The sequence below is a fragment of the Dyadobacter sp. Leaf189 genome (genome assembly GCF_001424405.1).
Taxonomy (GTDB): domain Bacteria; phylum Bacteroidota; class Bacteroidia; order Cytophagales; family Spirosomataceae; genus Dyadobacter.
The window spans coordinates 690777-921462 of record NZ_LMPS01000004.1 but is presented as its reverse complement, the minus strand read 5'-3'; the positions used below and the strand labels follow the sequence as shown (position 1 = coordinate 921462).

The 230686-nt window shown below is 47.0% G+C and carries 178 protein-coding genes, 1 other RNA gene and 1 riboswitch (2 of these 180 only partly in view); of the genes, 73 read left to right on the top strand and 106 right to left on the bottom strand.

What is annotated here, in order from left to right; all coding sequences use genetic code 11:
- The 8 genes from ASG33_RS13135 to ASG33_RS13105 form a co-directional block, all read right to left on the bottom strand.
- Positions 1 to 346, bottom strand: the 5' portion of a protein-coding gene (locus tag ASG33_RS13135) for a queuosine precursor transporter (RefSeq protein WP_056285575.1). 446 nt of this gene lie to the left of the window's left edge; 346 of the gene's 792 nt are visible here — the first part of the coding sequence; its start codon is at positions 344 to 346; its stop codon lies beyond the left edge, outside the window.
- Between the two features lie 4 nt (positions 347 to 350).
- Positions 351 to 1595, bottom strand: coding sequence for a pyridoxal phosphate-dependent aminotransferase (locus tag ASG33_RS13130; RefSeq protein WP_056285572.1), 1245 nt, complete (start codon positions 1593 to 1595; stop codon positions 351 to 353).
- Positions 1596 to 1667: 72 nt separating this feature from the next.
- Positions 1668 to 1838: a hypothetical protein gene (locus ASG33_RS25780; protein WP_157474742.1), complete on the bottom strand. Its 171-nt coding sequence runs from the start codon at positions 1836 to 1838 to the stop codon at positions 1668 to 1670.
- Between the two features lie 120 nt (positions 1839 to 1958).
- Complete coding sequence (locus tag ASG33_RS13125; protein WP_082489205.1) at positions 1959 to 2864, bottom strand: BT_3987 domain-containing protein; 906 nt, start codon at positions 2862 to 2864, stop codon at positions 1959 to 1961.
- Between the two features lie 10 nt (positions 2865 to 2874).
- Positions 2875 to 4449, bottom strand: coding sequence for a SusD/RagB family nutrient-binding outer membrane lipoprotein (locus ASG33_RS13120; protein ID WP_056285565.1), 1575 nt, complete (start codon positions 4447 to 4449; stop codon positions 2875 to 2877).
- Between the two features lie 10 nt (positions 4450 to 4459).
- Positions 4460 to 7615 (bottom strand): SusC/RagA family TonB-linked outer membrane protein, encoded by a 3156-nt coding sequence (locus ASG33_RS13115; protein ID WP_056285563.1) that lies wholly within the window; start codon positions 7613 to 7615, stop codon positions 4460 to 4462.
- A 269-nt stretch (positions 7616 to 7884) separates the two neighbouring features.
- A complete protein-coding gene (locus ASG33_RS13110; RefSeq protein ID WP_056285560.1) occupies positions 7885 to 9345 on the bottom strand; it encodes a SusD/RagB family nutrient-binding outer membrane lipoprotein in 1461 nt (486 codons plus the stop codon).
- A gap of 6 nt (positions 9346 to 9351) precedes the next feature.
- Entirely contained in the window at positions 9352 to 12627 is a 3276-nt protein-coding gene (locus ASG33_RS13105) for a SusC/RagA family TonB-linked outer membrane protein (protein ID WP_229238635.1), read from the bottom strand.
- A 426-nt stretch (positions 12628 to 13053) separates the two neighbouring features.
- Between ASG33_RS13105 and ASG33_RS13100 the strand changes: the two genes are divergently transcribed.
- Positions 13054 to 14373: an amidohydrolase gene (locus ASG33_RS13100; RefSeq protein ID WP_082489204.1), complete on the top strand. Its 1320-nt coding sequence runs from the start codon at positions 13054 to 13056 to the stop codon at positions 14371 to 14373.
- Here ASG33_RS13100 and ASG33_RS13095 read toward each other — a convergent pair whose 3' ends face one another.
- From ASG33_RS13095 to ASG33_RS13070, 6 genes are all read right to left on the bottom strand, one after another.
- Positions 14374 to 15174, bottom strand: a complete 801-nt coding sequence (locus tag ASG33_RS13095; protein ID WP_056285553.1) for an SDR family oxidoreductase — start codon at positions 15172 to 15174, stop codon at positions 14374 to 14376.
- 4 nt (positions 15175 to 15178) lie between these two features.
- Positions 15179 to 16111 (bottom strand): LD-carboxypeptidase, encoded by a 933-nt coding sequence (locus tag ASG33_RS13090; RefSeq protein ID WP_056285550.1) that lies wholly within the window; start codon positions 16109 to 16111, stop codon positions 15179 to 15181.
- Between the two features lie 20 nt (positions 16112 to 16131).
- Positions 16132 to 16458 carry a DUF721 domain-containing protein gene (locus ASG33_RS13085; RefSeq protein ID WP_056285547.1) on the bottom strand — a complete coding sequence of 109 codons (327 nt, stop codon included), beginning with the start codon at positions 16456 to 16458 and terminating at the stop codon, positions 16132 to 16134.
- Positions 16459 to 16519: 61 nt separating this feature from the next.
- Complete coding sequence (locus ASG33_RS13080) at positions 16520 to 19480, bottom strand: glycoside hydrolase family 3 N-terminal domain-containing protein (protein ID WP_056285543.1); 2961 nt, start codon at positions 19478 to 19480, stop codon at positions 16520 to 16522.
- Between the two features lie 293 nt (positions 19481 to 19773).
- The gene (chrA, locus tag ASG33_RS13075) at positions 19774 to 20916 is read right to left on the bottom strand and encodes a chromate efflux transporter (protein WP_056285540.1); all 1143 of its coding nucleotides are present in this window, start codon (positions 20914 to 20916) and stop codon (positions 19774 to 19776) included.
- 58 nt (positions 20917 to 20974) lie between these two features.
- Entirely contained in the window at positions 20975 to 21931 is a 957-nt protein-coding gene (locus ASG33_RS13070; protein ID WP_056285538.1) for an isopenicillin N synthase family oxygenase, read from the bottom strand.
- Positions 21932 to 22084: 153 nt separating this feature from the next.
- Here ASG33_RS13070 and ASG33_RS13065 point away from each other — a divergent pair, with 153 nt between their 5' ends.
- From ASG33_RS13065 to ASG33_RS13050, 4 genes are all read left to right on the top strand, one after another.
- Positions 22085 to 22675, top strand: coding sequence for an RNA polymerase sigma factor (locus tag ASG33_RS13065; RefSeq protein WP_056285535.1), 591 nt, complete (start codon positions 22085 to 22087; stop codon positions 22673 to 22675).
- A gap of 87 nt (positions 22676 to 22762) precedes the next feature.
- Positions 22763 to 23899, top strand: a complete 1137-nt coding sequence (locus ASG33_RS13060) for a FecR family protein (protein ID WP_056285530.1) — start codon at positions 22763 to 22765, stop codon at positions 23897 to 23899.
- A 166-nt stretch (positions 23900 to 24065) separates the two neighbouring features.
- Positions 24066 to 27566, top strand: coding sequence for a TonB-dependent receptor (locus tag ASG33_RS13055; protein WP_229238634.1), 3501 nt, complete (start codon positions 24066 to 24068; stop codon positions 27564 to 27566).
- A gap of 16 nt (positions 27567 to 27582) precedes the next feature.
- The gene (locus ASG33_RS13050; RefSeq protein WP_056285523.1) at positions 27583 to 29481 is read left to right on the top strand and encodes a RagB/SusD family nutrient uptake outer membrane protein; all 1899 of its coding nucleotides are present in this window, start codon (positions 27583 to 27585) and stop codon (positions 29479 to 29481) included.
- Positions 29482 to 29605: 124 nt separating this feature from the next.
- Here the strand turns inward: ASG33_RS13050 and ASG33_RS13045 are convergent, their stop codons facing one another.
- From ASG33_RS13045 to ASG33_RS13035, 3 genes are all read right to left on the bottom strand, one after another.
- Positions 29606 to 30460, bottom strand: a complete 855-nt coding sequence (locus tag ASG33_RS13045) for a sugar phosphate isomerase/epimerase (RefSeq protein WP_056285521.1) — start codon at positions 30458 to 30460, stop codon at positions 29606 to 29608.
- A gap of 216 nt (positions 30461 to 30676) precedes the next feature.
- The gene (locus ASG33_RS13040; RefSeq protein ID WP_056285518.1) at positions 30677 to 32053 is read right to left on the bottom strand and encodes a pitrilysin family protein; all 1377 of its coding nucleotides are present in this window, start codon (positions 32051 to 32053) and stop codon (positions 30677 to 30679) included.
- 40 nt (positions 32054 to 32093) lie between these two features.
- Complete coding sequence (locus ASG33_RS13035; protein WP_056285516.1) at positions 32094 to 33416, bottom strand: pitrilysin family protein; 1323 nt, start codon at positions 33414 to 33416, stop codon at positions 32094 to 32096.
- Between the two features lie 113 nt (positions 33417 to 33529).
- Between ASG33_RS13035 and ASG33_RS13030 the strand changes: the two genes are divergently transcribed.
- Entirely contained in the window at positions 33530 to 34333 is an 804-nt protein-coding gene (locus ASG33_RS13030; RefSeq protein ID WP_056285513.1) for an endonuclease/exonuclease/phosphatase family protein, read from the top strand.
- A 1-nt stretch (position 34334) separates the two neighbouring features.
- Here the strand turns inward: ASG33_RS13030 and ASG33_RS13025 are convergent, their stop codons facing one another.
- Positions 34335 to 36062, bottom strand: a complete 1728-nt coding sequence (locus tag ASG33_RS13025) for a VRR-NUC domain-containing protein (protein ID WP_229238633.1) — start codon at positions 36060 to 36062, stop codon at positions 34335 to 34337.
- Positions 36063 to 36286: 224 nt separating this feature from the next.
- Here ASG33_RS13025 and ASG33_RS13020 point away from each other — a divergent pair, with 224 nt between their 5' ends.
- On the top strand, positions 36287 to 37477 hold the full coding sequence (locus tag ASG33_RS13020) for a phosphoglycerate kinase (RefSeq protein WP_056285510.1): 1191 nt from the start codon (positions 36287 to 36289) through the stop codon (positions 37475 to 37477).
- A 117-nt stretch (positions 37478 to 37594) separates the two neighbouring features.
- On the opposite strand, the gene ASG33_RS13015 is transcribed toward ASG33_RS13020, so the two are convergent.
- Positions 37595 to 40048, bottom strand: coding sequence for an outer membrane beta-barrel family protein (locus ASG33_RS13015; RefSeq protein ID WP_056285506.1), 2454 nt, complete (start codon positions 40046 to 40048; stop codon positions 37595 to 37597).
- 287 nt (positions 40049 to 40335) lie between these two features.
- On the opposite strand from ASG33_RS13015, the gene guaA reads away from it, so the two are divergent.
- Entirely contained in the window at positions 40336 to 41865 is a 1530-nt protein-coding gene (guaA, locus tag ASG33_RS13010) for a glutamine-hydrolyzing GMP synthase (protein WP_056285503.1), read from the top strand.
- Between the two features lie 57 nt (positions 41866 to 41922).
- Here guaA and ASG33_RS25575 read toward each other — a convergent pair whose 3' ends face one another.
- Complete coding sequence (locus ASG33_RS25575) at positions 41923 to 42087, bottom strand: DUF1328 family protein (RefSeq protein WP_031526823.1); 165 nt, start codon at positions 42085 to 42087, stop codon at positions 41923 to 41925.
- Between the two features lie 305 nt (positions 42088 to 42392).
- Between ASG33_RS25575 and ASG33_RS13005 the strand changes: the two genes are divergently transcribed.
- A complete protein-coding gene (locus ASG33_RS13005; RefSeq protein WP_056285501.1) occupies positions 42393 to 44255 on the top strand; it encodes a M1 family metallopeptidase in 1863 nt (620 codons plus the stop codon).
- On the opposite strand, the gene ASG33_RS13000 is transcribed toward ASG33_RS13005, so the two are convergent.
- From ASG33_RS13000 to ASG33_RS12990, 3 genes are all read right to left on the bottom strand, one after another.
- A complete protein-coding gene (locus tag ASG33_RS13000) occupies positions 44256 to 46823 on the bottom strand; it encodes a DUF5686 and carboxypeptidase regulatory-like domain-containing protein (RefSeq protein ID WP_056285498.1) in 2568 nt (855 codons plus the stop codon). It abuts the gene before it with no gap.
- A 209-nt stretch (positions 46824 to 47032) separates the two neighbouring features.
- Positions 47033 to 47737 carry a DsbA family protein gene (locus ASG33_RS12995; RefSeq protein ID WP_056285496.1) on the bottom strand — a complete coding sequence of 235 codons (705 nt, stop codon included), beginning with the start codon at positions 47735 to 47737 and terminating at the stop codon, positions 47033 to 47035.
- Between the two features lie 12 nt (positions 47738 to 47749).
- A complete protein-coding gene (locus ASG33_RS12990) occupies positions 47750 to 48379 on the bottom strand; it encodes an NAD(P)H-dependent oxidoreductase (protein ID WP_056285493.1) in 630 nt (209 codons plus the stop codon).
- Between the two features lie 95 nt (positions 48380 to 48474).
- Here ASG33_RS12990 and ASG33_RS12985 point away from each other — a divergent pair, with 95 nt between their 5' ends.
- Positions 48475 to 48843, top strand: coding sequence for a helix-turn-helix domain-containing protein (locus ASG33_RS12985; protein WP_056285490.1), 369 nt, complete (start codon positions 48475 to 48477; stop codon positions 48841 to 48843).
- A 59-nt stretch (positions 48844 to 48902) separates the two neighbouring features.
- Here ASG33_RS12985 and fbaA read toward each other — a convergent pair whose 3' ends face one another.
- The gene (gene fbaA, locus ASG33_RS12980) at positions 48903 to 49982 is read right to left on the bottom strand and encodes a class II fructose-bisphosphate aldolase (protein WP_056285487.1); all 1080 of its coding nucleotides are present in this window, start codon (positions 49980 to 49982) and stop codon (positions 48903 to 48905) included.
- 461 nt (positions 49983 to 50443) lie between these two features.
- Here fbaA and ASG33_RS12970 point away from each other — a divergent pair, with 461 nt between their 5' ends.
- The 5 genes from ASG33_RS12970 (at position 50444) to ASG33_RS12950 (ending at position 58182) form a co-directional block, all read left to right on the top strand.
- Positions 50444 to 51649 (top strand): hemolysin family protein, encoded by a 1206-nt coding sequence (locus ASG33_RS12970; protein WP_056285482.1) that lies wholly within the window; start codon positions 50444 to 50446, stop codon positions 51647 to 51649.
- Between the two features lie 60 nt (positions 51650 to 51709).
- The gene (locus ASG33_RS12965; protein WP_056285479.1) at positions 51710 to 52330 is read left to right on the top strand and encodes an ABC transporter ATP-binding protein; all 621 of its coding nucleotides are present in this window, start codon (positions 51710 to 51712) and stop codon (positions 52328 to 52330) included.
- A gap of 18 nt (positions 52331 to 52348) precedes the next feature.
- Complete coding sequence (locus ASG33_RS12960) at positions 52349 to 55807, top strand: gliding motility-associated C-terminal domain-containing protein (RefSeq protein ID WP_056285477.1); 3459 nt, start codon at positions 52349 to 52351, stop codon at positions 55805 to 55807.
- 76 nt (positions 55808 to 55883) lie between these two features.
- A complete protein-coding gene (locus tag ASG33_RS12955) occupies positions 55884 to 56333 on the top strand; it encodes a DUF4920 domain-containing protein (RefSeq protein ID WP_056285474.1) in 450 nt (149 codons plus the stop codon).
- A 70-nt stretch (positions 56334 to 56403) separates the two neighbouring features.
- Positions 56404 to 58182, top strand: coding sequence for an SGNH/GDSL hydrolase family protein (locus ASG33_RS12950; RefSeq protein ID WP_056285471.1), 1779 nt, complete (start codon positions 56404 to 56406; stop codon positions 58180 to 58182).
- A gap of 1 nt (position 58183) precedes the next feature.
- Here ASG33_RS12950 and ASG33_RS12945 read toward each other — a convergent pair whose 3' ends face one another.
- The 4 genes from ASG33_RS12945 to argS all read right to left on the bottom strand — a co-directional run bounded on the left by ASG33_RS12945 (position 58184) and on the right by argS (position 61983).
- Positions 58184 to 59077 carry a 1,4-dihydroxy-2-naphthoate polyprenyltransferase gene (locus tag ASG33_RS12945; RefSeq protein ID WP_056285468.1) on the bottom strand — a complete coding sequence of 298 codons (894 nt, stop codon included), beginning with the start codon at positions 59075 to 59077 and terminating at the stop codon, positions 58184 to 58186.
- Positions 59078 to 59103: 26 nt separating this feature from the next.
- Complete coding sequence (locus ASG33_RS12940) at positions 59104 to 59487, bottom strand: DUF5618 family protein (RefSeq protein WP_056285465.1); 384 nt, start codon at positions 59485 to 59487, stop codon at positions 59104 to 59106.
- 77 nt (positions 59488 to 59564) lie between these two features.
- A complete protein-coding gene (locus ASG33_RS12935) occupies positions 59565 to 60122 on the bottom strand; it encodes a glutathione peroxidase (protein ID WP_229238632.1) in 558 nt (185 codons plus the stop codon).
- Positions 60123 to 60204: 82 nt separating this feature from the next.
- Complete coding sequence (gene argS / locus ASG33_RS12930) at positions 60205 to 61983, bottom strand: arginine--tRNA ligase (protein ID WP_056285459.1); 1779 nt, start codon at positions 61981 to 61983, stop codon at positions 60205 to 60207.
- Between the two features lie 128 nt (positions 61984 to 62111).
- Between argS and ASG33_RS12925 the strand changes: the two genes are divergently transcribed.
- Positions 62112 to 63695 (top strand): hypothetical protein, encoded by a 1584-nt coding sequence (locus tag ASG33_RS12925; protein ID WP_229238631.1) that lies wholly within the window; start codon positions 62112 to 62114, stop codon positions 63693 to 63695.
- A 5-nt stretch (positions 63696 to 63700) separates the two neighbouring features.
- On the opposite strand, the gene pyrR is transcribed toward ASG33_RS12925, so the two are convergent.
- Complete coding sequence (gene pyrR, locus ASG33_RS12920) at positions 63701 to 64240, bottom strand: bifunctional pyr operon transcriptional regulator/uracil phosphoribosyltransferase PyrR (protein ID WP_056286515.1); 540 nt, start codon at positions 64238 to 64240, stop codon at positions 63701 to 63703.
- A gap of 66 nt (positions 64241 to 64306) precedes the next feature.
- On the opposite strand from pyrR, the gene pth reads away from it, so the two are divergent.
- Positions 64307 to 64867: an aminoacyl-tRNA hydrolase gene (gene pth / locus ASG33_RS12915; RefSeq protein WP_056285456.1), complete on the top strand. Its 561-nt coding sequence runs from the start codon at positions 64307 to 64309 to the stop codon at positions 64865 to 64867.
- Between the two features lie 559 nt (positions 64868 to 65426).
- Here the strand turns inward: pth and ASG33_RS12910 are convergent.
- The gene (locus ASG33_RS12910) at positions 65427 to 66815 is read right to left on the bottom strand and encodes an OmpA family protein (protein ID WP_056285451.1); all 1389 of its coding nucleotides are present in this window, start codon (positions 66813 to 66815) and stop codon (positions 65427 to 65429) included.
- A 73-nt stretch (positions 66816 to 66888) separates the two neighbouring features.
- Between ASG33_RS12910 and ASG33_RS12905 the strand changes: the two genes are divergently transcribed.
- Complete coding sequence (locus ASG33_RS12905) at positions 66889 to 67773, top strand: DMT family transporter (RefSeq protein WP_056285446.1); 885 nt, start codon at positions 66889 to 66891, stop codon at positions 67771 to 67773.
- Here ASG33_RS12905 and ASG33_RS12900 read toward each other — a convergent pair.
- Both ASG33_RS12900 and treA read right to left on the bottom strand, forming a co-directional pair.
- The gene (locus tag ASG33_RS12900; protein WP_056285441.1) at positions 67770 to 68561 is read right to left on the bottom strand and encodes a PhzF family phenazine biosynthesis protein; all 792 of its coding nucleotides are present in this window, start codon (positions 68559 to 68561) and stop codon (positions 67770 to 67772) included. The genes ASG33_RS12905 and ASG33_RS12900 overlap by 4 nt on opposite strands.
- A gap of 122 nt (positions 68562 to 68683) precedes the next feature.
- Positions 68684 to 70234, bottom strand: coding sequence for an alpha,alpha-trehalase TreA (treA, locus tag ASG33_RS12895; RefSeq protein WP_056285436.1), 1551 nt, complete (start codon positions 70232 to 70234; stop codon positions 68684 to 68686).
- 232 nt (positions 70235 to 70466) lie between these two features.
- Positions 70467 to 70574, top strand: a riboswitch (SAM riboswitch).
- Positions 70575 to 70730: 156 nt separating this feature from the next.
- Here treA and metX point away from each other — a divergent pair.
- Positions 70731 to 71780 (top strand): homoserine O-acetyltransferase, encoded by a 1050-nt coding sequence (metX, locus tag ASG33_RS12890; RefSeq protein ID WP_056285431.1) that lies wholly within the window; start codon positions 70731 to 70733, stop codon positions 71778 to 71780.
- A gap of 21 nt (positions 71781 to 71801) precedes the next feature.
- Here the strand turns inward: metX and ASG33_RS12885 are convergent, their stop codons facing one another.
- The 5 genes from ASG33_RS12885 to ASG33_RS12865 form a co-directional block, all read right to left on the bottom strand.
- Positions 71802 to 72572 carry a glycerophosphodiester phosphodiesterase family protein gene (locus ASG33_RS12885; protein ID WP_056285428.1) on the bottom strand — a complete coding sequence of 257 codons (771 nt, stop codon included), beginning with the start codon at positions 72570 to 72572 and terminating at the stop codon, positions 71802 to 71804.
- A gap of 113 nt (positions 72573 to 72685) precedes the next feature.
- Positions 72686 to 75010, bottom strand: a complete 2325-nt coding sequence (locus tag ASG33_RS12880) for an FdhF/YdeP family oxidoreductase (protein WP_056285424.1) — start codon at positions 75008 to 75010, stop codon at positions 72686 to 72688.
- A gap of 2 nt (positions 75011 to 75012) precedes the next feature.
- Positions 75013 to 75381: a DUF7009 family protein gene (locus ASG33_RS12875; protein WP_056285422.1), complete on the bottom strand. Its 369-nt coding sequence runs from the start codon at positions 75379 to 75381 to the stop codon at positions 75013 to 75015.
- Positions 75378 to 76217, bottom strand: a complete 840-nt coding sequence (gene fdhD / locus ASG33_RS12870) for a formate dehydrogenase accessory sulfurtransferase FdhD (RefSeq protein WP_056285420.1) — start codon at positions 76215 to 76217, stop codon at positions 75378 to 75380. Before fdhD ends, ASG33_RS12875 begins: the two co-directional genes overlap by 4 nt.
- Complete coding sequence (locus ASG33_RS12865) at positions 76210 to 76812, bottom strand: molybdenum cofactor guanylyltransferase (RefSeq protein ID WP_056285417.1); 603 nt, start codon at positions 76810 to 76812, stop codon at positions 76210 to 76212. Before ASG33_RS12865 ends, fdhD begins: the two co-directional genes overlap by 8 nt.
- A 72-nt stretch (positions 76813 to 76884) precedes the next feature.
- On the opposite strand from ASG33_RS12865, the gene ASG33_RS12860 reads away from it, so the two are divergent.
- On the top strand, positions 76885 to 77928 hold the full coding sequence (locus ASG33_RS12860; protein WP_056285414.1) for a hypothetical protein: 1044 nt from the start codon (positions 76885 to 76887) through the stop codon (positions 77926 to 77928).
- A gap of 143 nt (positions 77929 to 78071) precedes the next feature.
- Entirely contained in the window at positions 78072 to 79175 is a 1104-nt protein-coding gene (mnmA, locus tag ASG33_RS12855) for a tRNA 2-thiouridine(34) synthase MnmA (RefSeq protein ID WP_056285410.1), read from the top strand.
- A gap of 159 nt (positions 79176 to 79334) precedes the next feature.
- Here mnmA and rlmB read toward each other — a convergent pair whose 3' ends face one another.
- The 4 genes from rlmB to ASG33_RS12835 form a co-directional block, all read right to left on the bottom strand.
- Positions 79335 to 80111 carry a 23S rRNA (guanosine(2251)-2'-O)-methyltransferase RlmB gene (gene rlmB, locus ASG33_RS12850; RefSeq protein WP_056285407.1) on the bottom strand — a complete coding sequence of 259 codons (777 nt, stop codon included), beginning with the start codon at positions 80109 to 80111 and terminating at the stop codon, positions 79335 to 79337.
- On the bottom strand, positions 80087 to 81373 hold the full coding sequence (locus ASG33_RS12845; protein ID WP_082489203.1) for a GWxTD domain-containing protein: 1287 nt from the start codon (positions 81371 to 81373) through the stop codon (positions 80087 to 80089). The genes rlmB and ASG33_RS12845 overlap by 25 nt, the downstream gene beginning before the upstream one ends.
- 71 nt (positions 81374 to 81444) lie before the next feature.
- Positions 81445 to 82335, bottom strand: coding sequence for an SDR family oxidoreductase (locus ASG33_RS12840; RefSeq protein ID WP_056285404.1), 891 nt, complete (start codon positions 82333 to 82335; stop codon positions 81445 to 81447).
- A gap of 30 nt (positions 82336 to 82365) precedes the next feature.
- Positions 82366 to 83286 (bottom strand): aspartate carbamoyltransferase catalytic subunit, encoded by a 921-nt coding sequence (locus ASG33_RS12835; protein ID WP_056285402.1) that lies wholly within the window; start codon positions 83284 to 83286, stop codon positions 82366 to 82368.
- Between the two features lie 360 nt (positions 83287 to 83646).
- Between ASG33_RS12835 and ASG33_RS12830 the strand changes: the two genes are divergently transcribed.
- Both ASG33_RS12830 and ASG33_RS12825 read left to right on the top strand, forming a co-directional pair.
- A complete protein-coding gene (locus tag ASG33_RS12830) occupies positions 83647 to 85359 on the top strand; it encodes a T9SS type A sorting domain-containing protein (RefSeq protein ID WP_056285399.1) in 1713 nt (570 codons plus the stop codon).
- A gap of 78 nt (positions 85360 to 85437) precedes the next feature.
- Positions 85438 to 85884 (top strand): hypothetical protein, encoded by a 447-nt coding sequence (locus tag ASG33_RS12825; RefSeq protein ID WP_056285397.1) that lies wholly within the window; start codon positions 85438 to 85440, stop codon positions 85882 to 85884.
- Here ASG33_RS12825 and ASG33_RS12820 read toward each other — a convergent pair.
- Entirely contained in the window at positions 85881 to 86594 is a 714-nt protein-coding gene (locus ASG33_RS12820; RefSeq protein WP_031526785.1) for a YebC/PmpR family DNA-binding transcriptional regulator, read from the bottom strand. The genes ASG33_RS12825 and ASG33_RS12820 overlap by 4 nt on opposite strands.
- Before the next feature lie 101 nt (positions 86595 to 86695).
- Here ASG33_RS12820 and ASG33_RS12815 point away from each other — a divergent pair, with 101 nt between their 5' ends.
- Both ASG33_RS12815 and metF read left to right on the top strand, forming a co-directional pair.
- Positions 86696 to 87172 carry a GNAT family N-acetyltransferase gene (locus ASG33_RS12815; RefSeq protein WP_310589196.1) on the top strand — a complete coding sequence of 159 codons (477 nt, stop codon included), beginning with the start codon at positions 86696 to 86698 and terminating at the stop codon, positions 87170 to 87172.
- A 433-nt stretch (positions 87173 to 87605) separates the two neighbouring features.
- Positions 87606 to 88562: a methylenetetrahydrofolate reductase [NAD(P)H] gene (metF, locus tag ASG33_RS12810; protein ID WP_056285396.1), complete on the top strand. Its 957-nt coding sequence runs from the start codon at positions 87606 to 87608 to the stop codon at positions 88560 to 88562.
- Between the two features lie 12 nt (positions 88563 to 88574).
- On the opposite strand, the gene ASG33_RS12805 is transcribed toward metF, so the two are convergent.
- On the bottom strand, positions 88575 to 88895 hold the full coding sequence (locus ASG33_RS12805) for a heavy metal-binding domain-containing protein (protein ID WP_056286506.1): 321 nt from the start codon (positions 88893 to 88895) through the stop codon (positions 88575 to 88577).
- A gap of 217 nt (positions 88896 to 89112) precedes the next feature.
- On the opposite strand from ASG33_RS12805, the gene ASG33_RS12800 reads away from it, so the two are divergent.
- Positions 89113 to 89688, top strand: coding sequence for a nitroreductase (locus tag ASG33_RS12800; RefSeq protein ID WP_056285394.1), 576 nt, complete (start codon positions 89113 to 89115; stop codon positions 89686 to 89688).
- Positions 89688 to 90659 carry an ABC transporter ATP-binding protein gene (locus ASG33_RS12795; protein ID WP_056285392.1) on the top strand — a complete coding sequence of 324 codons (972 nt, stop codon included), beginning with the start codon at positions 89688 to 89690 and terminating at the stop codon, positions 90657 to 90659. Before ASG33_RS12800 ends, ASG33_RS12795 begins: the two co-directional genes overlap by 1 nt.
- A gap of 3 nt (positions 90660 to 90662) precedes the next feature.
- Here the strand turns inward: ASG33_RS12795 and ASG33_RS12790 are convergent, their stop codons facing one another.
- The 5 genes from ASG33_RS12790 to ASG33_RS12770 all read right to left on the bottom strand — a co-directional run bounded on the left by ASG33_RS12790 (position 90663) and on the right by ASG33_RS12770 (position 99272).
- Positions 90663 to 93233 carry a DUF5686 and carboxypeptidase-like regulatory domain-containing protein gene (locus tag ASG33_RS12790; RefSeq protein WP_082489233.1) on the bottom strand — a complete coding sequence of 857 codons (2571 nt, stop codon included), beginning with the start codon at positions 93231 to 93233 and terminating at the stop codon, positions 90663 to 90665.
- Entirely contained in the window at positions 93217 to 93822 is a 606-nt protein-coding gene (locus tag ASG33_RS12785) for a vancomycin high temperature exclusion protein (RefSeq protein WP_056285390.1), read from the bottom strand. The genes ASG33_RS12790 and ASG33_RS12785 overlap by 17 nt, the downstream gene beginning before the upstream one ends.
- Before the next feature lie 165 nt (positions 93823 to 93987).
- Positions 93988 to 96768: a DNA gyrase/topoisomerase IV subunit A gene (locus tag ASG33_RS12780; protein WP_056285386.1), complete on the bottom strand. Its 2781-nt coding sequence runs from the start codon at positions 96766 to 96768 to the stop codon at positions 93988 to 93990.
- A gap of 156 nt (positions 96769 to 96924) precedes the next feature.
- Positions 96925 to 97581: a CoA pyrophosphatase gene (locus ASG33_RS12775; protein WP_056285383.1), complete on the bottom strand. Its 657-nt coding sequence runs from the start codon at positions 97579 to 97581 to the stop codon at positions 96925 to 96927.
- A gap of 116 nt (positions 97582 to 97697) precedes the next feature.
- The gene (locus ASG33_RS12770; RefSeq protein WP_056285379.1) at positions 97698 to 99272 is read right to left on the bottom strand and encodes an NAD(P)/FAD-dependent oxidoreductase; all 1575 of its coding nucleotides are present in this window, start codon (positions 99270 to 99272) and stop codon (positions 97698 to 97700) included.
- A 139-nt stretch (positions 99273 to 99411) separates the two neighbouring features.
- Here ASG33_RS12770 and ASG33_RS12765 point away from each other — a divergent pair, with 139 nt between their 5' ends.
- Positions 99412 to 100335: a sugar phosphate isomerase/epimerase gene (locus ASG33_RS12765; protein ID WP_056285377.1), complete on the top strand. Its 924-nt coding sequence runs from the start codon at positions 99412 to 99414 to the stop codon at positions 100333 to 100335.
- A gap of 22 nt (positions 100336 to 100357) precedes the next feature.
- Here ASG33_RS12765 and ASG33_RS26285 read toward each other — a convergent pair whose 3' ends face one another.
- The 5 genes from ASG33_RS26285 to ASG33_RS12740 form a co-directional block, all read right to left on the bottom strand.
- The gene (locus ASG33_RS26285; RefSeq protein WP_082489202.1) at positions 100358 to 101185 is read right to left on the bottom strand and encodes an acyltransferase; all 828 of its coding nucleotides are present in this window, start codon (positions 101183 to 101185) and stop codon (positions 100358 to 100360) included.
- The gene (locus ASG33_RS26280; RefSeq protein WP_056285369.1) at positions 101077 to 101568 is read right to left on the bottom strand and encodes an acyltransferase; all 492 of its coding nucleotides are present in this window, start codon (positions 101566 to 101568) and stop codon (positions 101077 to 101079) included. The genes ASG33_RS26285 and ASG33_RS26280 overlap by 109 nt, the downstream gene beginning before the upstream one ends.
- A 219-nt stretch (positions 101569 to 101787) precedes the next feature.
- Positions 101788 to 102714, bottom strand: coding sequence for a sterol desaturase family protein (locus ASG33_RS12750; RefSeq protein WP_056285366.1), 927 nt, complete (start codon positions 102712 to 102714; stop codon positions 101788 to 101790).
- Between the two features lie 155 nt (positions 102715 to 102869).
- Complete coding sequence (locus ASG33_RS12745) at positions 102870 to 104360, bottom strand: helix-turn-helix domain-containing protein (protein ID WP_056285364.1); 1491 nt, start codon at positions 104358 to 104360, stop codon at positions 102870 to 102872.
- A 177-nt stretch (positions 104361 to 104537) separates the two neighbouring features.
- Complete coding sequence (locus ASG33_RS12740) at positions 104538 to 105209, bottom strand: porin family protein (protein WP_056285361.1); 672 nt, start codon at positions 105207 to 105209, stop codon at positions 104538 to 104540.
- A 288-nt stretch (positions 105210 to 105497) separates the two neighbouring features.
- Here ASG33_RS12740 and leuS point away from each other — a divergent pair, with 288 nt between their 5' ends.
- A complete protein-coding gene (leuS, locus tag ASG33_RS12735) occupies positions 105498 to 108383 on the top strand; it encodes a leucine--tRNA ligase (protein WP_056286501.1) in 2886 nt (961 codons plus the stop codon).
- Between the two features lie 74 nt (positions 108384 to 108457).
- Here the strand turns inward: leuS and ASG33_RS12730 are convergent, their stop codons facing one another.
- The gene (locus ASG33_RS12730; protein WP_056286498.1) at positions 108458 to 108835 is read right to left on the bottom strand and encodes a DUF3244 domain-containing protein; all 378 of its coding nucleotides are present in this window, start codon (positions 108833 to 108835) and stop codon (positions 108458 to 108460) included.
- Between the two features lie 159 nt (positions 108836 to 108994).
- Here ASG33_RS12730 and ASG33_RS12725 point away from each other — a divergent pair, with 159 nt between their 5' ends.
- Complete coding sequence (locus ASG33_RS12725; RefSeq protein ID WP_082489201.1) at positions 108995 to 109795, top strand: glycoside hydrolase family 25 protein; 801 nt, start codon at positions 108995 to 108997, stop codon at positions 109793 to 109795.
- 125 nt (positions 109796 to 109920) lie between these two features.
- Here the strand turns inward: ASG33_RS12725 and ASG33_RS12720 are convergent, their stop codons facing one another.
- The 10 genes from ASG33_RS12720 to ASG33_RS26075 all read right to left on the bottom strand — a co-directional run bounded on the left by ASG33_RS12720 (position 109921) and on the right by ASG33_RS26075 (position 123277).
- A complete protein-coding gene (locus ASG33_RS12720) occupies positions 109921 to 110979 on the bottom strand; it encodes an agmatine/peptidylarginine deiminase (protein ID WP_056285356.1) in 1059 nt (352 codons plus the stop codon).
- 82 nt (positions 110980 to 111061) lie between these two features.
- A complete protein-coding gene (locus ASG33_RS12715) occupies positions 111062 to 111643 on the bottom strand; it encodes a Hint domain-containing protein (protein ID WP_056285354.1) in 582 nt (193 codons plus the stop codon).
- The gene (locus ASG33_RS12710; RefSeq protein ID WP_056285352.1) at positions 111640 to 112734 is read right to left on the bottom strand and encodes a hypothetical protein; all 1095 of its coding nucleotides are present in this window, start codon (positions 112732 to 112734) and stop codon (positions 111640 to 111642) included. The genes ASG33_RS12715 and ASG33_RS12710 overlap by 4 nt, the downstream gene beginning before the upstream one ends.
- A gap of 338 nt (positions 112735 to 113072) precedes the next feature.
- Positions 113073 to 114263: a histidinol-phosphate transaminase gene (locus ASG33_RS12705; protein ID WP_056285349.1), complete on the bottom strand. Its 1191-nt coding sequence runs from the start codon at positions 114261 to 114263 to the stop codon at positions 113073 to 113075.
- 123 nt (positions 114264 to 114386) lie between these two features.
- The gene (locus ASG33_RS12700; RefSeq protein WP_056285346.1) at positions 114387 to 114959 is read right to left on the bottom strand and encodes a hypothetical protein; all 573 of its coding nucleotides are present in this window, start codon (positions 114957 to 114959) and stop codon (positions 114387 to 114389) included.
- Between the two features lie 35 nt (positions 114960 to 114994).
- Positions 114995 to 116473, bottom strand: a complete 1479-nt coding sequence (locus ASG33_RS12695) for a SusD/RagB family nutrient-binding outer membrane lipoprotein (protein ID WP_056285344.1) — start codon at positions 116471 to 116473, stop codon at positions 114995 to 114997.
- A gap of 37 nt (positions 116474 to 116510) precedes the next feature.
- Positions 116511 to 119666: a SusC/RagA family TonB-linked outer membrane protein gene (locus ASG33_RS12690; protein WP_056285341.1), complete on the bottom strand. Its 3156-nt coding sequence runs from the start codon at positions 119664 to 119666 to the stop codon at positions 116511 to 116513.
- A gap of 761 nt (positions 119667 to 120427) precedes the next feature.
- Positions 120428 to 121336: a carbon-nitrogen hydrolase gene (locus tag ASG33_RS12685; protein ID WP_056285338.1), complete on the bottom strand. Its 909-nt coding sequence runs from the start codon at positions 121334 to 121336 to the stop codon at positions 120428 to 120430.
- A gap of 47 nt (positions 121337 to 121383) precedes the next feature.
- Positions 121384 to 122370 (bottom strand): glycosyltransferase family 9 protein, encoded by a 987-nt coding sequence (locus ASG33_RS12680; protein ID WP_056285335.1) that lies wholly within the window; start codon positions 122368 to 122370, stop codon positions 121384 to 121386.
- Positions 122363 to 123277, bottom strand: a complete 915-nt coding sequence (locus ASG33_RS26075; protein WP_056285331.1) for a lysophospholipid acyltransferase family protein — start codon at positions 123275 to 123277, stop codon at positions 122363 to 122365. The genes ASG33_RS12680 and ASG33_RS26075 overlap by 8 nt, the downstream gene beginning before the upstream one ends.
- A gap of 253 nt (positions 123278 to 123530) precedes the next feature.
- Here ASG33_RS26075 and ASG33_RS12670 point away from each other — a divergent pair, with 253 nt between their 5' ends.
- Entirely contained in the window at positions 123531 to 123800 is a 270-nt protein-coding gene (locus tag ASG33_RS12670; protein ID WP_409012518.1) for a hypothetical protein, read from the top strand.
- A gap of 3 nt (positions 123801 to 123803) precedes the next feature.
- Here ASG33_RS12670 and cobA read toward each other — a convergent pair whose 3' ends face one another.
- From cobA to ASG33_RS12575, 19 genes are all read right to left on the bottom strand, one after another.
- Entirely contained in the window at positions 123804 to 124568 is a 765-nt protein-coding gene (gene cobA, locus ASG33_RS12665) for a uroporphyrinogen-III C-methyltransferase (protein ID WP_056285329.1), read from the bottom strand.
- Between the two features lie 84 nt (positions 124569 to 124652).
- Positions 124653 to 126881 carry a HEPN domain-containing protein gene (locus tag ASG33_RS12660; protein ID WP_056285325.1) on the bottom strand — a complete coding sequence of 743 codons (2229 nt, stop codon included), beginning with the start codon at positions 126879 to 126881 and terminating at the stop codon, positions 124653 to 124655.
- A gap of 129 nt (positions 126882 to 127010) precedes the next feature.
- Positions 127011 to 128255 (bottom strand): sulfate adenylyltransferase subunit 1, encoded by a 1245-nt coding sequence (locus ASG33_RS12655; protein WP_056285322.1) that lies wholly within the window; start codon positions 128253 to 128255, stop codon positions 127011 to 127013.
- A 94-nt stretch (positions 128256 to 128349) separates the two neighbouring features.
- Complete coding sequence (gene cysD, locus ASG33_RS12650) at positions 128350 to 129291, bottom strand: sulfate adenylyltransferase subunit CysD (protein ID WP_056285319.1); 942 nt, start codon at positions 129289 to 129291, stop codon at positions 128350 to 128352.
- 138 nt (positions 129292 to 129429) lie between these two features.
- Positions 129430 to 130134, bottom strand: a complete 705-nt coding sequence (locus ASG33_RS12645) for a phosphoadenylyl-sulfate reductase (protein WP_056285315.1) — start codon at positions 130132 to 130134, stop codon at positions 129430 to 129432.
- 9 nt (positions 130135 to 130143) lie between these two features.
- Positions 130144 to 130590 (bottom strand): type II toxin-antitoxin system VapC family toxin, encoded by a 447-nt coding sequence (locus ASG33_RS12640; RefSeq protein ID WP_056285311.1) that lies wholly within the window; start codon positions 130588 to 130590, stop codon positions 130144 to 130146.
- A complete protein-coding gene (locus ASG33_RS12635; RefSeq protein ID WP_056285308.1) occupies positions 130587 to 130931 on the bottom strand; it encodes a hypothetical protein in 345 nt (114 codons plus the stop codon). Before ASG33_RS12635 ends, ASG33_RS12640 begins: the two co-directional genes overlap by 4 nt.
- Positions 130932 to 130955: 24 nt before the next feature.
- Positions 130956 to 132143, bottom strand: coding sequence for a PLP-dependent aspartate aminotransferase family protein (locus ASG33_RS12630; RefSeq protein ID WP_056285303.1), 1188 nt, complete (start codon positions 132141 to 132143; stop codon positions 130956 to 130958).
- 198 nt (positions 132144 to 132341) lie between these two features.
- The gene (locus tag ASG33_RS12625; protein ID WP_082489200.1) at positions 132342 to 133514 is read right to left on the bottom strand and encodes a sulfite exporter TauE/SafE family protein; all 1173 of its coding nucleotides are present in this window, start codon (positions 133512 to 133514) and stop codon (positions 132342 to 132344) included.
- A 156-nt stretch (positions 133515 to 133670) separates the two neighbouring features.
- Positions 133671 to 135959, bottom strand: a complete 2289-nt coding sequence (locus tag ASG33_RS12620) for an FAD-dependent oxidoreductase (protein WP_056285301.1) — start codon at positions 135957 to 135959, stop codon at positions 133671 to 133673.
- A gap of 40 nt (positions 135960 to 135999) precedes the next feature.
- Positions 136000 to 138027: a glycoside hydrolase family 2 protein gene (locus tag ASG33_RS12615; RefSeq protein ID WP_056285298.1), complete on the bottom strand. Its 2028-nt coding sequence runs from the start codon at positions 138025 to 138027 to the stop codon at positions 136000 to 136002.
- Positions 138028 to 138065: 38 nt separating this feature from the next.
- Entirely contained in the window at positions 138066 to 139787 is a 1722-nt protein-coding gene (locus ASG33_RS12610) for a sodium:solute symporter family protein (protein WP_056285295.1), read from the bottom strand.
- A gap of 139 nt (positions 139788 to 139926) precedes the next feature.
- The gene (locus tag ASG33_RS12605; RefSeq protein ID WP_056285292.1) at positions 139927 to 142497 is read right to left on the bottom strand and encodes a glycerophosphoryl diester phosphodiesterase; all 2571 of its coding nucleotides are present in this window, start codon (positions 142495 to 142497) and stop codon (positions 139927 to 139929) included.
- Positions 142494 to 143468 (bottom strand): FAD:protein FMN transferase, encoded by a 975-nt coding sequence (locus ASG33_RS12600; protein ID WP_056286488.1) that lies wholly within the window; start codon positions 143466 to 143468, stop codon positions 142494 to 142496. The genes ASG33_RS12605 and ASG33_RS12600 overlap by 4 nt, the downstream gene beginning before the upstream one ends.
- Positions 143469 to 143529: 61 nt before the next feature.
- Positions 143530 to 145320: an FAD-dependent oxidoreductase gene (locus tag ASG33_RS12595; protein ID WP_229238629.1), complete on the bottom strand. Its 1791-nt coding sequence runs from the start codon at positions 145318 to 145320 to the stop codon at positions 143530 to 143532.
- A 4-nt stretch (positions 145321 to 145324) separates the two neighbouring features.
- Positions 145325 to 145462 (bottom strand): hypothetical protein, encoded by a 138-nt coding sequence (locus tag ASG33_RS25945; protein ID WP_200942776.1) that lies wholly within the window; start codon positions 145460 to 145462, stop codon positions 145325 to 145327.
- A 132-nt stretch (positions 145463 to 145594) separates the two neighbouring features.
- Entirely contained in the window at positions 145595 to 146530 is a 936-nt protein-coding gene (locus ASG33_RS12585; RefSeq protein WP_056285283.1) for a hypothetical protein, read from the bottom strand.
- Between the two features lie 213 nt (positions 146531 to 146743).
- On the bottom strand, positions 146744 to 148240 hold the full coding sequence (locus tag ASG33_RS12580) for a RagB/SusD family nutrient uptake outer membrane protein (protein WP_056285280.1): 1497 nt from the start codon (positions 148238 to 148240) through the stop codon (positions 146744 to 146746).
- Between the two features lie 17 nt (positions 148241 to 148257).
- On the bottom strand, positions 148258 to 151281 hold the full coding sequence (locus ASG33_RS12575; protein WP_056285277.1) for a TonB-dependent receptor: 3024 nt from the start codon (positions 151279 to 151281) through the stop codon (positions 148258 to 148260).
- A gap of 340 nt (positions 151282 to 151621) precedes the next feature.
- Here ASG33_RS12575 and ASG33_RS12570 point away from each other — a divergent pair, with 340 nt between their 5' ends.
- Together ASG33_RS12570 and ASG33_RS12560 are read left to right on the top strand one after the other, a co-directional pair.
- Positions 151622 to 152788: a LacI family DNA-binding transcriptional regulator gene (locus ASG33_RS12570; protein WP_056285274.1), complete on the top strand. Its 1167-nt coding sequence runs from the start codon at positions 151622 to 151624 to the stop codon at positions 152786 to 152788.
- Positions 152789 to 153057: 269 nt separating this feature from the next.
- Positions 153058 to 153309: a Txe/YoeB family addiction module toxin gene (locus ASG33_RS12560; RefSeq protein WP_409012516.1), complete on the top strand. Its 252-nt coding sequence runs from the start codon at positions 153058 to 153060 to the stop codon at positions 153307 to 153309.
- A 100-nt stretch (positions 153310 to 153409) separates the two neighbouring features.
- Here the strand turns inward: ASG33_RS12560 and ASG33_RS12555 are convergent, their stop codons facing one another.
- The 4 genes from ASG33_RS12555 to ASG33_RS12540 all read right to left on the bottom strand — a co-directional run bounded on the left by ASG33_RS12555 (position 153410) and on the right by ASG33_RS12540 (position 160675).
- A complete protein-coding gene (locus tag ASG33_RS12555; protein WP_056285269.1) occupies positions 153410 to 155068 on the bottom strand; it encodes a RagB/SusD family nutrient uptake outer membrane protein in 1659 nt (552 codons plus the stop codon).
- 45 nt (positions 155069 to 155113) lie between these two features.
- Positions 155114 to 158689, bottom strand: a complete 3576-nt coding sequence (locus tag ASG33_RS12550) for a TonB-dependent receptor (protein ID WP_056286482.1) — start codon at positions 158687 to 158689, stop codon at positions 155114 to 155116.
- 167 nt (positions 158690 to 158856) lie between these two features.
- Entirely contained in the window at positions 158857 to 159972 is a 1116-nt protein-coding gene (locus ASG33_RS12545) for a FecR family protein (RefSeq protein ID WP_056285266.1), read from the bottom strand.
- A 97-nt stretch (positions 159973 to 160069) separates the two neighbouring features.
- Positions 160070 to 160675, bottom strand: a complete 606-nt coding sequence (locus ASG33_RS12540) for an RNA polymerase sigma factor (RefSeq protein ID WP_056285265.1) — start codon at positions 160673 to 160675, stop codon at positions 160070 to 160072.
- Positions 160676 to 160912: 237 nt separating this feature from the next.
- On the opposite strand from ASG33_RS12540, the gene ASG33_RS12535 reads away from it, so the two are divergent.
- Positions 160913 to 161989: a glycoside hydrolase family 76 protein gene (locus tag ASG33_RS12535; RefSeq protein ID WP_056285262.1), complete on the top strand. Its 1077-nt coding sequence runs from the start codon at positions 160913 to 160915 to the stop codon at positions 161987 to 161989.
- Between the two features lie 81 nt (positions 161990 to 162070).
- Here ASG33_RS12535 and ASG33_RS12530 read toward each other — a convergent pair whose 3' ends face one another.
- The 3 genes from ASG33_RS12530 to ASG33_RS12520 all read right to left on the bottom strand — a co-directional run bounded on the left by ASG33_RS12530 (position 162071) and on the right by ASG33_RS12520 (position 166329).
- Complete coding sequence (locus tag ASG33_RS12530; protein WP_056285259.1) at positions 162071 to 163534, bottom strand: alpha-L-fucosidase; 1464 nt, start codon at positions 163532 to 163534, stop codon at positions 162071 to 162073.
- 298 nt (positions 163535 to 163832) lie between these two features.
- On the bottom strand, positions 163833 to 165254 hold the full coding sequence (locus tag ASG33_RS12525) for an alpha-L-fucosidase (RefSeq protein WP_056285256.1): 1422 nt from the start codon (positions 165252 to 165254) through the stop codon (positions 163833 to 163835).
- Between the two features lie 40 nt (positions 165255 to 165294).
- Positions 165295 to 166329 carry an isoaspartyl peptidase/L-asparaginase family protein gene (locus ASG33_RS12520; RefSeq protein WP_056285253.1) on the bottom strand — a complete coding sequence of 345 codons (1035 nt, stop codon included), beginning with the start codon at positions 166327 to 166329 and terminating at the stop codon, positions 165295 to 165297.
- A gap of 251 nt (positions 166330 to 166580) precedes the next feature.
- On the opposite strand from ASG33_RS12520, the gene ASG33_RS12515 reads away from it, so the two are divergent.
- From ASG33_RS12515 to ASG33_RS12505, 3 genes are read left to right on the top strand one after another with little or no spacing between them, the layout of a single operon-like run.
- On the top strand, positions 166581 to 167489 hold the full coding sequence (locus tag ASG33_RS12515) for a hypothetical protein (RefSeq protein ID WP_056285250.1): 909 nt from the start codon (positions 166581 to 166583) through the stop codon (positions 167487 to 167489).
- 11 nt (positions 167490 to 167500) lie between these two features.
- Positions 167501 to 168133, top strand: coding sequence for an ABC transporter ATP-binding protein (locus ASG33_RS12510; protein WP_056285246.1), 633 nt, complete (start codon positions 167501 to 167503; stop codon positions 168131 to 168133).
- Positions 168130 to 169200 (top strand): hypothetical protein, encoded by a 1071-nt coding sequence (locus ASG33_RS12505; protein ID WP_056285243.1) that lies wholly within the window; start codon positions 168130 to 168132, stop codon positions 169198 to 169200. Before ASG33_RS12510 ends, ASG33_RS12505 begins: the two co-directional genes overlap by 4 nt.
- Before the next feature lies 1 nt (position 169201).
- Here ASG33_RS12505 and ASG33_RS12500 read toward each other — a convergent pair whose 3' ends face one another.
- Positions 169202 to 169912, bottom strand: a complete 711-nt coding sequence (locus ASG33_RS12500) for an SDR family oxidoreductase (RefSeq protein WP_056285240.1) — start codon at positions 169910 to 169912, stop codon at positions 169202 to 169204.
- A 193-nt stretch (positions 169913 to 170105) separates the two neighbouring features.
- Here ASG33_RS12500 and fabG point away from each other — a divergent pair, with 193 nt between their 5' ends.
- The 10 genes from fabG (at position 170106) to trmD (ending at position 180459) form a co-directional block, all read left to right on the top strand.
- Positions 170106 to 170852: a 3-oxoacyl-[acyl-carrier-protein] reductase gene (fabG, locus tag ASG33_RS12495; protein ID WP_056285239.1), complete on the top strand. Its 747-nt coding sequence runs from the start codon at positions 170106 to 170108 to the stop codon at positions 170850 to 170852.
- Positions 170853 to 170928: 76 nt separating this feature from the next.
- Positions 170929 to 173004 carry a hypothetical protein gene (locus tag ASG33_RS12490; RefSeq protein WP_056285235.1) on the top strand — a complete coding sequence of 692 codons (2076 nt, stop codon included), beginning with the start codon at positions 170929 to 170931 and terminating at the stop codon, positions 173002 to 173004.
- Positions 172991 to 173917, top strand: a complete 927-nt coding sequence (locus ASG33_RS12485; protein WP_082489198.1) for a DUF2279 domain-containing protein — start codon at positions 172991 to 172993, stop codon at positions 173915 to 173917. Before ASG33_RS12490 ends, ASG33_RS12485 begins: the two co-directional genes overlap by 14 nt.
- Before the next feature lie 36 nt (positions 173918 to 173953).
- The gene (locus ASG33_RS12480) at positions 173954 to 174934 is read left to right on the top strand and encodes a DUF2027 domain-containing protein (RefSeq protein ID WP_056285232.1); all 981 of its coding nucleotides are present in this window, start codon (positions 173954 to 173956) and stop codon (positions 174932 to 174934) included.
- A 94-nt stretch (positions 174935 to 175028) separates the two neighbouring features.
- The gene (locus ASG33_RS12475; RefSeq protein ID WP_056286475.1) at positions 175029 to 176369 is read left to right on the top strand and encodes a DUF4403 family protein; all 1341 of its coding nucleotides are present in this window, start codon (positions 175029 to 175031) and stop codon (positions 176367 to 176369) included.
- Between the two features lie 107 nt (positions 176370 to 176476).
- An RNA gene (rnpB, locus tag ASG33_RS14485) (RNase P RNA component class A) lies at positions 176477 to 176886 on the top strand.
- Between the two features lie 154 nt (positions 176887 to 177040).
- Positions 177041 to 178453, top strand: coding sequence for an OmpA family protein (locus ASG33_RS12470; RefSeq protein ID WP_229238628.1), 1413 nt, complete (start codon positions 177041 to 177043; stop codon positions 178451 to 178453).
- A gap of 137 nt (positions 178454 to 178590) precedes the next feature.
- Positions 178591 to 179145: a 30S ribosomal protein S16 gene (locus ASG33_RS12465; protein ID WP_056285226.1), complete on the top strand. Its 555-nt coding sequence runs from the start codon at positions 178591 to 178593 to the stop codon at positions 179143 to 179145.
- A gap of 83 nt (positions 179146 to 179228) precedes the next feature.
- Positions 179229 to 179795: a ribosome maturation factor RimM gene (rimM, locus tag ASG33_RS12460; RefSeq protein ID WP_056285223.1), complete on the top strand. Its 567-nt coding sequence runs from the start codon at positions 179229 to 179231 to the stop codon at positions 179793 to 179795.
- Positions 179785 to 180459 carry a tRNA (guanosine(37)-N1)-methyltransferase TrmD gene (gene trmD / locus ASG33_RS12455; protein WP_056286472.1) on the top strand — a complete coding sequence of 225 codons (675 nt, stop codon included), beginning with the start codon at positions 179785 to 179787 and terminating at the stop codon, positions 180457 to 180459. The genes rimM and trmD overlap by 11 nt, the downstream gene beginning before the upstream one ends.
- A 22-nt stretch (positions 180460 to 180481) precedes the next feature.
- Here trmD and ASG33_RS12450 read toward each other — a convergent pair whose 3' ends face one another.
- Together ASG33_RS12450 and ASG33_RS12445 are read right to left on the bottom strand one after the other, a co-directional pair.
- The gene (locus ASG33_RS12450; protein WP_056285219.1) at positions 180482 to 180925 is read right to left on the bottom strand and encodes a GNAT family N-acetyltransferase; all 444 of its coding nucleotides are present in this window, start codon (positions 180923 to 180925) and stop codon (positions 180482 to 180484) included.
- 52 nt (positions 180926 to 180977) lie between these two features.
- Positions 180978 to 182003 carry an RluA family pseudouridine synthase gene (locus ASG33_RS12445; RefSeq protein ID WP_056285214.1) on the bottom strand — a complete coding sequence of 342 codons (1026 nt, stop codon included), beginning with the start codon at positions 182001 to 182003 and terminating at the stop codon, positions 180978 to 180980.
- A gap of 40 nt (positions 182004 to 182043) precedes the next feature.
- Here ASG33_RS12445 and ASG33_RS12440 point away from each other — a divergent pair, with 40 nt between their 5' ends.
- Positions 182044 to 182937 (top strand): 1-aminocyclopropane-1-carboxylate deaminase/D-cysteine desulfhydrase, encoded by an 894-nt coding sequence (locus ASG33_RS12440; protein ID WP_082489197.1) that lies wholly within the window; start codon positions 182044 to 182046, stop codon positions 182935 to 182937.
- Here the strand turns inward: ASG33_RS12440 and ASG33_RS12435 are convergent.
- From ASG33_RS12435 to rfaD, 3 genes are all read right to left on the bottom strand, one after another.
- Positions 182927 to 185200 (bottom strand): cation:proton antiporter, encoded by a 2274-nt coding sequence (locus ASG33_RS12435; protein WP_056285211.1) that lies wholly within the window; start codon positions 185198 to 185200, stop codon positions 182927 to 182929. The genes ASG33_RS12440 and ASG33_RS12435 overlap by 11 nt on opposite strands.
- A gap of 107 nt (positions 185201 to 185307) precedes the next feature.
- The gene (gene sufB / locus ASG33_RS12430; RefSeq protein WP_056285207.1) at positions 185308 to 186753 is read right to left on the bottom strand and encodes a Fe-S cluster assembly protein SufB; all 1446 of its coding nucleotides are present in this window, start codon (positions 186751 to 186753) and stop codon (positions 185308 to 185310) included.
- A gap of 117 nt (positions 186754 to 186870) precedes the next feature.
- A complete protein-coding gene (gene rfaD / locus ASG33_RS12425; RefSeq protein WP_056285202.1) occupies positions 186871 to 187836 on the bottom strand; it encodes an ADP-glyceromanno-heptose 6-epimerase in 966 nt (321 codons plus the stop codon).
- 110 nt (positions 187837 to 187946) lie between these two features.
- Between rfaD and ASG33_RS12420 the strand changes: the two genes are divergently transcribed.
- The 3 genes from ASG33_RS12420 (at position 187947) to ASG33_RS12410 (ending at position 190840) form a co-directional block, all read left to right on the top strand.
- Entirely contained in the window at positions 187947 to 188366 is a 420-nt protein-coding gene (locus ASG33_RS12420; RefSeq protein ID WP_056286465.1) for a 6-carboxytetrahydropterin synthase, read from the top strand.
- Positions 188367 to 188489: 123 nt separating this feature from the next.
- On the top strand, positions 188490 to 189608 hold the full coding sequence (gene lpxB, locus ASG33_RS12415; RefSeq protein WP_056285199.1) for a lipid-A-disaccharide synthase: 1119 nt from the start codon (positions 188490 to 188492) through the stop codon (positions 189606 to 189608).
- Positions 189609 to 189691: 83 nt separating this feature from the next.
- Positions 189692 to 190840 carry a TlpA disulfide reductase family protein gene (locus tag ASG33_RS12410; protein WP_056285198.1) on the top strand — a complete coding sequence of 383 codons (1149 nt, stop codon included), beginning with the start codon at positions 189692 to 189694 and terminating at the stop codon, positions 190838 to 190840.
- Positions 190841 to 190864: 24 nt separating this feature from the next.
- On the opposite strand, the gene ASG33_RS12405 is transcribed toward ASG33_RS12410, so the two are convergent.
- The 4 genes from ASG33_RS12405 to ASG33_RS12390 form a co-directional block, all read right to left on the bottom strand.
- Positions 190865 to 191458, bottom strand: a complete 594-nt coding sequence (locus ASG33_RS12405; protein ID WP_056285195.1) for a Uma2 family endonuclease — start codon at positions 191456 to 191458, stop codon at positions 190865 to 190867.
- Between the two features lie 56 nt (positions 191459 to 191514).
- Positions 191515 to 192771: an asparagine synthetase B gene (locus ASG33_RS12400; RefSeq protein ID WP_157474738.1), complete on the bottom strand. Its 1257-nt coding sequence runs from the start codon at positions 192769 to 192771 to the stop codon at positions 191515 to 191517.
- A 118-nt stretch (positions 192772 to 192889) separates the two neighbouring features.
- Positions 192890 to 194599 carry a hypothetical protein gene (locus ASG33_RS12395; RefSeq protein ID WP_056285191.1) on the bottom strand — a complete coding sequence of 570 codons (1710 nt, stop codon included), beginning with the start codon at positions 194597 to 194599 and terminating at the stop codon, positions 192890 to 192892.
- Positions 194600 to 194679: 80 nt separating this feature from the next.
- Positions 194680 to 196284: an amidase gene (locus ASG33_RS12390; RefSeq protein WP_056285188.1), complete on the bottom strand. Its 1605-nt coding sequence runs from the start codon at positions 196282 to 196284 to the stop codon at positions 194680 to 194682.
- A 309-nt stretch (positions 196285 to 196593) separates the two neighbouring features.
- Here ASG33_RS12390 and ASG33_RS12385 point away from each other — a divergent pair, with 309 nt between their 5' ends.
- The 18 genes from ASG33_RS12385 to ASG33_RS12295 all read left to right on the top strand — a co-directional run bounded on the left by ASG33_RS12385 (position 196594) and on the right by ASG33_RS12295 (position 214970).
- Entirely contained in the window at positions 196594 to 196779 is a 186-nt protein-coding gene (locus tag ASG33_RS12385; RefSeq protein ID WP_056285187.1) for a hypothetical protein, read from the top strand.
- A 142-nt stretch (positions 196780 to 196921) separates the two neighbouring features.
- Entirely contained in the window at positions 196922 to 197902 is a 981-nt protein-coding gene (locus tag ASG33_RS12380) for an FAD:protein FMN transferase (protein ID WP_056286461.1), read from the top strand.
- Between the two features lie 172 nt (positions 197903 to 198074).
- Positions 198075 to 198689 (top strand): TetR/AcrR family transcriptional regulator, encoded by a 615-nt coding sequence (locus ASG33_RS12375; protein ID WP_056285184.1) that lies wholly within the window; start codon positions 198075 to 198077, stop codon positions 198687 to 198689.
- A 721-nt stretch (positions 198690 to 199410) separates the two neighbouring features.
- Positions 199411 to 200622, top strand: coding sequence for a serine palmitoyltransferase (gene spt, locus ASG33_RS12365; RefSeq protein WP_056285178.1), 1212 nt, complete (start codon positions 199411 to 199413; stop codon positions 200620 to 200622).
- A complete protein-coding gene (locus ASG33_RS12360) occupies positions 200619 to 201740 on the top strand; it encodes a hypothetical protein (protein ID WP_056285173.1) in 1122 nt (373 codons plus the stop codon). Before spt ends, ASG33_RS12360 begins: the two co-directional genes overlap by 4 nt.
- Complete coding sequence (locus tag ASG33_RS12355) at positions 201737 to 202750, top strand: NAD(P)-dependent oxidoreductase (protein WP_056285170.1); 1014 nt, start codon at positions 201737 to 201739, stop codon at positions 202748 to 202750. The genes ASG33_RS12360 and ASG33_RS12355 overlap by 4 nt, the downstream gene beginning before the upstream one ends.
- Before the next feature lie 111 nt (positions 202751 to 202861).
- Complete coding sequence (locus tag ASG33_RS12350; protein WP_056285167.1) at positions 202862 to 205432, top strand: DUF5686 and carboxypeptidase-like regulatory domain-containing protein; 2571 nt, start codon at positions 202862 to 202864, stop codon at positions 205430 to 205432.
- Positions 205433 to 205459: 27 nt separating this feature from the next.
- On the top strand, positions 205460 to 206173 hold the full coding sequence (locus ASG33_RS12345; protein ID WP_056285164.1) for an NDP-sugar synthase: 714 nt from the start codon (positions 205460 to 205462) through the stop codon (positions 206171 to 206173).
- 58 nt (positions 206174 to 206231) lie between these two features.
- Positions 206232 to 207101 (top strand): hypothetical protein, encoded by an 870-nt coding sequence (locus ASG33_RS12340; protein ID WP_056285161.1) that lies wholly within the window; start codon positions 206232 to 206234, stop codon positions 207099 to 207101.
- Positions 207101 to 208072: a CDP-alcohol phosphatidyltransferase family protein gene (locus ASG33_RS12335; RefSeq protein ID WP_056285158.1), complete on the top strand. Its 972-nt coding sequence runs from the start codon at positions 207101 to 207103 to the stop codon at positions 208070 to 208072. The genes ASG33_RS12340 and ASG33_RS12335 overlap by 1 nt, the downstream gene beginning before the upstream one ends.
- Positions 208053 to 209096: a lysylphosphatidylglycerol synthase transmembrane domain-containing protein gene (locus tag ASG33_RS12330; RefSeq protein WP_056285155.1), complete on the top strand. Its 1044-nt coding sequence runs from the start codon at positions 208053 to 208055 to the stop codon at positions 209094 to 209096. Before ASG33_RS12335 ends, ASG33_RS12330 begins: the two co-directional genes overlap by 20 nt.
- A gap of 72 nt (positions 209097 to 209168) precedes the next feature.
- Positions 209169 to 209876, top strand: a complete 708-nt coding sequence (locus ASG33_RS12325; RefSeq protein WP_056285151.1) for an HAD family hydrolase — start codon at positions 209169 to 209171, stop codon at positions 209874 to 209876.
- A gap of 10 nt (positions 209877 to 209886) precedes the next feature.
- On the top strand, positions 209887 to 210792 hold the full coding sequence (locus ASG33_RS12320; RefSeq protein WP_056285148.1) for a PfkB family carbohydrate kinase: 906 nt from the start codon (positions 209887 to 209889) through the stop codon (positions 210790 to 210792).
- Between the two features lie 14 nt (positions 210793 to 210806).
- Complete coding sequence (locus ASG33_RS12315; protein WP_056285146.1) at positions 210807 to 211379, top strand: DUF4833 domain-containing protein; 573 nt, start codon at positions 210807 to 210809, stop codon at positions 211377 to 211379.
- 149 nt (positions 211380 to 211528) lie between these two features.
- Positions 211529 to 212278 carry a carboxy-S-adenosyl-L-methionine synthase CmoA gene (cmoA, locus tag ASG33_RS12310; protein WP_056285142.1) on the top strand — a complete coding sequence of 250 codons (750 nt, stop codon included), beginning with the start codon at positions 211529 to 211531 and terminating at the stop codon, positions 212276 to 212278.
- Entirely contained in the window at positions 212278 to 213006 is a 729-nt protein-coding gene (locus ASG33_RS12305) for an isoprenylcysteine carboxylmethyltransferase family protein (protein ID WP_056285139.1), read from the top strand. Before cmoA ends, ASG33_RS12305 begins: the two co-directional genes overlap by 1 nt.
- Before the next feature lie 103 nt (positions 213007 to 213109).
- A complete protein-coding gene (locus ASG33_RS12300) occupies positions 213110 to 214411 on the top strand; it encodes an NAD(P)/FAD-dependent oxidoreductase (RefSeq protein ID WP_056285136.1) in 1302 nt (433 codons plus the stop codon).
- A 7-nt stretch (positions 214412 to 214418) separates the two neighbouring features.
- Positions 214419 to 214970 (top strand): hypothetical protein, encoded by a 552-nt coding sequence (locus ASG33_RS12295; protein ID WP_056285133.1) that lies wholly within the window; start codon positions 214419 to 214421, stop codon positions 214968 to 214970.
- A gap of 26 nt (positions 214971 to 214996) precedes the next feature.
- On the opposite strand, the gene ASG33_RS12290 is transcribed toward ASG33_RS12295, so the two are convergent.
- Positions 214997 to 215521: a DUF4142 domain-containing protein gene (locus ASG33_RS12290; RefSeq protein ID WP_056285131.1), complete on the bottom strand. Its 525-nt coding sequence runs from the start codon at positions 215519 to 215521 to the stop codon at positions 214997 to 214999.
- Between the two features lie 56 nt (positions 215522 to 215577).
- Positions 215578 to 217584 (bottom strand): hybrid sensor histidine kinase/response regulator, encoded by a 2007-nt coding sequence (locus ASG33_RS12285; RefSeq protein WP_229238627.1) that lies wholly within the window; start codon positions 217582 to 217584, stop codon positions 215578 to 215580.
- A gap of 242 nt (positions 217585 to 217826) precedes the next feature.
- Between ASG33_RS12285 and ASG33_RS12280 the strand changes: the two genes are divergently transcribed.
- The gene (locus ASG33_RS12280) at positions 217827 to 219887 is read left to right on the top strand and encodes a PAS domain-containing protein (RefSeq protein WP_056285128.1); all 2061 of its coding nucleotides are present in this window, start codon (positions 217827 to 217829) and stop codon (positions 219885 to 219887) included.
- A gap of 70 nt (positions 219888 to 219957) precedes the next feature.
- Here the strand turns inward: ASG33_RS12280 and ASG33_RS12275 are convergent, their stop codons facing one another.
- Entirely contained in the window at positions 219958 to 221583 is a 1626-nt protein-coding gene (locus ASG33_RS12275) for an NADP-dependent glyceraldehyde-3-phosphate dehydrogenase (RefSeq protein ID WP_056285124.1), read from the bottom strand.
- A 134-nt stretch (positions 221584 to 221717) separates the two neighbouring features.
- The gene (locus tag ASG33_RS12270) at positions 221718 to 223067 is read right to left on the bottom strand and encodes an MATE family efflux transporter (protein WP_056285121.1); all 1350 of its coding nucleotides are present in this window, start codon (positions 223065 to 223067) and stop codon (positions 221718 to 221720) included.
- 282 nt (positions 223068 to 223349) lie between these two features.
- Between ASG33_RS12270 and ASG33_RS12265 the strand changes: the two genes are divergently transcribed.
- From ASG33_RS12265 to ASG33_RS12255, 3 genes are all read left to right on the top strand, one after another.
- A complete protein-coding gene (locus ASG33_RS12265; RefSeq protein WP_409012524.1) occupies positions 223350 to 225713 on the top strand; it encodes a TonB-dependent receptor domain-containing protein in 2364 nt (787 codons plus the stop codon).
- Positions 225714 to 225854: 141 nt separating this feature from the next.
- Entirely contained in the window at positions 225855 to 226304 is a 450-nt protein-coding gene (locus ASG33_RS12260; protein ID WP_056285118.1) for a response regulator, read from the top strand.
- Between the two features lie 53 nt (positions 226305 to 226357).
- Positions 226358 to 228739 carry a PAS domain-containing protein gene (locus ASG33_RS12255; RefSeq protein WP_056285115.1) on the top strand — a complete coding sequence of 794 codons (2382 nt, stop codon included), beginning with the start codon at positions 226358 to 226360 and terminating at the stop codon, positions 228737 to 228739.
- A 3-nt stretch (positions 228740 to 228742) separates the two neighbouring features.
- Here ASG33_RS12255 and ASG33_RS12250 read toward each other — a convergent pair whose 3' ends face one another.
- Positions 228743 to 229624, bottom strand: coding sequence for a DMT family transporter (locus tag ASG33_RS12250; RefSeq protein WP_056285112.1), 882 nt, complete (start codon positions 229622 to 229624; stop codon positions 228743 to 228745).
- A 62-nt stretch (positions 229625 to 229686) separates the two neighbouring features.
- A protein-coding gene (locus ASG33_RS12245; RefSeq protein ID WP_056285110.1) for an NADH:flavin oxidoreductase/NADH oxidase crosses the window boundary here: on the bottom strand, positions 229687 to 230686 show its 3' portion. It continues 77 nt past the right edge of the window; only the last 1000 of its 1077 coding nucleotides appear in the window; its start codon lies beyond the right edge, outside the window — the gene reads right to left on this strand; its stop codon occupies positions 229687 to 229689.

Below are 230686 nucleotides of genomic sequence, written 5' to 3'. Positions count from 1 at the left end.
CAGGAGGTAATTTGGTTGAGAAGAAAATCGTAATAAAAGTATAAACAATGAGCGCGGAAGTGAGATAGGAGATCCTTTTCACTCCTTTTCTACCAAAATACTCATTGATAATGTCGGAGGTAATAAACACAACCGGCCAGTTGACAACCCCCGCGGTCATGTTGAAATCCAGTCGCTGTCCCCCGATCAGCAGGTTTGCGGGCGGGATACCAAGTAGGGTCTCGACGGAAAATATTTTCCCGCCGGTAATCTCGGCAATCAATGCATTGGTGATGAATATAGCGCAGAGCACTAAAAAGAGCTTCTGCCGCTTGGCTTCCTGAATCCTGGTTTCCGGTGTGGACATTTGTTTAAACAATCAGGTCCTCAACGGTGCGTGAAGAAAGTACCCGCCGGTTTTCAAGGAAAAATTCCAGCTTATCCATCGCCTGGTTGAGCTCGTCGACGGTTGGTAGAAAAACAATGCGAAAGTGATCGTCAGATATGTAGTTGAAGCCTGTTCCCGCTACTACGAGTACTTTCTGGTCAGCCAGCAGGTTGAATACAAACTGATCATCGTTTTTGAGCCCGAACTTTTTCAGGTCGATTTTCGGGAAAACATATAATGAGCCTTTGGGCTTTATACAGGTAACACCGGGAATGGACACGAGCCTGTCGTACACCAGGTTCATTTGCTTGTAAAGCCTGCCGGATGGAGCGACAAGTTCCTTGATGCTCTGATAGCCACCTAATGCAGTTTGAATCGCATATTGCGTGGGTACATTGGCGCAAAGGCGCATACTGGCGAGTAGCAGTAAACCTTCTGTGTAGGATTTTGCTTTTTGCTTCGCTCCGCTCAATATCATCCAGCCACCACGGAAACCCGCCGAACGGTAGTTTTTGGAAAGTCCGCCATAGGTAACACAAAGGGTATCTGTCACCAGCGAGCCCATTGGGTAATGTACTGCGCCATCGTATAAAATCTTGTCGTAAATCTCGTCGGAGAAAATGATAAGTCCGTGTTCTTCGGCAATTTTGGCAATGCGCATCAGCACATCTTTCTCGTAAACTGCGCCAGTCGGATTGTTAGGGTTAATGAGGACGATCCCTTTTGTCCGTGAAGTAATTTTCTTTTCAAGATCATCAAGGTCGGGATTCCAATCAGATTCTTCATCGCAGATGTAGTGCACGGGAGTGCCGCCGCTGAGTGCAATGGAAGCAGTCCAGAGCGGGTAGTCCGGCGAAGGTACCAGAATTTCGTCGCCCGGATTAAGCAGTGCCTGCATGGAAAGCAGGATCAGCTCGCTTACGCCGTTTCCAATAAAGATATCGTTGATCTCAACATCCTGAATGCCGATTGTCTGTGTATAATGCATAACAGCCTTGCGGGCCGCGAATAATCCTCTGGAATCCGAATAACCTTGCGCATTGCGCATGTTCATGATGATATCGTGAACAATTTCGTCGGGTGAATCAAAACCAAACGGAGCAGGATTGCCGATGTTCAGGTTATGGATCTTATAACCCTGGCTTTCAAGCTCTAATGCTTTCTGGTAAGTAGCGCCACGAATTTCGTATTTGAGATTGTTGAGGCGCTGGCTTTTGAGGAATTCCATTGTATTATCTTGAATCGGTTTTTTTCAAAGTTAAGCAAATATGTTAAAGAGACGATCCTGAGCGGGATTTGCTTATCGGTTTTTAAGACTATCGATGATCACTGACATCAACAGAAATCCGACCACACCATAAAAGAACGGGCTGATCTCCCAATTCTGGATTCGAAAGACAACCAGAACAGCAATCATGCCGACAAGCAAGATGATCGACAAAATCCGAACGGCAGCGAGATACGTTTTCATAATTTATTCAACTGGCTGATAGTGGATAAAAGAATAGGAGATGTAATATAGCAAAAGCCGGCCATTTGGCCGGCTTTTGCTATATCTAAGAATCGAATTTACCGAAATGTGATCCGAAGCTTATTGCCTCACCAGAATCTCCTCGGTAACACGCCATCCATTTCCCCCCATATACCCATATCGCAAATAGAAAGTTTTGGTTGCAGGGTCATAGGTATTGTTTGCTTTGCTCGCATTAGCCCACGCAGGCATGTAAGGGGTGGGCAACCCAGTATTAAATTGCGTATACGGAGCTCCCGCCGCACCAGCAGCCGGCGTAATAGTCACCTTGTTGGTCGCTGGATCAACAGTAACATTTGCGAAATAACCAGAACCTCCCAAATCTCCAAGCTCCACTTTGACTGTGGTTGGCGATACCGTTTCCATGTGCTTATCTGCGTGAACCGCACGAGGGGCAGTTGGATGGTATACATAACCCGTTGACTCGTAAGTAGCATCGTAAATGTTTTTGGCCTTCACAGCCAAAAGAATTGTGCCGAAATTGCCACTTACAACACCTGTGGAAGCCGATTTAATCTGAATCGGTAGCACGTAATTTTTGGCAAAATCAAATTGCGAAGGCTTCACCTTAATCACAACCTGGGCAGTCCGCTGGCCTTTCGGAATAACAACCGTTGCGGGGATCGTATACAGATTTGACTCGAGTACATCGTATTCTTCTTCCTGCTCATTGTTATACTGCGTCACCGCGGCAGTATCAACTCCCAGTGTTACAGTAATGTCTTGTGGCGCTACGTGCGCACCAGAGTAACTCACAGTGACCGGATAGTCTGCCTCAGGCGCCAGGTCAAAAGATTTTGAATACAGAGAATATGTACTTCCGCTTGGTGAAGCGAAGCTGGATGGGTTTTTGAACTCAACGACATTCGTCGATGTGTCCGGATCCAGGTTCATGTCATCTTTCAGACAAGAGGTTACGGCCATACCAAAAAGGAATAAGCCAGCTATTTTTATTGAATAGTTCATATCAAATTTTTCAGTTAGGATCCCAGAAGATCAAATCAGTAAACGGGTTAATCACTCTGTAATTTCCGGCATTGTATGATTGCTCGGAAGTCGGATAAAGGATTCTCGAAGGAAGCTTGTCAGCACGTGTGGAGGTTGACAGCATAGAGGCAATGTTACGATAACCATCACCATTTGGCTGTGTAACGGGATAGCCTGTTCTCCTGAATTCATTGTAACCCTCTTCTGAGTTGATCATATTTACTGCAATCCATTTCTGGGTGATAATTGCTTCCAGGCGCTGCGCAGGTGTTGTGGCCAGCTTGATGTTTACAAGGTAACTTTCGTCATTGTCGGCTTTGTAAGCTGCAACGTCTGTGGCCACGTTCTTTCCTGCGGCCACTACGTTAGTTACATCTTTATACAGGTAAGTGTAAGATGCCGCAATACCAGCATCAAAAGTTGCCGCATAGTCGCCGGTAAGCAAGCCTTTCAATTGCGCCTCTGCCTGCAGGAATTTCGCTTCTGCCAGTAGCATTAGTACTTGTCCCTGACCAGGTCCTTTCAAGACACCTAATGCATTGCTGATGCTGGAAGCGCTGCTGAAAGTTCCGGTATACCAGGTAGAGTAATTGGTAATGATTGTTGGTGCATCTACCTCGTCGCCAAGCTGGTTCACCGGCGTGTTGGTTGCGAAGTTTTTGTAGATCACCGAGCCTCTCCCATTGTCAGTTAATTTTGGACCTTTGTAAAACCCGAAAGCGAATTCAGTTGGAATGCGGGAAGAGTTGGCAAGTGCGCCGGTTGTCTGATATCCCCAGGTGTTCCAAAGTGGATTTGGCTTATCTTTTACATAGCCAGGATTCACAATCGCATCATCAGCAATGAAGCCAAGCGTTTTGTCCATCGCAGCAAATTTCGTTGTGACAAATGATGAAAGTGCAGGCACGCCAGAAACACGGATCAAAATGCGCAGCTTGATGGTGTTAGCAAATCGCTTCCATTTCGTCATATCCCCGCCGAACATCGGATCGGAAGACGAGTTAAGTGCAGTTGGAAACTCTGCTGCATCAATAAGGGCAATTGCTTCGTCCAGCTTCGTTACCAGATCCTGGTAGATGGTTGCTGCATCGTCATACTTAGGTGTCAGGTTTGCATTGTTCTGCAAAGCCTCCGTGTAAGGCACGTCACCAAATGCATCAACGAGCTTCTGAAAATTATATGCAACCATGATGTTGGCAGCGGCATTGGCATAAGCCAGCTTGTCGTCGCCTTTTGTCTGGTCCATTACATATTTGTAATCGTTCAGATTGTCATAGGCATTTACCCACAATGCATTGTAGTTGTCAGGGATTAGCTGGTAGTTGAACAAATTGCCAAAACCTGAGAAACCGCCGGCGTTAGCAATATAGCCGCCAAAATGACCGCCATAGCTATTATACTGGCTCGATACCGAAGCCGTTCCCGTGATAGCTGCCGGTAATACGAGCAGTGGCTGTACAGTTGTAGCCTGGTTGGGGTTGGTGTTGATATCGAGATAATCACTACAAGATGACAGGACCGTGACAAGCACTGCCAGCATCCAACTGATGTTATATCTTTTCATTGGTATTTAATTAGAATGTTAGTGATAAGGTGCCGCCGAAATAACGCGCAGGCGGTGTTTGTCCAAGGCTGGTAAAACCTACCGCATTGCTGTCTGAACCTAATGCGCTATACTCTGGATCGGTGTACAGGTTTGATTTTGGCGCCCATATAAAGAGGTTTCTTCCCTGAACGCTGATGCTTGCACCTTTAATTACTTTTGTTTTGTCGAGTAATCCGGCAGGCAGGTCGTAGCCAATGGATGCTTCACGCAATTTCCAGAAACCCGCAGAGTTGGTGTAGTTCTGACCAATGTTGGTATTTCTTGTTCCATCAGTCCAGAAATCAGCACCACCACTTCTTACCGCAATGTTGGTGTTCTCTACATACTGGCCTTCTGAATTCAGGTAAGAAGAATTTGGAATCACAAAACGGTCCCTGTTGTACCAGCCAGTGCGAACGCCAGCACCAGAAAAGTCATATCCTCCGGAAACTGAGTTAAAAATATAATGACCATTACGGTACTCGAACAGTAAGCTCAATCTCAATTTCTTGTAGCTAACTGTTCCATTCAAGCCAAGAATGTGCGGCGGGTTGGTAATACCTACATCCTTGAAAGTGCCATTCGTAGAAGGGTACCCTGTTTTCGAATCAACGATGATTCTTCCCTGGTCATCGCGGTTGTAATCAGTTACCTGAAGAAGCGGGAAAGGAGAGCCTACTTTAGCGATAACTTTCGCAGCAGAACCCGAAGAACCAACACTCAGCTCATTTGATTGTGCAGAAAGAGAAAGTACTTCATTCTGGTTGTAAGTGTAGTTACCACCAAGTTGAACTGTCAGTCCTGTTGCGGTTTTGATAGGTGTAATGTTCAAGGACGCTTCAATCCCTTTGTTTTCTACCTCACCGATGTTAGTTCTCAAAGATCCGAAGCCGGTCGAGTTAGGAATCAAAACAGTGATGGTTTGATCAACTGTGTTGGTTTTGTAGAAAGTAATACCACCACCTATGCTCCATGGGCGGAATTCGAAATCGATACCACCCTCAATTCCTGTTGTGATCTCAGGTTTCAGGTTGGAGGAAACAAGTGTATTATCCAGCACAAAACCGGCACCACTTGTATAGGGATATCCGTAGCCTTGTGAGAAGGTGCTGCTCAGTGAGTATGCGCCGAGGTTATTCAATGGAATAGGGCCGAAATCCCGGTTGTTGCCCAGGTTCACCTGGCCAACCTGTGAGTAACCCGCGCGTAACTTCAAGCTTTGCAGGATGTCGGAATTGGTAAGTGCCGGAATAGCGTCGCTGGCGATGAAAGAAATGTCAGCAGACGGATAGAAGAATGAACGGTTTTCTTTTGCCAAAATTGAACGCCAGTCATTTCTTGCTGTCACGTGAAGGTAAAGCAATTCTTTAAATCCAAGACGTGCTTCTCCATACACACCGATTTGGCGTGCTTTATAGTTTCCTTCGTTTGCAATCGGCGGGTTAAGGCTGTTGCCGATGTTGTAAAGTCCGTCAATTACGAGACCATTAGCTACAACACCCATTGCTTTTGTTGCATTCTCACGAACAGTCGTTCCCACGGCAACATTCAGGTTGAATGCAGGACTCAGATTTGTTTTAAATTCAGCTAAGAAGTCGTTGACAAACTGCGTCGTATAACCTGCATAATCAACAACCTGACCAGCGATATCTGTCTTCGAACTTCCTGAGATGCTTTTTGTATAATCAGTATAAGTGAACTTACCTTGATGTACTTTACCAGACAAATTCCGTCCGCTCATACCCACTCGGTAAGTGAATGTTAATGGTTTCAGTGGATTCCATTTCAATTCCATATTACCCTGCAGATAATCATTACGCTGATTCCAACGGTTGTTGGATAGTGTGAAGTAAGGGTTTTGATAATATTCGTTGAAATAACCATTTGGGTTAGCAAATGGATTATTCTGCCAGTCCTCATACTTCGTTACATCCACTTGGCTGGGCGACATCAAAAGGTTTTCATACGCCGCGCCCGTCGCGCTACTTGTGTTGGTACGGCCTGCTATAAAGTTGGTGTTGAATGACGCCGTCAGGTTTTTGTAAATGTGGCGCACAACATTGGCACGCACGCTGTAACGCTTGTACCCGTCATAAGGAACAGTTGATTTTTGGTCAAAATACTGTGCAGACAGGTAGAATGTGCCTTTGTCATCTCCCGAAGTAACACTAAGGTCAGTCTGGTTTGCAACGCCGGTGTTCCAGAAATCTTCACGGAAATTTTGCGCTGAATAAGGTACAGTCTGAATAGAACCATCTTCCAGCGGCTTTCCAATATTCACCATCGAACCATCGAACGCAGGTCCGTACTGCTGGTTTTCGTAAGGGGTATAAGATGGTACATCATCCGGTGTTGTTCCTGAACCAAAACCTTTCTGCAGCTGAGGAAGAAAACTTACTTTCTCAAGCGTAGTTGTGTTGGAGATCTTGAACTGGGTTACACCTGATTTACCTTTTTTGGTAGTCACGATAAGTGCACCGTTGGATGCATCCGATCCGTACAATGCCGCTGCACCTGCTCCATTCAAAACCTGGATATCCTCGATGTCCTCAGGGTTGAGGTTTCCAAGTATATCATTTGTGGAAATGATGTTGTCGATGACAACGAGCGCCTGGTTGTTACCCGTAAGTGAACGGTTACCGCGAAGTACCAGACGGTAGTTAGGGTTCACCCCGCTGCTCACACCCATTACCAGCAATCCCGGCACACGACCTGCAAGACTCGCCGCCACACTGATCGGCTTACCCTGTACAATGTCCTGCGCTTTTACGGTAGTGGACTGGTTACCCAGCTCGCGGCGCTGCGCAGTTAAACCGCCCGCCGTGATCACAACCTCATTCAATGCAAGTTCGTCCAGTGTCAGGACTACGTCCAAATTGCCTGACGCCGGCGCTTTCAGCTCCTGGTTAAGGAAGCCGACGAAAGAAAAAATAAGTGTTTGACCCGGGCGCGCATTAATGCTGTATTCGCCTTTGTCATTGGTAAGCGTACCGGTGTTTGTTCCGGCAACCCTGATAGATACGCCGGGAAGAGATGACCCGTCGTCTTTGGAAGTAACCGTCCCGGTCACCTCTCTGCTTTGGGCGTAGACCTGGCTGCAAAGCAGCAGCAAGCCCCCCAAGAAGGGTAATAGAAATTTTTTCATTAAGTTAGGTTTGTTATAAAATAATTGTCTGTAAAAATAATATTTGTCCTGACAATTACAACAGCATTTTTACGAAACTCAAAAGAATATTTACTCCAAAAAGATTTATTAGGCCGAAATTGCATGTAAAAGGGTTTTTATTCAAAATTATCTGTACAATCGAAATGTGACCAATCGGTTACAGTTAATATTGGCTAAATTGTATTTTACTGCTAAAACAAAAAAAGGCGGACACTGTCCGCCTTTTTTTGTTTTGTATGACTTTCGGGTTAGAATTTGTCCCACCACAATTTGGTAGTAACAACGTCTCCGCCGATAGCAGTTGCAGCTGCTTCACGGTTTGCTCCGTTCAGCGTTTGCTCATTGATCGGGTAGATCATCCGGGTAGGGATTGCAAGTCCGGCAGGTGCATTACCACCTGTTGGAGGCAACAATCTTGGGAAATCCAATCTTCTCCATTCAACCCATGCTTCCCAACCTCTGTTGTAAAGTGCAAGCCATTTCTGGAAGCCGATTTTCTCTTTCCAGTTGGCAGCAGCAGTAGCATAAGCCACTTTTGGTTGTGCCAGGTAAGCAGTTGTAGCAGCTGTAATTTCAGCAGCAGGCTTGTTGATATTGCTCATCCAGTATTCGATAGAAGCACCAATGCCTTTGTTGTAGTGCTCTGCAGCAGTACCTGCAATGAAACCTCTTTCAACAGCTTCCGCTAGTAGGAACTCAACTTCTGCGTAATCCAGAAGAATGCCTTCCAGATCCGGCTCGATGATGTTATCACCCACGTGAGAGAATGCCGAATAGGTATTTGAAAAACCGTAGTTTCCGCCTACATATTTACCGTTAATATCAGTAAAGAATGCAGCACGTCTGGGGTCATTCAGATCATTCATTGGGTTAACGATCGTTGCTGAGGCTACAAAATCCTGACGGCTGGTATACAGCGGGTTCAGATTTTGCGCAATTACGTTATAGTTTGGCGGGGTATCAATGTAAGGGAATGCCGCATTGTCGTTGTTCGAAGTGAAAACATTTGGTGCCGCTTGTGCTACCAGTGTTTTCGCTTTTGCAGGATCGCTGTCAGCAATGATCATCGCCAGTTTCAGTTTCAAAGAATTTGAGAACTTAACCCATTGCGAAAGATCTCCTTCGTAAAGCAAATCGCCGTTTTCAAATCCAACTCCGTTCGTGCTGAATTTCGGAATTGCAACGTCCAGACGTGCAAGCAAATCGTTGTAAACAGTTTGTGCATCGTCGTATTTTGGAAGAACATTGTCCGGGTTCAAAGCTTCTGAGTAAGGAACGTTACCAAACGTGTTCACAAGCGCGGCCCAGGCCATTACTTCCACAACTTCTATCTGAGCAAGCTGTACATCTCTGTTTGCAGGAACGATGAATTCGTCCTCTTTCAACAGTCTGCGTGCTTCGTTCAAATCAGAGATTACACCCTTGTAAATTCCCTGCCAAAAAGCCTGAGGAACCGTACGTGCTGTTACATTGTAGCGAGGCTCATCCAGGTAAGTGGTTGTTGCCCAGTGTTGTACGTATAAACGGTAGTTGTTCACATTCACGTTGGGGCTGGTCAATGTATCAGCAAGCCCTTTCAAAGCATTGGAGAACAACGTAACCGGCGGTACCTCCGACGGACGCTTTGCATCCACATTGTAATCATCCAGGCTGTCAACACACGCGGTCATCAGCAGGATTGGAAGAAAGAAAATGATTAATCTTTTCATATTTTTTTAAAAACGCAGTTTAACATTGAATCCATAACTTCTAACTGCCGGATACGCACCACTTTGATATCCACCTGCACCGTTCAGCTGTCCTGATCCCAAACCTTCTTCCGGATCCTGGAAATCCATGTTTTTGTGGATGATCCATAGGTTACGTCCAATTACAGAAACGTCGATTCCTTTGAATGCGCGCAGTTTCGCAACGATATCCTGAGGAATTGAGTAAGTCAATGCAACCTCTCTCAATTTGATATAGCTTGCATCGTAAATGTACATCGCACGTGGCGGGTTAGCAGGGTATCCGTATGCCGTGTTTCCGTTACCGTCAGAGTTTTCTGCTCTCACGTCGTTTGGAGTACCATCTGCTTTTACACCTGGGAACAACACACCACCTGGTTTGTCTGTCAAGCCTAGTTTGTTACCCTTTGCATCGTAGTTGTAAGCAGGGTCTCTTTTTGGGTTGCCAAGTTCGTTAAGTCCGGCTGTGATCGGATAAAGACCAGTTCCTTCTCCATACCACTGATCCAGTGACCACACATCTCCACCGTGACGAATATCAAGCAGGAAGCTCAATGCAATGGATTTGTATTTCAAATTGTTGCTAACACCACCGATCCAGTCTGGATTAGGGTTACCAATGATCTTAGCAGAACTTGCAGATGCTGCATACATACCATTTGAACGAACGATTTTCTGTCCATTTTCGTGGTATTCGAAATCTGTACCTCTGATGATACCGAAAGGCTGTCCAACAGCAGCATTCAGGGAAACTCCACCTTGCAGGGAAGCAACAGGAACGTTTTCAACACCTTCATACAGGCTGATTACCTTGTTTCTGTTACGTGCAAAGTTTGCATTGATTGTCCATGAGAAGTCAGCTGTTTTAACCGGAGTTACGTAAGCAGAGATCTCGATACCTTTGTTTTGTACTTCCCCTGAGTTGATATACTTGAAAGCAAATCCAGTTGCAGCAGAAATCGAAACTGGCAGGATCTGATCAAGTGTTTGTGAGCGGTAGTAAGTGAAATTAAAACCTACACGGTCATTCAGGAAAGCAGTTTCCAATCCGAACTCATAGCTTTTTGTACGCTCTGATCTCAGGTTAGGGTTGTTTTTCGTGTTACGCAACGTGAAGTATGGAATTGATCCGATACCGGTTGGTTTGTCATACACGTCCAGGATACTTCCCCATGGTGCATCATTACCTACTTCTGCATAGTTGGCGCTCAGCTTACCCATTGTCAGCCAGTCCAGTCCAAGGCCCGGAAGATTTGAGAAATTGAAGTTGGCACCTACCGCTGGATAGAAGTAAGTATTATTGTCTTTCGGAAGCGTAGAAGATTTGTCTTGTCTTGCTGTAAGGTCAAGGTTAACAAGGTCTTTGTAACCAAAAGAAGCCTGTGCATAAAGACCATCCACACCAATGCGCTGGTAAGTTTCAGAAGGAGCTTCGATCGGGTTGATAGAGTTCAGCAGGGAGTAAAGTCCCGGTACAACCATACCTCCGTTTGTTTTCGCTCTTACTGCATTCAGCTTGGATCTGCGCATGCTTCCACCCGCCAAACCAGAGAAGTTAATGTCTTTGGTAATGGCTTTGCGGAAGTTGAAGATTACGTCAAGGTTGGTTTCATTGAAAGCACGGTTGTAGCGGCTGTATTCAGCTGGATCAGCGCTACCGAATGCAATTCTTTCTTCCTGAAAATCCTGTGTTCCGTTATAAGCGAAGCGGCCTGTCACGTCAACCCAAGGAGCGATTTTGTAGACAGCCTGCGCATAACCGAAGAAGTTATCACGCGTATCGTTTGAATAGTTCTGGTAACGGGAGTAGTATGGGTTTTCTGAGTAGATAGGTCCATTATTCTCGAAACGAGCTGTCGGGCTACCCCAGTTCCAGGTTACATTCTGCTGGTTTCTGAAATAAGCATCTTTTTGTTCAAGTATGTCAACGTTGGTCTGGAACCACTGTCTGAACTGCTGGTTAGGGTTTTTGCCATCATAACCAGTTCCGTAGCGGCCAAGACCTTTGATTTGCGAATAGTTCGCATTTGCCTGAACAGAAAGCTTTTTCGTAATGTCGAAAGTAGCTGAGAAGTTGAACAGGTTTTTTCCAAGTTTACTGTTTGGCAGCACACCTTTTTCGTCGTTACGTGTGTAACCAACTTTGAAGGTTGTGTTTTCGCCGCCACCTGTGATGCTGATGCTCTGGTTTGAGTTTAAGCCTGTTTCATAAAAAGAAGCAGGGCCGTTTTTAGCTGCAACCCAGGGAGTCATTTTTTGGTAGTTAGGAGAGCTTGGATCCAATGCATCCCACTGATAAACCATCACAGAAGGATCAAATTTCGGACCGAAAGAAGCATCTGCATCAAATAGCGTGATGTTACCTTCTCCTGAGCCCAGGTTGCCACGGTAAAAACGGGTTTTAGCCCGGTCACCATCGTAACCTGCACCATATTCGTTCTGATATTTTACAAATGTCGACTTGTCAATTTTACCCCAGGTAACACCGCTGTTGACAGTTATGTCAAAGCTGTTTTTACGTCCCTGTTTGGTAGTAATCAAAATAACACCATTTGATGCACGTGAACCGTACAATGCAGTTGCAGCAGCACCTTTCAAAACGTTAACAGAAGCGATGTTGTCCGGGTTAATATCGGCTGCGGCATTACCGTAGTCAGTTCCGGCGCGTCCTGTTTGCTGATCAGAAGTGTTCGTGTTTGCATTAGAAACGGGTACACCGTCAATAACCCACAAAGCCTGGTTGTTACCGGTAATGGATTTGTAACCACGGATAACCGCGCTGGTCGATCCACCCATGTTGTTATTTGTCTTGATATCCAGACCGGCCACTTTACCAGAAAGTGCATTCATTACACTCGGGTTACGCGCCTGTGTGATCTGTTCTGCATTTACCGTCTGGGCAGCATATACCAGCTCATTTCTTTTTCTCTCTTGTCCCAGGGCAGTTACAACAACTTCCTGCAACTGGCTCACGTCGTTTTTAAGAGATACATTGATCGTAGTCTGATTGCCTACCTCCACTTCCTGAGACTGGAAGCCGATAAAACTGAACACTAAAGTAGAGCCTTGTGCAGCTGAGATCGAGTACTCACCCTGCGTGTCGGTGGTAGTACCGCGAGTAGTACCTTTCAAAGAAATGTTGACACCGGGGAGCCCTGAGCCATCTTCAGCGGTGACCTTGCCAGTCACAGCCCGATCCTGCGCATACAATTGCGTGCACAAAAGCACCATGCAGCCCAGTAGGGATAATAGAAACTTCCTCATACGTGATTAAAGAATTAGTTGTAGTTATGTTAACACAATGTTGCAAAATTAATTATTAGTTTAACCATTACAACGTTTCTATTGCGAATTTTCAAAATATACTTTGGTTTGACATGCGTTTTTGGAAAATATTATAATTCATATCGGGGTTTTTTAACGATTTTGTAAATGTTGAAAATTTTGCTAAAAACAGTCTCTTATTATATAAATGTTAACATAACTCTCTATTTGTTAACTTTTTCGTATAATTACCTTTAACATCTTTTAACTTTTACAATCTGCACGGCTTAGCTATACGCAGCTGTTCAAAAGAATAGATCTAAATAGTATTTCCCAGTTTCCGTTGGACGTATCTTAGTCTAAGTAACTTTTGCAATGCCTTCTCTGATTGTACTATTTTAATATATACTACAAATTAAACCCCATATGTCACCAAAGGTAATTTTCGTCGCCGGAGCGCTCTTGTTTGGGCACATTGCATTCGCGCAGCCAATTGCTGCTGTTAAGATCGATCAGAAAGCGCAGTCGCTGGAAAAGAAGCTTTCGGAGTGGCGACGTGATTTTCACCAAAACCCGGAACTGGGAAACAGGGAATTTAAAACCGCAGAGAAAATAGCAAATCACCTGAAGCAGCTGGGGATCGAGGTGAAAACCGGCGTGGCACATACAGGTGTTGTCGGAGTGCTGAAAGGTGGGAAGCCAGGTCCGGTAGTGGCCCTCCGTGCAGATATGGATGCTTTGCCCGTAACCGAGCGCGTAGATGTACCTTTCAAATCAACCGTAACAGCGGAATTCAACGGGCAGAGGACGGGCGTAATGCACGCCTGCGGACACGACACCCACGTGGCTATACTGATGGGGGTAGCCGAGGTACTTGCGTCCATGAAAGCCGACCTGCCGGGAACCGTGAAGTTCATTTTCCAGCCTGCCGAAGAAGGCGCGCCGGAAGGTGAAGAAGGCGGTGCAAAGCTGATGATTAAGGAAGGTGTTCTTGAAAATCCGAAGGTCGATGCCATTTTCGGGCTACATATCGATTCAAAAATCGAAGTAGGTAAGATAGGATATAAGCCGGGGCCGACAATGGCCGCTGTGGATATACTGAACATCAATGTTACCGGGAAGCAAACCCACGGTGCATATCCCTGGTCGGGCGTGGATCCCATAGTTACCTCCGCCCAGATCATCAACTCACTACAAACCATTGTGAGCCGCAACCTGAACCTGACGCAGGCGCCGGCAGTAGTTACCATCGGAATGATCAATGGCGGGATCCGGCAGAATATTATTCCGGAATCTGTGAAAATGGTTGGAACAATCCGCACGTTTGATGAAGGCATGCATCAATATGTTCATAAGCGGATCAATGACATTGCTACTAATGTGGCCGAGAGTGCAGGAGCGAAGGCAGACGTGAAAATCGATATCCTCTATCCCGTTACCGTCAACGATATTCCGCTCACCGAAAAGATGATCGGTACACTTCAGAATGTGGCAGGCAAAGAAAATGTAAGTCTAATTCCCGCGAAGACCGGCGCCGAAGATTTCTCATACTTTCAGCAAAAGGTACCCGGGCTTTTCTTTTTTCTGGGCGGAATGCCGAAAGGGAAGGATGTGGAAGAAGCTGCGCCGCACCATACACCCGATTTCTATCTGGACGAAGGCAGCCTCGTACTCGGTGTAAGGTCTCTTACCCGGCTCACAACAGACTATATGCAGGCAGCCAGCGCGAAACCGGCGAAAAAATAATTATTCAGGAATGTTCTTCCTCACCTGATCAAAAAGCAGGCTGGGGAAGAATCTTTTTACATAGATCGCCGCTACCTCTTTCAGCCCGCCGATGTAAATCTCCTTTTTGTCTTTTCTTACCGCATTCAGGATCTTCCGTGCACATTCATCGGCAGGTATTCCATTCGCCTGATTGGAGTCCATTTTGCCAAACTTACCGCCCGACTCATTCAATGCACTAAGCGAAATGTTTGTGCGGATATACCCCGGGCACACAGTAGTTACTTTGATGTTGTCCTGATATGCTTCTGCACGAAGTGAATCGTAAAAGCCGTGCAACGCATGTTTAGCTGCATTATAGCCCGACCGCATGATTGTACCTATTTTCCCGGCCACGCTGCTGATCACAATGAAGTGCCCGCTTTTCTGATCTGTCATAAATGGCAGCACCGCCTTCGTAAGTGCAACTGTACTGAAAAAGTCAATCTCCATAATTTTTTTATACACATCCAGGTCAGTATCCCTGATATAGGATCGCTGGCTGACGCCTGCATTGTGTACCATAATATCGATGCGCTGAAAGCGATCGATTACTTGTTGGGCAGCAGGTACGGCTTTTTCCAGCTCAGTTACGTCCATAGGTAACACCAGCACAGCTTCTTCCGGCAAGCCCGTCGCCTTTTTCACTCTTTCCAATTCCTCTCTTCGCCGCGAAGTCAGAACCAGCTGTGCGCCTTCGCGGGCAAACTCCATTGCCAACGCTTCCCCAATGCCCGAACTCGCGCCGGTAATCCAGACTACCTTATTTTTAAAATTGTCCATAAAATTAAATCGAAGCGGAAACAGGCAGGAATTTCAGATGGGCTGCCTCCGTATTTACGTCGAGTTGAGCAGGCATACCTACGCACATGGCGCGGTTATCACCCACGTGGCCGACTGGAAAATTGAAACATACGGGATAGTTATACTCCTTAATATGTTCATAAATGATCTCATTCGCATCTTTCCCGAATGTAGGTGCACTGTTGTCTTTCATATCGGTAAACTGTCCCACTACCAGCCCGGCCAAATCTTCCAGTTTTCCTGCTCTTTTCATCTGGATCACCATTCTGTCCAGATTGTAGAGGTACTCGTTAATGTCTTCTATAAAAAGGATCTTACCTGTAAAGTCGATTTCCGTTTTGGAGCCGATCAGGTGGTTGAGGATACAGAGATTTCCACCCACTATTGGCGCGGTCGCTTGCCCGGTTTTGTTCAGGGGATATGCGTCGATGGAGTATTCGGGTAGCTCTCCAAACAACAGCTGCCTGAGCGATTCTTCCGCCTTTTCGCCTCCGTAAGTAGTAATCGATTTCGCCATTGGCGCGTGGAGACTGGCGTAACCCAATTGATATACCTGTGAAAGCAGTACAGTCAGGTCACTGAAACCGACGATCCATTTAGGATGTTGTAAAAACCGTTCGAAATTGAGTCCGTCCACGATGCGGGAGCAGCCATAACCGCCACGCGCTGCAATAATGGCGCTAATGTCCGGATCGTCAAGCATTTTTTGCAGATCATTCCTGCGGGTTTCGTCGTCGGCAGAAAACTGGTTGAATGCAGTGTTCAGCGTTTCGCCTTCTTTTACCTGCAAGCCCCATTTATTTGTAAAAATGCCAATGCCGCCGAGGATATCATCATACCTGATCACACTTGCCGGCGCCACTATGCCAATGTGGTCACCAGGTTTTAAAAAAGGAGGAAGTTTGATTGGATTCATGAACAGTGTTGGTACTAACCTCAAATAAAAATCACATCATCAACCAGATCACTCTTCATCTCCCTGTTGATAAGCTCGATGATTTTGCTTTTGGCGCGGAAAAGTTCGTTGCGCAACGGGGCAGATTCTATTTGCAGGAAGAGTGTCCGCTCGTGGATATATACCTTCCGGGTGCGTGTGGCAATTGCCGATCCCATGATCTTGTCCCAATGCGCCACCACGTACGACTGGTCAAACCGGGTACGTAGCCTGTACTTTTCCAGCATCTGATCTATCGCGTCTTTCAGCGGGGTTACGCCCGGTCGCCGTGACGCTTTTTCCTTGTCAAACCGATAGTGTTGTGCCATATTGTTGGAGAGGTGAGTAGTACAAAGGTAGGAATATTAAAGCCCTGCTGCCAGTTGCTGCCTACTTTTTCAGCAGCTCCTGGTACACCACATCCATGATCGACGTCCGTATGTTCAATGTCGATATCTTGCTGTTTTCCCTAGTAGGATATACTCTGTTCGACAGGAAAACGTAGTTCAGGTTCCATGCAGGATCGGCCCACGTCATAATGCCTGTGTAGCCGGTATGCCCGAAGCTGGACGGACTTGCATATTTAGGCGCATTGCCTGAATACTTGAATGTAGGCTTGTCAAATCCGATCCCGCGGCGGCTGCCTGTTTCAGGATACTGATATCTTGTAAACTCTAAAAGCGCATCTTTGCTAAGCAGCTGCTGGCCGCCATAGTAACCTTGCTGCAGGTACATTTGCCACACTTTCATCACATCATTTGCATCCCCGAAAAGTCCGGCGTGGCCGCTCAATCCGCCAAGCATCGCGGCGGCTTCATCGTGCACTTGTCCGTGCAACTGTGTCATCCTGAAAAATGTGTCACGCTCGGTCGGAACGATATCTTCCAGCTTGTAAAACCGTTTTGGATTAAATGTCAGCGAGTTGGCGCCCAGCTTGTGGTAATAATGGTTTTTCAGGTAATCCTCAAAATTTTCACCCGATAACCTTTTCACGATCTGTGGGTAAAGTATGAACGACAAATCGCTGTATACATAACCTTCCTTTTCATTCAATGGAGAATCGCGGATGGATTTAAATATCGTTTTGTCATAATCTTTGAAGATAAACAAGCTGTCGCCCACAACTGAGATCGGGTATTTCCTCGATTGTTTGGTGCTGAAAGTCTTCTTCTTCCAGCTTCCGTCGGCATTTTGTGCCTCTTTCCAAAGTACGATAAATGCTTTCAGCCGTGCGCTGTGCGTCAGTACCTTTCTCCATTCCAGGTCCGCCTTGTTAGATTTTTCAAAATCAGGCAGATAATCCTTCATTGTAGCATCAAGATCAAACTTCTTCTGGTCCCACAGGCTCATCAATGCGAGCGTCGATGCAGTGATTTTGGTTACGGAAGCCAGATCATACAAGTCAGTCAGCTTTACATTTGCATTGCCTTCATAGGTATGTTTTCCGTAAGCTTTCCTGAAAAACACTTTTCCATCTTTCGCGAGTTGCACCACGCAGCCAGGCGTTGCTTTTTGTGTTACTGCAAGATTTGCAATGGAGTCGATTTTGTAAGTAATGATCCTGGAATCCATTCCAAGTTCCTCAGGAATTGTGTATTTCAGTCGGCCGATCGCAGGCGTTTCAATACCTGCATTGTACGGAAATTGTGCATTTACAGTAACGGGCAATTTGCCGCTCGCCGGTATTGCACCGAAAATCAGCTGCGCAGAAAGGTCCTGCGTGTAAGGTGTCAGCTGATACGCCATTACCAGCGCCTTTGCATTCGCCGCTTTTTCGATCTTGTTTAAAGAATATGGATTACCGAATATCGAAACCACCGACTTGTTTGTCGCGATCAGCTCCTGCAGTACTGCATTCATCGGTTCAGTCAGCCCGTAGTTGGTTTTGGGAGAGATACTACCCAGATGTACACCAACAAGCAGCAGGTTGTAATCCTTTATTTTCGCCCTCAATGCAGCAATCTGGGCCTCCGTAGCTTTTGCCGGGATGTAAAAGTGATCAACGGATGTATAAAGTTCGAGCGTTTTTTGGAAAGTGGTGACGGTATCCGCACCTAGCGAAACAGAAGCGATTTTCAATGTATCCAGGTCGCGCAGTGGCAGCAGGTTATTGTCGTTTTTTAAAACGGTTAATGCTTTTTCCGTCAGTAACCTGTTGATCAGCTCGGCCGATTTCGGGTTCAGGTCTTCGTACAGGTTATTCATATCAACCGGCTTGTAGTGGTCGAGTCCGGCCCACGCTTTTGCCATTAAAACCTTTTTGCAGCGCTCATCGATTTCCTGCTGGGATATCCGGCCCTCCGCAATGCTCTTCTTGATCTCGGCAATGGATTTGTTCACATCCTCTGTAAATTCCAGAATATCCATACCGGCTTCCAAGCCCATTGCGTCGGCTTTTCCATCCGGGAAATACTTGGTCACACCCTTCATATTCATCGCGTCGGAATAAATCAGTCCGTCAAAACCAAGCTGTTTTCGCAGAATATCTGTTACAATTGGCTTGGATAATGTCGAAGGAAGGTTAGGGGTTTTGTCCAAAGCCGGAATGCTCAAATGCGCAATCATAATACCGCTGATCCCATTGCTGATCAATGCTTTGAACGGGTACATTTCAAGTGAATCGATGCGCGTCACATCGTGTGCGATCAACGGAAGATCAAAATGCGAATCAACCCCAGTGTCCCCGTGGCCCGGAAAATGTTTTGCGCTGGTAAGTAGCCCGTTATCCTGCATTCCCTTCATGTAGGCCACAGCTTTATCGGCTACCTTGAACTTGTTTTCACCAAAAGAGCGAAAGCTGATCACCGGGTTGTTCGGATTGTTATTCACATCGGCAACGGGAGCAAAGTTGATATGCATGCCCAGCCTTTTCGCTTGTCTGGCCAGCTGCGCGCCCATTTCATAGATCAGGTCGTTGTTGCCCTGGATCGCGCCGAGTGTCATTTGATAAGGGTACCGGACTGTGCTGTCAATGCGCATTGCCAGTCCGAACTCCGCGTCCATTGCTACCAGCAGCGGTACTTTTGAAATGGATTGATAGTGGTTTGTCAGTCGCGCCTGTGGTACCGGCCCGCCCTGGAAGAACACGATGCCCCCAACTTTATTTTCGCGAATCAGTTTTTCAACCATCTCCGGGCTACTCGCCTTCGGATCGATCAAAGCCCTTTTAACATCCGATACCGCCGGGATCATGATCAGCTGCGCAATCCTTTCGTCAGGCGTAAGTGACGCGAAAACTGAGTCAACCCATTTTTGGTTTTTAGCAAGATATGTCGGGGAATTGCCGGTTTGGGCTTTTGTCAGGAAACTGTTTAAAAGCAGAAAAAGGAATAACAAGTGCGGGATTTTCATTACAGGGGATTGGTGTATGCTATTTTCTAGATTTGAATGGTATGGTTCTGGTACTTTAAGTATGTTACTACTCCTTTGTCACCCTGAGCGGAGTCGAAGGGAACATGCGAGATGCTTTGTGCCCGCCCTTCGACTCCGCTCAGGGTGACAAGGTTAGTAATGCGCCTAGGGTGACAAGGTAGGTGAACAACTTAGCTAGCATCCCTCGTGGATCTTCGAATTTGAAGTAGTATGTGTCATCAAGGAGATGAAGTTTAGTGAATAGGCAATTTAGGGAAAAAAGGCTGCATTCCTTAAAAGAGCAGTCCCAAAACCAATCCGCCGAGGATAATGAAGTAGGAGGGTATTTTGGCGAAGGTGAGCACGAGGAGTGTGGCGATGACTGTTGCGAGTGGTTGCCAGTTCGTCATCATGGGTTGAAAAAGGGAAATGGCTGCCGCGATCGTCAGCCCGCAGCTGGCTGCGTGCACTCCTTCCAGCGAAGCCCTAATGCCGCGGTATTTTTTGAGCTGGTTCCAGAATGGATAGGCAAAGAAAATGAAAAATGTACCCGGTAAGAAAATGCCGGTGGTAGCCACAAATCCGCCCACAATCTGTCCGAAAATACCGTGCGACTGCAGCGACATGCTTCCCACAAAAGTAGCAATGGAGAACACCGGCCCCGGTACCACCTGCGTCAGCGCCATTCCCGCCAGGAATTCCTGCTCTGTGAGATAGCTTTTAAATTCAACAAACTCGTTGTAAAGAATGGGAACAAGCACCTGGCCGCCGCCAAATACCAAACTTCCATTCCTATAAAAGTTTTCAAAAAGGCGCACCGGAAGTGAGTTGGTGATCTTACCTACAATCGCCGCCGCCACCAGTACTGAAATCCAGAAGATAATGGGCCGCCATTTGATCCGGATCGGTGCCTTCTCCATTTTTTCGTGTTTTTTGAAATTAAGGGAAGCTGCTACTCCGCCCAGAATGATCAGCACCGGCGTCATGTAAGGCGAAGGGTAGAGGTAAGCCAGAATCGTGGATATGATCAAAAACGTCCATCCCAACCTGTTATGAACAACGCGGCGCGTGATCGAAGAGGCGCCGTGCATCAGAAATGCAACCGCCATGGGACCTACAAAACGCGTAAAATCCAGTGAAATGGATTTTGTTTCAAGATAATGGATCCCGATAGCCGCTGCGGTCATCAGTACCATTGCGGGGATGGACCATACAACCAGGGTGAGGTAAGCAAGCGGCTGCCCCCCGATCTTCAAGCCGATCGCCGTCACGGTCTGCGTGGAGCTTGGCCCGGGCAATACCTGGCAAAGTGCTTGCAATTCCAGCAGTTCTTCTTCTGTAATGTACCTTCTTTTGCGGACCAGCCGCTCGATCATCATCATCAAATGTACCTGAGGCCCGCCAAATGCAGTGAGCGAGAGCAGGAGGATATCCATCAGGTAAATGATGTATCTGAAACGGCGAATGGGTGGGGGAGCCAAAATGGTCGCAGCGTTATTTTTTCAGTCCCAGTTCCCGCAGACGTTCATCCAGGAATTCGCCGGCTGTCATATCCGTGTACAATTTTGGTTGCTCCGGTGTAATGCAGCTTTCCAGGCTCGTCAGGTCCATGTCTGCGCGTGGATGCATAAAGAATGGGATAGAGTAGCGCGAAGTACCCATTTTCTCCCGCGGCGGATTGACCACGCGGTGGATCGTGGATTTCAGTTTGTGATTTGTCAGCCTGTCGAGCATATCGCCTACATTGACAACAATCTGGTCTGGCAATGCAGTGATTGCGATCCATTCGCCGTCGCGCCGCAACACTTCAAGTCCCTCTGCACTTGCGCCCATCAGCAGGGTGATGAGGTTAATATCTCCGTGCGCCGCAGCCCTCACCGCACCTTCGGGTACCAGCTCAGGGTTTGGGATAGGGAAGTAATGCAATGCGCGGAGCAGACTATCCCCGTTTTTTACCTTATCTTCAAAATAATCTTCTTCCAGATTCAGGTAGACAGCGATAGCGCGCAGAAGCGTTTTTCCTGTACTTTCGAAGGTTTTATAAACTTCAAGCGTGTATTTTTCAAAATCCGGAAAACCTTCCGGAAATACATTGGAAGGCATATTCCCGATTGGCTCCGGCTGACCAACGTGGTAAAACTCTTTCAGGTCGGCTACCTTAAAACCTTTTGCTGTTTCTTTCCCTTTGCTGATATACCCGCGCTGCCCGAAAAGGTTCGGAAATTCGTATTTTCTCTTGATTTCATCAGGTTGTCTGAAAAACTCCTGCACTGCGGCATATAATTTTTCACGCAGCTCATCACTCAGTCCGTGATTTTTGATCGCAACGAAGCCGATGTTTGTAAAAGCGGCACCGAGGTCAGCCACGAACTGTGCTTTTTGCCCGGGATTTCCGGAAGTGAAATCGGCTAAATCCAGCGAAGGGACTTGATTCAACAATGCAGGTTCCATATTGTCCTTTTTTGTGCAAAGTATAAAACTATCGCGGAACTTGGCAAGCTAATCATGCAACATATCAGGCCGTGCAAACCGGATATGTTCCAGGCGCACTTGCTGTCTTTAATTTAATTATTATAATTTTAATTAAAATTTTGCTACTCAGCTATGACACATACACTTCCGGAAACTGAACTGTGGGAACGTTTTGTTTCTGGCGATCAGCAGGCATTCAGTCAGCTGTATGATCAATTTTCAGACAGCCTTTTTGCATTTGGAATGCGGTATACTACTGATGATGATCTGGTAAAAGACTGTATTCACGATCTTTTCATCGACCTTCATAGTTATCGCACGGGCTTGTCGCAGGAAGTGAATGTGAAATTTTATCTCCTCAAATCTTTCCGCCGAAAGCTATATGCGGCACATCGCAAAGCAACCAGGCTGAGGTTGGACCGGTGGAATGCAGACGATACTTTTGGAATGAATGCGTTTGCATTCAGTATAGAACAGGAAATCATCATAGACGAAGGCCAGCGCGAACTCATGCAGCAGCTCGCCGCTGAATTGAACCAGCTTCCCGAGCGCCAGCGGGAAATCCTTTACCTGCGGTATAATCAGAACCTGGATTACGATCAGATAGCCGCCGTAATGCAGATCTCGGTACCGACCTGCCGCACTTTCATCTACCGCGCCTTGAAGCAGCTCCGCGGAAAGCTGGAATTTGGTTCAGTTATCCTGATTTTCTGCTGGCAGTAGATATTTCCAACTTTTTATAAAAATAAATCATTTTAAGAGTCTATATCCTGACGAAAGCTTTCTCTTCTATGTCAAACAAGTTTGCGCATGAAGAAAAAACTACCCAGGAAAGGAAAATCGCAGGATGCCGAGCTTCCGGAGCTTTCCCCGGAGGATCAGAAAACAGCAGAGGCGACGCGCCAGCTGATGCAGCATATCCGCCACGAAAGTCTGCCGGTTACGGAAAAGACTTACTTGTGGACGCGGGTGGAGGAAAGTATTCAGCAGAAGAAGCATGTTAGATTGAACAGGCTGTGGTACTCGGTAGCAGCTTCTGTTGCTATTCTGCTTCTTTCCGGATTAGCGTATTTCAGTCTGAACAGAGGTGCCGGCACCGCCATGCAGCAAATAGCTTCAGCAGCAGTGATTGACACAGAAGTGACGCAGCTTGTTTTGGCAGACCGGAGAATGATTAGTTTGCAGGAACAGAATTCCTCCCTCACTTATGGAAAGAATGGCAGTCACATCCGCCTCGACTCTGTCACAGCGATTGATCAGCAGGTTCTGGGGCAGGAATTCAATACATTGATCGTACCCTATGGAAAGCGGTCGGTGGTTACATTGACAGATGGTACCAAAATTTGGGTAAACTCGGGCTCCAAGCTGGTTTACCCGGCGCAATTTACTTCGGCGGACCGGGAGGTATATCTGGAAGGCCAGGCTTACTTCGCGGTAACCCATGCTGAGGATAAGCCGTTTTTTGTACATACTAAAAACATGAAAGTCCAGGTTTTCGGGACAGAATTCGACATCAGCGCCTATGCCGACGACCAGCTTACGTCAGCGGTGCTCGTGAATGGAAGCATTGAACTTACTGCGAACCAGCAGTCGCTTTTCAAAGCTCAGAAACGCAAACTGAAACCGGGAATGCGTGCGGTTTATAATCCCGGAAATACTTCGCTTAACGTGGAGCAGGTGAATGTGACGGAATATGTTTCCTGGAAAGACGGGTACCTGTTAAACAATCACGCTCCGCTGGGGGAGATCCTTAAGAAGTTGTCGCGCTACTATAAGGTGGATATTGAACTGGGCGAAGCGGACAGCAGCACGGAAACATTTTCAGGGTCGCTGGATCTGCAGGAAGACATTACGCACGTGCTGGACATATTGTCGGCGGCAACATCACTTACGTATCACCAAACAGAAAGGAGGTTTGTTTTAAGGAAAGGCACCATTACGCAATAAAAAACGGAAGACGCGGCAACGTCTTCCGATCGATTACACTTGCCGGCAAGCAAGTGATTTCTGTAACCATTGTATCAACAAAAGTCATATCAAATTTATGAAAAAATTTGACCATTCGGGGCATCGCCCTTGGGGAGTGCTGTGTTCCCGGAAATTCCTGAAAATTATGAGGTTGACTATACTGCTGTTGTGGATCGCAATGATGAGCGTTCATGCGACAGGCTATTCCCAAAAAAGTCGGATGGATGTGAAAATCCGCAACGGGAACCTGACCACGCTGTTCAGGGAGATCCAGGAAAAGACAGATTACCGGATCTTTTACAGTGATGATCTTTTCGCCGGAAAGCGGGAAGCTTCTTTGAATCTCGATGTAAAAAACGAGACCGTTACTTCCATTCTTAACAAGGCGCTCAAAGGATCGGGGCTGGCTTATAAAATCATAGGAAAGCAGATCGCGGTGTTCAGGAAGGAAGAACAACAGAGCCAGACGCTCATTCGTACCATCTCAGCAGAGCCTGCCGAGCCAGTTGCAACGATCCGGGAGATCACGGGTACAATTCAGGATACGAAAGGAGTAGCGCTCGCCGGCGCGACGGTGATAGTTAAGGGTACTGACAAAGGTACCTCCACCGACGCAAACGGAAAGTTTACCATTGAAGCGGAACAAGGCGATGTGCTCGTCATTTCATTCATTGGGTTTCTGGGAACAGAACAGGTTATCGATGCACAAACTTCAATCAACATACAACTGCAGGAAGACCTGGGCGGATTAGAGGAAGTAGTGATCGTAGGCTTTGGTTCGCAACGTAAAGCGACCATTACCGGCTCGATCGCGACCATTACGACCGAAGATCTGAAACAAAGTCCGACTGCCAGCATTACCAATGCGCTGGCGGGCAGACTTCCCGGTCTTTTTGCCAACCAATTCAGCGGCGGTGAGCCAGGAGTTGACAGGAGTGATATTTTTATCCGCGGTACCGCCACTTATGGAAACCAGTCTCCGATTGTGATCATCGACGGTTTGGAAAGAAGTATGGATTATCTGGCACCTTCTGAGATAGAGACATTTACAATCCTGAAAGATGCGAGTGCGACAGCTCCGTACGGGGTAAGGGGCGCAAATGGCGTAATCCTTATTACCACGCGTCGCGGGAAAGTGCAGGATAAGGCAACTGTGAATTTTAAAGCTTCGGTAGGTGTGAACCAGCCCGTGAAATTCCCGACTTACCTGGGTTCGGCTGATTATGCGATGTTATATAATGAAGCAAGAAGAAACGATAATCCCGACGCAGATCCGTCTACCCTGAACCTGTTTTCGGAAGCCTCCATTGCGAACTGGAGAAAGGCAAAAGGCGACAATTCTGACGGGCTGGGCTACAATTGGGATTATTTCGATTATGCATTCAAGCCTGGTGTGCAGCATGATTACAGTTTATCTATTAGCGGTGGATCTTTGAGGGCCAGATACTTTGTTCTGGCCAACTATTTCCAGCAGGATGGTAACTACAAGCACACCGATTTGAGTACCAACAGTACACAGGCTGTGTTTAAGCGATACAATTTCCGCTCAAATATTGACATTGATATAACAGATAACTTTTACGCCAAACTCGACATTGGCGCCCGCATTACCGATCGCAATGCACCTGGTACATCGGCGGCGAGGATTGTGGAGCTCGCTAATACGCAGCCTTCGTATCTGCCGATAACTGTTGAGCCAAATGACGATCCTGCGAACCGGGTTTTTGCAGCGAATAACCCGCTCGGAATGCTTTATGGCGATCAGATTTACAGGTTTAATATCCTAGGTGAATTAAGCCGGACAGGCTTTTTAAATGAAAAGAATACTTACCTGAACGGATCATTCTCGCTGGGGCATAAGCTCAATTTTATTGCCGAAGGATTATCAGTTGACGGAATGTTCTCCTACGACGCCAGCGATGGCGGCTGGATCAACCGGAAGGTGAATACTTACTCCGAAGGTTACCGGGAGTATCCTGGTTATGCCACATTCGTGCCGGTTGACGGGAGTGACGTATATCGTACACCGGGACACTATACCGGTGCGTATAAATCTGGTAACAAGTATGATATTGACCAGACGATCGGGAATGGATATGACAACAAAGACAATGAAAGTCGGACTTATATTCAGGCCAAGATTGATTACATGCATAACTTCGGTTCGCATCATGTAACGGGGATGGTCCTGGGCAACAGGTCGCGCCGGATTATCAACAACCAGGTTCCATTCAGCTACCAGGGCGTTACTGCCCGCGCCACTTACGGTTACGACGACCGCTATCTGCTGGAATTCAATGCGGCATATAACGGATCGGAGAACTTCGCCAAAGGCAAGCGTTATGGCTTCTTCCCATCGGTATCAGCGGGCTGGGTAGCTTCCAAAGAAAGATTTATGATCAGTTCACAAAACTGGTTGAACAACCTGAAAATCCGCGGTTCTTACGGTCTGGTAGGCAGCGACCGCGTACCCAATGACAAGCGGTTTATTTACCTGCAATACTTTGGCGGAAGAGACGGTGACTACAATTTCGGTACCGATAATTTTGGTTCGGGAGCAGGCGGGTATTTGTCGGAAGGCGACCTGGCCAATCCTGATTTAACCTGGGAAAAGGCGAGAAAAGCGAATATTGGTATCGACGCCACATTTTTCAAGCACCTCACATTCACCCTCGACCTTTTCCACGAGCACCGGTATGACATTATTACGGATATGGGTGGCGGCAACAAGCTAGGCTTTCCGGATCTTGTTGGAAAAAACGCTCCTTATCTTAATTCGGGCATCGTCAACAACAAAGGGTTTGATCTTGAAATAGGATGGAGTGGCAGCATTGGTAAAAACGTCACCTATTTTATTCGTCCAAACCTTTCATTTGCGCGCAATAAAATCGTGTTCATGAATGAGATACCTTATGCCTACGGCGGCCGGGCCAATACAGGTAAACGGATCAAAGAGCATTTTAACTACATATTCGATCATTTTGTAAGCAACCAGGAGGAAGCGGATGCATTGAATGCGATGAACCAGGGCAGCGGTTACCAGTCTTGGGGTACGCTAAGACCCGGCGACGTGGTGTATAAAGACCTGAATGGCGACGGGCGCATTGATGATCTGGGCGACAGAACTGCTACCGGAAATCCCGTGAACCCTGAGCTGATGTTTGGTCTCCCGGTTGGTGGTCGCTTCAAGAACTTCGATTTCAGCATGCTTTTCCAGGGCGCGGCCAGCGGTTCCATGCAGCTTTCGGGCGCGGCGGTATACGACTTCCCGCTGTTCAATCAGGATAAATATGGTAAAGTGAAACCCATGCATTTGAACCGGTGGACTCCCGAAACAGCGGAAACCGCTACTTATCCGGCGCTTCATTTTGGAGATCACAGCAACAACAAGAACAATGCGAGCAGCCTCTTTTTGTATGACCGCAAATATGTGAGGTTAAAAACCATAGAGCTGGGCTATAATCTGCCAAAGCCTGCGATAAAGAAGATTGGCCTGGATCAGGTGAGATTTTATGTGCAGGGAATGAACCTGCTTACCTGGGACGGGCTGGGAGAAGTAGATATGGATCCCGAAACAAACGAAGGTACCGGCGATTGGTACCCGATCCAGAAAGTGGTGAATTTTGGTGTTGACATTTCATTCTGATTATTCCTTACTATTTATGAAAACCAGAAAAATATATACAATAGCCGCATTACTGATAGGTGGAATGCTGGCCTCGTGTGACCAGGACTTCCTGGATAGAAGACCCGATGACCAGGTGGATGCCGAGCAGGTTTTTACACGATATAATAAAACTAACCAGCTGATCACTGATCTGTACGACAATGCAAGAGGCTCCAACAGTCCGCTTGTGTTCTTTTCCCACTTTTCAACTGCCCCGGTGACTGACGAGGCCGAGGGATCAACGGCGGAAGGAAGTCTTACAAACAAATTCAACACGGGCGACTGGAATTCGAATACAATGCCCGACCGCAGCAGCCGCGGCCAGTACTGGTGGGATCTGTACGATCGGATCAGAAAAACGAATGTAATCCTGGAAGGTGTGCGGAAATACAAAACGCCTGATAATCCATTGCAAGCTGGGGATTTATCCAAAAGATTGGGGGAAACCTATTTCATGCGGGCGTACTTCCATTATCTGGCTGCAAGAATGTACGGTGAGATAGTATATATGAACCGGACCATTTCACCTACTGAACAAATGGATTTCAAACAGGAATCCTTCCACGCCATTGCCGCCAAAATTTCAGCGGACTGTGACTCTGCGATTGCGCTGGTACCAGGCAGCTGGGGCGGGGCGGATTTTGGCCGGGTGGATAAAGGCGCGTGTCTGGGACTGAAAGCGATGGTAGCCTGGATGGCAGCCACACCTATGTGGAATGGCGGTTCTTTTCCGAACGATACCCGCGCATTTGCTGCGGAATATGCATTCAATGCGGGACGGTGGACTGCAGCAAGAGATGCGGCCAAAGCTGTAATCGACTTCAAAGTTGACGGGCGGCTGCGTTATAGTTTGTACAAAGGTCACGATGCCAGCGATTTCAGGGACGATGCAGGCGTAAACAACAACAATTCAAAGGTACCCGCACGGCTTTGGGATTTGTATCACAATATGGAAGCATTTCAGAATGAGGCTGTTTTCTTTGTAACAAGGGACAAGGACCATAACTGGCAGGGCGACATTTATCCGCCAAGCTGGGGAGGCAGCTCGCGCCAGATGCCGGTGCAGGAGCAAGTTGATGAATATGAATATGTAGCTAAAAACGGGTACGGTTATCCCATTTACGCAGCCCGGGCAAAAGCCGACGGGTACGATGATGCGAATCCATATGAAGGCATTAAACGTGATCCGCGCTTCCACCGCGACATTGTCTACCACGGTTCGACATTCAAAGGAAAGGTGATCAATACTGCTACCGGAGCGGATAAGATAGGGGCGACCAATTCAACTACTACGGGGTATTTTTTACGTAAAATCCTCCGGGAGTCCTGGAACCGGGACAAGAGCTTTGCGATCAGCGGCCCGCCGGTCTGGCGTTTGCCTGAGTTTATCTATATCTACGCCGAAGCTGTCAATGAAACTGCCGGTCCCAACGCGGAAATATATGCGATGATCAATGAGGTGAGAGCACGTTCATTTATGGCGCCAATGCCGCCGGAAGTACAAACAAATAAAGCTTTGATGGACGAATACATCAAGCGCGAGCGCCGGGTGGAGCTGTTTTACGAGAACAACCGGATCTGGTCTTCGAGGCTTTACCTTGAACCAAGTTCGCCGAAAGAGCTCGCGAGAGAGCAGGCGTGGCAAAGTTCGGGCGCTACCAACGAACAGCGCGCGCAGCTAGGCTGGCCTTACCCGAAGACGCAGAGAATGATCAACGGAATGAAGCCCGTCGAAGATCCGAATGGAAAAATTGAGGTAGAAGGCAAGAAGTATAAAATGCAACGCTACTTCATAGAAAGCCGCGTCTTCGTCGCGCCAAGGCATTACCTGTTCCCCATCATGCAAGACGAACTGCAAAGAACACCAACTTTGAAGCAGAATCCGGGTTGGTAGTGCTTCGACCGCCCGGCGGCCCGGTGCGCTCAGCATGACAAGGCAGTGATGCTCAATATGCTTTGTCAGTCTGAGCGCAGTCGAAGACCTGTGCACAACTAAATACTCCATCCTCCCTTTTAAATTACTCCTTAATCGACTTAATATAAGCAATCGTCTGTGGAATCTGCTTTAAGTAGCTTGGGCTTTCGTCTTCAATGAAATAATGCTTGATCCCTACTTTCCTAGCGGCTTTCAATGTTGCCGGGATATCTATCTGGCCGGTTCCTAATGCTACGTCGTTGGTAGTGGGCGTGCCGCCTGACAGGTTGCCTACTACTCCTTTTTTCAGGTCTTTCAGGTGCATCAGCTTCCAGCGGGTTGGATATTTGAGCAGCAGCTTCGCAGGATCTTGTCCCGGGAATGCGGTCCAGAGTACGTCCATTTCGAAGTTCACGTATTCGGGATTGGTGTTTTTGACAATGTAGTCAAACAGGGTACCATCTTCATAAGGCTCAAATTCGTAGCCGTGATTGTGATAAGTCAGCTCAATACCTGCTTCTTTCAACTCCTTTCCTGCTTTGTTGAAGTCAGCTACTGCCTTCTTTGCCGTTTCAAGGTCAAATTTTCCATTGTGAGGAATCCAGGCTACCATCACGTATTTGGCGCCCAACGTTTTCGCGTCTTTGATCGTTTGAGCTGTACTTTCGGCCAGCAGCTTGTAATCTGCGCCAATGGACACCATTTTGATGCCGCGCTTGTCCAGCTGCTTACGGAGTTCCTCAGTAGCCATTCCCTTGATCGGGCCGCCTTCCATTTCTGTTACGCCCAGCGATTTGATAGTATCGAGCGTCGCTTCAATGCCTTTCGGCCAGCTGCCGCGGAAGGTATAAGCCTGCAAGCCAATCGGGCTGGTATAAACCTTACCCTGCGCCAAAACAGCCTCCTGCCCCACCAAAGTAGCAGCCGCAAACAGGCAAGTTTTTAATAGTTTGTTCATTTTTTCATTTGGTTAATGGTGACTTTGTGCCTTGTGGCTTCGACCGCCCGGCGGCCCGGTGCGCTCAGCCTGACAAAGCTTGTTAGCGCTCAGCTTGACAAAACTTGATTGCATCAGCGTCGTAACCATGCCTTGTCATGCTGAGCGCACCGGGCCGCCGGGCGGTCGAAGCAACGGGCACAATGCAACTAAAAGTAACAGCCCCTCCAACTTATACTAAAACCCATCCGCCTTAATCTGCTTCTCGGTAATATCCCCATACTTCTTTACCTGATCGCGGATTTCGCTTGCTTTTCCGATGAGGACAAATTGCAGCTTGTCTTTCGGGAAGTAGGTATCAATGATTTCTTTTGCCCGGGCCGGCGTCAGACCGTCGACTTTGGTTTGGAATGTATTGATATAATTTTCGTCAAAACCATAAATGTGCATATCCGTAAGCAGCCGCGCAAGTGCTCCGGCCGATTCGAATGTGGGTGGGAAGCTGCCTTTTACATACGCCTTGGCAGATTTAAGTACTTCTTCGCTCAGGCCGGTTTTATGCAAACTGTCCAGTACCTGCACTGCCATATCAATGGCCGGAACTGTGGTGGAGTTCTTGGTAAAAGTGAAAATGCTGAATGTGCCTGCAAATTTATTGCGCGAAAACTGGCTTCTCGCACCGTAAGTCAGACCGGAATTCACCCGTAATGCATCGTTGAGCCAGGAAGTAAACCGGCCGCCGAGTACCGTATTTACCACCATGATCGGTACATAATCCGCGGAATTATAGTCAACACCCTTTCCGCCGATCATGAATGTGGTTTCTCTTGCGTCGGGCTTGTCAACCAATAATACTCGGCTTTTCTCGAATTCCAGATCCGGCGCCACGCGTTTTACCATGCGGTAATCTGCCGTTTTCCAGGAGCCGAAAAGGGCGGTGATTTTCTTCTTCATATCGGCAGCTTTGAAGTCACCAACTACAGCAATCGCGCCGCGCCCGGAGGTGTAGTTGCTTTTGTAAAATGCCTTTGCATCTTCCGCAGTCATTTTCGAAACAGTTGCCTGCGTACCGTCGCCGGGAATCGCGTAAGGGAAATTGCCGAAGAGGAATGCATTGTAGTAGTGCCCGATCACAGAGCGCGGACTTTCTTTTTGCTGCATTAACTGCACGAGTGTCCGCTGCTTGTATTTGTCGAACTCCGTTTTATCAAAAACCGGGTGTACCAATACCTGCTGAATAATATCCAGTAATTTTTCCTGGTCCTTTGTGGCAAAGGATGAACTGATGCCCGCCATATCCTTCGATGCGAATGTATTCAGCGTAGCGCCGACGAAATCAGTGGCTTCCTCAATCTGCGGCTTCGTGTATTTTTCGGTACCAAAGAGTAATGCATCTGAAGTCACCAGCGCCATCCCTGCACGGTCGCCATCGTTGATTGAACCAGCGTCGAAAACAGCAGATACATTGATCAATGGGACTTCGTGCTGCTCCATCAGAAAAACGGTCAGCCCGTTTTTCAGCTTAAACTTTTCGTATGTCGGAAGCTTAAAATTGTTTTGTGCAGAGGCAGAAAGCGAAAGCAGCGCTGCCCACACAAATAGTATCTTTTTCATATTTCAAAAGTTATGAATGAATGTCAATGAGATAGCCGGACTATTTCGATTTTTCTGGAAGCAGGTATCCCACTGTGCGGTTGCGATCGGTGAAGTATTTGGCCGCAACCCGCTTGATATCCTCTATCCCTACTTTTTTATACAATTCCGGTGCCTCAAACATTTTTTTGTAATCACCAAAAAACACATCGTAGCTCCCCAGACTGTTTGCTTTTCCATTGATTGTTTCCAGCGTGCGGTAGAACTCCATTAACTTCTGATTTTTCACTTTTTGAAGTTCCGTATCAGTCACGCCCTCTTTGATAATTTTCTCAATTTGTACGTCAATTGCTTTTTCAAGATCAGGTGCGGATACATTACCCCCGGCGATTGCATAGATCACAAAAAGGCTCGGATCAAAACTCTGGTCGGTAAAGCTTGATACGCTGGTCGCCAGGGTAGAATCCATTACCAGCGACTTGGTAAGGCGGGAAGAATTACCGGAAGTGAGCAGGCTGCTCAGCAGGTCGAGCGCGTAATAATCTTCGTTTTTTGTTTCCGGCACGTGGTACGCCATTAAAATGTTTGGCGTAGCAATGTCCTTGTAGGCGGTCACTCTTCTTTCTCCATTTTGAGCAGGCTCCACAGTCCTGATTTTCGGAGGTAACCCGCGTGCAGGAATGGGCGCCATATATTGATCGGCCAGTTTTTTTACTTGCTCCACCGTAATATCGCCCACAACCACAACGGTCGCATTGTTCGGTGAGTAGTAAGTTTTGAAATAGTTTTCCAGGTCTTCCTGTGTCCAGCTTTTAATATCAGACTCAAACCCGATCACAGGGAACATATAGGGATGCTCCTGGAATGCAACCGATTGTACAAGTTCGCCGATCAGGCGGTAATTGCTGTTTTCCAAACCGGTACTGCGCTCTGATAACACCACTCCGCGCTCACTTTCCACCATTTTTGGGTCGATGGACAAGTTGGCAATCCGGTCGGATTCGAGCTTGAAAATGGGCTCCAATGCATCTTTCTGAAACCAGTCGGTGTACACCGTTACGTTTTCGGTGGTATATGCATTGTTAGAGCCGCCGTTTGCTTCCATAAAACGGTCGAATTCTTTTGGTCCGAAATTCTTCGAACCGTTGAACATCATGTGCTCAAAAAAGTGTGACAAGCCGGTAATGCCGTGCACTTCATTGCGGGAGCCTACCTTCCAGAAAAGGTACATATTGGCATTTGGAATGGAGTGGTCTTCGAGCACGAGGAACTTCATTCCGTTGGCTAATTCGAAAGTTTTCACATCTCCTGGTTTTGTCTGCGCAAATGCATTGCCCAAACCTGCTGAAACGGCCACTAGCAGCAGTAAAAATTTTAGCCTCATAAAAAATCGCTGGTTAATGATTTCGTAATGATAATGAAAATTAAAAAGCTGGCGTGGAAAAAATCTAAACGCTTATTTTTGGCAGTTGAATAATCCTAAACCATCAGATTTTTATGAAAAATGTTTTCCGCGTCCTGCTCATTCTGGTAGGATTTGCAACCCTCGCCGGCTTTTCAAAAGAGTATTCCGAAGTGCTGCGGAAAGACCAGCGTTTCAAAGTAATGACTTACAATATCCACCACGCCAATCCGCCTTCTGCGGGTAAAAAAATTGATATTGAAGCAATTGCGAAAGTCATCAATGCGGAAAAGCCCCATTTCGTCGCATTGCAGGAAGTAGATGTAAATACCGAAAGATCCGGAAAAGGCAAGAACCAGGCGCAGCAGCTTGCCGCTTTGACAGGCATGAAGTTCTATTTTTCAAAAGCCATTGATCACGGCGGTGGCGATTATGGTGTGGCTGTTTTGTCAAAGTTCCCCATTGTTGATTCGGTGAAATATGCATTGCCGATCCATGCGGAGCTGAAAGAGGAAGACCGGACTGTGGCTGCGGTTACAGTTACATTGCCCAATAACAAAAAGCTGATTTTCGCCAGTACGCATTTGGGTTTAAAGGAGCCTAACCGCGTTTTGCAGGCAGAGACCATTATTAATCATTTTGGAAAAACAGAGCTGCCGATGATCCTGGCGGGAGATTTTAATGCGGTACCTGAGAGCAAAGTGATTGCCTATCTTGACCAGCATTTTAAAAGAACCTGTACTGAATGCGGATTTACGATCCCCGTGGAGAAGCCGAACAAAACGATCGACTTCATTATGTTCAAATCGGATAACCTGAGAGCGTCGAATACGAAGGTTATTGACGAAAAATACGCTTCCGATCACTTGCCGGTAGTTGCCGATTTTATCCTCAAATAACTCAGTCGCGCAGCCAGTTCACGCGCACAATGCGACTGCTCACGCCGTGCTCGGCAAAGAAATGCTGCCAGTGCAACTGCCGCGAAGAAAGGTGATCGGTTGGGGATTTGATCTCGATGAATGCATATTCGTTTTCGTTCCAGACCAGCAAGTCGGGGAAGCCGCGGGTATTTTCGCGGAGGTTCAATGCGATTTCCATCATCACCGCCCGGATCTTCTCGGGCGTGAGCAGGGAAGTGAGTGTAAGTACTTTTTCAAGCGCACCTTCGTACCAGGGTACCAGCACATTGGTAATGCCGAATTTATCCTGAAAAGTCTGACTGACCAGCTCGTCGATAATTTCCCGCGAGCTGGCAGCTTCCAGTCTTTCTTTCAACTGTGCTGATCTTTTGAAATAAAAATCGGGTAAAAAGAAGTCGGACGGAATGCGTTGCAGCGGATTATGGATCGTCTGCACATTGGTATCGTAAATAATGTCCCAGAAAAGCAAGCCGAACAAAGCGCGCCAGGGTTCATTTTCGCTGAAAAACGCATTGTAACCCTGCGCACGGTAATATTCGAGCGCGCCGTACTCCACATTGAAACGGAACGTAATAGGTACCTCAATCGCAGTCGCATCTTTGAGCGCCTGGGTAGTCCGTTTCACGCGCTTGCTCTTTTTGTTGCGGATCTTCTCCTGAAAATCAAGACTGAAATACCGTTCGTCGGCATTCTGCGGACTTTCTGCGATTTCTTCACAAAGCGCCAAAGCTTCTTCCACCTCGCCGAGGTTATACAGCAGTCGCACCCGCCGCTCGCGGGCAGGGGCGTCGTTTGTAAGTTGATAGATAATCAATGCCTGCGAAAGCATCTTTTTGCGTTCCAGCCAAGCGCCTATTCGCAATATCAGGGAGTTGAATGAAGGTAAAGATTTTGGTGCCAATCCGGTTCCATTGCCTGCATACCAGTTCATAAACCAGTCGTAAACCTCCTCAGGCGGCAATGCATTTTTGATTACATCGAAAGTTTCCTTCATCAACGACACCGTGAGCGTATCGTCAACTTCCTTGCGTGTTTCAAACTGAATGGACAAAAACTGCTCATCGAAAGACTGGAATCGCACATGCCCCAGATCGCGGATTACGAATTCGGTCATATCTGCGTGCCGGTTCCCGAAAAAGAGGAACTTCATCAGCATTACCTCCGCTTCGTAGGTCACTTTTACAACTGGCTCCGTAGCGGTTATTATCTCACACAGGGTTTTGAAATCGTAATCATGCATCATCCATCGGACGAGGTCGGGCTTTTTGATGTTTTTGGCCGGCATTACATCCGGTTCGAGCAGCTTTGTGAAATGCAGGTGTTCGGGTTTTGTAAACAGCTCCATGATTTCGCCAAACCGCGGTTCATGCGCGTCACAGATCGATTCGATAAAACCGTTTTCATGCAATTCTTCGAGTACGGCCGGCAAATCGGTGATCTCGGAATAGGAGAGGCTCTTTACACGAAAAAACGATTTGCTGCGGTTGCTGAAACGGATGAAAAGGCATTGTGCATCCTCCGAAAGCCTGTCATAGGTTTCGAGAAAGCCAAGCTCTTTTTCAGTCAGCAGGTGCGCGTAGCGCTTTTTCACAAATTCCAGCACATAGCTGAAATAATCATGGTAGTATTTGGGTGGAAGGTCAATGGGGAACCCGGTTGGTAACTCGGCTGCAATCCCAGCATTCACCACAATTTGATCCGAAGGCACGTCTTTCTTAGCTGGATTTTCTGGTTCAATAGAAGTATAAAGTTACAGCAAGATTTTAAAAGATGGGAGGATATTAAAATTTTGTTAAAGCAAATCAATTTAGAAAAATTAAGAGCTTAAATAGGATTATACCTATTGTAAAACCTGCGAATTCTCTTTTACATAGTATATTATTAAGAAATTGGATTACATTTGTTATCTATGGAAAACAATTTTTACCGCCCATGACAACATTAGATTCTTATGATTTCTCAGGGAAAAAAGCCCTGGTACGCGTGGATTTTAACGTCCCGCTTAATGACAAATTTGAAATCACGGACGATACCCGTATCCGTGCTACAATTCCTACAATCAGTAAGATTCTCAACGACGGAGGTGCCGTTATTTTGATGTCGCACCTGGGCCGCCCCAAAGACGGACCAACAGAAAAGTATTCTCTTAAACATCTGGTGAACCCGCTGTCACTGATACTTGGCAAAACCGTGAAGTTTGCCGACGATTGTATCGGTGAAAGCGCAACCGAAATGGCTGCTGCATTGCAACCGGGAGAAGTGCTCTTGCTGGAAAACCTGCGTTTTTACAAGGAAGAGGAAAAAGGTAACGAAGAGTTTGCCGAAAAGCTGTCAAAACTGGGTGATGTTTGGGTGATGGACGCATTCGGAACTGCGCACCGTGCACACGCTTCTACTGCGGTAATCGGTAAGTTCTTTGCTGATAAAGTATGCGGTTATGTGATGCAGGCTGAGCTCGACAATGCAGAAAGATTGCTTGAACACTCAGAAAGACCATTTACCGCGATCATGGGCGGCGCTAAGATTTCAGACAAAATCCTCATTATCGAGCGTCTGATCGACAAAGTGGATAACCTGATCATCGGCGGCGGAATGTCCTATACATTCTCGAAAGCGCAAGGCGGCAGCATTGGAAAGTCGCTGCTGGAAGCTGACAAGCAGGAGCTTACACTGGAACTGGTTCAGAAAGCCAAAGATAAAGGTGTTAACCTGATCCTTCCTGTGGATACTGTCATTGCAAATAAGTTTGCGAATGACGCAGAACGTAAGGTGGTACCAGCCGGCGAAATCCCTGACGACTGGGAAGGGTTGGATATTGGTCCTGAAACGGCGAAGATTTTTGCAGAGATTATCAAGAATTCGAAAACAGTACTCTGGAACGGACCAATGGGCGTTTTTGAATTCCCGAACTTCGCACAAGGTACCAATGCAATTGCCGAGGCAGTAGTAGCTGTAACCGAAGAAAACGACGCATTCTCACTGATTGGCGGCGGAGATTCTGCTTCTGCGATCAACAATGCAGGTTATGGCGACCGCGTGAGCTATGTTTCAACTGGTGGTGGTGCATTGCTTGAATATATGGAAGGTAAAGTGCTTCCCGGCGTGGCGGCATTGGAAGCATAGTCTTTCACGACATAGATTAGTTAAAAAAGAAATCCATCCCGCAGCTTGCGGGATGGATTTTCTGCATAACAAACCTAACTAATTTATGAATACTGGTCCGAAGACCGGGATTCCTCTCTAACTTCCGCCATTTGCGCGTTTTTGCAGATCATCAGAACCTGTATTGCGCTGGCGGGCACCTTTCACATTTTGATTACCAAAATTGTAGGTGAATGTGAGCCTGAACTGGCGGCTCGGCCATTGTGATTTCACATGGAAATCAATATCCTTGTACACTGCTCTTCCGCGGAACCGGTTGGTCCAGAATATGTCATTGACATTCAGGCGGACCGTTCCTTTTTTGTTCCAGATATTTTTCTGTAAACCTGCATTCAGCATTCCCATTGGCTTCGCCTGATACAGTCCGTAGAATGCGCGGCTGTTGTACCAGCCTGAAATCTCACCCGACCATGTCTTGGAAATTGTGAACTGGTTGGCCGCATACATATTCCAGCTTGCCTGACTGATTACCAGCTTTTCTTCGAGGTATACTGAATTATAATGATTGTATACCCCTGTGAAATTGGTTTGGATGTTCCACCATTTGGCTACTTTGATCGGAAATGAGACTGTAAGGCTGAGATTGTCCTGGTTATCCAGGTTATCGGAGGTTACAAAAGTCTTGTTCTCGGAAGCGATCTGCTGTGGCAATTCGTCGGCGATCATATCCTTGATCCGGCTGTAAGCCAGTGTGGTATTCAGGAAGCTTTTGTATACGTGAACAAGCTGGAAAGAATTGGTATACTGTGGTTTAAGGTTTGGATTTCCTTTCTGGAAAGTAAACGGATCAAGGTAGAACTCGAATGGATTAAGCGACTGGTAATTGGGTCTGTCGATCCGGCGGCTGTACGAAATGTTCAGTACGTTATTGGTATCGAGCTGGTTGGACAGGAACACACTTGGGAAAAAGTTAATGTAATTCCGGTCGCGTTTCTGGTTCAATGTTACCGAGTTACCGATGGAGTGCGTATGCTCTCCGCGGAGACCAAGCTGGTATTTCATTTTTTTGGTCAGACTGCCGCTGTAATTCAGGTAAGCTGCATTGACATTTTCTGTATACTTGAAGCGGTTGGAGCGGGTAGGGTCAAGTACCCATTCATCGGCTTTGGTTTCGAAAACCATATCATTGTCAGAAGCGACGTAGCTGGATTTTAAGCCGGTTTCAAACTTTCCTTTCCAGAGTGGCTGTGCGTAATCCAGTTTCGCAACACCAATATTAATATCGGAAGGCATATTGTTGCGGACATTTTCAGCGCTACCATCTTGCTGGCCGCCTGGCAAATAGTACTTGGTATCGAGGTTACTGCTTTTCTTTCCGCCGTATCTTACATAATCAACGTCAAAAGTCAGTTCCTTGCCTTTGTCGTTAAACTGGTGTTTGAAGTTGAGGTTGGTGCTGATGTTGTTCATCTCGCCGCCGTTGTAAACATCCGTGCGGAAAGTCCGCTGCAAGCTCAGGTCTTCATTGAGAATACGTGTATTTGTTTGTCCGAAAGGATTGCTGAACTCGCTGTAAAAGCCTGAAACCAGCACACCAAACGTACTTTTTTCAGTAGCAAAATAGTCGACTCCGGCACGCACATTGTAGTATTCAGATTTGTTGGTCCGCTCGGTGCGCTGATCGAAAATGGTTACTTTGCCTTCAAACGGAATGGTACGGTAGATATCATTATTATTAAAACCCTTGTTCAGGAAAGCGCCGCCGCTGATAAATGAGCTCAGTTTGCCCGCTCTGTGATTAACAGTAGCAGTTGCATTGCCTCTTCCGTATTTCGCCCACGCGGCACCAAGGTTGATGTTTCCATTGGTACCATAATTTTTGTTGCGTTTCATCTTGATGTTGATGATCCCGGAGTTACCTGCAGCATCATATTTGGCCGAAGGGTTGGTAATCAGTTCGATCTTCTCGATGTTGTCACTGGGTGTGTTGCGCAGCAGGGTAATGAGTTCCTGTTGTGATAAAAAGGTCTGTTTGCCGTCGATCTGAACGATCACACCTTCTTTGCCGCGCAGTTTCAACTGCTCATTTTGCTGGTCAACCGTTACGCCGGGCGCTCTTTCAAGCACTTCCAGGGCAGTCGCGCCAGCGGAAACAATGCTGTTTTCTACATTCACAACCGTGCGGTCAATTTCCTGTTCGATGAAAGGCTTCTTGGCAACAACTGTTACCTCGTTCAATGCCTGTACGTCTGTTTTGAGGTTAAATGGGGGAAGAGCGATGACGTTATTGTCAACTGTAAATGGCTGGCTGTAATTTTTCTGGTAACCTACCATCGAAACCAATGCCAGGTAAGTGCCGTTTGAAACCTGATCAAACAGGAATTTGCCACTTTCATCCGCTGCCAATCCTTTAACGAGTGTCGAATCTTTGGCTTGGAGCAGGAGTACATTCACAAACGGGAATGCCTGTGATTTTTCGTCGATAACAGATCCGGAAACTTTGCCGCTCCCTGGCACACCTGCCGAGGTTTGGGCGAACGCAGCATTTCCGATCAGTAGCAGTGCTACAGTTAGGTTTAGTAAGAATTTCATGGCTAATAAATTATGGTCAATGTATCAGAGGTGAATCGCTGAGTACATTGCAAATGTAAGTACTTGGTATAACATAGAACCTTTCATTACACAAGTGGTTTTTATGTTATATAAGCGGATGTGTGTGCCTTGTCACCGTTTCATAGATACAAATGGAATAAAGAATGTTGCATTCCGGGAGAAAAAAAGTTTGAATGGTAAAATAACGCCAGGAGTGACAGCGCGAAGGATTGGTTTTTTGATTTCGGTCAATCTGCCTACCTTTACATTTTAGATAGCATATATATATGACTGAACAAATTCTGATCTTAGATTTTGGTTCACAGTATACTCAGTTAATCGCGCGACGTGTTCGTGAGCTAAATGTTTATTGTGAAATCCACCCATTCAACAATTACCCCGATCTAACTCCAAATATCAAAGGTGTCATTCTCTCAGGAAGCCCTTGCTCCGTTCGGGACGCTGATTCTCCAAGAATAGATCTTGACAAATTCCGCAAAGTAGTGCCTGTTCTGGGCGTTTGCTATGGCGCTCAATTGCTTGCTCAGGAACTGGGTGGCGACGTGAAGCCTTCGCAGCACCGGGAATATGGCCGCGCAAGACTTGAAATCGACGATAATGATTCTTCATTACTGGCCGGCTTGTCCGACTCTTCGCAGGTTTGGATGTCACACGGCGATACCATCGTGCGTGCCCCGGAGAATTTTCATGTGATCGCTTCTACCGAATCGGTGAAAGTGGCTGCATTCAAAATTGAGAATGAGCTGACATACGGTATACAGTTTCACCCGGAAGTAACACATACAACGGAAGGGAAGAAGCTGATGCACAACTTTGTAACTAATATATGCGGCTGCAAGCAAGACTGGACTTCCGAGTCTTTCGTAGAGCAGACAGTTGCGCAGCTTCGCAAAAAGCTGGGCAATGATAAAGTAGTAATGGCGCTTTCGGGCGGTGTGGATTCCACCGTTGCGGCGACATTGGTTCACCAAGCAATTGGTACCAACCTGTACTGCATTTTCGTAGATAACGGACTTTTGAGAAAAGACGAATTTGCGGAAGTACTGCATTCTTACCAGGATATGGGGCTGAATATCAAGGGTGTAGACTCGAAGTCTCACTTTTATCAGCTGTTGACCGGATTGAGTGAGCCAGAGGCTAAACGCAAAGCGATTGGAAAAGCATTTATCGACATTTTCGATCAGGAAGCACATTTGATCGAAGAAGTGAAGTGGCTGGGACAGGGTACCATTTATCCTGACGTGATTGAATCCGTTTCCATTAAGGGACCATCTGCTACGATCAAATCTCACCACAATGTAGGCGGGCTGCCCGACTTCATGAAACTAAAAGTGGTAGAGCCGCTGAATACTTTGTTTAAAGATGAAGTAAGAGCAGTGGGTCGTACATTAGGTATTGATGATAAAATTCTAAGCCGGCATCCATTCCCTGGTCCGGGACTTGCGATTCGTATTCTTGGAGAAATAACTCCTGAAAAAGTCGCAATACTGCAGGAAGTTGATGCGATTTTCATCGGCGGACTCAGAAAATGGGATCTATATAAGGAAGTGTGGCAGGCAGGAGCGATGCTACTTCCTGTGCAGAGCGTGGGTGTAATGGGCGATGAGCGGACTTACGAAAGTGTGGTTGCACTACGCGCAGTAACTTCTGTGGACGGAATGACAGCGGACTGGGCGCATTTGCCTTACGAGTTCCTGGCCGAGGTTTCCAATGATATTATCAACCGCGTAAAAGGTGTAAACCGCGTCGTGTATGATATTTCATCCAAGCCACCGGCAACAATTGAATGGGAATAAGCTAAAATGAAAAAAGCGGCCTAAGACCGCTTTTTTCATTTGTTATTTTCTCGTGGCTCAGGATCGCCCGACGCCGCGGCTTAGTAGGCTTAACACAAATAGTACAAGGAATACGAAGAAAAGAATTTTAGCGATTCCAGCTGCACCTGCTGCTATTCCACCGAATCCAAGTACACCGGCTATAATAGCTACAATCAGAAATATTACGGTCCATTTAAGCATAATTGACAAAGTGTTTAGTTTTCTAATATCTATGCTCTGTTAATTACCAATTATGTGCCAAAAGCTTTGAATCTGTAAAAAGTGGCTAAATCGCCGATTCAGGCGTTTTGAGCCGCATTTATCACGCTTTGTTGTAGAGAATGATGCCCAGAATAAGGAGGAAAGTTCATTTTTTATACAGTTTCATAGCGATTTAATTATAACTGCAATCATAGCTACGGTCTCTGTTACAAAATTGAAAATCCGGTAAAAACGTTATTTTGCATAAACTAACTAATTCACAACCTGCTAATTAATAATTGATAATGAAATTGAAAGTATTGCTGCTGCTTGTCATCCCGATGATCACCAAAGTATCAGCACAAAGCGACCGGTGGCAGCAACGCGCAAAGTATCAGATGGAAGTCGACTTTGACGCTACCAAACATCAGTATAAGGGAACTCAAAAGCTGGTTTACAGCAATAATTCACCTGACACCCTTCATAAAGTTTTTTACCATCTGTACCTGAATGCATTCCAGCCGGGAAGTCAGATGGATGTTCGGTCACGGACGATAAGCGACCCCGACGCTCGCGTGAAAGACCGGATCTCCAAATTGTCACCTTCTGAAATCGGTTACGAAAAAGTGCTTTCATTAAAGCACAATGGAAAAGCGGTGAAGTACGAGGTGGTAGGGACAATCCTGGAAGTTACATTAGCCGAGAAGATCCTGCCGAAGTCGCAGCATACATTTGAAATGGAATTTGAGGCGCAGGTGCCTATCCAGATCAGGAGAACGGGCCGTGACAACCGGGAAGGTATCGATTATTCGATGGCGCAGTGGTATCCCAAAATGAGTGAATACGATTATGAAGGCTGGCATTCCAATCCTTACATTGCCCGTGAATTTTACGGTATCTGGGGTGATTTTGATGTGAAAATCAAAATGGATGCAGCTTATACAATTGCTGCAACAGGCTACCTGCAAAATCCTGACAAGATCGGCCACGGCTATTCCCAGAAGGAAGTAACGCACAAGCCCGGTGAAAAGCTGACCTGGCATTTCATTGCACCCGAAGTACATGATTTTATGTGGGCAGCCGACCGGAACTACAAGCACGATGTAGTGAAGGTGGATGATAAATTGGATATGCATTTCTTCTACCAGCCAGAAACGGACTCCATTGCCAAAGCCTGGAAAGACATGCAGCCGCTGGCAGTACGCTGTTTCCAAATTATGAATGAGAAATTCGGAAGGTATCCTTACAAACAATACTCGGTGATACAGGGTGGTGATGGAGGAATGGAGTATCCCATGGGAACGTTGATACTGGGCAGACAAAAACTGGCCGGACTTGTGGGTGTAACCGTGCACGAATCGATACACAGCTGGTTCCAGATGATATTGGGAACCAATGAATCCAAGTACGCCTGGATGGACGAAGGTTTTACAACTTATGCCGAAAACCTGGTTATGGCTGAACTTTTCCCTTCCAGAAATGATCCGCATAGAGGAAGTACCGCGAGTTACAGGAGTTTAGCAAAGTCTGGACTGGAAGAGCCGCTGACTACGCATTCAGACCATTATAATACCAATCGTGCTTACTCGATTGGTGCTTATTCCAAAGGCTCTGTGTTCCTGAACCAGTTGGGCTATATTATTGGTAAAGACAAGCTGGCGAGTGGAATGAAGCGTTATTTCAATGAATGGAAATTCAAGCATCCAAATCCGACAGATTTGAAAAGGATTATGGAAAAGGAATCGGGTCTTGAACTGGACTGGTACCTCGAAGATTTTGTTGGAACTACCAAAACCATTGATTACGGAATCAAGGAAGTAGTATCGAATGCAGGAAAAACCGACATTGTGATTGAGCGTATCGGGCAAATGCCAATGCCGCTCGATGTGGTGGTGAGCTATAAAGACGGGACGCAGGAGAACTTTTACATTCCATTGGAAATCATGCGCGGCGAAAAGGATGAAAAGCTGTATTCTAAAACAACTTTAATGCCCGACTGGGGCTGGACTTATCCAGAATACAGTTTCTCGATTAATCGTAATGTAGCCGATATCTCGCTGGTGGTCATTGATCCAAGCATGAGAATGGCCGATATCAACCCTGAAAACAACGTTTATCCTTCATTGCCCAAAGAGACGCCGCGGTTCAAGGCTCCTGCGGGCAAATAATTAGCGGCCAATGCGGATGGAGGTTCCGAAACGCCATCCCATTCCCTGAAATTTGGTGCCTTGAAACTGGGCAACAGCTTCCAGTCGCAGCACTCTCAGGATGTCGTCAATTCCATACACGATTTCGGAATAGTTGCGGATCGTCGGTACACTCAGATAATGCAGTTGCAAAGTCTCAGAGATGCCGGTGGTCCGCAACGCTTCTATCCGGGTGATCACAAACCGCTGCGTGCTGAATGTAGCATGCGCCTGGAAAAACGGGCTTGCAGTACTGTATTGGTAGTAAGGCAGCATTCGGAACTGATCAGGCGGGTAGGCATATTGAAAGAAAAACTCATTTCCCATAAAGTGGCGGAAATCGGGGAAATACATCTGGTTTTTACTCAAAAACCCGCCTCCATTCACGAAATATTCCAGGTTGCTTCTCGGGCCAAGGCTGAGGTTCTGTCTGATTGTTCCCTGCAAAAGTGAATAATCCACGTCTCCTGCGAAGGCAAGCCCGCTTTTATAATTAACAATAAATGAAGGGCCTTTACTTCTCAGGTAACGCTTTTCCCCATTCCGGATCAGGTACCTTCGCCACGGGCGGATAGTCGCTGTGAGGTCGAGGATAGTGGCATTATGGATCGGAAAGCCGGTATTCGCCAATTCTTTATTATCGGGGCGGTTTGAGGTGTAGCTGTATTTATTCCAGAAGAAAATCGGCCGGGCGCTTTCCTGGTTAAACAGTTCTTTCCGGTGTTCGAATTCGACTCCTGCATTCAATGTGACTACGTCAGCGATATTCTTTAATGAAAATTCAACTTTGCCAAATTGCTTTTGGTATAGTTTCATGAAGTTCCGGTCGAAAAAACGCGCCGCCATACTATTGGGAAGAGGCGGGATCGGATTCTCATTATTGATCTGCGCCGCCATTTCCCCTCCGGTCAGAAAGAGGTTCCATTTGTTGTTGCCAATGTTGGTTTCAACATTTCCATAAACCCGCTTTCTCCCGAAAGAATACCTGACCAGCGGGCGGACGCTCAGATACGAAGATCTGCCCCACCGCTTTGTCCATTCCGTGATCAGGTTCACTGAATTTCCCTCTACCGTATTGTAGCTGATTGCCCAGATCGGACTTTTGAAATAAAATGTATTACGGTTTCCCAATGCATAAGTATTCCCTGTCAGGATGTGCATTGGTTTAAAGTAAAGAGAGTCGGGCCGTTTTCTGACGCCGGCAGAATCTTTGACAACCTTGATGCTGTCCTGCATCTGATAGCTTGATATTTCCGACCTCGTAAGCGGAATGGGCCGCAGCGCCTGCCAGTAAGTGGTATCCCGCTTGTTCGCCATTGAGTCAATTACAATAGAGTCCGAGCGCACCAGCCGGTCATCGTTAATTGCGGTTTTCTTTTCCTTTTTCTGTTCTTTCTCGTATTGTCTGGTCAGCTTCCGGAAGTTTTTGGTTGAAAACTCCTTTTGCTCTTTGATCAGATTGTTCAGGTTTTTTGTAGAGCCGGCAACTTCTTTTTCGGGCGCTTTTTTATGATCGTTGATGACGATATCTTCTTTCAAACCCGGATCGACGTCGAGCTTCTGGTAAGTCAGTGAAACAAGATATTTGAATTCACCCGCGAAGCCGAGGTAGCTTCCGGTAAGCCGGAATTGCTGGTTGACCGGGATCCATACGTTTTGAATGGGAGTGAAAAGTTGCTTTGCAGAAATGTCCAGACCACTTGTTGTAGTCTGCAGATCGTAGCTGTGAATAGCCCAGCGATCTTCCAGGATAAAGAGACTGCCTTTAAAAACACCCTCTCCGTAAGCTTTCGGGACCACCCGGATCTTGTTTACAATCTGTCCCTGCTCCTCAAAGTATCCCTCATATTCAAATTTGTAATACGAAAATGCTTTGGGCGAAAGCGGCGAGATGGTACCTGCTATCTCAGGACTATATAAGCTGGCGAGAATGTAATCGTTGGGAGAAGGAATGCTGTTGTCCAGACTGTTGCGTGTAGATACGATACGCTGGCTGTAACTGTTAGGCCGGCGGTATTTGATTTCCGCGACACTCTCATTAATAAAAGCTTTGCCTTCCTGGATACCTTCTTTTTTTAGTCTTTTTTCAAGAAGGTAGGGGATCTTGGTCGGAAGGGCAGTGCTTCTTGCATATACCTTTGCTGTATAACCGCGCAGCTGCAACTGGTGGAAACGTGCTTTTGCAATAGCGCGTCGCATGATGCTGTACGCAGGATCTTCCTTCGTTTTGCCGACAGTTGCCTCATTGAGGTTAAGTGCCTGTTCTTCCAGCGTTACATTCAGCTCAACGAAATCACTTGTGACTGTTACAGCTTTGGTCAGAGACTTAAAACCAAGGAACTGGAAATTGATCTCGTAAGTGCCTGCGGGCAATGTAAACTCATAATCCCCTTCTGCATTGGCCATTGTTCCATTGCTGGTTCCCTTCACTGCAATACCCGCATAGGGCAGGGGCTGGCCGGATTTTGTGCTGATCTTTCCGCGAATACCGCCCGCGTATGAAAGTCCACATAAAGCGGAGAACAACAAATAGAGCAATCCCAAACGCATAGTATTAGTGTAAAGTGCTGATAGAAACGGTAGGGTATCTGCTTATTATGCAACTATTTGCGCAATAAGCACAAAATAGTTGAAATAACTTAACCCTTGTTCCTGACTTTACTACATAACCATACCAGCCCTTCACCGCCCGGCGGCCCGGTTCGCTCAGGGTGACAAGCTACTTGTCACCCTGAGCGAACCGGGCCGGAGCCAAAGAGCTAGCAAGAACCGTCTACGTCGCAGCTGGCACCATCGCCAAATGCCACCAGCGGCTGGGGATTGGCTTTTTCCCATTCTGTAAAAGACTGCTTCAATGCGCCCAGGAAGGTTTCCGAGGGCTGTGCTCCGGAAACTGCATACTTACGATCAAGTACAAAGAAGGGAACACCGCGTGCGCCAACCTGCTGTGCTTCATAAACGTCGCGCCGCACATCCTCGCTGAAACGGGTACCTTCAAGCACAGTACTCAATTCAGTACTATCCAGCCCGATTGCGGTACCCAGTTCCACAAGTGTAGTATGGTCGGCAGTGTTTTTCCCGTCGGTAAAATAAGCTTTAAACAGCTGCTCTTCTGCGGCGTCACCCAGGCCTTTTGTTTTGGCAAACTGTAAAAAACGGTGGGCATCGAACGAATTCGCGAGCACAGCTTTATCCATGTTGTATTCTAGTCCCACTTCTGCCGCCATATTGGTGACGTGATCATTCACCTGGCTTGCATACTCAGGAGTCCAGCCTTTTGTTTCGGCAAGATATTCGTTGATGCTCTTACCAGGCTCTGTCTTCATTTGGGGATTAAGCTGGAAGCTCTTCCATTCCACCTGGATTTTGTCCCGCTCCGGAAACTCAGCCAGGGCGTTTTCAAACTTCCTTTTCCCGATATAGCAGAACGGGCACATCACGTCACTCCATATTTCGACTTTCATAGCAGGTATTTTCTAAACAGTTATAAAGAAATCATCATGTGGTCTTCTGACCTTCTTGGCACCGGAAAGCGGATCCTTTTCGCTGTCGCGGTAGCCCAGAGTTACGATGACAACACTGCGGAGTCCTTTTTCATTCAGGCCAAGAATCTCGTCGAGTGCTTTTGCATCGAAACCTTCCATGGGTGTTGCATCTACCTGTTCCACTGCGGCTGCTACCAGCGCGTGACCGAGCCCGATATACGCCTGGCGGGCGGCCCATTGAAAGTTTGCTTCTTCTGTTCTGGACAGTATGCCGCCGTTGATGCTGCTCTGAAAACCTGCAAGCGATTCTTTGGAAATGCCGCGGGTATCAGCGATCAGGTCGATGTACTTCGAAATATCCTGCGTGCTTATTTTTTCCCAGGCTGCAAAAATGAGAATGTGTGAAGCTTCCAGTACCTGGGGCTGGGGAGCAGCAACATGTATCTTTTCTTTTGTTGCCTGATCCTGAACTACGATCACGTTATAAGGTTGTAACCCGACGGAGGAGGGTGCGAGGTTAATGGATTCAAGTATGTTGTTCAGCTTTTCTGCGGGTATTGTTTCGCCCGTCATACGCTTGGCGGCATAGCGCCATTTCAATTTTTCTATGAGTTCGCTCATGGTTTTTAATGCTTTATTAAATTCTTTCAGAAACTTATAGCAATAAACTATACATTTGTAAGTACTATACAAAAGGATAGCTAAATTGATTCATTATGGAGCAGGAACTAATAGCTGCGCAGCTTACCAGGAAGGAGGAGTGCTCCAAGTGCATTCTGCCTGTAAGAGATGCATTGGAGGTATTGAATGGAAAATGGAAGCTGCCGATCATCATATCTCTGATGTACGGAAACAAACGTTTCTCACAGATCGCCAAGGAGATCCCGGGCATCACAGATAAGATGCTTTCGAAAGAGCTGCGCGACCTCGAATCACATGAACTTGTAAAAAGAACAGTCTTCGCCACCATCCCGGTGACAGTTGAATATTCCCTGACCGAATACGGGCATTCATTGAAAGTAGTAATAGAAGTCCTGCGGGACTGGGGTGTCAAGCACCGCGAGCGGATGATGGTGGAAGCTTAGCACAAAGAAAGAGCAGGCCGTCCGACCTGCTCTTTCTTGCTTAACTATAAATTGCCTAATTATCCCAGCTGATTAATGCAATTCAAATCTTCAAATGCGGCTTTCAGGCGGGCAATCATGCTTTCCTCACCTTTACGCAGCCACACACGTGGATCGTAATATTTTTTGTTTGGAGAATCAGGACCATTTGGATTACCCAATTGTGTCTGCAGGAAGCCTTCGTTTTCTTTGTAATATTTCAAAATTCCTTCCCAGGTTGACCATTGCATATCCGTGTCAATGTTCATTTTGATCGCACCGTACTCAATCGCCTCACGAATTTCTTCGCGGGAAGAACCAGATCCTCCGTGAAATACGAAGTTGACAGGCAGCTCGCCGGTACCGAATTTCTCCTGAATGTAGTTTTGTGAATTGCGAAGGATTTTCGGCTCCAGTTTCACATTACCTGGCTTATAAACGCCGTGAACGTTTCCAAATGCAGCTGCAATGGTGAAGTTGGGTGAAATTTTAGAAAGCTCTTCGTAAGCATAAGCCACTTCTTCCGGCTGGGTGTACAATTTTGAGCTATCGACATCGCTATTATCAACACCGTCTTCTTCGCCGCCTGTTACACCCAATTCGATTTCAAGTGTCATGCCGATTTTCGCCATTCTCTCGAAATATTTAGCCGAAATCTCAATGTTTTCCTCAATCGGCTCCTCCGAAAGATCGAGCATGTGAGAGCTATACAATGGAATACCATGCTGGTCAAAATGGCGCTCGCCGGCTTCAAGCAGACCGTCGATCCAAGGAAGCAATTTTTTCGCACAGTGGTCTGTATGCAAGATCACGGGAACGCCATAAAGTGCTGCCATTTGGTGTACGTGCATTGCGCCGGAGATACCGCCTGCTATTGCCGCCCGCTGATCGGTGTTTGACAAGCTTTTTCCTGCGTAGAATATGGCGCCTCCGTTGGAGAATTGAATGATAACTGGGCTGTTTACAGATTTTGCGGTTTCCAGAACAGCATTCACTGAATTGGTACCTACTACATTAACTGCCGGAAGAGCATAATTGTTTTCATTGGCATGACGGAAGATCTCGCTAACTCCGTCTCCGGTAACTACACCGGGTGCAAAGCGTTTTGTGGTTTCGCTCATAGTAACTTTTTATATTTTTTCAAGAAATGATTAGGCTATCCAGATATCAAAAATGAACTGGGTGGCAAGGTCGCAAGTTAGCCATTTTAGAGAAAATGGAGGAGAAAGAAGAGGTTTATTATGCGTTAAAACGAACATTTATCAACTTACAACCGTTTTGGCACAATCTGTGTATCTTTGAATCTGGTGACAGTAGCAGTCGCCTTTTCTTTATTTCTTCTTTTCTAAATGAACTCAAAACTTTCCAGAACCATACTTTTGGCACTTGCGCTCGGATTTTTGGTTGTGTGGGTATTGGAATTTCGTAGGGCAGGATTGTTTGAGAGCTACTGGCTTCTGCTGTTGAGCATTGTTTGCTTCCTCGTTTTTCAATTCAGCAGATTGAAGGCTGCCGCAGCAGGCAAGCCTGAAAAAACAGATACTCCCGCCCCGCAGGCTAAAACGCGTACAACCGCAAAAAAATGAACACAGTTTCGCTGGCTTTTACTATTGTCTCTTTCATTCTTGCAGGCTATTTCGGCGCGGTCAGGTCGGTGTTGCTCGATATTTCCATTGACCGTTATTCCTTTCGCCACGAGAAAACCGAGCAGGTGATCCAGACGCTCTACTGGCGGCGGATATTGCGCATGATCCGGTTGCTAACCGTCGCATTGGGTTGTTTTGCAGCCGTAATCACCATTTATCCTTATCTCGCATTGCATGCAGGATGGCAGGAAGTGCTGCTCGTTGCCGGGCTCTTTGCTGCATTGGTTTGCATATGGATGTTTTGTTATACTACCTGGGTCAAGGTTGGCAGGAGCTTTCCTAAAATACTTGATCTCTCCGCTTTTCCGGTCCGGTTCGGGGAGTGGCTGATGACGCCGCTATACTGGCTGGTTGAGCCTTTTGTGAAAGAAAATATCCTCAATGCTTCACTGCGCGACGATATCGTTTCGGCTGATGATCCTGATTTTGACGATCACAGCATCGAAGAAAGAATGTTTATCAATGCATTGGACTTCAAGGATCTCAGGATCAGGGATTGTATGATACCGCGGACCGAAATATCCGCCGTGAATGTGAATGCAACCATTGAAGACCTACGGACTGCATTTCTGACCAGCGGGCATTCGAAAATTATCGTACATAAAGAATCCGTCGACGAAGTGTTGGGTTACTGTCACGCACTGGCGCTATTTAAAAAGCCAAAGGAGATCAGTAACATAATCACGCCTATCATGATCGTGCCCGAAGCAATGCCCGCGCGCGACCTGATGCTCCGTTTTCTGGAAGAAAGAAGGAGCCTGGCACTGGTAGTCGATGAATTTGGCGGTACTTCCGGACTGATCAGTGTGGAGGATGTGGTTGAACAGATATTCGGTGAGATACAGGATGAATATGATACCACAGAAGACTGGACTGAGCGCCAGCTTGACGATGATAGCTACATCCTGAGTGCGCGCCACGAGCTAGATTACCTCAATGAAAAATACGGCTGGGAGCTTCCCGAGGGCGATTACGATACCCTCGCGGGAATGGTAATCCATTACTACGGCGATTTGCCAGACGTAAATGAAACCGTGAGTATTCCTCCTTATTCTTTCCAGGTCGTTTCCATGCAGGATACCCGCATTGAGCTGGTCAAGCTTACGATTGAGGAGAAACATAAAAAAGGAGATAAAGCCTGATCTGCTGCGACAGTGCTTTTACAGTCAAAACAAATTTAACAAAAGCCGAATACCTCAATTGTGCAGATATCTGTTGAAAATCTGGGTAAAAAGTTTGTAAAGGAATGGATAATCCGAAAGGCAACATTTGAACTTTCGGATGGACAGATGTATACATTCGTCGGCCCGAACGGAAGTGGCAAATCTACACTTCTTCAACTACTTACCGGCATGGTGCCCGCGTCGGAAGGCAGTGTTACTTACACCGACAATGCAGGAAAACCGGTTGAAACCGACCATTGGTACAAGCACCTGGTACTGGCCGCACCTTATCTTGAACTAATCGAGGAATTCACGTTGCGGGAGCTTGTGCAGTTTCATATCAAATTCAAGCCGTTAAAAAATGGACTTACGGTTCAGGATTTCGAAGAGATCATCCAGCTGTCACACGCAAGTGGCAAAGTGCTCCGTCATTTTTCTTCGGGGATGAAACAGCGCGTAAAGCTCGGACTGGCATTTATGTCCGATGTACCCATTATTTTCCTGGATGAACCCACCACGAATCTTGATGTGAGCGGCATTCAATGGTACCTTGATCATATTACCAAATACACTCAGGACCAGCTCGTTTTGCTGGGTTCCAATGTGAAACAGGAATATGAATTCTGCGAAAATATCATCTCGGTTTCTGCGTTCAAGTAGAACACTGGCACTTCTTCTATGCACAAAACTTTACGGCTGATCCTGGTATTGTTATCGGTCCTTGCCTTTGGGACAGGAAAATCGCTGGCCGGCGGGATGTATTTCATCGAAAACCGCGGTCAGTGGGCTGCCGATATTCTTTTCCGCGCGGAGATTCCGGGAGGTTTCCTGTTTCTGAAAAGCCAGTCAATGGTTTATGTGCTGTACGATGCTTCCAAAGTTGCAAGCCTGCATGGTAAAGCGCCTGTAAATTCGCCGGTTGCGAAAGGGAATGCACTTGATCCTTCCATGATACCTGCTCACGGGGTCGAGGTTTTGTTTGAAAACGCGAGCAATCAAGTAAAGCACACACCGAAAATCGCGGTCAAAACGCAGTTCAGCTATTTCTTAGGGAAAGATGAAACTAAATGGGCCAGTGGTGTCCGCGGGTTTGAAGAAGTTTTATATGAGAATATCTACCCTGGCATTGACCTGCGTGTATATCTCCACCGTTTGAAACTCAAATACGAGTTTGTCGTCAGACCTAATGCCGATCCATCGCTGATCAGATTGAAATACAATGGGGCACAGGAAGTTACACTCAATAATGATAAGCAGATTCTCGTAAAAACGTCGGTCGGGCAATTCAAAGAAGCAGCGCCTTATTCATTTCAGACGGTCCGTAACAAAGCGGTAGAGGTACCTTCTGCATTCCGGCTATCGGGCAGCACAGCTGAATTTATTCTCCCAAATGGTTTTGATAAAAAACTGCCGCTGACGATAGATCCGGAGCTTATTTTTTCAACTTATTCTGGTTCCGTTGCCGACAACTGGGGGCACACTGCTACTTATGATGCACAAGGAAATCTGTATTCCGGAGGTACGGTGTTCGGGGCTAACTTCCCGGCAACAGTTGGCGCATTTCAGACGAAATTTGAAGGTTTGGTTGATGTTTCGATCCTGAAATTCACACCCGACGGAAGCGGCCTCGTTTTTGCCACATTCCTGGGCGGGGAAGATACCGATGTGCCGAATAGTCTGATTGTCAATTCTAAAAACGAGCTGTTGATCCTGGGTACAACATCTTCCAAAAATTTCCCGACGCGGGTCAATGCATTTCAAAGGGCTTTTGGCGGCGGTACACCCAGTATACCTATCTCGGGCCTCGACATGGCCAATGGAGCTGATATCTTTATATCAAAACTGAGCGCAGACGGAAAACAGCTCTCCGCTTCCACTTACCTGGGAGGCAATGGAAACGATGGGGTAAGTAACAGCCCCGCATTCACCATCCGAAACTACGGAGATACTTTTCGTGGTGAAATCGTGGTAGACCAAAGCGATAATGTGCTGGTGGTTTCGTCAACAGGCTCCGGTAATTTTCCATTAAAAAATCCGGTACAAAACAAACTTAACGGATCGCAGGACGGAATTGTGTCTAAACTCGATCCCGGCCTGAGCACCCTTCTGTGGAGCACTTACCTGGGGGGCGAAAAGGCTGACGCGGCACATTCATTGAAATCGCTGCAAAATGGAGATATCTATGTAACAGGATCTACCAAAAGCGCACAGCTGACCACCAGCGCCACTTCTTACCAAAAAATGCTAAAAGGCACCGAGGACGGATTTGTGGCAAGGTACAATGCAGACAAGCTTTTAAATATCACCTATATCGGTACCGACAAAGAAGACGGCGCATATCTGCTCGATACCGATGCCGGCGGAAACGTTTTTGTGTACGGGCTTACGACCGGCGACTATCCTGTCAGCGCAGGTGTTTATAACAATGCAAAAAGTGGCCAGTTTGTCCATTCACTTGACGCGTCACTTTCCAAAAGCAATTTTTCCACAGTTATCGGCTCCGGCCGGGGCGCACCTGATATTTCTCCTACTGCTTTTCTGGTCAGTGAGTGCGGCAACATTTACATAGCGGGCTGGGGTGGCAATGTAAATAACAGCACCAATAATAATCCGCTTAGCAGCACCGTAGGACTTCCTGTTACAGAAGACGCGATTCAGCCTGTCACTAATGGACATAATTTTTACATCGCTATCCTCGAACAAGGCGCGAAGTCGCTTTTGTACGCTACTTATTTTGGCAGCCAGAGCAACACGCCGGGTATTCAGGGCGACCACGTGGACGGCGGGACAAGCCGGTTTGATAAAAACGGAACGATTTACCATGCGACTTGCGCTTGCGGCGGCAGCCATTTTCCTGTAACACCACAAGCGTGGTCGGAAACGAATAATAGTAATAATTGTAACAATGCAGCATTCAAAATAGATATCGATCGGTTGAAGGCTGATTTCGATGTGTACTCGGGCAGCTCCAAAAATGTACTCCGTGGATGTGCGCCATTGTCGCTGTCTTTCGTCAATACCAGTGAAGGTGGCATTGATTATATCTGGGAAGTGGGAGGCAGTACAATCTCGCGGGAAGATGATCAGGCTGAATATGTTTTTACAAAACCAGGTGAATACAAAGTCACACTTAAAGCGTACAACCGGCTGAGTTGCAAACGTATCGATATTGCAGAAAAAACGATCATAGTAGAGACGCTCAATGCGAAATTGACGGCTGATACGGCTGTTTGCGAGAATTCATCCGTACAATTACTCGCACAAGGTGGTACGCAATTCAAATGGTCTCCGGCCACCGGACTAAGTAATGCTTCCATTGCCAATCCGGTTGCGATTGTAAAAGAAACCACCGAGTACAATGTGGAAATCAGCAATGCAAGTGGTTGCAAGGTTGATAAGAAAGTAAAAGTGTTGGTAGAAAAGAAAAACGATTTCGTGGAAATGGCGGATACGGAGGCGTGCCAGGGAGCGAGTGTGGTACTTACGGTATCCGGCGAAGCAACCCGGTACCGCTGGTTACCCGTAAAAGGACTGCCCGAAACAATCGGGAAAACGGTAACTGTAAAGCCCGAGGAAACGACAACGTATGTTGTTGAAGGAACTTATGCTGACGGTTGCCGACCAGTGCGTGAGATAACGGTGAAAGTGGATAAAGCGCATGCGCCTGATTTCGAGATTGTCACTTCCGGTGGCGCATGCAATGAACCTTTTAGCTACTCACTGTCCAATAAAACGCGCAATGCAGCCCGCTACGAATGGAACCTTGGCTTTGGTAATACAATCACCGATGAGCAGGTGGGAGAGTACCAGTATGAAACACCGGGAGAATATACGGTTGTGTTGACCTCCTACAATGCAGCCGGCTGCCCGCTGACAACATCCAGGAAAGTAAAAGCGTCGCCTCCATTTACGCTGACTAATGTGATTACGCCAAATGGGGACGGTAAGAATGACACTTTCATCGTGCCGGTATCGCCCGCTTCGCTTGAAGTTTTCAATCGGTGGGGGAAATCGGTTTTCAAAGCAGCCGACTACAAAAATGACTGGGGTAAAGGAATCGGCAACGGGACTTACTTTTACGTGGTCGATACGCCGCAGGGAAATCACTGCAAAGGCTGGGTGGAGGTTCTGGAATAAACGGATTTGTACATTCGTGGTAAGTTGTAGTACATTTGAAATCAGGTAATTATTTGATCATTTAATATTAATTAAAATGAAAAAACTATTCATACTACTATGCATGACAGTAAGCAGCTTTGTAGCCAGCGCGCAATCTGCAAACACTTTTGGAAAAGAGATCAATGATAAAAAGGCGATAGAAGCGAGTGCATTGCCAGCTAAAATGGGCGATAAAACGGAGATGGAAGCGAAGGTAAGCGGCACAGTTGAGTCGGTTTGTCAGGTGAAAGGCTGCTGGATGAAAGTGAAGCTGGATAATGGGGAGACAATGCGCGTGATGTTCAAGGATTACGGTTTTTTCGTGCCCAAAGATATTGCTGGTAAAACCGTCGTTTTCGAAGGAGAAGCTCAGAAGAAGATGGTACCTGTTGAGCATTTGCAGCATTATGCGAAAGATGCCGGTCAGAGCAAAGAGGAAATTGCCAAAATCACCGAACCAAAGCAGGAACTTACATTTATTGCCGATGGCGTGCTTGTGAAATAGTTGCCCGATATAGAAAAGAAAATGACCGGTGGGTACTTTGTAGCAATACAAGTACCCATTTTTTGTGTTTATGAAAATCAAGCTCCTTATCCCTGCTTTCGTTTGCTATTGCTTTGCCCTGCAAGCTCAAAATTTAAAAACCAGTTGGTGGAATCCGCAGAGCGCGTCTTTTCCGGTCATTGAAGGTCAGGCTTGGCCTGCGAAGGAGTTGAAAAATCCTTATGACAGGTTACCTGCGAAAGCGGAAAAGCAGGTGAGGGAAGCAATTTGGGGATTGTCAAACCAATCTGCCGGATTGATGATCAGGTTCCGGTCGAACTCTTCCGAGATCAAGATAAGATATACCGTCGGCGGTAAACATGCATTGCCTCACATGCCGGCTACAGGCGTGAGCGGCGTAGACTTGTATGCGGTCAGCAGCGACGGCGCATCGAGGTGGTGTGCGGGGAAATATGCATTCGGCGATACGATTACCTATACTTTCAGGGGACTGGAACCTAATGATAACTACCACCAGAAAGGACGGGAGTACCGGCTGTTTCTGCCACTTTATAATAATGTGAAATGGCTGGAAATAGGGGTACCGGAAGGTGTTGTGTTTACTCCGCTGCCTGTTCGGCCCGAGAAGCCGATCGTTGTATATGGTACCTCCATTGCGCAGGGAGCCTGCGCGTCGCGGCCGGGTATGGCGTGGACTTCCATTGTCGGCCGGAAAATGGACAGGCCACTGATCAACCTCGCGTTTTCGGGTAATGGCCGACTGGAAAAGGAAGTGGTGGATCTGGTGAATGAGATTGACGCCCACATTTTCATTTTAGACTGTTTACCCAACCTGACAATCCGCCCAGACTCCAAGATGCCCGTTACGGCGGAGGAAGTTCGTGACAGGATATTGGCTACTGTTAAATCACTGCGTCAAAAACATCCGCAAACTCCCATTGCACTCGCCGAGCATGCGGGCTATACCGATGAAGACATAAATCCGGAAAGCAAGCATTTTTATGAAGAGGTGAATGTAATCCTGAAAGCTGCGTTTGCCAGGTTAAAATCAGAAGGAATTGCGAATCTTTATCTGATCCCAAAAAAGGACTTTGACCAGGATATTGAAACAACCGTGGACGGAACGCATCAGACAGACTTAGGTATGATGCGGTATGCGGAAGGTTATGAGAAGCACTTGCGCAGCATCTTACATGAGTATACCGGTGAAGCTTCCACAACAAAGCCTATCACCCAACTTCGCGAGCTCAATAATTATGACTGGGAAGTAAGGCACCGGGAAATACTCGAATTAAACAAGAAATCGGCACCTGAGACTATTGTGATCGGCAATTCTATCACGCATTTCTGGGGAGGCTTGCCAAAAGGTCCGCGTGCTGTGAGCGATGCTTCGTGGAACGACACTTTCGGGAAGAATTCACGTAACCTGGGCTACGGCTGGGACCGCATTGAAAACGTACTCTGGCGAATATATCACGGCGAGCTGGCCGGGTTCAGTGCCAAGCAGATTTTTGTGAACATTGGTACAAATAACCTTCACCTGAATACAGATGCGGAGATCGTGGAAGGCTGGAAGCTGCTGATCAAGGCATTGAAATACCACCAGCCTGATGCAAAAATTACGATGCTGGGGATTTACCCGCGGAGAGACCAGGAGGCCCGTGTCGCTGCATTAAACGAACAGCTTGCACAACTGACTGGTGAGGAAAGTGTAGGTTATATGGATCCCGGAAAGGTGTTTCTGACATCCAGCGGAAAAATAGATGAAACACTGTTCAGCGACGGCCTGCACCCGAATGCGAAGGGTTATACCTTGCTAGGGAATGCAATTAAGCAGTACATGAAATAGCTTACAGTACTACGCCAATGCCAAACAGGATTACAAAAAACAAGGTTGAAAGCGCCATTTGTTTGAGGTAGGGGTCAAGTTCCTGTGCTTTCTTCAACGTGGAAATTGCCAGTCCATTCCTGATAAATAATGGGAAGCTGAGCAGGAACAGCAGGTTTTGTAACCCGGAAAAATGAAGGTATGTATAAACCGACACGCAGAGCATCCCTGTAACCAGGATAAACCAGTGATAAGCTATTGCTTTTTCACGTCCAAGCCGAACGGGAATTGAGTTCTTGCCTGTGGCTCTGTCGGAATCGATATCGCGAATGTTGTTGATATTCAATACGCCCACTGCAAATAAGCCGCAGCTGCTTGCAGGAAGTAAAAGCGACCAGTCCCATAAATGCGTGTGCAGGTAGCTGCTTCCGAGTACGCCTACCCAACCGAAAAAGATCAGCACGGATAAGTCGCCAAGTCCCACGTAGCCGTAGGGCCGCTTGCCGGCAGTGTAGGTAATCGCTGCAATTATGCAGGCCACACCAACTCCGAAGAATACCCAGAATGCGCTCTTTGGTGCATCGTTCAATGCGATTACCAGCAGGGAAATGCCGGATATCAATGCCAGCGCAGAAAACCAGATAATCGCTTTCAACATCAAAGAGGCCGTAATGTGGCCGGAATGAACAGCACGGCGCGGACCCTCGCGTAAATCGGTATCTTTTCCATTTACAGCGTCACCATAATCGTTGGCAAAATTGGAAAGTACCTGTAAAATAATGGTGGTAAGTACGCTCAATGCAGCAACCGACCAATGGAAATTTCCCGTTGAAGCCGCCAGGAAGCAGCCCATGATAATGCAGGATAATGACAGAGGTAACGTTCTTGGCCGGGCGGCCTCAATCCAGGGGTTCATTCTAGGTAATAGATTGTTGGGAAATGCTAAGCCTCGGCTTTTGTCTTTTGCTCGGCCCAGTTAATGATTTTTTCTGCAAGGTACAGGCCATCTGCTGAAACACTAGCTCTCAATATTCCATCGTAGCTCATGGAAAGATGGAGAATGTCATATACTGCCATAAAATCAGATAAAATCTTTTTGTCGAGTGAAGCCAGTTCCTTCTGGTACCATTCCAGGCTCTTTCTCGTTTTCTTCTTCTTTTCTCCTAAAATGCTGTCAAGAGCAACAAGCACGCCGGCGTAAGCAGTGTGTCCCGCCATCTTTACATATTTTCTATCTTTATAATAACCGTCCTCTTTTTGTGCTTTCTCGCTCAGTATCGCTTTTGCATTTGACAGATAGCGTTTGGCTTCGATAATATCTTTCATGTTAATGTGTGTTTGATTTTGATGGAGAAGGTAATGCGAGCTGCCGATGTAACACTGGCAGCTCGCATTTTGGAATATTAAATTCCGACAGATTTCAAAAACTCAGGATCTGTTGGCAATACTTTTGAAGCGAAGAAGTTGGTCAGCTCGCCATTTTCATTAATAACGTACTTGCAGAAATTCCAGGTTGGTACTTTGTCATTCCAGCCGTTCAATTCTTTTGTGCTCAGCCACTTGTAAATAGGCGCCTGGTCTTCTCCCAAAACAGACACTTTCTCAAACATCGGGAAAGTAACGCCATAAGTAGCGGAGCAGAATGTCGCGATTTCTTCGCTCGTACCTGGTTCTTGTCCGCCGAAATTATTAGCCGGGAAGCCGAGTACAACCACTTTGTCGCCATGCTCTTTGTTGAATTTTTCCCAATCAGCATATTGCTTGGTGTAGCCGCATTTGGAAGCAACATTGAGTATAACCACCTTTTTACCTTTGTACTTGCTCAAATCCACTGTTTTCCCGCCAACCAGTGATTTTACCTTGAAATCGTAGAGTGTTTGTTTCGCAGCTTCGTGTGTAGCAGGACGCGATGCGGTTTCACTTTTATCAGCAAACAAACCGCCGATCAGAGATGTAATCATAATTAAAATCGATTTAAGAAAGCTCATATTAGTTTTGGTTATGGTTTATACAAATCTATCAATAAACGCGTGAAACTCAGCTTTACATACGCTCCGGAACTTCTATTCCCAATAACCCTAAACTTTTTTGAATTGTTTCCGAAACAACCTGCGATAATGCAACCCTGAAACGAACTGCGTCCGGATTTGGATCGGAGAAAATGGATACCTCTGCATAGAACTGGTTATAAACTTTGGCCAGCTCAAATGCATATAGCGAAATAATCGACGGGGCAAACTCGCTTGCTGCTGACGTCACCTTGGACGGAAACTGGGCCAATGCGAAAATCAGCTCGCGTTCCGACTGGTGCATTGCGTAATCGGGGCTTGGAATAACCGCTTCAATACCCGCTTGCTCCGCCTTTCTCATAATGGAGCGTATCCGGGCGTAAGTATATTGAATAAATGGCCCCGTGTGTCCCTGGAAATCAATGGATTCGGCCGGGTTAAAGAGCATTCTCTTCTTCGGATCCACTTTAAGTAAAAAGTATTTCAGCGCGCCCATTGCCAGCTGGTTATAAAGCTGCTTCGCTTCTGCACTGTCAAAATCGTCTATCTTTCCCAGTTCCTGGGTGCGGTCGGCGGCTGTCTGGATCATCTCTGCAATGAGATCATCTGCATCCACTACGGTTCCCTCACGGGATTTCATTTTACCCGATGGCAGGTCGACCATTCCGTAGCTGATGTGGTAGCAACCTTCCGAATAGGTTCTTCCCAGCTTTTTCAAAATCGCAAAAAGAACTTTGAAATGGTAATCCTGCTCGTTGCCAACTACCCACAGATAGCGGTCGTTATGAAAATCGCTGTTTTTTAGCTCGGTTGTTCCTAGATCCTGTGTGATATAGACAGAGGTACCATCGCCACGGAGTACCAGTTTCTCGTCCAGACCTTCGTCTGCCAGGTTAATCCAAACAGAATTGTCGTCTTTGCGGTAAAAAACTCCTTTTTGCAGCCCCTCTTCGATAATATCTTTTCCTAGAAGGTAAGTATCTGATTCGTAGTATGTTTTATCAAATGTTACGCCAATCTTTTTATAGGTTTCTCCAAAACCTGCATAAACCCAGCTGTTCATTTTCTGCCAGAGCGCAACGGTATCTGCGTCGCCTTGTTCCCACAACAGCAATATCCGCTGGGCTTCCAGCATCCAGGGCGCCTTTTTAGCAGCTTCCTCTTCCTTCATTCCCTGCCCAACCAGCTCCTGGATCTGCTTTTTATATTCCTGGTCAAACTTTACGTAGTATTTACCAGCCAAATGGTCGCCTTTGATCCCGCTGGATTCCGGCGTTTCCCCGTTTCCAAGCTCACGGTAAGCTAGCATTGACTTGCAAATGTGAATTCCACGGTCGTTTACAAGGCACGTTTTGACGATATCGTAACCACTCGCTTTCAGTATCCTCGACAAGGAATCGCCCAGGAAGTTGTTTCTTAAATGCCCCAGGTGCAGGGGTTTATTGGTATTCGGGGAAGAAAATTCGACCATAACCGACGCGCCGTTCGAAGGCGAAGTGCCATAGTCAGGATCGCTTTTCATCTTTTCAAGCAGGTCGAGCCAGGTTTGATCCTTTAAGCTGATATTAAGAAACCCCTGAACTACATTGAAGCTCTGTACCACAGAAGAGGCTTCAACAAGCGATGCGCCGATGATTTGTCCGATCTCGGCAGGCGCTTTGCGGGTTGTTTTGGTAAGCGGGAAGGTTACGAATGTATAAAAGCCCTCAAATTCTTTTTTTGTTGGTTGCAAAATGACTTCCTCAACATCAATATCGAAATGCTTTTGGATCGCTTTTTGGATATCGTCTTTTAATATAGCTTCAATTGTCATGAAAAATGGTGTAAGCGGAAGTGTGCTCCTGAATGCCGGGACGCATTTCCTGTCGTTTTTATTTGAATGAAAATATTTCTTATATTAATAGTGATGTTATCTTTTTTGATGCAAAATTAGGGTAAATATTGAAGAGAGTTACACCCCACCAGGAAGAAGTTATGTCCAATTACCTGCTTCGTTTTTTCCGGACAAATATACTGCTGCTTATTCTTCTGGCTCCATTCACCGGCGCGTGGGCGCAGCTCCACCAGTCTGATCGGTTGGAGATCCCGACCAGTTCTTCTACCTCGGAGCAATTTGAAGTATTTAGTCTGGGTGAAAAAGGTATTCTCTCCGTAATCCGTGGGGATGAATATTCGAGCAGTCGCAATGAGAAATGGAATTTTGTAAAGTACGATACAACGCTGAAAGTACTCTGGCGGACTGCTTACAAGCTTGATTTCCGGTATATCCCTGTCATGGCGTACAAGGGAGAAGAGTCGGGATACTGGCTTTTCGCAGAACCGGATACCGACAAGTTCCTCTTCTTGCAACTTAACTTCAACGATGGGTCCATTGATACGTTCAAAGGAAACCTGTTGTCTGGTGTGGATGTGCAGCAGTTCAAAGTTATCGGCAGCAAAGCGTTGGTTTCCGGCTACTATCGCTCCCGGCCCGTGGTGATCGTCCATTCCTTTTTCGACCATACCACCCGGGTCTTACCCGGGCTCTTCGAGAAAAATACTGAGCTGAACAATGTAGATATCAATGAGATCGACGGCTATATCAATGTAATTACCTACGCTTACCGGAAGAAAAACTGTGTTTTCGAGATCAAAACTTACAATTATGACGGGAAGTTTTTAAAGAAAACAACATTAAGCGACCCAAGATACAGCTTCATTTCAGGACAAATTGTGCCACTTAATTCTGACGATTCTTACCTGATTGGAAACTATTCAGTGGGCTGTACCCAATACTCTCAGGGTTTGTATGTTACGCACATTGAGGATGATACGCCCAAAGAAGCGCAGTTTATTGAATTTTCTGATCTGCAAAATTTCTTCAATTACATGAAACCGAAACGTAGGCAGCGCGTTTTGGAAAAAATTGGTAAAAGAAAGAGTCTAGGCAAGGAAAACCGTTTTCGGTACCGCCTGCTGGTTCACGAGCTGATCCAGACACCCGAAGAAATCGTGCTGGTTGCCGAAGTTTACTATCCCAATCAACGTTCATCTAATCCGATTATCTCCGGTGGCATTACCCGTCCTTACATTTCCCGCTCGCTGGAAGGCTATCGGTACACGCACGCAATAGTTTGCGGGTTCGACAGGAATGGAAAGTTTATGTGGGACAACACGATCACCATTAAAGATCTTACCAGCTTCGATCTGCAGGAAATGGTGCAGGTAACGCCCGTTGACGATTATTTTGTGCTCGCTTATCCACAGGAAGGTGAAATTCACACCGAGGTGATCAACCGGGACAAAGTGGTGGTGGAAACTGAAAAATTCAAGATTAACCCGAAATCGGAGAAAGAGAAAGTGCTCAATAATGAAGACGGCTACCTGTCGCCTTGGTACGGCCAGTATTTCCTTGCCTACGGAATGCAGCGAATCGGTACTTCAACGATAGGGCAGGGCAGGGAGGTTTTTTATGTCAACAAGCTGACTTACAATACAGAAGAGATCGGAAAAGTGGGCTTGAAAGAAGCTTCACGCCCACGCTGACTTATCTAGTCTACCAGCCAGATGTGGTCCTGTTCAAAACCTTGTTCTTTCCATTCAACTTGAACACGCTGGCTCTCAACTGTACTTACTTTCATTCCCGCATAGTCTGGACCAAGAGGCAGCTCGCGATTATAGCGGCGATCAATCAATACCATTAGCTCAACCACTTTTGGCCGGCCAAATGCAGTCATTGCGTCCAGTGCAGCACGTACCATTCTGCCGCTGGCAAGAACATCGTCAATCAGGATCACTTTTTTGCCCTCGATCAAAAACGGCACATTGGTTTTATTTGGTACCAGTGGCGACTCTCTTCTTCTGAAATCGTCCCGGTAGAATGTAGCATCCAGGTAACCCAATGGAATATTCTTCCCTGTTCTTTCGCGCAGCTCGGCAACAATGCGCTCGGCAAAGTAGATCCCGCGCGGCTGCAGCCCCATTACCACCGAATTGGAAAAATCCTGGTGGTTTTCAATCAACTGCTGGCACAACCGGCTGATCATGATTTCCAGCAAAGGGCTACTTAGTATCAATCGTTTTTGGGGCATCATGTATTTTCCCTGAATTTTAGCCTAAATTAAGTGCTCTATTACGAAATCAAAAACTTTTGACAAATGAAATACCTTATTGCCGGATTGGGAAATATCGGTCCGGAATATGCTTTTACCCGGCATAATGTCGGATTTATGGTACTGGACAGGCTGGCTGCGCAGCACGATTTTAAGTTCAGCTTTGAGAAGCTGGCGTTTGTAGCAGAATGGAAATACAAGGGTAGGCAGATCTATTTTATCAAGCCCACAACATATATGAACCTGAGCGGAAAGGCTTTGCGGTACTATATGGACCAGTTCAAAGTCTCTGCCGAAAACACGCTGGTGATTGTTGACGAGCTGCAACTTCCGTTCGGTACATTGCGTATCAAGCCCAAGGGAAGTCACGGCGGGCACAATGGTTTGAGAAACATCGAAGAATTGCTCGGCTCGTCGGAATATCCCCGGTTGCGCTTTGGGATAGGTAACAATTTTCCTCGCGGCAGGCAAGTAGATTATGTGTTAAAGGCTTTTTCCCCAGAGGAAATGATCGAATTACCGATATTCCTGGACAAGGCTGGCGACATGGTTACTACTTTTTGTACTTTGGGAATACAATCGGCAATGAACAATTATAACCAATGATTGTACATTTTTAAGAAAATATAATTATTTCAAGATTATAGAATATTTGGTTTTTTTCTATTTATTCGAAATAATATAAAATACTACCTCTCGATAAAAAGATAAAGTTGCAAAAAGGAGGTTAAAATTGATATTTAATTCCCAATAAAATTTTGTTGCCGTAAAATCAACAACTTTGTAATTTCAAAATTAACGCTGATATTTGTATCACGGTTGGCGGAGGTTAAAATTGAATTAAACCATGATGCTAATCGAAATTGTTTTATATTTGTATAAATAAAACAAGAATATGCCTTCCTCAGTGTCAGGCAGCTATAAAATGAGATGATACAGAGGATGTCAGCGCGTTGTTAAAAACCAGGATTGATCTTTTTACCATTAAAAACCGTAAAAGTGATTAATCATCAAAAAAGGGAGTAGCATTAACAACGACATTACTTTAGATATGCAACCCGCTCGCAGGATCTTTTATTAACTGCAAACGGTTTAAGATATAAAAGAAAAGAAAAGGTTAAGGGTTTAGGAATAGTCAGTATAAAGCCATCTCAATGAGATGGCTTTATCTTTTTACAGGCTCCGCCCAAATGTCTACCCGACGGTTCGAGCGCTTGTCTGTCTCCGACCTGTTCACCCGCTTCGGCTGTGCCGAGCCGTAACCGTTTCCTTCTATGCGGTCTGCCGGAATTCCTTTTCCGATCAAATGCGTTTTTACCGTTTCTACCCGCTTATTGGATAGTTCAAGGTTCTTCTCAAAATTCCCGGTATTGTCCGTATGGCCTTTCAAAAGGATCTTTAAGCCAGGATGTTTTTGAAAGTAGCCGGCAATGGAATCCAGGTCAGTCAGTGACTGCCCGTCTATTTCTTCCGTTCCCTGGTTGAAGTACAGTGTTGTTAATGGAGTGGTGTAGGTTTCCGGTGCCAGACTGATCAGCGACTTGATTTCCTCATACCTATTGGTGGTTTTGACGGCTACACTCTTGCTTTGAAACCCGTCTGCACGTGCCGAAATCCGGTAAGACTCGTACGGAGTCAGTTCAAAATTATAAACTCCTTCTACCGTTTTAGTCTGCGCAACCAGAGAATCGTTGTCCGACTTTCTTACCATTACCTCCGCATCATGTACAGGTTTGAGGTTGCGGCCGTCGTAAACTTTCCCCGTAACCAGCGAAAGGTTTTTGTTCCGCCCTGGTTTTTCTGCCACCTTTTCCTCCGGCTGAGGAGCAGTTTCTTCCTCCTTTGCAACTGGCTCTTTGAAGGTTTTGCTGATCGTCTGGTAGCTTCTCCTTACAAAAACAGGCGTCATCACACGATCATAAACACGGATCAATGCAATGGAGCCTGAACTGGCTTCGTGGTTGGCAACCAGGTCATCCTGAAAAAAGTTAAGTACCTGGTCCTGGTCCAGCATTCCCTCACTTCCGGGATCTTTGAATTCCAGCTTCGACTGACCATTGATGTACATCTTGATAGTCTTGGTATCGAAGTCACGCGAGTACACATAATGCACATACTGATTGGCTCTCACCGGAGCTTTCTCACCGATCGCGTAATCGTAGAAATTCAGTTTCCCGTCATAGATGTAACTTCCGTAATCGCTTTTGCGGTTTTTAAAATCGAGAACCCGCTTCCAGCTGTCGAGCTCCGTCATTTTGAAATATATCTCGACAGTAAACGATTTGCTCAGAAATCCCTTCGCTTCCGTATTGTTAAACTGTAATCCGCTGTTGTTTTCAAATTGATAGATCGTGCGGTTGAGGTAATCGGAGCCGGGGATCTTTTCTTTGATGTACTGCCCTGGTTGCCCAAGTACTTTCAATGCAGGTCCGCCGCTTTCAATCGGATTCAGCCCATTGTTAAAGTCGTACGTCCATTGATTCTGGGAAAATGCAGGAGTGCACCAGCTTGTCAGAAGAAATGCGAAAAGCAGTACATTTTTTCGAGTAATCATGCTCAAAAATATGAAAAGTGCCGGCGGAAGCCGAAATGCATCCTGTATTTTTGATCCATAATCTGTTTCGTGTGTGAAAAATATAGGTATTGGTCTTCTTTTTTCCATTTTGTGGTCCTCAGCCTCAGTTGCAACCAAATTCGGGGTGCAATCTGCTCCTCCTTTGGTGTTGGCAAACGTGCGCTTCTTTATTGCGGGCATTTTGCTCCTTTCATTTTCTTATGCATTTGGCAAAGGTTCAACCTACCGCATGCCGAATAAAAAAGAATGGAAGCAATTGGCCGTCTTTGGTTTTTTGAATACAACGTTATACCTGGGCCTCTACGTGTGCGCAATGAAATATACCGCTGCCGGCATAGGTAGCCTGGCAGTGTCCACCAATCCGCTGATTATCGTTTTGCTATCATCGTGGTGGTTAAAGCGCAAGCCGCAGAAGGAAGAGTGGCTCGGGATTGTGCTGGGAATGGCGGGGATCGGCATTGCTACCTATCCTTTGCTGGCAGACAGCTACACGACTGTCGGAGGAATAACGCTGCTGCTGATCAGCATGGTAGCAGTATCCGCAGCCAGTGTTTACTACGCATCTGTCAATTGGGAGCTGCCCAACTTGCTGATCAACGGCTGGCAGGTTTTCATTGGCGGCATATTGTTATTGCCCGCAACATTTCTGCTCAGCGATCTGTCAGCAACTGTTTATGACAAAGTTTTCTGGGGCTCCGTTTTATGGTTGAGCCTGGCGGTATCAATCGCAGGGTTGATCTGCTGGTTCTACCTCTTGCGCATTGATACCGTCAAGGCTTCATTGTGGCTGTTTCTCTGTCCCTTGTTCGGTTTCTTCTTCGCCTGGTGGTTGATGTCCGAGCCGATTACAGGCTATACCATAGCCGGAACAATCCTTGTAATTGGCGGATTGTATGCGGGACAACGAACAAAACTTTCAGGAAAGCGGGCGGCTTAATCGTCGACCAGAATTTCTCCTTTGAGGTACAATTTCGCCTGGCCGCCAATGTAAACACGGTCGCCGTCGAGCTCGCATTTAAGATAGCCACCTCTCTTGGAAAGCTGCTTGGCGACCAGCTTGTTCTTTTCAAGCTTCTCAGCCCAGTAAGGGATAAGGGTGGTATGCGCCGAGCCAGTGACCGGATCTTCGTCAATACCAGACTGAGGTGCAAAGAACCTTGACACAAAATCCACATCTTCACCCGGCGCGGTCACGATAATGCCTCTTGCAGGAATAGTAGAAAGAATAATGATGTCAAAATCCAGATTGCGCACGATATCTTCTGACTCGACAACGACCATGTAATCTGTTTTTCCTTTATAAACTTCCAGCAGATGCGTCGTGTTCAGACTTTCTGCCAATGCCGGAGGCGGTACTGCCACATGGTATTGATCTGCCGGAAAATTAAGTGTTAGCCAGTCTTCTTTGCAATCCACGCGCAGCTCGCCGCTTCGTGACTGAAATGATATCGTATAACCCTCGTAATTCTGAATATTAAAAATCACATAGGCAGTAGCCAGTGTCGCATGCCCGCAAAGATCAACTTCTACCGAAGGCGTAAACCAGCGGATATGAAAGCCATTTTCAGTAGGAATGTAGAATGCAGTTTCAGCAAGATTGTTTTCTGCTGCTATATTAAGCATGGTTTCGTCCGGCAGCCATTGCTCTAATGGAACAACTGCGGCAGGGTTACCTCCAAAAAGTTTATCGGTAAAAGCATCAATCTGATATATAGGGAGTCTCATCGGGGTTGGTCGTGTTAGTAATACAAGGTATTAAAAAAATATGCTATTGAAAGAAGGTCTCAGGCTAAATTTTCAATATAATTTATTGGAATGATATAAATTATTTTATGCCTGAACCGCGTCTATCTTTTCTTGTTTTTCATTCTCAAATATACTCCGTTTGTCCAGCCGAAACCTTCCTGAACTTCATATTCACCGCCGCCTGCAATCAAATTGGTGTTGGACACATTGTATTTTTCAAGCATTTTTCCTGAATGTTTAAACTCCTTTTCGATCAGACCAAGCCACTCGGCAGACAGTTCATTGGCAGTCCGGTGAAAGTTGTAATTCCTTAAACCTTTATAGGCAATCCACTGCAATGGAGCCCAGCCATTTGGCGCATCCCACTGCTGTCCTGAGTTCAATGTGGTAGTCAGCAACCCGCCTGATTTCAGAAAGTTGAGCCTGATGTAAGCTCTTACATAATGTGAATTCTGCTTGGGCGCGAGTTTGAAAAATAGTGGAAATGTTCCGGCCAGCGTAACGGCTTTTGTGAAACTTTGTTTTTTAAAATCGTAGTCCATATAAAAATTCTTCTCGGTATCCCAGGAATACAGCTGGATTGCCAGCTTACGATCGATGGCTTTTCCGGTATAAACCTGGTGCAACGTAAGATTGCCACTCAGCAGGTAAGCTTCGGCAAGTGTTTGTTCCAGGTAATACATCAGACAGTTGAGGTCGATCGGTATAATGTCGGTAGTGTGGATAGTTGAAAAGTCATTTTCATTTGAAAACCACCTGCTGCTGAAATCCCAGCCCGATTCAGCTGCGGCGCGGATGTGGCGGTAAATCTCTTCGGGCGCGGTCCCGTGATTTTCCTTTGCATGAGCCGCAAGTTCCACATCTTCGCGGTAAGATTCCGGTCTCGGTGCCGCCTTGTCATCCCAGTACCTGTTCAGCTTCATTCCGTTGGGAAGGTATACCAGACGGCGGTAGGCTGTAAACGGTTCGCCGGTGCTGCTGCCCGAATCCATCCAGTAATCGTACTCTTTCTGCATTTGAGGCAGGTACCGCTTCAACACTTTCTTGCCTTCCATTTCACTGAAAAGTCTGACCATCAATGAAAAGAACGGTGGCTGGGACCGGGACAGATAATAGGTCCGGTTGGCTGTGGGAATGTAGCCGAAGTTGTCGATGAGGTAAGCAAAATTATCTATCATGCTTTGAACCAGATCCGTTCGTCCGGCCTCTTTCAAGCCCAGTAATGTGAAGTAGCTGTCCCAGTAATAGATCTCCCTGAACCGGCCGCCCGGAACCACATAAGAGTAGGGCAGTGGGATCAGTGAGCCGCCGCGTTCCTGGCTCTCCGGTTGCCTCGTCAGCACGGGCCACAGCCTCCTGATATGTTCCGAAACAGAAGCATTTTTATCCGCCTGAAAAGTCAATGCGATATGAGCAGGCAGACGAAAATACTTTTCCACAAATCCTGCCATATCAAAATCAGCAGCGATTTTCTCCCGGTGATAACGCTCTATAATCAACACCGGATCTTCAAGCGGGATCGCATCTGCGAAGGTTTTTGAGTCCGGGAAAATGTGACTATTCTGTACGTCTTTGAAGAGGGTACCGTAAAGATCCTCCGGTGAAACATGGGACTGTCCGTAAGTAAAAGCAGGTGCAATAAAACCGTACAAAACAAACTGATTTTAAAGGGTTAATACGCTAACACTGGCCCAATAACATCATTTTTGAGCTCCAATGCACTTCTATTTGCTATAAAAATTCAACGAGCTGACCTGTGCTTTTGTTCCTTCCGGCCCATAAAACCAGCTTGCCGAGGCCAATAGAATTTGGTAGTTTGTTTGCATTTTCCCGCGTCCCGGCTTAATATTGTACCATCAAGTCAATTGCTCCACCAAAGCGGTTGATTTATAAAGAAGAGGCGAGAGAATGGGCTCAATGAACCTCTGGCAACCTGCTACCAATGTGGAGAAAGGTGCTAATTCCCACCTAATTTATTAGGAGATATAAAATCAATTCGCGTGTTCTTACAGTTAGAAATTTCCGTAAGCCGAATGGCTTTATTCTCGCACCTGCAACTGAAAGGAATTTTTCAGATGTATTAGTCACTATGTTTTTTGTCAAAAAAGGTGACCTTACTATTTTGTACTTAACTGTGCTTGCGCACCTATGCAGTCGGAACAAAAAATATTCAAACATCCCTATCCTTATTCCCTGGAAATGGGCGGCGAACTGGCCGGTTTTGAGCTATCATACACTACCTACGGAACAATCAACCCGGAACAGAACAATATTATCTGGATCTGCCACGCACTTACCGGCAGCTCCAATGCAGCCGAATGGTGGGACGGGCTTGTAGGCGATGATAAATATTTCAACCCCTCAAAGGATTTCATAGTTTGTGTGAATGTGCTGGGCTCCGCATATGGTTCCACCGGGCCTCTTTCGGTAAATCCCAAAACACAGAAACCTTACTACCGGGATTTTCCTGTGATTACCGTCCGCGACGTCGTTGGTGCCATGGACCTGTTGCGACAGGAGTTGGGTATCAGGAAAATCAAGATCTGTATCGGCGGATCGCTGGGCGGACAGCAGGCGCTTGAATGGGCGGTTGAAGTTCCCGATTTGTTTGAAGAGCTGGTACTGATTGCTTCCAATGCATTGCATTCGCCCTGGGGAATTGCCTTTAACGAATCCCAGAGAATGGCGATTGAGGCAGATCCTACTTTTAAAGACGATCATCCCGAAGCAGGCGCTATGGGAATGCGGGCAGCCAGGTCAATCGCATTGCTGTCTTACCGCAATTATGACACTTACAACTTTACCCAGGCAAGAGATAACCCCGACCAGATCGACGATTTCCGGGCTTCTTCCTATCAGCAGTACCAGGGAGATAAGTTTGTGAAGCGTTTTAATGCATATTCCTATTGGGTTTTGTCCAAAATCATGGACTCGCATAATGTAGGCCGTAACCGCGGCGGGATTGTGCACGCGCTGGGTCTGGTGAAAGCCAAAACGCTCGTGCTCGGAATTAAGTCCGATCTGTTATTCCCGCTTTCAGAGCAGCAATTTTTGGCCCGCCATATTCCTGACGCAGTTTTCCAGGAGATAGATTCGCTTTATGGTCACGATGGTTTCCTGATTGAGTACAAGCAGCTTACGCAGGTAATCAGGGCGTGGCAGGAGACAAACGGACAGTTGGAAATGGCTAAGATCTAGCCATTTCCAAGTCGTATTGTGTTATTTTGAAATGCTGAGCAGCAATTCAGGTTCGTTGGTAGTAATGTAATCCACATCTTTTTCCAGGAACCATTTCAATGCAGATTCGTCGTTTACAGTCCATACATTCGTAGTCAGCTTCTTCGCTTTCATCGCAGGAATGTAATCCTCGTTTTTCTTATAAACATTGTAATGGTAGTCGATTCCGTCCAGTCCGGCTGCGGCGATTTCATCCGGCGTTTTATCTCCGTTTAAGTATTCCACGTGCGCTTTTGGTGCGAGTTCCTTCACTTTTTTACATACATCAAAATCAAAGGCGATGTAGTCGGTGATCTTCTCGACTTTCAGCTTTTTCACCATTTCTACGCATTTGGCAGTCAACGCAAGTGATCTTTCCTTGCCCATTGAAGAGGTTTTGATTTCCAGGATCAGCCTCGTTTTCTTCTGTTTCGCGCCAGCCTTCAGGTAAGCTTCCAGTGTGGGTAGCGACTCGCCGTTTTCCAGCTTGATCTGCGACAATTCGCTCGCATTGGTTTTTTCAACATGGGTACCTTTAATGGAGTGATCGTGCAATACGAAAAGTACAGAGTCGGCTGACATATGCACATCAAACTCGCTTCCATAGCAGCCGAGTTTGATCGCGTGCTCCAATGCACCAATTGAGTTTTCAGTAGCGCCGGTATGCTTCCATGCGCCGCGGTGAGCGATCACCTTGTTCTTGTTTTGTGACATTCCTTCAAATGCAGTCAAGCTCAAAAAACCTGCTGCAAGCATAGCAAATACTTTCTTCATTTTGTAAAAAATTAAACTGAAATAACTGGAAATACAAGTAGCCCTGAACCAGGTACTACTGCTAAGAATTGCGAAAATTACGGCTTGTAAGTCGCAGCTATATTAGGCGAATGTTAAAATTGCGTGTCAGCATTCGTATGCTTCACTATCGTTATCGCTACCATCTTGGAAGTTGGTGTGTTACTTTTCTCCGCTACACTGCCAATCGGCACCAGTACATTGGTCTCGGGAAAATAGGTGGCCGTACAGCCTTCCGGGATCGGGTATTCTATCACGACAAACTTTCTTGCAACCCTTTCCACGCCGTCAAATCGGTTGTACAGGTCCACAAGACTACCGTTCTCCAAATGCCGCGCTGAGATATCCCGGCGGTTCATCAGAACAACCCTTCGTTCGTTGAAGATACCGCGGTAGCGATCGTTCAGGCCGTAGACTGTTGTGTTAAACTGGTCGTGGCTCCGGATCGTCATCATCATCAGCTCACCCTCTTCCAGTTTGTTTTCGATCACCGGAGCAACGTTGAATTGCGCCTTTTGTGTGTTTGTATCAAATTTGCCTTCGCGGTTGCAATTTGGCAGGTAAAACCCGCCGGGTTGGCGCACGCGCTCATTGTAGTTTTCAAAACCGGGTATGGTACGTTCGATATCCGCGCGGATCACATCATAATCTGCAATGTAACGGTCCCAGTTAATCTGGCTCTTTTTACCCAGAGTAGCCTTGGCCAGCCGCACTATAAGTTCCGGCTCACTAAGTAACATATCGGATATCGGCGGCAGAATGCCCTTTGACATCTGAACCACACCCATTGAATTTTCACACGAAATAAACCGGCTTTCACCTTCCCGCAAGTCCGCGTCGCTTCTTCCGAGGCAAGGCAGGATCAGTGCTTCTTCGCCGTGTACAAGGTGGCTCCTGTTCAGTTTGGTTGAAACGTGGACAGTTAATTTGCAATTGCTTAAAGCCTGTGCGGTATATTGTGTGTCCGGAGTAGCCGAAAGAAAGTTGCCGCCCATTGCAAAAAACACTTTTGCGCGGCCTTCGTGCATCGCCTTAATGGATTCCACTACGTCAAAACCGTGTTTCCGGGGTGGGCTGAACCGGAAGTTACGTTCAATTGCATTCAGCAGACTTTCGGAAGGTTTTTCAAAAATCCCCACAGTCCGGTCGCCCTGTACATTGCTATGCCCGCGCACGGGACAGGTACCAGCGCCGGGCTTGCCGATACTTCCTTTCAGCAGGAGCAGATTGACTACTTCCTTAATGGTATCTACCGCATTTTTATGCTGCGTCAAACCCATTGCCCAGCAAACAATAATCTTGCTTTTTGAAGCGAGTAATCGGGCTGTCTCTTCGATCTGCGCCAGCTCAATGCCGCATATTACCGCCAGCTCCTCCACGTTCAGCGTGTCCAGATGTGCGGTGAACTGCTCGTAACCTTCTGTATTTTCACGAATGAAATCCTGGTCAAAAACGCTGCCCGGATTTCTCCTTTCCTCTTTCCACAACAGTAACTCAATAGCTTGCAGTAAAGCATGGTCGCCATTGATCCTGATCTGGAGGAAAAGATCGGTAAGTGCCGGATTGATGCCCAAAACGCCGGTTACTTTCTGCGGGTTATTGAAACCCATTAAGCCGGTTTCAGGTAATGGATTAATTGAAATAATCTTGGCGCCGTTTGCTTTTGCTTTTTGCAGCGCAGTCAGCATGCGGGGATGGTTTGTGCCCGGATTTTGGCCTAAAATCATGATTACCTCTGCCTGATGCAGATCGTCCAGCTTCACGGATCCTTTCCCGATACCTAACGATTCAGTGAGCGCGACCCCGCTGCTTTCGTGGCACATATTGCTGCAATCGGGCAGGTTATTCGTGCCAAATTCGCGGACGAACAGCTGGTAGAGAAATGCAGCCTCATTGCTGGTGCGCCCGGAAGTATAGAAGATGGCTTCATCCGGCGAGGAAAGCCGATTGAGCTCCATTCCGATTTTTGTGAAAGCTGCATTCCAGGTAATTGGCTGGTAATGGGTGCCTCCGGCGGGTAAATGCATCGGTTGGGCAATGCGGCCTTTGCTGCCGATCTCGTGATCAGAAAGCTTTCCGAGTTCAATAACGGAGTGTTGGGTAAAGAATTCAGGCGTCAGCTTTTTGAGCGTAGCCTCCTCCGCTACTGCTCTTGCTCCATTCTCACAGTACTCGGCTATTCCCGAGCGTTCGTCATCAGGATCGGGCCAGGCACAGCTTGGACAATCAAAGCCGCCTTTTTTATTGAGATTAAAAAGCGCCTTCATACCGCGGTTCACGCCAGCTTCCTGTACTGTTTTTTCAAAACTGGAAACCACGGCTGGAATTCCGGCGGCAACTTTCATAATCGGACCTTTTTTCAGTCCGGTCAGTTGGTCCGGGTTTTCGGAGCCGGGAATGGATGTGGGCTGGTCTTCCATGGTCAGCAGGTTTGATTTGGATTTTCGTAGTTGTCCGACTGATCTTCTGCATCATTGTCGAGACATTTAAAATCCTTTTCCACAAGGATATACAATGAATCGCCTGCATTCAAAGGCATATGGAAATCTGTTCCGACTACATTGTTGTCGGGCCACGTTTTGGCGAAACTTTCGGGGATATAAATGGTAATCTGCTGGTTTTCAAAAGAAGCGGAAAGTGAATCCGTATCGGGCAGGCTTTGCAATGCATAAGTCAGCTGACCTTGCGGGAAAGTTGTTTTTTCTTCCAGGTAACCCTCAGCGGCCAGTTGTGCTACATCGCTTTTGGACAGTCGGTACCTTACTTTATTTTGTTGGATTCGAATTTTCATAGACCTGAAATCCGGTGGAAACCGGTGTAAACATTAAACCTATCTTGTTTTAAAAAACCTGCCAGTGTGATCTTGTTATCCTCAGCCAGCTGAACTGCCAGGCTTGAAGGCGCGCCAATGGAAACAACCATTTCAATTCCCGCCATCAATGCTTTTTGAATTAACTCAAAACTCGCTCTTCCGCTAAGCAAAAGCATGTTACCTGCGAGGGGAAGCTGGTCGGATAACAATGCAGCACCAATCAGCTTGTCCAATGCATTATGCCGCCCCACATCTTCGCGCAAGTTCAGCAGGTTCCCGTTTCTATCAAAAAGAGCTGCTGCGTGCAATCCTCCTGTTTCTTCAAAAACGCGCTGACTGCCCGAGATCTTGCCGGCAAGTCCGAAAAGCACCTCGCGCGTTACCAGCAGTGTATTTTCCAAAACATATCGGGAAACTGTTTTGACAGCCTCGATACTCGCCTTTCCGCACACACCGCAGCTCGACGTGGTATAGAAATTCCGCTCTGCATTGTGCAGGTTCGGCACGCAGGAATCAGCCAGCGTTACCAGGACCAGATTTTTTTCGAAAACCGAATTTTCTACTTTTTTGATCTGCCGGAGATCCTGGATAATACCTTCTGTAAAAAGAAAACCTGCCGCCAGCTCGTGATCGTTTCCGGGCGTACGCATGGTAACCGAGATATTTTGCCAGCTTGCATTTTCATTTTGTCGGAATGCGACACGGATTTCGAGCGGCTCTTCGACCGCCAGGAAATCTTCATTATGATCTGTTCCGTAGCTAGTCACCCGCCGGATTTGCCGGCGCATTACGGAAGCAGGTGGTGTTTTAACCATTGTTAATGCGGTTTATAAAAGCTTGCATCTCTTCAAAATCTCTCACAGTATCTACGCTCTTCATCGCATTTCCGGATTCTGGGAAAAACTTTTGTGCATTGACTTTCCGCAGCAGCGATTGCAATGAAAGATCATTCATTCGATAATGGTGATCCGCGATCTCACCTAGCTTGCACGAATACCACGCAAGCAGCGGCTCAAACTTTCCTTCCGCATTATAAAATGCGGCAGCAATCGTGTTTTCCCCGATTGAACTCAAAAAAGAGGAGATATCCTCCGCTGAAAGTAATGGATAGTCGCAGCCAATGAAGAGGAAATCTTTGTGCGGGAAGGTATGGTATGCCGTCATCAATGCAGCAATCGGACCGGTGTTGGCGTATTCGGGCAAGTCAGGCAGCTTATCGTATTGTGTTTTCAGTTGCGCCAGTTGTCGGTTATTGCATGATATCACTACGTTTTCGCAGTAATTGTCAAGAAGATCGCCCACATGCTCATACTGCGGTTTCTGGTGATAAATAAGCATGCTTTTATCCTTTCCCATTCGTGAACTTTCTCCTCCGCAAACCACAATTCCGATCAGGTCCGTGCGATTCATTTCTTTAAATCTGTCATGTTCTGCTAAAAACACCGCTTGATACTATCGGCTAATTATGCGTAACTTCCTTTTATGGAAAAGGGTGATGTTAAAATATTAAAAAAGAAGCCGATCTACCCGGTGAGTCCTGAACTACGGAAGTACCTGCGTTTCTATCAGCGGGATGCCCGTCTTCCGGTAAGTTACCATGATTTGCTCAATTTTTATGAATCCTTTCCGGTAATGGACAAGAACGGGAAGGATACGTTGTGGGAGAGTCCGCTTTACCCGCCGCATGAAATCGACCGGCTGCACAGTGGTCTCAAAAAAGCGTATGCAATGCTCAAAGCGTCGGGTAACCTGCGTATTGTGGAGCACAAGTACATTGACCGCATTGATTATTGTAAATTCGGAAATTCCAATCCGTTCAGGATCAAGATTGTCAACAGGCTCAATGATATTTACGATTATTTCTACGTCAAAAAAGCCGACGCATCGCGGATTTATGGTTTGGAACTGGAAGAAATATTCTCGCCCAACCAGGTTAATTACCTCGTAGACGGCGACTCGCTGGTCGAAGAGCACATTGCCGGAATACCAGGTGACGAATTTGCCAAAACCCGTCTGCGGCATACCGATTATAATCCGATCCGCATTGCGAAAGAATTTGTGAAGTTCAATGAGCGCTGCATGATCACATTGCTCGGAGATATGCGGTCGTACAATTTTGTAATGCAAATCACGCCTGATTTCGACGATTTCCAGTTCCGTTTGCGCGCGATCGACTTTGATCAGCAGTTTTACGAAGGCAACCTGAAAGTGTATATGCCGCAATTTTTCAAGGAAAACCTGCCTTATGTGGAGCTTGCAATGGAGTACCTGACGGATAAAACGGTACTGCAGTACCAGCAGGAAGAGCAATCGTCTATTATGTACCAGGCGAGGAGCGAGCGTCACCGGCTGCGCGAGCTGCGGGATGTTTCGATCAAAGATAAAATTTCAACTGCGGACAATATCCACCAGCTGAGAGATGGACTTTTCACGCATTTTAAAGATGCGCATTACCGGCATTGTGAAAGTATGACGGAGATTATTGAGCTGAATATCAAGAATATTATCAGACAGGTTATCTCGTAATTGTTCAAATGTGTCGGTTTAGCAGCCTGCCGCTCTAAACAATTCACTACCTTTGCGGAACCGCTGCACAGCGTTAGTCTGTTCAGCGGTTTCATATTTATATCACCAATCGGAAGGCGTTCAACCTTCGGCAGATTACTACCATGAGCAAACACGGCAGAATTCTTGTCGCCATGAGTGGCGGCATCGACAGCTCTCTCGCAGCTGTTATGTTACACGAACAAGGTTATGAGGTCATTGGAATGACCATGAAAACCTGGGACTACGCCAGCAGTGGCGGGACCAAAAAAGAAACCGGCTGCTGCTCACTTGATTCTATCAACGACGCCCGGAATATTGCCGTTGAGCTTGGCTTTCCCCATTATATTCTCGATATCCGCGCTGAGTTCGGCGACTATGTAATTGATCATTTTACAGGAGAATACCTGGAAGGCCGCACGCCAAATCCCTGTGTTTTATGCAATACACACATTAAATGGGATGCGTTACTCCGCCGCGCTGACAGGCTCGATTGCGAATTCATTGCGACCGGGCATTATGCGAATATGCAATTCAATGACGGCCGGTATTATGTGTCAAAAGGCATAGATAGCTGGAAGGATCAGAGTTATGTGCTTTGGGGCGTATCTCAGGAAAGCCTGGCCCGTACCAAACTGCCTCTTGGCTATCTGCATAAAACCGAGATCCGTGAAATGGCGAAAGAACGCGGTTTTATCGATCTCGTAAACAAGTCTGAAAGCTACGAGATCTGCTTTGTGCCTGATAATGATTACCGCGGCTTCCTGAAAAGAAGGATTCCGGGGCTGGAAGCAGAAGTGGCCGGCGGCAATTTCGTTTTTGAAGATGGCACCATTGTCGGAAAGCACGAAGGTTATCCATTTTATACAGTTGGGCAGCGGAAAGGTTTGGGCATAGCGCTTGGGAAACCTGCATTTGTTACCGAGATCAGGAAAGATACTAACGAAGTTGTATTGGGAGATTTACCTGACTTGTTCCGCGATGGAATGTACGTGGGCAAATTGAACCTTCAAAAATATGCTTCCATTGAAAAGCCTTTGGAAACAGTGACAAAGGTGAGATACAAACACGACGGCACCCCCGCACTAATAGAGCAGATCGAACCCGACAAAATAGTAGCCCGCTTCCACGACGGCGTAAATGGCATCGCCCCCGGTCAAGCAGCAGTCTTTTATGAAGGTGACGATGTTGTCGGAGGAGGTTGGATTTTGAAGAGTTTCCGCCAGTAGTAGCTCGGCACGTTGCTAAATAACCCTGCAGTATTGCAAGTCGGATCTTACAAGTTTGTCACCTTGAGCGCACCGGGCCGCCGGGTGGTCGAAGGGAATGCGTTATCGCTCCTCCCTTCGACTCCGCTCAGGGTGACAAACTTGTAGATTTATAAAGTCTTAAACCTTTGTAAGTCGCTGCCTCACTGCCTCATACAACACAATCGAACTAGCCACAGAAACATTCAAAGATTCAACCTGGCCTGTTAATGGAATCCTGGCGCCGCTATCTGCAAGCTGGATAAATTCCTTTGAAATACCATCTTCCTCCGAGCCCATTATGATTACCGTCGGAACTGCAAAGTCGATATCGTAAAGCGACTTTTCTGTCTTTTCCGTACAGGCAATAATTTGAAGGCCGCTATTTCTAAGGTACAAAAGCGTTTCGTACAGGTTGGGTTCGCGACAAACCGGAAGGAAGTTCAATGCACCCGAGGAGGTTTTCATCGCATCTGCATTGATCTGCGCGCCGCCTTTTGTAGGCACAATAATCGCCTGTACGCCGGCACATTCCGCTGTTCTTGCGATTGCACCAAAATTTCTTACATCAGTAATGCGATCCAATAGCAGGAGCAAAGGTGTTTTTCCATCTTCATACACCTGTGTCAGCACATTGTGCAGCGGCATGTATTGAATCTGGGAGACAAATGCGATTGCTCCCTGGTGATTTTTGCGGGTAATTCTATTCAGTTTCTCAATGGGAACCCGCTGAAAAGGTACTCCCTTTTCTTTGGCCAGCTTCTCTATTTCTGAAAAACCTAATTCTCTCTGAAGGAATAAACGCTCTATCTCTTTTCCCGAGCGGAGCGTTTCAATTACTGACTGTGTCCCGAATACCATATCGGACTGGGACTGTTTTGGGGCGGGTTTTCTTACCGTATACTGCCGTTTCTCCATGCTTCTACAACTGGATACCAAATGGGCTGGTATTCGGCATAGCGAACCAGTTCATAATGATCATCCACGAATTGATTGTTTTTTCTGTTAAATGTAAAATTAACGTTCTGTGCATTGCCGCGCTGGTCGTAACTCCAAACTTCACGGTCTTTGCTTCTCTGAACTTTGTCAGGCGGGCCGAGTACGATGTAAATCATCCCTTTGTCGGTTTTCCATCCTTCCTTATATGTTGTAAACAGCTGGTTGGCTTCTTCCACGCGGCTGTAAAATGAGCGGATTGATTGCTGCGCAAGCGGCGCATTTCCGTTCATGAGCGTCAGCCAATACCTATCAAGCGCTTTCTTATAATCTTCTGCCTTCTTGATCTCGTTAATCTCATTATTGGTGCTCATATAAAGCAATGGGCCGAGCAGAAGCTGAGGTTGCGTCACTTTTGGATAGCGCTCATTCACCACCAGAATGCCTAATCCTTCTGATTGCGTGGTATCAGCGAAAATGTTGTACAAACCTTCTTTTTCGAATTTCAAAGTCTGGTTTGCCTGTATCGTAAACGTACTGTCAACTTCAAGCGACTTGGCAACTCCTTTGGAAGCAATGTTCATCGGGGAGCCGGCCGGTTCAAAGTCGTGATTGTAGTAATATACGTGCAGCGGCTGCGCTTCTCCGGTTAACTTTTTAACAACAAATGATTCGTTACTGCTGATATAATGCCGCTGTAACGGCAGCGTACTGTTGGAGGTATAAACTCCATAAGTCTGATTTACATCGAGCTTCTTAAATCTAATCGTCAGGTCATTGAGTACTTTTTTCAAAGTCCCCACCTGGCTTATTTCACTTAGCAGGACTCCGTATTCTCTGTCGGGACTTTTCAGATCGTAGGATATAACGATTTTATTGCCGGTGCTGGTCACATTGGACGAATCCATTTTCACATTCCCGTAACCCAGCCGCTCCCTCGTTCCGTAATCAGAATAGATAACGTAGTTCAGGTTGTATGTTCTGATGAAATCCGCGGGAGAAATCGGGTTCTTGCCTTTGTAAGCATCTACGTAAAGGTAGACTTTGGCTTGTGTGGTGTCTTTGAGAATGTACTTGCTCTGGATCGCAACGAGCGAAGGCTCCTCGCTTACACTGGGCGCTGCTTGCTGGGTAGACCTTACCTGGGCCTCGGGTAGTGGCTTGGAAGTCTTATTGGAAGACGCGCAGCCTGCTAGTGCAGCCACCGTCAATATATGAGCCAAAACGCTTAAACTTGTTCTCATGTGTTTTCTTCAACCTTTGTCAAATAACGAAGGAACCGCCAAAATTACCCAATAAAACGGTAAGAAAATTTTCATTCACCGGCCTTGCTGTTTCGGTTGGCGTTTTTGATCTGGTTTTCGATCGTATCCCATTGATCGCTAGTCACTTCGTTCAAAAAGTTAAATTGCCCTGCAGAAAGAACTTCGCCTCCGTCCAGCGTGATCACCTCACCTGTCATATACGCTGAAAAATCAGACATCAGGTAAGCCGCCAGGTTGGCCAGCTCCTGGTGATCGCCGACCCTTTTTAGCGGTATCCTGTTTTCAAAAGCAAATTTCTCTGAAAGTTCTTCTGGAAAAAGACGGTCCCAGGCACCTTTGGTAGGGAATGGTCCGGGCGCAATGGCATTCAGCCGGATACCATGGCATGCCCATTCAAACGCGAGTGATTTGGTCATGGCCAATACTCCCGCTTTGGCCATCGCGGAAGGTACCACCCAGCCCGAGCCGGTCCAGGCGTAAGTGGTGGATATATTGAGAACTGTTCCTTTTATTCCTTTTTCAATCCAGTATTTGCCCAATGCCAATGTAAAATAGTAGGAGCCCCGAAGCACTATATCGACCACTACATCCACCGCTTTGTACGAAAGCCGCTCGGTTGGACTGATGAAGTTGCCTGCCGAATTGTTCACAAGCCCGTCCACCTGGCCAAACTTTTCAATGGCTGTCGCGACTATCTGCTCGATTTGATCTGGCTTGCGGACATCGCACTGTACCGAAATGATGTTTTCTCCGGCGCTCTTTTTGAGTTCCTCAACCGCTTTTGTCAGAACATCTTCTTTCCTGCTGCAAATCACAACATTAGCGCCTAGTTTAAGAAAGTAGGCTGACATGGATTTGCCCAAACCCGTTCCTCCGCCAGTCACAATGATCGTCTTGTTAGCCAGTGAGCCTTCCCGGAGCATTCCTTCGGTGTTTGACATGAAATCGGGGATTTAGAATAAAAACAAATCCTATTGCTGCGCAAGCAGGTACAAAACCGCCATTCTCACGGCTACGCCATTTTCAACCTGGTTCAGGATAATGGAGTGATGCGAATCTGCTGCATCAGAAGATAGCTCAACGCCGCGGTTAATCGGGCCGGGGTGCATGAGTACAATCTCTTTGTTCAGGTCGTCGAGCATCTGTTTGTTGATGCCGAAATAAAGTGAGTATTCCCTGAGTGAGGGGAAGTATTTGATCTGCTGTCTTTCCAGTTGAATGCGGAGTACATTGGCTACATCGCACCAGTCCAGCGCCTCTTTCACATTGTGGCTGATCCGGACACCAAGCTCGCCCAAATGCTTGGGGATTAATGTAGACGGGCCGCATACCATCACCTCAGCACCCAGTTTTTGCAGGCAGAATATGTTTGACAGAGCTACCCTTGAATGAGTTATGTCACCTATGATAGCGATCTTTTTACCCCCTAGGTCCCCCAGTTTTTCCCGCATTGAAAATGCATCCAGCAATGCCTGAGTAGGGTGCTCGTGAGTCCCGTCACCTGCATTGACCACATTGGCGGGAATGCGTGTCGAGAGATAATGCGGCGCGCCCGGACTGCTGTGGCGCATTACGATCATATCTACCTTCATTGCAAGGATATTGTTGACCGTGTCGAGCAGCGTTTCCCCTTTTTTTACCGAACTCCCGGAAGCCGAAAAATTTACAACATCCGCAGAAAGTCGCTTTTCGGCCAGCTCAAATGAAAGCCTGGTACGGGTTGAATTTTCGAAGAAAACGTTGGCAATGGTTATATCTCTGAGGGAGGGGACTTTCTTGATCGGCCGGTTAATGACGTCCTTGAATTCAGTAGCAGTGTCTAAAATCGTATGGATGTCGTTCTCGTTCAGGTTTTTGATGCCAAGTAAATGCCGGACCGAAAGTTTTGTCATTGTGAATTGTCAATGAATGTTTCGCAAAGATAATAAGTAAGCTGGCATTGAGAAAAAACAATGGCCAAATAGGAGAGGAACCCCGGCCGCGGGGCTGCGAAAAGCACCGCTATTCTGGTATAGATAATTTATAGAATTATTTTGTTACCAATAGTTGAATTGTCATAGGAATTGGTATTTTTGTTACAAAGGATTTTGCCAATGTGCTTCCGGTAAATCCATCGATCTCCTCCTTGCTTTTTGATAATCAACTAATTACTTGATGGTGAAATAAGGTCAATCTGTGCTGTTTTGGCATTTGTCAATTCCTGAGACAGGTGTGTCTGCTAGTGTCGATTTTCCACCTAAATCTTACATTATATGCACTTGAAATTTTTTACTTTCATCAACTTCCTACTGGCTTCATCAGCACTCTTCGGACAGGTCAATGTGACTTTTCCACCATCGCGTATGGTATACCAGCGCGATCAGTCAGGCGACGCAAAAGTGTTTATCAACGGTACTTACCTCAATGATCCCGACCAGATCCAGGCCAGATTAAAGACCCGCGACGGAGAGCCGGGATTCGGTGTGGACTGGACCACCATTGTCAGCAATCCTTCGGGTTACATATTCTCAGGCTCACTCAATGCTAGAGGAGGAAGGTTTGATCTGGAAGTGAGAACAATGAAGAATGGCGAACAGATCGGCAACAGTACGATCGTTGAAAAAGTGGGCGTAGGAGAGGTGTTCCTGATCGTGGGACATTCCAATGCGGCAAAGGCGGAGAGCGAAATGAAGCCTGCAAGCAGCGATCTTGTTAATACAATTGATCCCAATGCAAATGTCGAGCTGTACAATAAATATCTCGAATCGGGCAGCCCGGCTGATCTGCCGCCCCTTGCGCCCGTTCAGTTTTGTCTTAACTGCGGGATTGCGCCGATGGCACAATATCCCTGGTTCTGGACACAGCTTGGCGATTTACTGGTCAGCTCGCTCAATGTACCCGTGCTTTTTTACAGCGCCGCATTTGGCGGGAGCAGCATGGGACATTTATACAAAGCGGCATATAACATCAACTTCGACCACGGGTTTATCAAATACAGTATCAGAATGCCCTACGTCAATATCAGGAATACCATTACCACCTATATGCCCCGCACAGGCTTGCGCGCGATACTTTCGGCACACGGTGTCAACGATGGGGATACAACCGGCGCAGGGTTTTATTTCAGGAATAAAATGGTGATTGAGAAATCCAGGAGTGAGGCCAACTACGATAATCTTCCCTGGATGATCGCGACTTCCTGTTATAACAATGGGATTAACCAGGAGAAAACTGATGCACAGAATGCATTGATTAATGAAATACACGACGTTTTCCGCGGCGCTGACCTCAACCAGATCGGACAGTCGGGACGATATGACGGGCTGCATTTCAATGAAGAAGGCCAGCGCCGCGCGGCCGAGCTGTGGCGAGACGCTATTACCAATCCTCAGACAAACCTTCTTGGCAATGCCAGGTCTCTGATGGCCACCGCGCCGCCGCTGCCCGGACCGCCGCTACCGGTAGATCTGGTAAGCTTTACCGGACAAAAGGATGCTGCCGGCAGGAACCGTTTAACCTGGGTAACTTCCTCAGAGGAGAACAACGACTATTTTGAAGTTCAAAGAAGCCTTGATGCAGTCAATTTCGAGGTGATCGGACAGGTGAAAGGCTTCGGCGACAGCCGGGTAAGTAATACCTATACTTATGCAGACGAGCAGGTATCCGAGCGGCTGACTTACTATCGCCTTTATCAGGTCGATTATGACGGAAAAGCTTCATTATCCAGTATTGTGGCTGTCAAAACTGCCATTGCACGCGAGAACGATTTTGTATATCCAAACCCGGCCCAGCATTTTGTAGAAGTGGTGCTGAATAACGGCGCGACTGTCGATAATCTGAACGTGTTCGATCTGAGCGGGAAGCTTTTGATACAAAAAGAAAAAACAAGTCAGTTAGATATTTCTGCCTTGGGCAAAGGCGCTTACATCGTCGAGATCAAAACGAACGGCGGTCAATCCGTCCGGAAGAAGATCACGAAAATGTGATTTGAGTTGTCCAAAGCTTAACTTTACCATCAAGTGTAGTTTTAATAGGGTTACCATATTGGTAACCTTTATTTTTTTATGGACAAAGCAAACGTTTTAGAAAAGCTCAAAGCAATACTCGACGACAAGCTGCTGGTATCGTGGAATGCGATGGAGGCGGCGCAGGAGTCGGCTAATGATCAGGGTAAAAGCTCGATGGGCGACAAATACGAAACCTCACGCTCCATGGGGCAGCTCGACCGCAACATGCACGCGCGGCAATACGAGCAAACGCGCATGGAGAGGTTGGTATTGGAGCGGGTAAATGCAAATGAGGCAAGTCAGCGCGTCGGAGTAGGTTCTCTGCTGAATACTACTGCCGGGTGGTTTTTCGTAGCCGTCAGTCTGGGTGCCGTAAAAATAAATGAAGAGACCGTTTTGGCAGTCTCTTCATCGTCTCCGGTAGGTGCTTCTTTACTTGGGAAAGAAGCCGGGAGCAAATTTGAATTTATGAAAAAGCAACAGGAGATAATCAGCCTGCATTAAGCCATATTGTGGTAAACGCGCTGAACATCGTCGTCGTCCTCGATCTTTTCGATCAATTTCTCAACTTCTGCGGCCTCTTCTTCACTCAGTGTTTTGGTATCATTTGGAATGCGCTCGAAATCAGCTTCCACGATCTCGTAGCCATTTTCCTCGAAATAATGTTGCAATGCACCAAATGCGGCGAATTCACCATAGATGTTGATCAGTCCGCTTTCTTCATCCAGAAATACCTCTTCTCCGCCTAAGTCAATAAGCTCAAATTCGAGTTCTTCCAGATCCTTTCCATTGTTTTTGATCTTGAAAATGCACTTACGGTCGAAAATAAAGTCAAGCATACCCGAAGTACCGAGGCTACCGCCGAGTTTGTTGAAGTAGCTCCTCACATTCGCAACGGTACGCGTAGGATTGTCGGTAGTACTTTCCACCAGGATCGCAACTCCGTGTGGCCCGTAGCCTTCGTAAACCATTTCTTTGTAATCTTCCTGATCCTTCGAGGTTGCCCGTTTGATCGCCCGCTCGATGGTATCCTTCGGCATGTTGGCTGCCCTGGCATTTTGTAAAAGAACACGTAGCTTCGCATTGGTGGCGGGATCCGCAGTTCCGCTTTTCACCGCGAGGACAATCTCCTTACCAATCCTCGTAAAAGTTTTGGCCATTTTGTCCCAACGCTTAAACATTCTAGCCTTTCTATATTCAAAAGCCCTTCCCATGCTTGTTAATATTAATTGTTAAGTTTTTTATTGATGCTAAGGTGATCAATTTTGCAGCAAATTTAAAAAGACGAACAGATCAGGCAAATATATATTTTATCGTGACCATTAATAATCCTATGCTACTCGACTGGCAGTTCCAAACCTTTGAAATACTTACGAATGAAGCAGTTTATCAATTGCTGCGTCTGAGAAACGAAGTTTTCATCGTTGAGCAAAAATGCTGTTTCCAGGATCTTGATAATAAAGACCAGCAATGTCACCATTTGCTGGGTTATCGCGAGGGTAAGCTCGTGGCGGTTTCCAGGATAGTTCCGGCTGGCTTATCCTATATATATCCTTCCATCGGCAGGATTGCAGTCGCGCGGGAAGCGCGGGGAATTGGGGCAGGCGTGGAGCTGTTGAATGTGTCAATTGAAAAACTCGAAATGCTTTATGGAAAAAGCATTATCCGCATCGGGGCGCAGCTTTACCTTAAGAGATTCTATGAATCGTTTGGTTTCCGGCAGTCGGGCGACATTTATCTGGAAGACGAAATAGAGCACATTGAGATGACGCGGACGCTTGATTATGCTTAAAAAGCAGGAAAACTGCATTCACGACGGTGTATTGTAGAGTAATGGGGAACGAATTCCCGGATTTGCTGAATTTCGAAACACCGTCTAAAATTGAGTGTTGTGTGGTTTTTAGAATTTCAGTGCAATATTCAGCTAAATTGTAGTACTAAAACTACAATTCTTGAAAAAAAACTTTGATATAAATTGTTCCTTCTCACATTGTTTAATAATTTGGCACAGAATTTTAGTTATTAGTATTCAGTCAAGCAAATTGTTGCTGTGGGACTGACGCCCGTCAGAAACCCAATAACATTTTTGACGAACACTGATAGAGGAGGGTTTACGTGGAATGGCCTACTGTAATGCGGTAGGCCATTTTTTTGTACTCACTAATTGGTTCGCATTTTCAAATCGTGTTCATTTGTAGCATCATCAGAACACGCCACTTTCTTTCATGACCAAAGTAACCGATTTCATTCAGCAGGCAAACGGCAAAACCCTGTTTTCCATCGAAATTATCCCGCCGCTGAAAGGTCAGAATATCAATGAATTACTGAATTCGATAGAGCCGCTAATGGAATTTAAACCTCCGTTTGTGGACGTAACATATCACCGCGAAGAACTGATCGACCGTGTCCGCACGGACGGGACTATCGAGCGGATACCGATCAGAAAACGGCCAGGTACTGTCGGCATTTGTGCAAGGTTAATGGAGCGTTTCCATGTAGATGCAGTCCCGCACGTGATCTGCGGCGGCTTTACCAAAGATGAAACCGAGGATGTCCTGATCGATCTGCATTACCTGGGTATCGACAATGTGCTTGTACTCAGAGGCGATCCTGAAAAATCAGCCGGCGTATTCCAGCCTAAAACAGGCGGACATACCTACGCTTCTGAACTGGTCGCGCAGGTTCATAACATGAATAACGGGATTCTGCTGAATGCGGAAACGGAAATGTCACCTACCAATTTTTGTATCGGCGTAGCGGGCTACCCTGAAATGCATTTTGACGCAGCCAGCATTGATGCAGATTATGAGCACCTTCGCAAGAAAGTAGCGCTTGGTGCAGATTATATCGTAACACAAATGTTTTTCGATAACGAGAAATACTTCCGCTTTGTCGAAAGATGCCGCGCCGAAGGTATTACTGTTCCCATTATCCCGGGATTGAAACCGCTGGCCACGCGCAAGCAGCTCAGCGTACTCGCGCAGATTTTCCATCTGGAATTTCCGCAGGACCTTGTTAAAGAAGTTGAAAAATGCGCTACTGACAAGGAAGTCCGCCAGGTTGGTATCGAGTGGGGAATCCAGCAATGCAAGGAATTAATGGCTTACGGCGTGCCTGTTCTCCATTTTTACACAATGGGTAAGTCGGACAATGTAGCCCAGATAGCAAGACAGGTGTTCTGAAAAGAGCACCTGTTACTCAAAACAGACCGCAGTTCCATTGGCACTTACCATTAACATGGAACTACCGCTGCCAATCGTTTCCAGGTCAATATCCACGCCAATCACCGCATTGGCACCCAGCCTTTGCGCCTGATCCATCATTTCACGGATTGCAATGCTTTTTGCTTCCCGGAGACCCTGTTCGTAAGAGCCCGAGCGGCCGCCTACCACATCACGTACGTTTGCGAGGAAGTCTTTGAAGAAATTGGCGCCGATAATAGCCTCACCATTTACCAGGCCAATGTATTTGATGATCTTTTTACCTTCGATGTTCGGGGTAGTCGTAACAAGCATATAAGTCAGGTTTTGGTTTGGATTAATTTCGGTGATGAAATTAGGTCTTTGGGAAAGGCAGGGCGAAAAATAATTGTTTAGCGGCAAAGAAGCATGCTATGCCGGCAAATTTTAATTATAACCACCAAATTTGTCAGCTAAAAACCACCATTGTTCCGGTCAGCGAGCGAGAAATGGTTAGCTTTGTTTTTGAATTTTTCAGATTAAAAAAGTAGTTATGGAACAGTCTATTCAGACGATCAACACAATTATCAGCACCAGACGCAGTATTTTTCCACCCAGTTATATCGAGAAAGAAATTCCGGATGAAGTCATTAAGAACATCCTGGAAAATGCAAACTATGCTCCTACACACAAGCTGACCGAGCCTTGGCGGTTTATCGTTTTCAAAGGTGCAAGTCTCAATAAGCTCGCCGGTTTCTTCTCAGAGCGGTACAGGACAGTCACTCCTCCCGAGTCATATTCCCAGGCGCGCTATGATGCCGCTGGTGAAAAAGTGCTGAAATCGGGTTGTGTGATTGTGATCAATGCAGAGCTGCATCCCGAAAAGCTCCCCGAGTGGGAAGAAGTTGCTTCCACAGCTTGCGCAGTGCAGAACATGTGGCTCACCGCAAATGCATACGGACTTGGTTCCTATTGGAGCAGCCCGGGCGTGCTGAAAGAACTCGGTGAATTCCTCGGTCTTCCTGACAATCAAAAATGTCTCGGATTGTTTTTCATTGGTTACCACGACGCGCCCGAAACACCCGCACGGCGTACACCTATTGAAAGCAAGGTTACCTGGGCAGAATAATGACAAAAAATAAAACAGTTCTCCGCGCCGATCAGGTTTCAAAGCAATTCGGCAACCAGGTTGTACTATCAGATGTGAGCCTGGAACTGAGGGCGGGAGAGTGGCTGGCGATTTTGGGCGAGAGCGGCTCTGGTAAGAGCACGCTCCTGCGCATTTTCGGCAGGTTCCTTGATTCTGATCAGGGGAAGGTTATTTTCAATGGAGAAGAGTTGAAGTCCGTGAGGGGCGAGCTGATCCCGGGGCACGAGTCTATCCGGCTGATCCACCAGGAATTTGAGCTTTTCCCCAATCAGACTGTTGAAGAGAATATTTCCTATTCGCTCCGGTTTTATGACCCCGCATATCGTACTGAGCGCGTGCGGGAACTGCTCGAAGTAGCTGGTCTCGAGTATGTAAAAAGTCAGAAGGCCAAGCTGCTGTCCGGCGGTGAAAAACAACGTACTGCCATCGCCAAGGCACTGGCAGAGCAGCCGGAAGTACTGCTGCTGGATGAACCTTTCGCCCACCTTGACAACCACAACCGCAGGGTACTTGGCAATGCGATCGAGAAAATGCGGAATGAGCAGAAAACCAGCTGCATTTTTGTTACCCACGAATCTTCCGATGCACTCGCATGGTCCGACAGGATTGCGGTATTGCGTAATGGAGAGATTATTCAGGTAGGTACCCCCGAAGAGGTTTATAACAAACCTGCGAACAGCTATGTGGCGGAACTGACAGGCGGAATCAACTGGCTTGGCAGCGGAGAAAAGCGGTATTTTATCAGACCGGAAAAGATCAAGCAAACCAGGTATCCTGAAAAAAGCAAGTGGAATGGGAAAGTGGAGACGATCCGTTTTCATGGAAACTATTGGGAAATCCGCTGTACAAATGGAATGGAGCAGCTTTCATTTTACAGGAATAAAGTAAATGTGGCAGTCGGCGAAGAGGTATTCCTGACTTACGCTGCCAAAGACCTGGGCAGTATCTGAGTGTTAAAGGCTGAACCAGAATGAGATCTTCACCGCAAATGGCTGTACGTTGGGATTGTTGAGATATGTAAGGCGGTGTACGAAGTCAATGCGGCCGGTTTTCAGGATATTGTCAATCCCATAACCCAGTTCAACGTAAGGCCGGTCTTTCAGCTTGCTGAATATCTGCATTTCCTGACCGGTTTCGTCGGTAGTTGTTGTGAGCGACAAATTGGCGTCGCTGATGCTCCCGTAAAACAGCTTTCCCGTCGCCAGCATTCTCCATTTCAACTTTCTGATCGCGGGAATGCGGTTGAGCAGAAATCCTTCAAAGTTATGCTCCATCCGGAGTACAACGTAGCGGTCACTAATGAATTCGAAATAACGCATCATGTTGAATGCATTGTCCACATAAAAAAGTGACTCGTTGCCCAGCGGCGTATAAAGCAATGGATAAGGCAGGGTAGAAGGGATCAAACCAAATGTTACATTGTAGTAAGTGCGGCCAATCACGCCCGTCCGAAAGCTCTGTTTGATGTTAAATGAGAGCTTATTATAATTGAAATCGCCTCCCAGTAAATTTTTAACACCAAGCGTGTACCGGAATGTGAATGCAGGAGAGTTTCCGTTTCCCATACTGATCCGCTCATTATCATTCTGTAAAAAGGTTTCCTTACTGGCCAGCCTCGTTTCGAAGTTGATTTCAGTTATGTCAAAAGCACTTTTCATCGGAGAATCAATGCCGGCTTCCGGGCGGACTTTGTATGCAAATGGGAATAGCGGATCGAAAGTACGGTGACGAATCTGGACACTGCTAGTCAATCCTTTTACAACCTCTCTTTTGAAATAAGCTGAAACATCCTGCTGCCAGTAAGCTCTGCGAAAAGCACCAAATCGTGAGAATGCGCCAAAAAGGGTATTTGGACCGATGGTCTCGGCCGAGATACCCAGCCGTTCCAGATCTTTGGAGTAGGAGATACCTGCCATTGTCCAGGGCTTGCGGTCAATGATATAATCCATTCCGGCGCCGTATTTAAATGCATTGTCGCGTGTACCGTAAGCGCCATATCCACTGAAAATCCATTTGCGGCTGAATCCGGGATCAGTTCTGAAACCCAGACGAAAACGATGGCCTTCTACCTTGTTGTTCGCATATAGAAATAGGTAAGGTCCGATGTCGATATTCCACTTATCGATCTTTTTGTAACCATTTACAAAGATGTTGAGGATCTCCGTATAGGTTTTGACAACCGGCAGCACGCGAAGCGAATCTACAAGCTGGAATGTAAGTTTTTCAGTAGGACTCAATGCTTCCGGCCGGCTCTTGATCCAGAACGCGGAATCATGCTCCATGTAATCCTCCTTCAATTCTATCGCAGTATCATAAAACTTGCTGTCGCGTGGCGCATTGATCCTGAATTTTGAATTGGCAGAATAGAATTTGAGCAACATACCCGCAGTTTGCTTCGTAGGTTCGTCCACATCGATCAGAACCCTTGTTTTTAGCGGTACATACTTGTTTTCGTCTTCTACCAGCTCATACGATTGCTGGATTTTGATCTTCTCAATAAAATTCAGATTCGCCCGCTTGCTTACAGTTACGTCCATTTGGGTAAGCGCAAATGTGCTGCCGTCGACCCAAAAAGAGCCGGTAAATGCAAGATCCTGTTCCTGACGCGGTTCGAATTCAATGTGGTAATCGTAGCTCGCGCCATTGTATACGCTGTCGGCCAGGAAGTATTCGTAATACAGCTTCCAGTTGTCACTTACGGGCGACACGAAATCCTTTTCCAGGATATTGAGCCAGTTATTGTAAAAATTGTATTGCTGGAACGAGGAGCCGATGAGCTGGGAAGTCAGGCTGCCGTCGGTAAGGCCTACGCCGGATATTTTTGTTTTGTTGATTACCTCCTTTTTCTTCTTCGGATCGCGGCGGTAAAAAACATTGGAAACAGATTCGGATATAAAGATCGGAATGATCGTCTCCCCATTTTCACCCTTCACCTGGTCAAACTGATCGACGATGTGGGTCATTTTCTTGACCGGCTTCCGGTTCCTGAAACGCTCCGATAAATTATCAATGTCGATCTGGATTTTATTGTAGCTCTCGTACTCATAAGCGCCGAGGTTATCCGGGTTGTTGACCCGCTTGTTGGCGACTATTTTCCTCAGCACCGCCCAGGCGGGATTCTCACCTGCAAAGATTTTCACTTCCCTGAGCTGCAATGATCCCGGCGCGAGCTGGACATCAATAACCTGCTCCGTCAAAGAGGCATTGATCGCCTTGCTTCTGTTGTCGTAACCCACATAAGTAACACTGATCGAATCTGCCGGGGGATTGTAATTGAGCTGGTAAAAACCGTCAAAATTGGTCGTAGTGCCGTATAAGCTGGCTTTAATAGCAATATTAGCGAATGGAATCGGGTCGCCCGTACTCGCGTCGGTAACCCTGCCTTTTATAACGTGGGTAGTTTGCGAAAATGCAATTGCCGACGTAATAACTACAATGCAAATAGAGTAAAGTATGATGCTGAGAAAACCATTTATCCTAACCGACACGCCCGCAGTACATTTTCCCTCATTTCGGTTTCTCATTTTTCCTGATTTCATTATTGGAGGTTACATCAGCCGACGGCCGCAGGATGTGAACATCCAGCACTGCTTTGGGCCTTGCAAGGTACTCCCTGACCAGCGTACGCATTGAGTAGCCGTCGGGAACATCCTGTGCAGCAAAAGATATCGCATCAATCCCTTCATTGTGAGCAATATAAAGTGCTCTTGCATTGTGGAAATTCTGAGAAATGATCGTGAAATTATCCTGGTTAAATACTTCCTTGCACCGTACCACGGAGTCGAAAGTCCTGAAACCTGCATAATCGAGCGTCATCACATTCTCGGGAATACCCAGATTAAGAAGCGCTTTCTGCATATCGAGCGGCTCATTATAGTACTGGGAATCGTTATTTCCACTTAATATAATATACTTGATTTTTCCCTCCTTAAAAAGCCTTGCCGTAGCCTCCATCCGGTACTTGAAAAAGAGGTTATCTTTTCCTTTTTCCGACTTCGAGCTCGTACCCAGCACCAGCGCCACGTCGTTGGAAGGCAGGTTTTCAATGGAAAAGTAGTTGTACTGCCTTGTACAATATACCACCCATAAGTTACAAAGCAAGATGAAAACCATGCAAGCGAATAGTAGGGCTAATATGATCTTTATTGCTTTTTTCACCGAAACTTAATGGTTGCCTTTCTGTTTCTTCCGGACTGTCGCAACGAGCTGTATTCTCTCTCCTTTACTGTACGCACGCGAAGGTGTTGTTCGTTGCCGCAACCGGCGCGTCAGCTTTATTTATTCAAACAAACCCAGTTGCTTCTTAGGGTCTGAGCCTTTTTTACCTGCTTTTTTCACTTTCGGGCTACTTTTCTCCTCTTGCTCAACCGGCGGCTCCTCCTGCACATTAGCTGTTTCTTCCTGCACTTCCGGCGTTTCTTCTTCTGATAGCGTAGTTAACTCAGCCTCACCTTCTGGCTGTTCGCTGGTTTCAGTTTCGTCAACCGAGGGTGCTTGTTCGTCTTCTGCATCTGGAATTACCTCCGGTTCTTCCTGCGGCTCCGGTTCGCTCACCGGCTCAGGCAGCGGCGACAGCCAGTGAATGTCCTTGAATTTGTCGTTTGGCAGCTTGGTGCCCATTGCGCGCCAGCCGCGTACTTCCACCATTTCTTCGATCAGATACTCAACACTGGTTTGCTCTTTCTGAGCGGTTTTGGGGTAAACGATTTCAAGTCTAGGGCGCTTGTCTGTACTTGCAAGCAGCAGCTTGCTATTTTTTGCGTCACTGATAAAGACGAATTTCTTGTCCAGTGAGGAAGTCTCAATGTTAAAACGTTTGATAAAATGCTGCTTTTGACCGCCATCAAAATAGATGGCAGTGACCGCCATTGAAGGATCAAATTTCTTGACAAGCAGTACTTCGTTTGGCACATAATGGTTTGTGAGGTCGAAGTTGGTCAGCTCGTAGGATCCGTCTTTATAAATCACGAGAATACTGTCCGACGGACCGAAGTTGCCCAGGTATTCGCCCCTTTCATCGCGGTTGAGGCGACCAATGGTTGGATCAAACCACATATCCACGCCGCCCAGCGTTGAGCGTCCTGCCTGCTTCATCACAATTTTCCTGACCGGATATTTGGTCAGGATATTTCCCATTGCACTCCGGTTTTTGATCAGTAACTCGGCAAAATTGAAGTCAAACTGCTTGACCTTCGCCTTGCTCTGGGCAGTCAGACTAACCGAGATGATCTCAGCCTCTCCATTGTCATTTGCAGTGAAGTAGGTGATCTTGGATTTGGGGGTACCCTGTGTGAGATCGTACTCGCGGTCACGCGTCACCGCCGTGATCTGGCAGCGTTTAATGTACGAAACCCCCGTTTTTCCGTCGAGATAAACCAGGTTGTATACCTTTCTCTCATCATTTTTCAGGAAAACAGCGCAATGGATAATGTCTTTTCCAACGAAAACCTTGTCCTGGATTTTTGTAACAAGGCATTTTCCGTCCGCTTTGAACACGATAATGTCGTCGATATCCGAACAATCCATTACGAATTCGTCTTTCTTCAATCCGTATCCGATAAAACCCTCGGCGCGGTTGACGTAAAGCTTCTGGTTATTGGCCGCAACTACATTGGCCGAGATCTGGTTGAATGCGCGTATTTCAGTTTTGCGGCCTCTTCCTTTTCCGTATTTTTTCAAAAGATCCCGGAAATAGTCGATCGCAAAGCGGGTAATGTTTGCGAGATTATCTTCCGTTTCTGCCAGATCTTCTTCCCACTTCCGCATCAGCTCGTCGGCTTTGAAACCGTCGTATTTGGAAATCCGCTTGATCCGGATTTCGGTTAATGCGACCACATCGTCGTCGGTAATCTCGCGGTAAAATTGCGGTTTAAATGGTTCAAGTCCCCTGTCAATCGTCCTGATCACATCTTCAAAGGTTTCGCATTCCTCTATATCGCGGTAAATGCGGTTTTCGATGAAGATTTTTTCCAGCGATCCGTACAGTATTTTTTCAAGAAGCGCGAGCCGCTTTATTTCCAGCTCACGTTGAAGCAGGTGGACAGTTTGTTGGGTATTGTATTTTAAAATTTCGGTAACACCAACAAAATGTGGCTTGTCTGCGATGATGATACATGCATTGGGAGAAATGGACACTTCACACTCGGTAAAAGCGTACAATGCATCCATTGTAATATCCGGCGACACGCCCGGCGCGAGGTGCACCTGTATTTCTACGTCAGCAGCCGTGTTATCCACCACTTTTTTGATCTTGATCTTCCCGCCGTCATTCGCCTTTACGATCGAATCGATCAGTGAAGTAGTTGTGGTACCGAAAGGAATGTCGCGGATCACGAGCATTTTTTTGTCTTCCTCTTCAATCCTGGCCCGCACGCGCACTTTCCCGCCGCGGTGCCCGTCATTGTAATTGGACACGTCGATCTGTCCGCCGGTCAGGAAGTCGGGGAATATCGTTACTTCTTTTCCCTGCAAAACAGCAATGGAAGCTTCGATCAGCTCACAGAAGTTATGCGGGAGTATTTTGGTTGAAAGCCCTACTGCAATTCCCTCCACGCCAAGAGAAAGCAGCAATGGGAATTTGACAGGAAGTGTTACCGGCTCTCTTTTCCGACCGTCATAAGACAGCTGCCATTCAGTCGTTTCATCATTAAAGACGATTTCTTTGGCAAACCTGGAAAGCCTTACTTCAATGTATCGTGCAGCAGCGGCACTATCGCCGGTACGTATATCGCCCCAGTTTCCCTGGGTATCAAAAAGCAATTCTTTCTGGCCAATGTTAACGATCGCATCGTAGATCGACGCGTCACCGTGCGGGTGGTACTGCATGGAGGAGCCCACCACATTTGCCACTTTATTAAAGCGCCCGTCGTCCATTTCATTGAGCGCATGCATAATGCGTCGCTGAACGGGTTTTAAACCGTCTTCAACCGCAGGTACGGCACGCTCAAGAATTACATAAGAGGCATAATCCAGAAACCAGTTTTCATACAAACCCGAAATGGGCAACTTATCATGCAATCCGCTATCTTCTACGTCAGGCGTAGCTCCGTTTTCGTCCATAAATGAAGGAGGAACCAGGTTTTAACTATCAGTACTGTAAGGTTTAAATCAAGCGACTTCGTTGAAGGACCGTGCTGCCGCCGGTGAGCGGAACAGGACGAAGATTACCGTAAAATGGGCTTGAATTAAGTGCTAATATAGCAAATAAAGCGATAACTATCCGTTTGCAGGGCCGGGTTCCTGCGCATTCAGCACAGTAAGCAGCTCGCTGATCATCATCGCAGTAGCACCCCAGATTTTGTACCCCTGTACCATATAGTGCGGGGCATGTACCTGTTCTCCACGTACTTGAATATCACTGGATCCGATGATGTTGACATCTGAGATTTCTTCCAGCCTGATCTCGAATATATCCTCTACTTCGCGGGGGTCGGGATAGAAGTCGGGGCGGTAAGGCATAGCGGCGATCACCGGTAAAACGTAGAAGTTACTGGCGGGGATGAAGAGCTCCGTCAGGATACCGAGTATCCGCACATCATTAAGCCGCAAGCCGATTTCTTCCTGGGCTTCCCGCAATGCAGTCCGCACGAGGTCTTTATCGGCAAGCTCATAGCGGCCTCCCGGGAAAGCAACCTGTCCTGAGTGTACGCCGTCGTATGCGGGGCGGAGGATGAGGGGGAAGAAAATCTCGTTTTTGTGGGGATAAAACAGAATGAGGACGGCGCTTTTGCGGGTACGAGCATTCGGTTTAAATGTGAGGCGCAACCTGGAAGAGGCTTGCATAACCTGGTGAGCCGTTTCGCCGGGAAGCGGGTATTTAAGTTTTTGGGTTAACTGTTCAGTAAATAACGAAAACGATTCCAGTGCGGCCATCGGGGCAAATTGGTGTCAAAGTAAATTAGGCTCTCTTAACTAGATCTTGGCATAGTGTAATTCTCTGTTATGTGAGGGTATTTCACAAATATAGCAATTATCAATCTCGGACATTTTTACTGTAATCGCAACTTTGCAAGCTGCTCTGCGCAACGTTCGCCGTCCATTGCAGCTGACATTATCCCGCCAGCATAACCCGCGCCTTCACCGCACGGAAACAGCCCCTTTATTTCGGGGTGTTCGCAGCTTTCCCGCTCTCTCGGAATGCGGACCGGTGAGGAAGTCCGGCTTTCCACGCCGATCAGCTGGGCATCTGGTGACAAGTAACCCCGCATTTTCCTTCCAAAATCCTCTAACGCTTCTTTGAGCGGAAATGCGATGTTTTCAGGTAATATATCATATAAATCAACCGATTGCAAACCCGGCTGATAGGAAGTCTCACGCAGTTGAGACGAGATTCTTTGCCTTACAAAATCGGTTGCAAGCTGGGCCGGGGCAGTTTGCGTAGCACCTGCCAGCGCGCAGGCGCGCTGCTCCATTTCAATCTGGTACTGCAATCCCGCCAGCGGGCCGTACGATTTGAATGGGGCAAGATCGGCTTCTTCTACGGAGACAACCATGCCTGAATTGGCGAATGGAGAATCCCGCTTCGAAGGCGACATGCCATTTACAACCACTTCGCCTGTGGCAGTTGCGGCGGGTACGATAAAGCCTCCCGGACACATACAAAATGAGAACGCACCGCGCTGTACGCCCTTATAATGCGTTTGCGTAACCAGGCTGTACGAAGCCGCAGGCAGGTAAGGCCCGCGGTCGGTCGCGCAGTGGTACTGGATTTTGTCGATCGTATTCTGGGGATGCTCAATGCGCACGCCCATTGCGAAAGATTTACTTTCGATCAGGATGTTTTTGACGTGAAGCAGATTGTAAATATCACGCGCGGAGTGGCCGGTTGCCAGGATTACGCCGATTCCGGTATGTTCGGTATAGTCGTCGGTGATGACCCCCTTTAATTCCCCCTGCGACACAATGAAGTCCGTCACTTTGGTATTAAAGTGTATTTCTCCACCCGCTTTCAAAATGCTCTCGCGCATTTCCGAAACTACCACCGGCAATTTATTGGTGCCGATATGCGGATGTGTATCGACCAGTATCTGCTCGTTTGCTCCATGCTGAACGAATATCTCTAGAATGCGACGTATATCGCCCCGCTTGTTGGAGCGGGTGTACAGTTTTCCATCCGAGTAAGTCCCCGCGCCGCCTTCACCGAAACAATAATTGGATTCGGGATTAACAATATGTTCTTTATTGATCACTGCCAGATCGCGCCGGCGTGCCCGTACATCTTTACCCCGCTCAAAAATGACCGGCTTGATACCCAGCTCTATCAGGCGCAATGCAGCAAACATACCCGCCGGACCACAGCCCACGATAAGTGCCTGGGGGCGGGAGGATACGTTTTTATATTCAAAATGAGTCGTGATCAGTGATGTAGGCAGTTCATTTACATAAACCTCAACCTGTACATTTACCTTCACCTGCCTGCTGCGGGCATCGATTGACTGGCGTGTTTTGCGGATAACAGGCGCATCAGTATCATGCAGCCTGAGTTTTCTTGATATATGGAGACGAAGCTGTTCTTCGTCCAGCGCCACTTCCGGCGCAAGCGTTAATTGAAGAGTCTGGTGCATTGGAAAGGGATTTATCCTTTAATGGTACAAAGTTAAAAATTTCTTTAACTGAACCGTTCGAAAACGTAGATCTGAATGCCGGGTAGCTATGCAATGTCAGCTACTTTGATAGCTAAATCAGCTTCAACCAGATACCAAGATGGATACGAACCGGCGTCAGTTTATAGCATCGTTAACAGGCATTCCTGTCGCAATTGCCTCCATCCCTGCATTTGCCGGGAAGCAGGAAGCGGTGAAGTTCCCTTTATCGTGCAACCAGTATTCATGGATTACATTTTACGCAAGAGAAGGAAAAGACTGGTCAGCTAATCTTGACGCTTCTCTCGCCGACTTCGCCTCCACCGGATTAAAAGCTTACGAGCCTGCGCTCAACAATGCAGACGAGGTAGCCAGGCTGCTGCCGCTTTTACGAAAATACAAGTTGGAGATGCCGTCGGTCTATGTAAATACTTCATTACACGAGGCCAAAGAAGCCGGAACCTCCATTGAATCGGTGCTGGCAATAGCGGGTGCATTGAAGCCTGCCGGGACTAAAATCGTGGTTACCAACCCGAACCCGATCAAGTGGGGGAGTAATGAGAATAAATCAGACGAGCAGCTGGCAGAACAAGCGCGGAACCTGAACAAGCTCGGCACCGAACTCAGGAAAAAGGGAATGAGACTCGCTTACCACACGCACGATGTGGAACTACGTGCAGCAGCACGCGAATTTCACCACATGTTGCTGGCAACCGATCCTGAAAACGTGTCGCTTTGTCTGGATGTTCATTGGGTATACCGGGGCTCGGGTAATTCGCAGGTTGCATTGTTCGATGTGGTCAAATTGTACGGGAAGCGCATTGTGGAGCTGCACATCAGGCAATCTAAGAATGGGATCTGGCAGGAGACTTTCGGTGAAGGTGATATTGATTATCCACGCCTGGTTCGAGAATTAGACGCGCAAGGTATCAAGCCGCATCTGGTACTGGAACAATGCCTTGAAAAAACATCTCCCAAAACCATGAATGCAGCCGAAGCGCATAAAGTGGATATGGTTGAGGCAAAGAAGGTATTTGGTATATAGGAACGCCATTTACCTGCTGGATTTATTCTATCAACGACGGTGCCGTTGACCTCTTTTTATCAACTATCTTATCTACTATGCTCCGTCCCAGCTTGATAAAGGGTTTTTCAATGAACAGGTAAATCAAGTAGCAAACTGTGAAGCAAATGATAAGAGTTAATGCCAGGGCGACGAGTGCAATCGTAAGCTTGGATATAGATTGATTATTAAAAAAGTTTATGGTGAACTGTAAAATATATCCAATAAGCAACGTGTGAATGAGGTAAAGCGAATAGGAGATATCCGCTCCATATCCTGCCAGTTTCCCAGACATAAGAGATCTGGCAGAAGAAAAGATCCTCAGCATGAATGGTGGAATAAATGGTTCCAGTTTGTCTAAGAACAGTAATAGCAGGAAGACTCCAAGGACAAGATTAGTAAGGAATGCTTGAAACGAAAATAATATGATGATGGCGATAACCAGATAAGCGGGACTGATCTTGTTCAATCTTACCCCGGCTGACAACATCCCAAACAAGAATAAGGGCATGGTGTAAGTGAGTATAGAGGGTAGCTTGAACTTAGGAAGAGAAAAATATGTGGTGAGAAAGTCGAAGACCTTTGGAGAAAGAACCGCCAGGAAGGTACAAAGCAATAAAAAGAGGACTAGTTTTTTCTGATGTAAAGATTTGTAAGCAAAAGTAAAAAGGAAGATAAAAGGAAATAGAAAATAGAATTGCATTTCCAGGGAAAGGCTCCAAGTTACACCCAGGATACTGTCATGGAAACTAGGAAAAAGGCCGTGGACAAGTAAGATGTGTGAATGAAATCTGGTATACTCGGTTGAGCCACTGATCTGACAAAACCCCACTGAGACACATTACTTCCTGTGAAAAATATTAAATTCTCTTCATTCACCTTCGCGTTTTTAGTGAAACTGATAAAAGCTATTGTGAGCAATAAAATGTAAACTGGATAAAGTCTAAAAAGCCTTCTTAGCCAGAACTTTAAAAAAGTGGATTTACGATTAACTGGTTCTTTGTGTTCGCGACTCATATAATTATAGGTCATCAAAAAACCTGTAATTGCCATAAATCCATAAACAGCTATAATAGGACGATTGAAGCCCTCAAGTAATCGGGGAAGCGGAATGAACATGACACCACCAACAAGTGTATAGAAATGTGCAAGTACCACCCATAATGATAATATAAACCTAAATCCATCCAGGAATTGAACTCGGTTTACTTGCATGGCAGCTGTATTTTTAAGAAAGATCTTGTATTCATTTGATCCTTATAATGTGTATTGATACAGAGAACCTGCAAGTAAGCGTTTATTTCCCGCAGAAAATCAACGCACCTATTCTGTACTTTGATGTAGTTATTTAAAGGTAGGTGGGGAGTCGCCACGAGTGGAAAATCTCTGGCTCTGAGTAGTGAATTGCCGGTCGCACAAGCAATGCCACCACATTTAAATAGTTTTGCCTGGTTCCAGATCCCGTACTTTCCTTTGCAACTCTTTACTCGTCTCCCGCGACCCATTGTGCGACCAGCCGGGGGATTTTAGCAGGTACTTCAATTTTACCGGCAGTCCGACGGGCAGCATTAAATCATTCCCTATTTCTTTCCATTCGTGAAAGAGGGTTTCAGTAATGTTCTCTTTTGCGGCAGGTTTGGTCAACCCGTACCTTGGCGGCACTTCGGGTATTTCCTCCTGAAATGTACCGAAAATGTGATCCCAGATGATCAGGCACATGCCCATGTTTTTATCCAGATACTGAATGTTGCTAGCGTGGTGCACGCGGTGGTGAGAAGGCGTTACGAGGATATATTCCAGCCAGCCCAGCTTTTTTACGTACTCTGTATGAACAATGATCCCGTAAATCTGCGTCAGTGAATACATCACGATGATATCTGCCGGATCAAAGCCGAAAATGGCGAGCGGCACAAAATAGATAAAGCGATAGAGCGGCTGGAAAACCGAAGACCTGAAACCGGTAGTCAGGTTGAAATGCTCGGAAGAATGGTGGGTTACATGTACCGCCCAAAAAAGCCTGCAATGGTGATCTACGTAATGTAAAGTGTAAAAAGCGAGGTCTTCAAGAAGGAAAAGCGAAATCCAGTACAGATAGGGATTTTCAATGCCCGGAAACAATGCGCGGTTGAAAAACCACATCAATACACCCACATATACCGCCCTGAAAAGCAGGTCAATGCCGCCGTTGAGGAGCATCAGGATTGCATTTGTGAGGCTATCTTTAAAAGTGTAAGCAGGCCGGGAAGGTTGGTCGTGCCGGGAATGCCGGTATGTGAGAAAAATCTCTAAGCCAATTAAAAGCAGATAGAACGGAGTGGAGACCTTTAACAGAAAATCCTCAAAGTCATAAGTGCCCGGCATAGCATTGTGTCCAAATGATTACAAATATAGTTTACCAGTGACTTGTAGATTTTGCCTTCCCGTTTTTTAAGAAATTTTTAATCTGATTACAAGTTTCCTCTTAATCAGACATTTCAAATGGTAAAATCCCCTATGTGAAGCTGCAAGTACAAGCTTTAAGGTATTATCTTTTTCAAAGCTTTCCGCAATGCTTCGTTTTTATGCTTTTTCTGCAGAATGATCGGGGCAGCGATACGCTCGCGGCAATCGAAGAGCGAGCATCTTTCGCACGTTTGATTTACTTCCCGTGAAGGTAGGTTCGGGTCGTCGAGGAAGGCCAGCTTTTCGCGTGTTTGCGCGTCGAGGTAAATGCCCATTGAAACACTTACATTCAGGTTCGGCGTGGGCGACATGGGCTGCGCGAAGCTGATCACCAGGTACTCGTCCTGCGTATCGACATAGGTGGATTTCTGCGCCTTGCAGAGTACCCGGGGCGGTTCCTTACTCCTGATGTTATCAGCCAGATCATTCAGGATCGTCAATGCAACCCACCGCCGGCAGTAATGCTCGTCGCGAACTGTGTGCGGATAGTGTTTTCTGGAAATATGCATTTCCTTCGTCATATCGAACACGTTCTGACCCACGAAATTATTGAAACGCGAAAAGAAGATCTGGTTAATGCCAAAGTATCTCGGCAGTACATTGCTCAGCCGGTAGCAAAATGATTCGGGAGTGGTGTTGAAATCCTGTATCAGCTGGATCAACTGTTCGGGCTGCCAGGTTTTTTGCTCAAAAAAGCGGGTAATCGCGGGTACAAGCAAACTCCGCTTGATAATAATCGCGCTGGCAAAATAGGAGGCTTTGAAGTTGTTCAGCAGCTGTTCGAAAGATTCCGCTTCGACCAATGCAGTGGTGTGCAGCCTGTTTTTTAGTCCGAGTGTGAGGTACCCGATTTCACGACCGTAAATAAACGCGCGCTGGACGGAAGATAAATGCACATTCATCAGCAAACGGTTACCGAGTGGGTTCGTGATTGTCAGCGAGCGAACAGTAGAAAATTCAGGATTAACGCGTTCGTTGATCGTTTCAATGGTGTAATTGAAGCGGGTGATCAGTATGTCGGCGAGGTCTTTTTCACTTAGTAGTTTTTCAGGCGCCACGTTATAAGCTTCCAGGAAACGCTCTGCTTCCGTCTCGATATCTTCAAAATAATTGTCGTGCATTTCCTGATAGGTCCGCAATGCAGAGAAATAGAATTTCTCGATCGACATATTATAATTACGCGCGATTTCGATCAGCGTACCTACGAAGGCACTGATCTTCATGGGCGCGTCGGAGAGGATTTCAAGCAGATTCGCCGGGTCAATCCCGAAAAGTTCGAGCGGGAGCTCGGTCAGTATGTTGGAGCTGAGCAGGTCGGAGATCGGTTCCAGCCTTTTGCTCAGTTTGAGGGAGACCAGCGTATCGTAGTCTACATCAATAGCGCGTGCAAGTGCCAGGATCTTATCCGACTTCGGATATTTTTTTCCTTTCTCAATCTCATTGATGTAAGAAATGGAAAGTCCCGATTTTGATGATAGCTCACTGAGCGACATGCCTTTATCGAGCCGCAGCTGTTTCAGCTTCAATCCAAAAACCAACCTGACATTATCTGTGTTTATCGCCACTATTTTGGATAGAAAAGGCCCGAATCAAAAAGGGTTTCGCGTTCAGGCAATTTAATTAAAGAAATACAAAAGTAGAAATCCCGGACTTCGCATTGCATTCACATCGCATTTTGTATAAATAAAAACGGGATCCATCGTTGACAGATCCCGTTTTGAGTGACTTGGATTTTGCGTTTTTTACAAGATAGAGAAGCCCAGTGTAGCCTGGAACAAATTCCCTTTTTTGCCAAACTGCGACGCAGTAGTGCTGTTGTTGAAATTGACGTTCACTACTTCGGTGAAGTTTCCTTCGTAACGAACATCAAGGCTCAGGCGACCGAAGTCAAAGCCTACACCAGCCTGGTAACCGTAAGCAAGGCGGTTTTTGAATTCCGCTTCTGAGTTGCTGCCGGTAACATCGTCAAAAGAATCACCCAGCTTTCCGTTGCTGTTCAATCTTAATGAAGCCATCGGACCCACATTGATCCTGAAAAAACGGGCAATACGCACACCGAAAAGAACCGGTACATCCAGGTTAGAAAAACGTACATCTACTTTTCCGTCAGAATTCTGAACACCGTCTTCGTATACATTAAATCTTCCACCTTTTTGAGACAAAAGGAATTCCGGCTGGATATATACATTTTTACCAAACCGGAAAAATACACCACCTACAAAGCCGAGAGAGCGGTTGTCATTATCTTTAAAATTAAATGCGTTTCCACCTGAATTCAGTGACAAATCATTGCTTCCATTGATATTCGACAGATTAGCTCCTGCCTTAATCCCGAACCGGAAAGCCGGGTCGTATTGAGCCGATGCGGAATAGCTTATGCAGAGTGCACACAGCACAATAAACATGTTTTTCATTGTATTTGTAGTTTTTGGTTTTTAATGATGAACACTGTTTTTCTGTAAAAACCTGTGCCGGGTTTTCAAGCATGGATCTTCGCTTTTATTGGGCAGCAGATTCCCCAGACGCCAGCTGAGGCGGCTCTTTTTAGCAGGTTAATGCAGGATTTAGCAAAGTGAATACAAGCAAAAAGCCTATTTTTGCGGTTTGATCAGAAATCAGTTAACATAAGTCACCTTCCTTTAAGGAAAACATTCCCTGCGCTGAATGTATCGAAGCCCCGGAATGCATTTAAATCAATCATTATGAGTGAATATAGCCATAGGGAAATAGAACAGAAGTGGCAGCAATACTGGCAGGCCAATGAAACCTACAAGGTTTCAAATAACGCAGAGCAGCCCAAGTTTTATGTGCTGGATATGTTTCCGTATCCATCGGGAGCTGGTCTGCACGTGGGACACCCGCTGGGGTATATCGCTTCTGATATCTACTCGCGCTACAAGCGGCTGAAAGGCTTTAACGTGCTGCATCCGATGGGATTTGACAGCTTCGGCTTGCCCGCGGAACAATATGCGATCCAGACGGGCCAGCATCCTGCAATTACTACCGAACAAAACATTGCCCGGTACATTGAGCAGCTGAGAAACCTGGGACTAAGCTACGACTGGAGCCGCGAAGTGCGTACTTCTGATCCGTCCTATTATAAATGGACACAATGGATCTTCCGCGAACTTTTTAACAGCTGGTACAACAACGATACGGATCAAGCCGAATCGATCGATACTTTGACGGAGCAGTTTAGCCAGTCAGGTAACAGCAGCGTCAATGCACCTTGTGACGAAGATACCCCTTCATTTACCGCAGCAGAATGGAATGCTTGGTCGGAAGAGGAGCAATATAAAATGACATTGAAATACAGACTGACCTACGTGGCCGACGCTACCGTTAACTGGTGTGCGGGATTAGGTTCTGTATTGTCGAATGATGAAGTAAAAGACGGGGTTTCCGAAAGAGGCGGATTCCCGGTAGTACAGAAATCAATGCGCCAATGGATGATGCGCATTACTGCATACTCGCAGCGCTTGCTCGACGGTCTGGATACCGTAGAATGGACAGATTCACTGAAAGAGCAGCAACGCAACTGGATCGGAAGGTCGGTAGGTGCGTTGGTCAGGTTTGAACTGTTTGATAAAGGGAATAAAGGGAGGATGGAGGAAAGGGAAGATGGAGTAGGGACAAATCCTTCGTCCCCTTCTTCCCTTTCCTCCCCTTCCTCCTTCATAGAAGTCTTCACCACAAGAGTCGACACTATTTACGGGGTTACTTTTATGGTGATTGCGCCGGAGCATGAGCTGGTGGACCAGATTACGACTCCGGAGCAGCGGGCTGATATCGATGCTTACATTGCGATGACGCAGAAGAAGTCGGAGCGGGACAGAATGTCGGATGTGAAAACGGTCTCTGGTGCATTTACCGGTGCTTACGTGATCAATCCGTTCAGCGGCGAAAAGGTGCCTGTTTACATTGCTGATTATGTTTTGGCAGGTTACGGAACCGGCGCAGTAATGGCGGTACCTTCCGGTGACCAGCGTGACTGGAACTTTGCAAAGCATTTTGATCTGCCCATTGTGCCAATCCTGGACGCTCAGAAAGACATTGAAACACAGGCGGACAATACCAAAGAAGGTAGATATATCAACTCTGGGATCATCAACGGGCTTACATTCCATGAAGCAAATAAAGTGTTGATCCAGTGGCTGGAAGAAAAAGGCTTAGGTAAAGGAAAGATCAATTACAGATTGCGCGATGCGGTTTTCAGCCGCCAGCGCTACTGGGGGGAACCCGTGCCCGTTTTTTACAAAAACAGCAGTGACGGAACGCCATTACCTTACCTGATGGACGAGAGTGAGCTTCCATTGAATTTGCCGGATGTAGATAAATACCTGCCTACCGAGTCGGGCGAGCCGCCGCTCGGTCGCGCGCAGGACTGGATGCACGGATCGGGTAATGCGTATGAGCTGAGCACAATGCCGGGCTGGGCGGGTAGCAGCTGGTATTGGTACCGGTATATGGACCCTAAGAACGAATCTGCATTTGCTTCCAGGGAGGCGATCGATTACTGGCAGAATGTGGATTTGTACGTGGGCGGAACCGAGCACGCGACCGGCCACTTATTGTATAGCCGCTTTTGGAATAAATTCCTGAAAGACAAAGGTTATGTGCCCCAGGAAGAGCCATTTAAGAAGCTGATCAACCAGGGAATGATCCAGGGACGCAGCAATTTTGTGTACCGGGTAAAAAGTGATGATTATAAGAACCCGACTTTTGTCAGCGCGGGCTTGAAGGACCAATATGAAGTATCTGCTTTGCATGTGGATGTAAATATCGTGCAGAGTGACGTGCTGGATATTGAAAGGTTCAAAGCGACGCGGGCAGATATCGGCGCTGAAAATGCTGTTTTCATCCTGGAAGACGGCAAATATGTGTGCGGCGTGGAAGTGGAGAAAATGTCCAAATCCAAATTCAATGTCGTTAACCCCGATGATATTGTAGATAAATACGGAGCGGATACTTTGCGGCTTTACGAAATGTTCCTCGGGCCGCTTGACCAGGCCAAACCTTGGAATACGAATGGAATTGACGGTACTTACCGATTTATCAGGAAGTTGTGGAGGCTGTTTTACAATGACAATGGACAGTTCCTTGTGAAAGATATTCCGGCGAAACCGGAAGAGTTGAAGATCCTTCACAAAACGATCAAGAAGATTGAAGAGGATATTGAAAACTTCTCATTCAACACCGGCGTAAGTGCATTTATGGTTTGCGTAAATGAACTAAGCAGTCTGAAATGTCAGAGTAAAGCCGTTTTGCAGGAGCTGATTGTGCTGATTTCCCCCTATGCCCCGCACATTGCCGAGGAGCTTTGGGCTGCATTGGGCAACGAGGCCGGAGGTGTTTCAAAGGGAGCTTTCCCGAAATGGGAGCAGCAGCACGTGACAGACGCCGTATTTGAATACCCGGTACAAATCAATGGGAAAGTGAGGATATCACTCCCATTCCCGCTCGACACGCCAAGCGCGGAGGTGGAGCAGGAAGTATTGGCGAATGAAACGGTGCAGAAATGGATGGAAGGAAAACCAGCCAAGAAAGTGATCGTGGTGCCGAAGCGTATCGTGAACGTGGTAACCTAGGTTTCGATAATTGATAAAAGCAGAAGCCCGGCACAACCTAGATTGTACCGGGCTTCTGCTTTTTGCTACCCACCTTATTTAATGGCAAGTGCACGTTCGGCTGGTTGTTCCGACAATTGGAAGTGGCGGGTCACTTTTCCATCTTTTCCGCATACATCAATGGTATATTCTCCATTTGGCAAATCTTCAACATTCAGGGCTTTTCTGAATTTCGAAACGTTTTTGCCGACTACCTCTCTGTAAATCACAGTACCTTTTTGATCAGTCACAAGAATCACCGCATTATGATCTGTGTATTTATCCAGGTTGATATGGATCTTTCCGGATTTTGAAGCAAAAATGCCGGTACCAAAAGTTGCTTTCTTGGTTTCTTTGTCGTCGGCAAAAGTATTTGAAACGAATACTACAGTGAAAGCTACTGCGAAGGCGATTGTTTTAAGTAAGTTTTTCATGGCTAACAGATGTTTAAAGGTTCTTCTCTTGTTGTCCCTGATGGACATAACAAAGATAGGTGACAACAGGTACTATGTATTGCAAAGTACATGAATGGTTACTGGCGAAAATGAATGGTCGGAAGCGGGTAATACTGAACTTTCGTATTTTTACACGGTATGGCAAAAAGGAAAGTTAAGACTGCGGTCAGTAAAACAAATTACCTCAAACCACTTCCGCCGAAAGGTTGGGCGATCATTGCCGGAGTGGCTTTACTGATCATCGGGATCATTTGGTGGCGCGATAGCAAGGATGAAAACCAATGGGAGTTTGTCAGCAAGTTTGGTATACGCTTACCGATGCGTTACGCAATTCATGGCATCGATGTATCGCATCATAATGCCAGGATCAACTGGGACAAGCTCAAAGCTACCCGATCGGGCGAAGTGGGGATTGATTTTGTGTATATCAAAGCCACAGAAGGCGCGACGCATCTCGACCGACAATTTAAACGCAACTGGACAGAAGCAAGGCGCGTGGGAATGAAGCGCGGGGCTTACCATTTTTACAATCCCCGTGTTATGTCCGACCGGCAGGTACAAAACTTTATCGGGCAGGTGCTGATGGAACCCGGCGACTTACCTCCTGTGCTCGACCTGGAAACGCATGCAGGCCGCCCGGACGATATCATCATAAAAGGCGTACAAAACTGGTTGACACAAATTGAAGCGCATTATGGCGTGCGTCCGATCATTTACGTCAACGAGCATTTTTACAAAAAATATATTGCTGGCAACTTTGACGATTATCCGCTGTGGCTGGCAGGCTATTCACGCACCGACATCGGCGACCTCTCACGCGACGCGCAGGTGCTGTTCTGGCAACACAGCGAAAAAGGCTGGGCCGACGGGATCAGGGGTTTTGTGGATTACAATGTATTCCTGCACGAGGGCGAGGATTGGGAAGCGCTGGGGGAGTGATTACCCCTAAATCCCCTGAGAGGGGACTTTTTCTGTCATGCAGCAAAGTAAGCCCCTATAAGGGGTTTGGGGTAAAAGGAGATAAATGCCGCCACAAGGCAAGGTAGAACCTGCCAACAACAACTTCAAACCATCGGCTCCTGCTGGCTTAGGCAATGGAAGCTTCCTTGTCCCCAGATGATCTCTGTCGCGAGCAGGGGAATAATTTTCCGGCCGGCGAATGCTTTTTCCAGCATATCAATTGCTACATCATCATTTGGATTATTGAAAACAGGAACGATCACACCTGCATTGCAGATCAGGAAATTGGCATAAGAACCTGGCGTGCGGAACCCGTCTATTACTACGGCTTTCGGCATGGGGAGCTCGATGATATTCAGTTGTTTTCCATTTACCAGGCGCATGTTTTTGAGCATACCCAGGTTCGTTTGCAGAATTTCAAAATTCTCGTCGCTGCGATTAGGCTCTACACATGCCACCACGGTATCTTCATTGATAAAGCGCGTTGTATCGTCAATGTGGCCGTCGGTATCGTCACCTACAATGCCGCCTTCTACCCAAAGAACCTGTTCTACACCGTAGTAATCGCAAAGCTTCTGTTCGATCTGTGCCTGGCTTAAATGCGGGTTCCGGTTGGTATTTAAAAGGCACGAGCGGCTTGTCAACACACTTCCTGCGCCATTAAACTCCACCGCGCCCCCTTCCATGATAATGCCGGGATTTACAAGCGGTAAGTTCAGGTACTGTGCAACTGCGGCCGGGGTTCTGTTATCGTCGTCGTAAGGCGGATACTTGCCTCCCCACGCATTGTGGCCCCAGTCTACGATCATTTTCTGCTTCGTTTCCGGGTTGATGACGAAAGAAGGACCGTGATCGCGGCACCAGGCATCATTGGTAGGTTTAACAATAAATTCAATTTTGTTCAAATCAACACCGGTACGTTCGAGCTCGGCAGTGATGAATGCTTTCAGATTTTCATCATTTGCAATAATCCCTACATTTTCACCTGCACTGATCGCCTTTATAAAAGCAAGATATTGCGGACGCATTTGCGCCAGCTTGTCGCCTTGCCACGAAGCTTCATTATGCGGGAATGTGAGCCAGGTAGCGCGGTGCGGGTGCCACTCTGCAGGGAAAATGAAACCTGATTCTTTCGGGGTTGACGAAGTATGAAACGCTGACACGGTAATGCGATTGAATTTGATTGAACCGCAAATGTCGGAAAGGTTTGGGGTTATGACAAGAAGTGAGGGAGGCTAACAGCTCCTAATTGTTCGCTACCATCACATTCTCTACCAGGTAAGTCCCGTCGACAGTTTCCAGGTGATAGGCCTTGTTTACTTTACGCGCATTCTCTTTTACGGCGCCCACTTTCCAGGATGAAACAAGGTCGGTAGCAGGTTCATAATGATAAAGAATGTCGTTTTTCGACAGTTTGCGCATTCTTTTCTTACCATTTTTGGTCTGAACGCGGTGATCTGGCGTGGCTTCAAGCAGGAGGGCAGGTACGATCTTCTGGTCAATGTAACCGAGTTCTTCGGCAGGGCGAAGATAAATCGCGGTAAGTGCCGAGTAAGGTTCTGTAAATACGTTAATCTGCTTTACCTGGGTGGTTGTGCTTTTGCCGTCTTTGCAGGTTTTAACGTGTTCGCCGATTTTCACATCAGCGATCGGCTTTACACTTCCATCGGCCATCGTGACCGGCGCGCTGCCTGAAAAGTACTGGTACCGCTTCTTTTTCTTGGCAACCTTAATAGTTGCTTCCGATTGAATGCGCTCGTTGGTTGTTTGGGCAAAAAGATGGGCCGAGGCAAACAGCAGGATTGAAATGCTAAGTATCCGTTTCATGCTTTTGACACTTTAACAAAAACCTTACTCACTGCGTTGGGTATTGCGCCCAGTCCGATCAGGATCAATCCGGCAGAAATAAGCGTGGTGTTATGGGTAAAGAATGTGCCCGAGGAAAGGATTGCGAGGATCAGGATTGTGGAAAAAGGCAGTGAGAATGCGAGCAGCAGTACTGCGAGTTCAAGATCAAATGTGCGTTTTTCTTTGGGTAAACCCTTGGCATCTTCTTTCAGGTTGAATGCAGAAATATGCGCCAGCGGCCAAAAGCTTGCCGCGCTCAATGGGATCACGATAGCGAGCAATATCATCGCATAATCATTTATATTGAGCACATAAATCATCCCTGCGCTGATCAGCATGGTAATGCCCGCGCGAAAGAACAAAATGCTTGCTACGATCCGCTTTTTGCCTTCTTTTAACTGAACCGCCAATCCGATAAACAGCAGCACCAGCGGTGTCATCATCGCACTGGTTTTGTCAAAAAGATCGGTAACCAGGGAAGGAAGGGTATTGTAGTTGATGCCCAGACTAAGCAGAATGATTGCCAAAAAAATAAGCAGATTGATCGGTTCCTGGAACATACTCGCAAACAGGCTTTTGAGCTTTCCGCCCACTTTCGTTTCCTTGTCGTCGCTGTTTTTCAGAAACATATTCATCGCAAGAATATAGAGTGATATCAGTACGAAAAATTTGTTTCCCACATCTGCCAGTGCGGCGATTGCCAAACTTTTTTCACCTAAAAACTCCGCAATAAACGGAAAGCAGGAGAGGCCCGGCGCAAGCGATGGGATCAGCATCATTAATGTCCGCCCGGTCGGACTATTTTTCTCCACACCAAAAAGCGCAAAAGCCAGCGGCGCGGAGAAGAACATCAGGAAATTGAAAACCAATGTCACCAGCGGAATGATGATCATGGAGGAGTCTATGTCGATCTTCATCAGCGAGATGAAGATGGTGGATGGCAATGCAACCGAAAGGATAATTTCTTTGATCCCATTGGTCTGGTCCTTGTTTTTGAACTTACTTTTCAGGAGCAGGCCAAGTGCAATCAGCAATAAGAGTGTTATGGTTTTTTGCAATGCATCACTCATAATCAAGAAGAATTTGAATGGTAAAGTCGGTGATAACGAGATTAAAGAGGGTAGTTACTTCCGGGTACGTGATAATGGGAGTGTGCTTTGACCGCCCGGTCCGCTCAGTGTGACGCTTCGACTGCGCTCAGCGTGACAAAATTGTCGACTGTTGATTGTCAGCCTGAGCGCAGTCGAAGGTGCTACGAAGAATGCACTTCGCAAAAGCACTTCGACTGCGCTCAGTGTGACAAGGGCGGGTTGTATGCACTTCGACCGCCGGGCAGTCGAAGACACGTACCTTCGAGCGCCTACCGCCTTGTCAAACTGAGCGGACCAGGCCGCTGGGCGGTCGAAGTTTAGCTCAACTGGTTCAGCGCCCCTACAAACGCTTTCATTTCATCCATTGTACCGAGACTCACGCGGCACCATGGTTTGTTCTGGATATCGAATGCGCGGACTGCGACGCCTTTTGCATTCAGTTTCGTTAACAGCTCTTTTCCGGGGATCGTAACCGGGAACAATACGAAGTTGGTGTAGGAAGGAATGTATTTGTATCCCATTTTATCCAGGTTTTCGTAGAGGTACAGTTTTGCTTCGTGGTTGAGCTTGCGCGTATTGCCCTGGAAATCCTTGTCGTCGAGACTGGCAGAAGCAGCGAAGATCGAAGTGTACGAAATTCCCATTCCGCCGCGGGTGATCTTGTTGATGCTTTCCAGATAAGACGGAAGTGCCACCATATAACCCACGCGAATACCTGCCATTCCCATAATTTTGGAGAAAGTACGGGCCACGATCACATTTTTCTTTTGAGTAAGCAGGGATACCATGCTTTGCGTGTCTGCACCTACTGCCAGCTCAATGTAAGCTTCGTCTACAAATACAGGTACTTTTTCGGATACGCGTGAACAGAAATCAAGCAGGTCCTGACCTTTCGTGATCGCGCCGGTGGGGTTGTTTGGGTTGCAAACGTACACCAGCTTGGTTTCGCTGTCGATTGCTGCTTCCATTGCTTTCAGGTCGTGTGACCAGTCTGCTGTACAAGGAACCGGCTTCCAGGTTGCGCCTACTGACTTAGCCACCTGTACAAGCGACATATAGCAGGGGTCAGCCGAAACGATGTTTCCTTTTCCATTCATGAATGTAACCAGCGCCACTTTTTCCAAAAGGTCCGACGAGCCCGGTCCCATCATAATGTGGTCCGCAGATACGCCTTCTTTCTTGGCAATTTTATCTACCAGGTCGTACATTTCTTTCCATGCATAACGGTTACCGTTTTTCACAGAATCCGCAACAGCCTTTTGTGCTGACATCGGCGGCCCGTAAGGGTTTTCGTTTGCATTCAGTTTTGCTACGATCTTCGGTGCTTTGAAATCAGCTGGTAAAAAATGTTCTCTTACCATTGGGCTTCGGTAAATGCGGTTTTCCGGATCCAAAGACAATGGTGAGTTAGCAAAAGCTCCCATGCTCAGATGCGGAGCCAGGGTCATACCTCCGATTGCCATTAAACCGGATTTAAGTAGATTCCGACGGTCCATTTTGTGGTTCATTGTTCAACAGTTTAGTAAGATTCGTGACGATAAGTATATTGTAATTTAATAAAAATTCAAGTGAATGTGATTGCGATAACTAAATAATGCAGATCAAACCTTCGTATAATTCGAATATTGCAGTTAATTCTTTGTTACAGCCATTTGTGAGGTTCTGGTGAATGCGATCCCCTTATGGGTACCTGTCCAGCTTAGCTTGATAATGTCATCTTTCCGCTGGATCCTGTTCCCGGTAAGTCCCAAAGCTTTGTAGGTGGTCTTTAATGTAACCACTCCATTTGCGTCAGATGTAACCTCGCCCAAAACGCCGGCCGCCTTAAATGTTTCGGCGGTAAAGTTGTAGGTGACACCCTTGTAATCGACTTTGCCCGGTTTGACAGTTTTAGTAAGGTCGAAAGAAACCTTCATCGCAATGTTCGGCACCGGAATGGAATCAATCCCTTTGGTGTGGTCCAGGATGTTCGTTTTGTCAAGTTCGAGGAGGCGGGAAGTCAGTACCAGTTCCTGCATGGAACTGTCGTAAGCTACCGAGGGAGTACTTGCAAGCGGCGCTCCAAACGGTGCACCTACTATATCCACCAGCACCGGCGCTACATTCCTGTCGAGGAAGGGGTCTTCTTCCTTACAAGAGGTAAGTCCTAATGCGGCAGTAACAAGCAGACAAAGTCCGGGGAGAAAAGTCTTGATATTGTTCATGATTTCTGATGTCTTGAATGGATAAAATCGGCTGTCTATTTCTCGGCCCACCAAAGTTTTGTTTTCATATCATCGGCGCCTCCATTTAGATTTACACCATCGGATACCGACTTCTGGTTCAGAGAGTATTCGGAAGCAGGATAGTTGAAGCGGGTTGGCAGAACACCGTTATTGTTTAATACCGCTCTCGGGTCTGGCGCAGGGAATACCGGCAAGCCCGTTCTCCGCCATTCAATCCAGGCCTCTACGCCCTGCCCGAACAATGAAATCCATTTTTGTTCAAGTATCTTTTCTTTGCTGGCCGCACCTGCTTTGGCAAAATAGCCGGCAGGAGGAGTAAGTCCGTATTGTGCAAATGAAGCTGTGATCCCTTCTTCGTAAAGCGTCTGCGCATTGGCTGTGATATCACCGTCAACCGCCGCTTCTGCAAGGATAAACTTCAATTCTGCCAGCGTCATAATCACCTCAGGCGCAGCTGCGTCAGTGAAAGCCTTGCCGATGGTTGCACTCGTAGACAGGTAGTTAGTCGCGATCGCATCCGGTAACCCATTTGGGTGGCCCTGGTAAATGCCATCTTTATTCGGGTTGGCGTAAACGGTAATGCGCGTGTCGCCCAGCTCGTTCATCTTATCGGCCAGCGTTTTGCTGATGTTCCAGTCGGTACGACCGCCCTGAATCAGGATCTGGTTCCATTCATTGTTGCTTGGAAGTACCGTGGTGCATTTCAGCGAAGCATTGTCTGCATTGCTCATAAACAGGGGATACTTGGTCGCATCTGCCAGGATTTCAGCCATAATCGCCTTTGATTCGGCCGGTTTCTTAACTGCCTGGCGATTGGCCAGACGCAGCCTGAGCGAGTTGGCAAACTTCTTCCATTTCAGAATGTCGCCACCGTACAGGATATCACCTGCAATGGCCGGCCCGCCTACTACCAGCTTTTCGTTCGCCATTTTCAGGTCGTTCAGCAAACCTGCATATACAGCTTCCATTGAATCATACTTCGGTGTATAAATCGGCTCAGTTGCTGTTCCTTTGATCGCGTCGCTGTAAGGGATTGCACCGTACATATCCGTGAGCAATGAAAAAACCCAGCTGCGCATCACCAGCGCTACACCTTCGTAGTTGCTGTTCGGAGTAGCTGATTCTGCGTTGGTTTGTGTGATAATGCGCTGGAAATTCAGCAAACCATCGTTGAAGAAGCCTTTCCAGTTATTGGAGAGCAGGGCAGGAGAAACCGTGTAATCGTCGCCTTCGTTACTGTAAATGTTACGGGTCAAATGTTGCACATACAGCTCGGCAGCATCAATGTTGATCCGTTCAAACCGTTCTCTGTGTCCCCAGTAGCGGTCAATGGAAGTTTCAATGCCTTGGGGAAGCAGGTATTGTGGCCCAATCGCCGTGGGGCTGTTGGGACTGGTATTCATTTCGTCAAAATCCTTGGTGCAGCTGGTCGCCGTAAGAATCCCCGCGAGGGCTGTCATCCAGATATTTCTATGAGTCAGTATGTTTTTCATTTCAAAAATCTTTAATGTCCCTGAATAGCTTGCTGGATCAAAACGAGAGTGAAAGGTTGGCGCCTATGCTGCGTGAGCTTGGCAATTCACCGTAACCAAAACCTTGTCCGTTGGCACCTTTTGCGTCAATTTCCGGATCGATGTGCGGCGTATTCTTGAATATCATCCACACGTTACGTCCTACCACCGATAATTTAGCCGACTGGATTTTTACTTTTTTCAGGATCGAAGCGCTGAAAGTGTAGCCCAGAGACAATTCGCGAAGCTTTACATAGCTGGCATCGAAAATGGCCGATTCGTGGTAGTTACGAGGGTTGCTGTATCCGTAAAGCTGATTTGCAGTTACGATCACGTCATTTGGAACATACGATTTGGAACCATCGGCAGCAGTTAGTTCACGTACACCTTTGCCAATCACACCTTCTTCGCGGCCCAATGCAGTTTCAGCATACTGACCAGTCCAGCGCGCGGTGCCAGTACCTTCGTCATAAATATCACCACCCATACGTACATCCACCAATGCGCTCAGCGAGAAGCCTTTGAAGTTCAATGTGTTCTGCATACCGCCAATCCAGTCAGGCTGGATGTTGCCAAGTCTCTGGCCGCCAGCAGTGATCGGCAGCCCGTTTGCACCGTACACCACCTGTCCATTGTATTTCTGGAAACCTACACCGTAGAAGGTGCCATAAGGCTGGCCCACCCGGGCCTCGGAAGACATACCGCGCTGGGTTGTGAGGGTATAAGTAGTAAGTCCTTCTGCAAGCTCCACCACCTTATTGCGGTTGCGGGCCCAGTTTAGCGAAACATCCCAGCTGAGCCCGTTCGGTAATTTCACCGGTGTGCCCGAAATGCTTATTTCTACTCCTTTGTTGGTGATTTTACCTGCATTCAGGATACGAGTATTGTACCCACTTGCTTTGGAAATCTCTACGCCCAGGATCTGGTCTCTCGTGGTCTGGTCGTAATAGGTAACATCAAGTCCGATTTTTCCTTTGAAAAAACGCAGGTCTGCACCCAGTTCCAGACCGGTCGTGATTTCAGGTTTTAGCGTGGAATTCGCGATCTCGATGTTCTCTGCAAACTTGGCAACCGATCCGTTCCAAGGACCTTTCGACTGGAACGTTTGTGCAAGCTGGTAAGGACTGGCGTCGTTACCTACCTGTGCATAGCTAGCGCGGATCTTGCCGAAAGAGAAAACATTTCCTTTTACATCCAGCAATTCGGTAATCACCGCACTTACAGAAGCAGAAGGGTAGAAGTAGGAGCGTGCATTGGAAGGCAATGTGCTCGACCAGTCGTTACGGGCAGTCAGGTCGAGGAACAATGCGTCTTTCCATGAGAAATTGGCAGTTCCAAACAAGCTTTGCGTTTCCGATTCCCTGATCTCGCTTTCAATGCTGTTCTGGCTGGCCACAGAGTTTCCTGCATTATAAAGTCCGTCCACCACCAGTTCGCCAACATAGAAGTAGTTTCTTTTGTAATAATTTTTACGCTGGATACCTCCAAACTGCACATTCATCCCAAAGTCAGATGTCAGGTCTTTGTTGAAAGTGAGCATAAAATCCGAGTTGGTTTCCTGGCTCCTGAGTACTTCCTCAGAGTAGCGGCCTGGCGTACGTACCCCATTCCTGACGCGCAGGAAGTTGGATACGTTGATCCGCGTATCATTCCAGTAATCTGTTCCGGTACGCACCAGAATGCTCAGCGAAGGAAGGATTTTATAGTTCAATGCGATATTGCCGAGCAGACGGTCCTTTTCATTGCCGGACGGCAGGTTTTTCTGGGAGAAATATGGGTTTGTAAAAAACGTGTGCTGCCAGTGAGGAGGATCGGTGTCTCCGGCGCGCTGGTTATGAACGTCGGTATAGCTTTCATAGTCACGCAGCTGATCCCACGAAACGTGGCGGTGCGACCAGATAAATTCCTGTCCGCCCGTGTAGCTGCGGTTGTCAGAGCCCGACTTAATGTACTCACCGGAAAGGGTTACGCTCAGGTTTTTTGTCAGATTGTAGCCGGAGTTGATACGGAAGTTATTCCGATGGAAATCATTGTAGTACATGATCCCTTTCTGATCCACGCGGCTTAGTCCCAGGCGAAAGTAGCCTTTGTCGTTCCCGCCATTCAATGCAATGCTGTTGGTGATGGTCTGGCCTGTTTGCCAGTATTCATCCCAGTTATTAGGCTGAGGAGTCAGTGGTGCAACATCGTCACCAGTCCACCACTGTCTCACCAGGCGTCCGTCCATCGGAGCTCCCCAGCTTTCGTCTGTACCTTCTGATCCCGCGAGTGGATATCTCGCGTCGTACACGGCACGGTATTGCGCTATTTGGTTGGCATCAGAGATAGTACCGCTCCAACCGTCATTGTACCAGGTGCGGTAGCCATTTCCGCCACCGTATGTATTTTGAAAATCAGGCTTGATCCACGGACGTTCAAATGTGATGTTGGAGTTAATATCAACACCCAATCCCTTAGTTCCCTGGCCCGTTTTCGTTGTAATCAAAATTACGCCGTTTGCTGCGCGCGATCCGTACAATGCAGCTGCATTAGGTCCTTTCAAAACAGACATTTCCTTAATGTTGTCGGGGTTTACTTCCGAAATCCCGCCGCCATAGGTTTTGTTGGCAGTTTGTTCCATAGGCACACCGTCGATAACGATCAGCGGCTGATTATTTCCTGAAACGGAAGAGGCGCCGCGTATCTGGATGGTGGAGCCGCTTCCCGGTCCGCCATTTGATTGAATCCTTACACCCGCGATTTTACCGGATAATGCATTGGCTACGTTGGTTGAGCGCGACTCGGTGAGTGCACTTCCTTTTACTTCCTGTACTGTATATCCCAGCGCCTTTTTCTCGCGCTCGATACCGAATGCGGTTACAACTACCTCGGATAATTGTCTGGTGTCAGATTCAAGTTTGATATCGAATTCGGTCTGGTTACCGATCGGCAGCTCCTTGATCAGAAAACCTACGTAGGAGATCACGAGTATTCCATCGCCAGGCACTGAAAAAGAGAATTTGCCGTCCGCATCTGCATTGGTACCCACATTGGTCCCTTTATAAATGACAGAAGCCCCGGCAAGTCCAAGGCCATCTTCGGCTGCCGTAATCTTTCCACTGACTTGCCTGACCTGGGCGAAAGCAAGCGGAGAGCAAAGGCATACCCATAACAATAAGAGCAGAGCTTTACGCATAGGAGTGTTAGGTTAAATGGTGAGTTGGTGTTCAGCAGGAGAAAAAAGTTATGGCTGTGTGGTGTCCACACTGCCGTGCGCCGCACACACTTTCGCGTGGACAGAACAACACAGCCATAAGCTTGCAACACTGCTTTTCCGGAAAGCAATACCCTCTTTAATCGAGGACAGGCAGGTAAGAATGCAAAGGAAAAAGCATAGTGCTACTCCTGGCAGTGTGCCTGTCCACGTTGTCCTGGGAAAATAAGTATTAAAAAAATTATATTATGTTGGTTGTGAACATCCCTGAAAAGATTACAGATAATCCCTTCGGTTCCTGGTATGTTCTTCTCTCAACAATCAGACATATTCATGTGCGGCTCGAATATGCCCTCGGCTTAGAAGTTCAGTCATTCGTTTAACGACTTCTCAAATATACTGACAATGTGAAAAGATGCAAGAGATTAGATTAAAAATGTCGACTTTTTTGCAATAAAAATTGGTCATTTAAAATCTATATAAAATCCTTTTGTAATAATCTGATAAAAAATTTCAATAAACCTGCTTTTGAGGATTATCTACCATTTTACTAGGTTATTTTTGTCTATAATACTTCCTAAATAGCTATTGTATAGATGTTTATAGGTTTAGAATTGAATTCTGTCTTGTGACAAATGGTTACTTTTAAGAAAATGCCGATTAAAAATGTTTTCGTAAGTCAGGGACAAAAAAATAAGGCTCCGGATAGAAGCCTTATTTGTATAAACCAGGAATAATTATATTTAAGCGTCAATGTACCTCTTTAATATCGGCCTGTACGAATCCACCCGTCGGTCGCGTAGGAATGGCCAGGTAGTACGGTAATGGTCGAGCTTTTGGAGATCAAGTTCCTGTACATGTGTAACTTCCTCTTCATGCGGCGCCAGGTATATCAATCTTCCATGCGGATTTGCGATGAATGAACCTCCCCAGAACTGCTGGTCTGCTTCGCGGCCGACGCGGTTCACCGACACTACGTAAACGCCATTTGCGACAGCGTGTCCGCGCTGGATAGTCTGCCAGGCTCCGTACTGTTCCTCATTCGTAGCCGGGTCGGTTTCGTTGGTATCCCAGCCGATTGCGGTAGGGTAGAAAAGGATTTCTGCGCCCATTAAACTTGTAATCCGCGCTGCTTCGGGGTACCATTGGTCCCAGCAGATCAGCACACCGATTTTCGCAAATTTTGTTTCAAAAATCCGGTAACCGTCTTTGTCACCTTGCTCCTGCGGATCGCCGGTAGGTGCATCTCCGGGTGTGAAATAGAACTTTTCGTAATAACCGGGATCATCGGGAATGTGCATTTTGCGGTATTTCCCCAGGTAAGCACCGTCTGCATCGAGTACGGCAGTCGTATTATGGTACAAGCCGTGAGCACGCTTCTCGAATAGTGATGCGATGATCACAACCCCCAGTTCTTTGGCAAGTGCACCGAGCTCTATGGTAGAAGGTCCGGGAATTGCCTCGGCTAATGCGAAATTTCCATGGTCCTCGACATCGCAGAAATAAAGGGATTTGAAAAGCTCCTGCAGGCAGATAATGTTAGCGCCTTTTGCGGCAGCCTCGCGGATTTTTACAGTTGCTTTCTGAAAATTGGCTTCAACATCAGCGGTACAGCTCATTTGTACCAAACCTATGTTTACTTTTTTTGTCATGAATCTGGGTTGGTGGATTTGCCTTTAATTGATCATGGAAATTAACACTATTTTTCAGGCGGTAGTTCTTTGATCGGGAAAGAGAATGAAATCTCGTTCATGCATTTGAAGTGTTTCTGCGGACATGATTTGTAGCCGATCTTGGAACAGGGACGACAGCTCAGTCCTTTCCTTTCCAAAACTTCAAATGTGGTTTTGTAAGGATACATGCCAAATTCGGGGACTGTATTGCCCCAGATCGAGTACACTTTTTTCCTGAATGCAGCCGCTACGTGCATTAAGCCGGTATCGTGGGAAAAAACGATTTTTGCATGGCGGATCAGTGAAGCCGACTGGTTAAAATTGTATTTGCCGCAGCTGTTGAAGATCAGTCCGCCGGGTAATGCGGCTGTTATTTTTTCACCATTGTCAAAATCCTCGGGGCCGCCGAGAAGAATGGTCGGGTAGTTGATTTTTTTACAAAGTTCAATCATTCGCTCAACCGGTAACTTTTTGGTACCATGCTGACCACCGATCGCGTAGGCAACAAACCCGTTTTGATGCGCGGCGGGCAGCCACCCGGTTTCTACGTGGTCTTTATAAGGAATGAAATAATCGAGCCCCTCGGCGTCGTTTACTACACCAAAACCTTTAAGAGTATCCATATTCCTGTCCACGATATGTACATCGGGCAGGTAATTGATCTTGAATTGCGTGAGCAGCCACTTTTGCACATTCAGTTTTTTGAAGCTGACAGCCGGAACGCCCAGTGCAAACTTGATACGCAGCGTGCGGACATTATGATGAAGATCAATCAGGTAGTCGAAATTTTCGGCTTTGAGTTGTGCGAGCAATTCCTTCGTGTTCTTTTCCAGCAGCCAGATTTTGTCAATATAAGGATTGTCCCGCAACAGGAACTCGAACTTGCTTTTGGTAAAATAGTGGATCTCAGCGCCGGGATATTGCTTTTTCAAACACCTCACTACCGGAGTTGTCAGGATAATATCTCCGATTGAAGAGAAGCGTAAAATCAGGAATTTGGCAGGTTTATTCACTTTGAAGTTCTTGGCGTTGCTGATTGGGGAGGAGATTGGCCGGCCGGCGATGCTTCCAGCGGCGGTGACTCCACAACCAGTTATCCGGCTGTGCAATGATATCTTCTTCCAAATGCTGTATCTGACTTTGCAGGATCGCATTGGTCGGTTCCAGCCTCGGAGTTTCTGTAATCAGTTTAAAGCTGGCCTTGTAAAAGCCCCTTTTCGTCCGGCTTTTGGCGATTCCCATATACAAAACGGGCGCATTCAGCCTGCGCGCGATCAGTTCACCGCCTCGGAAAAAGCCAGTGTCCTGATGCAGGAATGTAGTCCAGTATGCTTTTTCCGGAACAGGGGACTGATCATTGATCAGTACAAACAGAAATGGTTTGTCGCGCGGTTCAAGTGCTTTGCTGATCGCGTCTTTCATAGGTACCATTTCTGTCCCGAAACGCGTGCGGAAACTGCGAAACCAGTCATCGAAAACGTCGTTGGCAAGCTCGTGGTAAACGACAATGATCTGGTAGGATAGTTTGGCGGAGGCAAACAGATTGAGCATTTCCCAGTTGCCTAGGTGACCAGCCATGACCACCACATTTTGTCCTTTTTCATGATAGTGGTCGAGGATCGGCATTTCAAGATCAAACCTTTCCAGTAAGTCTTCCCTGGAAATGGATATCATCTTGATCGTTTCAAAAATAATGTCGGTGAAGTTCTTGTAGTAGCGTTTGGCAATTGCCTGGATCTCCGAGTCGCTATATGTAGGAAAACTATTCTTTAAATTACTGATAATCACACTCTTGCGGTAGTTTCCCACATTGAATATCAGGTAGCGGAATATGTCGGAAAGTTTATATAACTTCTTCCAGGAAAGCCTCGAAATCGCAGTAAGAAATGATAGAAGGAGCCTGGTAGAAAATGTCTTCATTACTAAATCCTTTCAAAAAGAAGCATTCTACAAAAAAAATAGTTCCGGTCAAACTATGAAAGGAAATGCTGGCTGATTTAGGCAAAGGGAGAGATGTTGAGGCCGCGGCAGTAGCGCGCTCAATGGTTGGCTTTGTTGACAAATTTTGTTAGATTCACTCTTTCAAACACCCGCATGAACTCATTTGGAAGGATTATTTGACATCAAAAATGATCGCCGCCTAAGCGTGTACTTGTACAGGATGGGGTTCGGTATGTGGATGCTGTACCTGGTCCTGGGTGCACCTGCATTGCATACCTATATGCAATACCGGCAGGATTGCGGGTTACTTTCCTTCGCATTCATGATCTTCGGTTTTACAGCTGCGATGGTCTACGATTACTTTCACCATCACGATCAGTATGAGATCAAAAAGAAGTGGCTATTTGTCAGCTATCTGATCCTGGCGGGCATTATCTATTTTCTTGAATTTCACCAGAAAGGGAGAGTAGTTGACCTTCACTGGCTGATCCGGCTGCTCTGAAACTTAGTTTGCGACAGAGCTGCTTTTCTGCATCATTTCCTTTACTTTTTGAATAGACAAATCGGGTAAAGCGGCTACTTTTCCAATCACCATAATAGCAGGAGAGCCAATTTCGCTTACTTTCGAAAGCGGCAGGATATTACTGATTTTTCCTGTTACCACCTTCTGGTTTTCCAGCGTACCATTCTGGATGATCGCTATCGGCTCGTCCGTTTTGTTCAAACCTGAATACATTTCAACGATCTCTTCCAGTTTGTGAAGTCCCATTAACACTACAACAGTGGCGGAAGATTGGGCGGCCAGATGCAGGTCTTTCGATAGCTCGTGCGCTTTGGTAGTGCCTGTTATCACCCAAAAACTCTCACTTACACCCCGAGAGGTCAGCGGAATACCCGCCAACGCAGGAACCGCATAACTGCTTGAAATACCCGGAATAATCTCTGATTCAATACCATGTTCCGCAGCAAAAACGACTTCTTCATAGCCGCGGCCGAAAATAAAGGAATCACCCCCTTTGAGTCGCACAACAGCTCCGTATTGTCTGGCTTTTTCAACGATCAGATCATTGATCTCATCCTGTCCGCAGCTGGTTTTGCCAAAGCGTTTCCCAACGAGAATTTTAACACATTCGTCGGGGCAATAATCAAGAAGTGAGGGGTGAGCAAGGGAATCGTACAACACGACTTTGGCTTTTTGCAGCGCCTTAACTCCCTTTAAGGTGATCAGATCCGGATCTCCCGGCCCTGCACCGATTAATGTAAGTTTCATATCTTGGGGGACTTCGGCTTTCGGTTATCGGCAGTCGGCACTTTTGAAAAGCCGAAAGCTGGTAGCCGAAAGCCGAAAGCCATTTTAACTATCTTTTCCAAACGAAAGCTCCTGCAATACAGGTTCGCCTGTTTCGGCGAGCTGGCTTTCGCGGGTATCTCTTACGAAATCGAGGAATTGAGCCGCAGTGCTGATAAAGTATGTTGCAAACTCCTGCGTGGGCTCAAACTTATTAATGCTGAAAGCCAACGATTTGAATGGAGTTTCCGCTTTTTCTGGCAGCTGGAATTCGGCAGGAGTTTCATACTTGAAATCTTGTCCGAAATGTGTTTCGAAATCGTTGACAATACCATATTGTGTATTGGTATTGACATCCTTCGTCATCAATAATCCCTTAGCACCAGTGATAAGCACGTTATATGCATGGTAAATGGCATCTGCCCAAATACCGGATTCAAAATTCTCTTTTGCAAGATTCAGTTTTTCCTGACCTTCGGTGATCGTCGTAGCAACCAGGTCAACCAGTACGCTCGCACATTCACCAACACCAATCTCCGTTTTAAACAGCTCATCATGATCCCAGTCGCGATAATCATCATCCTGCAAGGTTGACAAGTCAGCGAGTGGTTTCAGGAGTTGGAAAAAGTAATTCTTGGTCTGGCGCTGGTAGTACTGGTTATAATACTCACCATCGAAAGCATTTGCCTCGTAATCATTAAAAAGCAGCCTTAAAGCTTCCGGTCCGCGTTTGGTAGGAACTTTAATCACCTTGTCGCCGATCAGTCCGACACCGTCGCCTGTAAAGCCGCCGCCAAGTAGTACCTGCAATGCAGGAAGTACCAGCTTGCCGTTCTTAATCGAGCTTCCGTGGAAACCGATATTACACGCATTGTGCTGACCGCAACCATTCATACAGCCGCTGATCTTAATCTTGATATCCTGATTGTAGATCATCTCAGGATATTCGTCGCGCATTACATCTTCCAGTACACGGGTAATTCCGTAGCTGCTGGAAATTGCCAGGTTACAGGTATCGGTTCCAGGGCAGGTAGTAATGTCCATGGTACTGTCGAAACCAGGCGTAACCAGTCCGAGCTTAGCCAGTTCGTGGTAAATCGCAACCAGATCTTCGCCTTTTACAAAGCGCAGAATGTATCCCTGGTTAACAGTCACGCGGATATCATCGGCTGCGTACTTGCGTACAACATCCGCCAGGCTACGGGCGATATTGGAGTTCATATCTCCCAGCAATACCCTCAGTTGTACCGCATACCAGCCTTTTTGTTTTTGTTCAAAAGTGTTGGTGCGAAGCCATTTTGTGAAAATATCCAGCTTGTCTGCCTCAATGCTTTCAGCGGCGATTTTGAGGATCTCAGCTTCGCTCAGTGAAGGACGTGGCGCGTAAGTAATGGATTCAATTTCCTTGGTTCCAAAAAGATCCTCAGGAATTGTGAAAACCTTGTTTTTCAATGCTACGCGTTGTTCCTCCACACGCGCCATCATTTCTTCCAGACCCAGGTCATTTAAAAGAAACTTCATACGTGCCTTGTGGCGACGTACGCGCTCTCCATAGCGGTCAAAAACGCGGAGTAATGCTTCTATAAAAGGAATAACATCTTTTTCTTCCAGGAATTCGAAAGCGGTCTGTGCCGAAAAAGGCTGCGCGCCCAGGCCGCCGCCGATCAGCACTTTAAATCCTTTTACAGATTCTCCGGCTTCGTTCACACCCATTTTAGCGATCAAACCCACATCGTGAATGAATGCAAGGGCAGAGTCTTTCTCAGAAGATGAAACCGCAATCTTGAATTTCCGGCCCATGTCCTGGTTAATAGGATTACGGAGGAAATATTGAAAAATCGAATGCGTAAGCGGCGTTACGTCAAATGGTTCGTCAGGATCAATTCCCGCGATAGAAGATGCAGTAACATTGCGAATGGTATTACCACAAGCCTCTTTCAAGGTAATTCCGGCATCTTCCAGGTCTGCCCACAATTGAGGTGAATCCGCCAGTTTTACAAAGTGCAGCTGGATATCCTGGCGCGTGGTAGCATGAAGGTTTCCGGTTGCGAACTTGTCGGAGGTATCTGCAATGCGAACGAGCTGGTCTGCGGTAATGCGCCCGTAAGGTAGTTTGATACGGATCATTTGCACACCAGGCTGGCGCTGACCGTATACACCGCGTGTCAGACGAAATTTACGGAATGCTTCTTCCGGTGTTTCGCCCGTATTAAACGCATTGATTTTGTTGTTCAAATCAATGATATCACGCTTTGCAACGGCGGATACTTTGTCAGAAATCAATATTTCGCTCATGGTATATATTCTTTTCTTCTATCGGAATAGTATATTGTTTGTGTGTGTGTGTTGCCTTTCAGGGTATTAATTGGTTGCGCTGAGCAACTTGTCATGCTGAGCGCACCGGGCCGCCGGGCAATTGCAGCATTATTCTATCATACAAGCCCCCACAGTCACATTTGATGTCTCGTCAATCAGAATTGCTGCGCCGTTTGCGCGGTTTTTCTGATAGGGATCGTAAGCAATAGGCTGGGCTGTTCTTAATATAATTCTTGCAACGTCGTTCAGTTTCAAGCTGTCAACTTCGTCGATCTTTTCGTAAGAGTTGATATCGATCTGATATTCAATGTCACGGATCGAGCAGCGGGAGCGGGCAGTACCGTGTTGTAAGATGTATTTGCTTCCTGCTTTCAGCGGCTTTCTGTCGTCCATCCAGCAAACCAGTGCTTCAATGTCCTGACTTACAATAGGAGCGTTGTTCAATGAAACAATGGTATCGCCGCGGCTGATATCTATGTCGTCTTCAAGCAATATCGTTACCGATTCTAGAACAGAGGCTTCTTCTATTTCGTTTCCGCCAAATTCGATTTTAGCGATTTTAGATTCTTGCTCAGAAGGCAAAACTTTGATCAGATCACCCTTTTTAAAGCTGCCACTCTGTACCCGCCCTGCATAGCCGCGGTAATCATGCAGCTCGTCGGTTTGCGGACGAATTACATATTGTACTGCAAATCGGCCGTCTTCCAGATTCTGGTCTTTCAGCACATTAACATTTTCCAGAACCGAAAGCAATGTCTCACCGGTGTACCAGTTCATGCTGGTGGATCTGTCTACAATATTATCGCCGTTCAATGCACTTACCGGAATGATCGTCAGGTCTTTGATCGCCAGTTTCTGCGCCAGTTCCTGATAAGATTTAGCAATTTCCAGGAATGCATCTTCCGAGTTCCCAACCAGGTCCATTTTGTTAACTGCCACAATTACATGCGGAATCCCGAGCATGGAAGCGATCAGCGAATGTCTGCGGGTTTGTTCCACTACACCGTGACGCGCGTCAACCAGAATAATAGCCAGGTCTGCATTCGATGCGCCGGTTACCATATTTCGGGTATACTGAATATGCCCAGGTGCGTCAATACTGATAAACTTGCGGTTTGGCGTCTGAAAATATTTGTAGGCTACATCAATGGTAATCCCCTGCTCACGCTCAGACCGAAGTCCGTCCGTAAGTAAAGCAAGGTCAATTTCACCTGCATTACGTGTCTTGCTGGCGCGTTCGATGGCTTCCATCTGATCGGCCAGGATATTTTTTGTATCAAAAAGCAAGCGGCCGATTAAGGTACTTTTTCCATCGTCAACCGATCCTGCTGTTATAAATCTTAGTAAATCCACTTGAAATCTGTTTAAAGTCTATGAGTTTATAGTTTATGAGTTCAGAGTTTACGAGAAAACTTTAAACTCATAAACTCCTAAGCTTTAAACTGCTTTAAAAATATCCCCCCTTTTTTCTATCCTCCATTGCCGCTTCGGTTTGTTGGTCGTCAATGCGGGTTTCGCCTCTTTCACTGATCCTCGAAACTGTAATTTCAGCAATTACTTCATCCAGGGTTGCTGCGCTTGATTCAACGGCTGCTGTACAGGTCATATCACCCACAGTCCGGAAACGGACCTGGCGCGTAACGATCTGATCTTCCGGGTCGCTTTCGATCACCGGCGTGTGGTTGAGCAGTTTGCCGTCGCGTAAAATCAACTCTCTTTCGTGGGCAAAATAAATAGATGGTAGTGCGATACCTTCTCTTTTCAGGTAAGCCCATACATCCAGCTCGGTCCAGTTCGAAATCGGGAAAACGCGCACGTTTTCGCCTTTCTGTATTCTTCCGTTAAACAGGTTCCACAATTCAGGGCGCTGACGTTTTGGGTCCCACTGACCGAATTCGTCGCGGAAAGAGAAGATACGTTCTTTTGCGCGTGCTTTTTCTTCATCCCGGCGGGCGCCGCCAATGCAAGCATCAAATTCAAATTCTTCAATCGTGTCCAGCAAAGTAAAAGTTTGCAGCCAGTTACGACTTGCATTCTTACCAGTCTGTTCTTTCAGCCCTTTCGCTTTGATCGTATCTTCCACATATCTCACAATCAGCTTCGCGCCGATCTTTTTAGCAAGCTCATCTCGGTATTCAATTGCTTCAATGAAATTATGTCCGGTATCCACGTGTACCAGCGGAAACGGGATTTTACCGGGCGCAAATGCTTTTTGGGCAAGATGGACGAGCGTGATAGAATCCTTTCCACCTGAAAAAAGCAGTGCAGGGCGCTCAAACTGTCCCGCTACCTCACGCATAATGTAAATGGCTTCTGCTTCAAGCTGATCCAGGTAATCCGGCGCTTTCTTTTCCGCTCCTACCGAAGCCTCATTGACTGAAATTGACATGGTTGTTTAATTTTTCTTGCAAGAATTATTTGGCAATCGGCTTTCGGTAATCGTCCGTCGGCTTAAAGCCTCAAAATTATTTATAGATCGCGGAAGCAAAGTTCGATTGCCGGCAGCTGATTGCCGACGGCTAGCGCACTATTTCGCATGCAGCCCGCATTCTTTCTTTGATTCATCTTCCCACCACCAGCGACCGGCGCGGAAATCTTCGCCTTCCTGGATCGCTCTTGTACAGGGTGCGCAGCCGATACTTACAAAACCTTTGTCGTGCAGCGGATTGTAAGGGATACCATTTGATTTTACGTAATGTTTTACCTCTTCAAAATTCCAGTTCAGGATAGGATGGAACTTTACCAGCTGATGCGCCTCGTCCCATTCCAGCTGCGGCATGTCGTGGCGATTGCCCGATTGTTCCGCCCGGATACCTGTAACCCATATCTTAGCGCCTTTAAGTGCACGGTTCAAAGGCTCTACCTTGCGGATAAAGCAGCATTCTTTTCTGTTTTCAACGGAGTCGTAAAAGCTTAGCGGGCCTTTTGTGCTCACCAGCTCTTCTGCTGCGGCTGTCTGCGGATAATATACTTTGATCTTCGTGTCATACCGGTTATTAGTTTTTTGCAGCGTCATATAAGTCTCGCTGAAAAGCCGGCCCGTATCCAGTGTGAAAATCGTGATGTTCAGGTTGTTCTTTAAGATCAAATCAGTAATAACCTGATCCTCATAGCCCAGACTGGTCGAAAACACAACTTCGCCCGGGAACAAGTCAGCCAATACAGCCAGCGACTCAATTTCGCTTTTCCCGGCAATAGCAGCATTTAATGATGATATTATTGTCTCGTTCATGGTGATTTATTAATTCAAATCGAAACGGGTGACGTTTAAAAATTCTTTATTCAAATGATCAAAGTCTTTATCCGTCGTTACTAATGTTGCACTCAAAACACTCGCCGTCGCAGCAATCCACAAGTCATTTTTGCCCATGTTTCTGGCTGAGCATTTTAGCGGTTTTTTCGGCAATCTGTCTTGACTGAAAGCGTCAATTTCTGCGTACCGTTGTATTATTGGCTTTTTTAGTTCCTTTATAATCAGCACAGATTCTTCAATAGAATTCAATGCTTTCATTTTTTGCTCACCCCAGTTATTTTGAATTCCGATAGACGTTAACTCTGCCATGCAAACTGCCGAAGTAAACATTTGACTCACGCCTCCTTCATCTTCAAAGTACTTTTGTAATGTGTTAACCAGATTGTGTTTTCGTAAATAAGCAAGCAAAATGTTGGTGTCAAGGAAGTATCTCATTTATTAAGCTGAGAAAGTAAAAGCTCAAATGGTTCTTGTATGTCCATTTTATCAGCAAGCTTTTTCATTCTTTCCTCGTCAAAACCCTTATAACTCTGCTCCTGTTTTATGCTTTCGATCCATTCTACTGTTGATGCGTATTCCGTGGTTGGTTCGAGCAGTTCCTTTGCAGGATCACCCTCCGGCAATGAATAATAAGACAGATCATTCAATGAAACGTCTGCAAGATCTGCTGCCTGCTTCGCATCGAGTGCTCCCTTTTTAAACAGCTGTACTGCAATTGAAAGCAGCACTTCTTTTTTCTCAAATTGATCTGGAATTTCAATTGTTAATGTGTGCATGATCTAGCTGTTTTTAAGTGATTACTACTCCAATATACCACTTTTAACCGACACCTCAACCGCCTGGGTGAAGTCTTCGATCAGGTCTTCAATGTCTTCCAAACCTACTGAGATACGGATCAGACCAGGGGTGATACCCAATGCTTTTTTCTCCTCCGGCTTCAATTTCGCGTGGGTTGTTGTGTTTGGATTCGTTACGATCGTTCTGGTATCTCCCAGGTTTGATGATAGCGAAGCAATTTCAAGTGCGTCCATGAATGCGGCGACCCTTTCAAATCCACCTTCCAGTTCAATGGTCACAACCGCGCCGCCTGCTTTCATTTGCTGCTTTGCCAGTTCATGCTGCGGGTGAGAAGCCAGGAAAGGATATTTCACCTGCTTCACGTCCGGGTGTTTTTCCAAAGCTGTCGCAAGCTGCAATGCATTGGCCGCGTGTTTTTCCATTCTCAGGTTCAGCGTTTCAAGACTCTTGCTCAAAACCCAGGCGTTAAACGGAGACATTGACGGGCCAGTCTGGCGACAGAAAAACCGCAATTCTTTGATATATTCTTTTTTTCCAACAACAATTCCACCCAATACACGGCCTTGTCCATCCATGAATTTCGTAGCCGAATGCAAAACGAGGTCAGCACCGTAATCCGCGGGGGTTTGCAAAGCGGGTGAGGCAAAGCAGTTATCTACATTAAAAATGATATTGTGCTTCTTGCAAATGCGGCCGATCATCGCCAGATCTACCAGGTCCAAACCGGGGTTAGAAGGTGTTTCCAGGTAAATCATGCGCGTATTAGGCTGAACCGCGGCTTCCCATTCAGCTTCTGTTGCGTCTGCATCCAGGTAAGTATGCGTAATGCCCCATTTGCTCAGGATTTGGGTAATTACCTGATGCGCTGAACCAAACAATGCACGACAAGCCAGAATATGGTCGCCCGTTTTCAACAAAGCCGCCATACTCGCAAACACAGCCGCCATTCCGGTTGCAGTCGCAACGCCGTCTTCACAATCTTCCAGGAGGCACACTTTGTCTACAAATTCCTGTACACTCGGATTAGAAAAACGGCTGTAAATATTACCTTCTTCTGTTTCCTCAAAGAGCGCTTTTCCCTGTTCGGCACTTTCAAAAGTGAAGCTGCTAGTCAGGAAGAGCGGAGTGGAATGCTCGCGGTACTTCGTTTTGCCCGTTTGCGTGCGGATTGCTTTGGTTTGTTTTTTCATTGGAAGCTGTTGGCTTTTAGCATTTAGCTATTAGCTTTTTGGCTGTTAGCAGTTAGCTTGTAGCTCTTTACTTTAAATTATTTGTAAAACTATCGATGGTCGTCCCTTATAACTTACCTAATCCTTTCCTTCCTCCTCCATTCTCCCTTTCCTCCCTAAAAAGCTAAAAGCTAATTGCTAACAGCTAACAGCTTTTAGCTAAAAAATAACCATATAAATTATCCTCAAACTCACAATAATAACAATGGTACCTACCATGATCATCATTGTTTTGATCGGTAGTCTGCGTGAAAGGTTGGCGGCGATTGGGGCGGCTACCATTCCGCCTAGTATCAATCCCAGGACGACCTGCCAATGCGAAAAACCGATGATGCTGATGAATGTGATCGAACTGGCAAGCGAAACGAAAAATTCAGCCAGGTTAACCGAGCCGATGGTATATTTCGGGTGACGTCCGCGGGCGATCAGCGTGGAAGTTACGATTGGTCCCCAGCCGCCGCCGCCTATCGAATCGAGCGTTCCGCCCGCCATTGCAAGCCAGCCAATTTTCCGGATTGGCTTTTTTTCGACACGCTTTTTTAACGCTTTCTGAACGATAAGAATTCCCAGTATCAGCGTGTAAACTGCCACCAATGGCTTGATAATGTAGATATATTGTTCGAGTGAAGACAGTAGGTAAGCACCCGTAATCGCGCCGAGGACGCCGGGGAACAGGATCTTTTTGAAAAGTTTGCTGTTTACATTGCCGAATTTCAGGTGCATGTACCCCGAAACCCCGCTGGTGAATATCTCAGAACTGTGCACACTCGCACTCACAGCCGAAGGTGGTACGCCCAAAGTCAGCAGAAACGTAGCCGCTGTCACGCCATACGCCATTCCCAGTGCGCCGTCGATCATCTGCGCGACAAACCCGCCGAGTACATAGTAGAAAAAATTCTCATTTACTTCCAGCTCATTCCAGAGCACGGTAAGGCGATCGTAGGTGAAAAATGTAAATAACAGATGCCCGAGCACCATTAATGCAATCGCAGAGAAAATATTGACAGCTACTTCGGTCCGGGTACGTTTGCGGACAGTCGCTGCCCATACTTTTTGCTGGATCGTTTCCCAGGTAAGGGGAGTGCGTGCCGGATGAATGTGCGGATTTGCAGTTGTTTCAGAAGTGGTATTTGCGAGAGGCTTGTTGAAAGGCAGGTCCGATTCACCCGGCAAGTCGGGCAGGTAAACAACCTGACCTTTTTCCCGTGCAATCGCAGCCAGCCGGCGATCTTCATCAGGATTTCCGCTCGCGATGTAAGCTACGTCGAGTGATTCCCAGTCGTTTGCTGCGTTGGTATCAGATGAGGGTGTAAAATCCGCCGCTTCCTTCAAAGTCTATTAACTATACTATTCTTATAGAGTAATTTAAGCATGCAAAGTTAATTTCATTTTGTTAATTATCAAAGACAGGTTTCAAGCAGCTGCTTTACAAACCTGTCTTTGACTTGAAGGGACTGTGTGTCGTGCAAAATTCTTCGGCTGATCGCCTCAGTAGCAGCGTATTTCGAAAAGTGCAGCTGGAATGTCCGGGTTTTTGCTAACGATATTTAGTTTCAACGATCTTGTACTAACCGGCTTTTCAAGCCTGATGCGCCGCCTGGTCTGGTGGTTTTCGCTGATGCTGCCAATTACATTTCCCTGATCATCCAAGAGTTCGAGCGCTGTTACGCAGAAAGGCATTACATTTTCCGGGTGAACATAGATCACGTTTTCCATTGGATGATCTGAATCCGTATCAAAAACAAGATCTATCTGGTTGATAATGACTGCTTCATTCCAATTAATTGTCACAGATGGAGCCTCGTCTTCCAGTGCGGATACCCACGCATTAGGCGCGGCTATCGGTCGGTGCAGTCCGTTTTTCAGGTTTTCTGTTCCAAATGCATTGAGGCGCCCGCCAAGCTGAAATGCGAGGTTTTTTCCCTCAGGTCTTCGTTGCGGACACCAGAATTCAAAGGTATCTACCCCCAGATCTTCGGTCGGCTCCTGTTTTCCGTAGTTTGAAACAGCAGGATTGGTCGCATTGAAAACTGTTAAAACGCCCGTTACTCGCTTGTCGCTGTATTGTATTTTGACTTTTTCGTTCTTCAAAAAACAAACAAAAGCGTAGCATTCTTCGTCGAACGAAGCGTCCCAATCGAGCTGGATTTCCTGCCTTCCCTGATTTAATGTCAGCGATTTTCTTTCGATTGTCACATCAGGAGTGTGATTGAATGCCTTGCTGCTTTTGCGCAACTCTACTTCCAAAGTGGTATTTTCCAAAACATCAACCCAAACCTTCACAAATGGCATTTTACCCTGAACCGGCAACATTTGCGCTACTGAATGCACAATAAGGGACCAGTGATCCGAGCCGGGTAGTCCCGTAAGCCGCAGCTCTGATGAAGCTGAAATGCCGGAAGCTTTTTGAACCAGATCTTCATGATCGGAAATAGCTGTTTGCGGCAGATACTGTCCCGATCTCCAAAGTTCAAGCTGGTATTCTTTTAAATGCTGTTGGCCTATCTCGCGCGGCGTACAGCCGTACTTTTTTGCAAGCGCCGCCGCGATACCTACCGCCTGCCCGCCAACTGCACTCGTTGCCATTACCCGCGTCGAAGCAAATGCCACGTGCGTTGCGCTGATAATGCGGCCTGCTATAAAGAGGTTAGTGATATTCCGACTGTAATAGCATCTGTAAGGAATGCTGTAAACGCCTTTGCTATGCCACTGATTACAACCTGATTGGTCGCTGTAAACACCATCGGCCGGGTGCAGATCCAGGCTCCAACCGCCGAAAGCAGCTGTATCTTTAAATGTCGTTTGCTCAACAATATCCTGCTGTTTAAGCATGTAATCGCCTTCAAATCGCCTGCTTTCGCGCTTCCCCGGAATGGTACCCACCCATTCGAGCGTCATGTTCTCCGATTCGGGAAACTCGCCTGAATTTTTAATGTAATTCCACGCACCGTATACGACCTTCCAGAGTTCCCATTTGATCTGCTCAGTATCGTGTACCGTATCCATTCTCCCGCCAAATTCCAGCCACCAGAGCCGACAGCCGAAATCTTTGGGATTAAAGGTTTTATAGCGTGGTATCTCGGTAATATCCTGCAATGCATAGGAGGGAGGAATGAACTTCACTGGCCGGCCCGCATCTTTGGAATAAAAATACATGGAATGCCCCAGCAGCTCGCCGTAGGCTTTATCCGGCGCAAATTTCTCACCAAACTCCTCCATTGATTCCGCGCCCATTCTGAATGCAGCCCCGGCGAGAAAACCCAGGATTCCGTCGCCGGAGGCGTCACAAAACAAGGGAGCCGACACTTTGTATTTCGTGCTGTTCTGACTGCAAAATGCGTGAACTGCCTCTATTTCATTACCTTCCTCTCCATCCCCTGTTTTTTTGTCCAAATCAAAAACCGCAGTATTGAGCAGCAGCGTAATATTAGGTTCCTGGATTACTTTTTCGAGCAAAACAGTATCGAAAATCAGTGGGTTACCATCAGGGTTCCGGTAGATATTTTCAAGCATAATCTCGTCGATCACGCCGCCTTCGCGTGCCCAGCGGTTGTTGTTTCCCATGTGAGAGGTAGCGCCGAGTATCCACAGTCTTACTTCGCTGGAACAGTTTCCACCGAGCACCGGCCTGTCCTGGATCAACGTTACTTTCACACCCGCCCGCGCCGCAGTAATCGCCGCGCAGGTACCCGATAATCCTCCTCCTACAATCACCAGATCAGCCGCGGATTCAATGGTTTTCGGTGTTCTTTTCGCAGAAGCTTCTTCTTGTATCATTTTGTTAGATTTTTTACGTCACTGGTTCAAAGCGCGACGCTTATTCCAATGCGAACTCAGCTTCCGTTGTGAGGAAACCCGTTGGTTTATAGATCGAGATATGTGTTTTTCCTTCAAATCCGCGGATGGGAACAAGTACTTCCCTGCTTTCGCCGGGGTTTAGTTCGGGGATGCTGACTTTTGTGTCCGAAGTTTTAATGTAGTAGCCGGATAGCTTTCGCGCAGGGAAATCAGCCCGTGCTGTGACTTTGATCGTCAATGTGTTAGCTCCCAATTCGCCAGACTGGTAACCCACTTTTTCAATTGTCACCGGCGACAATTCCTCCTGATGCACCTTGTAAGCGCGGCGGGGAGAACGGTCGGCGCCGACGATCCCCCAGGGACGGAAACCATTTGCATTGGTACCAAACAACTTGCTGCGATAATCGTTGTAAGTCCACCAGGAAGTTGCGGCCACGTAAGGTCTTTTACGTACTTCGGCAATTACGTCCCGGATATGCTGCGCCTGGTATTCCTCGCCGCCCTTTCCGTCGGAGCGCGTGCCCCATTCGCTGATGAAAATGGGCTTGTCGGGATATAGTTTATGAATGTGATCGAGGGATTTCGCGTGACCGCCATAGGTGTTGGTCGAAACAAAATCCACATACTGACTGGCTTCGTCCTCCGGTTTCGCAGGCAATGCATTCAGGCGCATGCTCGCAAAAGTGTATAACCGGGTAGGGTCCACTTCCCTGGCGAATGCGATCATATCCTTCGTCCAGCGCTGACCGGCGGGTTCTTCAGACAAATATTCATTGCCGACGCTGTAAGCAATCACGCTCGGGTGGTTCCAGTCGCGCTCGGCCATTTCCCGGAATTGCGACCTGAAATTGGCGCGCATGGAATCATTGTCCATTTGCTTGCCTGTCAGCTGCCAGTTACCCGCTTCTGTGATAATCAGCATACCGAATTTGTCGGCCAGGTCATAATAGTATTCGGCAGGTGTATAATGCGTAAGCCGCTGGAACTCCATACCAGCTTCTTTCATCAGGCGGAAGTCTTTTTCAACGAGCCAATCCGGCTCCATAGAACCAAGACCGGGATAATCGAGTACCCGGTTACCGCCTCCCACTTTCAATGGCTTACCATTCAGCAGGATCTGTGCATTACGGACTTCAACTTTCCTTATGCCAAAATGGGATGCGATCGAGTCAGTACCAACGGTGGCTTTCAGTTCGTACAGATTTGGCTGGTCGAGGTCCCACAACTTTACGTAGGCGGCGGGAATGCTCGCTTCCGCTTCCATGAGCGCAGTTTGTCCGGCTGGTATGTTCGCCGGTTTTGCTTTCCATTTCAGTGTAACAAGTTTTTTATCCTGGAATACAGTGAATTCTGCTTTCGGTGAAACTGCATTTGCAGATGCATTTTTTATGCGAATCCGGGCAGTAATACTCGCGGTGTTTTTGGCAAGATCCGGTGTGGTTTCAATCTTGATATTTTCAGCATAAACCTCCGGCTCGATGGTGAGATAAACCGGGCGGATCAGCCCGCCGTAATTGACCCAGCCGACAAAAGAATCGTCCATTTTGTTATTATCCTTCACTCCGGGAATGGTGTTGGTTTTCCAGGTATTGTTGTTCACAGCTACCACCAGCTCGTTGTTTTCTTTGAGCAAATCAGTCACATCAAAACTGAATGGGGTATACCCACCTTCATGCTCCCCGACCTTTTGACCATTGAGCCAAACGTAAGTCTTGTAATAAGCCGCATCGAAATGCAGGATCACGCGTTTGCCCGAAGCCGGTTTCCAGGGGAAAAACTTGCGGTACCAGGCGGTTCCTGTGTAAAATTCATAGCGCGGGTCTGTCGAAAAACAATGCGGTACGGTCACCTTATCCTGCCGCGCAGTTTTGGCGGTCCCTTCTTTATACCACTGATTTGAAATCCCCAGCTCGGCCGGGTCCAGTACAAACCACCAGTCGCCATTCAGCGAAATCGCACCGGGATCTTTGATATGGTACTGCGCGAAGCTGTTTTGGGAAGCCCAGCAGATGATAACCAAGAGCAGCGCTCTAAATTTATTGTTCATAAAATGCGTTAAGGGATTCAAATGGATTAACTAAAAGGTCATTCGTGCGGATAATTTTCTTGAACTGGTAGTAGCACGTCCACACTGACTTTCCGCGACGCTACAAAGGGAATCAATGCTGAAAACAAGACTACTGTTGCGATAATGGCAGTGATCATCGCCCCAGAAGTAGTCAGAAGACTCAGGATAAAAAGCATAACCGCCGTGAAAAGCAGGGCTCCTGCAATGACCTGCAAGCCAAACCTGTTTTGGCGCTTGATCTCAACAACTTCCTCTTCATTGATTTCCAATGCGTCAATACGCTTTTGTTCTTTAGTTTGGAGATACGTCAGGTATTCAGCCGCAATGCGGTTTTTGGACCGTGCCCAAAGTTCATAAGCCAGCAAAAGCAGCAGCGGCAGTCCCACACCCACGATCGTTTCCATTCCCCGCGATAGCTTGAAATCAAGCAACAGCGGAGACAGGATTTTGAAAAACAGATTGACAAGCAGTCCGATACCGGTAACCCAAAGCGTTGTTTTCGCATTCAGCCTTTTGGAAAACAAAGCCCAGAGCGGCGGTGCCAGCAGCGGTCCGCCGGAAATGGCAGAAATGCTCAAAACTACTTCCACAATGCCGCCAGCCGCCGGTACCAGCAATGCAATGCCGATCATGCCCAAACCGAAAAACCAAGAAGAGCCCCGCGCAACACGGATCAGTTGCTTGTCGGAAGCCGCCGGGTTGACCATTCCTTTATAGATATCATTGGTAAAAACAGCGGATACTACATTTAAAGCGGTATTGGCACTCGCAGAAGTGGAGAAATACATTCCGGTGAGCATCAGGCCCAATAAGCCAGGAGGTAACACCAGTTTGCAGATCATCAAATAGGCATTTTCAGTATCCAACCCTGTCAATGCGGGATTGATTGCCTTGTAGATCATAGGCGGGAACATCCAGATCACCGGGCTGATCAGGTATAAGCCTGCAAAAAGAAGTGCGACTTTCCTGGCCGATTTCTCACTGTCGACGCTCGTATAACGCTGCACCATGGTCCAGTTTCCACCGATGTAGCAGATATGGTAAATGACAAATGCGAGGACAAAGCCGAAAGTGTATTCGCCATTTAGCAAATTGAAAAAATCATCAGGAACATTTTGCGTAAAGCCTTCCCAGCCACCTACTTTTTCAAAAGACAAGGGAAGCAGAATGAACACCGCAGCAGATAAGACCACAAATTGCAGGATGTCCGTCACCATCACCGCCCAAAGTCCGCCGACAGCCGTGTAAGCAATCATAAAAAGCCCTAATCCGATCGTACAAGGCACTAATGGAAGATCCAGCGAGGCACTCACAAGCCGGGCGACCGGATACAGAACCGAGCCTTTGATAAAAACCGAAACCAGTGTAAAAATGAAGATGTAAGTCTTCTGGACGGGCAGCCCAAGCCGCTCGCGGATGAATTCAGCGGCGGTAAGCGCACCCGTTCTTTTCCAGCGTGGCGCCAGGTAAAGTGCGGTAACCAAGGCACCAATGCACATCGTCCATTGAATGGTAATCGCCACCCAGCCATGCTTGTAGGCAATGGAGCCCCAGGCCACAAACGTTCCGGCCGAGAAAAAGCTCATAAATAAGGACAGACCCCCGATAAACCAGGGAACTGCCTCGCCTCCGGCAAAAAAGGATTTCAGGTTCCGTCCCGTCCGCGCAAAAAGCATCCCAATCCCGAGCACAAATGCGGAGAAGACAAGGATGACAATGGTATCGATGTTGTTGTTCATGTTGTTGTTTAAATGCTAACTTTCAATCTGCTCCTGCCGCTTTTTGTCATGCTGAGCGGAGTCGAAGCACGCTACCCTGCGCGCACAATGTAGCTGACGCACCTTCCCTTCGACTCCGCTCAGGGTGACAAAAAGGTTTCTAATACTGAACTTCAAGTGTCTTCAAACCAAAGGGCGGAATTGTGAATTGTTCTATTTTCGCAGGATGGTTGTCTTCCAGCCATTTCATTGCATTGATCTTTTTGGAACTGCCGATTTTGGACTCATCAATTTTCAATGCAAAATCCGTCGCGTCCGCACTGTTGTTCATCAGGATTATATAAGTGCTGTTTTTTGAGGTAGACTGCGCGGTAATGCATTCAATAGCAGCATGATCCGGTGTCGCAAGTCCCGCTTTGATCACCAGGTTGGCCTGATCTCCAAATACATTTCCCGGCTCGAAACCATAAGTCTGGTGCGGGCCTACTTTCGGTGTGACAAAGCCTCTCGGAAAGCTGATTTTTCCATTGGATCTCAACTCCGCTTCCGACAACAGGTAATCGGTAATCCAGCCGACCTGCCACCACGCATGGTGCGGGTAGGGGCCAGCACCGCGGTTCATTGCATTCCAGTAATAGGAAGCGACGCTCGTTTTGCTGTCCACAAATGCATCGCGGCCAATCGCAGCCGAGCGTGCCATATCTGCGAAGATCTGCTCGCCAGTCAGTTTGTACATCCGGATAAACATCCCCGCGTGGCTCGCCAGCTGAATAGGGCCGTGGCGGACAGCAGAACCGAAAATGCCGCCATGTTCGAAGCTGAGGCCGGTTTGGCTGATCTCCCAATCCTCCCGGGCTACTCCGTTCACCGTTTTTGGATCGTGACTCGCAATAGGATGTGTGTAAATGGAGGTGGTATAAATTTTAGCGCAGGTAACCGCCGCGTCCTGGTATTTTTTGTTTTTGGTTAAATCATACAAATCCAGCAAAGCCTGCGCTGATTGGCCGGTGGCGAAATCTGGCGCATAACGTGCATCTCCGCAAACGCCAAGGAAAGAACCCGTTTCTACTGCATTTTTGATAAACCAGTCAGCCCCTTTTTGCGCAGCTCTTAGGTACTTTTCATCTTTTAGAATCCTATACGCGACAATCATCCCGTAAAAAGTCGGCCGCACATCTTTGATATCCCTGAAAAGTTCCTGTTCATTTTTCCGGTCGTAAGCCACTGCCCAGCTTCCGTCAGATTTCTGCCAGCTCAGCAACTTATCGGCACCCAGCCGCAATCTTTCCTTCAATTCGGCATTACCTGGCTCGAACAAGAGCATATTGCCCACATCGAGCGTCACATAATATGTCAGCGCGATAGGCTCCACCACTTCTCCCCATTCTTCAACAAACTTTTTGCTTTTGGCGAGATAATATTGGCCTTCGATTGCACCATTGAAAAAGCCTTTATCAGTTTCCTGCTGCACCAGCTTGAAATTGAGCGCAGGTGGCAGCACTTTTTCTTTCAGCTCCAGATCGTTGGTCGCATGGGCCAGCATCCACATGGCGCCGTAGTCCGCATTTTTCATCGCATCCTTATTAGAACCCACCACGCCGCCCAGATAGGATTGCGCGCCGATCTGCTTGCCTTCATACTCCTCAATATTCCAAAGTGAAGTTTCAGGATTGGTGAGATACAGATGCATTTGCTGAATGCGGTCGGTCTGCGACTGTTTGTTTTTGCGGAGGGCCAGCGTTTCGTCAAATTGATAAATGTCATTCGCTGCATGCTTGATTGCCTGGAACCAGTCGCCGGCAATGATGCTGTACCTGAATGAAAAGGTAAATTCCTCGCCTGCATTGAGTTCCGATTTTTCCTCACCCAAAACAGGGTAGTAAATGGTAGGCGCAAGCTGACCTTTCCGGTTCATGTGCGACAAACCAATGTGCCAGTCCGTTTGCGTGATCTTGTCCTTTTTCCAGGGGTCTCTCGCCAGCCCCGGCTCGGGAATTACCGATACGGTCACACCATTTTTGGTAGTTACCAGCGGACTCAATGTACTTGCACAACGCTCGCGGTAGATCACCGGCCGGTCGGGTACGCCGTGACCGTAAGCATAAGCGAGTGCGAAGTTCTTTTGCAATGCATTTCCCTGGAAATAACCCGGCACGGAAGTCCAGCCAAGCTGCTCTGCAGGCACGGTTCCCAGCGTAGGAGTGGCCATTGAAAAGTAGCCTATTGTTTTCGCTTTCACCGTCATTTTCACCAGGATATCCGTCGGATTTTGCGGATCGAAACGCCAGTTGCCGGTGACGGTAGCAACTTCGGTTTCCTTTGAAAACTCAATCGCATCCGGTTTGACCAGCATTTTGGCAGGCAGGAAATGTATCGCCTGACCGGCTTTATTGAGAGAAACATCATTGATGCTTTCCTTCCATTGTTCCTGCTGATAATGATAGGATTTCTCAGGAAATGTTCCGCCGGTTATTTTTTCAAAACTTTCGGTAGGCTCTCCGGAGGGTTTTGTGGCCGAATACAACAAAGTATACTCGCCGGAAGGCTTGGGCCCATCAATCCATTTTCCATCCTTTTTAACCTGCAAAACACCGATCGGAAATGTGCCTTTATTGTCTCCCTGCCACACTACTCTGACGTGGTCATTACTGAGACTGTTCAGGTATTTTTTCTGGCCAAATGCTGCTCCTGAGATCAGTAGCGAGATGAATATCGTTGTGGTAAATTTCATGGGTTAGGTATTTCTTTGATCAATTCCTTCATTCCTTCGGTCACGTACCTGCTTACTTTTCCTTTTTCGTCTGTATAGATCAGGTAGGCTTCCAGGTCATTTTGTTGTGATAAAAACTGCTTTGTCGCTTCCAGTCCCATTACAAAAAACGCGGTATCATATCCGTCAGCTGTGATCGCATCTTTGGAAAAAACGGTGACGCTTAGCAGCGACGTTTCTTCCATAGAACCCGTTTTTGGATTGATGATATGGTTGAAAACGCGGCCGTTTCTAGTAAAATGATTGTTGTAGTTACCCGCAGTCGTCATCGCCAAATCCGTGAGTTTCACAGTCGCAAACAATTGTCCGCGTTTCAATGGATTTTCAATACCCGCGGTCCAGGGAAGATTATCATTCTTATTTCCCGAACACACTACTTCGCCCCCGATCTCGACCATAAACCGGTCGATATTCCGACTCCTGAGAAATGCGCTCACAATATCGACCGAATACCCCTGCGCGATCCCGTTCATATCCAGCCTCACACCCGCTTTCATCTTTGTAACAGAATCTGCATTAAAGCTAATTTTCTCAAAGCCAACATATTGAAGCAGTGAATCCACATTCGCCAGCTCGGGATCTGTTCTCTTCGCACCAAATCCCAGTGCTTCTGTCAGCGGCATAATAGTAGGGTCGAAAGCGCCATTGGTAGCTGCGTATATTTCCCGGGATCTTTGTAAAACAGGATAAAAATATGGAGACCTGAACCGATGCGATCCGGTGCTGTTATTGAACGCAACTATCTCTGAATCTTTTCGGTACAATGACAGACACTTATCAAAATCCGCGAGAATAGAGTCGATCTGTACTTTGAAATTTCGGCTCTGCTGATCAAAATATTTGATATGGTAAGTAGTACCCTGCGCCTGGCCTGAAATGGAAATCATAGGCTCGTCCCCGGCAGCTTTTGCATTCACCGCGGGAACGAGCATTTGAAATACCATTAAAAGGAGCGCAAACGAACTTTTCAAAATCAGCAGATCAGTATGTTACTCAAGGCTGCGGGGCGAGGGTTTCTCCTTTCAGGATTCCCATTAATTCCGGTAAATGTTGTTCGTACACGCCGCGCGGAGTGGTTCTGTACTTTTTGGTCAGAGATGCTGCAAAGCCTACCACTTCGCCCATCATGCCGCAGGTACGCATTACCCGCGTGCTGCCGAATGCAACGTGCGTGGTGCTGATATTCCGCCCGGCCATGAACAGATTCTGGATATTTTTGGAATACAAACAGCGATAGGGGATCGTGTAAGGCGCCACTTTGATGTGTTTTGTTCCGGCAAAAAACTCCTGGCCTTCAAAGTACTTGCTGTTCTTGGCGTCGGGAAAATGCAGGTCGATGGTCCAGGTAGCAGTTACCGAACCGTCGGGATAAAATTTACCTTCCTGAATGTCCATCTGGTTCAGGATATGATCACCGATAATGCGTCTCGATTCCCTTTTACCACCGATATAGGCAACCCAAGCCAGCTCATGCTTCGCGTACTTCGCGGCTTTGTTCTTTTTTAAATAAGACCAGTTTCCATAGATCGCGCGCAGGTTGTGATCGCGGATTTTCTCAGCATCAGTAATGGTATTGAAGTTGCCAAACCCTGTTTCCCATTGCCAGTCAGCCTTGGGTTCGTCAATGTGGTATTCGTCCGAAAACTGGATCGCCCAGGGTGTTTCCGGGAATGAAGAAACGGTGTCGCGCGGGAGCGAAGCCCACAAATTTGAGGTACCTAATGTAAAATCGTCCGACTTTTCCGCCGCGAGTGACTCGCCTGTTTCGGCCTTGCTCTCACGTCCCATTCTGAACTCCGCGCCAGCCAGGAAACCGATCGTTCCGTCGCCGGTGCAGTCGGAGAAGAAGGAGCCTGCAAAACGTGTCTCTTTATTGGTAGCAATATCCCGGCCCACTACCGCGGTGATGATATCGTTCTCTTTTTCCACTTTATAAACATGCGTGTTCAGAAAGAGGGAAATATTCGGCTCGGCTTTTACGATGGATATCTTGCGCGCGTCGCCGTATTCTTTTGCATCCGGGTTACCGTTTCCGGGATCACCATTGTCCATTTCCCGCACAATGCGGCCGAGCTTGGGATAGTGGTTTTTGTCCACGTCGCCCATTAAATGCACCCGGATTTCAGAACTGTTATTTCCTCCCAAAACGGGCCTGTCCTGGATCAATGCAACTTTAAGTCCCATTCTAGCGCCAGAAATGGCAGCACAAGTCCCGGCAATGCCGCCGCCGACTACCACCAGATCAAACTGGCCGGCTTCGACAGGTTTGTCAGTCAGATGCAGCAGTTTTTTCCGGAAGGCAGTCAGCTCTTCGAGCTTGTTGGGCGGGGTAAATTTCAGATCATCAGTAAACAAAATCGCGTCGCAGCGACCGTTGAAGCCCGTCAGGTCTTTCATCAGGAGCTTTGTTTCGGCAGACTTGATATCCACCTGGCCTCCGTCGTACCATTTCCATTCATCGGACCCGCTTTCACCAAATACCTGACCGGCTGCTTTTCCATCAACCAGAAGCTGAAACTTGCCCGGACCTTTGGGGAACGGCGCCCAATCTTTGGTACGCACCCACATTCGGTATTTGCCCGTCTTAGGAAAATTGACTGTAGTAGTCGCATCTTTCACAGGTCGCCCCATTCCGTGCGCCATTAAGTACGACGAGCCCATTACTACAAAAGACTGCTGATCAATTACCCAGCCGCCTTTGTCGGTAAACGATTCTGTTTCGACAAAAACGTGATTTTGGGCAGAGACAGACAAAGACAGAAGAAATACGAATGATATGATCATCTTTCTAATCATGTTTCCCATTGTCTTCTCGATTGTCTCTCTTATTGTCTTTCTTATTGTCTCTCTTGTTGTCTCTCTTGTTGTCTCTCTTATTGTCTTTCTTATTGTCTCTCTTGTTGTCTTTTCCGTTGGCTGAAGCCAACGGGAATTGATTAAAAAATCTATTGGTCGGGTTGGCTTCAGCCAACAGAAATTGAACAAATAATCCATTGCCCCGGGCTTTAGCCCGGGGACTTTGAAGGGGTTTAGCAATTTGTCAGGTGTTTTCATGAGTTTAGTTTTTTGCCAGTATTTGATTGATTAGCGAGGCTTGTTCCTGGTTTGCATTGGTTAATGCGGCTTTAAGGTTGTTTGCGAGTGAGCTGGTGAGCGGAATATTGGCCAGCTTTTTCAACATTGTGATCTGCAATGGATAGGCAGCTTTCTGATAGCTTTCCCAGAGCCAGACCTGCCTTGCTTCGCTTTCGAAGAAGGAGTTGTTCACATGCTGCAAAGCATATTTGGCCGTAAAAATATTTTTGCCGGCGATGATCTGCTGCAAGTCTTGTTCAAAAGGTTTTGACACACTTCCATCCTTACCTACCACTTTTTCCATTGCCCAATATTGATAATGGTAATTGTTGCTGGTCAGGAAGCTGTGCAGCAGCTTGTCGTCGGTGTAGCTTTCGATGATCTTCTGCATTTCGGGTACCGCTTTTCCGTAGGCGATTTGCCAGAGGGTATAGCAGGTATAAACTGCGCCGTCGATCACCTGATTTTTGATGGTTTTCAAGGTAGCACCGGCTTTTACATCCACTGAATCCGTGAGGTCTTCAGTACCTGTTGTGATGAGATCCTCCATTTTGAGGTCTGCGAAAATGGAGTTGGGTTGCGCGAGAATATCCTGCAACTTCTGGTAATCCTCTTCCTTAAACTCGTCGTGATCCACTTTTGTGAGCACTTTGTTTTTGGGAAGGTCGTACCGCATATAGTTACCCAGCAAGTCCCAGTAAAAATTGATATACACCGGTTTGCATTCATTGGTGTAGCAAACCGGTGTGAAAATGTTTCTGAAAAAATACTGCGGGCGGCCTTTGTCGTCAAGCGCGAGTTTCAATGTATAAGTCAGCGTGTCATTCTCCACGATCCTGAATTCCTTCACCTTTTCATTCCGGGGAACGAAGGAGGGGTTGTTCAAGAAAAGCGATAGGAAGAAAGCGACACTTAGCATATTGTATTCACATTGATTTTAGGTAAAAAAAGGTCTACAACGGATTGTTACATGGACCTTTATTCATTTTCTCTTTACAGCTCGTTTTCCAGGAAGCTCCTCCGGAGCTCGGGATTGTTTGGGGAATGCCAGTTTCTATAAACAGGAGGCCGCGCTGCGGCCGATTGTGACCAACCATTCATTCATTCACTCATTCAATCATTCAAAATTGCCTCACTTCCAATCCGGGTTCTGTTCAATCAGCGGGTTTGCATTGATCTCGTCCTGGGGAATTGGGAAGTATTTGTTTTTGGGTTGAACCGGGCGTGAAGGATAGACGGAGTTAACCGCCTTGGGAATCACGGTGAGGAATTTGTTTGTTCTCGTGAGGTCGTACCAGCGGTCGCCCTCGGCAAACAATTCCCACGATCTCTCCTGAATCACGGCGTCGATAAAAGCATCTTTGGTCAATCCTTTTGCAAGGTCGGCCAGGCCCGCTCTTGTGCGGACAGCATTGATGAATTCATAAGCCTTAGCGGAAGGTCCGTTCAGACGCGCCTCTGCTTCTGCGGCAATGAGGTAAATATCCGCCATCCGCAGAATCGGTATGTTGGGGATCAAACCTGTGCTGGAAACGGGATCCTGGTATTTCTTTATCAGAACAGCATCCGTAGTTATGGGTGTAATGCTTTTCTGAGGAACCCATTTGCCAGATTTATCAATGAAAGTAGTGTCCAGTAACTGTCGGCGCTTGTCTTTTGGATCAAATGAATTGAAAAACGACATATAGGCGAACATCGAACCATAGGAGGTTTTTGAATACTCCACACCCGCACTGCCGACCGGACCAGCCAAACTGGTGAGCTGGTGCCCGTTTCCTGGCGTAATAGGATCCGCTTCGTAAGCCCAGATATTCTCCCGGCGCGCTTCATCTTCTTTCAGGTAACTGAAAACATCCATTACATTGGGCAGCAAAGCGTATTTGCCAGAATTAATAACAGCTTCTGCCTTTTCCAGCGCCTTCGCCCAGTCCTGATTGTAAAGTGCAGCTTTGGCATAAAGCGCATCTACGGCTTCTTTGGAAGGCCGCCCTTTTTCATTAGCAGGGTAGGAGACAAGCCCGGACTGTCCTGCCTGATCGAGATCGCTGTAAATTTGTTTGTAAACATCTGCTGCCGCACTTTTCGGAGCATAGGCTTCGGTTTCTGTCACGCTGGGTTCGGTTTTTACCACCACGTCTCCGAAATTCTTGGTGAGCGTCCAGAAGTAAAAAGCGCGCAGAAAGTAAGCCTCTCCCAAGATTTGTTTCTTCCGGGTCTCGTCCATCGTTGCGTCCGGGACTTTGGTAATGATCCAGTTGGCTCTTTCTATTCCACTATACGATGATATCCAGAGCTGCTGAGGCGATTCATTGGTGCGACCTGCACTTTTCTGAACTGTATAAGTTGGTTCTACCGTGAATAAGGTTAGTGAGTTGCGGCCTACCACGCCACGCGGATAGACCTGATCTGCGCTGAAATCAGGTACCATGGTGGCAGCCGGACCGCCGTAAAGGCTGCTAAGGGCATCGTAAACTGACAGCAAGCCTTTTTCAGAATCGGAGGCCGTTTTATAAAAGGATTCGACAAAGATCGAAGAGTAAACTTCTTCTTCCAACTGGCAGGAACCGGTTCCCAATGCAAGCGCAACGAGGGGAAGGATTTTCTTGAATGCTATTTTAGAAAGTTTCATATTTCAAAGTTTAGGGCTTAAAACGTAAGCTGAATGCCTCCCAGGAATGATTTCGATTGCGGATAAACGAGGTTGTCAATTCCGATGGTCGTGTTGGAATTGGCATATGTGTTCACTTCCGGATCGAAGCCGCTGTATTTCGTAAATGTGAACAGGTTATTGCCGCTCACATAAATCCTGATTCTGCTGATTCCTTTGATCGTCGGCAGGGTATAGCCCAGCATCAGGTTCTTGAAGCGCAGGTACGAACCATCTTCAACTGCATAGGAAGAAATCGGCAATCTGCCGGCAACGGCAGGACTTACATACTGGTTGCTTGGATTTTGTGGTGTCCACCGGTTCTCTACGCCCTGAAAAAGATTGCGCTGACCCAGCGGGTTCTCGAATGAGAGGCGGCTTACGTTATAAATGTCATTTCCTTCCGTGCCTGAGAAAAACGCACTCAGGTCAAAGTTTTTAAAGGTAACATTCGTAGAAAAACCGTAGATGAACTTCGGATTTGGATTGCCCGTAATGATCTGGTCTGCGGAATTAATGGCGCCGTCATTATTGAGGTCCTTCACTTTGTGTCCGCCCAGCCTGCCGTCGTAACCAGGGATAATAGCTTCGCCGGTCTGGTTGATTCCGTCAAAAACGTATGTTTTAAACACGCCCAATGGTTGACCTACTTTGAGAACGGTATAATTTGTAATAAATCTTTCGTCGGTAGTGCCGCCGTCCAGATCTAGTATCTTGTTCCGGTTAATGGTCAGGTTTCCATTAATGCTCCATTTTACCGGACCATTCAGCAGGTTGGCATTTGCGGCGATTTCAAGTCCTTTGTTTTCCAGCGAGCCGTAATTTCCGGTAATGCTGCTGTAACCGGAGGAAAGCGGCAGTGTTTTGATATAAAGAAGGTCTTCTGTTTTCTTGACATAATAATCCACAATCAGAGAGAAGCGGTTATTAAGCAGACTTGCATCGATACCTACGTTCGTTTGCGTCGACTTTTCCCAGCGCAGATCGGGGTTTGAAATCCCGGAAGGACGAATGGCAGTAAAGTAAGTATGGTTGATATTGTAGCCGCCGCCAGACTCCACCGTTGCAAGTGACTGGTAAGGATCAATTCCGCCTGCATTTCCTGTGATACCATAGCTACCACGCAATTTCAGGTCCGAAAGCCAAGTCGCATCTTTCATGAACGGCTCTTCAATAATGCGCCATGCTGCTGATACTGCGGGGAAAAATCCGTATTTATGATTGGCCCCAAACTTGCTTGAACCATCGACACGCGCAGTAACGTCAACAAAATACCGGTCTTTGAAACCATAATTAATACGGCCCATGTAAGAATCCAGTCGCTGCATGTTGCGCGAGCTTAATACTGTTCGGTTCAACGCGAGTTGGAGCGCTTCATTCCTGGTCGCATCGTTGGGAAAGCCGGTTGCATTGATTTGGTTTTTGTTATATTTCTCTACCTGAGTGGCAAACAAGCCCGTAAATTTCAAACTGTGGTGAGCACCGATTTTGGTACCATAGGAAAGTACACTCTCGTGAAGAAGCCCCAGCATGTTGGAATTGAACTTGGCGGCAGTTCCTGAATTATCGTTGCGGTCTTTCGCAGCGATAATGGAAATAGGCAAGTAGGTGTCGTTAAGTCTTGAGTCTATATCTGCATTGAAAGAGGCCCGGTAGCTAAGTCCTGGAAGGATCGTGTATTCACCGTAAATGTTGATCAATGCGCGCTTGATATTGCGCTTCCGCAAAATAGACGTGTAATTCAATGGATTGATTACTTCGCGGTACTGACCATTCCCCTGTTCCGCAAATGGGAATATAGAACCGTCGGCTTTGTAGGGCTGTAAAGTTGGTGGCGCGCCCACAGCAGCTCCGAGCACTGTTCCGGTTACCACACCGGCATCGCCAACACTTGTACTGCCGGCCTCAACCCCATTGCTGTTGGAAAAACTTCCCATAACACTGGTTCCCACACGCAGCTTCTTGCTAACATTATGGTCCACATTGAGCCGGTAAGTGAAACGTTTGAAATCGGAATTAATGATCACACCATCCTGATCGAAGTAGTTGGCCGAAAGCGACAGCTGCGTTTTCTCGGATCCCCCGCTGATCGTGAGCTGGTGATTTTGGATCGGTGCTTTCTGGAAGATAAGATCCTGCCAGTCAACTCCCTCTCCCAGGCTCGCGGGATCAGGGTAAGCGTTATTTTTGAATGTTTCGTTTTCAAGCTGCGCAAATTCGGCTGCGTTTAAAACATCCAGTTTTTTCGTCACCTGCTGCACGCCATAATAGCTTTCGAGAGAAACGTTGGTTCTGCCTGCTTTGCCGCGTTTGGTTGTGATGAGGATAACCCCGTTAGCAGCACGTGCGCCGTAAATAGCGGATGCAGAAGCGTCTTTCAATACTTCAACAGACTCGATATCATTGGGGTTAATGGTAGAAAGCGGACTCACATCATTGATCTCACCGCTGTTCGATATCTGAATTCCGTCGATCACATAAAGCGGTTCTGCATTGCCGTTGATCGAGTTTGTTCCCCGGATCCTCACGCTGATATTACCGCCAGGCGAGCCGGAGTTTTGGTTGATCTGCACGCCGGAAACGCGGGACTGAAGTCCCTGCGCGACGTTTGTAATAGGTAGTTGCGTCAATTCATCGGACTTGACGGAAGCAATTGATCCGGTGGTTTCCACCTTGCGCTGCGTTCCATAACCCACCACGACTACTTCCTCCAGCGCTTTCGCATCTACTTTCAGCGTAACATTTACGGTAGAGCGGTTATTAATGGCCACTTCTTCTTTCAGGTAACCAACAAAGGAGAAAACCAGCGTGGCATTTGCAGGCGCTTCAATGGCGTAAGTACCGTCCACGTTCGTAAGGGTTCCTGTTTGCGTGCCTTTAACAGTTACGCTGGCTCCGGGAACACCTTCCCCTTTTTCATCAGTTACTTTTCCGGCGACATTGCCCAACTGGGCGAAAGTGGTCTGTGCAAGGCTCAGCGACAAGCATAGGAGCCCAAGCAAAATGCGTATTTTTTTCTGCATATTAAAGAATATAGGGTTAGAGTGGATAACGGAATAATTCAATTCGAAACAGATTTCTCGCGGATTCAGATATAGAATAGACAGGCAATTCAGGCTGCAATCCGGTGTGATCTGGGCCTTTTTAACTGAAATTAACCGGTGCAAATGCCGAAATCAAGGCGGTTTAAACCTTATCTAATCTCAAAATTGCTCAAAAACTATCGGGAACGTTTGCGAATACGTTACCGATATATGGTTTTATAAATTATTAATATAATAATTCTTTATTTTTGAGCTTGGATTTGTGAGAAGGCAGGAATGGGAGCGTGCAGAAGTGTTTTATTTAAATAGTACAATTGAAATGATCAAATGTGTGAAGTGCGGGCAGGTAGAAGGAATTATGAAAGCTGGGTATGTTCGGGGTAAGCAGCGGTTCCTTTGCAAGCCTTGCAATTACTATTTTACAATCCAGGAAAAAGACGTTTCTACGGCGGTTCAGCAGAAAAGAAAACGTCACCAAACAACCATTATCGATATCGCGCGGACGCTGGGGGTTTCTAATTCTACAGTTTCACGTGCATTGCACGGACACGCTGATATCAGTCCGGATACTCGGCAGGCGGTACTCGACACTGCCGCCTTGCTTGACTACCAGCCCAACCAGCTGGCTTATAATCTGGTGAAAAGCCGCACGAATACAATCGGGATGATCGTGCCGGAATTTCATAATCCATTTTTCCCCAATGTGATCATCGGCGCTCATGAGGTACTGACCAGGGCGGGCTATAACCTGACGATCATGCAGAGCAATGAATCCTATCAGGTGGAAATTTCCAATACGAAGGCAATGCTGGCGAACAGGGTAGATGGGCTGCTGATCTCGCTGACGCAGGAGACGAACAATTTTGATCATTTGAGTGTGTTTGAAAAAAGGGGTATCCCGCTGATCCTGTTCAATCGGGTCTGTGAAGAGATTGACGTGCCCAAAGTGGTGGTGAATGATTTCGAATCCGCATTCATGGCGGTGGAGCATTTGATCCTGAACGGGTACGAACGCATTGCGCACCTCGGCGGGCCGCTTACCTTACTTGTCAGCCAGGAGCGGCTGAGAGGTTATAAAGCAGCAATGCAAAAACACGGCAAAACCATTGAAAGCCACATGGTCATTCAAGGCATGCTGACCCAGCAAAAAGCGCGGATTTACGGACAGTACCTGCTCGACCTCGCCGAGCGCCCGGATGCGATCTTCGCTGTGAATGATTCGGCAGCCATTGAAATCATGCTCATTGCCAAAGAAAAGGGAATTGCTATACCTGACGAACTGGGTGTGGTTGGGTTCAGCGACAACCCGGAATCGGCTTACATTGGACCTGGATTAACTACGATCCGCCAGCCCACACTGGAAATGGGGCAGTCTACGGCGGAGTGGATTTTGCAGCTGGTCGACGCGGAGGAGCTCAATTTACACGAGCGTAAAGTTTTGAATACCGAGCTGATAGTGAGGGGTTCTTCGATGCGGAAGAGTTAGCGGATATTTTTATATTTGTCCTGGTTCCTCAATTCATGACACATACTAACATTAAAAATCTTCACTATGTTACGACTTGCAGTGCCGGCCAAAAGGGAAAAACGAGCGATCCGGAATTTTTTGAGAACACTAAAATCTCAACCCAAATCTTCTGCTCAAATGGACACGACAGAATATTTGATGAGTGATCCACGCAATCGAGAGCTCTTGCTGAAAGCGATTGAAGATGTTGAAAATGGAAAGTTCATTTTTAGGGATCTGATAGAACCATGATGCTCGCCTGGCAGACAGGCGCCTGGGAAGATTATCTGGAGTGGCAAATATCAGATAAGAGTATCGCGAAGAAAATTAATGAGCTTATTAAAGAGTGCTTGAGAACTCCTTTCGAGGGACAAGGAAAGCCGGAAATGCTGCGCTCTAATTTCTCAGGTCATTGGTCAAGACGCATTAACGAAGAGCATCGCCTGGTCTATAGAGTCGAGAAAGATCTGATTATCATTGTCCGCTGTCGATTTCATTAAGGGAAGTAATCTACAACAGGGCCTTTAATTGCCACGAATGCACGAATGAGGCACGAATACTTTCGTGCCTCATTCGTGCATTCGTGGCAATTAAAAAATATTAAGGATTCTGCTTCAACACATTAGCCCCCATGATATCGATCTGAGCCTGGGGGATCGGGAAGTACTCGCTTCTTCCTTTTACGAAAGTGGCGCCCGACAGGTAAGAACGTTTCTTGCTTTCTTTGGTCAGATAAGCATTCAAAACTGAATCAGCAACTCCCCAGCGAACCAGGTCGAAGTGACGGTGGCCTTCCATTGCGAGCTCCACGCGACGCTCAAAACGAACTGCTTTTCTTGCATAATCCTGACTTGCAAATGCCGGGTAAGCTTTCACAAGATAGTTAGCTGCCGGCTTTCCACTCGCGTCCGTTACCACTACATTGGCCGCGCGCGTTCTTACCTGATTAACAAATTTCAATGCAGTTGCAAGGTCGTTTTCTTCCACTGCCACTTCTGCACGCATCAAAAGAATGTCGGCAAACCGGATTGCCCGGTAGTTGTTCGCATTTGCGCGGGGTGATTCAGCGCCTGCATTTTCACCGCTGTAAGCAAAGAACTTCTTGAACGTATAAGGTCCGCCGAAAGCCTGGTCGCGGATCCAGTTTCTGCCCGGGTGGGTGCCCCAGTTCAGGAACGGTAATCCTCTGCGGCCCACAGTCCAGTCGAGTCTCGGGTCAAGGGTTCCTTCGTAAGGCGTGAACGGATCGCTGGAAGCAAGTCCCTCATCATTTTTTACATCCACATCATTGAAAGTATCCAGCAATGGCAAACCGGCCGCATCCGTTTTAAATGCATTCACAAGGTTTTGAGAAGGCTGGAAAAATCCGCAGCAGCCGCCCGGCGCTGAGCCGTAAGGGAAGTTATAGTTATCTCCCCAGCTACCATTCTGGCCGCTTCCGCCGTCACCAACCGACATTTGTACCTCAAAAATAGACTCGCTGTTGTTCTCGGTCGCAATGCGGAAGTTATCGTGGAAGCTATTTACCAATGCAAAAGGTCCGTTGGTAATGATATCGTCCAAAAGAGGTTTTGCAGCTTTATAATCCTGCTGGTACATGTGCACTTTTGCCAATGCAGCCTTAGCAGTCCACTTGCTTACGCGGCCTGCCTGCGCCTTGGTTGCTGATACATTATCTACCGCAAACTGGAAGTCAGCCTCGATCATCGGCCAGATATCCGCCGTGTTGGGCAGGTTCACGAAATCAGTTACCGTTTCGTCAACATAAGGAACCATGTTCCAAAGCTTTTTAGCTTCGAAATGGTACCAGGCGCGCAAAAAGCGGGCTTCTCCCATTGCCTGTGCCTTTTCTGCATCGGTCATATCCGTAGCGAGGCCGATCAGCTTGATAGTATTGTTGGAACGGGAAACACCGTCGTATACCGCGATCCATTTGTCGTTGTATGCGCCAATGTCCGCCTGCGGAATGTAACGCTCAATGGTCGTGATCTGCGCCTGGTCACCTACGTCGGAACCTTTGTATGCATCGTCGGAGGCAATGGAGCCGTAAATCCAGTTACTTACCGAAGAAGTATTAACCGGTCCGGCGCCAACACCGTCGAGCAAGCTGTACGCACCGATCAATACCGCATTTACACCCGCCTTATTTGAAAGTGATTGTTCATTCCCAACACCAAGCGGTGTCGTTTCCAGAAACTCTTTGCCGCAGGAAGTCAGCATTCCCACGCAGACCATTGCAGTTAATATGCTCTTTTTCATATCTATTAGCTTATAATTCACAGATAAAAAGTTTTGTCCCTGTTGTTAGAATCCGAAGTTGATACCGATCTGGTACATTTTGGAATTAGGATAGTTACCCTGATCCACACCCAGTACAGTACTTCCCGGAGTTGAACCCACCGATGTTACCTCAGGATCAATACCGCTGTACTTGGTGATCGTGAAAAGGTTTTGAGCCTGCACGTAAACGCGCGCACTTTCAAATCCGATTTTTGACAAAACAGTACTTGGAAGTGTGTAGCCAATCGTCAGGTTTTTCATACGGAAATAAGAACCGTCTTCGATAAAGTAGCTTGAAGGCTGCTGGCTGCGGCTGTCGTTTGCGTCCAGGATCGGAAGTACTGCATCCGGATTTTCAGGTGTCCACGAATCATTCAGCATGCGCAGACTTCTGTTACCAGCCTGGTTGTTGAAGTCAACCCAGCGTTTTACCATATTGATAATCCCGTTTCCTTTTACGCCCTGGAAGAATGCCGAAAGGTCGAAGTTTTTATAACCAACATTCAGGTTGATACCGTAAGTGAAATCAGGGTGGGGGTTGCCCAGGAACACACGGTCGTTGTCTGTAATGGTACCATCGCCGTCCGTATCGTGGTATTTATATTTACCAACTGCTGCGTAGCCAGGGTATTTAGGTCCTTTGTCCACTTCTCCCTGATTTTGATAGATACCGTCGATCTGTAAACCGTAGAATGAATAAAGGGGCATGCCGGCTACCGAGCGGGTCCAGGTATAGCTGCGGATCGCAGGGCCAAGAAGTACTGCGGAAGAGCTGTTGTTCAGCTTTTTCACTTCGTTTTTGTAAGTAGAAAAGTTAACTCCTACCGAGTAAGTCAGGTCTCCGTTCAATGCTTTGTTATTGAAGTCCAGAGCAAGGTCAATTCCTTTGTTGTTCATTTCACCCACATTCACAAACGGGATTGTTGCTACACCCTGGGTTGCAGGAAGTGCTACCTGATAAAGCATATCCGAAGTAGTACGGTTATACAAATCCAGGTTGAAGTTGAACATGCCTTTCAGGAAAGTCGCGTCCAGACCGATGTTGGTTTGTGTCGTAGTTTCCCATTTTGCATCAGGGTTCCCGAATGCTTCTGTGTCAAAACCAGGCTCAACTGCATTGTTACCGCCGCCGATCGCGTATGAAGATAAGCTCAGACTTGAACGGTACGTGCTGAAACCATTGTAATTACCGATTTCCTGGTTACCAGTTTGTCCCCAGCCTCCTCTTAATTTCAGATCATCCAGCCAGGTAAGTGGTTTCAGGAAGTTCTCTTCCGACAATCTCCATCCCACACTGAATGCAGGGAATGTTCCGTAACGGTTGTTCTGGCCAAAACGGGAAGATCCGTCGCGGCGCACTGTTGCTTCCAGCAAGTAGCGGTCTTTCAGCGCATAGTTAACCTTTCCGAAAATCGAGAAAAGTGCCCATTCGTAACCTCCGCCTCCGTTGTTGATACCTGCTGTACCTGAGCTCAGGAACATGTACTGAGGATCTTCCGAGAAGAAAGTAGTACGTGTCGCATTGAAGTTGCGGCCTGTTCCTTTAATTGCTTCGGTACCCAGCAAAACGCCCAGCTTGTGGTTAGCGCCGATGTTCTTGTTGTAGTTCAAAGTATTTGACCACGTCCAGTTGATATCGTAAGCATTCTCGTTCGACAATGCATTTGCCGCTTCGATCTCCGCTTCTTCAAGGTCCATTAAAGTATAACCCACCCGGTTGAATGCATTCAGATCAATACCGATGCTCGACTTGGCAGTCAGGTCTTTCAGGATATCAATTTCCATGTAAGCATTACCGAATGCACGGAAGTTGTTGGTCTGGTTGTTTCTTGTTCTCCACAGCTGAGCTACCGGGTTGGTAGCTGGACCAAGTCCGGCTGCTCTGGTTGCTGCGAAATTGCCTTTGATATCGTACACAGGAATGATCGACGGAATGCGGTATCCATTTCCGATCGGGTTACCATCCTGGTTGTTCAGCGTGCTGGCAGTACCGTTGTTGGCATAATAACCTTTGTTTTCAGTATAACTTACTTCCAGGTTTTCACCCAAACGAACACGTTTTTTGAATGTAAACTCTGTGTTCGAGCGCAGCGAGTAACGGTTGAAAGAAGTGTGAATCAAAACCCCATCCTGCTTGAAGTAGTTAAGCGCAATGGCGTAACGGCCGGTTTCGGTACCGCCGCTCGCGCCAATGTTGTATTCCTGAATGGCAGCCGGGCGAAGGATCTCCTTGTGCCAGTCTGTTCCTTCCTTGTTAGCTTCTACAATCTGGTAAAAACCAGTGCGGTTGTAGTTGTAAAGCGATGGATTAACGCGCGGATCACTGGCAGAAAGGCCGTAGCTTGATCCCGCGAGGATATAGTCAGGCACTACTGCATTCGGGCCGTTTCCGTATTGCTGGTGCGATGGATTTCCGTTTGTCAGCACACCTGCATTGCGGCGCTGCGTCCAGAGTAGGTCACCAAATTGCTGCGGGTCTTTGATCAGGTCCAGGTCCACTTTTCCTGTTTGTAAACCGGCGCGTGAGTTGAATGTGAATCTCGCTGCACCTGCTTTCCCTTTTTTGGTAGTAATGATAATAACCCCGTTAGCAGCGCGGGAACCGTAAATGGAAGCCGAAGAAGCATCTTTCAAAACCTGCATTGACTCGATGTTGTTCGGGTTAATGCTGTTGAGGCCGCCTTTTGTCGGTACCCCGTCGATCACGTACAATGGATCGTTGTTATTGATCGTACCAAAACCACGGATACGAACTGTCGCCTCTCCGCCCGGAGAGTTGTTGGAAGTAACCGTCACACCCGCCACGCGGCCTTGCAGCTGCTGCGCTACATTTGGAGCAGCCACTTTCGTGAGCTCGGTCGCGTCAACTGTAGAAACAGCACCTGTGATATCTCTTTTGGACTGGGAAGAATATCCGGTTACCACCACCTCGCTCAATGCTTTTACGTCTGATTGCAGTACGATGTCGATCTGAGACTTGTTGGTAATGTCCACTTCCTGCGTCAAAAAGCCGATGGAAGAAACAACGAGTGTTGTGCTGCCGTCGGGTACGTTCAGTGAAAATGAACCGTCGGCGTCTGTGGTAGTACCTACCGATGAGCTGCCTTTCAGTACAACTGTCGCGCCGGGAACTGTGGCGCCGGTTGCGTCGGCTACTTTTCCTTTAATGGAAACGTCAGCGCTTTGCGCGCTTTTCGCATTTACTCCCGCGCCTTCCTGGCTGTTGGGGGATTGTTTGGCAGAAGTTCTTTTCAGCAGAATCTGCTTTCCGGATACTTCATAAGTTACTTGTAACGGTGTCAGAAACTGGTCGAGCACGGATTCGAGCTTGGAGTCCTTTGCCTCAAAGCTCACCTTGCGCTGCGACTGGATCAGCTCGGGGCTGTACATAAAATTTACCCCGGAGAGCTTACTGATCTTATCCAGTGCAGCGCCAATTTTCTGCTCACGGATACTTACCGTCAAGCGACGGTTGAGCACATCCTGCGCGAATCCGTCTGCGAGGGAAATGCCTGCAAACTGGATGGTGATGAATAATTGTACGAGACTGATTCTCATAATTTTAAGCAGGTAATTCCGCCGGTAAAAGGTTTTTTTCATACTTTTGAACGTTTTGTTGTTTTGAAAAATCGGCAAACAAAATCCCATGCTCCTTTCGGGGCAGCAATCCGGGTAACGCAATCTGGTTGGGGGTTTAATTCGGGTGAGTGATGTGGCGACATCATTCACCTTTTTTCATGATCAGGCTGGTGGTTTATGGTGAATAATTATTTACAAGAATTTCCGGTAATGATCATTTTCTCTCCCTGCCGCTGGTAACTCGCTTCCAGGATCGTGCAAATCCATTTCATCTTGTTTTCCAAAGGCTCGTCTCCGAGTACCGCAGTAATGCTGCAGTCGGACATTGCTTCTTTATTGTACACGATTTTGATCCCATACGCACTTTCAAGCGATCGGAACACTTCGGATACGGGCGTTTCGGTATAGTTAAAAACCTGCTCTTCAATGGGAATGTCCAGGAGCTTGGGGATTTTCGATTCAGTCCTGGTCAGCTTGCGCAGGTTTCTGTCAAAAGTCGCCTTCTGGTTCCGCGTCAGAATAAGTAAACCCGCACTATTGCCAGTTCCGTTTGTCTGGTAATCCTTGCGTGACCATACTGACACCTTCCCTGTTTTTACCGCCACAACGATTTCACTTTTCGCCTTCCCGGCGCTGATGCTGAAACTGGTTCCGTAAACCTTCGTAACGAGCTCGTTGGCATAGACGAAAAATGGCTTTTCCGGATTTTTGGTAACTTCAAAAAAGGCTTCTCCTGACAAGAACACGGCCCGTTTTTCCTTTCCAAAATCGCCCGGGTAACTGATTTTGCTATTCTTATGCAACACCACCGAGCTACCGTCCGGCAGCTGCACGTATTTCAAACTGGCACTGAGGTTCTCATTCTCTATGATTGAATCGCGGTCTGCCAGCTGGTAGAGGTCATTATCATAAGATATCGTCTTGCGAGTATTCCGTGAATGCATGATAAACGCTGCCCACGCGATACCCGCTGTTAGCAGCACCGCCGCGGCTATGGTCCAGTACCTTCTGAAACCGTTCCAGTCAACTGCGTTTGCAGCAGCTTTTTCGCGCTCGATCTGCATTGCCTTTTCCAGGGAAGAGCTTATTGCGTGCTCAATATGCGCATCGGAAAGCTGCGGGTAGCTGTTTTCCATACTGTTGATCAGCTCTGCGGCTTCATCCAGCACCTTTGCATGATCTGGCCCATTCAATTTCCATTGCTGCCAGTACATATCATCTTCCGGCTTTTCACCTTTCGCCCAGCATATAAACCGCTGGTTTTCGAGTAGGTCTTGAAGCAGGGAAAGGTTACTGTCCGACATTTTTGCAAAGTGGTTTTTTGGAGCCACACAGGTATTATCCCTTTATGTTGTCGGACTACTCAGTTGGCAGCGAAAATTTTTTTGATTTTTTAAAAATTTAGAACAGAATACGGGAAAAAGCGAGTGTAGCGATTGAAAGAAATGCAGAAGCGGGCCACAATTCCCTCAGTTTCCCCAGTGCACGCTGTATAATGTTGCTGGCCGATTGCGGGTGAATGGAGAGTAATTTGGCGATTTCCTCAGGTTTGAGATTTTGGTAAAAACGCAGGTAGATTACTTCCTGCTGGCGGGAAGGGAGCCGGCTTATCAGCTGACGGATGCAGCTGCTGCGCGAACTCGCCGTCTCCTCGCTGATCAGCAATGTTTCAGCGGAATCCTCCTGATGGAGCTGGGCTACCTGATCGCATATTTCCACTTTCGCGGGTGCAGCTTTCAATGCTTTGAAAAGGCGATGCCGGAATGATTTGATAAGGTAAAACTTCACTGAAGCCGTATCGCCGACCGTGCTGCGATGGAGCCACAAATGGACAAGCAGATCCTGCAATGCATCTTCGATCAGCTCCTGATCGGAGCTGAACTTTTGTCCGTAATGGAATAAAATGCGGTAGTATCGGCGGGCTAGTTCCGTGTACGCGTTTTCATCTCCCTGCCGAAAGCAATTCCATAAAGATGCATCATCAGTATGTTTGGAAAATGTAGTCAAAATCAGGAAAACGGTAGGAATAGGTTGCTAATGAATCAAATATAGGTGTTGTGCCTAATGCATGAAATAGTGTTTTGTAGTTCCTTTAAAAATCAAAATTTAATTGCATTATTTTCCTAAAATCAGAACGATTTGTCTTTGGAGAGGAGAGGTTTTGTAACCAAAAGTAGATTTAAATTGACAGTAAATCAGACGAATGGCGTTGTTTTGCGAGTGAGGATCTAAACATACCCAACTATGCTACAAAGACGGACCTGGTCACTTTCTATGCTTCTTTGCCTGCTTTTCTCACAGGCAGATGCGCAGACGAAAGCCGAGTACCAGCAGCGGATTACACTTATCAGCCAGAATATCAGCAAGGTATTCTACGAACCGAAGTCGGGTTTGTATATTGAAACAAATGGAAAAAATGAGAAACCGCATTCGTTTCTCTGGCCGTTATGCGCATTGATGCAGGCTGCCAACGAAGCCGATGCCTTGATGCCGGGGGGACAAGCCATGAAGCCTGTGCTGAATGCAATCGGCAAGTACCGTAACAACGACGCGCCTGCGCCGGGTTACCAGGCTTACGTCACCAAAGAACAAAAGGATTCGAGGTTTTACGACGATAACCAATGGATCGCCATCGCGGCGCTCGATGCATACAACCGGACAAATAATACCGCTTACCTCAAACTGGCAGAGGAGATTTACAGGTTTATGATGACCGGATATGACCAGAAATCGGGCGGGGGCATTTACTGGAAGGAAGACGAGAAGAATACCAAGAATACCTGTTCAAATGGACCGGGTATACTGGTGGCGCTGCAATTATATAAAGTCAGCAAAAAGAAGGAGTACCTCGATACTGCGCTGGATCTTTACAAATGGACCAACAAACACCTGCGCTCGCCGGACGGTACTTATTGGGATGCGATCAAAATTCCATCCATGAAAATCGATTCCGCCAAATACACTTACAATACGGGTACCATGCTGCAATCGAATGTACTGCTTTATGAAATCACCAAAGAGCAGCAATACCTGGATGAAGCAAAAACGATCGCACAGGCTGCCCGCGACTTCTTTTATGTAAACAACAAGCTGCCCGCCAATTATTGGTTCAATGTGGTTCTGCTGCGCGGATACGAGGAACTTTATAAGGTTACCAAAGACAAAAACATGCTGACGTTTTTCATTGATGATGCAGAGCGGATATGGAAAGAAGAGCGCGATGAAAATAACCTGATCGGCAGAAAGCAGGAAAAAACACTGATCGACCAGGGCGCGATGATTGAAATGTATGCGCGCCTGGCACGGCTCACGGCCGAGTAATCTGAAATAAGCTATAAAAGCAATGTCCCCGATAAGTGCTGTACTTATCGGGGACATTGCTTTTACGAGGTTCTTTTGTGCTTATTCGGAATCTTTATACAACCCGAACTCACTGATCGCCACACTCACAGGTGACTTGGTAATCCGCAGGCGGATTCGCTGTGCAGTAACCGGAGCTTCCAGCTTAACGATCCTTTTTGCGCCTACGCTGGTACCTTTATGGATTTCCTTCCATTCCGTTCCCTGCCACGCGTCTACTGCAAATTCTTCAATGCGCTGACCGAGTTTGATGAATTCCTGCAAGGTAATAATGTCAAAAACGGCAGGTTGTCCCAGGTCCAGAATCACTTCCGGCGTTTTAAAATCATCGTCTGTTGCCCAGTAAGTTTCAGGTTTTCCGTCCAGCAGATTTTTGGCGCTGTAAATGGAGTTATAACCTCTTACATTAACCGCTTTGGAGCTGGCTTTCGCAATCAGGTTGGTAGCAAAGGTTTCTTTAACATGATCGCCGAATGCTTTCAGCGCAGCAACATCATCGGCGTGCAGCTGGCCGCGTGTGTCGGGAGCAAGCCCAAGGTCCAGCGCTGCACCTCGACCAACACTTTTCAGGTACAGGTCAAACAGTTTCTCCGGCGATTTCGGCTTTTCATTGGGGTGGTAAAACCAGCCTTTGCGAAGCGGCACATCGCATTCAGCAGGTATCCAGAACTTTCCATTGCGGGTACCACCTGGGTTTTCGGTTGCATTTGCCTGTCCTGGAACTGCTACATTCTTGCCTTCTGAGGGTTTAGGTGTTAATGTAGCCCATGAGGTTTCATTTACACTTCCATCTTCATTTCCTGCCCAGCGCACATCCCAGCCTATATCGCTGAAAATGTTTGCATTGGGCTGCAATTTGCGGGTCAGGTTTGTCCAGGTTGAATCCCATTGGTAGTAAGTGGTATTGTCGATAGAGCGTTTTTCCCTGGCTCCTCCATAGTATCCGTCGCCTCCATTTGCGCCGTCGTGCCACGACATAAACAGCTCACCATAATTCGTATAAAGCTCGCGTAGCTGCTCGCGGTAAATCGCCAGGTATTCCGGGGTGCCATATTTTGCATTGTTGCGGTCCCAGGGCGAGCAGTAAACTCCGAATTTCAGGCCATGCTTGCGCGTCGCGTCGGCTACTTCTTTAACCAAATCGCCCTTTCCGTCGCGGAACGGACTTTTGGTGATATTGTATTCTGTGGTTTTGGTTGGCCAGAGCGCAAATCCGTCGTGGTGTTTTGCCACCAGCACAATGCCTTTCAAGCCACCTGCTTTTGCTGCGAGTACGATCTGTTCTGCATTGAAATCACTGGGATTAAAGGCTTTCGGATCAGCATCTCCAAATCCCCATTCCTTATTTTCAAAGGTAGTAGGAGTGAAGTGTATAAGGCCGTAAACCTCAGTCTGGTGCCATAATACCTGCCTCGGAGCAGGTGTTGCACCGTAAGGTTTTGGGGGAGTCTGGGCAAAAGCATTCAGTGCCGAAAGAAAGAAAAGTGCGGCTATGGGTTTGATCATATGAAAGGGAATTACTGTTATTTCCGGAAAGTGTTTGTTAGGTTAACGTTTCGGGATGATCTGGTATTTTTCACCGGGTAACTGCCAAAACGGAATTTGCTCTTTTAACTTTTAACAAAGTAGAAATTTCCTCTAAGTCTGATCTGAGAAGTGGTTTACTGACTACTTCCAGATCAGTTTTATCTAGTACTTTGAAGTCTGGCTTCATTTAAAATATCGTTTAACAACCATGCTGCCTCCAAGCAAAGATAAGATTAATCTAATGCCTGGCAACAAGCTTTTGGTATAACAGGTTACCCTAGTTAATCACCAGCAAATAAGCCGGTTGTTCACCCAATTCAGCTACTGATTTTGCGGGTAGCTGGATTACTCCGTCTTTTACTTTTAATGCTTTTTTGCTTCCTGCAAAGGTCACTTTTGCATTGGCGGCTAGCGTTAATCCTTCCGGTTTCAGGCTTGCTGGCAGCTTTTCTCCGGCTTCCGCCAGATAGAATGCGTAAGTGGTGTTACCTTTTTTTGTATAAGCCCATTTGCCCTGACGGTATGGTGCCAGCGGTTTGGTCTCGTAAATCCCTGTTCCGTTTACATTCATCCATTTCCCTATTTCTTCCAGTCGCGCGTAGGCTTCTTCGTGCCACTCTCCATCAGGCCCCGGCGCTACGTTAAGGAGCAGGTTTCCGCCTTTGGCGACAATATCCAACAGGGTATGTACAAGCTTCCGGGTAGATTTGAAGTTCTCTTTCGGGATATAAGACCACGAGTCGCCCATCGTCATACAAGACTCCCAAGGAATCGACATATAATGTTCAGGAATCGATTGCTCGGGTGTTACATAGTTTTCAAACTCGCCGGTAACAGTCCTGTCCACAACCAGCAAACCAGGCTGGTGCGAGCGCGCCATCTTGGCAATGCGTGCCATATCAATGTCCTGCTCATACGGAATGCTTTTCTGCCAGCTGATATTCGGGTCTATCGTGTTCAGCGGACGTACCCAACCTCCGTCCAGCCAGAGAATGTCCACCGAGCCGTAATCCGACATCAACTCTTCGATCTGGTTGTAAGTGAAATCCTTAAATTTAGTCCAGAGCTCAGGCCGCTTTTTGGGATCATAAGAGGCATTGCGGTCTTTCGGCGGGAAGTACTTCCACCAGTAAAACTCGTTATTCCAGTCTGGTTTCGAGAAGTAGGTACCTGTCATGAAACCCTTGTTGCGGAATGCAGCCAGTACTTCCTTGGTTACGTTGCTTTTTGGATTTGATTTGAATGGCGTGTTCGTGATCTTATAGTCCGTGTACTTGGAGTCGAACATCGTAAATCCGTCGTGGTGTTTGGTAGTAAAAACCACATATTTCATCCCCGCATTCTTCGCAGCCTGCGCCCACCTTTCGGGATTGAATTTGACGGGATTGAAGGTTTGTGGTATTGCTTCGTAAGCTTTTTTATAATCGTACCAATCATGTGAATGCGGACCTCTGCGCTCGCACCAGCCTTCGTCTTCCGGGCAAAGCGACCACGATTCCACAATGCCCCATTGACTATACGTTCCCCAATGCATCAGCAAGCCGAATTTAACATCCTGCCACTTGCTGAGCTTTTGTTGCACAAGCGGATCTGCTGGTGCTACATACTTGGAATGGTCCTGCTCGGCATGTTGCTGGGCAAGGGACAGGTTCCCTAAAAGCAGTCCCGAGAACAGGATTGCCGCAGATCGTAATTTCATTTTGAAAAAATTAGTAACAGAATTATAAACGAGGTGACTATCAGGCAAAATGGCTGTCCGCATTGAATACCTTTCCTTTTCCGCCTGTTTCGGTAACTGTGTAGTTAAAGCCTTTTTGAAGAGAATACGCGCCGACTTCCCCGTTTTTGTTAATTGCTATAAACCCTACCTGAAAAGTTTTCGCCTTTTCGGGATTGATCTTTACAATGCGTTCGATGGCTTTTTTGCATGCTTCTTTAGGTGAAGCGCCGTTTCGCATCAGCTCCACGATGGTGTGGGTACCGCAAATGCGTATCACTTCTTCGCCCTGGCCTGAGCCCGTCGCAGCGCCTACTTCATTATCCACATATAGTCCCGAGCCGATAATAGGGGAGTCGCCCACACGGCCGCGCATTTTGAAACCCATTCCACTTGTGGTACACATTCCCGACAGGTTGCCGGCGGCATCCATCGCGAGGGTGCCCATTGTATCGTGGTTTACCGAACCGTCTTCAAAGTGGCTGGGCGCAAAAGGGCCGTGGCCTTTTGGCTTGGATTGTTGATGTTCAATGTTGATAACGGGCTTGTATTCGGCCTTTTTCAACCATTCTTTATATGTTTTCGCAGCATCAGGCGACAATTCTCCCGATTCCAGCTTAAAGCCGCTTGCTACTGCAAACTGCTGCGCACCTTCACCCGCCAGAAATACGTGCGGCGTGTTTTCCATCAGCTTCCTAGCGAGCGACGCCGGGTGTTTGACGCGCTCTACAAATGCAACCGAGCCGCAGTTGAACTTATCGTCCATGATGCAGGCGTCCAAAGTTACCCTTCCGTCCCGATCCGGATTTCCGCCCAGTCCGACACAGCAGTTCACTTCATTTTCCATCGCGATTGCCGCTTGTTCCACTGCATCCAATGCTTTTCCTCCTTTTTCGAGCACCGGCCACGCTCCTCCATTGGCAATTTGCCCGCTGTCCCAGGTAGATATGACAATGGGTTTGTTGACCGGCTTGCTCCTGGCAAACAAATCGTTGACTCTTGTGAAAGGAAGTGCGAAAGCAGAAAGTTGGAGGAAAGACCGGCGATTCGATTTCATAGAAGAGAGAAGATGTCAGTGAATAACTTTCTAATATTTTAAAAATACCTTCGTATTAATTCAAATTTTTTCAAATATACTGGGCTAAGTTGTCCCGACAAATGAAAATACGAAATTTCATTTGCATAAATGCCTGTTGGATAGTCAGGCACCTGCAACATTTTGTTTGTATTTTGATTTAGCTGAAATTCGGAGTTTGAAATCACAATGACACCACTAAGATTGTCAGTCAGCTTAAATGCCGCCTTATCATGAACCTTCCTAAAAACAGTGTTGACGTAGCGATAAATGCCTACGGTAAACCTTATCAAACTGCAATGACATTGCTGACTTTGATGAAAGAATCAGGGCAATGGATCAATAAGATTTACTTTGTTGAGGAAGCGAAACAGCCCGAGCCTTCCAACTTCCAGTTTATTCTGGACTATCTCGGGGATAAAGTGGTCTACTACAAGCCAAGTCTCTGGCTTTGGACCAAAAATCTGAAATTCAACTTCCTTTTAAAACTGCCGTTTTTCCGACGTGCAATCCGGTATCAGTATGCGTGGGAGAAATCAAATGCGAAGTACCTGCTGGTGATGCATAATGACGTATATTTCAAGGCGGACCTCATTCAGGAATATCTTCGGCATATAGGCGATACTTCGGGAATCGGGCGTATCGGGCAGTGCTGGGGCTGTCCTGCATTCGAGGCGAAGCGTTGTAATCCGGATATCTATACCCGGTACAAACCAGGTTACGAGGAGGTAATGCAGCTGGCTGCCGAATACCCGCAGGCGCGTACATCCACGTACACCGAGGTTGTCGATCCCGCCGCACCCTGGCCGCTTCCGGAATGCAGGCTGAATGAATATGTGGCGATGATCGATCTGGAGAAAACCAGAAAAGATACGTTGCCGGTTGGTAAAGGATCTGCATTCGGGAGCTATGACCGCCTTGATGTTGGCGTGAAATGGTTTGCTGACATGAACAACCTCGGGCATTCTTTCCGCCATTTTGACTACGATCCTTACGCTACCCATAGTTGGATCAGTATGAAAAACGCGGGTCACGATGCACTTTTCAATAAGGATCTGTATCAGTATGAAGAGTCTGTCGCATTGCAGCAGCTGGTCGACGAGTTTGGCTTTGACCCGAAATCAAAAACCTTCAAAAAATAACTGTCTGACTTATGGTGCTCGAAATCCGGGATCTTCATCAGCGATACGGCGACGTGGAGATCATTTCCATTGAGCACTTTCAGGTAAGCGGAGGTATTTACTGGATTCACGGAGAAAACGGCGCAGGGAAGTCTACCGTTTTCAGGACGCTGGCCGGAATGCTTCCATGTACCGGATCAGTAGTTATCGACGGGAAATATGATCTCAAAAAACATCCTGTAGATTACCGGTTACGACTCAACCTGGGCGAGGCAGAGCCGCTATATCCCTCATTTCTCACTCCCCGTGACCTGATTGACTTTATAGCCGGCGCGAAGAAAGCGCCGGAAGGACAGGCTGCACATTTGATCGGAAAGCTTGGCATCAATTATCTCAACAATACATTTGGCAGCTGTTCCAGCGGAATGGTGAAGAAAGTGTCGCTGGCTGTGGCATTTCTGGGTAATCCCAAAATCATTATTCTTGATGAGCCGCTGATCACAATCGACCGCCAGGCCCGCGAAAACCTCTTTGACCTGATACGTGAGTATCGTGCCGCCGGAGTAACGTTTTTGCTTTCATCACACCAGCCTTTTCAGCAGGAGGGTCTGCAGGTAAACGAAAGCTTTGCACTCAGTAATAAAACGCTCGTTCCGATGCTATGAAAATGCTCCTGCTATCGACGGTATCGGAGTTTTTCAGGCGGCGCGCCGGTACATTTCTGGTGCTTATCGGAGTGCTGTTTGGCTTTGTGAGCGGGGCGGAGCATTATGCATTTGCCACATTCTTCTTGACGGGGAATTATGGAATGCACTTTCTTTTTCTGTTGTGGCTTGGATACACGCTGGTATGCGCGCAATTTGTCAATCAGCTCTGGCAGCAGCCTGATTATACATTTATATACAATGCCCGGACCTGGCCCGCTGCACTTCGCGGGCAGCGACTCTTTAAACTCGCTCTGGGCTTTTTGCAACCCATATTGTACTACGGCATATACCTGGCTTCCATTGCTATTCAGGATAAAGTAATGGACAGGATCTGGCTTGTTCTTCCTATGTATGCTGCTCTCGCTATTTTGCTGGCTGCGGTAGCCGAGCGGCGGCTGCGTAATCCGGTAATGTATGTAAAAAGGAATGGCGGACGGATCTTAAGCATTCCGTTTCCCCGTCCGGCCTCGTGGCTGTACTGGATTTTTGAATGGCTGTTGCGGGAGCGCGGGATTACCTTGCTTGCAGGCAAAACCGGCGCGATACTTGTTGCAACGGGTACAATGCTGTACTATTCCACCGATCAGTACGACCTGCGGCTTCCGGCAATCGGACTGTCGCTTGCTTACCTGCTGAACTTCGGCATATCAATGGAACTGTACCAATGGGAGAATGAGGTTTGCCTTTGGGAGAAGTCTATGCCGGTACCCGACGTGCGCCGGTTTTTGAGGGTGGCAGGTTTTCATGCGTTGCTGATCGTGCCCGAAACATTGGCAGCAATGCGGAATGCGGCACTAAGTTTTGCAGAGTTGTTGCAATTGTTTCTGCTCGGAGTTGCGCTTTTGACAGTCTCCCATTTGTATTTGTATAAAAAGCAAAGTCAGCCCGACGATCACCTCAAAGTATTTCTTTTCGGCTTTGTCGGACTGACTTTGTTGATTCTTTATAAAATCCCGTTGCTTATGCTGGCAGGAGCGGGAATGCTCTTTTCAATCTGGTTTTTCCCAAAGTGGTATAAAACCTGACTTACTTCGGCATCGACGGTCTAACTTCGATTTTGCTCGGCAAAGTCCGTGCAGGAAGTTTGATGAGGTCGGAAATGATCTGACCGATATCTTCCGGCTGAATTTTCCAGGCATCTTTGTCAGAAGGCTGGTGGTTGTTGAATTCACTGGCAACCGAGCCCGGCATAATGGTCGTAACGCGGATACCTGCGCTTCTCACGTCCAGCATCATCGCCTGCGAGAAGCCGACGAGGCCAAATTTGCTCGCATTGTAAGCAGTTCCATTTGCGAAAAAGTTGGTACCCGCAAGGCTGGCAATGTTGATAAAATATCCTTTTGTCTGGGTAAGTGCTTCTAAAGAAGCTTTTGCACTATAAAAAACACCTGTCAGGTTGATATCAATGGTTTCCTGCCATTGTTCCGGCGTCAACTCTGCGATCGGCGCAAAATGGCCGACGCCTGCATTCGCGATGAAATAATCGAGCTGTCCCCATTTATCTATTACCGCCTTAACTGCATTTTGCTGCGATTCGAAGCTTCTTACATCGGATTCAATCCCGATCGCGGCGCCTTCCCGGATCTGGTTGAGCTGTGCGGCTGCTTTTTCGGCATTTTCCTTTGAGCGGCTGGTAATTGCCACCTGGATACCTTCTTTAATCAATACTTCTGCGATCCCGAAGCCAATTCCTTTTGAGCCCCCAGTAATCAGTGCGGTTTTAGTAGTTTCTGCCATCAGTTTTAAGAGTTGTGATAAATAAATGCAAAAAGGTAACAGCCGTAAACCTGATAAGGTTTGTCACAACGGCATATTTCTAAGTTTCAGCCAACTTCCCCTGTTCAGTAAAATGTGGCTGTTTTTTACTTCATAATATCTAAAACCCTATTTTTGCCAACCATTATTTTTTTGTCAGATTTTTAAACCATCTATGAAAATAGTAGAAAACAAGGTCGCGCTGGTGACCGGTGCCTCCCGTGGAATTGGACGTTCAATTGCTTTGCGTTTGGCAGAAGAAGGCGCTGATGTGGCTTTTACCTATCTATCAAGTGTAGAAAAAGGCGAGGCGCTTACCAAGGAACTCGAAGCATTTGGTGTAAGAGCGAAGGGTTACCGTTCCGACGCGGCCAATTTTCAACAGGCTGAACAGCTCGTAACCGATGTAGTGGCCGACTTCGGTAAACTTGACGTGCTGATTAACAATGCCGGTGTAACCCGCGACGGACTGTTAATGCGGATGAGCGAGGAGCAATGGGATACCGTTATCAACATTAACCTGAAATCTGTTTTCAACCTCACAAAGGCGGCAACAAAAAGCATGATCCGCGCCAAGAGCGGCTCTATCATTAATATTACTTCAGTTGTAGGGATCAGCGGTAATGCAGGCCAGTCCAACTACGCTGCTTCGAAGGCGGGTATCATTGGTTTTACCAAATCAATCGCGCTGGAACTGGGCTCCCGCAATATCAGGTCCAATGCAGTAGCACCCGGCTTTATCGAAACCGAAATGACCGGCGCAGTAGAGTCCAAGGCAGTGGAAGAATGGAAGCAATCCATTCCGATGAAACGCGGAGGACAGCCCGAAGAAGTGGCCGATGCATGCGTATTCCTCGCCTCAGACTTATCCAGGTACATTACCGGGCAGGTACTTCAGGTAGATGGTGGTATGTTAACATAGTGTCTTTCTTCGTTTGTAAAATAGCTGGCGGTTTCATTGTATATTGTAAACATTGCCAGCTATTGACTCCGAGCACATGCGGTCCGAACTGATCTTTCAAACTCCTTACTGGTTTATTCTCTTTTGCCTGGCAGCGGGAATGCTGTATGCTTTCCTGCTTTACCAGCCAATTGCTTCCTGGGGTAAAAAGTGGAACTACATTCTGGCTGCATTTCGTGGGATTACCGTTGCGCTAATCTGCTTTCTGCTGCTCAGTCCGCTGGTCAGAAAGACGGAAACTTCCATTGACAAAGCCAAAATTGTATTTGCAATAGACAATTCGGAGTCTGTCGGTGCGTATGGAAAAGAGATCATGAAAGCAGTGGCGGAAGCATCTGCCCAGCTGGCAGCTTCGGGGTTTGAAGTGGGAATTGAAACCCTGGACCAGCAGGCAAAGCAGCTTTCGGCAGATTCTATCCGCTTTGACAAAAACAAAACAGACCTCACCGGAATGCTCCAGACGATCCGGAGTAATTACGAAGGCAGGAACTTGACTGACGTAATACTGGTATCTGACGGTATCGTAAACCAGGGCGTTTCACCGGCTTATAACCGATTTCCATTCCGTATCAGCACGCTTGCAGTAGGGGATACTGTTCCTGATCTGGATATCCGTATCAAAGATGTGGTCAATAACAGGATCGCGTATTTGGGAAATGAATTCCCGATCCGCGCCGAAATTGCTGCAAACGGGCTTGCGGGTAAATCCACGACAGTCACTTTGAAACAAAATGGCCGGGTAATCCAGAGCCAGAATGTAGCGATAGATCGTGCCGATTTCTTCAAGGCGGTGGATTTTAAAGCTACTTCTACCCAGAAAGGTGTACAGCATTTTACATTGGAAATAGGTGCAGTCTCCCGAGAAACTTCCAGGCGGAATAATACCCGTGATGTTTACATTGATATTATCGACGGGAAACAGAAAATCCTGTTAATGGCACTCGCGCCGCATCCCGATATTAAAAGTCTGCGCAGCGTGATCGAGGCGAATGAAAATTACGAGCTGGATATCAATATCCTGTCTATTTCAACAACGCCGCCGGCCGCAACCAAACCGTACGATCTTGTCATTTTGCACCAGATCCCGAATGTACTGGGGCTTGGTAATGCACAGATCCGCAAATTCATTGATGCCAAAACACCTTTGTTTTTCATATTGGGAAACCAGTCTGCTGTGCCACTGGCCAATTCGCTGAACCGCTCGCTTACGATTAATACAGCAAGTAACCAGACCGACAAGGTAACAGCCCGTTTTAATCCGGCCTTTCAACAACTGAATTTTGATACGGAAAGCTTGAAGATATTAGAAAGGCTTCCGCCGCTTTCGGTCCCATTCGGCGAATACAATCTGTCATCGGGAACTGAAACGATCCTATTCCAGAAGGTCGGTACATTAAATACGCAAAAACCGCTGCTTGTGCTCAACACCAGTGGCGAGCAGAAGATTGCCGTGCTGGCAGGAGAGGGGATCTGGCAATGGCGGCAGGAAGAATTTGCGCAAACCAATAAGCAGGATGTAGTCGATAACCTGTTCCAGAAGCTGATCCAGGTACTTTCACTGAGGGAAGATAAACGGAAGTTCAGGGTATATCCGACACGGAACGAGTTTGAAGCTGGTGAGCAGGTGACTTTCCAGACAGAGATTTACAATGATATTTACGAGCCCATTTTTGGTCAGGAAGTGAAGCTGGATATTATAGACGAGAAAGGAAAAGCGAGGCAATTTACATATACACATACCGCCGAGTCGCCGCGGTTCAACATCAGCGGGCTTTCAGACGGCGTTTATCGCTATACTGCGTCTGCTGCATTGCGCGGCGGGCAGGAGAAGGCGGCGGGGCAGTTTGTTGTGAGGAATGTGGATCTTGAACTTAATAATACAACGGCAGATTTTGGAATGCTACGGGAACTGGCCGGTCGCTCAGGCGGGGCGTTTATCATGCCCGCGTCACTAACGTCCTATGTTGAAAAGCTGAAAGCCGACAGACCTGCTGACCGTCTCGACAGCTCCGAAGAAATGGTGGAGCTGATCTATTTAAAATGGCTGTTTTTTCTGCTGATACTGCTACTCGGCGCTGAATGGGGATTAAGAAAGTATCATGGCGGGTATTAGAAGTATATTGTTAGCCATTTTTCTCTGTCTTATCCTAACCAGGCCAGGCTTTTCCCAGCAAGCAGATTCGTTACTTTTACCGAACAAGCCGGATACTACGCAGGTACAACGCCCGAATTATGCGATGCTGCGCGGGATCTTTGCGGCACAGTCTGCACTGTACCTGGGTACGATCTACGGGCTGAGCAAATCCTGGTACAAACAGCCGCTTACCCACTTTACAATTGAGGATGATACCCGCGAGTGGCTGCAAATGGACAAAGTGGGGCACGTTTACACATCGTACCAGATAGCGCGTCACACTGCGGCTCTTTACAAGAAAACGGGCATTTCAAAACGTCAGATGCTGATTTACGGCGCTATCTCGGGCGTTATTTTTCAGACGCCCATTGAAATCCTCGACGGCTTCTCACCCGATTACGGATTTTCGCCCGGCGATATGATAGCTAACCTGGCAGGTTCGGTGTTGTACCTCGGGCAGGTTGCATTATGGGACGAAGTTCGCATTCATCCCAAGTATTCTTTCCATGCGACGCCACTTTCGAAAGTCCGGCCGGAGCTGTTGGGGAGTTCCCTGACTGAAAGCTGGTTGAAGGATTATAATGGTCAGACTTACTGGTTGTCGGCCAGTCCGCGCTCCTTCTTTCCGGAGAGTAAATGGCCTGAGTGGCTATGTTTTTCAGTCGGTTACGGTATTCAGGATATGGTTTCGGCAGAGCCACGCAAAAGCATAGAAATGGGCTACCGGCCTTACCGGCAGTACTATTTGTCGTTGGATATAGATCTGACCAAGATCAAAAGCAAGAGTAAATTTGTTCGTACGATCGGGTTCCTTGTCAACTCGTTGAAAATACCGGCGCCTGCGTTACAGTTCAGCAGGAACGGAATTGGATTTAAGCCGTTATACTTTTAGGCGGCAGGGAAAAACGATGATTTAAATAGTATATCAATGAATATTGGAGATAAAGTTAGGTTGGTACATGGACGTGAGGAAGGCATTATCTATGCTTTCCTGCCGGGAAATGTGGTTGAAATTGAGATCGAAGACGGATTCCGCATTCCGGTACTTCGTAATGAGGTTGTGACGATTTCCCCTGTTGAATCCCAGCGGATGCAGAAAGACAGGGAATTAGTGAAGGCGAGTGCAAAATCTGACGTGATCGTTCCGCGGAATGCACCGTTTGCGGAGAAGGGGATTTACATGGCTTTTGTTTCCATAAATGATAAGTCGCTTACCGTGCATTTGGTGAACAATACAGACTGGATACTTCCGTTTACCGCATCTTCCGTTGGCAATCAGGTACAAACGGGATTGGCTGCGGGCGTTTTACTACCTCGTCAGTCGCAAAAGCTGACCGAAGTTTTGATGAAAGATTTTGAGGAATGGCCTGTATTTGACTTTAATATCCTGTATTTCAGAGAAGGTAAGTACACACTTCCACAGCCTCTGAACAAGAGGATCAAATGCCGCGCGCAATCTTTTTATAAAAGCAAGAAAAAGGCACCTGTTCTGGACAAGGAAGCATTTGTTTATCAGCTGGATGAAGAGAGTTTGAAAAAGGAGCTTATTCCATCAGATATTGATGCTGCAGCTTTGAAGGAAAGTATGCTAAGAGGAACGGAAAGGGAGGAAGTGAAAGTAGGGAAGCCCCAGGAGATTGTTGATCTGCATATTGAGAAGCTTATCGAAGATCCTTCGCGTATTTCCAAGGATAGTATCGTCAAAACTCAACTCAACGTTTTTGAGGAAAACCTGGAAAAGGCGATTGCAAACGGAATGGAAGAAATTACATTTATCCATGGCGCAGGCAGCGGCGCATTGAAGAATGAACTGCACAAGCGGCTGAGCAAAAACAGGCACGTCGCATATTTTAAAGATGCATTAAAAGATAAATTCGGATACGGTGCTACGCTCGTCAAAATCAAGTAACCTGCTGGTCAGGATATTATATGTTTCGTTGTTGTCGGCAATTATGTGGAGCAGCTGGCAATGTCGCTCAAAAAGTACCTCCCCGCAAGCACCTATGGAAGAATATAAGTATTCGGATAAGGAAATTCAGAATGAGAAGCATTTGTCGGTTTTAAATATCCCGATAGAGATTCCGGTTTCAGAAATCGAGACGCAGATTAATGCCAAGATCAAGGGATTGATTTACGAAGATAATAGTTACGAGGACGAGGATAACGACAATCTCAAGGCCAAAGTCTGGAAAATCAGTCCGATCCGCGTTGTAGCAATTGATTCTTCGTTCCTTTTTGAGGTTCCGCTGAAAATCTGGGTAAGTGCCGGTTATAAGGTTAGTCCGCTGGGTATAACAATGTCCGGTTATAAAGACACGGAATTTTCCATTAAAATCAGGCTGATATCGAAAATCGGGATTTTGCCAAACTGGCAGATCAAGTCTGAAACCTATGTAGATAGCTACGATTGGATCTCGGATCCGAGCATCAAGGTGGCAGGACTGAATATTCCGATCAAAAGTATGGCGAGCAGGTTGCTGAACAAGAATTTTGACAAGATTACCGAAGCAATCGACGAAGAAGTTGCTAAAAACCTGGAACTCAAAAAGAATGCAGAGCTGGCGTGGAACATCGCCCGCCAGCCGGTTATGCTCGCCGAAGAGTTTGATACCTGGCTTGTTGTAGTGCCGACAGGCATTGTAATGACGCCGCTTTTGGCAAAGAACAATGTAATCCGCGCGGTACTCGGTATCAAGGGATACACGCAAACCATCACTTCGGCTACCAAACCCAGTGTAACAGCAGTAGCCAAGCTGCCGAATCTGCAAATCAGTCCCAAGGTCACCGAAGATTTCAAGATCGGTCTGATCAGTCTGGTTTCCTACGAAGACGCCGCCCGTCTTGCCACTGCTAAGTTTGCGGGAGAGAAGTTCTCTTTTCTCGGCGGACAGTACAAAGTAGAAGTTACCTCTGTTGAAATGTATGGCCAGAATGACAAATTGGTGATCAAGGCAGGATTGAAAGGAAGTATGTCGGGCTTTATTTACCTGAAAGGTGTGCCGTACTACGACCCGGCCACGCAGCAACTGTCGCTTAAAGGGCTTGACTATGATTTGGATACCCGCAATGCAATCGTCAAAACGGCCGGCTGGCTTTTGCAGGGACAGTTCAGCAGAATGATGGAAAAGAAGATGATTTTCCCCGTAGGAGAGCAGATTGCTGAAGCCAAAAAGACGATCCAGAAGGCACTGAGTAACTATAAAGTTACAGACGGAGTGACATTAAAAGGAACGCTTTCCGACATTCAGCCAGACAAGGTTTACCTGACTCCAAAACATCTTTATTCTGTCGTATTTGCGCAGGGGAAGGTAAATTTACGTGTCGACGGATTGAAAGGAATTTGAGTCAAAACTGTCATAATTGTACGTATAGATACCATAATTTTTTGCTTTTTATAATAAATTGACTGTCGATGAAAGAAGTTATTTGTTAGCTTTGTGGTCAGAGGAAAGGAGTGAGCTGTCCTACCGCTGCGGTATTTTTACCGGAGAGGAAAGTCCGGGCAGCGCAGAGCGCCGTACTTCCTAACAGGAAGGCAAAAAGTTGGGAACGGCTTTTTTGACAGCAAGTGCCACAGAAATGATACCGCCTTGGCATGTTTTTTATAGGTTGAGGTAAGGGTGAAATGGTGGGGTAAGAGCCCACCGACCGGCTGGCGACAGGCGGGGCAAGGTAAACCTTACGGGCTGAAAGATCAAATAGGTGTTGGTTTGCGGGGCTGCTCGTCCCCGTTCTTCGGAACGCCGGCACGGGTAGATCGTTAGAGGTCCAGGGCGACCTGGATCCTGGATAAATGGTAGGAGTTTTCGGGCACTCAGGTGCACGGAGAAACAGAATCCGGCTTATAGGCTTGCCCCTTTTTTCTTGTTTTTAGTAAATTTTTATAGTGCAATATTGAATCACATAACGCGTGTTTCCCATGAAGAAAAAGAATCTTTACGTTGCTTTGCTTTGTTTGTCCCTGCTGAGTTTGGATACGTTTGCCCAGAATCGAACGTATGATGGACCCAACAAAATGAATACCTGGTCCATTACCGGATATGGAGGGATTACAAAATTCTTCGGTGATTTATCGCAATACAACGGCTTCAGACGCGGAGACAGAGAAGTTCTCACCGGCGGATGGGGTCTTTCTGTTAACAAGCAATTGTCGCCGATTTTCGGTGTTCAGATAGTAGGGTATAATGGACGTTTGCAAGGAGCGAAGGATAATCACCTGAGTTCTCTTTCTAACAGAACATATAGCGCTACATTTAACAGCCCATCTTTTGTTCAGGTGACACTTGATGGAACTATGAATTTGAATCGCCTATTGTTAGGTTACAAAAAGCTGTTAAGGTGGAAATTTGACGCTCACTTAGGTGCTGGTATCATTTACTACCACACTGATATTGACTGGACTGACGTAAATACTGGTCAGGTAGGCAACTTCTCAACTAACACTGATGCGAGTTCTAAAACTGCTGGTAAATGGGAGCGTAATGGTTCTACTTACACTCGTGAATGGGTGGTTCCAGCAGGATTTACTTTACACTACGAACTTACTCCACGCTTTGATCTTGGACTTGACTATACCCATAACTTTGTAAATACCGAGAAAATCGACGCGACAGTGGGCGGTTTGAGTGACTACGATTCTCAGCAAGGTATCTGGACATTTGCAAAAGGAGATTCTAAAAATGACTCTTACGGAATGTTGTCTCTTGCACTGACTTACAAATTAGGCAAGAATGCAGTAAGAGCAAAAGGAGGTAAGTATGATGCTGCAAGCGGACGCTATCACCTGCGCTGGGCTAACCCACAATCTTTGATCCCTGTACCTTACAACCCAACAATGGAAGATGCAGATTCAATTGCAAAAGCGAATATGCCTAAGCCTGTTGACCCACGTCTTTACACAGATTCTGACGGTGACGGTGTAGCTGATTTGTTTGACAAAGAACCGAATACTCCTGCTGGTAGCATTGTTTCAGGTGGTGGTGTAGCACTTGATATTGACAAAATCATCAGAGACGCTATTAAAAACAACCTTCCGAAAGACGAATGCGAAGCGTTGTTCAGCAATATCGAATTTGATACTGACAAAGCAATCATCCGCAATCCTTCAAAAGAAACATTGAGCAAAGTGGTTGAGCTGTTGAATATGCGTACCAACTGCCGCATAGTTCTGGTAGGTCACACGGATGCACGTGCTTCTGACAGCTATAACGTATCACTATCCCGCCGCCGCGTTGACGCAGCTAAGAGATTCCTGGTTCGTGCTGGTTTGACAGATCCTAGCCGTATCATCGCTGAATACTACGGTGAGTACCGCCCGATCGCAGAGAACACAACTGTGGAAGGTTTGCAGTCTAACCGTCGCGTTGAAATCAAAATATTGCCAAATAACTCAATCCGCTCAACTTATCCTGCTGGTTTCCGCAGATAATCGGATTGAAGATATGAAAAAGGGAAGGCTGCAAAGTCTTCCCTTTTTTTATGGCCACTATTTAGAAACAGAGGATAATTTCATACCTTTGCACCCTGTTTAATCAAGGGACGAGTTCCCGCTATAACAAATTCAAAATGGCAGTTAAAATCAGGTTAGCGCGTCGTGGACGCAAAAAGAAAGCGATCTATGATATCGTAGTCGCAGATGCCAGAGCACCACGTGATGGTCGCTTCATCGAAAAATTGGGTATTTACAACCCAGGTACAAATCCTGCTTCCATCGTATTGGAATCAGCTAAAGCAGTTGACTGGCTTTTGAAAGGAGCTCAACCAACTGATACAGCACGTTCTATTTTGCAACATGAAGGTGTAATGCTTCGCAAGCACTTGCAAGTTGGTGTTTTGAAAGGTGCAATTACTCAAGAAGTTGCAGATACACGTTTTGAAGAGTGGAAAGGATCAAAAACAGAGCGTAAAGCTACTGCTGCTGATACTTTGACCCAACAAAAAGATGCTGACAAGCAAGCGAAACTGGATGCAGAACGCAAAGTAAACCAGGCTCGTGCAGAAGCTATCGCTAAGAAAAACACGCCTCCTGCTGAACCAGTTGCTGAAACTGAAGAAGTGGCAGAAGGAGAAGTTTCTGATGCAGCTGAAACCGAAGCACCAGCTGAGGAATCTGCTGAATAATTATTGCTTCTATATCATTATGGGTCTGTCGGTAACTCCGTACAGACTCATACTTTTTTTACTCACCCTAATTGATATTATCCATGACACAGGATAATTGCTTTTTACTGGGATATATCGTCAGAACACACGGAACTGCAGGTAACGTGGTGTTTTACCTGGACGTTGACTATCCTGATGATTACGAAGATCTTGAAACTGTTTACGTCGAAATAAAAGGCGATCTGGTTCCTTACTTTATAGAGGATATCAATATTCAAAAGCAGGGCAATGCGATTGTCGCGCTGGAAGAAGTGAATACCATGGCTAAGGCGCAGGCTTTGGTGGGTAGCTCTTTATACCTGCCGCTTGAAGATCTTGAAGAACTTGGCGGGGAGAATTTTTACTACCACGAGATCAAAGGATATACAGTTATTGATCAAACTGCCGGTGAGCTGGGAATCGTGCGGGAGGTGTATTCTTTGAATGGACAGGATTTGATTGCAATGGATTACGAAGGTACCGAAGTACTGATCCCGACTGCGAACGAGATAGTACAGCGCGCCGACAAGGAGACCAAGCAATTACTTGTGAACCTGCCGGAAGGATTACTGGAAGTGTACCTGTCCAAAGACTCAGACTCAGAAAACATTCCGGATGATGCGGATTGATATATTAACCTGTGTGCCGGCGCTGCTCGAAAGCTTTTTTGCGCATTCCATCCTTAAACGCGCCCAGCAAGCTGGTCACGCGGAAGTGAAGGTTCATGATATCCGGGATTATTCTACCAATAAGCACCGTACAATTGACGACTATGCATTTGGTGGTGGAGCCGGAATGGTAATGCAGATCGAGCCGATCGCGCGTTGCATTCAGGCGTTACAAGCCGAGCGGGAATATGACGAGATCATTTACCTCACTCCCGATGGCGCATTATTGAATCAAAAAGCAGTTAACCAACTTTCCTTAAAGGGAAACCTGATCTTGCTTTGCGGGCATTACAAGGGAGTTGATCAGCGCGTGCGCGATTTGTTTGTTACTAAGGAGATCAGTATCGGAGACTATGTACTTTCGGGAGGAGAGCTCGCTGCTGCTGTACTTGCCGATGCTATCATCAGGCTGGTTCCCGGTGTTTTAAATGACGAAACTTCCGCATTAACCGATTCATTCCAGGATAACCTGCTTGCTCCACCCGTGTACACGCGACCTGCTGACTATGAAGGTCACAAAGTGCCGGATATTTTAATGTCCGGGCACGAGGCTAATATCGAGGAATGGCGCTATGAACAGGCGCTTAAAAGAACAAGAGAACGCAGGCCTGATCTGCTCGATTAACTGCAACCCAGCCTGAGATGTATTAAAAGTCCAGGCTGCAATTGATCCATTCATTATCGAAATTGGTGCCGTACTTCCGGTAAAAGCCGACTGCTGAGGTATTCCAGTCGAGCACCTGCCAGAGCATACCGGTGCAACCCGTTTGTTTCGCAGCCGAAACCGTTGCATCAAAGAGGATCTTTCCGATCCCATTTCCCCGCATCGATTCCGTCACGATGATATCTTCCATATACAATCGCTTTCCCTTCCAGGTCGAATACCGGTAATAGTAAAGCGACAATCCGATAATCTTGGAATCTGATTCGGCCACAAAAAAGTCGTAGAGTTTTTCGTGGTAATCCCGCGTCATTTTCTCAACATTATTGGTGACCTGGTTTAAAGCTCTTTCATAGATCGCCAGTTCTTTTACCAACTCAAAAATAGCTGGTATATCCTCTACTTTCCCTTGCCTGGTTGAAATGTTCATTTGTATATTTTTATTCTTAAAACACCTTTGAATCGAGAATATACCTGTTTTACTAATAGTTTAGATAGTTTTCCCACTTTTCCAGGATCGTTTGAAAGCCGGCTGGAAGCTCGGTGTCAAACTGGATCCATTCTCTGGATATCGGATGTACAAACCCCAGTGACTTTGCGTGGAGCGCCTGGCCGGGCAGTTGCTGAAAGCAGCTTTCTACCATTCCCTTATAACTCCCGCTGGAAACGCTCCGAAGGATTTTATCCCCGCCATAAACAGGGTCATTGAAAATCGGGTGACCAATGTGTTTCATATGTGCCCTGATCTGATGTGTTCTGCCCGTTTCCAGGTTGCACTTGATCAGTGAAACATAACGCAGCGGCTTGATTACTTCGTAATGCGTCACAGCATGTTTTCCGGAACTTCCATCAGGAAAAACGTCCATTACCCTCCGGTCGCGCACGCTTCTTCCTATATTGCCGGTAATTGTCCCGTTAGCTTCTTTCATTTCACCCCAAACCAGCGCATAGTAAGTCCGTTCAATGGTATGATCGGAAAACTGTTTGGCAAGAAACGTCATCGCAAACTCGGTTTTGGCGATGACCAGCAAACCGGAAGTATCCTTGTCGATCCGGTGTACGAGCCCCGGCCTTCCTTCACCATTGCGGCCGGTAGGAAGTTGCTGAAAGTGATAAACAAGCCCGTTAATCAGGGTACCTGTCCAATTTCCGTAAGCCGGATGTACAACCATTCCGGTTGGTTTGTTGACAATCAGGAGTACCTCATCTTCATAGATGATGTCCAGGGGAATGTTTTCCGGCAAAATCTCCGTGTCACGGGGAGGCTGTGGCAGGGAGAGGGTAATAACATCGAGCGGCTTGACCTTGTAACTTGCTTTCGACGTTTGCCCGTTTACCTTTACCGCTTCCGCCTCGATACCATTTTGTATTTTTGTCCGCGACGCATTTGCAACGTGCAAATTGAGGTATTTGTCCAACCTGATAGGTCCCTGCCCTTTATCGGCTACGATCCGGTAATGTTCAAACAGATCATCTTCTTCTGGGATTTCAATAAGGTCTTCGGACATTTGCAGTTTAATTGGACAAGCAACAAAAATATCAAAATAAGTGGATTTATCGGGTCATTTACTTCCCACACCTCTGCAGGAGCTGCTTGACGACAGGTTAGTAAAAGCCGGTATTCAGGTCTTTGTAAAACGTGACGACCTCGTGCATCCCGAAGTTTCAGGTAACAAATGGAGGAAGCTGAAATATGTATTAAGGGAAGTGGAGGAGCGGGGTTTAAGCAAAGTACTGACCTTTGGCGGGGCTTATTCTAACCACTTATATGCAGTGGCCGCGGCGGGTTCAGCAATGGGTCTGGAAACGATTGGGATTGTAAGAGGGGAGCAGCCTGTCGAAGAGAGTGCCACATTGCAGTTTTGCCGGCACAAAGGTATGCAGCTGGATTTTGTATCGAGGGAACAGTACAAGCAGCGGCAAGCTCCCGACTACCTGGTCAGCCTTTCGGAAGAGTTCGATAACCCCTATATGATCCCCGAAGGGGGAACAACTGCTCTGGCACTTCCCGGTGTAAGGGAAATGGTGGCCGAGGTAGCTGCTCAGTTGGGAAAGTCGCCGGATTGTTTTTGTGTAGCTGCCGGCACAGGCGGCACCGCGGCAGGGATACTTTCTTCCGGCGCTAATGTACTTGCATTTGCTGTTCTGAAAGGCGGCAGATTTCTCCGGGACGATATTGCAGCTCTTACCAGTGGCCTCTCCAATAAAGGAAGCCTTAAATTGCAGACTGACTACCATTTTGGAGGTTATGCCAAATGGAACGCCGAACTGCTGACTTTTATTGATGATTTCAAGATCAGGTTCGGCATTCAGTTAGAGCAGGTATATACGGGCAAAATGTTCTTTGGTCTTTTTGATTTAGTTCAAAAAGGCTACTTCCCGCGGGGATCGGTCATCGTTGCGGTGCATACCGGCGGGCTGCAAGGTTTGCTCAGGAGATAGCGCTGCTCATTGCTTCCGTACTGTCGGTAGTTTTGGTATTTACAAATTCTTTAATCAGGTCCCTGTCTCCGGCTATCCAGAGCACATCGTGGTTTTCGATAACCATCGACGAATCGGGGTTCAAGATGCGTTCGCCATTTCTTTCCAGTCCTACGATCATTCCGTGCGTTTTCTCTCTGATGCCGCTGTTCCTGATTGATTTGCCACGGATATTATATTCATTTCTGACCTCAATCCTTTCCAGTACGACTGTATCCTCGTGCGCCATATAAACGTCACCCGTAGTACTGATTTCGACGTGGCCCCGGAACATATCCAGCTGGTCGTCGGTACCGATTACCTCTATGCGGTCGCAGGGGTAGAGTACCTCTGTGGGTTTTGGTAAATAAATCGTTTTGCTTCCCCGCTCGATCAAAACTACGTTAATGCCAAAATTCTCCCTGATTTTTAGCTCCTGTAAAGTCTTTCCTATCAGGTTGGAATCGGGGCTTACTTCAAGAAACGCGAAGTGTGCGTCCCAGGGGAGTAATATCCGCTTCGATTTCCCGCTGCCTTCCAGTTGTCTTGCATTCAGGTTTTGTAAAAAACGATCTTCGATCTTGCTGTAAAAAAGCTGCAACCTTCTGTAAAAAATAGCAAAACCGAGTATCATAATTGCTGCGGCGACAGTCAATGCAGTTGGCGTTGCAAAGAAGGAATTAAGCAGAAATCCCATCAGGATAATCGCGACCAATACGCGGGACAGTTCAAGTAGGAGCAATGGGCCTCGGCTGTATTTGCGGCTCAGCCAGATAGCAGAATAGGCTTTGCGGTTAGAGCGCTTGAAGATCAGCGCCCACAGGAATGGGGAGATAAGCAGGAAGGTAATCCCGAACAGCACCGAGTTGGTAATGTAATTTTCAGGAATTTTGGTATGAAGCTGATCAGCGAGCTGGCGTGAAGAAGCAAGAATAATCCCGACGACAACCACCGAGTTCAGTACCACCGTTTGTGCATAAGCTTTCAGGATTTCCTGCCACTGGGTTGTTTGCGTAATGGTAACTGTGCTGGAACTGTACCTGTTGAGGTAATGCCGCCATTTCTCAGGCAAATGCTTCTCAAACCAATTGTAAAATGGTTCAGAAGCTTTCATCATGTAGGGTGTTGTAAATGTGGTGATAACAGATACCCCTACGGCGATAGGATAAAGGAAGTTGCTGGTAACGTGCAGGGACAAGCCGAGATTGGCGATAATAAACGAAAACTCACCGATTTGCGACAGGCTCATTCCCGATTGCATTGACTTTTTGAGAGGTTGTCCGGAGATAACCGCCCCCATTGTCACAAATGCGGTTTTTCCTGCAATCACAACAAACACCAGGATCATCGTGGGTACTGCATATTCTATCAGCAGGCCCGGATTGATCAGCATACCTACGGAAATAAAAAACACCGCTCCGAAAAGATCTTTCAGCGGTTTCAGCAGGTGCTCAATTTTTTCAGCGTGTGTGGTTTCGGCCAGAATGGAACCCATGATAAACGCGCCTAGTGCAGCTGAAAATCCGGCCTGTGTAACCAGGAAGACCATTCCAAAACATAGCGCGACCGAAGTAATCAGTACGCTTTCGTCATTCATCAGGTTGCGGTACTTTCTTAGCAATGTAGGAAAGACGAAAATCCCTCCTAAAAACCAGAGCGTCAGGAAGAAGAACAGTTTCAGAATGGACTGCAGCAATTCGTATCCCGCAAACTGCTGGCTGATTGATAAGGTGGAAAGCAAAACCATCAGCAACACCGCTGTGAGGTCTTCGATCACCAGAATGCCAAGTACGACCCGGGTGAATTTCTGGGTCTTTATTCCCAGCTCATCAAAGGCCCGGAAAATGATTGTTGTGGATGAAATAGCGATAATACCACCGAGGAAAAGGCTGTCTGTTTTGCTCCATCCCATCAGCTGTCCCGTGACAAAGCCGGTGATCAGCATCATACTAACTTCAAAAAGACCGGTTATTGCGGCAGTGTTACCTACTTTGACCAGCTTTTTAAAACTAAATTCAAGACCGAGATTAAAAAGCAAAAAGATAACCCCTATTTCCGCCCAGATTTCAATCGTCTTGATATCTGTGATGGTGGGGAACAAATGAAAGTTAGGACCTACAAGTAATCCGGCCAATATATAACCCAGCACAATCGGCTGCTTCAGTTTTTTGAAGATGAGGGTAATCACCCCCGCCATTGTGAGTATTAATGATAGGTCTACGATCAGTTGAGGAACATGCGTCATGAAGGATTGGGTTGTGGGATGTCAATGAAAGATCAATAAAATACAAAAAGCCTCTGACGAATCAAAGGCTTTTGTAGTACAAAAACGAAATTTTGTCGGCGTAGTTTTTAACCTACACTGCCTTCGAGACTGATTTCCAGTAGCTTTTGTGCTTCCACTGCAAACTCCATCGGAAGTTGATTCAGTACTTCCTTGGCATAGCCATTCACAATCAATGCAACTGCCTGCTCGGTAGGTATACCGCGCTGGTTGCAATAGAAAAGAATATCCTCGCCGATTTTTGAAGTAGTCGCTTCGTGTTCAACCGTAGCAGTTGTGTTACTTACTTCGATGTACGGGAATGTATGTGCCCCGCATTTGTCACCCAGCAATAGGGAGTCGCATTGCGAGAAGTTACGTGCTTTATCAGCTCTTTTGAAAACCTGAACAAGACCTCTGTAAGAGTTCTGACTGTTTCCGGCAGAGATACCTTTTGAAACGATGCGGCTTTTAGTATTTTTCCCAACGTGGATCATTTTCGTACCGGTATCTGCCTGCTGCATGTTATTGGTAACAGCCACAGAATAAAACTCACCGATCGAATTATCTCCTTTCAGGATAACAGAAGGATATTTCCAGGTAATAGCAGAGCCGGTTTCAACCTGCGTCCAGGAAATTTTAGATCCTTTTCCGTCACAAAGACCACGCTTGGTAACGAAGTTATAAATGCCTCCTTTTCCGTCTTTATCACCAGGATACCAGTTTTGAACGGTCGAGTATTTCACATTTGCATTCTCGTGAGCGAAAATTTCCACTACCGCTGCGTGCAACTGATTTTCGTCGCGCATTGGTGCAGTACAGCCTTCAAGATAGCTCACGTGACTGTCCTCATCGCCGATAATCAATGTACGCTCAAATTGTCCGGTACCTGCTGCATTGATACGGAAGTAAGTAGAAAGCTCCATTGGGCAACGTACGCCTTTGGGGATATACACGAAAGATCCGTCAGAGAAAACTGCTGAGTTCAACGCTGCGTAATAGTTATCGCGCGGAGGAACAACCGATCCCAGGTATTTTTTAACCAGATCAGGATGTTCACGGATTGCCTCGCTGATAGAGCAGAAGATAATCCCTTTTTCCTTTAAGGTACCTTTGAACGTAGTGAAAACAGATTCAGAGTCCATTACCGCGTCAACCGCAATGCCAGAGATTCTTTTCTGCTCATTCAATGAAATACCAAGCCTTTCGAAAGTATTACGCAACTCAGGATCGATATCTTCAATGCTTTCTACCGGTTTCTTCTTTTTGGGCGCAGAATAATACTTGATATCCTGAAAATTGATTTCGGGATAATGTACGTTCGGCCACTTGGGCTCTTTCATTCCAAGCCACAAATGGTAAGCTTTCAAACGCCATTCCAACATCCATTCCGGCTCGTTTTTCTTCGCCGAAATAAATCTTACAATATCATCATTAAGACCTGCAGGAGCTTCATCCGCCTCAATATCAGTTACAAAGCCGTATTTATATTCCGAACTGGTGATTTCCTCCAACAATTCTTCTTCTTTGCTCATAGTCTTTAATTTATCACGCTGTGTTTCTAATTAAGTTAACACAGAGAAACGTTATTCAGTTTATCAGGAGGTCAAAAATACGCAAAAATGTCGACTTTCCGGGGTTTGCCGGGAACATTAAAGATAGCTTCCGGACGACAGGTAATTCTTCACATAATCAGAAACACCTTCTTCCAAACTGGTAAAAGGCTTGTCGTAACCAATCGTGCGAAGCTTGTTCATATTCGCTTCAGTGAAGTATTGGTATTTGTCTCGGATATCTTCCGGGGTATCTATATACGAGATATCCGGCGTCTTGTCCATTGCTGCAAAAGTGCGTAGCACCAGGTCTTTGAAAGTCCTCGCCTGGCCAGTTCCCAGGTTGTAAATACCCGAATTTTTGCGGTGGTGCATGAAGTAAATGCACACGTCGATCAGGTCTTTTACATAGATGAAATCGCGCATTTGTTCACCATCCCTGAAGTCGGGATTATGTGAACGGAAAAGCTTCATCTTATCGGTAGTCTTGATCTGGTTATATGCGTGAAAAATAACCGAGGCCATTCTTCCTTTATGGTATTCATTCGGCCCGTACACATTGAAGAATTTCAGACCAACCCAGAAAATAGGCTTCTGTTCCTGAGCAAGCGCCCAGATATCGAATTCATTTTTTGAATCCCCGTAAGGATTTAGTGGTTTTAGCTGGGATAAGGTAGATTCATTATCATCATAGCCCAATTCTCCTAATCCGTAAGTAGCTGCCGAAGAGGCATATACCAATGGGATCTGGTATGCGACGCACTTTTCCCAGATCGACTTTGAATAATTTACATTCAGTTCGTCAAAGATATTTTTGTCAAATTCTGTAGTATCTGTTCGGGCGCCAATGTGAAATATAAACTCGATATCGCGGCTGTTTGCATCAATCCAGCTGAACAATGCATCCCGTTCCACGCGCTCCTTGATGATCTTGCCTTCCAGGTTTTCGGCCTTCTCAATTTTTGAAAAATCATCCACTGCGATGATGTTTTTGAAACCATCCTGATTGAGACGGCTGATCAATCCGCTGCCGATAAACCCGGCTGCACCTGTTACGATAATCATAGGAAGATTGTGTGGTTATAGGATTCTTTTTGATGATACACTTGTTGATCTGCAAAACTACGGATACAAAATGTAATTTTGCATCCGATTTCCAAAGTGCAAAGAAGTTTATGATTTACGTAACCAGAAAAGAGCATTTCAACGCAGCTCACCGGCTTTTTAATCCGGCTTGGTCAGAAGAGAAGAACCAGGAGGTATTTGGCCCCTGTGCAAATAATAATTGGCACGGACACAATTTTGAACTCATTGTTACTGTCAAAGGCAAGCCCGATCCGGATACCGGATTTGTGATAGATCTGAAAGTTCTGGGGGATATTATAAAGCAGCGGGTAGTCGATAAAGTAGACCACAAAAATCTGAATCTGGACGTGGATTTCATGGCGGGCAAAATGGCTTCCTGTGAGATTTTCGTGATGGAAATATGGAATATACTGGCACCCGCGGTAACCGAAGCCGCCCCGAATTCAAAACTACATTACATTAAGCTGATCGAGACCCCTAAGAATTTCGTGGAATATTACGGGGAGTAGGAAAGGAGAAAAAGAGTTTATGAGTTTAAAGTTCATGAGTTTAAATGAAGTTGACTCATCAACTCATCAACTCATAAAACTCATCAACTTGCCCATTCATTCAATCATTCGTTTATTCAATCATTGAAATACTACTTAATTGCCGGAGAGCGTTCGGGTGATCTGCACGGATCAAATCTGATTAAAGGAATTAAAGAAAGCGACCCGGCAGCTACTTTTCGCGGCTGGGGCGGCGACCTGATGCAGGCAGAAGGCCTGGACCTGGTTACGCATTACAAGGACACAGCTTTCATGGGTTTCCTGGAAGTGATCATGAACATCCGTAAGATTTCAGGATTTTTAAAATCATGTAAGTCCGACATTGTAGCCTACCAGCCCGACGCATTGATCCTTATCGATTATCCCGGATTCAACCTTCGCATTGCTGACTTTGCGAAGAAAAAAGGCATTAAGGTATTCTACTACATCTCACCGAAAGTATGGGCCTGGAACCAAAAGCGCGCCTGGAAGATCAAGCAGAATGTGGATCACATGTTCGTGATATTTCCGTTCGAAATCGATTTTTACAAGAAGTTCGATTACCAGGTGGATTACGTCGGAAATCCATTAATGGACGCCATTGCCGCATTCAAACCTGATCCTGATTTTAAAACTAAAAATAACATCGGTACCAAGCCGGTCATTGCATTGCTGCCCGGCAGCCGGCGCCAGGAAATCTTGGGAATGCTGGACGTGATGCTATCCATTCAGCCCCATTTTCCGGATTACCAATTTGTAATAGCCGGTGTGAAAAACCTGTCCGCCGAGCTTTATGCCAAAGCCGATCTTTCGGGGAAGTCTGTGGTGGTATATGAAAGTACTTACGACCTGCTGCACATAGCCACGGCGGCATTGGTTACTTCCGGAACTGCTACTTTGGAAACAGCGCTCTTCAAGGTGCCTGAGGTGGTATGTTACAAAACAAGCGGCGTTTCTTACGCCATTGCCAAGCGGCTCATTCGTGTGCCATTTATCTCGCTGGTCAATCTGATCATGGAGAAAGAGGTAGTAAGGGAGCTGATCCAGGAAGAACTGAATGAAAAGTTGCTGATGGAAGAATTAAGAAGTATTCTCCCCGGCGGTGCTAAACATACTATCCAGCTCTCAGATTACGAGGTACTTGCCGAAAAAGTTGGGGGCCCCGGTGCTTCTCAGCGAGCTGGGAAATTGATGGTGGGGTATATACAATTTAATTTAATATAGAATTTAGTTGGTTGTTGCATCTGAGATGCCTACATTTAAGTTGTAATTATTACAAGAATAATAATCACTAAAACTGATGTCAGATGGAAACTACTTCAACAAACCTGCCAAAGCTGGGTACAATCCCTGCAATTTTTCTGATCCTCTTATTTAGCACTTGCATTACGTCTTGCGAAAAGGAACAAAGCCAGGATATCGTCATCACCGGCGATCTGCTGAGCTCTAACTCCGTTGTAGAAGGTAAAATGCTTTACCTCGGAAATAGAGGAACACGCGAGTTTATGGACTCGGTGGTAGTAAGAAACGGTAAATTCGAATTCAGAATAAAGCCGGGAGAAGGCTTTATCCCTGTGAAAAGCAGCATTGTTTACGCGACTGGGAATCCGAAATGGCCTTATCAGCTGGTAGGTTATAAAAACCCGTACTTCGCAAAGACGCAGGAAAGTACCATATATGCAGATAGAGGGGAAATGCATTTAATACGGGATACGACATTAAAGGTTGCCGGTCGTGATCTGGTAAGTTTTACCATTGATAATCCAAACAAGCAAACACAGGCTGCATTCAGGCATCTCGCATTCAGGAAAAATCCGAAAGCATCAGCTGAGATCAGGAAGTCGAATGCGGCCCTCGTAAAAAGTTATCCCTATTCAGTTGACCTTTTGAATCAGCTTGAATGGTCTAAGAAAGACGTCGATGAGAAGGAGCTGGCAGAGTTGATTGCATTGTTTGAACCGCCGCTCAAAAAGACAGGCTACTTTCAGAGAATCGATACTTATCTCAAAGTAGATAAATCAACCGGCGATAAATTTCCGGCTGACCTTTCGTTGAAATCTCCCGATAATATAGTTACAAAGCGCATTCTGGATAATAATTCGGAGTACAACCTTGTGGTATTCTGGGCAAGCTGGTGCGGGCCTTGCCGGCAGGAAATTGTGCAGCTTAAAAAGCTTTACGCACAGCATAAAAGCCGCGTTACTATTACCAGCATTTCTACTGATACTAACGCTGCTGCCTGGAAAAATGCCTTGAAACAGGAGAAAATGCCTTGGAAACAGTTTATCGTAGATGAAAAATCTATGGCTGTGCTGGATAGTAAATACGACCTGAAATCCATTCCGGTTACCCTGCTTTTCGATTCGGGTAAAAACCTCATTGAAAAGAAACTCGGTTACGCTACTGGCGAAGAAAGCGTTGATTCAATTGTCGAATTGCATTTACTTGGAAACTAGCAATCCTGTTATGCAAGCCGCAGGCTAGCCAAATACCTCTTCCAGGTCGATTGTCAGCTCAGGGAAAATGGAAGAGGTTAACTTTGAGATAGCAGGTTTGCGACCGATGTATTTACCCTCCTCATTTAAAACATACATGAAGACCGCATTTTCAGCAGGCTCAACCAGCCAATATTCACGCACGCCGCATTCTTCGTAAAGCGTGAATTTGTTGTCCATTTCTTTTTTGGAGTTGCCAGGAGATAATATTTCAATAATCAAATCCGGCGCCCCCAGGCAGCCTTTATCATCCAGTTTGGCTTCATCACAAATAATGCAAATGTCTGGTTGTACAACCGTGTAAATTTTTCCGTCCGAAGCATCCTGATTTTTCTTGGGTAAGCGAACGTCAAATGGAGCAAGAAAGACCTGGCAGAAGTGATTTCTGAAAAACAATCCTATTGTTAAATGGAGTTTTCCGAGGATTGTCTGATGCGTCCGGGAAGGCGCGGGCGACATCTTGAATATCTTGCCTTTAATGAGTTCCAAACGTTCTTCAAACTGCCACAGCAGGTAATCTGCATATGTGTAAGTGCCGTCTAGGTCAAGTTGGTTAATGTCTTTGATTATCGTTTGCATAGTATGTCGTTTTTGACAAATCTATTAAAATCCAGAAGAATCCACTCCTCCATTTTTCAAGTCTTGCGTTTCTTCTTTCTGGCGGAAGGAAAGAGGATATTATTGAGTATTAAACGGTAACCCGGCGAGTTTGGGTATAGATTGAGATCGGTTGGCATTCTGCGGCCGCCTCCGCCCCGGCCTTCCGGATCGTGGCCGCCGTAAAAAGTCCATTGCCCGCGCCCCATTTCTCCATAAATGTACCTGTCAGAAGAGCTGCTCGTGCCCATGACCAGCGCGCTCGGTTTGACGGTGTATTTACTGAATGCGGTAGTCTGACCGAAAAACTCGCGGATCAGGTTTTCATGATTTTGAACCAGCATAGCAGGAATAACATCCCATTTGGCGGAAAAGTCGAACAAAGAAAAATATACATCGTTCTCGCCCCAGCTGCGGTACCTGCCCGCAGAGGAATTGATGTCGGAGAAGTTCATTCCCTCATATTCGTCGAGCTGTAACTTGAAATTGTGAAAGGCGAAAGTCTTTTCAAAATCAAGCTTGGATTGTGCGTCAGGATCAATTCCATCCCCGTCGAGGTTATCAACTATGTCCACTCCCTCTGCCGCCAGTGCAATGTCGAAAGTCTCCGCGCCGGAGCACATCGCAAACAGAAAACCACCGCCTGCACAGAATTCCTTGATCAATTTGGCTACCGCGAGCTTCATCTGCGGTACTTTGGTGTACCCAAACCGGTTTGCTATCGCTTCCTGCGCTTTGATATCTTCCTGTGAAGTCCGCCGCAGGTTTTTACCAAACTGGCCTGTAAAATCTTCATGGTGCAAATGCAGCCAGTCATATTTCGGTAATTCGCCTTTCAGGATTTCTTCATCGTAAATCACTTCAAACGGAATCTCTGCATATTTCAAAACCAGCAAAACAGCATCGGTATTTTCAAATTCGGCCGGACTGATCTTAATCGGGGAGTAAACGGCGATTTTGGCTGCCTTGTGGAGCTTCACCACATCCATATTAATGCTCGGATTGCTGATTTCATTGTTGAGCTGCGCGCTCGCAGCTTCCGACATTATCTCGTAGGAAATCGCCCGCAGCTTGCATTCATTTTCAATCGACTTGCTATACTGGACTTTAAAGCTGCCTCCACGGTAATTGAGCAGCCACTCCACGTCGATATCCCCTTTGAGCAGGATGTAAGCAAGCCCGTATGCTTTCAGGTGATTTGTCTGCGACTTATCCATTGGGATCAGAATCTGATTGGCCAGTGAAATTCGCGCAAAAAGTACCAGAAGAAGTAGGATAGAAGTCTTTTTCAGCATTGTGACAGACGATTTTAATCCGGGACTTTATGGAAACGGGAGGTAACCAAATTTAACGAATTAAAATCATTTTACACGACTGGTAGTCAGCTTTTTGTGCAAAGGCCAGAGGGGGATATCATGAAAAACGGATCACATGCTTAAAAGGTGTAAAGCCGGTCAGGAACACAGTCGGTGCTTCCATTGGTGGCAATGCGCCACGCAATGCGATGTTCTTATGCAAAGCGGTTCCCGGGCCGAAGGAAATAGTATCATCGTTGAAGCGGTAAGTCCCTGTTCCTTCCTTCAAAAGCCAGGAATCTTTCGTGTTTTCAATCTTTACAACCCCTTTCAACTCGCCGCCCGGACGAAAAATCAGCTCCAATGCGGCAGGTACCCGCTCGGTTCCTCTGGTAGTTACCTCCACTTCCATTCCCTCCGCTGTTTCTTTAATACGCACTTTGGTTTCCAGCAGCTGTACTTCGCTTTGCGGCCTGTAAGTGCGCGGCATTTTCTCCCAGTCACCATCATTTGGCAACGATTCTTTCGGGTAGGGTTGGAAATAAGGCCCGTCGAGTTTTTGGGTCAGCTCCCAGGTATCTCCATTCCGGACAATCTTTTCGGACTGAAACTGGCCTTTTCCAAAAAATGAAGATGCGAACCTCAGTCCCTGCAAAACTGCATTGCCTTTCATGAAAGTAAACCAGACCGGATTATTGGCGATCAGCGTGGAGTCGCGGTTATCCCGCCTGATGCGCACGAGACCGGAGTTAGCAAATGTTTTCACATAACTTACCGGAAACGGTTTTTCGGCCGACAACTCTACCCAGAGGGAAGGGTCTGTCAGGAAGTAATCGATAAATGCGCCTGTTTTCGGTCCCGCTGTTTTCTCGATCATGCGGCACATCGCTGCATACTGCGGGTTTTTGTCTTTGATCGCGAGATAACGATAAGGATAGTAGTAGTTTTCCAAAGTCCCGACCACCGCCTTATCCTGCCTGCCCGAAGCATCGGTCACTACCTCTCCATTCGGATGCACGTAGTACATTGTCATATTCAGGTTTTTGCGAACGTTGTCGAGCAGCCCGGGCTTTTTCATGCCTTTGGCAATGGTAATCAGCAGCCTGTCCGTGAGTGAGGAATATATAAATGTACTCTTCTCGTTGTACTGCCCGTCTGCATCCATATCAATGCGTTCGCCCAGCCACTGTTCAATGCGGTTGACATACTTGGGATTGGGCCAAAGTTCATTTAACCGGGTCAATGCAGCAGATACTACCCAACGGTGATTGGGTGTGTGGATACCGCCCACGCTCAATGCTTCCCCGCATTTGAGCAGAAAGGTTTTCAGGTTGGCCAGCACCTTGTCAACACCGGGCGTACCCGATTTTTCCATCAACATATAAGCCATCGCCAATCTTTTAACAAGAAAGCCGGTGTCAGGCGTTGAATGGAAATTGGTTGAAAGCAGATCGATAGTGCCGTCGCTGTGCTGCGTTTTGATAAGATATAATACAGCCAGGTTTACGCTGGCAAGCAGGTCGGTGGATTTGTAGTATTTGGAAGAAGGCGAAAAAAGTCCCGCCGCGCCGCATTGCACCATGGCGGAAGTACTATGCGGATTGAGTATGTCAAAGCCATCGCGGAGACCGCCCAGGTCCGGACTATCGGTGTCTTTTACCTGGAACTTGCGCAAAGATTCAATGCTTGTATCATTCCGGGTAACCATTTCCAGGAGCCAGGGCGGCATTTGTTCGGCTGATCTCCGGGCGACTAAATAAGTGGGCGAAATCGTAGCTACTGAACAAATAGCGAGCGCGCTGTTTTTGACAAAATGTCTTCTATCCATGGAATTGAGTTATTCTTTATGAATAAAAAGGGCTCAATGTGCACGGATTACTACTTAGGTAGCCGATTATTTACATTTCATCATGCTTTACCTATACTTTCAATGAACTTGGGAGCGATGCGGTTTCGCGATGCCTGCTCGTAAGCATATGCAATCCCGATCAGTTCAGGCTCGCTGAATGCACGTCCCAAAAAGGATATCCCGACAGGCAGCTCGCTTACATTTCCCATCGGTACGGTAATGGAGGGAAAGCCGGCAATGGCCGCAGGTCCGTAGGATCCGTACCCTGTCCAGAAATCGCCGTTGACCGGATCAATGCACCAGGAGGCGCCGGTGGCTGGTCCGCAGCACGCGTCCAGTTTACTCTTTTCAAATTCCCGATTAAGCCGATCGGCTACCTGATTGATCTTGCGTAAAGCTGCCTTGTATTCCTTACTTTCCAGGTCGCCTTTTTGCTGGGATGTTTCAAACAACTCCTGCTGAAAATAGGGCATTGCCTTCGCTTTGTTGGTGTTGTTAAATGCGATGAGACCTTCCAGTGACTTTACTTTTGCATTCGAACCGGCAAGGTACCGGTTCACACCGTCCTTGAATTCAAATTGCAGCAGATCGGATTCGGCGCCTTCTGTATCCTGCGTCTTCATAAATTCAATTTCCACGATTTCCGCACCCAGACTTTCCATCTGGTCCAGCGCTTTTTTCAGCAGCGAATCAATTGCTTCATGTTGTTTCAAAAACGATTTTTCAACGCCGATGCGCTTGCCTTTCAATGCGTCGCGGTTCAGTGATTTCAGGTAATCGGGAATCGGTTCGTTGCCTGCATATCTGGCCGGGTCTGCGGGATCCGCACCAGCGATTACCGCGAGCAATGCAGCCGCGTCAGCTACTGTCCTGCCAAACGGGCCGGCGGTATCCTGCGTCTTGGAGATAGGAATTATGCCGCTCCTGCTCACGAGCCCGACGGTCGGCTTGATGCCAACAACCCCGTTCATCGATGCAGGGCAGGCGATAGAGCCATTTGTTTCAGTTCCAATTGCAACCGCGCAGAGATTCGCCGCCACTGCTACCCCGGAGCCAGAGCTTGATCCGCAAGGCGAACGATCGAGTACATAAGGGTTTTTGGTCTGTCCGCCGCGACTGCTCCAACCGCTGGAGGAGCGGCTCGAACGAAAGTTGGCCCACTCGCTCAAATTCGTTTTCCCGAGAATCACCGCGCCTGCTTCCCGGAGCTTCTTAACAACAAATGCATCTTTTGAGGCAATATTTCCGGCTAATGCGATGGAGCCGGCGGTGGTTTGCATTTTGTCAGCAGTATCAATGTTGTCTTTGATCAAGACAGGTATTCCGTGGAGCGGGCCGCGCAGCTTCCCGTTTTTTCGTTCCTGGTCCATTGCGTCAGCAATACTCAGCGCATCGGGATTCAGTTCAATGACCGACTTCAGAGCCGGCCCATTTTCGTCTATGGTTTTAATCTGGTCGAGGTAAAACTGAGTGAGCTTTCGTGCGCTTAGTTTGTTTTCCTGCATTAACTGCTGCATTTCCGCGACAGTCATTTCCTTGATGTCGTTTTCGGAAGGCTTTTCCGATGACTTTTCTTTGGACTGGGAGGTACATCCTGAAATAGTAAATGCAAACGGAGCGAAGCTTGCGGCGGAGGCAAGGTTAATGAAGGTTCTTCTTTTCATCTGGAGTGAAACAAACGGTTGAAACTGCGTAGATGCAATATACTCTTTTCACAAATCCAATGCGCCGGTGGGCGGGTGTTGAAAAAATTGCCTGTGTGAGTGCCGGAATTTCAGACTTATTACTCATTATACGATTTTAGCATCAAAATTCACGTAGAATGTTGTAGTCATTATACTACAATGCTGACTTTCAGTAAATAGAATAATTAAAAATTTCTTAAAAAATGCTAAAATCGTCCAAAAAATAATGATGGCATGATTATTTAATTTAATTTTGAAAAGGAATAGTACCATATAAATTTTTGCATTATGAGCATACTGTCAAACGTCATATATTATTGCGGGAAGTTTTTCTTTGCAACCATTTTGTTCGTCGCGATGATAATCTCAACCATCGTATCCCTGCCCTTTATTGGCGCGGGTTTGATCAAGGACGCAATGAATTCACATCATAACCACGCCGACCGGAACAGTCTTCTGGATTACTACGGCTGATAAGGTATACCGCAATAAGGACAGGGTATGGACCGGGAGGTTCGTACCCTTTTTTTGTTTATTGGGTTTCAAAAATCAATTTTCCTGGACCTCAAACCGTTCAAATGCTGTAATTTTCGCATTCGTTTCTTTCCAATTCCGCATGAACTACTTCCGCATTTTAGCTTTCCTCCTGATTTTCAGCGTACCCCAAATTGTCTCCGGGCAGGAGACACGTTATAGTTTCGAAAAAGGATTGATGGGTTCTCCGTTTAAGCTCGTGTTTTACACAACAAGCGATACACTGGCCAAGCGTGCTGCCGACAATGCGTTTCGCAGGGTGGAGGAGTTGAATGAGATCATGAGTGACTACCGTGACGGGAGTGAAATCAACCGGCTTTCTGCACAGTCGGGTAGCGGCAAGTGGGTACCGGTGAGCAAAGACCTTTTTGATATACTCGCCATTTCGCAGGATATCAGTAAAAAGTGCGACGGCGTTTTTGATGTGACGCTCGGGCCGGTTGTTCAAATGTGGCGGCATGCAACGCGAAAAGGTACTTTCCCAAGCGAGCAGGAAATAGCCGATGCCCGGTCTAAAACAGGCTATAATAAAATGAAGCTGAATGCTAAAACCCGCAGTGTGCTCCTCACGCAAAAGGGAATGCGGCTGGATATCGGCGGTTTGGGGAAAGGTTTCGCCGCCGAGGAAGCATTGAAGGAATTGAAAAAGTTGGGAATTACCTCAGCAATGATGGACGCAGGCGGGAAGATCGTGATGACCAATCCGCCTCCCGGCACCGAAGGGTGGAACATTACCATTTCCAATGGGAGCGATTCGCTGAAAACGATTCAGTTAGCTAATACTTCACTGGCTACTTCGGGACCTACTTACCGATACATGGAATATAAAGGTGTCAGATACTCGCACATTGTTGATCCGAAAACAGGAATCGGGCTGCTATTCCATGTCCGCACTACCGCCATTTGTGACGGCGGCACAATCTCCGATGCACTTGCCACTGCATTCAGTGTGGCAGGGATCGAGAAGAGCAAGAAAATGATCAAACGATTTCCGGGTACGAAGGTGTGGCTTGTAGAAAGAAAAGGAGAGCAGGTAACAGAGTGGAGCACTCTTTCTAGGTAGCTTAAATTTTGCATTTTTCCGCGAAACCATTCCCCTGAACGAATATTTTAAACAACCGTTTAAAATATTCGTTTCATACGCTTGTACAAGTCAATTTTACTCCTGACATTTGACTCACGGATTTAGTAAAAGCTTGTTTTAGAAACCAATTTCAACCTAACTATTCGACATTGTGAAGTGCGTATCTGAAAAAAGTGAGGACAAGATCAGAGAAGCGGCGAAGCGGGTTTTCCTGAAAAAGGGTTTCGATGGCACTACATCCCGCGATATCGCCAAAGAGGCTGATATGAATATTGCTCTAACCAACTATTACTTCAGAAGTAAGGAGAAGTTGTTTATGGAGATATTCAAGGATTTAATGGAAATGTATTTCCAGAACATTATCCATATCCTGAACAAGCCGATTGATATCAAAACAAAGATTTCGGAGGTAGTTGAAAACAATTACCGCATGATGAGGCAGGAGCCAGACCTGGTCATTTTCATCATGAACGAAATCCACAAGGAACCGGAAAGGCTGTTGGTGAAATTGTCGCTGTATAGTCAGCTCAAATCAACGCTGTTTAACCAGCAACTTGCCGAGGGAATTGAAAGCGGGGTTTTGCGCCCGGTACCCATGGAAAGCATCTTGCCTTTGATGACAAGCTGCATTGAGTTTTTGTTTTTGGGCAAAGAAATGCACCAGAAGGTGTTTGGTATCTCTGCCGAGGAATTTGAAGCTTTTGCAGAAAATCACAAGGAGCACGTAAAGGCGATGATCTGTAATTATCTGATCCTCGAAAAGTGAGATTTTAAGGAAACGGGAGCATAGCGGCCTAAAATGAACAATTATTAAACGTTTGACTGTCGCTTATCCACCGGTTCAACCGCCGGTAATTTTAGAGTTGGAGCAGACAGCGGGTGGTCTCATATTGATCAACGTTAAATGCAAATCCAAAAAGCCGGCAGGAAAGGCAGTATGGCGGGATCAGGAATGATGGAATGCATTTTTTAGAAAGGGGCCGGTTGTTTTGGATAAAAGGCTTAGTTTAGTATTAAGTCCAGACAATGAACATTTTAAGGCTTTGTCCAATCAGTAACTGCTTTCGCCAATCAATTAATTCAAGAGTAAAAGGAGGTCGGTAAGACTGATATTGTAGTTGCGCCGATCCTGCAAAAAGGCAAGAACAGCGAAACGCCTTTGAAGATTTAATCGGTTTTTAACGGTAAAATACAAAAAGAGCAGGCAGTTTTGTGAACCAGAAGAAGAGGTATGTGGTTAACCCGTTAATCGGAACGATTGTATACGTAAAAATGGCCATTTTCGGGTTTACGTTGATCTGGGTGAATCACCAGCGGTCCGGTAAATGCATCGAGTCTCCTATTACTCAGCACCCATTAATTTCGTTTTATATGGAAAACATCAACTACAACACCAATTGATTGCCAGAAGTCAATTAGATCAGGCCTGAACCTGACGCCTCCCGGCACCCCCTAAAAGAAGCTGTTGATTCTGACATTAATTATTTATGGGTAAAAAACTAAATAAGCGCATAGCCGAATTCAAAGACGCGGCAGCCATTAAGGCAAAAGGTCTTTATCCTTTTTTCAGACCCATTGAATCCGGCCAGGATACGGAGGTGATTATCAACGGGAAGACCGTTTTGATGTTCGGGTCTAATTCTTATCTGGGACTTACTTCACACCCTTACATTATCGAGGCGGCTCAAAAAGCGGCTCAGAAATATGGTACAGGCTGTGCTGGGTCACGTTTCCTGAACGGGACACTGGACATTCACGAGGAGCTGGAACGCAGGCTTGCCAAATACACTGGCAAAGAAGGTGCTGTGTTGTTCAGTACCGGTTACCAGGCCAACCTCGGTGCACTTTCCTGTCTCACCGGAAGAAATGACTATCTCATTCTGGATGAAAGCGACCATGCTTCGATCATCGATGGCAGCCGCCTTTCATTTTCAAAAGTGATCAAATACGCGCATAATGATATGCAGGATCTTCGCAAGAAGCTGAGCCTGCTGCCGGATGAAGCCGACAAGCTGATCGCGACAGACGGTATTTTCAGTATGGAAGGTGATATCGTGAAGTTGCCTGAGCTGAATGCAATTGCAGCGGAATACGATGCCACTGTGCTTGTAGACGACGCTCACAGCCTTGGCGTAATCGGAGATAAAGGTGCCGGAACAGCCTCTTACTTCGGGCAAACTGACACTACCGACCTGGTAATGGGCACATTCAGCAAGTCGCTGGCTTCATTGGGCGGGTTTATTGCCGGTGATGCAGCTACGATCGACTATCTGAAACACCGCGCACGCTCGCTGATGTTCAGCGCGAGTATGACGCCGTCGTCTGTGGGAAGTACATTGGCAGCATTGGATATCATCGAGTCTGAGCCACATCACATTGAGCGGCTTTGGGCAAATACAAGATATGCCAAAGAATTGTTGTTGTTCAACGGATTCGATCTTGGTCAAACCGAGAGCCCGATCCTACCATTGTATATCAGGGACAACGACAAAACCTTTATTATGACCAAACGCTTGCAGGATGAAGGCGTGTTTGTTAATCCAGTTGTATCGCCTGGAGTACGTCCGGAACAGTCGTTGATCCGGTTTTCTCTGATGGCCACACATACTTTCAGTCAGATTGAAGAAGCAGTTGATAAAATATCACGCATTTATCGGGAAGTATGTCCGGAGGCCATTATTGAAAGACAAAGACTATGAAGCGAATTGTACCCGTAAACTCTTCTGGGGATCTCAAATCATTTATTGATTTTCCCCACACCCTCTATAAAAATGATAAGAGCTATGTTCCTGAGCTGTTTATCGCTCAGCAGGATATGCTTACCCCGGGCAAGCACCCGTTTTACGAACACTCCGAGGTAAAGCTTTTCCTGGCCTATGAAGGGGAGGAGATTGTGGGCCGTATTGCTGCCATTTTTAATACCAATCACAATGCGTTTACTGAACGCAATGATGGGTTCTTTGGATTTTTTGATACTATAAATGACCAGGAAACGGTCAATCTGCTTCTTAAAGAAGCTTCCGGCTGGTTGAGAGAAAAAGGTGCTGATACTGTTTGGGGGCCGGTGAACCTGTCTACAAACGACACCTGCGGGCTCCTGATTGAAGGTTTCGACCGCCCGCCTGTGGCCATGATGCCTTACAATGCGCCTTACTACCAGCAGTTGCTGGAAAATGCGGGGCTGGTAAAGAAGACGGATCTGTTTGCTTACGAGATCACAACCGAGTCTGTGAACGATCGCTCGGTGCGCCTGATGGATGCATTGGAAACGCGGCTTAAAAGAAGCGGCATTGTGATCCGTCCCATTGACCTGAAAAAGTTCAAGGAAGAAGTGGTCAAGATCCGGGAGGTATATAATTCTGCCTGGGACAAGAACCTGGGCTTTGTCCCGATGACCGAAAACGAGTTCAACTATCTCGCGAAAGATCTGAAAATGATTCTTGACCCTGATTTTTGCCTTGTTGCTGAAAAAGATAACAAACTGATCGGGTTCATATTGGGAATACCTGATATCAACCAGATTTTGATAAAAATAAAAAAAGGCCGCCTGTTGCCTACGGGGATCTTCAAACTGCTTTTTGGTAAAAAGAATATCAAAGGCCTCCGCGTACTGACACTGGGCGTTGTGGAAGATTACCGGAAACTGGGCATTGAAGCCTGCCTTTACGGAAGAGTGATCAAAAATGGCCGTACAAAAGGCATTAAAACTGCGGAATGTTCGTGGATGCTGGAAGACAACTATCTGATCAACCACGCCATTGAGCAGATTAACGGAAAGCTGTATAAAAAATACCGCTTGTACGAAAAAGCGATATGAAAGAGCGTGTGTTCATAACAGGAGCGAGCGGGTTTATCGGATTTCACCTGGTAGAAGCTGCGCTGAACGACGGCATGGAAGTACATGCTGCAGTAAGGCCCAGCAGCGATCTGACTTTCCTGCAAAAGCTGGTAACTGACTATCCGGCTGCGCTCAAAGTTGTGAACGTAGATTTCAGTTCCCGTGAAAAGCTGAAAGACTTACTGGAAACGGGAGGCTATACATACATTATACATGCGGCGGGGGTTACCAAGGAAAAAACGGCAGCTGCCTACAATCTGGTGAATGCCCAATATTCCCTGAACCTGGCGCAAGCTGCAATGTCAGCTGATATTCCATTGAAACGGTTTGTTTTTCTGAGTAGCCTGGCCGCCATTGGCCCGCTGAGCTACTCCGAGCAAAAGCCGATCACGGAAGAAACGCTGCCAGGACCAGTGACCGATTATGGAAAAAGCAAGCTGCTGGCGGAAAAGTATCTGGAAGATGTCAGCGGATTGCCTCTCACAATTATTCGACCCACAGCGGTTTACGGACCCGGTGAAAAGGACCTTTTTGTTTTGTTCAAAACCCTTTCGGGTGGATTGGATGCCTACATTGGCAGCAAACCCCAGCGACTGAGTTTTGTATATGTAAAGGACCTGGTAGCCGCCACCCTGGCCGCACTCACTGAAAATAAGAAAGAAGTAACGGTGTACAACATTTCAGATGGGAATGCTTACGACCGTTATGCATTGGCTGACAGGTTTAAAGAGATAAGCGGGAAAAACATCTTTCGTGCACATCTGCCCATGATTCTGGTAAAATGGCTGGCAGGTCTGCTCGACATCATTTACTCCTTCTCACCGAAAACACCTGTCTTAAACAGGGAGAAGCTCAAAGAGCTGACCGCTTCAAACTGGAACTGTAGTATAGACGCAGCCCGGAACAATCTGCATTACCAGCCGCAATACGACCTGCGACAAGGACTTGCGGAGACTTTAACATGGTATAAAGAGAACAACTGGCTTTAATTCCTGCGCCCGATTTGATTTAATATCGGATCACACCATCGGAACAGCGGCACGCGCCGTATGTGAACTGCCGGAGGTGGATGGGTACAACATGTGTTATGATCTTCAAAAATGAAAACAATATTTAAGTCGGTATGGTATAAAATCGCTCCGGTTATCTGTCTGATACAGATATTGTCGGGAGTAGCCATAGCGCAAAATACAACTACGATTAGAGGTACCGTCACAGACGCAAAAACAGGTGAAACCCTGCCTTTCGTCTCGGTGCTGATCCCGGGTACAACTATGGGAACAGCTTCTGACGCAGACGGTCGCTACGCATTGACGCTCCGTGAAAATTACGCTACCATCAAATTCACTTACGTAGGTTACCTGAGTGTAGAAAAGCCGATCACTCCCGGCATTTCACAGGTAATCGATGTGAAGCTGGCTGTGGATGCATCCATGCTGAAAGAGGTAACCGTTAAAGGAAGAGGACGTTACCGGAATAAGGATAATCCGGCAGTACAGCTTATCCGCGAGGTGATTGCGCACAAGGATGAGAACAAAATGGCGGGTAACGAATATGTGGAATACGAACAGTACGAAAAGATCTCACTTGCATTGAGCAATCTTTCCGACAATTTCAAGGACAAGCGTATTTTCAAGAACTACCAGTTTTTGTTCAAAACCCAGGATTCTGCGGCAATGGGCGGCAAGAATATGCTCCCTGCATTTATAGAAGAAAAGCTTTCTCAGGTTTACTTTCGTAAAAGTCCGTACACCAAAAAGCAGCGCGTACTGGCCAGCCGTCGGGCAGAGTTTGATGCCAAGTTTGTGGACAATGAAGGTTTGAGCGCGTATTTCAACAGGTTGTATGAAGATATCAATATTTATGATAATGATATTTCCATTGCTACCAACCTGCTGCTGAGCCCGATCGCAAATACAGCGCCGACATTTTACAAGTTCTTTATCCGGGATACTATTAAAACCAATGATCCCTGGCTGATCGAACTCGGCTTTGTTCCGAGAAACAAGACCGATATGCTTTTCGAAGGGAAGCTGTTTGTGACCCTTGACGGAAAATATGGTGTGCAGAATGCCTATCTAACCGTAAACAAAGACATTAACCTCAACTTTATGCGCGACCTGGAAGCCAGTCTCGAATTCGAGAAAAGTGCTGACGGCAGGTACCATCCAAGCAAGACGTCCCTCGCAATGGAGTTTGCACTGGGTGAGAAAAGCGCGGGACTATATGGTCAGAGGGTAGTTAACTTCAAAAATTATACGATCAATCAGAGTCGGCCTGACAGCGTTTACAAAGGTCCGAATGAGGAAATTGCGTACAATCCCGAGATTAAGGTAGGGGAGTCTTTCTGGGGAAGCGCGCGCCACATTCCGCTGGAAGCTACCGAGCTTGACATTTACAAGAATATAGACACACTCCAGACCATCCCCTCATTCCGGCGTACCATGGACATTGCCACCTTATTCCTGGCAGGTTACAAGTCGCTCGGGAAAGTGGAGATCGGCCCTTTTAATACCTTTTACAGCTTCAACCCGGTTGAAGGTTTCAGGCTCCGTTTCGGTGGCAGAACTACGCCCGAACTCAGCAAACGCGTGTATTTTGAAGCATATACCGCCTACGGTTTCAAGGACGAGAAATGGAAGTATTTCGTAGCAGGTACCTATTCGATCAATAATAAATCGGTTTATCATTTCCCGCTCAACTACATCAGGGCAAGCTACCAGCGCGATACTAAGATCCCCGGACAGGAACTGCAGTTTGTGCAGGAAGATAACCTGCTGCTTTCATTCAAGCGCGGGGACAATAACCGCTGGCTTTACAATGACATTTACAAGCTGGAATACGTCAGAGAGTTTGATAACCATTTGTCTTACAAAATCGGATTTACGCAATGGAGCCAGCGCGCAGCCGGGATACTTCGCTATCAAAGCCTCGATCCCGACGGTTCACTCCACGACGAAGGTATTCTGAACAACACGGAGGCGAACCTGGAACTGCGTTATGCGCCCAACGAGCAATTCTATCAGGGTAAGTTGTACCGCACGCCAATAATCAACCGGTATCCGATCTTTACAGTTCGTTACAATGCAGGTTTGAAAGGTGTTTTCGAAGGTCAGAATAGGTACCACAATTTGTCGGGTAACATTGCGAAACGGTTCTATTTGTCGCAGTTCGGATATGCAGATGTGACGGGAGAGGGTGGTTATATTTTTGGAAAAAATGTATTGTTCCCGCTGCTGACAATCCACCGTGCTAACCAGACCTACGCTTACCAGCTCAATTCATTCAACCTGATGAACTTCCTGGAATTTGTGAGCGACCGTTATGCAAGCCTGGATGTGCAATATTACATGAATGGGTTTTTGTTCAATAAAATACCATTGCTGAAAAGGTTGAAGTTGCGTGAAGTGTTCAGTTTCAAAGGTCTTGTCGGCGGCTTGCGCGATGAGAATAATCCCGCCTTACATCCTTCACTATATCGTTTCCCGGTGGATGAGTCAGGCAGGCCAATCAGCTACACATTGTCGCGGGCACCTTACATTGAAGGCAGCGTCGGTATCGCCAATATTTTCAAGCTGATCCGGATTGATCTGGTGAAAAGGTTTACCTATCTCGATAACCCAGGTGTGTCGGAATGGGGTGTTCGCGCCAGGTTCAAGCTGGACTTCTAGTATCAAATTTCATTAGACACCAATTATATGAATTACGCCATCATAGCCGCAGGTGAAGGTTCCCGGCTCGCCAGCGAAGGTTTTCAACTTCCGAAGCCGATGGTACCGCTTTGCGGCGAGATGATGATCGACAGGCTGATCGGCATTTTCATGCGGAATCAGGCTGAGCGCATCAGGATTATCATCAATGAAAACTCCCCGGAACTCGAAGCGCATTTGCTCGAACTACGGAAGGATCTGCCCATTGATATCATTAAAAAATCAACACCCAGCTCATTGCACAGCGCATTTGAGTTGCTTGATGGTGTTGCCGGAATAGATGCAGTTTGCCTCACAACCACCGACACGATTTTCCGCGAGGAGGAATTTGCTGAATTTATTTCGGCCTTTGAATCCAATGCAGACCTGGGCGGGCAAATGGCGGTAACCTCGTTTATCGATGATGAAAGTCCGCTTTTCGTGCATGTAAATGAAAGCGGGATCATCACTGCATTTACAGATTCCAATGAAATGCAGACTCCCTATATCTCGGGCGGCATTTACTGTTTGCGCAAAAAAGCGATTGAAGTTCTAGGGAAATCTGTCCGTAGCGGCACTTCCAGAATGCGGAATTTTCAGCGGCAGCTTGTGGCGGAAGGAATTGAATTGAAGGCTTACCCATTTTCCAAAATCGTCGACGTAGATCACGTCAGCGATATAGAAACAGCAGAATCTTTTTTGAGCCAGGAACACCTCGCTTGAAAATCAGAAAACAAACTGACACCAATGAATTAAAGACCGGTTCATTTACCGGCAGCGTATGAATGAAATTGAAATACTCGGCGTACACCGAAACAAAAAGTACTCGCCAAATCACATTGGCAACGATGACGCGATCTTTTCGCTGACAGCCAAAGCACTTGAAGCAATGGGGTGCAAAGTGACGATCTGCTGTGAAGATGAATTCCTGGCGTTGAAAGAAGTGCAGCAGCCCAGGATTTTTACAATGGCGAGACAAAAGCAGGTTGTAGCCAGGTTGCAGGAGCTGGAAAACAGTGGCGTGAAAGTGGTTAACTCAGCATTTGGCATCGAAAACTGCTTTCGTACCAATCTGACAAGAGCATTGAACGAACACCACATTCCCGTGGCAGACAGCTATATCGTGCCTACCAGCTACGATCAGGAAACGGTTTTTGACGATATCAAAGGCAAAGGATACTGGATCAAACGCGGTGATTTTCACGCGATCCATAAAGAGGATGTTTCATTTGCTGCCTCCCGCGAAGAGGCGAAAGAAATCCTGCGGGAATATGCATTGCGCGATATCCCGGATGCGGTAATTTCTGAGAACCTCGTGGGTGACCTGGTGAAATTTTACGGTGTGCGCGGTACCGACTTTTTCTTCTGGTTTTATCCTTACGATAACAACCACCATAAATACGCCCAATATCAGCAGGTTAATGGAAATTCAGCGTATTACAGCTTCGACTCTGCACATTTGCAGCAGGTTGCGACGGAGGCAGCGAAGGCCGTTGGTATAAGTATTTACGGAGGCGACGCGATTGTAGGGCAGGACGGACAATTCCGGATTATCGATCTGAACGACTGGCCGAGCTTTGCACCTTGCCGGGATCAGGCGGCCGGACATATTGCGGGCCGCATTTTTCAGGAATTTACAAATGACAATTAATGGAGACTTCAACTACCGGACCATCTGAATTAAAGGACGAACCCAGTAATTCAGCTTTTCAAAACTCATTAAAATCAAGCGATACCGAGGAGCAGATCGATATCTGGTTCTATCGCCCGATCGGGTATCAGATCGCATTGTTTTGTGCCAAAGTAGGTATCCGTCCCAATCCGGTCACTATCGTTAGTATTTTCTTCGGGGTAGGGGCAGGTATCCTGTTCTATTCCCAGGAGCTCTGGATCAATGTGATCGGTATGCTGTTGCTGGTATTTGCCAATTCACTGGACAGTGCCGACGGACAGCTTGCGCGGATGACAAATGATAAAAGTCGTCTTGGTCGCATTCTCGACGGGGCAGCGGGCGATTTCTGGTTTATTGCCATTCACGTTGCACTGTGTTTGCGCGGCATGAATGAGGGCTGGACTGCGTGGATCTGGGTTTGGGGAGTTTTGGCCGGTGCTTCACACGTAGTACAATCCGCAATGGCGGACTATTACCGCAATGTGCATTTATTCTTCATCAAAGGCACTTCCGGCAGCGAGCTGGATAATAGCCGCGAGTTGCAGACGGAGTATGACAAGCTGAGCTGGACCAGGAACTTTGGAATGAAGTTCGTTGCGCGGTTTTACCTGAACTATACCAAAATGCAGGAAAGTTTTTCACCAAACCTTCAAAACCTGCTTTGGGTTGTCAGAAACAAATACAGAAACGGATTACCGGAAAAGCTTGTGACGGATTTCAGGGCGATGAACAAGCCTTTGATGAAGTATACCAATATCGTTCAGTTCAATACACGCGTCATTTTTCTTTTCCTCTGGCTTTTTATTGACCAGTCATGGATCTATTTCTTCTTTGATATGCTTGTTCTGAACCCCATTCTGATTTACATGATCGCGAACCAGGAAAAAGTGAGCAAATATTTTCATCAGCAGATTACGAGCGGTAAAATCAATGAATACCAAAATATATAAAGCAGTTTTTCTCGCGATAGGCGTCATTTCTCTGGGCTATATGATTTATGGCACCGGGGTTGACGTGATCTGGGAGAACATCCAGTTAACCGGCATCTGGTTTGTACCGGTGATCGGAAGCTGGCTGCTGATTTATATGTTGAATGCATTCGCTTTCAAAGCAATTATCCACGAGCCTTCGGTACCCGAGAGTAATCTGTCATACTGGGCTGTTCTCAGGCTGACGATCTCCGGTTATGCCATTAATTACATTACCCCCTTTGTTGCACTGGGCGGGGAGCCTTACCGGATCCTCGAACTCAAACCTGCACTGGGACTGAAAAAAGCGACTTCTTCGGTGCTGCTTTACAGTTTGATGCACATGTTTTCCCACGTGATTTTCTGGCTTGCAAGCATTGTGCTGATCGTCGCAGTTGTTCCGCTCAGCGATGTGATGCTTGCTGGTTGCGGGATTTTGCTGGTTGTGGGACTGGTATTGGGCTACTGGTTTATTAATGTGTACAAAAAAGGCTTCATGGTCAGCACATTCCGCCTGCTTGAAAAACTGCCTTTTGTAGGAAACCGCGCGCGTGAATTCGCTATCAAAAATGCAGAGAACCTGTATGAAGTTGACGAGCAGATCCGCATTCTGTATGCGCAGCGCCGCGATGTTTTTTACGCATCCCTGTTTTATGAATTTGTGGCCCGTGTGATCGGCTGTCTTGAAATATTCTTCACTGCCCACGCGATCGGAATGGAAATGAGTCTCTCACAATCATTGATCGTGAGCTCAGGCTCGTCTCTTTTTGCCAACCTGATATTCTTCTTCCCCATGCAGCTGGGCACGCGCGAAGGCGGCCTGGTACTCGCATTGCGAAGCGTAGGACTCGCCGCCACGCAAGGTATTTTCATCGGCATTGTAATGCGCATCAGAGAGATCGTCTGGATCATCATAGGGCTTGCATTGATGAGCAAGAAAGCCAAGCCAGATGAGCAGCAGGGAACTGAAGACCTGAATGCCGTACCCGCGGCTGCGCACCGCTAATTTTTAAATACATAACAAGGCAAAACGCACCAGGCTGATAGCCGATTGCCGACTGCCGAAAGCCAATTACTAATGATCAACGGAATTTTACTCGACTACGGTGGTACAATCGACACCAATGGCCTGCATTGGGCGCATGTTTTGTGGGAAGCTTACCAGCACAATCGGGTAAATGTTGACAGGGATGCATTTTCGCAGGCTTACAAATACGGCGAGCGGGCATTGGCTATCAAGCCGCTTGTACAGCCACAGCATGTATTCTACGACGTTCTTTCACTGAAACTGAATGAGCAGTTCCGTTTTTTGCAGGAAAGCGGGCACGATATTGATGTGAGCGCAATAGACGCCATTGCACATGAATGCAATGAGTTCGCACGCACTACTGTGGAGAATGCGAAGCCGGTACTTGCCGCACTTTCAGCAAATTATCCGCTTGTAATGGTTTCCAATTTTTACGGGAACATTCAAAGCGTACTGGAAGACTTCGGTATCCTGGGTTACTTCCAAACGGTGGTTGAATCTGCCGTGGTTGGCGTGAGAAAACCCGATCCGCAGATCTATCAGCTTGGGGTAAATGCACTCGGATTAAATGCCGAAGCCTGTGTTGTGATCGGAGATTCATATTCGAAGGACATTGCACCGGCCAGGCAGCTGGGCTGCAAGGCTATCTGGCTGAATGTAGCCGGCTGGGAAGATGCCGGCGGGTCGGATCAGGTGCTGGAAGGTGTTGTTGAAATTACCGATTTTGCTCAGGCAGAAGGGGTTATAAATCAATTTTAATAAAAAGCTTATGTACGATATCTGTACGATAGGGCATATTACCCTTGACAAGGTTGTGACTACTCAGTCGGTCAACTATATGCCTGGCGGCACCTCGTTTTATTTTTCAAAAGCGCTGCGGGATTTTGATGTGAAATACATGCTGGTCACCGCGCTCGCCGAGGAGGAAAGCCACATTGTGAAGTCGCTCAGAGACGAGCGCATTGAAGTTTTCTCCCAGGACAGTCCCTACACAGTTTACTTCGAAAATATTTACAGTGCCAACCAGGACCACCGTGAACAGAATGTGCTGCACAAAGCCGCTCCGTTCACAGTGAAGCAAATGCCTGAAATAGAATCCCGCATCTTCCATCTGGGGCCGCTGCTTTCGGATGATATCCAGCTCGATTTACTTAAACATCTTGCATCCAAAGGTGAGGTTTCGCTCGATATTCAGGGTTACCTGCGTTATGTGAAGGATAAAAAAGTGTATTACACCGACTGGGCAGACAAGCAGGAAGCACTGCCGCACGTGTCGATACTAAAAGCGAACGAATTTGAAATGGAGGTGATCGCCGGTACTTCCGATATCCGCGAGGGCGCGAAAATAATCGCCGGAATGGGCGTGAAAGAAGTAATCATTACACTCGGCAGCAAAGGGTCGCTCGTTTACAAAGACGATCATTTTTACCAGATCCCGGCTTACAAGCCTGCGGCTGTGGTGGATGCTACCGGCTGCGGGGATACTTATATGGCGGGATACCTGAGCAAAAAAGTAAGAGGTGCGGATGTACAGGAAGCGGGGGAGTTTGGAGCAGCAATGGCGACATTAAAAATTCAGTCTTCAGGGCCGTTTTCTGGAAACCAGGAGGCAGTTAATCATGTTGTCTTGCATGGGGAGTGTGATCGTGAAGTGATCGCGCAGGCCATTTACTGAAGCGTTTATCTATTATGAAATATGTGAGGAATTGGTTGATGGCATTGAGCCTGATACTGGCGTCGTACTCGGGGACTTTCTCCGCAGGCGACAAGGACGGCGATAAGCTGCCCAATCCGGACGAATTCCCAGTCCCAAGCGATGTGCCTGGTCTGCTCTTTTACATCCAGCGTGACCCGAATGCAAACACAATCTGTTATCAGCTAAATACTGACAAACAGGGCCGGCTCAGTGTTAAAGATCCTGTTAATACATTCTGGATCAGATATACCGATGGCGGTGAGCGCAGAGAGCTAAATTATCTTCAGCGCAAGTTTGCCTACGGTATCAATGTGAAAGACAAAGGCAATGCATCTTACGAACTGCGTTCGGTGGCTTATTCAAAGCTTCCGTTACAGTTAAGAAGAGACAGCCGCAACACCTACCACGTTTACGCCACGATCGATAAAAAAGAATGCATTCTCAGCCGGGTTTTCATCCGCATTGACGGGGGTACATTCTGGTCGCCAAATGTTCTTTACATAGAATTGAAGGGAACAGAACTTGCTACCGGAAAGACGATTGTTCAACGTATAAAACCCTCCTGAGTGGCTCAAATCGCCAAATTGTCATAAGATTGCAACAGGATTATTCAGTTGCTTGTAAAGGTTACGTAACAAGTTCGCATATTTGGAATGGAATTTTCGGTTTTGACCGAAAAGCCAAGCGAAATCTAACGTAATCTAACTATTGACAAATGGAGCATATTGAGAACGGAGGTCAGGATGAAGTCTTCAAAGACGAGATCACCAAAGCCTCCGATTTTAAATTCGGTACTACCGTAGTAAAAGTGTTTGACGATATGGTCAGCCGCTCTGTACCGTTTTACAACGAAACACAGCGGATGCTCGCGGAAATTGCCGCGGACCACGTCAAAGAAGGCAGCTTTTTATATGACCTGGGCTGCTCTACCGGCACCACGCTCATCGAAGTCGACAAGCTTATCCCGTCTGACATTAAATTTATCGGCATTGACGAATCCCCGGAAATGCTTGAAAAGTGCGACCTCAAATTCAAAGAAGCCGGCTTCGTGCGTCCCTACGACTTACAGTCGGGCGATTTGCAGCAGGAGACTTTACCCATTTCAAATGCCTCGGTAGTAATCCTTTGTCTTACCATGCAATTTGTACGCCCGCTCTACCGGGAGCGGCTTTTGCGTAACATCTACGATGGACTGAATCCCGGCGGTGTGCTGCTGCTGGTAGAAAAGGTTCTTGCTGAAAGCACCGTTTTCAATCGCGACTTCATTAAATATTACTATAACTATAAAAGAAGAAACCATTATAGCGAGCTCGAAATCTCCCAGAAGAGAGAGGCGCTCGAAAATGTGCTGATCCCGTATAAGTTATCTGAAAACATGCTCCTGTTGAAGGAAGCCGGTTTCGCGGATTGCGAAATATTCTTTAAGTGGTACAATTTTTCAGGAATGATAGCTTATAAAAAATAATGATAGCAATAGGAAACTTCTTTTTTAAGTACAGGAACAATCTGTTCATCTTTCTTTATCTCCTTCTTTTTCTCCCGTCACCATTACTTTTCAAACCCGAGCAATTCGGTGAAAAATACTATTTGTACCCGATCATTCTCGGGCTGCTGGTGACATTTGCAGGCGAGATTATCCGCGGGATCACCATTGGTCTGGCCTATATCATTCGCGGTGGCAAAGACAAGAAGGTATATGCCGAAAAGCTGGTGACCGAGGGGATCTTCAATCACTGCCGCAACCCGCTGTATGTGGGGAATATCCTGATGCTTTTGGGTGTCGGAATTCTTGCCAATTCGCTCATTTATGTGGGAATCGTAATGCCCCTTTTTCTGTTTATTTATCAGGCAATCGTACTAGCAGAGGAAAACTTTCTGCGTAACAAATTCGGTGCCCAGTTCGATGCGTATTGCAGCCGTGTTAACCGCTGGCTGATCAACTTCCGGGGTATATCCCACGCATTTGACGGCATGAATTTCAATTACAAAAGATGGATACTGAAAGAGTATAACACGCTGCTGGTCTGGCTGCTGGGTATCTGCGCGATCCTGATCTTCAAATATCCGCAGCTCGTGCCCGAGAGTGATTCGCGCATTATTCTGTTCGTGGCGATTGTACTGGTGCTTGGTGCGGTGTACGGTTATATCCGTTATCTGAAAAAATCAGGAAAAATGACCGATACGATGGCTTGATGCACTTTTAAAATGCTTTGGCATGCTATTTGGCAGTCAGGTAAATCTGAACCCTTCTGAATGAACATAAAAATCATGACCCCCTAAGACCAAAACAGGACTTATGAGAATCGTTATCATTGGAGGAGGATTTGCCGGCGTAAACCTGGCTATGGATCTTGCCAAAAACAAAAAGTTTGACGTGACATTGGTGGATAAAAACAACTACAATTTTTTTCCACCATTGATATATCAGGTAGCCACTGCATTCCTGGAACCTTCGAGCATCAGCTATCCTTTCAGAAAGCTGTTTTCAGAAAGGAGAAACCTGCACTTCCGGCTTGGCGAATTTACAAGGGTAATACCTGAGGAAAACCGCATTATACTCGCAAATGGAGAGTTGGAATACGACCAGCTCGTATTTGCAACCGGCGCAGAAACCAACTTTTTCGGAATGGAGAATGTGAAAAACAACTCCACTCCGATGAAAACGCTGGAAGACGCAATCGGCATGCGTAACAAATTGCTTCAGCAAATGGAAAAGGCGACGATCTGCGAAGATCCCGCCGAAGTAAAAAAGCTGCTCACCGTTGTAATTGCAGGCGGCGGGCCGACCGGAGTTGAGATTTCGGGGATGTTTGCAGAAATGCGGAACGGCGTACTGCGGAAAGAATACCCCGAGCTTGCCGGAAAAGGTAGTGAAATTTACCTGGTCGACGGGGGAGACGCTTTGCTCTCGCCTATGAGTGTGAAATCGCAGCAGGATACCTACGAAGCGCTGAGCAAGCTGGGCGTAAAAATCAAGCTGAATGCGCATGTGGTAGACTTCAAGGAAGATAAGGTTTACTTCACGGACGGTGAATTCATAGAAACCAAAACACTCATCTGGGCTGCCGGAGTTACGGGTAAAGTTTTCGACGGAGTTCCGCCGGAAGCTTACGGAAGAGGCCGCAGAATGCTTGTAGATGCGTATAACAAAGTCAATGGACTGCATAATATATATGCGATCGGCGATGCGTGCCTGCAACTTACTGACGCCAACTTCCCGCAGGGACACCCTCAGGTAGCGCAGGTTGCCATACAGCAGGGGAAAACACTGGCCCACAATTTCAAGGCGGCTGACGAGAACAAAACATTGAAACCGTTTGCATACCACGACAAAGGTTCAATGGCGATTATCGGTCGTGCAAAAGCCGTTGTGGATATGCCACGGCCCAAGCTTCATTTCAAAGGTCTTATTGCGTGGCTTGCCTGGCTTTTCATTCACCTCATCGCATTGATCAACCAGCGTAACAGGATCAAGACGCTTTATAACTGGATGGTCGCGTATTTCACGAAAGACCAGTCTTTGCGGATGATCATTAAGCCGGCCGAACGTGACGAGCAGGAAGCTCCCGTACCTATACAAAAAGTCCCAAGTATCTGATTGCGCTATGACAGAATCTTCATCCTACGCTTACGACTCGCCGGGTACGGTATCTGCTGTTTTTCTGACCAGGGCTGATGCGGATAAAGCATATAAATCGCTTTTGAAAAAAGGCTACACAGAAGACGAGATCTCTGTACTCATGTCCGACGAAACGCTGAACAAGCATTTAAGCGATTCAAGCGATCACTCCGAACCGGAGTCCAGACCGGCGAATGAGGAAGAAAAAGGGAAGGTGATCGGTGGCGCGACAGGCGCATTCACCGGATTATTTATGTCATTAAGCCTCATTGCTGTACCCGGACTGGGGATATCCATTGCCGGCCCGGTTGTGGCCGGGATCACAGGCGCAATTACAGGTCGCACGCTGGGCGGGATTATTGGTGCGCGAATTCCGTCAACACACTCGGAAACATACGAAGAGGGCGTAAAAGAAGGTGGTATCATCATCAGCGTCGACCCCAAGAACCTGGCTGAACGGGATGCTATTATTCAGGATTTCAAACTACACAGTGGCCGTGATATCCTTACCAACGACGGTTATTCCAATTGGGGATAATCCAACTTCAATTAATTTCTCCTTCATTATTGCGGCGACTTGCTGAGCGCTTTGGCTTGTTCGAGATAGCTGCGCAACACCGGAATTTTTCCATTGATCCAGGACTTTAATGCATTGTCCGAAACTGTACCTGCCTGAGCTTCAAAAAAGGAAATGGTATTGGTATGCATAGCTACCATAGTGGCTGCGTAAGTGGTATCAAAAGCAACCATTTTGCGGGAAGCGAGGCTGTCGAGCGCCTGCTGTCGCTCGTCGGAAATCGTGTTGGGGATAGTCAGGTCTTTATCAGCTGCAAATGCCTTCAACTCGTCATTTGATTTTGTATAACCATCGATCATCAATTGTGCAAAGTCCGCATAGTCTTTGGAAGCCTGGTTCTCCAATGCAAGCTGACCCGCGCTGATCTGGAAGAGTCCTTCATCAGCAGCGGCAAGCACAAATGCGCGATCGTCTTCGGTAATGGAAATGCGCCGTGCGTTTTCATCGTCGTCGTCACTACAGGAAAGGGTGAGCGTAAGCAGAAGCAGGAAATACAGGCGGGGCTTTTTCATGAGAGTTGCAATGGTTTGTGCAAGCTCAAATAATATTATGCCAATCAGAAGTGGGATTAAAGGTCGCTGTCCTTGTTCCTTTTATAGGAAGCAATTTTGGAATAAAGCTCGGCAGGACTGAAAGGTTTACTGATATAATCGTTCATGCCAACTGTAAATGCAATATCCTTGATATCCATCATCGCCGAGGCGGTAAGTGCAACAATGGGAAGATTTGCATATTTCTCACCGGGAAGCTGCCTGATTTTCAAAGTAGCCTCGTACCCGTCCATTTCGGGCATTTGAAGATCCATTAACACCAGATCGTAATCGGCCAGCTGCACCTTTTGCAATGCAATCAGCCCGTTATCGGCTACGTCATAATCAACCTTCCATTGTTTCATGAAGTTGCGCATCAGGAGCACGTTGATCGCATTGTCTTCCACAATAAGTACCCGCATTCCTTCCAGGCTGAACGTGCCGGTGAATGTACCCGCAGTCTGTTGGGCAAGTTGTTTTTCGCTGATTTTGAATGCGAGACTGAAATAGAATGCGGATCCTTGTCCCGGTTCGCTTTCGACGTAGATTTTGCTTTGCTGTAATTCCAGAAGCTTTTTTGTGATGGTAAGCCCGAGACCTGAGCCGCCGTATTTCCGTGTCGTATCGGAGGTTGCCTGGGTAAAGCTGTCGAATATGTTTTCGATTTTGTCAGGCGGGATCCCGATTCCGGTATCTTCCACCCGGAAGTCAATGAGGATGGTGTCGCCTTCCCTTTTGGCCACATCAGCCGAGATCGTCACTTTGCCGCGCTCTGTGAATTTGACTGCATTGCTCACCAGGTTCGTCAGTATCTGCCCCAGCCTGACCGGGTCTCCCGTCACCGTTACATTGACGCTGTTGGTTACTTTTAATTTCAGCAGGATACCCTTTTCATTCGCTTTCTGAAGAACACCCGAGCGGATGTTTTCCAGCAGGAACAATACATTGAAATCTGTCTCCTCAAACTCGATCTTGCCAGCCTCTATTTTACTGAAATCAAGAATATCGTTGATCAGTACCAGCAGGTTTTCGGCAGAAAATTTCAGGATGTTCAGATACTCCATTTGCTCCGAAGTCGGATTTTGCTGCAGCAGCAAATGGGTGAAGCCGATCACCGCATTCATGGGCGTGCGGATCTCGTGGCTCATGGTTGAGAGAAACTGCGATTTGGCCACAGCCGCCATTTCCGCCATTTCCTTGGCGTGGATCAGCTCCTGCTCCGCTTTCTTCTGGTTATCAATGTCCATGATCGCGCCATACAACTTGACAACCTTGCCGGAAGCGTCGGTATAAGGTTTTCCAATGGCGTGTATGAACTTGATATTTCCGTCCGGCATCACAATCCGCAGGTCAAAGCTTGCGGGTTCAAGGTTATTGATTGCCTCCCGGATGTGTTTTCTGTATAGTTGAAGATCATCCGGGTGGATCATTCTGGAAAAAAGCTCGGTATCCGGCCCGGCATAGTCCGGTTCCAAACCGAAAATCCGGAAAGCTTCGTCAGACCAGAAGTTCTGACCGGTTACCAGATCTGCCTCCCAGCTGCCGCTGTGCGTAAGTTGCTGCGATTCGGCCAGCAATGCCTCGCTGCGCCTGATTGCTTCCTCTGCCTGCTTGCGCTGCGTTATATCGTGCCACACGACGAGCAGTACCTTCTTATTGTTGATCGGAACGGGATTGAGGGTAACTTCAACAGGGAACTCTTCTCCATTGATTCTCCGGTGAATCCACTCGAATCGATTGTAGCCGCTTTCATAAGCCAGCTTATCCATTGCCTTCGACTTCTCGGAAGATAACTGTCCGTCAGGCTGGTATTCAGGAGAAAAAGCAGCAGGGTGAATGGAGAGCAGTTCTTTTTTGTCTTTGCAACCCAGCATTGTCACAGCGGCCTGGTTGCAGTCGATAATCCCGTTTTCATCAAAGAGCAAATGCGCATCTGTAGAATACTGGAATATAACAGCCAGTTTCTCTTGCAGGAGCTCCCGCTCGATATCATCTTGCGAACCGGTTCGCCTGAATGCTTCGTCTCCTGTCGCTGGTAAACTCATGCCGGTGGCTGCTGTTTTTTATAGAAGAAGGTTTACAATTAAAGAAGATTCTGACCACTTTTCCAAAGCGGTTTTAAATAGAAAGGCAAATAACGATGCCAGTAAAAATTTAACTTATTGAACGGTATTGAAGCGGCAGACATTGCTTTCGAAAGTACAAATAATCGGATGTTAATTCAAGATCGGAATCGCGAATGCAGCCGTGATCTCGTAAATTGATTAGTGACAACATTGCCTAGGGCATGAATGCAGATTATAACTCATTAATAAAGCGGATTGCCGACCTGGAAGAGGAACTGGCGAAAGCGCGTGCTTCTAATACGACCTCTTTCGGCGAACTCCGGGAAGCGGAGGGCGAGGGCTGGAATGAAGCAGAGGCGAGGATTCGGGAGAGTGAAGAGCGGTTCCGGGTCATTGCTGATACTGCGCCCGTTCTCATCTGGCTTTCGGGCATTGATAAAAGCTGCTACTTCTTCAATAAAGGGTGGCTGGATTTCACAGGCAAAACCATCGAGCAGGAATTCGAGAACGGCTGGGTAGCAGGTGTTCATCCCGACGATCTGGAGCGTTGCCTGCACATTTACACGTCGAGCTTTGATGCAAGGCAGGATTTCAACATGGAATACAGGCTCCGCAGGTTCGATGGGACCTATCGCTGGATTGCCGACAGGGGTGTGCCCCGCTATACTTCCGACGGTGTCTTTATCGGCTATGTGGGCGGTTGTATGGATGTGCACGAGCAGAAAAACTTTGCCGAGGAGCTCGAACGTAAAGTGGAGCAAAGAACCGAGCAGCTGAAAAGATCGGAGGAGTTTTTACAATCTATACTTAACACGACCAGCAATAGCATATCGTCCTACGAGGCGGTGCGGAATGAACAGCAGCGCATTGTCGACTTCCGGATCGTGTATACCAATTCGGAAGCTTTTTTCAGGAAAGCGGAAGGACAGCTGGGAGTTATAGGCGCGAGGTGCAGTGAAGTTTATCCGGACATTTTTGAGAATGGTGTTTTTGAAAAATTAACGAAGTGCCTGGAAAGCGGCATGTCCGATAACTTTCAGGTGAGTCACGTGCGTGGAGGGGATGTTACCTGGTACGATGCGTCGATCGAAAAGCTGGGTGACGGTGTGACCGTAACAGAGCGCAACATTACTGAACAGCTCCGGTCGGATATGGAGCTGCTGGACCTGAACCGGAAACTGAAAATCCAGAATTCAATTTTCAAGCATTCGGAAGAAAACGCGAATGTGGGTAGCTATGCGTGGAACCTTACTACCAGCGAACTGGAATGTTCCGACAATCTCTACCGCCTGATCGGTTATGAGCCGCAGGAATTTGCGCCTTCTTTCGAACAATTCATCTCGTTTTTACACCCGAATGACCGCAGCAAAGCTATCCGGGACGGTATACGGGCGTTTGAGACGAAAGTCCTGATCCAAAGTACCTACCGTGTTGTTACGCGTACCGGTGATATCAAGCACTTGCGCCTGAGCGGGAATTTTATTCTGGAAGCAGGTAACCAGCTGATGATCGGTGCATTGCAGGATGTTTCGAAAGACATTAAGCTGAATGAGGCGTTGCGGATCAAAAACATTGAACTGCGGCGAAACAATGAGGAGCTTGCATCTTTCAGCTATGTCGCCTCCCACGATCTGCAGGAGCCACTGCGCAAGATCCGCGCGTTCAGTGGACGCATTCTGGAAAGAGAAAAGCACCTTTCTGAAAATTCCACCGACTATTTCAACCGGATTATGCTCGCGGCTGCCAGGATGCAAAAGCTGATCGAAGCACTGCTGAGTTACTCGGGGACAAATTCAAACAACATACAGTTTGTGGATACAGATATCAACGGGATCGTACAAGAGGTAATCACAGATCTGGAAGGGATTATTGACGAGAAAAAGGTTGTATTTGAACTGGGTAAGCTGCCCGTAATTCCCGTAATACCTGTACAATTTTACCAGCTGATGCAAAACCTGGTTAGTAACGGAATCAAATACAGCAGGCAGGGGGAAGTGCCGGTAATCCGCATTAATTGTGAGATTATTACCAAAGAAGGAGACGAAAGCGAGTTTTATAAAATCAGCGTGGAAGATAACGGGATCGGTTTCGATCAGCAATATGAGAGCCGTATTTTCGATCTGTTCCAGCGGCTGCACGGTAAAAACGAATACGAAGGAACAGGTATTGGCCTGGCAATCTGTAAGAAAATCGTGCAGAACCACGACGGCTATATTACCGCAGAGGGGCGACCAGGACAAGGGGCTACATTTAATGTTTACCTGCCTGTCAGCCGGGACTGATCTTAGTTTTGGTATAAATGAAAAAACCTTCTCAATGCGGACTGAGAAGGTTTTTTCATTTATGTTATTATTAGAAAATAAACTTGGTGCTCAGGAAATTGGATGTATCCTCGTGCACGATCTCGTTGATCAGCTGTTTATTTTGCTCGTTCATTTTAAATGCGACAAGCGAACGGATAGAGAATGCACGAATGGCGTCGGGAACAGATAATGTACCTTCCGCACTGTCCTTGCGGCCCGTGAAGGGGAAAACATCCGGTCCGCGCTGACATTGTGTATTGATATTCACCCGACTTACCTGGTTCACAAGCGGATCAATCAGCGCAGCTACTTCGTCGGCATCGTTGCTGAAAATACTTACCTGCTGCCCGTGGGTAGACTCGATTAAGAATTCGATTGTCTCTTCAAGATCCTCGAATGGAACTACCGGTACGATTGGACCGAACTGTTCTTCATGGTACAGCTTCATTTCTTTATTCACCGGATAAACCACCGCCGGGTAGAAGAACGAGCCTTCCGATTTTCCACCATTTTCATTCACGACAGACGCGCCGTGCGTTAATGCATCGGAAATGCATTCATTGAGGTATTCGATCTTGTTGGTTTCCGGAAGTGGGGTGAGGGAAACACCTTTCTCCCACGGCATTCCAAATTTAAGCGTACCTACGGCGGCGCTCAGTTTTTCCAGGAACTGGTCAGCCACGCTTTTATGTACCCAAATGATCTTTAATGCAGTACAGCGCTGTCCATTGAAGGAAAGTGCACCCAGGATGATCTCCTTAACTGCGAGGTCAAGATCTGCATTGGGAGTAACTATCGCCGCATTCTTTGCGTCCAGTCCTAAAACGGCACGCAGCCTGTTTACTTTCGGGTGCTGCTTTTTCAGCTCATTGGCAACCTTACTCGATCCGATCAGCGTAAGTACATTGATTTTACCGGATTGCATCAGCCCGGGTACGATGGCATTCCCGCGACCGTAAATCACATTAACAACCCCTTTTGGAAAACAATCTCTGAATGCTTCCTGCAAAGGGTAATGTAGTAACGTACCGAATTTCGGGGGTTTGAAGAGAATGGTATTGCCCATGATCAGGGCAGGGATCAATGTGGTAAATGTCTCATTGAGCGGGTAGTTGAACGGCCCCATACAAAGTACAACACCCAGCGGGGAGCGGCGTGCCTGCGCGGCAATTCCGTCCACAATATCGAAGCCGGATGAATCCCGGTCGAGGTTTTTCAGTGAGTCAATGGTTGCGTAAATGTATTCAACGGTCCGGTCAAATTCCTTGGCAGAGTCAGCGAACGATTTACCGATCTCCCACATAATGAGCTTGACAATAATGTCTTTCTGCTCGATCATGAGGCCGGTGAATTTCTCGACCCGGTGGATCCTTTCCGCTACGCCCATTGTCGGCCACTCGCCGCGACCGTTGTTATAAGCAGCAACTGCCGCATTCAGCGACTCTTCGGCTTCTGCGGCTGTACAAACCGGGTAACTGCCTATCAGCTTCCTTTCAAGTCCGTTTTCTGTTTTGACACAAACGGGTGAGTAAACTTCGTGAACAGGACCATCCCAGGGTTTCATGACACCGTCGCTCAGGTATTCGCGCTGGTGGATCAGGGAGGGTAAGCTAAACTCCGACGGGATTTCGCTTTCTTCGACAAAGATGTTCTTCAATGCGGCGTTAAAATCCATTTTCTAACTGGCTAAATGAATGCTTGGTTTATTTAAGTAATGATTTTTGAAGACGGACAGTTCCCGTTAGAAAGACCTGACGACGTATATTACCAAATAACCTTAAACACTGTTTGCAATTAGCGGAGATCAGCTCAAATGCGGCTCGCAGCGGGCACTGCTGCATTCCTTTTGCCCATTTTCAAAAAACGGGTGATCAGGAACCCTGAGGCCAGCGTAAGTCCGGCGATCAGTCCGAGCCACATACCAGGCGCACCCATACCAAAATGAAATGCAAGCAGGTAACCCACCGGAATACCAATTACCCAGTACGCAATCCCGATCAGGAAAGTGGGCGTTTTTACATCCTTGATGCCCCGTAGAAGTCCGGCACCGATCGCCTGGGTACTGTCCGATATCTGGAAAATAGCAGCAAATAGCAGCAGCAATGCAGCAAGTGAAACAACCTGCGGCTCTTTATTGAATGCGAAAGGCAGTATTTGCCGTAGCGCCACGAACATCGTAGCGCACAAGATTCCGTAAATCAATGCGGTGATCAGGGTACTCTTGCCGATCACGATGATCTTCTGCCAGTCGGACCTGCCCAGCGCATTGCTGACGCGGATAGAGCCTGCCTGGGCTAGTCCCATGGAGACCATGAATGTAAATGAAGCGCAGCTCAGTGCGATCTGGTGTGCGGCTTGCGATACCGCACCTAATGTACCGATGATGATCCCCGATACTGCAAATGCACCCGCCTCCATACCGATCTGCAGGCTGCTTGGTACGCCGATATGCAGGAGCTCGCCCATAGTGTTGCTTTTCAGCTTCCACTGTTTGCGGCGCACTGCAATGTATTTGGCGAAGGTTTTGTGGCTGAGTACTACGTAACCCAGCGCCAGGAACATGCAGGTACGGGTAATCAGCGTAGCCCAGCCGGCACCCAGCAGTTCAAGCCGCGGAAAGCCCCAGTTGCCGTAAATAAGCAGCCAGTTCAGCAGAATGTTGAGCGGCATACCTGCCAGCGAGAATATCATGGCAGTGCGGGTGGATTCCAGTCCGTCTGCAAATTGTTTCAATGTCATAAAAAGCAACATCGGGATAATGGAAATCCCCATCAGCTGCATGAATGGAATTGCAAGGGTAACTACCTCCGGATCCTGGCCAAGGTGATAAAGCAGGTCTTTGCCAAACACCAGAGTGAATGATATAGCGAGCGCGGTGAGGGTACAAAGCACAAAACCATTGAACAGGTAATGTGAAACTTGCTGCGCATCCTGCTTTCCATTCGCAAGCGACACCATTTGGGATACCGAGATTGTCATTCCGATCCCGATCACGAAAGGAATGTTCATGGCATTGATCACCAGGGCAGCAGCAGCCAGGTGCTTGTAGCTGATCGCGCCTACCATCGCGCTGTCGATCAGGTGGAGCGCCATTTGGGCAAGCTCTCCGATGATGATTGGAAAGGCTAATCTTAACGTTTGTGAGGCTTCGTTTTTCATGGAATCGTGTGGATATGCTAAAAAGGTTGCAAAGGTAGCCAATTAGAGGTCAGCGCAAGAATCTTTCGTCCTATTATGTAGCAGGTTAGAGTAAATCCGGTTTGCAAACCGGTTTCTATTGTTAGCAATTTCAAGGCAGTGAGTATCGATAAAAATATTACAAAAAACAGAATGGGCATGAACAGGGAGTTCGCCGCTGGCGGGGCGCCGGCAGTGGGACAGAGGCAATTTTTGAAGGCATTTGGTTTGTTCGCGTGTGTTTGTCTCAGTGCCTTCGGCGCAATGGGGCAGGGTACTGCAAAGCTGAAAGTAACCGGTAAGATCGTAGACGCACAAACAAGCGGTCCGCTGGGATATGCGAGTATCAGGCTCTTTAAAGCCGCGGACAGTTCTTTTGTAAGCGGTGCAATTACCGACGAAACGGGAGGCTTCATTGTCGACATTTCAGCAGGTAACTACTATGCACTTTCAGAATTTATCGGGTACAAGCCGCAGTTCACATCCAACGTACGTCTTACTGCCGCCAATTCTCCGTTTGATTTAGGATTAATCAAAGTCAGCCCTTCTGCACGCACATTGGACGAAGTGACGGTTCAGGCAGAGAAAAGCACCATGGAACTGTCTCTTGACAAAAAAATATTTAATGTAGGTAAAGACCTCGCCAATGCGGGTGGAACAGCCGTGGATATACTCACAAATGTACCCTCAGTTGCTGTAGACGTGGAAGGCAATGTAAGTCTGCGCGGAAGTGGTAATGTGCGTATACTCATCGACGGTAAACCTTCGGGCCTGGTAAGCATCAAAGGAGCAAGCGGCTTGCAGCAGTTGCAGGGAAGCATGATCGAGCGGGTTGAAATTATCACTAATCCGTCGGCGCGCTATGAAGCCGAGGGAATGGGAGGGGTGATCAATATCGTTTTGAAAAAAGAACGGAAAGAGGGTATCAACGGATCTTTCGACATTATAACGGGGCACCCGACCAACTACGGAGCGGCGGCCAATGTTAATTACAGGCGCAAGAACCTTAACTTCTTCATTAATTATACCATGTCGTACCGGAACACGCCGGGTAAAAACTTCGTATACCAGGAGCTTTACCGTGACGATTCCACGTTCATCATGGAGCGGGATATGAAGACCAATCTGAAAGGAATGGCCAACTCTGCACGCGGGGGAATCGATTATTATTTTAATCCCAAAAACATCCTGACCGGCTCCTATACCTGGCGCACAAGCAAGGGTAAACGTTTTTCAACACTGACTTACCGGGATTACCTGACGAACAAGAACAATCTTACGAGCTACACGATCCGTACCCAGGACGAAACAGAAACGGAGCCCAATTCAGAGTATTCCATTACTTACAAGAAGACATTTAACCGTAAAGGCCAGGAGTTTACAGCAGATGTGCGGTATCTCGACAACTGGGAAAACTCTGACCAGTACTACAATGAGAACGTGTACAATCCGAATGGAAGTCCGTTGGATATAGCGCCGCTATTGCAGCGGGCTGTGAACTATGAAACGGAGAAGCAGCTGCTTTTCCAGGCTGATTATGTGCATCCGTTTGCCAAGGACGGCAAGTTTGAGGCGGGAGGCAGGAGCAGCTCACGCGATATGACAAACGATTACACCGTAACACAGCGGGCAAACGACGGCGGCTGGATCACCTTACCAAATTTGACCAACGATTTCCTGTACGAAGAGAACATCAATGCGGTTTACGGGATCGTTGGCAATAAAACTGGTAAGGTATCTTATCAGGCGGGGTTGCGTGCGGAATGGACAGGGGTAACAACCGAGTTGAAGCAGACTGCAGAGGTGAATAAACGAACTTATGCCAATCTGTTCCCGAGCGTGCATGTTACTTATGACCTGGCAAAACAGAATGCATTCCAGCTCAGTTTCAGCCGCAGGGTGCGCCGGCCGCAGTATAACGACCTGAGTCCGTTCGCGACGTACAGCGATAACCGGAATTATTGGAGCGGAAATCCCGACCTTAATCCGGAGTTCACGAATGCATTTGAGCTTGGCCACATCAAGTACCTCGCAAAAGGTTCGCTTACTTCTTCGCTTTACTACCGGCATACGAATGGGAAGATCACGAGTATCCGGCGCGTGCAGGAGGATGGAAGCTCTTATACGCGGCCCGAGAACCTGGGTACCGAGGATGCTTACGGAGCAGAGTTTACGAGCTCTTTCAATCCGGTTCAATGGTGGAAATTTGATGCAAGCTTCAATTTTTTCAGGGCAATTACCGACGGCGCGAATGTGGATGATACTTTCAAAAGTGATACTTACAGCTGGTTTGTACGTGCCATGTCGCGGCTGACATTGTGGAAAACAACCGACGTACAACTTCGCGGTAACTATGAGGCGCCGCAGCAAACCCCGCAAGGCAGAAGAAAAGCGCTTGCCACGCTCGATCTCGCAGCCACCCGGGATATCCTGAAAAACAATGCTACGCTGACGCTCAGTGTGATTGATGTTTTCAATTCCCGCAAGTTCAGGTCGATTACGGAGGGAGCCAATTTTTATACAAGAAACAGCTCGCAGGGAAGGCTGCGGCAAATCAATCTTACACTAAACTATCGCTTGCACCAGGCGAAGAAAAAGCCGAAAGAGAGCCTTGAAGGCGATTTTTAGGAATTCTCTTTTTATTTAAAATTTTAATTTTCTTACCTTGTATATGATTTTGAAATCGTGAGCAAGTAAACCATTATTAAGGTTTTACGGAATGTATTGATCAACGTTTTTGTTATCTACCCTAATACTTAATTTTGGACTATGAGCACTAAACCAAATAAATCAATTTTCCTCGCCGACGACGATGCAGACGACTGCATGTTGTTCGAGGATGCGCTAAGGGAGGTAAGTACTTCTGCTGAGCTGGTGACTGCGAATGACGGGGTTGAGCTTATTAACTTAATGGAAACCACGGTACCACCTCCGCCCGACGTGATATTTCTCGATCTCAACATGCCGAGGAAAAACGGGTTTGAATGTCTTGAACAAATCAGAAATACGAAAGAATGGGAGGGTATTCCTGTTGTGATTTTCTCAACTAGCGGACAGGAAGAAATGGTGCGTAAGGTACATCAGCAGGGAGCCAACTTTTTTATCAGGAAACCAGGCTCTTTCCCCAAATTGAAGCAGGCGATCAAGCAGGTGCTGGACATTGACTGGAAGAAGCACAACTGGGCTCCGGCAGCAGAAAATTTTTATTATCAGTATTAATCCTTCCTTTTGTTCACTGTTTACTTTTGTAAAGTACAACTCCCTACGAACAAGTGAACGAACCAGGCGCATCTCCTCAAAATCCGGAGTTTATAACTAAGCAGCCGACAGACAGCGAAAGCAGATTCAGAAGCGTGATGAAGCAGGCTCCCGTGGGAATGGCTATCCTCCGTGGAGAAAGCTTTTTTGTGGAAATGGCCAATGATACCTACCTGAGTATCGTTGATCGTGAGGAAGTGGCTTTTGTAGGAAAACCGCTTTTTGAAGCATTGCCGGAAGTACGGGACTATGTAGAGCCGATCCTGCTCAACGTCCTTAAAACAGGACAGCCTTTTTACGGTAACGAGTTCGAAGTTATCCTCCGCAGGTTCGGTGAGCCGCAGCAATGTTACTTCAACTTTGTATATCAACCCCTTTTTGAAGATACAGGAGAAACTTCCGGGATCATCGTCGTGGCAACGGAGGTTACCCAGCAGGTTTTGTCCAAACAGGCGCTGTTAAGAAGCGAAAACCTGTTCAGGAACCTGGTTACGCAATCCCAATTTGCAAAAGCCATTTTTAAAGGCGAAGATTTTGTGATCAGCATTGCCAATGAAACAATGCTGAAAGATCTCTGGCGACGGGAAGAGAGCGAGGTAGTGGGGCGGAAGCTGCTGGATGTTTTTCCAGAGCTGAGAGACCAGAAGTTTGTCAATATTCTTAACCACGTATACAGTTCAGGTCAAATTTACCGTGAAAACGAAGCGCTGGCTTATGTGGACGGACCTGACGGTTTGAAGACCTTCTATCTCGATTTTCAGTATGCGCCGATGTACGAGCTCGACGGAACGGTGTCGGGCATTATGGTTTCGGTCAATGATGTAACTGAAAAGGTGAGATTCCGTCAGCAGATTGCCGAAGCAGCGGACAGGCTCTCACTTGCGACAGACGGTACCAAGCTTGCAACCTGGGATTTGAACCTGCAAACCTATGAAATCATCTATTCAGGCAGGTTAGCAACGATTTTCGGATATGATGAATCGGCTGTGCTCACTCACGCTGCATTGCGCGACCATATACACCCCGAGGACCGGAAGGCGATCGTTGAAAAGGCATTTGAAGCTGCGCTGGAAACGGGAAGCTATTACTACGAAGCGAGGGTAATCCATCCTGATAAATCCATTCACTGGATCCGGACACAAGGCAAGATATTGTACAAGGACAATCATGTTCCGCACAGAATGCTGGGAACCATGATGGATATAACCGATAGAAAAGAGTCGGAACTTGCATTGAAGGCAAGCGAAGGCAAATTCAGGACGCTTGCAGACTCCATGCCGCAGCTGGTTTGGACTGCCGACTCGGAAGGATACATTAACTATCTTAACAAATCAGTTTACGATTACGCCGGCGCTCGGGACGGTCGCATTTACGGAGATCTTTGGTCCAATATTGTGCATCCCGACGATGTAAATGAAAACCGAAGACTATGGGAGTTGTCTGTTCAGACGGGTAAGGATTTCGTTTTTGAACATCGACTGAGAAGGGCAGACGGCGAGTACAGGTGGAACCTGAGCCGCGCTATTCCGCAACGGAATCCGGATGGAAGTATCCTGATGTGGGTCGGTACCAGCACTGATATTCACGAAAGTAAGCTGTTCATTGATCAGCTGGAAAGCAAGGTGCAAATGCGTACACGCGAGCTGACAGTGGCGAATAATGAGCTGGTGCGCACCAATATGGAGCTGGCGCAATTTGCCTATGTGGCCAGCCACGATTTGCAGGAGCCACTTCGTAAAATACAGACATTCGCAACGCGTATTCTCGAAACTGAGTACAATAATCTCTCGGAACGTGGTCGTGATTATTTCGACAGAATGCAGGCTTCGTCAACACGGATGCAACAGCTGATCATTGACTTACTTGCGTTTTCGCGAGCTAATGCAGTTGAAAAGCATTTTGAATACACGGATCTGAACCTGATTTTGAAGAATGTAAAGGAGCAGCTTAGTGACCAGATCAATAGCCGCCACGCGCAGATTTTAAGCGATGTGCTACCTTCCTGCGAGGTGATCGTTTACCAGTTTGAGCAGCTTTTTACGAATATTATTGCCAATGCATTGAAGTTCGTGCGGCCAGGGGAAAATCCGGTTGTTAATATAAAATCCGGTACAATAACCGGGAGCATGGTCCCGATAGCTGGGGCTGATCCGGCTGTAACTTACAGGTCTATATCTTTCACCGACAATGGGATCGGTTTTGATCAACAGTTTAAAGAACGCATTTTTCAGGTATTTCAGCGGCTGCACAACAGGAGCGCCTATGAAGGAACGGGAATCGGGCTTGCGATCTGTAAAAAGATTGTTGAAAACCACCAGGGCTTTATCGACGCGGTAGGTACGCCGGGAGAAGGCTCTACCTTCATTATTTATCTGCCCGAATCGAGGAGCAGATAACGCTTATATTTCCAATTCGTTACTTACTTCCGGGCGTTTTTTGGTGCGGTAGGTAATAGCTATTCCGGCGAGAATGATCAATCCGCCCAGGATCATTTGCAATGTGATTTGCTCGCCAATGAAAATCCAGGCAAAGAACCCGCTCACGACTGCCTGGCTTAGAAGGCTCAGGGAAACCTTTTTTGCATCCATTTTCTTGACTGCATAATTCAGTGCCAGCCAGCCTACCAACTGGCAAATCAAACCCTGAACAACGAATACACCCCAGACAGTTGTGTCAAATCCCCCGATTGGTTGTTGAAATACAAGGCAGATTAGCAGCAGGTAAATGCTCGACACTGCCATATTGATCGTCATAAAACTCACAATATCCACTTTCCCGAGTACCGCTTTGCTGACCAGTATGTAAGTGGCATACAGCAAGCCGGAGAACATCGCCAGCCAGAAACCTGCATCGAGTTGAAAGCTGGTAAATTGCTCGAATCCGATCAGTACAACAATGCCCGCAAGCGCCACCAATGTACCTGTCCAAAAAGCAGATTTGGGTTTATCAGGCAAAAAGAGGAATGAGCCAAGGCCGACCCATACCGGTGACAGGTTGGCCAGCAATGTTGCCTGAGTTACGTTGGAGAGTGTAATTGACAAATTCCAGACAGCAATGTCCGACGCGAAGATCAGACCGCAAAGGATGATCGGGATCCATTGATCCCGATCAGGCCAGCGGAATTTCTTTGTCAAAAAAACATAAGGCAGGATCAGGACGAAGCCGAAGAACATCCGGTAGAATGCCGACGTAATCCCCGAAACCGGAGCCCATTTAACCAGAACAGGAAAAATGCTGATGCTAACTAGCCCAATAATAAGTGCGGTACGGGGATTTAGCATAAATCGGTATTTTCAGGCAAATATAAGCTTCGTTACCTATTTGGCAGCTGCTTACCGCCAGCTTAGTTCGCAGCTGGCTTTGCACGGTCATATTGGATCGGCCAGGCAACATCGTCGCCCAGTTCATGTGCGGCATGCAATGCAAAATACGGGTCGCGAAGCAACTCACGCGCCATTACGATCAGATCGGCTTCTTTGTTTTTTAGAATATCTTCCGCCTGTTGCGCCTCGGTGATCAAACCCACTGCACCAGTGAGAGCTGTTGTTTCTTTTTTGATTTTGGCAGAAAACGGAACCTGGTACGAAGGTCCGACAGGGATTTTTGCATTAGAAGCAAGGCCGCCGGAGGAAACGTCAATTAACGATATCCCTTTATCGGTCAGGATTTGAGCAAGTTTCGTCGACTCTTCTTCGTTCCATCCATTCTCCACCCAGTCAGTGGCCGAAATACGTACAAACACGGGAAGTTCTGCGGGCCAGACGTTTTGAATGGCGTCTACCACTTCCAGTAAAATGCGAATGCGGTTTTCAAAGCTGCCGCCGTAGTTATCCGTCCGCGTGTTGCTGAGCGGGGATAAAAACTGGTGAATGAGGTACCCGTGCGCCGCGTGGATTTCTATAACCTTGAAACCAGCTTGCAATGAACGTTGCGCAGCTGCTGCAAAATCAGCAACTACCTTTTCAATGCCCGCCTGATCAAGTTCCAGCGGCGTGTCTTCGCTGTGGTGGAATGGAATGGGAGAGGGGGCAAGTGTTTTCCAGCCACCCTGATCCAGCGGAACTTGTCCCCGGCCTTTCCAGGCAGGGTAAGTGCTCGCTTTGCGACCTGCGTGGGCCAGCTGTATCCCGGCGACTGCGCCTTGTCCGGCAATGAAATCGGTGATCTGTTTCAGCTTTTCGATGTGTTCGTCTTTCCATATACCCAAATCCTCGGGAGAAATGCGGCCTTCCGGAGAGACTGCCGTTGCCTCGGCTATTAACAGGGCAGCGCCACCAACTGCGCGGCTGCCGAGATGCACGAGGTGCCAGTCATTTGCAAAACCATCTACGGATGAATATTGG

Excerpts from the sequence above, each read along its gene's own strand:
- ASG33_RS12355 (WP_056285170.1), top strand. The coding sequence starts at position 201,737 with ATGAAAGAGCGTGTGTTCATAACAGGAGCGAGCGGGTTTATCGGATTT.
- ASG33_RS12275 (WP_056285124.1), bottom strand. The coding sequence starts at position 221,583 with ATGGATTTTAACGCCGCATTGAAGAACATCTTTGTCGAAGAAAGCGAA.
- ASG33_RS12575 (WP_056285277.1), bottom strand. The coding sequence starts at position 151,281 with ATGCAGAAAAAAATACGCATTTTGCTTGGGCTCCTATGCTTGTCGCTG.
- ASG33_RS13045 (WP_056285521.1), bottom strand. The coding sequence starts at position 30,460 with ATGAACAAACTATTAAAAACTTGCCTGTTTGCGGCTGCTACTTTGGTG.
- ASG33_RS12295 (WP_056285133.1), top strand. The coding sequence starts at position 214,419 with ATGACAGAATCTTCATCCTACGCTTACGACTCGCCGGGTACGGTATCT.
- ASG33_RS12840 (WP_056285404.1), bottom strand. The coding sequence starts at position 82,335 with ATGTCAAACACCGAAGGAATGCTCCGGGAAGGCTCACTGGCTAACAAG.
- ASG33_RS13050 (WP_056285523.1), top strand. The coding sequence starts at position 27,583 with ATGAAAACCAGAAAAATATATACAATAGCCGCATTACTGATAGGTGGA.
- ASG33_RS26280 (WP_056285369.1), bottom strand. The coding sequence starts at position 101,568 with ATGCAAGTAAACCGAGTTCAATTCCTGGATGGATTTAGGTTTATATTA.
- ASG33_RS12670 (WP_409012518.1), top strand. The coding sequence starts at position 123,531 with ATGTGGATGCTGTACCTGGTCCTGGGTGCACCTGCATTGCATACCTAT.
- ASG33_RS12345 (WP_056285164.1), top strand. The coding sequence starts at position 205,460 with ATGAATTACGCCATCATAGCCGCAGGTGAAGGTTCCCGGCTCGCCAGC.
- mnmA (WP_056285410.1), top strand. The coding sequence starts at position 78,072 with ATGAGCAAACACGGCAGAATTCTTGTCGCCATGAGTGGCGGCATCGAC.
- ASG33_RS12470 (WP_229238628.1), top strand. The coding sequence starts at position 177,041 with ATGAATACCTGGTCCATTACCGGATATGGAGGGATTACAAAATTCTTC.
- ASG33_RS12280 (WP_056285128.1), top strand. The coding sequence starts at position 217,827 with ATGAATGCAGATTATAACTCATTAATAAAGCGGATTGCCGACCTGGAA.
- ASG33_RS12630 (WP_056285303.1), bottom strand. The coding sequence starts at position 132,143 with ATGAAAAAACAAACCAAAGCAATCCGCACGCAAACGGGCAAAACGAAG.
- ASG33_RS12620 (WP_056285301.1), bottom strand. The coding sequence starts at position 135,959 with ATGATACAAGAAGAAGCTTCTGCGAAAAGAACACCGAAAACCATTGAA.
- ASG33_RS12390 (WP_056285188.1), bottom strand. The coding sequence starts at position 196,284 with ATGAAAAGAAGAACCTTCATTAACCTTGCCTCCGCCGCAAGCTTCGCT.
- pth (WP_056285456.1), top strand. The coding sequence starts at position 64,307 with ATGAAATACCTTATTGCCGGATTGGGAAATATCGGTCCGGAATATGCT.
- spt (WP_056285178.1), top strand. The coding sequence starts at position 199,411 with ATGGGTAAAAAACTAAATAAGCGCATAGCCGAATTCAAAGACGCGGCA.
- ASG33_RS12335 (WP_056285158.1), top strand. The coding sequence starts at position 207,101 with ATGGAGACTTCAACTACCGGACCATCTGAATTAAAGGACGAACCCAGT.
- ASG33_RS12685 (WP_056285338.1), bottom strand. The coding sequence starts at position 121,336 with ATGACAAAAAAAGTAAACATAGGTTTGGTACAAATGAGCTGTACCGCT.
- ASG33_RS12805 (WP_056286506.1), bottom strand. The coding sequence starts at position 88,895 with ATGCTTGTTACGACTACCCCGAACATCGAAGGTAAAAAGATCATCAAA.
- ASG33_RS13130 (WP_056285572.1), bottom strand. The coding sequence starts at position 1,595 with ATGGAATTCCTCAAAAGCCAGCGCCTCAACAATCTCAAATACGAAATT.
- ASG33_RS12585 (WP_056285283.1), bottom strand. The coding sequence starts at position 146,530 with ATGCTAAGTGTCGCTTTCTTCCTATCGCTTTTCTTGAACAACCCCTCC.
- ASG33_RS12950 (WP_056285471.1), top strand. The coding sequence starts at position 56,404 with ATGAAAATCAAGCTCCTTATCCCTGCTTTCGTTTGCTATTGCTTTGCC.
- ASG33_RS12770 (WP_056285379.1), bottom strand. The coding sequence starts at position 99,272 with ATGCACCAGACTCTTCAATTAACGCTTGCGCCGGAAGTGGCGCTGGAC.
- ASG33_RS12640 (WP_056285311.1), bottom strand. The coding sequence starts at position 130,590 with ATGAGATACTTCCTTGACACCAACATTTTGCTTGCTTATTTACGAAAA.
- rimM (WP_056285223.1), top strand. The coding sequence starts at position 179,229 with ATGACACAGGATAATTGCTTTTTACTGGGATATATCGTCAGAACACAC.
- fbaA (WP_056285487.1), bottom strand. The coding sequence starts at position 49,982 with ATGAGCGAAACCACAAAACGCTTTGCACCCGGTGTAGTTACCGGAGAC.
- ASG33_RS12550 (WP_056286482.1), bottom strand. The coding sequence starts at position 158,689 with ATGAAAAAAACCTTTTACCGGCGGAATTACCTGCTTAAAATTATGAGA.
- rlmB (WP_056285407.1), bottom strand. The coding sequence starts at position 80,111 with ATGGAGAAACGGCAGTATACGGTAAGAAAACCCGCCCCAAAACAGTCC.
- ASG33_RS12690 (WP_056285341.1), bottom strand. The coding sequence starts at position 119,666 with ATGCGTAAAGCTCTGCTCTTATTGTTATGGGTATGCCTTTGCTCTCCG.
- metX (WP_056285431.1), top strand. The coding sequence starts at position 70,731 with ATGCAGTCGGAACAAAAAATATTCAAACATCCCTATCCTTATTCCCTG.
- ASG33_RS12480 (WP_056285232.1), top strand. The coding sequence starts at position 173,954 with ATGAATATTGGAGATAAAGTTAGGTTGGTACATGGACGTGAGGAAGGC.
- ASG33_RS12945 (WP_056285468.1), bottom strand. The coding sequence starts at position 59,077 with ATGAACCCCTGGATTGAGGCCGCCCGGCCAAGAACGTTACCTCTGTCA.
- ASG33_RS12820 (WP_031526785.1), bottom strand. The coding sequence starts at position 86,594 with ATGGGAAGGGCTTTTGAATATAGAAAGGCTAGAATGTTTAAGCGTTGG.
- sufB (WP_056285207.1), bottom strand. The coding sequence starts at position 186,753 with ATGAGCAAAGAAGAAGAATTGTTGGAGGAAATCACCAGTTCGGAATAT.
- ASG33_RS12500 (WP_056285240.1), bottom strand. The coding sequence starts at position 169,912 with ATGGCAGAAACTACTAAAACCGCACTGATTACTGGGGGCTCAAAAGGA.
- ASG33_RS12580 (WP_056285280.1), bottom strand. The coding sequence starts at position 148,240 with ATGAAACTTTCTAAAATAGCATTCAAGAAAATCCTTCCCCTCGTTGCG.
- ASG33_RS13105 (WP_229238635.1), bottom strand. The coding sequence starts at position 12,627 with ATGAGGAAGTTTCTATTATCCCTACTGGGCTGCATGGTGCTTTTGTGC.
- ASG33_RS12830 (WP_056285399.1), top strand. The coding sequence starts at position 83,647 with ATGCACTTGAAATTTTTTACTTTCATCAACTTCCTACTGGCTTCATCA.
- ASG33_RS12525 (WP_056285256.1), bottom strand. The coding sequence starts at position 165,254 with ATGAAATTACGATCTGCGGCAATCCTGTTCTCGGGACTGCTTTTAGGG.
- cysD (WP_056285319.1), bottom strand. The coding sequence starts at position 129,291 with ATGTCAATTTCAGTCAATGAGGCTTCGGTAGGAGCGGAAAAGAAAGCG.
- ASG33_RS12250 (WP_056285112.1), bottom strand. The coding sequence starts at position 229,624 with ATGCTAAATCCCCGTACCGCACTTATTATTGGGCTAGTTAGCATCAGC.
- ASG33_RS12780 (WP_056285386.1), bottom strand. The coding sequence starts at position 96,768 with ATGGACGAAAACGGAGCTACGCCTGACGTAGAAGATAGCGGATTGCAT.
- ASG33_RS12985 (WP_056285490.1), top strand. The coding sequence starts at position 48,475 with ATGGAGCAGGAACTAATAGCTGCGCAGCTTACCAGGAAGGAGGAGTGC.
- ASG33_RS12405 (WP_056285195.1), bottom strand. The coding sequence starts at position 191,458 with ATGCAAACGATAATCAAAGACATTAACCAACTTGACCTAGACGGCACT.
- ASG33_RS12600 (WP_056286488.1), bottom strand. The coding sequence starts at position 143,468 with ATGCTCGTTCCCGCGGTGAATGCAAAAGCTGCCGGGGACGAGCCTATG.
- ASG33_RS13095 (WP_056285553.1), bottom strand. The coding sequence starts at position 15,174 with ATGGACAATTTTAAAAATAAGGTAGTCTGGATTACCGGCGCGAGTTCG.
- ASG33_RS12395 (WP_056285191.1), bottom strand. The coding sequence starts at position 194,599 with ATGGATAGAAGACATTTTGTCAAAAACAGCGCGCTCGCTATTTGTTCA.
- ASG33_RS12715 (WP_056285354.1), bottom strand. The coding sequence starts at position 111,643 with ATGAAACGGATACTTAGCATTTCAATCCTGCTGTTTGCCTCGGCCCAT.
- guaA (WP_056285503.1), top strand. The coding sequence starts at position 40,336 with ATGACTGAACAAATTCTGATCTTAGATTTTGGTTCACAGTATACTCAG.
- metF (WP_056285396.1), top strand. The coding sequence starts at position 87,606 with ATGACCAAAGTAACCGATTTCATTCAGCAGGCAAACGGCAAAACCCTG.
- ASG33_RS12385 (WP_056285187.1), top strand. The coding sequence starts at position 196,594 with ATGAGCATACTGTCAAACGTCATATATTATTGCGGGAAGTTTTTCTTT.
- ASG33_RS12885 (WP_056285428.1), bottom strand. The coding sequence starts at position 72,572 with ATGAAGAAAGTATTTGCTATGCTTGCAGCAGGTTTTTTGAGCTTGACT.
- ASG33_RS12825 (WP_056285397.1), top strand. The coding sequence starts at position 85,438 with ATGGACAAAGCAAACGTTTTAGAAAAGCTCAAAGCAATACTCGACGAC.
- ASG33_RS12605 (WP_056285292.1), bottom strand. The coding sequence starts at position 142,497 with ATGAAATTTACCACAACGATATTCATCTCGCTACTGATCTCAGGAGCA.
- ASG33_RS12555 (WP_056285269.1), bottom strand. The coding sequence starts at position 155,068 with ATGAAAAAGAGCATATTAACTGCAATGGTCTGCGTGGGAATGCTGACT.
- ASG33_RS13080 (WP_056285543.1), bottom strand. The coding sequence starts at position 19,480 with ATGAAAATCCCGCACTTGTTATTCCTTTTTCTGCTTTTAAACAGTTTC.
- ASG33_RS12660 (WP_056285325.1), bottom strand. The coding sequence starts at position 126,881 with ATGAGCGAAATATTGATTTCTGACAAAGTATCCGCCGTTGCAAAGCGT.
- ASG33_RS12910 (WP_056285451.1), bottom strand. The coding sequence starts at position 66,815 with ATGATTACTCGAAAAAATGTACTGCTTTTCGCATTTCTTCTGACAAGC.
- cobA (WP_056285329.1), bottom strand. The coding sequence starts at position 124,568 with ATGAAACTTACATTAATCGGTGCAGGGCCGGGAGATCCGGATCTGATC.
- ASG33_RS12285 (WP_229238627.1), bottom strand. The coding sequence starts at position 217,584 with ATGAGTTTACCAGCGACAGGAGACGAAGCATTCAGGCGAACCGGTTCG.
- ASG33_RS12360 (WP_056285173.1), top strand. The coding sequence starts at position 200,619 with ATGAAGCGAATTGTACCCGTAAACTCTTCTGGGGATCTCAAATCATTT.
- ASG33_RS12445 (WP_056285214.1), bottom strand. The coding sequence starts at position 182,003 with ATGTCCGAAGACCTTATTGAAATCCCAGAAGAAGATGATCTGTTTGAA.
- ASG33_RS12860 (WP_056285414.1), top strand. The coding sequence starts at position 76,885 with ATGGAAAAGGGTGATGTTAAAATATTAAAAAAGAAGCCGATCTACCCG.
- ASG33_RS13040 (WP_056285518.1), bottom strand. The coding sequence starts at position 32,053 with ATGAAAAAGATACTATTTGTGTGGGCAGCGCTGCTTTCGCTTTCTGCC.
- ASG33_RS13000 (WP_056285498.1), bottom strand. The coding sequence starts at position 46,823 with ATGCGTTTGGGATTGCTCTATTTGTTGTTCTCCGCTTTATGTGGACTT.
- ASG33_RS12835 (WP_056285402.1), bottom strand. The coding sequence starts at position 83,286 with ATGACAAAACTTTCGGTCCGGCATTTACTTGGCATCAAAAACCTGAAC.
- ASG33_RS12995 (WP_056285496.1), bottom strand. The coding sequence starts at position 47,737 with ATGAAAGTCGAAATATGGAGTGACGTGATGTGCCCGTTCTGCTATATC.
- ASG33_RS12465 (WP_056285226.1), top strand. The coding sequence starts at position 178,591 with ATGGCAGTTAAAATCAGGTTAGCGCGTCGTGGACGCAAAAAGAAAGCG.
- ASG33_RS12875 (WP_056285422.1), bottom strand. The coding sequence starts at position 75,381 with ATGAAAATTCGAATCCAACAAAATAAAGTAAGGTACCGACTGTCCAAA.
- ASG33_RS12610 (WP_056285295.1), bottom strand. The coding sequence starts at position 139,787 with ATGAACAACAACATCGATACCATTGTCATCCTTGTCTTCTCCGCATTT.
- ASG33_RS13100 (WP_082489204.1), top strand. The coding sequence starts at position 13,054 with ATGTCACCAAAGGTAATTTTCGTCGCCGGAGCGCTCTTGTTTGGGCAC.
- ASG33_RS13015 (WP_056285506.1), bottom strand. The coding sequence starts at position 40,048 with ATGAAATTCTTACTAAACCTAACTGTAGCACTGCTACTGATCGGAAAT.
- ASG33_RS12705 (WP_056285349.1), bottom strand. The coding sequence starts at position 114,263 with ATGAACCACAAAATGGACCGTCGGAATCTACTTAAATCCGGTTTAATG.
- ASG33_RS12510 (WP_056285246.1), top strand. The coding sequence starts at position 167,501 with ATGGTGCTCGAAATCCGGGATCTTCATCAGCGATACGGCGACGTGGAG.
- ASG33_RS12595 (WP_229238629.1), bottom strand. The coding sequence starts at position 145,320 with ATGATCATATCATTCGTATTTCTTCTGTCTTTGTCTGTCTCTGCCCAA.
- ASG33_RS13060 (WP_056285530.1), top strand. The coding sequence starts at position 22,763 with ATGAAGAAAAAACTACCCAGGAAAGGAAAATCGCAGGATGCCGAGCTT.
- ASG33_RS12940 (WP_056285465.1), bottom strand. The coding sequence starts at position 59,487 with ATGAAAGATATTATCGAAGCCAAACGCTATCTGTCAAATGCAAAAGCG.
- ASG33_RS12990 (WP_056285493.1), bottom strand. The coding sequence starts at position 48,379 with ATGAGCGAACTCATAGAAAAATTGAAATGGCGCTATGCCGCCAAGCGT.
- ASG33_RS12420 (WP_056286465.1), top strand. The coding sequence starts at position 187,947 with ATGATTTACGTAACCAGAAAAGAGCATTTCAACGCAGCTCACCGGCTT.
- rfaD (WP_056285202.1), bottom strand. The coding sequence starts at position 187,836 with ATGATTATCGTAACAGGTGCAGCCGGGTTTATCGGCAGCGGATTGATC.
- ASG33_RS12315 (WP_056285146.1), top strand. The coding sequence starts at position 210,807 with ATGAAATATGTGAGGAATTGGTTGATGGCATTGAGCCTGATACTGGCG.
- ASG33_RS13030 (WP_056285513.1), top strand. The coding sequence starts at position 33,530 with ATGAAAAATGTTTTCCGCGTCCTGCTCATTCTGGTAGGATTTGCAACC.
- cmoA (WP_056285142.1), top strand. The coding sequence starts at position 211,529 with ATGGAGCATATTGAGAACGGAGGTCAGGATGAAGTCTTCAAAGACGAG.
- ASG33_RS12410 (WP_056285198.1), top strand. The coding sequence starts at position 189,692 with ATGGAAACTACTTCAACAAACCTGCCAAAGCTGGGTACAATCCCTGCA.
- ASG33_RS12880 (WP_056285424.1), bottom strand. The coding sequence starts at position 75,010 with ATGGAAGACCAGCCCACATCCATTCCCGGCTCCGAAAACCCGGACCAA.
- ASG33_RS12270 (WP_056285121.1), bottom strand. The coding sequence starts at position 223,067 with ATGAAAAACGAAGCCTCACAAACGTTAAGATTAGCCTTTCCAATCATC.
- ASG33_RS12400 (WP_157474738.1), bottom strand. The coding sequence starts at position 192,771 with ATGCTGAAAAAGACTTCTATCCTACTTCTTCTGGTACTTTTTGCGCGA.
- ASG33_RS12615 (WP_056285298.1), bottom strand. The coding sequence starts at position 138,027 with ATGAACAATAAATTTAGAGCGCTGCTCTTGGTTATCATCTGCTGGGCT.
- fdhD (WP_056285420.1), bottom strand. The coding sequence starts at position 76,217 with ATGGTTAAAACACCACCTGCTTCCGTAATGCGCCGGCAAATCCGGCGG.
- ASG33_RS12725 (WP_082489201.1), top strand. The coding sequence starts at position 108,995 with ATGGCAAAAAGGAAAGTTAAGACTGCGGTCAGTAAAACAAATTACCTC.
- pyrR (WP_056286515.1), bottom strand. The coding sequence starts at position 64,240 with ATGCCCCAAAAACGATTGATACTAAGTAGCCCTTTGCTGGAAATCATG.
- ASG33_RS12265 (WP_409012524.1), top strand. The coding sequence starts at position 223,350 with ATGGGGCAGGGTACTGCAAAGCTGAAAGTAACCGGTAAGATCGTAGAC.
- ASG33_RS12635 (WP_056285308.1), bottom strand. The coding sequence starts at position 130,931 with ATGCACACATTAACAATTGAAATTCCAGATCAATTTGAGAAAAAAGAA.
- ASG33_RS13020 (WP_056285510.1), top strand. The coding sequence starts at position 36,287 with ATGACAACATTAGATTCTTATGATTTCTCAGGGAAAAAAGCCCTGGTA.
- argS (WP_056285459.1), bottom strand. The coding sequence starts at position 61,983 with ATGACAATTGAAGCTATATTAAAAGACGATATCCAAAAAGCGATCCAA.
- ASG33_RS13070 (WP_056285538.1), bottom strand. The coding sequence starts at position 21,931 with ATGGAACCTGCATTGTTGAATCAAGTCCCTTCGCTGGATTTAGCCGAT.
- ASG33_RS12475 (WP_056286475.1), top strand. The coding sequence starts at position 175,029 with ATGGAAGAATATAAGTATTCGGATAAGGAAATTCAGAATGAGAAGCAT.
- ASG33_RS13055 (WP_229238634.1), top strand. The coding sequence starts at position 24,066 with ATGAGGTTGACTATACTGCTGTTGTGGATCGCAATGATGAGCGTTCAT.
- ASG33_RS25575 (WP_031526823.1), bottom strand. The coding sequence starts at position 42,087 with ATGCTTAAATGGACCGTAATATTTCTGATTGTAGCTATTATAGCCGGT.
- ASG33_RS12795 (WP_056285392.1), top strand. The coding sequence starts at position 89,688 with ATGACAAAAAATAAAACAGTTCTCCGCGCCGATCAGGTTTCAAAGCAA.
- ASG33_RS12750 (WP_056285366.1), bottom strand. The coding sequence starts at position 102,714 with ATGCCGGGCACTTATGACTTTGAGGATTTTCTGTTAAAGGTCTCCACT.
- ASG33_RS26075 (WP_056285331.1), bottom strand. The coding sequence starts at position 123,277 with ATGAAGACATTTTCTACCAGGCTCCTTCTATCATTTCTTACTGCGATT.
- ASG33_RS12955 (WP_056285474.1), top strand. The coding sequence starts at position 55,884 with ATGAAAAAACTATTCATACTACTATGCATGACAGTAAGCAGCTTTGTA.
- ASG33_RS12695 (WP_056285344.1), bottom strand. The coding sequence starts at position 116,473 with ATGAAAAACATACTGACTCATAGAAATATCTGGATGACAGCCCTCGCG.
- ASG33_RS12730 (WP_056286498.1), bottom strand. The coding sequence starts at position 108,835 with ATGAAAAACTTACTTAAAACAATCGCCTTCGCAGTAGCTTTCACTGTA.
- ASG33_RS13110 (WP_056285560.1), bottom strand. The coding sequence starts at position 9,345 with ATGAAAAGATTAATCATTTTCTTTCTTCCAATCCTGCTGATGACCGCG.
- ASG33_RS12300 (WP_056285136.1), top strand. The coding sequence starts at position 213,110 with ATGAGAATCGTTATCATTGGAGGAGGATTTGCCGGCGTAAACCTGGCT.
- trmD (WP_056286472.1), top strand. The coding sequence starts at position 179,785 with ATGCGGATTGATATATTAACCTGTGTGCCGGCGCTGCTCGAAAGCTTT.
- ASG33_RS12320 (WP_056285148.1), top strand. The coding sequence starts at position 209,887 with ATGTACGATATCTGTACGATAGGGCATATTACCCTTGACAAGGTTGTG.
- ASG33_RS12900 (WP_056285441.1), bottom strand. The coding sequence starts at position 68,561 with ATGAGACTCCCTATATATCAGATTGATGCTTTTACCGATAAACTTTTT.
- ASG33_RS12700 (WP_056285346.1), bottom strand. The coding sequence starts at position 114,959 with ATGAACAATATCAAGACTTTTCTCCCCGGACTTTGTCTGCTTGTTACT.
- ASG33_RS13125 (WP_082489205.1), bottom strand. The coding sequence starts at position 2,864 with ATGAACTATTCAATAAAAATAGCTGGCTTATTCCTTTTTGGTATGGCC.
- ASG33_RS12970 (WP_056285482.1), top strand. The coding sequence starts at position 50,444 with ATGAACACAGTTTCGCTGGCTTTTACTATTGTCTCTTTCATTCTTGCA.
- ASG33_RS12435 (WP_056285211.1), bottom strand. The coding sequence starts at position 185,200 with ATGACGCATGTTCCTCAACTGATCGTAGACCTATCATTAATACTCACA.
- ASG33_RS12490 (WP_056285235.1), top strand. The coding sequence starts at position 170,929 with ATGCGGTCCGAACTGATCTTTCAAACTCCTTACTGGTTTATTCTCTTT.
- ASG33_RS12560 (WP_409012516.1), top strand. The coding sequence starts at position 153,058 with ATGATGCTCGCCTGGCAGACAGGCGCCTGGGAAGATTATCTGGAGTGG.
- ASG33_RS12570 (WP_056285274.1), top strand. The coding sequence starts at position 151,622 with ATGATCAAATGTGTGAAGTGCGGGCAGGTAGAAGGAATTATGAAAGCT.
- ASG33_RS25780 (WP_157474742.1), bottom strand. The coding sequence starts at position 1,838 with ATGAAAACGTATCTCGCTGCCGTTCGGATTTTGTCGATCATCTTGCTT.
- ASG33_RS12450 (WP_056285219.1), bottom strand. The coding sequence starts at position 180,925 with ATGAACATTTCAACCAGGCAAGGGAAAGTAGAGGATATACCAGCTATT.
- ASG33_RS12645 (WP_056285315.1), bottom strand. The coding sequence starts at position 130,134 with ATGAACGAGACAATAATATCATCATTAAATGCTGCTATTGCCGGGAAA.
- ASG33_RS12515 (WP_056285250.1), top strand. The coding sequence starts at position 166,581 with ATGAACCTTCCTAAAAACAGTGTTGACGTAGCGATAAATGCCTACGGT.
- leuS (WP_056286501.1), top strand. The coding sequence starts at position 105,498 with ATGAGTGAATATAGCCATAGGGAAATAGAACAGAAGTGGCAGCAATAC.
- ASG33_RS13120 (WP_056285565.1), bottom strand. The coding sequence starts at position 4,449 with ATGAAAAGATATAACATCAGTTGGATGCTGGCAGTGCTTGTCACGGTC.
- ASG33_RS12290 (WP_056285131.1), bottom strand. The coding sequence starts at position 215,521 with ATGAAAAAGCCCCGCCTGTATTTCCTGCTTCTGCTTACGCTCACCCTT.
- ASG33_RS13005 (WP_056285501.1), top strand. The coding sequence starts at position 42,393 with ATGAAATTGAAAGTATTGCTGCTGCTTGTCATCCCGATGATCACCAAA.
- ASG33_RS12800 (WP_056285394.1), top strand. The coding sequence starts at position 89,113 with ATGGAACAGTCTATTCAGACGATCAACACAATTATCAGCACCAGACGC.
- ASG33_RS13035 (WP_056285516.1), bottom strand. The coding sequence starts at position 33,416 with ATGAGGCTAAAATTTTTACTGCTGCTAGTGGCCGTTTCAGCAGGTTTG.
- ASG33_RS12845 (WP_082489203.1), bottom strand. The coding sequence starts at position 81,373 with ATGAGAACAAGTTTAAGCGTTTTGGCTCATATATTGACGGTGGCTGCA.
- ASG33_RS12785 (WP_056285390.1), bottom strand. The coding sequence starts at position 93,822 with ATGGTTTTCATCTTGCTTTGTAACTTATGGGTGGTATATTGTACAAGG.
- ASG33_RS12765 (WP_056285377.1), top strand. The coding sequence starts at position 99,412 with ATGGATACGAACCGGCGTCAGTTTATAGCATCGTTAACAGGCATTCCT.
- ASG33_RS13065 (WP_056285535.1), top strand. The coding sequence starts at position 22,085 with ATGACACATACACTTCCGGAAACTGAACTGTGGGAACGTTTTGTTTCT.
- ASG33_RS12545 (WP_056285266.1), bottom strand. The coding sequence starts at position 159,972 with ATGTCGGACAGTAACCTTTCCCTGCTTCAAGACCTACTCGAAAACCAG.
- fabG (WP_056285239.1), top strand. The coding sequence starts at position 170,106 with ATGAAAATAGTAGAAAACAAGGTCGCGCTGGTGACCGGTGCCTCCCGT.
- ASG33_RS13085 (WP_056285547.1), bottom strand. The coding sequence starts at position 16,458 with ATGGCACAACACTATCGGTTTGACAAGGAAAAAGCGTCACGGCGACCG.
- chrA (WP_056285540.1), bottom strand. The coding sequence starts at position 20,916 with ATGGATATCCTCCTGCTCTCGCTCACTGCATTTGGCGGGCCTCAGGTA.
- ASG33_RS12505 (WP_056285243.1), top strand. The coding sequence starts at position 168,130 with ATGAAAATGCTCCTGCTATCGACGGTATCGGAGTTTTTCAGGCGGCGC.
- ASG33_RS13115 (WP_056285563.1), bottom strand. The coding sequence starts at position 7,615 with ATGAAAAAATTTCTATTACCCTTCTTGGGGGGCTTGCTGCTGCTTTGC.
- ASG33_RS12530 (WP_056285259.1), bottom strand. The coding sequence starts at position 163,534 with ATGATCAAACCCATAGCCGCACTTTTCTTTCTTTCGGCACTGAATGCT.
- ASG33_RS12935 (WP_229238632.1), bottom strand. The coding sequence starts at position 60,122 with ATGATTACATCTCTGATCGGCGGTTTGTTTGCTGATAAAAGTGAAACC.
- ASG33_RS13090 (WP_056285550.1), bottom strand. The coding sequence starts at position 16,111 with ATGAATCCAATCAAACTTCCTCCTTTTTTAAAACCTGGTGACCACATT.
- ASG33_RS12305 (WP_056285139.1), top strand. The coding sequence starts at position 212,278 with ATGATAGCAATAGGAAACTTCTTTTTTAAGTACAGGAACAATCTGTTC.
- ASG33_RS12520 (WP_056285253.1), bottom strand. The coding sequence starts at position 166,329 with ATGAAATCGAATCGCCGGTCTTTCCTCCAACTTTCTGCTTTCGCACTT.
- ASG33_RS12865 (WP_056285417.1), bottom strand. The coding sequence starts at position 76,812 with ATGAATCGCACGGACCTGATCGGAATTGTGGTTTGCGGAGGAGAAAGT.
- ASG33_RS12485 (WP_082489198.1), top strand. The coding sequence starts at position 172,991 with ATGGCGGGTATTAGAAGTATATTGTTAGCCATTTTTCTCTGTCTTATC.
- ASG33_RS12710 (WP_056285352.1), bottom strand. The coding sequence starts at position 112,734 with ATGAGTGATGCATTGCAAAAAACCATAACACTCTTATTGCTGATTGCA.
- ASG33_RS12350 (WP_056285167.1), top strand. The coding sequence starts at position 202,862 with ATGAAAACAATATTTAAGTCGGTATGGTATAAAATCGCTCCGGTTATC.
- ASG33_RS12790 (WP_082489233.1), bottom strand. The coding sequence starts at position 93,233 with ATGAGAAACCGAAATGAGGGAAAATGTACTGCGGGCGTGTCGGTTAGG.
- ASG33_RS12740 (WP_056285361.1), bottom strand. The coding sequence starts at position 105,209 with ATGAAAAACATGTTTATTGTGCTGTGTGCACTCTGCATAAGCTATTCC.
- ASG33_RS12340 (WP_056285161.1), top strand. The coding sequence starts at position 206,232 with ATGAATGAAATTGAAATACTCGGCGTACACCGAAACAAAAAGTACTCG.
- ASG33_RS12330 (WP_056285155.1), top strand. The coding sequence starts at position 208,053 with ATGAATACCAAAATATATAAAGCAGTTTTTCTCGCGATAGGCGTCATT.
- ASG33_RS12380 (WP_056286461.1), top strand. The coding sequence starts at position 196,922 with ATGAACTACTTCCGCATTTTAGCTTTCCTCCTGATTTTCAGCGTACCC.
- ASG33_RS12535 (WP_056285262.1), top strand. The coding sequence starts at position 160,913 with ATGCTACAAAGACGGACCTGGTCACTTTCTATGCTTCTTTGCCTGCTT.
- ASG33_RS12775 (WP_056285383.1), bottom strand. The coding sequence starts at position 97,581 with ATGGCCGCACTGGAATCGTTTTCGTTATTTACTGAACAGTTAACCCAA.
- ASG33_RS12325 (WP_056285151.1), top strand. The coding sequence starts at position 209,169 with ATGATCAACGGAATTTTACTCGACTACGGTGGTACAATCGACACCAAT.
- ASG33_RS12960 (WP_056285477.1), top strand. The coding sequence starts at position 52,349 with ATGCACAAAACTTTACGGCTGATCCTGGTATTGTTATCGGTCCTTGCC.
- ASG33_RS12260 (WP_056285118.1), top strand. The coding sequence starts at position 225,855 with ATGAGCACTAAACCAAATAAATCAATTTTCCTCGCCGACGACGATGCA.